The sequence below is a fragment of the Pseudomonas weihenstephanensis genome (genome assembly GCF_001043055.1).
GTDB lineage: Bacteria > Pseudomonadota > Gammaproteobacteria > Pseudomonadales > Pseudomonadaceae > Aquipseudomonas > Aquipseudomonas weihenstephanensis.
Genome location: NZ_JYLF01000002.1, coordinates 399,019 through 629,704, shown reverse-complemented (window position 1 = coordinate 629,704; position 230,686 = coordinate 399,019). Strand labels below are relative to the sequence as shown.

The window sequence follows — 230,686 nt, the reverse complement described above, 5'->3', positions numbered from 1 at the left end:
ACCGCCAGATCGTAGTTCGCATCTTCGGCATCCAGCCCGGCTCGCAAACGCCCGCCGTCAAAAATGGGCAGCGATACCGCCGGTGCAATGTTGAAGAAACGACTGGCTGGACCGAACAGTGCATCCCCCAGTAATGACTGGGTGCCGGCAGCGGCCGTCAAGTTGAGGTTGGGATAAAAGCGGGTCTTGGCCGCCGCGATATGTTTATTGGCTGCTTCGACCCGCCAGCGGGCCGCCACCAAGTCCGGACGACGACCGAGCAAGTCCGCAGGCAAAATGCTTGGCAGCGCCACCGCGTTGGGGGTTAACACCGCGGGCCGCGCAATCTCAGCGCCACGGTCAGGCCCTTTGCCCAACAGCACGGCCAGCGCAATACGCGCAGAGCTGAGCTGCTTTTGGGCGTTGATCAGCTGCTCTTCAGCGCTGGCCTCCAGGCTTTCGGTTTGCTGATACTGGTAGTGGCTGTCAATACCCGAATCCAGACGACGCTGGCTCAGCTCAAGCATTTTACGGGTGCGTTCAAGATCATCTTTGGACAGATCACGCACACTGAACGCATGCCCTAAATGGCTGTAGGCGCGGGCCACATCACTGGCCAGGGTCAGGCGTGCGGCCTGAGCATCCACTTCAGCTGCGCGCGCCTCGCCCACTGCCGCTTCCCACGCATCACGCTGGCCGCCCCACAGATCGAAGGTGTAATTGAAGGTCAGATTGATGTCGCGCTCTGTGCTGTAACGTCCGCCTTGCCCGCCGGGGTCTTGCGAGCGCGAGAGTCGCGAGCGCGTGACATCAGCACCGGCATCCAGCGTTGGCATGCGCTGCGCATTAGCGGCACTGGCAGCCGCGGCCGCCTGGTGAGTGCGCGCACTGGCCACCTGCATGTCCGGGCTATCGCGCAGGGCTTCTTGAATCAGGCCGTCTAATTGCGCATCGCCTAATCGCTTCCACCAGTCCTTTTCAGGCCAGGCGGCCGGGGTGATGCGGGCGCCACTGAGCGTTTGCCCGGCCTTCAGATGATGGGCTTGAAGGCTAACGCCGTCGGTCGCAAGCCCCTGATAATTGGCGCAACCGGCCAGTACCATCGACGCAAATACCAGACCTAAGCCTGTACGCAAGGTTGTGTCGCTCATTTTCCACCTAAGCGCTGGACCGTGATCGCGTCACCGGCAGCCAGCAGTATTTTTTTCAGGATCTGTTCAAGTTGTTGCAGTTCTTGCGCAGTAATGGCGCCCGCCAACTGATTCATGGCGTTGGCCCCAATTTCTGGCAACTGGTCGGCCAGGGCCTGGCCGTCAACGGTCAGCACGAGCCGTACTTGACGCCTGTCGGCCTCGGAGCGTTGGCGCATCAGCAGGTTTTTTTGCTCGAGACGATCCAGCATGCGGGTCATCGATCCACTGTCCACAGACAGGTGGCGACACAGCTCCGCCGGGGTGTCAACGTCAAACTGCGCCATGATGATCAGCACTTTGAACTGCGCCGCGGTGATGCCGTAAGGCTCCATGTGGCGATCAATGATGCGGTCTTTAAGCAACGCGGCTCGCCCCAGGAGCAAACCCAGGGTGCAATGTTGAAAGTTATCGGGATTGAAGTGCTTCATCAGGCCACCAGGAAGCTGCCTAGGCAGTAATGTTTCGAAATATTACTGTCTAGGCAGCTAATGTCAAGAATATAAATAGCTGGCTACCTATTTATAGTTGCAGGCACGCCGACGCCGAGGCCAGATGGCCTCGTCATTCAGGAACACAATGGGTCTTGACCTAAAACGTGAAGCTCATGGCGCAAGCGGTTTTTATGCCTGCGCAGGAACGCCGCTGTGGAAACGAAACTCGACATCCGGGGTTTCGATCAGCGCTTGCTCTGCCGCTCTGACCCGCTCGATCACCAAGGCGATGTCTTTGGCATCGCCGTATTGATAAGCCAACTTCAAGTAACCCTGAAAATGCCGGGCCTCACTTTTGAGCAAACCGAAGTAAAACTTGCCCAGCTCTTCATCTAAATGCGGCACGAGTGCTTCAAAACGCTCGCAACTGCGGGCCTCGATAAATGCCCCTACCACCAGCGTATCCACCAGCTTCACAGGTTCGTGATTGCGCACCACTTTACGCAAACCCGAGGCGTAACGCCCTGCCGACAGTTGGCGCAGTTCGATCTTGCGCTTTTTCATCAACCGCATGACCTGCTCGTGATGCACCAGCTCTTCACGTGCCAGGCGCGACATCATATTGATCAGATCAACATGCGAGTGGTACTTGGCAATCAGGCTCAACGCGGTACTGGCCGCTTTGAATTCGCAATTTTTGTGGTCGATCAGCAAGGTTTCCTGATCCGCCAATGCCGCCTTGATCCAACCATCCGGGGTGCGACAGCCGAGAAACTCATGAATTTCAGGAAGAATCACGCGCACGCTCCCGGCATAGGAGAGTTGCGCAACGGACCGGCAGTTTTCACAAGAATGGCTGACATGAGGCTCACAAGGGCTGGAGTTTCAAAAGCCGCCAATTATACGGGCCACACGCCGCAGCACCAGCCTGACAGGTTGATATGCATCAACACGCACTCAACCTGCGAGCAACTATAGTGGTTGCACTAATCTTTCATGGAGCCGGGCCATGCAAACAATCAACAAGCTGCTGGTGGTTATCGAACCTGAGTTAAAGGACAGCCTCGCACTGAAGCGCGCCAAACAGATCGCCGAAAAAACCGGGGCAACCCTGCACCTGTTGATTTGCGATAAAGAGAAAAAACACAGCTCATTGCTCAGCATGCTTGAAGTCACGCTGAAAGCTGAAGGCTTTACCGTCACCGGCGAGTGCGCCTGGCATGAGAGCAAACACCAGACCATCATCCGTACACAGCAAGACAATAATTGCGATCTGGTGATCAAGCAGCATCTTCCCGACAACCCCTTGAAAAAGCTGTTGCTCACGCCAGAAGACTGGAAGCTGCTGCGTTATTGCCCATCTCCCGTGTTACTGGCCAAAAAGGCGCAGGCCTGGGAAGGCGGGGTCGTATTGGCGGCCGTGGACGTAGGCAACGACGATGCAGATCACATGGAACTGCACAAAAGCATTGTTGACCACGGCTTCAATATCGCCAATCTCGTGAAAGGCAGCCTTCACGTAGTCAGTGCTTTTCCGGCGCCGATGCTGGCAGCGGTCGAAGCCGCGTACCCGATTGAAACCGAATATGAAGCGATTTATCGCAAGGCCTGCGAAGGCTTCCAGGCGCAATACGACATTGAAAGCAGCCGTCTGCACGTCGAAGAAGGCCCAGCCGATGTGATTATCCCGCGGATCGCCAAACAACTGGAGGCTGCCGTGACCGTGATGGGCACTGTGGCACGGACCGGTTTTTCAGGCGCCTTGATCGGTAACACCGCAGAAGTGGTCATCGACACACTGGAAAGCGACATTCTGGTGCTCAAGCCTCAAGAAATGACCCGTCATCTGGAGAAACTCGCGTCCAAAGGCTGATTGTCGGTTAGCGGCCCAGCGCATCCTTCAGAAAACTGGGGGCGATGTAACGCTGATAATGAGCTTCGGACAGCAGAAAGAATTCCCGATCAATGGCATCACGCAGCTCGGGCAAGCTCCAGTCGCGAAACTCCGGCAACAGCACCATGCCATAGGCTTGCAGCTGATTGATGACCCGCGCCCCGCGGGCAATCAGCTGATAAGCCCAACAATATTCAGACTGATGCGGCGCAAAGCGGATTTGGCGCGCCAGCATCTGAGCCCGCAGCGCGTGCGCGTCAAACACCTCGACCTTGCCCGCCATCACCTGCACCAACAATTGCTCAAGCCTTAGCCAGACAGCCTGTTTTTCAGCGTCGTTGTAACCGTTCCAGTGAATCACTTCATGATGGAAACGCTTGCAACCACGGCACACCAGGTCGCCGTAAACCGTTGAGCACAGGCCGATACAAGGGGTCTTGATGGTTTGATTGGGCATAGCGAAATAGAGCACTGCAGAGCGAAACAGGCGCCCATGTTAGCCCTTTGTCTAACGCAGATCACCCCTCAACCTTCAGGGGCTAACTTACCTTTGGCGCGTTTTTGCCGTAGAATCGGCCTGCCTTTTAAGGCGCCAATGTCCGTTAGAAGCTGTTTTCAAAGCGTCACGAGCACAGTTGATCCTGAAGAACGGTGTGGGTGATGGGTACTTGCCATGCAACTCCCCGCACCCACCAGCACCACCCCCACCGTTCCTAGGGCGTAAAACTTTGAAAACAGCTTCTGTTGGGAATCTCTGCAACTCTGGCTAAGCGGCCCAAAAAGCCCCGCAGCGCATGAGTGCCTGGCATTCCTGGATGAGCGTCCCGGACACCCATTTGGGACCAATGATGAGGGTAATAACTGTGCTTGAAGCCTACCGCAAACATATCGAAGAGCGCGCAGCACTGGGTATCGTTCCCCAGCCGCTTAACGCCGAACAAACCGCAGGCCTGGTTGAGCTGCTGAAAAACCCGCCAGTTGGCGAAGAAGAATTCCTCGTAGACCTGATCACCAACCGCATTCCACCGGGTGTGGACGAAGCCGCCTACGTAAAAGCCGGCTTCTTGGCCGCGATCGCCAAGGGCGAAGCGTCCTCCCCACTAATCAGCAAAAAACGCGCTGTTGAACTGCTTGGCACCATGCAAGGCGGCTACAACATCGTGACGCTGGTTGACCTGCTGGACGACGCTGAGCTGGCACCGGTTGCCGCTGCGCAACTCAAGCACACCCTGCTGATGTTTGACGCCTTCCACGACGTCGCTGAAAAAGCCAAAAATGGCAATGCCCACGCTAAAGCAGTGGTGCAATCCTGGGCTGACGGCGAGTGGTTCAAGAACCGTCCAACCCTGGCTGACAAAATCAGCCTGCGCGTGTTCAAGGTCACTGGCGAGACGAACACCGACGACCTGTCGCCTGCTCCGGACGCCTGGTCGCGCCCTGACATCCCGCTGCACGCCCTGGCCATGTTGAAAATGGCTCGTGAAGGTATCGTGCCGGACGTTCAAGGCTCCATCGGCCCGATGAAGCAAATCGAAGAAATGCGCAACGACGGCTTCCCGATTGCCTACGTCGGTGACGTAGTCGGTACCGGTTCGTCGCGTAAATCGGCTACCAACTCGGTGTTGTGGTTCTTCGGTGACGACGTTCCTTATGTACCGAACAAGCGTGCTGGCGGCTTCTGCTTCGGCAGCAAAATCGCTCCAATCTTCTACAACACCATGGAAGATGCGGGCGCACTGCCCATCGAATTCGATGTGTCGAACATCAACATGGGCGACGTGATCGACCTGTACCCGCACGCTGGCAAAGTCTGCAAGCACGGTACCGATGAAGTCATCACTACCTTCGAAATGAAGACCCCGGTGCTGTTGGACGAAGTACGCGCTGGCGGCCGGATCCCGCTGATCATCGGCCGCGGCCTGACCGAAAAGGCACGCGCCGAATTGGGTCTGGGTCCTACCGACCTGTTCAAAAAGCCGGAAGCACCTATTGAAAGCACCAAGGGCTTCACCCTGGCGCAAAAAATGGTTGGCAAGGCCTGCGGCGTGACCGGCGTTCGCCCGGGCACTTACTGCGAACCGAAAATGACCACCGTGGGTTCTCAGGACACCACCGGCCCCATGACCCGTGACGAACTGAAAGACCTGGCGTGCCTGGGCTTCTCCGCAGATCTGGTGATGCAGTCGTTCTGCCACACTGCGGCGTATCCAAAGCCGATCGACGTGACCACCCACCACACCCTGCCTGACTTCATCATGACCCGCGGCGGCGTTTCTCTGCGTCCGGGCGACGGCATCATCCACAGCTGGTTGAACCGTATGCTGCTGCCGGACACCGTCGGCACCGGTGGCGACTCCCACACACGCTTCCCGATGGGCATTTCGTTCCCGGCAGGTTCGGGTCTGGTTGCATTCGCCGCTGCCACTGGCGTTATGCCACTGGACATGCCGGAATCGATCCTGGTGCGTTTCAAAGGCGAAATGCAGCCTGGCATCACCCTGCGCGACTTGGTTCACGCCATTCCTTACGTGGCCATCCAGAAAGGCCTGCTGACCGTCGAGAAGAAAGGCAAGATCAACGAATTCTCGGGTCGCATCCTGGAAATCGAAGGTCTGGACAACCTGAGCATCGAGCAAGCGTTCGAACTGTCCGACGCCTCGGCAGAACGTTCGGCGGCTGGCTGCACCATCAAGCTGTCCAAAGAGTCGATCACTGAATACCTGAACTCCAACATCACCCTGCTGCGCTGGATGATCGGTGAAGGTTACGGCGACGCACGTACCCTTGAACGTCGCGCTCAAGCGATGGAAGCCTGGGTAGCCGACCCGCAACTGATGGAAGCCGATGCGGACGCCGAATACGCTGAAATCATCGAAATCGATCTGGCCGACATCAATGAGCCTGTGCTCTGCGCGCCAAACGACCCGGATGACGCCCGTCTGCTGTCCAGCGTTGCTGGCGAGAAGATCGACGAAGTGTTCATCGGTTCGTGCATGACCAACATCGGCCACTTCCGCGCGGCGGGCAAGTTGCTGGACAAGGTCAAAGGTCAGCTGCCAACCCGTCTGTGGCTGTCGCCGCCGACCAAAATGGACGCTCATCAACTGACCGAAGAAGGCTACTACGGCATCTACGGCAAAGCTGGCGCACGCATGGAAATGCCGGGCTGCTCGCTGTGCATGGGTAACCAGGCACGTGTAGAGCCGAACTCGACCGTTGTATCGACCTCGACCCGTAACTTCCCCAACCGTCTGGGTGACGGTGCGAACGTTTACCTGGCTTCGGCCGAGTTGGCGTCGGTGGCTTCGATCCTGGGTCGTCTGCCTACCGTTGAGGAATACATGGCCTACGCAGCAGAGATCAACACCATGGCGGCGGACGTGTACCGCTACCTGAGCTTTGATCAGATCGCCGAATTCCGTGAAGCGGCAGCCAATGCCAACATCCCGGTTATTCAAGCGTAAGTTGATGCTGTAACGAAAAAGCCCCGACTCGTGAGAGCTGGGGCTTTTTCTTGCCTGCTAGAAAGCGCCGAGCTACAACAGCGGCGCAACCACTTGCTGCTTGCGCGGCCAGGCGTCCAGCACCGCCTTGAACAACGTTGCCAGAGGGATGGCAAAAAATACGCCCCAGAAGCCCCACAGGCCGCCAAACAAAAGCACCGCGCAAATGATGGCCACCGGGTGCAGGCTCACCGCCTCGGAGAACAACAGCGGCACCAACACATTACCGTCCAGCGTCTGGATGATCCCGTATACGGCCATCAAGTAGATGAACTGGTCACTCCAGCCCCACTGAAACAGGGCAATCAGGCACACCGGCACAGTCACTACCACGGCTCCCACATAGGGGACCACCACCGAAACGCCCACCAGCAGCGCCAGCAACGCCGCGTAATTGAGGTCCATGACCACAAACGCAATGTAGGTCACGCCACCGCAGATAAAGATCTCGATCACCTTGCCGCGAATGTAATTGGCAATCTGGCGGTTCATATCGTGCGCCACACGGGTGATCAACGCCCGTTCACGCGGTAAATAGCCGCGCACCCAGCGACCGATCATGTCCCGGTCCTTGAGAAAGAAGAACACCAGAATCGGCACCAACACCAGGTAGATCATCATATTGACCAGCAATGGCAGACTGGACAGCGAAAAGGTCAATGCCAATTGCCCGAACTTGCCGATTTCGCCGCGAGCCACTTCAATGGCTTGCAGCACCTGTTCATCCGACACCAAATGCGGATACCGCTCCGGCAACAGCAGCAACAATGACTGCCACTTCGCGAGCATGCCCGGCAACTCATTGAACAAGGTGATCAGTTGATGCCACAGCAGAGGCACCACCACCACGATAAACACCAGCAGCAGCCCCATGAATAATGCGAACACCAAGCCGACCGCCGCAGCACCCGGTACGTGCATACGCTCCAGAGCCACCACCAGGCCCTGCATCAGATACGCCAACACCATGCCAGCCAGCACGGGGGCCAGCATGCCGCCCAAGGTCAGTACGGCCGTAAAGGCCAGTACCAACAACACTGCCAGCACCACGGCTTCCTCATCGGAGAAATAGCGCTGAACCCAATCACGCAACACTTTGAACATCAATATTCCTTGAAAGAAGGCAACACCAAGGCTCAGGCCTTGCGCAACCAGTAACGATAGACGCCTGCCGCATCCTCTTCGCGCAACATGGCATGCCCCGCCAAGCGCGCGAACGTACGGAAATCACGTTGCGATCCCGCATCGGTGGCAATGACTTTGAGCACCGCGCCACTGGCCAGACGGTTGAGTTCCAACTTGGCCTTGAGCAGCGGTAACGGGCAATTCATACCGCTGGTGTCGAGTTCCACATCATGCTGCGGCACTTCAGTCATTTATTGCTCCTCAGGCGACCATTGCGGGTATTTTTAGCCGGCTAGAATACCCCAAGCCGAGCCACCTCTGGTCGCCAGCCAAGTGTGCAGCTACAGTAAGCGCTTTACTGACTAGAGCTTAGTGCATGACTTTTCTGCGCCCGACCCTGTTGACGCTCGCTTGCCTGCTCGCATCACCGAGTTTCGCCGACGATTTGCCGTCGCTGGGTGATGCCAGCTCGTCCATCGTATCGCCGCAGCAGGAGTATCAACTGGGTCGCGCCTGGTTGAGCATGCTTCGTGGTCAGGTCTCGCAGCTTAACGATCCACAACTCAAAGACTACGTTGAAACCAGTGTTTACAAGTTGGTGGAGACAAGCCAGGTCCAGGATCGGCGCCTGGAATTCATTCTGATCAACAGCCCGCAGCTCAACGCCTTTGCCGCGCCTGGTGGGATTATCGGGGTCAACGGCGGACTGTTTCTCAACGCGCAGACCGAAGGCGAATACGCCTCGGTACTGGCCCACGAATTGGCCCACTTGTCGCAACGTCACTTCGCACGCGGTGTAGAAGCCCAGCAACGCATGCAAATGCCGATGATGGCCGCCTTACTCGCCGGGATTATCGTTGCCGCTGCGGGCGCAGGTGACGCAGGGATCGCCGCCATTGCCGGCACCCAGGCAGCTGCCATGCAAGAGCAGCGACGCTTTTCGCGGCAGAACGAACAAGAAGCGGACCGTATCGGCATTCTTAATCTGGAGAAAGCAGGCTACGACCCACGCTCCATGCCGACCATGTTTGAACGCCTGATGCGCCAATACCGTTTTGACGGACGTCCACCTGAGTTTTTGCTGACTCACCCGGTGACAGAATCGCGCATCGCCGACACCCGCAACCGCGCCGAGCAAGCCAAACTCGGCGGCACCGAAGACAGTCTGCGCTATCAACTGATCCGCGCCCGCGTCCAGCTCAACTACGAAGAAACCCCCGGCCTGGCCGCCAAGCGTTTTCGCGTCTTGCTCGATGAAAACCCGAAAAACGATGTCGCCCGCTATGGGTTGGCGATCGCCCAAATCAAAGGCAGCCAATTTAACGAAGCACGTGAAAATCTAAAAATACTGCTGGAAAAGTCGCCCAACGACATCACGTATAACCTGGCGCAAATTGAACTCGACACGGCCAGCAACCGGTTGGCAGAAGCCCAACAGCGTGTAGACCGGATGCGCACGCTGTACCCGGGTAACTATCCGCTCAATCAGGCGCGCGTCGACCTGCTACTCAAGCAAAACCGCCCGGGCGAGGCTGACAAAGCACTCGAAGCACTGCTCAAAAGTCGCCCCGACGACCCGGACGTGTGGTACTCGGTAGCTGAAACCCGAGGGCTGTCGGGCAACATCATCGGCTTGCACCAGGCGCGCGCTGAATACTTCGCATTGGTGGGGGATTATCGGCAAGCACTGCAACAGCTGGAGTTCGCCAAAAAACTCACCAACAACTTCCAGCTGTCATCGCGCATTGATGCCCGTCAACGCGATTTGCTCGACCAAGAAAGAGCCATCAAGGAAATGATGAACTGACAACGCCTGCCCTTCCCCACTGAGGGTGAGGGCAAGCTGTCATCGGGCCTGTCAGGCATTACCCGCCAGCTTCAAACGCGCCGCCTGGGTGAAGTCCAGCATACGTTTGAGCGGGCGGACGGCGTGGGGCACCAGCGCCGGATCAACAAAGATCTCGTTGGTGCCCTTTTGCAGGCACTCCAACGTACGCTCTAGCGTATTCATGGCCATCCACGGGCAATGCGCGCAACTGCGACACGCAGCGCCGTTGCCGGCCGTAGGGGCTTCGATGAAGACCTTGTCGGGGCACAACTGCTGCATTTTGTAAAAAATGCCGCGATCGGTGGCCACGATAAACGTCTTGTTGGGCAGGTTCTGCGCCGCTGCGATCAATTGGCTGGTCGAGCCAACAGCGTCTGCCAGGTCGATTACCGACTCAGGCGACTCCGGGTGAACCAGAATGGCCGCATCCGGGTACAGCGCTTTCATGTCTTCAAGCTGCTTGGACTTGAACTCTTCATGGACAATGCACGCACCGTCCCACAGCAACATATCGGCACCCGTCTGACGCTGGATGTAGCGCCCCAAGTGTTTGTCCGGCCCCCAGATAATCGTCTCGCCGTTATCCATCAGGCTTTCGACAATTTCCAGCGCACAGCTTGAGGTGACGACCCAATCCGCGCGCGCCTTAACGGCGGCCGACGTGTTGGCATACACCACCACCGTGCGCTCAGGGTGCTTGTCGCAAAACGCTGAAAAAGCCTCCACCGGGCAGCCTAAGTCCAGCGAGCAGGTCGCCTCGAGCGTGGGCATTAGCACGCGCTTTTCAGGGGTGAGAATTTTTGCGGTCTCACCCATAAAGCGCACACCGGCGACCAGCACGGTTTTAGCTGGATGTGCAGCGCCGAATCGAGCCATTTCAAGGGAGTCGGAAACACAGCCACCCGTCTCTTCTGCCAGCGCCTGAATCACAGGGTCGCAATAGAAATGGGCAACCAGCACCGCATCTTGAGCCTTGAGTTCGGCAGCAATTGCTGCACGCAACGTCGCTTCTTCTGCCTGGGTCAAGGCTTTGGGTTGCTTGGCGTCAAGGTGAGCTTGAATCAGAAAACGTTCAGAGATGTGCGTCATGTTCGCAAGACCTGCAAGCGCTTATGCGCGAAAGTCGAGTGTACCACCGGCTCCGGACCGTCAAGTCCCGCCGGGAGAATGTGTGTTATCAGGCACGGGCAAGCTATTCAGCGCGCCAAGGCTACAGAATATGCTTGAGATTCAAAAGTTTAATGTTTCAGGCAAGACGCCAGATAGCGATTTCATGGATTACCAACCCCGCAGCCTGTCAGTGACGGACTGCGGGCATCCCCTCTTTTATTTCAGCGCTTCAAGCACCAGATCAGCAACCGGCCCACCTGACGCCGGGTTTTGACCCGTAATCAACCGCCCGTCAGCGATTGCATAAGCCGCCCACGGTTCGCTGGCTTTCTCGTACAGTGCACCGCGCTTCACCAACTCAGTCTCGGTCAGGTACGGCACGAACTCGGCCAACCCCGCCAACTGCTCTTCCTCATTGGAAAAACCAGTCACCTTTTTACCCTTGATTAGCAGCTCGCCATCGGACAGCAGGATGTGAAGCAGCCCTACCGCCCCATGACACACCGAAGACACGACGCCACCCGCCTCATAAATCTCACGACTGATGGTTTGCAGGGCTACGTTGTCCGGGAAATCCCAAATCACCCCGTGACCACCCGCGTAATAAATAGCCGCGTAGTCCTCAGGCTTGATGTCTTCGGGCTTGAGCGTCGCCCCCAACCGATTCATGAACGCTTTGTCGTGATACCACTGCCAGTCGATATCGGCTGCCATGTCCTTGGCCAAACTGTGCGGGTCAATAGGGGTGTAACCGCCCTGCGGGCTGACGTAATCCACCGTGTAGCCCGCAGCCTCAACCTTGTGTACGAAATGCACTGCCTCGCCCAACCACAATCCCGTTGCGCGCGGCAGATTCGGGTATTTCTCGACACTGGTCAGTACCACCAAAATCTTCTTGCTCATCGTAAACCTCCTGTTGATGTCGGATGTGTTCCAAGCCCTAGCCGAACGCTATTGCTTTGGCTACACACAGTCACAAATGGTTCAGCCCGGGATTGGGCTGTGAGCATAGACCACGTGACCCCAGGGTCGTGTCCGGCTTAAGCCCCTGTAGTTTCTCCACTCTGAACCCGGCAGATGGGCCGTGCAGTAGATGTACACGAACCTGTTATCCAGAGCGATTAAGTACCCGCTGAGCGTTTACGAAATCAGCGCGCCTGATACGGGTCACATCCGCTTCCCATAACGGATTTAACGGCACGTGATATCCGCTGTTTTTCGCTTGCTGAATAAGCTCAGCCATCTGCTGACGGTCCTCAATCACACACATTTCGTCAAACCCCCCAAGCTTGACGGGCAAGAAGAACGTGGCCGGATAGTTGGCTGCGGCCTCACTCGCCGGACTACCAGAGTCTGCGTTGTGATGAACCACGCGCTCCCCCGTACCCACCAAAGCCGCGTTGATCACAGGAATCATCTTAGCGATACGGTGCGTGGCATTACCGATCTCAGAACATTCCTTGCGATAAAAATTGCTGGCACTTGCATAGGCCTGACGCAGTTCGGGCGCCAGATTTTTAGGGCGTGAATCGGTTGTGCGATCGATGTATCCATCAATGCGAGCCCTGAACAGATCGTGCGCTATATCCTGGACCGGCAGGTTATCTTGCGTCCCAAGATCGCTGATATGAGGCCCGACCAGATGCAAGTCATAGTCAGCCGTCAGCGCCTTGCCCCCGGCTGTTTTTGCCAGTACTTCCAGCGGCTTTCCTTGCTGGCTGATCTGGTATAAACCCTGCGCAGCGTCCACTGCCGGTGCGGCTTCGAACAGGTAACGCTCACCACTGGGCGCTTTTGCGCTAAACCTGATGCAACCCTCGGCATTCGCAACCCGCATGTCGGTAATCAGATCACCGGCCAACAACGTGTGCAGGCGCTCTCTGGAAACCACCAGTGGAATGGCAACGGCGTGACCGTTTTCTATGCATTCGCGCGTCTGCCCGTTGAATTTTCCAATACGCGCAGGGTCCGACACCCGACACCCTTCCAGCTTGCTGAACGCTTGGTCGACACAGATCATCCCGGCCTGAGGCCCCCAATTGGCGCTCTTGCCTTTGATGTGGAAATCTTTGGTGGGGTGCCCCTCCTCGATCAGCCCTGTCGCCACGGCTTCAACCGGGCGAATGCCAATAATGCAGTTGTGCTCTTTCGCAACGCTCTGCAAGGGCACCAAGTGACTGGCCACAATGCCAGTACGATGTTGAACTTTTTCCAGGAGCAGCAACATCCGCGCGGCATCAGATTCAGGTCTGGCGGTGCAGACTTTTTGCTCTTTTAACCTGCTCAGCGATTGAAGGCTAGAGCCACAGGGCCGAATAGCACTTAGCGAGGAAATACTCATTCCTGACTCCGGATAATGAACGTTTACACACGTTAGTACCCTCCATGCGCACAACAGCTCACGCCGATCTCCCCCCAATTGAATCAGCCCGTATCAAACGTGACACACGCGCCCCCCCTCCATGCCGCGATCACGCCAAATCGCGGGCACAAAAAAGCCGGTTAATCCTGAGGATTAGACCGGCTGTTTTGGTGTTGCATATGGTGGGTCGTGTGGGATTCGAACCTACGACCAATTGGTTAAAAGCCAACTGCTCTACCAACTGAGCTAACGACCCGCTTCGTTGTGGGACGTATAATACTGATTTTTAACGAGAATTCAACACCCGATTAAAAATAAATACCAAATAAATCAAAAATAGCGGGTTGGGTCTTTAATTCCGGCTGCTGCAAAGCCTTCTGCACGCAAGCGGCAGCTGTCACATTTACCGCATGCACGCCCCTGACCATCCGCCTGGTAGCAAGAAACTGTCAGCGAGTAATCGACGCCCAGCTTTACTCCGGCCTGGACGATTTGTGCCTTACTCATATTTTGCAGAGGCGCTTGAATCTTGAAGCCCTGCCCCTCCACACCGGCTTTAGTCGCCAGGTTGGCCATCACTTCGAATGCTTCAACAAACTCAGGTCGGCAATCCGGGTAGCCCGAATAATCCACCGCATTGACGCCGATGAAGATGTCGCGTGCGCTCAGCACTTCTGCCCAGCCCAGCGCCAATGACAGGAATACCGTGTTTCGCGCCGGCACATAAGTCACCGGAATGCCTTCGCTTGGCGCCTCAGGCACATCGATAGAGCTGTCCGTCAATGCTGAACCGCCAATGCCGTCCAGGCTCAGGCCGATGACCTTGTGCTCAATGGCTCCCAAGTCGCGCGCAACCCGAGCAGCAGCGTCCAGTTCAGCACGATGGCGCTGCCCGTAATCAAAGCTCATGGTGTAGCAGCTATACCCTTCGGCACGCGCCATCGCTACGACGGTCGCAGAATCAAGACCGCCCGACAGCAGGATTACCGCTCTTTTTTCAGTGGCTAACGATTGTTCAGTCATTTCAGCGCCCCGGCTCATCATTCCATAGATATTTGTGCAACTGCATCTGCAAGCGCACAGGCAAGTTATCCGCCACGATCCAGTCAGCCAGATCGCGCGCAGGCAAATCGTGGTGGCTCGGAGAGAACAACACCTCACCGGCACGCCGCTCCAAACCGTACTCAATCAACTTGGAGACCGCCCAGTCGTAGTCGTCGCGCGAACAGATCACAAATTTGACCTGATCATGACGCGTCAACAGGGCGATATTGTCGTAGAGATTGCGATGGGACTCTTTAGAGTCCGGGGTTTTCAAGTCGAGGACGCGGCTGACACGCGGATCGACAGCTGATATGTCCAGCGCACCACTGGTCTCAATAGAGACCTCGTAGCCAGCATCACAAAGCTGCTTGAGAAGTGGAATCGCGTTGGGTTGAGCCAACGGCTCACCACCGGTCACGCAAACGTAACGCGCACGAAAACCAGCGACTTGCTCAAGGATGCTGTCGAGGGAGCGCACAGTGCCACCACTGAAGGCATAAGCGCTGTCGCAGTAGCCGCATCGCAAAGGGCAGCCCGTGAGACGTACAAAAACGGTGGGCAAGCCAGCCGTTCGCGTTTCACCCTGTAACGAGTAAAAAACTTCGGTAATTCTTAATGTGTCTTGCATATCCGCCACGGGCGTAACAGCTAAACAGGCTGTCCGCCTCCGTCAGGCACTCCAAAGAATCTGCCTGCGCAGGACTCAGAAGAGCGTATTTCATAAAAGGGCGTGGATTCTAACGAAAAAACCCGCGACAGGCGCGGGTTTCTCGATGAAAGCTTTGTGGACTCACATACGCTGCAAATCGCGTTGAGCCAACTGCGCAGCGGATGTGCCCGGATACTGGGCCACCACTTGCTGCAAAATGCCTTTGACTTTGTCGGTATGCCCCAAGCGGCGCTCTACATCAGCCAGCTTGTACAACGAGTCCGGCACTTTGCCATGCTTTGGATACAGCTGACTGACTTTGGCAAACGCCTGACCGGCAGCTTGCAAATCGCCCTTGGCCAAGTTCACTTCACCCAACCAGTACTGAGCATTGCCCGCGTATTGGCTGTTTGGGTATTTGCGCAGAAAAGCTGTAAATGCCTGACTGGCTTTATCGAAGTCCTTGGCCTTGATCAAATCGAAAGCCGCATCGTAATAGAGCTTTTCTTTCGCCGGATCAGCAGGCTCAGTACTTGCAGCCACCTGAGGTGCAGGCGCTGCGGTATTGCCGGCGGCATTGGTTGCGCCACCAGCAGAAGAATTATCAGGCGTGGCAGCAGGAGCAATGCCAGCACCAATACGCCGATCAAGTTCCTGGTATCGCTCCAGGCTTTCTTGCTTCATGCGCGATACATCATTTTGCAGAACCTCAATCACACCTTGCTGGCGTGCTATCTGTTCCTGCATTTGTTGCAACTGGTTGAACAGCTCGCCCTGTGCCGAGACAGGGGCCGAAACCCCTCCCCCGGCATAGGCGCCGCTCGCACCGTAACCCGTTGACGGATAACTCCCCCCGCTATTGTTATAGCCAGAGTTGTCATCGACCACAGGAACCGCAGCCCAGGCCGCAAGCGGCATGAGGCTGAGAGTCAGAATAGTTACAGCGCGGCGGCACGTTCGCATGACGAATTACTTACGCAGTTCGACGCGACGGTTTTGAGCCCACGACTGTTCGTCGTTGCCAGTAGCGATTGGACGCTCTTTACCGTAGGACACCAGCTCCAGCTGTGCTGGGGAAACACCTTGCAGTACCAGGTAGCGTTGAACGGCTTTCGCACGACGCTCGCCCAGAGCCATGTTGTACTCACGAGTACCACGGGCGTCAGTGTTACCTTCCAGAACAACGCGAGCGCCGTTAGCTTTCAGGTCTTTTGCGTGAACGTCCAGAGCGCGCATTGCTTCTGGTTTCAGGTCCGAACTGTCGTATTCGAAGTAGAAAACAGTGATCGCGCGCAGAGCAGCTTCTTCACTCAGGGAGCCATCAACAGCGCCTGTGTTTGCGCCGTAACCAGCGTTTGGATCAACAGCAGCGCCTTCACCGGCATTGTCGCCGCCTTTGGACGAACAACCTACAGCTACAGCCATGGCCAGTGCCAGCGCAGCAAATTTACCAAACTTCAGCATTTCCATCGTAAAACTCCTAATGAACCCCAAGTGTTAAGTGCAACGTAAAGCTATCACCACGTCAGTTCAGGTAAGGGGACCAGGAAGGTTCTCTGACTTCGCCTTGAGCGGTAGGAAGAGGGAGCCTTACGCGTCCGTTAATGGACACGAGCATCAAGACTCCCCGGCCCTGCTGGCGGGTGGCGTAGATTACCATGGTGCCGTTGGGTGCAACAGTAGCTGACTCATCAAGGTTGGTATCTGTAAGGATTTTTACACTTCCGCGCTGCAAATCTTGCGCTGCAACTCGGAAATTAGTGAATCCGTCCTGACGATGAATCATTACCAGGGTCTTTTCATCAGCCGAAAGCTTCGGACTGGCGTTGTAGTTCCCGATAAATGTCACACGCTCTGCATTACCGCTACCGACTGTGGTTTTGTAGATTTGCGGTTTACCGCCACGGTCAGAGGTGAAGTAGATGGTAGACCCATCCTTACCCCAGAACGGTTCGGTATCGATAGCAGGGCTGTTAGTCACACGCGTCAGTTGGCGGGAAGCCAGGTCCATCACGTAGATTTCAGCGTTGCCATCTTTGGACAACACAAACGCCAGCTTCGAACCGTCCGGCGACCATGCTGGCGCACCATTCAAGCCTTCAAAGTTGGTAATTTGCTCACGACGACCGGTATCAATGTTCTGCATAAAGATACGCGGGCGTTTCTGTTCGAACGATACATAAGCAATACGCTTGCCGTCCGGCGCAAAACGTGGCGACAGGATAGGTTCACGCGATTGCAACAACGTCACAGCGCGAGCGCCGTCGTAGTCGGAGCGCTGCAAGGTGTAACGGGTATTGGTGGCACTGGCACGCTCAGCGGTCACATAAAGCAGACGCGTCGAGAATGCACCTTTAATACCGGTCAGTTTTTCAAACGACTGATCGGAGATGTAGTGCGCCATGTCACGCAACTGTTCGGCGGTGCCCGAAACGCTGCCCGTCAACACTGGCTGCTCGGTAGCCACGTTGAACAAGGCATATTGCACCTGCAGGCGCCCGCCCGCCGGGACAATGTTACCGACCATCACGTACTGGGCACCCAGCGCTTTCCAGTCACGGAAAATGACTTCGCTGGCCTGGGCGGGCAAGCTGATCATGTTCTGCTTTGGAATCGGCGCGTAATAACCCGAGTTGCGCAGGTCGTTGCCGATAATTTCAGCCATGTCATCCGGCAGAACAGCGCCGCCCTGCCAACCAAACGGAACCACCGCAATCGGGGTTGCCCGGTCGCTACCACTGGTGACCAGAATGTTCTTCTCTTCAGCCATCGCCATCCCTGCAAAGCAGCAGACGACGACTAGCAGTCCTCGAAAAAAGTTAATCACAAGGCTAGATCCTCAGGTGTGAATGTCATCTTGAATGATCGATAAGGATTAAATTCGCTGGGCTTCAAACCCTGCATCTCCGTTAAACGGCCAATGTTCTTGACCGCCGCCACAGCAGAGCTGTCGAAAGGCCCGTCACCACTGGACTTGGCAACCGTCACTGACGTGACCGTGCCATCTGGCAACATGCCGATTTGCAGCACCACTGTCATGTTCTTGCGAGCCGATGGTGGGCGCGCCCAACCCTCTGCTGCCCGGGCACGAATCAGGTCATCAAAACTACCGGCGACCTCATCGCCCTGCTCCTCTGCCAAGGCTTGTTGACGTTGCGGCGTGTCGGAAAGCAAATCTGCCAAGGCTTGCGCCTTTTTCTCTTCGGTCGATTTACGCGCGGCTTCTACTGCCTTTTTCTTGGCAGCATCGGCTGACGCCTTTTTCTTCGCATCTTCGGCGGCTTTCTTTTTCGCCTCGTCTGCTACGGCCTTTTTCTTGGCATCTTCAGCCGCTTTCTTCTTCGCATCTTCGACAATCTTTTTCTTGGCGTCTTCGGCGGCCTTTTTCTTCGCCTCTTCTTCAGCGGCTTTTTTGGCCTCTTCCTCAGATTTCTTCTTGGCTATATCAGCCAGTTTTTTCTCTTCAGCCTTTTTAGCGTCGGTGGCCTTTTTAGCATCGTCAGCTTTTTTGGCTTCATCTGCCTTTTTAGCTTCATCGGCCTTTTTGGCTTCACTCGCCTTGGCTTCGTCCGCCTTCTTGGCCTCAGCTGCTTTTTCGGCAGCCTCTTCTTTCTTTTGTTCCGCCGCTTTTACCGCTTCTTGCTCAACCTTTTTTTGCTCCATCTGCTCAGCCTCGGTCTGACGCGCGGCAGATTTCTTCGCCTCACCCGCAATCTTTTGATTGGTCTGGGTGGTCGCCTGACTCTTGGACTTCAGTTGATACAAGGTCGCTTGAACAATGGGCTTGGATGGTGGCAACTCCGGCGTCATGGCAAAACTGGCGAAGAGCATGCCAAAAATCAGGACGTGCAGTGCCACCGCCCACACTGTAGGCCAAAAAAAGTTCTCAGAGGCGGACGGCTCCCGCTGTTCGCGCATCAGGGAGCCTCGGTTATCAAGCCAACGTTACCGACCCCGGCTTTCTGCAAGCCGCCCATGGCACCCATCACCGCGCCATAGTCCACGGTCTTGTCACCCCGAATGAAGACTTGAGTATGCTTTCCGCCTTCGTTGCCGGCACGGATGATTTTAGTCACCGCATCCGTCATCTGCGGCAAGGTCATGGCCTTGTCCATTTGCTTTTCGGTATCAACTTCGCTGCCAAGGTTCCAGAAATAGGTCTTGTCAGCCTTGATCGAAATAGTCAAAACCTGAGTGTTGTTGTCTTGCGGCAAGGCCTCGCTGGAGACCTTGGGCAAATCCACTTTCACACCCTGGTTAAGCATGGGCGCAGTCACCATGAAAATGACCAGCAGTACCAGCATCACGTCGATGTATGGCACAACGTTCATCTCGGCGACCGGCTTGCGCTTTTTGCGAGCTCGAGCGATTAAAGCCATTGGGAATTACCTGCTTATTCTTCGCTGGTGTGCACTTTACGGTGCAGGATCGCCTGGAATTCATCGGCGAAGGTGTAGTAGCGACCGATCAGGGTTTCGCTACGCGCAGCAAAACGGTTGTAGGCAATAACTGCCGGAATGGCCGCGAACAAACCAATGGCCGTTGCAATCAACGCTTCGGCAATGCCGGGCGCTACGGTGGCCAGCGTCGCTTGCTGAGCCGTGGCCAGGCCACGGAAAGAGTTCATGATGCCCCAAACCGTACCAAACAGACCGATGTACGGGCTTACCGAACCGACAGTGGCCAGAAACGGCAAGCTTTGTTCCAGCTTCTCTTCTTCACGGGAGATCGCCACGCGCATAGCACGCGCAACACCTTCCATGACCGCTTCGGGGTCAACGCCCGGCTGTTGGCGCAGGCGAGAAAACTCTTTGAAACCGGCACGAAAGATCTGCTCAACGCCGGAGTCCGGGTCAGGGTTGCTGCCGGCCTGACGGTACAGTTTTGACAAGTCGATACCCGACCAGAAGCGCTCTTCAAAGCTTTCCAGAGCACGCCGACCTGCGCGCAGCATCGTGCTGCGCTGAAAAATCATGACCCAAGAGGTCACCGATGCGGCCAGCAGGGTCAACATTACCAACTGCACAACAATGCTGGCATTGCTGACCAAGCTCCACATGGAGGAATGGTCGACGACGTTAGCTTCCACGCTTTATCTCCTGCTCTAAATGTTTACCCGCGCCGCTCACGTCGGCAAAGGCCGTACGTAAAGCTTCGGGAATGGCCCGGGGTTTAAAACTATCGGCGCGCACGCAGGCGACCAAAAACTGCCCTTCACAAAGCAGCATTGAGTCCGCAGCCCGCCAGACCTGCTGCTTGAAACGCAGGCTGGCACGGTTGAGTTCCATTACGTGCGCACTTACCAACAATTCGTCGTCCAGTCGCGCCGGTGCGTAGTAACGCGCCTCGCTGGAATGCACGACGAACAACAGGTTCTCACCCGCCAGCGCAGATTGGGCAAAGCCCAGTTCCCGCAGCCTTTCGGTTCGAGCCCGCTCCATAAACTTAAGGTAATTGACGTAATACACGACGCCACCCGCATCGGTGTCTTCGTAATAAACGCGACAGCGATGTGCGAACGGCTCCAGCCTGTTTTGCGCGCGCATACTCTAGTGCTTACTCCTCAGGTTGCCAATCCGCCAAACCACTGTTTTTCACTCTTCTTAGACTTTAAGACCCAAGATTTTCAGCGCCAGCCTTTGAGACATCAAAAACGACAAAAAAATCGACCCGTGATGGCTAATTAATCGTCCACTGCATTCAAAATTACGTCCTCGGTCGGCATCTCACCCAAGCGCGATGGAATGTTCAGACCGAAGTGCAAATACGCATGCCGGGTCACGACGCGACCGCGCGGCGTACGCATGATGTAGCCCTGCTGAATCAGATACGGTTCAAGCACATCTTCAATGGTATGGCGCTCCTCGCTGATCGCCGCCGCCAAGCTGTCGATGCCCACCGGTCCACCATCGAATTTCTCGATCATGGTCAGCAATAAACGTCGGTCCTGATGATCGAAGCCATGCTCATCCACATCCAGCAGGTTTAACGCCAGGTCAGCCACAGGCTTGGTGATATGCCCTTTGGCCCGCACTTCAGCAAAGTCGCGAACACGACGCAACAAACGGTTGGCGATTCGCGGTGTACCGCGAGCACGCCGGGCAATTTCATATGCACCCTCAGGATCAAGCGGCAAACCGAAAATACCGGCAGAGCGACTGACAATCGTCGCCAAGTCATCAGTACTGTAAAACTCCAGACGCTGCACAATGCCGAAGCGGTCACGCAGAGGATTGGTCAGCATGCCAGCGCGAGTCGTCGCCCCAACCAGCGTAAACGGCGGCAAATCCAGCTTGATCGAACGCGCAGCGGGCCCTTCGCCAATCATGATATCGAGCTGGAAGTCCTCCATTGCCGGGTACAGCACTTCTTCGACGATGGGTGAAAGTCGATGGATTTCATCAATAAACAGTACGTCATGCGGCTCAAGGTTGGTCAGCAAAGCCGCCAAATCGCCCGGACGCTCCAGCACAGGGCCGGAGGTACTTTTGATCGAGACACCCATTTCCTGAGCAATGATGTTAGCCAGCGTGGTTTTACCCAACCCGGGCGGGCCGAAAATCAAGGTGTGATCCAGTGACTCAGAACGCCCGCGCGCGGCCTGAATAAACAGTTCCATTTGCTCACGCACCGTGGGCTGACCAATGTAGTCAGCCAGGCTCAATGGACGAATCGCCCGGTCCTGGACCTCTTCGCGGTCGCGCCCGCTGGAGGCGGTTATCAAACGGTCAGCTTCAATCACTTAAATCATTCCCTTAAGGGCACGGCGAATCATGTCTTCACTGCTCAAGGTCTTGTCCTTGATCGCTGACACGGCCTTGCTCGCTTCCTGAGGCTTGTACCCCAAAGAAATCAAAGCACTGACTGCGTCGCTTTCAGCGCTGGCAACTTGCACGGGTGCATCCGGCTGATTAGGCACCAGAGCAAACATGCTCGGTACTTGCTCCCACGCCTTGAATCGATCTTTGAGTTCGACCAACAAGCGCTCAGCTGTTTTTTTGCCGACGCCCGGCACCTTGGTCAGCGCTGAGGTGTCCTGCGCCTGAACGCAACGCACCAGCTCATCGACTTCCAGGCTGGACATCAAGGCCAAGGCCAGCTTGGGGCCTACGCCATTGAGCCGGATCAGCTCGCGAAAGAAGTCACGCTCTCGCTTACCAATGAAACCATAGAGCAACTGTGCATCTTCGCGAACCACTAAATGCGTGTGCAGGGTCAGCGGTTCACCAATGGATGGCAAGCGGTACAGCGTGGTCATTGGCACTTCCAACTCATAACCCAGGCCGTTGACATCCAGAATCAGATGGGGCGGCTGTTTTTCAGCCAGAGTGCCACGCAAGCGTCCAATCACGTTTTAGATCCTTTTCTCTGGCCAGAACAACGCCTGGCTCACAAGACAGCAGCGAGGGGTAACTGCGGGAGCGATCACCCGCACGCTTAATAAAGTAAAAGCCATCATTTCAAAGGCGCAGACGACCACCACGACTACGTGCCGCACCCAAGCCGTGGGGCAACAGGCTTGAGCGGGTATGGGCATGGCACAACGCAATCGCCAGCGCATCCGAAGCGTCAATCTGCGGCTTGGAGGTGAGCTTGAGCAAATGCATGACCATCATCATGACCTGCTCTTTGTTTGCCCCACCCGTGCCCGCGACCGCCTGTTTGATTTGCGTGGCGGTGTACTCGGCAATTTCCAGGCTTTCTTCACCACCTGCAACAATGGCCGCCCCCCGTGCCTGCCCCAGCTTTAGCGCGGAATCAGCGTTGCGCCCCATGAACACCTTCTCGATGCCCATGGTAACCGGCCCGTACGTCTGAATGACCTCGCGCACACCGCGATATACGATCTGCAACCGCTCATGCATTTCGCCGTTACCCGTACGAATACACCCCGAAGCCACGTACACGCAGCCACGCCCCGTGTCTCGCACCACGCCATAGCCAGTGATTCGCGAGCCAGGATCAATACCAAGAATAAGAGTCATAACGCCTACAGCTTTTGAAGTGATGCCCTCGGGCATTAACCCGGACAGCTTAAAGGCAGAAGCCGGAGGTGCACAGCCTGCGATCATCGCGGCGTTGCACCTCCGGCTTCCAAGGTCGCAGCAGGTATCAGGCTAGCTGTTCCAGCACCGCTTCGGGTATTTCGGCATTGGAATAGACGTTTTGCACGTCATCCAGGTCTTCAAGCATATCGATCAGCTTGAGCACTTTTTCAGCCCCCTCCAGATCAAGCTCGGCACTGGTGGTGGGCAGCATGACTATTTCAGCATCGACCGGTTTGAACCCTGCCGCTTCCAAAGCATTGCGCACGGCATAAAAGCTGGAAAACGAGGTAAAGACATCGATGGAACCGTCTTCATTGGTTACGACATCATCGGCATCTGCCTCCATCGCCGCTTCGATCAACGCATCTTCGTCAATACCGGCAGCGTAGGAAATCTGACCTTTACGCTCGAACAGGTAGGCCACCGAGCCATCGGTCCCCAGATTGCCACCGCACTTGCTGAACGCATGACGCACAGCTGCGGCCGTGCGGTTACGGTTGTCCGTCATGCATTCGACCATGACCGCCACACCGCCCGGGCCGTAGCCTTCGTAAGTCAGCTCGACCATGTCGTCGGTTTCAGCTGCGCCTGTACCGCGCGACACTGCCCGATCAATGATGTCGCGGCTCATGTTGGCGCCCAGCGCCTTGTCCAGCGCCAGGCGCAGACGAGGGTTGGTGCCCGGATCGCCACCACCCTGACGGGCAGCAACCGTCAGCTCACGAATCCACTTGGTGAAGATCTTGCCTTTTTTGGCATCCTGACGCTCTTTGCGGTGCTTGATGTTCGCCCACTTAGAATGACCTGCCATAACCTACTCCGAATCCTTGTGTGAAACCTTGCCCGGCCCTGCCCGTGAACACAGCCCGGCAATAAAAATGCTCGACCCCAACGACGAAGGCGCATCCGGGGATGCGCCTTTGTGGGCCAGTTTTACTCAGCCTTAGGCTGTTCACGCAAACGAATGTGCAGCTCACGCAGCGCCTTGGCATCGACCAGGCCAGGGGCTTGGGTCATGACACACGCAGCACTCTGGGTTTTCGGGAACGCAATCACTTCACGAATCGATTGAGCGCCGGTCATCAGCATTACCAAGCGATCCAGACCGAAAGCCAGGCCACCGTGAGGCGGTGCACCGTACTTCAGAGCATCCAGCAGGAAGCCGAATTTCTCTTCTTGCTCTGCCTCTTCGATACCCAGCAAGCGGAATACGGCCTGCTGCATTTCTTTGCGGTGGATACGGATCGAGCCGCCACCCAACTCAGTGCCGTTCAGCACCATGTCGTAGGCACGCGAAATAGCGGTAGCCGGGTTGGCTTCCAGCTCTTCTGGCGAGCACTTCGGCGCTGTGAACGGGTGGTGCAAGGCGCTGAAGCTGCCGTCTTCGTTCTCCTCGAACATCGGGAAGTCAACGACCCACATCGGTGCCCACTCGCACGTCAGCAAGTTCAGGTCATTACCGACCTTGATGCGCAGCGCGCCCAAGGCTTCGCTAACGATCTTGGCTTTGTCGGCGCCGAAGAAGACGATGTCACCATCGACTGCACCTACGCGATCCAGAATCACATTGAGGTTAGCCTCAGGAATGTTTTTCACGATCGGCGATTGCAGACCCTCAACACCTTTGGCGCGCTCATTGACCTTGATGTAGGCCAAGCCACGGGCACCGTAGATGCCGACAAACTTGGTGTAGTCGTCGATCTTGCTGCGTGGCATGCTCGCGCCGCCAGGAACGCGCAGGGCGGCGACACGGCTTTTCGGGTCATTGGCAGGGCCGCTGAACACTTTGAATTCAACGTCTTTGAGCTGGTCGGCAACGTCGACCAGCTCCAGCGGGTTACGCAAGTCTGGCTTGTCGGAACCGTAGCGGCGCATGGCTTCTTCGAAAGTCATGTGCGGGAACTCGCCGAACTCCAGATCCAGCACTTCCTTGAACAGGTTGCGGATCATGCCTTCGGTCAGGCCCATGATGTCTTTTTCATCAAGGAAGCTGGTTTCGATATCGATCTGAGTGAACTCAGGCTGACGGTCAGCACGCAGGTCTTCATCGCGGAAACATTTGGCGATCTGGTAGTAACGGTCAAAACCGGCAACCATCAGCAGTTGCTTGAACAGCTGTGGCGATTGCGGCAGGGCAAAAAAGCTGCCCGCATGCGTACGGCTTGGTACCAGATAGTCACGAGCACCTTCGGGGGTCGCACGGGTGAGAATCGGCGTTTCAACGTCCAGGAAACCGTTTTCATCAAGATAACGGCGAATGCTGGTGGTCATGCGCGAACGCAGACGCAGCTTTTCGAGCATTTCAGGACGGCGCAGATCGATGAAGCGATAACGCAAACGCGTTTCTTCGCCTACATCCGAGAACTCATTGAGCGGGAACGGCGGAGTTTCAGCTTCGTTCAGTACTTCCAGCTCATAGCCCAGCACTTCAATCATGCCCGACGCCATGTTGGTGTTGCCCGCACCCGCCGGACGCAAGCGCACCTTGCCGGTAATCTTGACAACATATTCGCTGCGCACGCGGTCGGCTGCAGCGAAGGACTCAGCGCGGTCCGGATCGAAAACCACTTGGGCCAGACCGTCACGATCACGGATATCGAGGAAAATCACCCCACCGTGGTCACGGCGACGGTGAACCCATCCGCAAAGGGTAATTTCCTGGCCTTCCAGGCTTTCGTTCAGTTGGCCGCAATAATGGCTGCGCATCATGGTAGTGGTTTCACTTCTCGTAATTCGAAATTCGGTGGAGGTCTTGCGCACCGTCGGTGCTGATAAAGTGCAAGAGCCCGCTCATATTCAGACTGCTTTCGCTCAATCTCAGTCGGATTTGTCGCCGCCTGCCAGATTCTTTTTCGAGCCTGTCTTGAAGTCTGTTTCGTACCATCCGGTTCCGCTCAAGCGAAAGCCTGGCATGGACAGCATCTTCTTCAACTCAGGCGCCTGACAGGCAGGACAATCAACCAGTGGTGAATCACTGATTTTTTGAATGGCTTCCAACTGATGACCACAGGAAGCGCATTGATAATCGTACATGGGCATTGGCGTATCTCGACAATCCGTTAGCGGCAACCCCTACAGAGGGCCACAAAGCGCGAGATTATATCTGTTAAATCGAGCCTTTGCAGCCGCACGAATGACCAGAACCAACTAAAGGCATCATAAATATCGATCGATTACAAGCCGCTGCGCGCAAGCACTGCCTTTCACAACCTGCCACTCACCCCCAAAAGAACTGCTTTTGAGACGTCCCCGCCACTCCTCGTGCCGCACCGGACAAATGCATAACGCACACAACCCGGATCAGACCGCTGAAATTTTTCACCCCCCCATGCCGCAAATGCACCTCCCTGTCGACATAGGACAACAAGGCATTGATTGAACATTCATTAATACGCGCCATATCCGCGAGCACCTCCCAATAAATTTCTTCAAGCCTTAAACAGGTGGCAAAACCATTTAGCCTCACCGACCGGGATAACGGCCGAGCCAATGACATTTCAAACTTAAGAATAGCCGGATCAATCTTGACTCTTTGCACCAACCTGCTGCCCACACCTTCATACCGAATTAATCGCCCCATAATTAGAGCACTCCATTGCAACACCATTTAAGTTGATTGATATTTGCTGTAACGCACTTACATAAAACAATATGTAAAAGTTCTTATCCAGCGGATCTCCCCCTCAAACACGTAGGAGCCATCTCGATAGGGGCGATGAATTCGAGCGCCTCAGCCCCCTCAAGAGCGGCGGCTTAAAGGCCACAGGCATTGAGCGCTGCACGCGCACAACATCGTCAAAGACACAGCCCCCTCGGCACCACAAGATCCAGCATTCCGCTCCGCAGACACGTTAACGGAAAGGACTCGGGCATCGCGATCAATCAGCACAGCCCCTACCCTCTTTTAACTATCAACTGATCAGTCGTATTCAACACAATCATTAATCAAACCAAATCCACCGTCACAAATTAAAAGACCGCGCACTTAATTCAACCAAAAGATACACACAACTTTCCCAACACAAGACACCAAAACAAATATAAAAACAAGCAACACCCAGCCCCTCCCACCCCTCACCAAAAAACTGGAATTCAGCTATATATCCTAAGGATGATGCCTACACAGAAAAAAGATAGAGACTACTAGCCCTACGGAATCACCCTTATTTACCCCTCAGGAGGCTTAATTTGAGAACCGCCAAGCTTTACTGTTAAATAGGCGGCGTGTCGCCCTCACCTGCCCTTGGTGGTGGTGCATAGGCTGATGACTGTACGTGCCCAGCGCCTCCTTTTTTTCAGAAGCGAACCGTACTCAATCCGCTCTTCCTTGTGATCCGTCTTAATGTGAGTTAATTGAAATGTTGAAAATCGTCCACTTGGTGACGGGAACAGCTGCCTTGCTGCTGTCCTTTATACCCAGCCTACAGCCCGACGCCGTTCCGTACCTCCAACACGCTGATGCCCTCTACCTGGCCTTTCTCGGCCTGCTCAACCTGACACTCGCTCCCGTCATTCCGTTCTGGAATAAAGGTGCGCGCCATCACCTGCAAAACCTGGTCAGCGCCCTCTTGGTACTGTCTGTTGTTTTGCAGACATTGACCTTGTTTGGCTTGCTGTTGCCAATCGGCGACCAGCCTGCCGTCCTGCTTAGCCTTGCACCGGCCGTGCTAGCCGTTGCGCTTCATCTGGCCGTGAGCTTCTACAAGTCATCCCCCTCGCAAGCCACGCAAAATTACGACATGACTAACCGCGACACTGGAACGGTGAAGTGGTTTAACACCTCAAAAGGGTTCGGCTTTATCTCACGCGACTCGGGTGATGATATTTTCGTGCACTTTCGTGCCATTCGCGGTGAAGGTCATCGCGTTCTGGTCGAAGGCCAACGTGTCGAGTTCTCGGTCATGAACCGCGACAAAGGCTTGCAGGCAGAAGACGTTATCGCAGCATTGCCACGCCGCTGATTTCATACCCCAAAAAAAACCGCGACCAGCCAGGCTGATCGCGGTTTTTTTTCGCCGGTGGAACGTATTAATAATGTGGCGGCGGTGCTTCATCGTCAAAGGACTCAAACTGGCCGCCCATTTCTTCCTGGCGCTTGAGCAAGGCAGCGATTTGCATCTGCAAACGATCCACTGCGTTTTGCTGTGCGACCAACACATCATTCAGTGCCTGAATGGTGTCATCCTGAAAAGCCAAACGACTTTCAAGGTCCATAACTCGCGCTTCTAATGTCACGCCACAACCTCCGAAAAAGTGAAGTTATCGCCCAAAACAGGTTTTAGCTGCTTACAAAGCCCGACCACTTCATCTGCGGTGTAAGGCCTGGCAGGAAATTTACCCCACACAGGGCCTGGCCACGCCACGTCAGCGGTATAGCGCGCAATGACATGCATATGCAGCTGGCTGACCACATTACCTAACGTGGCAACATTCATTTTATCGGCACCCAGTACCTCCTTCAGCACGCGCGCCAAGGCGTTAGTTTCACGCCACATAAGCTGCTGATCACCGTCATCCAATTGAAACAATTCACTTATACCCTCGCGCCGCGGCACCAGAATAAACCAGGGGTAATTTGAGTCATTGGACAGCAGCAGGCTGCACAAAGGGAAATCCCCTATCAGCCAGGTGTCCTGTTTAAGCCGTGAATCCAAAGCGAACACTGAACGGTCTCCTGTTCGAAGGGTGGTTTTTTTTGCAGCTCGACTCACACCGATGAGACTCATCAAGCGCCAGACGGCAAAGGCGCAGGATACCCTTGATTGAAGCTCGCATCACACCCGATCCAAACAGCGTTCAGACACTGCTGCACCAAAAGAGAACAACACGAATGCTTTTAGTGCAGCCAAACGTCACCGCGTACCCAAACAGGTGTTAACCGGTAACGCTTTAGGCTGGCCGGAACACTTCAGCGCTGGCACGCGGGGAGCCAGGCATCCGCAAAGATGAAACCCATACAAGCATCGCCCTCGCTTTATCGGGGTTTAGAGGCAGACCAGGGCACAAATCAATTATTTTTCATGACATCGCCACTTTGAGCATGCTTGTTGCATAAAGCTCGTACATAGTCGCAAGAGCCAGCCAAGGGACGTAAGGCTCTACGCTAAATAACCATAGCTCAGCCACAGAAAATTGGAGTTGTTAAACCGTGGACACACAACATCGCGCCATGTGTTTAGCCCTGCTCGTAGTTTCAACAGCCCGTTCAAACCTTATGACTGCTGCACATTTACGTCATCAAAAATCTGTTTTGCGACGTATCTGTAAAGAAGCTGAAAGCTTTTGAGGGTAAGTATCGCCAATAAGGTCGGCGTGATATAAGTTTGCGCCGACACAAAAAGAAAGAGCCGCCCAGATAAAAATTCAGGTGGGACGGCAGTACTCTTCCTAAAACCAAAGGAGCAAATCACGATGCGCGTGATGAAGTGGAGCATGATCGCACTGGCTGTTTCAGCCGGCACTACACAGTTCGCAATGGCCTCGTCCCAAGATGACGCCAAGGGCTTTATTGAAGACAGCACACTGACTTCTAAAACTCGCATGCTTTACATGAACCGTGATTACCGTAATGGCGCTGGCAACATCAGCAAAAACGGTGAGGCGGGCGGCCATCCTTACAAAAGCGGCTATCGCGAAGACTGGGGCCTGAGCGAACTGCTTAACTACGAATCCGGCTTCACCCAAGGCACCATTGGGGTGGGCGTTGATGCATTTGCCATGGGCACCGTGCGTCTGGACGGCGGCGCAGGTCGTCAAGGTAACGGCCTGTTCGCAACCAAAAGCGATGGCTCTCCGGAAGACACCCAATCGAAAATCGGTGGCGCTGTAAAGTTCCGCCTGTCCGACACCGTACTGAAATACGGCAACCAGTTCGTGGCCAGCCCGGTTTTCTCTACCGACGACAGCCGCTTGCTGCCTGAAGTGGCCACCGGGACATTGATCACCAGCAAAGAAATCAAAGGTCTTGAGCTGACCGCAGGTCGCTTTACCGGCATCAGCTCGCAAACCGGCATGTTCCACGACAGCCTGCACCTGCCTTCTGCAAACATTGCGGGGGCGACCTACCAGTTCACTGACAATTTCGTCGGTGGCGTGGCAGCGTCCGACGTTGACGACTACTTCAAGAAGCAATACGTCAACCTGAACTACACCCTGCCAATCGCTGAATCCCAAGCCCTTAACTTCGACTTCAACGGCTACCGGACCTCCAGCCAAGGCAAGGAACTGGCGGGCGATGTCGACAACAAAATCTGGAGTTTGGCAGCGGCTTACAGCCTCGGCGCTCACAAGTTCACCCTGGCTCACCAGCGCTCAACCGGTGACAGCGGTTACTACTATGGCGTAGACGGCGGTGGCACTATTTTCCTCGCCAACTCCGTGCAGTACTCCGACTTCAACGGCAAAGACGAACGCTCCTGGCAGGCGCGCTACGACCTGAACATGGCCTCCTACGGCGTGCCTGGCCTGAGCTTCATGACGCGCTACGTCACCGGTGACAACATCTCCACCACCGACGGCGAAGGCAAAGAGCACGAGTTCAACTTCGAAAGCAAATACGTGATGCAAGAAGGCCCGGCCAAAGACTTGTCCTTCCGCCTGCGTAGCGCGATCTACCGCACCACCAGCAACTACGGCGTAGACACCAACGACGTTCGCGTCATCGTTGAATACCCGCTGAACATTCTGTAATAAGCGCCCCAACGCCTTCATTGCAGAGACGCTTCAGAAAAAACCATGCCCTTGCATAAGGGCATGGTTTTTTTTGCACGGTCAAAAGTTATCTATATAGCAAGCTAACTAACTTATTAGATGCAATGCACCGGCTATCAACACCTATAAACAAACGCCAGAAACAATTAAGGAGGCTTTCGCCTCCTTAATTGCTGCTCATCCCTGATGATCTAAATCAGGCATTCGCTGGCACTCGCTGCAACTTGTTACTCTGCCCGCTCTTGCACCACTCGTATGACACGCTGCGGGAAAGGAATATCAATATTTGCAGCCTTCAGCCGATCACGCGACTGCTCATTGAACATGAACAATACATCCCAGTAATTAGGTGTATCGACCCATGCTCTCAACGACATAGTGATCGCACTGTCCCCCAGCGTGGTCACAACCACCACTGGCGCCGGGTCTTTCAGTACGCGCGGGTCATCGGCCAGGGCCAGCAACACTTCACGCACCTTTTGCAGATCGGCCTCGTAATCCACGCCCACATCAAACACCACCTTGCGCGTCGGTTGACGGTTGTAGTTGGTGATGATGCCGTTGGACAGATTACCGTTCGGCACAATGACTGTTTTGTTATCACCGGTACGCAGCACCGTGTGGAAGATCTGGATGCTGTCAACGGTACCGCTGATACCTTGCGCCTCAATCCAGTCACCGATCTTGAATGGACGGAACAACAGGATCAGCACCCCGCCGGCAAAGTTTGCCAGGCTGCCTTGCAGTGCCAAACCGATCGCCAGGCCCGCCGCACCGATCGCCGCAACGAACGATGTGGTTTGAATGCCAATCATGGAGGCCACGCTGACCACCAACAGGACCTTGAGGATGATGTTGGCCAGGCTGCTGATAAAGCCTTGCAGTGCCAGATCGGCCTTGCGCAAGGCCAGCAAGTTACCCAGCTTGGCGGTCAAACGGTTGATCAACCACCAGCCCACCGCCAGCGTAATCAGCGCCAACAGCACACGGCTTCCGTACTCCATGATCATCGGGATCCAGGCTTGAGAGGCCTTGATCAACTGATCGACTTCAGCGTTCAAATCCATTTACTTCTCCTCGTACCGATACCCGGCGACGTTATGTATTCAGCTAAACGATTGAACGGCAACGCTCAATCGCTTGTGCAGTGCCCGGGACACTCGGACGTCAATGATCGCCATAGGTTCCCCCACGGCCAATGATCATTGATCAATCGCGGAAGTTGTTGAACTGCAATGGTAAGTCAAACGTCTTGGCGCGCAAGGCCGCAATCGCTTCTTGCAGGTCGTCACGCTTCTTGCCGGTGATGCGTACTTGCTCACCTTGTATGGCAGCCTGCACTTTGAGCTTAGCGTCTTTGACGTGAGCAACGATTTTCTTCGCCAGCTCTTTGTCGATGCCTTCTTTGAGCACCACTTCCTGCTTCATCAACTTGCCCGAGGCATAGGCATCTTTGATCTCAAGGCACTGCGCATCGATTTTGCGCTTGACCAACGCCAACTTCAGGATCTCAATCATGGCTTCCAGCTGGAAGTCTGCCTCCGCGGTCATGTTGACGGTCAGGTCTTTTTCCTTGAACTCAAAGGAGCCTTTGCCTTTGAGGTCGTAACGGCGGTCCAGCTCCTTCACAGCGTTTTCGACTGCGTTGGTGACTTCGTGCTTGTCCAGTTCGGATACCACGTCGAACGACGGCATGTGTTTATCTCCAAAATAAAGGGCGCGCACAACACAGATGGAGCGCGCCTGGCCTGACAGTTAGAATGCGCGGGCATTATAGCGATTCTTTAACTTGATTGACTGGCGAGCACACATGCCCACGCAAACCACTACCCACACCTCCCTTCATACGCCAACCCCCTGGCACATATTGGGTGCAGGTAGCATGGGCGCATTGTGGGCCGCACGCTTGTCCCGCGCCGGTTTTGCAGTGCGCCTGATCCTGCGCAATCAAGTCCGCTTGCAAGCCTATGAAGCCGCACAAGGCTTGACGCTGGTCGAAGGCGAAAATTGCGTCTTATTGCCCATTGCGGCACAAACACCCGAAGCCGACGAGCCGATTGCACGCTTGCTGGTGGCCTGCAAAGCCTATGACGCACAAGCCGCGGTGGCTCAGGTTGCCCATCGACTGACACCCGACGCCGACATCATCCTGCTGCAAAACGGGCTTGGCAGCCAGCAGGCCATTGCCACTCGGGTGCCACATGCGCGCTGTATCTTTGCCTCCAGTACAGAAGGTGCCTTTCGCGAGGGTGACTGGCGCGTGGTATTGGCCGGGCACGGTCATATCTGGCTGGGCGATCCACAACCTGGCGCAGCACCGGCATGGCTTGAAGAACTGCAACGCAGCGGCATCAGCCACGAGTGGAGCCAAAATATCCTGAGTCGCCTGTGGCGCAAGCTCGCAATCAATTGCGCCATCAACCCGCTGACCGTTCTGCACAATTGCCGCAATGGCGGCCTAAAGGCTCACCGCCTTGAAGTGGATGCCTTGTGCACTGAGCTGGGCTCCCTGCTTGAAAGCTGCGCCCAGCCAGAGGCTGCGTTCAATTTGAACGACGAAGTTCATCGCATCATTGACGCGACCGCACACAATTACGCCTCCATGCATCAAGACGTCGCTCAAGGCAGACGTACCGAAATCAGCTACTTAACCGGTTATGCAAACCACGCCGCGATCAATCTTCAGCTTGCTGTGCCGCACCTGCAACACCTGCACCAGCGCTTGTGCGCACACTTGCTGCAGCGTGGATTGCCCTGCGACTGAGCTACGCGCTAACCTGCCCGCTTATCTGCCCCTCATACGGCTACGTCATGCCTTTACGCCAGCGCCTTGAAAACCTTCCGGTAGGCCAGAAGTTGCTGGCCGCCCTGCTCGTACTGTTGGCGACCGTGCTAGTGGTCGCCAACCTGACCTTTGTCAGTGTGGCTTACTGGATTTCCCACGAAAGCACCGCTCCCCAAGCGCTGCAAACACTGGGCAGCCTGGCCTCTAATCCTGACCTGATGGCACAGGCTCTGGACTCTGCACAAAGCGCCAAGGCACTGCTCAAAACCATTGGCAGCTACGCCCCCCTGCGGGCCGGGGCAATTTATGACAGCGCCGGCAATTTACTGGCGCAATTGCAGCATGGCGAACATTTGCCCTTGCCCGAGCACTTCGCGCAGATCGACGCCTGGAGCCTGACAGAGCTGCGCAGCCATCACGTTACGCCACTCCCCCAGGGGGATCAGCCCCCCGGGCACTTGCTGCTGGTGGCCAGCAGTGAGCTGCCCATGGCCTTCTACACCGGCACGCTCACTGCCAGCCTTGGCATTTTGGTGTTCAGCGTTTTGCTGTGGCTCGTGATCGCGCGCCAGATCAAACGCCTGATCACCCAACCCATTCATCAACTTGAAGTACTGTCGCGTCAGGTGACTCGCGAAGAGAACTACGCATTGCGGGCAACGCCGGGTAATCACGACGAAATTGGCAGCCTGGCGGAAGCGTTTAATACGATGTTGTCGCGTATTGAAGCGCGCGAGCAGGAGCTCAAACGCGCCCGGGATCAAGCTCAGGCCGCCTACGACCAGGCGCAAGCACTGGCACAGGAAACCCGCCACACCAATCGCAAGCTGGAACTTGAAGTGCAAGTACGCAGCAAAATCGAGAAAAAGCTGACCGGCTTCCAGCTCTACCTCAACAACATCATCGACTCCATGCCTTCGGCTCTGATTGCACTGGATGAGCAACTTTACGTCACCCAGTGGAACCAGGAAGCCAGCGCGCTTTCGGGTACACGGCTGGACGAAGCCCTGAACCAGCCTGTTTATCAAGCGTTTGCGCCCCTCAAGCCGTACCTGAGGCAGATTAAGGACACCATCGAGCAACATCGCGTGGTAAAAATTGAGCGCGTCACCTGGCTTCAAAACGATGAACCCAAACACTACGCACTGACTTTTTACCCATTAATGGGCGATGGCGGACGCGGCGCGGTGATTCGGATCGATGACATCACACAGCGCCTTTCGCTGGAGGACATGATGGTGCAGTCCGAAAAGATGCTCTCTGTCGGCGGGTTAGCCGCAGGCATGGCCCACGAGATCAACAACCCCTTGGGGGCCATCTTGCATAACGTGCAGAACATCCGCAGGCGCTTGTCGAATGAACTGCCCAAGAACATTGAACAGGCAATCGCAGCAGGCGTAGATCTGGCGGCCATTAACCAATATTTACACGCGCGCGACATCCCCAAGCTACTGGACGGTATCCAGCAAGCGGGCACCCGCGCGGCCAAAATTGTCACCCACATGCTGAGTTTTAGCCGTCGCAGCAATCGACAAATGAGTCCCTGTGACTTGCCCGCCCTGATTGAACAGGCCCTGGACATTGCCAGTAATGACTTCGATCTGGCGCTGGGTTTTGATTTCAAAGGGCAGGCCATCATTCGTCAGTTCGACCTCCAGCTGGGTCCCGTCCCCGGCATTCCCAACGAGCTTGAGCAAGTGTTACTGAACTTGCTTAAAAACGCGGCACAGGCCATTCATCAGCGCAAAGACCCCAGCGAACCGGGGCGTATCACCCTGCGCACAAAACTGAACCCGCCGTGGGCAGAAATACAGGTCGAAGACAATGGCGCAGGCATGCCTGAGCACGTACGCAAACGTATCTTTGAACCCTTTTTCACCACCAAAGAAGTCGGGCAAGGGACCGGGTTGGGGCTTTGCGTGTCGTACTTCATTATTACCAACAACCACAAAGGGCAAATGGAAGTGCACTCAACAATGGGTCAAGGCACCTGCTTTACCCTGCGCTTGCCGCTGATGCCCGCACATGAATCAACCAAGGTGGAACTGTAGACATGGGCTTTCGCTTATCCAAGATTTACACCCGCACGGGTGACAAGGGCGAAACAGGTCTGGGCGATGGCCGACGCGTGCCCAAGGATCACCCTCGCATAGAGGCCATCGGCGAAGTCGATTCGCTCAACAGCCAGCTGGGCGTGTTGCTGGCCGGACTCCACGAACACACCGCCCAACACGCAGGTTTGATTGAGGTGTCTGAAGTGCTTGAACCTTGCCAGCATCGATTGTTCGATCTGGGGGGCGAACTGGCGATGCCAGCTTATCAGGCGCTCGACAACGCTGAAGTGATGCGGCTGGAAACCGCAATTGATCGCTGGAACGAGGAACTGGGCCCCCTGGAAAACTTCATACTGCCCGGTGGCTCGATGCTGATTGCCCAAGCGCACGTTTGCCGCAGCCTGGCCCGCAGCGCTGAACGCCGCTGCCAGCAGCTCAATGCACTGGAACCACTGACAGGTCCGGGGCTGGCTTACATCAATCGGTTATCAGACCTGCTGTTTGTGGCCGCCCGCTTGATTGCCAAGCGCCAGGGCATTGCGGAGATTCTGTGGCAGGCCGCTCCCAACCCCCAAGCGTGAAGCGACCTCGCGCCACACCGAAAGTGCCGAGGTGAGGCCGATGGCGAAGCGCTCGCAATCCCGATGACCGCGGTGCTTCTGAGGCACCGCATTCAAGGGGGGCAACCGCTATGCCCGCACGCTGGCGCGTATTACTCATCAGTGGCAACAGCGCATCTCAGGCCGTTTGTGGCCAAAGCGCACGAATCCCCGCGATACCTTGTGCGCCGATTTCCCATGCCTGCTGACGGTCGGCAGGCCCAAGCCCGCCCAGCACAAATACAGGCTTGCTAAAACCTTCGATCAATTGCTGCGCTTGCTCCCAGCCCAACGGCGCCGTATCGGGATGCGTTGGGGTAGGCAACACCGGTGACAACGTCACAAAATCCACATCCATCTGCTCTGCCAGCGCCAACTCTTCAGCGTTATGGCACGAGGCTGCCAACCAGCGGTCTTTCGCCAGCGGCCGGCCTTTAGGTGCGTATTTTCGTAACTGCGCCGCCGTCAAATGCCAACCGGCAGAAGGAAAGTCGCCCAGCCACTCCAAAGGCCCCTTGAGCATCAGTTGCGCTTTGCCCGCACACAGCCCCGTAGCATCCACAGCAAGGTCGCGGTATTTGGGGTCATAGCCATTGGGGGCGCGCAACGAGACCAGCTTGATGCCGCCCGCAATGGCCTTCTGCAAGCCGCGCAACAACTCCGGCGTTTCCAAGCCGTCCGGGGTGATGAGGTATTGGTCCGGTAAACGTGCGGCCGCCACAATGGCCTGATTGGCCTGGGGGAATTGATAATTCATCAAATCGCGTGGATTGACCCACGCCAGAGGCTGACCTTCTGCACCATGAGGTTCGCCCGTGAATGAAGAAACCTCCCACACATCCAGCAGCACCTGCTTGTCAGGGTAGTCATGCTGAACCTTGATCAGCGGACGAGCAGCCGTGACGCCAATCCCCAGCTCCTCTTTAAGCTCACGGCTCAATGCGGCGCTGACGGTCTCGCCCGCTTCAACTTTGCCGCCGGGAAACTCCCACAGACCGCCTTGATGCTGGGTATCAGCACGACGAGCGATCAAAATTCTGCCGTCAGCGCCTCGGATAACGGCCGCAGCCACATGAACTCTTTTCACACTTGTACTTCCTTTGATCCGGCCTATTGCCATGCCTTGAGCGCAGGTCACCGCTCAACCGCTGTATCTTGCGCAGACCTGCCAACCCTGCCTGTCATTCATGCTCACGCGGTGACTGACAGGCAATGTCGAAACACTCAGGTACGGTATTCGGCGTTGATTTTCACGTACTCGTGGGACAAGTCAGTGGTCCAGATAGTCTCGCTGCATGCACCACGCCCCAGCTCAATGCGAATGGTGATTTCTTCGCGCGCCATGACCGCCGAGCCTTGCTCTTCGGTGTACGTCGTCGCACGAGCGCCGCCGCTGGCAATGCACACCTCACCGAGGAACACATCAATTTTGCTGACGTCCAGCTCAGGCACGCCTGCGCGCCCTACCGCCGCCAGAATACGTCCCCAGTTAGGGTCGCTGGCAAACAGCGCGGTTTTGATCAGCGGCGAGTGCGCCACGGTGTAACCCACATCCAGGCATTCCTGATGATTCGCCCCACCATTGACTTCAACGGTCACAAACTTGGTTGCGCCCTCGCCGTCACGCACGATGGCTTGAGCCACGTCCATGCACACCTCAAGCACCGCGTGTTTCAGCGCATCGAACAATGGACCCCGCGCTTCGGTGATTTCAGGCACATCAGCCTTGCCGGTGGCGATCAACATGCAGCAATCGTTGGTCGAGGTATCGCCATCGATGGTGATGCGGTTGAACGACTTGTTAGCGCCATCGAGCAACAGGTTTTGCAGCACCTCACGCGACACTTTGGCATCAGTGGCGATGTAACCCAACATGGTCGCCATGTTGGGACGAATCATCCCCGCACCTTTGCTGATACCGGTCACGGTGATGGTCACACCCTCGTGCTGAAACTGACGGCTTGCACCTTTGGGCAAAGTGTCTGTGGTCATGATGCCGGTAGCGGCTTGTGCCCAGTTGTTTTCGCTAAGGTCATCGAGCGCAGCCTGAAGGGCGCTTTCAATTTTTTCGACCGGCAACGGCTCACCGATGACGCCAGTGGAGTAAGGCAGCACGGCGCTGGCCTCCACACCCGTCAACTCGGCCAATTTGGCACACGTGCGGGTCGCAGCCGCCAGACCCTGCGCTCCCGTCCCGGCGTTGGCATTGCCGGTGTTGGTCAGCAAATACCGCACAGCACCGTGCACGCGCTGCTTGGCCAGGATCACCGGCGCCGCACAGAATGCGTTCAGAGTGAACACTCCGGCCACGCTGGAGCCTTCGGCGCAGCGCATCACCACCACATCCTTACGCCCCACCCGCTTGATACCGGCTGAAGCAATCCCCAGTTCAAAACCTGCAACCGGGTGCAAAGTGGGCAAAGGACCAAGACCAACCGCCATGATGCGCTCCTATTTAGATGTGTGCGCCGCCCTCAAAGGCGGGAATTCAAAGGTAAAACGCCGCGACGGCTATTGCCGGTCGCGGCGCAGGTGTTTCTTCAGCAGTTGAAACAGGCTACTTAGTTGATTTGCCCGTGACAGTGCTTGAATTTCTTGCCCGAGCCGCAGTAGCACAACTCGTTACGACCCAGCTTCTGCTCGTTACGAACAGGATCATTGGCCGTGGTCACTTCATCGACATCGGCGCCTTCGAGCACTTGGGCCAATGCGTCCGGCTGATCAAGGCCCGGTGCTTCGGCATGCTGGAACTGCATGCGCGAGGCCAGCTCTTCCGCTTCCTGACGCAGACGCGCTTCTTCTTCGACCGGGTCTTCGCGACGAACCTGTACGTGCGACAACACACGGATCGAATCGCGCTTGATCGAATCAAGCAGCTCGGAGAACAGGTTGAACGACTCGCGCTTGTACTCCTGCTTCGGGTTCTTTTGCGCATAACCGCGCAAGTGAATCCCGTGGCGCAGGTGGTCCATGGTCGACAGGTGGTCTTTCCACAGGTCGTCCAGCACGCGCAACACAATTTGCTTCTCGAAGGTGCGCAGCGCCTCAGCGCCCGCCTGCTCTTCTTTCTCGTTGTAAGCCGCGATCAATTCGCTCAGCAGCTTCTCACGCAGTGTTTCTTCGTACAGGTGATCGTCTTCATCAAGCCACTGCTGAATCGGCAACTTCACGCCAAAACCGCTTTCGATGGCGGCTTCCAGACCTGCCACGTCCCACTGTTCAGGCAGCGATTGTGGCGCAATGTGAGCGCTGATCGTGCTGTCGAGCACGTCTTTGCGGAAGTCAGCGATGGTTTCACCGATGTTATCGGCGGCAAGCAACGTGTTACGCATGTGATAAATCACTTTACGCTGCTCGTTGTTGACGTCATCGAACTCCAGCAATTGCTTACGGATATCGAAGTTGCGCCCTTCAACCTTGCGCTGAGCCTTCTCGATAGCGTTGGTCACCATACGGTGCTCAATCGCTTCGCCAGACTGCATGCCCAACGCCTTCATGAAGTTCTTCACCCGGTCAGAGGCGAAAATACGCATCAGGCTGTCTTCCAGCGACAGGTAGAAACGGCTGGAACCCGCGTCACCCTGGCGACCGGCACGACCACGCAACTGGTTGTCGATACGACGCGATTCGTGACGCTCGGAAGCGATCACATGCAGGCCGCCCGACTCCAGCACTTGCTGGTGACGCTTCTGCCAATCGGCCTTGATTTGTGCGATTTGCTCAGGCGTCGGGTTCTCAAGGGACGCCACTTCCACTTCCCAGTTACCGCCCAGCAGGATGTCAGTACCACGACCGGCCATGTTGGTGGCGATGGTCAGCGCACCCGGACGACCGGCCTGTGCAATGATTTCAGCTTCTTTTTCGTGAAACTTGGCGTTCAGAACCTTGTGCTCGATGCCTTCCTTGTTAAGCAGGTTGGACATGTGCTCGGAGGTTTCGATGGTCGCCGTACCGACCAGTACCGGACGGCCCTTGGCCATGCAGTCTTTGATGTCAGCCACAATCGCCGCGTACTTCTCGTCAGCGGTCAGGAACACCAGATCGTTGTAGTCTTTACGCGCCAGCGGCTTGTTCGGCGGAATTACCATCACCGACAGACCGTAGATCTGGTGGAACTCGAACGCTTCGGTGTCCGCCGTACCGGTCATGCCGGACAGCTTGTTGTACAGGCGGAAGTAGTTCTGGAAAGTGGTCGACGCCAGGGTCTGGCTTTCTGCCTGAATGTTCAGGCCTTCTTTCGCTTCGATGGCCTGGTGCAGGCCTTCGGACAGGCGACGACCCGGCATGGTACGCCCGGTGTGCTCGTCAACCAGCAGTACCTGGCCGTCTTCAACGATGTATTCAACGTTGCGATGGAACAGCTTGTGAGCACGCAGCGCTGCGTACACGTGGGTCAACAAACCCAGGTTGTGCGCCGAGTACAGGCTTTCGCCTTCTGCGAGCAAACCGATCTGGGTGAGCATTTCTTCAACGAACTGGTGACCGGCTTCGTTCAGTTCGACCTGACGGGTCTTCTCGTCGATGGAGTAATGACCGGCTTTGGTCACTTCGCCTTCCACTTCTTCGATGTGCTGTTCGAGACGCGGGATCAGCTTGTTGATTTCGGTGTACAGCTTGGAGCTGTCTTCGGCCTGACCCGAGATGATCAGCGGCGTACGAGCTTCGTCGATGAGGATCGAGTCGACTTCGTCGATTACGGCGAAGTTAAGCTCACGCTGGAATTTTTCTTCCATGCTGAAAGCCATGTTGTCGCGCAGGTAATCGAAGCCGAATTCGTTGTTGGTGCCGTAGGTGATATCGGCAGCGTAAGCTTCGCGTTTTTCCTGTGGCGGCTGAAACGGCGTGACAACACCGACAGTCAGACCGAGGAATTCGTAGAGCGGACGCATCCAGTTGGCATCTCGGCGGGCGAGGTAGTCGTTCACCGTCACCACGTGTACGCCCTTGCCGGACAACGCGTTGAGGTAAACGCCCAAGGTCGCGACCAAGGTCTTACCTTCACCGGTACGCATTTCTGCGATCATGCCTTCGTGCAAGGTCATGCCACCGATCAACTGCACGTCAAAGTGGCGCATGCCCATGACGCGTTTGCCCGCTTCGCGGCACACCGCAAAGGCTTCTGGCAGGAGTTGATCGAGGGTCTCACCTTTGGCTATGCGGGCCTTGAACTCTTCGGTCTTGGCGCGCAATTGCTCATCAGTCAGAGCAACCATTTGCTCTTCGAAGGCATTAACGACCTGTACCGTCTTGAGCATGCGTTTAACTTCGCGCTCGTTCTTGCTTCCAAAAAGTTTCTTTAACAAAGGCGCAAACATATCGGCAGGATCTTCCACACATAGGGATGGAGGGCGGCCCCGAGAGTCGCCCGAGCAGCCCTGATGGCCGCATGCGAACGAGCATTCTACCCGGAAACGGCGGTGAGGAAAGTGGCGTTATTCCACGATACTGGTACAGCGTTGTGACGGGGCTTCACTAAAATAAGGGCTTTTTGCTGAACTTCAACCCATAAGGCGAATAAGTTACCCATTGATTTTGCAGCGAAAGCCGTTTACGGCAGGATCAAACACAGCCACAGGGGTGGATTCTGCTAAGATTGCGCCTCAGTTTTCCCAGGTGTTAGAACATGGCATTTCGCCCACATCCAGCTCGGGCACCCTCCGTCCTGCTGCGCGAGGCCAAGCCGCTAAAAGCCATTTTTGGCCACGCACGGCGCCTGGCGCACCTGCAACGCCTGCTTGAGAGCCAGCTTCAACCGGCAGCGCGTGAGCATTGCCACGTAGCCTCATGGCGTGAAGGCAGCCTGTTGTTAATCGTGACCGATGGGCATTGGGCGACCCGCCTGCGCTATCAACAAAAACGCTTGCAGCGTCAATTACAAGCGTTTGATGAATTCGCCAGTCTGACCCGGATTTTATTCAAGGTGCAGCCGCCCACCGTGCTGGCCAAAGTGGCAGGCCACACGCTGGATTTGTCAGAGGGCGCCGCACAAACCATTCAGGCAACGGCCGAAGGCATTACCGACCCCGCACTGCGCGCAGCCCTTGAACGCCTGGCCAGTCACGCGAAGCCTAAACCCGAACCTACATAGTCACTGCCGCAAGCTGCAAACCTCTCTTGAGGTGCGCGCTTTAAAAGCGAGCAGCCTGCGACAGCCATTACCCGCCCGTTTATTTACGTTTGCTGGTGCCCAGTAACGAACCCAACAAGCCGCGGACCAATTGGCGTCCCATCTGGTTTACGGCCTGGCGCGCCATTGATTGCAGCGCCTTGCCGGTCGAGGTACCCAAAAACTCGCCCGCCTGATCCAGAAACCCCGGCTCTTTTGGCGCGACTGGCGCTTGCCCCTCAGGCACGCCACCTTTACGCGCCATAAGCACTTCATAAGCAGACTCACGGTCAATGGGTTTGTCGTAACGGCCCTGCAACGGGGAACGGGCGATTAATGCGCCACGCTCGGCGTCCGTCAACGGCCCGATTCGCGATTGAGGCGGCGCGATCAGCACGCGCTGCACCATCGCCGGCGTACCTTTGTCTTCCAGCATGCCGACCAACGCTTCACCGGTGCCCAACTCCGTGAGCACCGCCAAGGCATCGAAAGCTGGATTGGGGCGAAAGCCTTCGGCCACAGCCCTGAGCGACTTTTGCTCTTTAGCCGTAAACGCCCGCAAGCCGTGCTGAATACGCAACCCCAGTTGAGCCAGCACCGTGTCGGGCAAGTCCGCAGGCGATTGTGTGACGAAGTACACGCCGACACCTTTGGAGCGAATCAGCCTGACTACTTGCTCCAGTCGGTCCTGAAGCGCCTTGGGCGTGCCCGCGAATAATAAATGCGCCTCATCAAAAAACAGGGCCAGCAGCGGCTTTTCAGCATCGCCACGCTCCGGCAACTGCTCAAACAACTCGGCCAACAGCCACAGCAAGAAGGTGGCATACACCTTGGGCGCTTCATGCACCAAGCGACTGGCATCGAGCAGGTGAATACGCCCGCGGCCATCACTGCTCGGTTGCAAGATATCTTCCAGCTGCAACGCCGGCTCGCCAAACAACGCTTCTGCGCCTTGCTGCTCCAGCGTTGCCAGCCTGCGCAACAGCGCCTGGCTGGAGCCTGTGGTCATCAAGGCCGCGTCATCCCCCAATACCTCAGGGTGTTCACGCAGGTGGTTAAGCAGCGCCTTGAGGTCTTTAAGATCCAACAGCAACAGCCCCTCACGGTCCGCCACCTTGAACGCCGCATACAGCGCTGACTGCTGACTGTCTGTCAGCTCCAACAAGCTACCCAACAATAACGGCCCCATTTCACTCAAGGTGGTGCGCAATGGATGGCCTGTTTTGCCCTGGATATCCCACAACGTCACTGGATAAGCCTGAGGCTGATAATTGAGCCACGGCATGCCCGCGATCCGTTCAGCGATTTTGCCTTGCGGGTTACCGGCCGCCCCCAGGCCGCACAGATCACCCTTGATATCGGCCGCGAACACCGCCACGCCAGCATCACTGAATTGCTCTGCCAGGCGTTGCAGGGTCACGGTTTTACCTGTCCCCGTCGCCCCCGCGACCAGGCCATGACGATTGGCCAGGCGCAAAGACTGAGCGATAGGCTGACCCGCAAGGTCGGCGCCGAGAAGTAGAGCTGAGGAGTCAGGCATTTTCCCACCTTTGATTAATCTTTCGCGATGACACGTCGATACAGAGTTAATGCTAGACCAGAAAAATCCGAATTTAATTTCGGAAAGAGCGCAAACAAATATAGAAATTGCTCCGGTTCTGTCAGCGATTTCTATGTTGCACGCATTTCAAGTTGGTAGGCATCGAACTTTTAGACCTTAGCGGACCCTTCAAGCCATGAATAAAAACCTGCGTTTCAGCCATAAAATCCTGCTTGCCGCGTCCCTGATCGTAATAGCCGCTTTCTCGCTATTTACGCTCTACAACGATTATTTGCAGCGCAACGCCATCCGCAGCAATCTGGAAAACTACCTGCACGAAATGGGTAACGTCACCGCCAACAACATTCAAACGTGGTTGGGCGGGCGCATCGTGCTGAGTGAAAACCTGGCCGAATCGATCGCCATTAACCCGCAAGCGGACAACGTCAGCAGCCTGCTGGAGCAAAAAGCCCTCAGCAACACGTTTATGTTGGTGTACTACGGTGATAGCCAAGGCGGCTTTACCATCCGTCCGGACAGCAAAATGCCAGACGGCTATGACCCGCGCACCCGCCCTTGGTACAAAAACGCACTGAACAGTAACGGGGCCAGCCTGACCGAACCGTATATCGATGCGGCCACCGGGCAGATGGTTATCTCGATTGGCACGGCGGTTAAAAAAGCTGGCCAGACCCTCGGGGCGATAGGGGCCGACCTGACCCTCAAGACCATCACTGACACGATCAACGCCTTGAATTTTGATGGCATGGGCTATGCCTTTCTGATCAGTTCGGACGGCAAGATCCTGGTTCACCCCGACAGCAACCTGGTGACAAAAAACCTCAACGATATCTACCCTCAAGGCACACCACCGATCAGCACCGAGATCAGCGAAGTCCAGGTCGACGGTAAAACCCGGATCGTGACCTTTGCCCCGGTCAAAGGCCTGGGGTCGGTCAACTGGTACGTGGGCCTGTCGATTGATAAAGAGCAGGCTTTCGCCATGCTCAGCACGTTCCGCACGTCCGCCATCATCGCGACCCTGATTGCCGTGGTCTCGATCATTGCCCTGCTCGGTTTGCTGATTCGTTTGTTGATGCAGCCCCTGCATGTGATGACACGTGCCATGCAAAACATTGCCGAAGGCGAAGGCGACCTCACCCGCCGCCTGAACGTTGAGTCCAAAGACGAGTTCGGCACATTGGGCAGTGCGTTCAATCGATTCGTTGAGCGCATCCACACCTCCATGACCGAAGTGGCCTCTGCCACTGAACATGTCAACGAAGTCGCTTTGCGCGTGGTCAGTGCGTCCAATTCCTCAATGCTCAATTCTGACGAGCAAGCCAGCCGCACCAACAGCGTGGCCGCCGCCATCAACGAACTGGGCGCCGCGGCACAAGAAATTGCACGCAACGCCGCCCAAGCCTCGCATCAAGCCAGTGACGCACGTGGCCTGGCTGAAGAAGGCCAGCAGGTGGTTGAACGCAGCATCGGTTCAATGCAACAACTGTCGCAAATGCTCAGCACCTCCAGTGGTCACATTGAGTCGCTAAACGACAAAACCGTGAACATCGGGCAGATCCTGGAAGTGATCACCAGTATTTCGCAGCAGACCAACCTGCTGGCTCTGAATGCGGCGATTGAAGCGGCACGTGCCGGGGAAGCCGGGCGCGGGTTTGCCGTGGTAGCTGATGAGGTCCGCAACCTGGCTCACCGCACCCAAGAGTCCGCGCAACAAGTGCAGAAAATGATCGAAGAGTTGCAAGTCAGCGCCCGCGATTCGGTAAGCACCATGGAAGAGAGCCAGCGGCACAGCAAGGACAGCGTGCAGATCGCCAACAGCGCGGGTGAGCGGCTGGTCAGTGTGACCGAACGCATTGGTGAAATTGATGGCATGAACCAATCGGTGGCCACGGCGACGGAGGAGCAGACCTCGGTCGTGGAGTCGATCAACATGGACATCACCGAGATCAACACCCTCAACCAGGAAGGCGTCGAAAACCTGCAAGCCACGTTGCGCGCCTGCTCAGACCTTGAGCAACAGGCCGCGCGCCTGAAACATCTGGTCGGCAGTTTCCGCATTTAAACAGGACGTGAATCTGTGGCCGCCCGTGGCGGCTACAGATCAGGGTTTACTTCAGCGTCTTGCTGCAACTCATCCCAAAGCCTCGCGGCGTCAGGAAAATCCGTACCGTCTTCGGGACTGAGCGCGTCCGGGTCGTAACGACTCAGGCACCCTTCACCCAAAGTGGCAGGCGCACAGGATGTGGCCTTGTCGAGCGGATCGGTCATGGCACCTCTCCTGGCTTACGGGCGCTTCGCGCCGGATCGTAGCCTCGCGGCTCGGCAGCGTCTACGCCGGGTTTTGTTCCCCTTTCCCGTAGCAACTGCCGAAAACTGCGGCGGGTTGCGCAACAGCCTAGAACACCACGGTTTTGTTGCCGTGCACCAGCACGCGGTCCTCAAGGTGATAGCGCAAGCCACGGGCCAGCACCATCTTCTCGACATCACGACCGAAACGCACCATGTCTTCAATGCTGTCACTGTGGCTGACACGCACCACGTCCTGTTCGATGATCGGACCGGCGTCCAGCTCTTCAGTCACGTAGTGGCACGTTGCGCCAATCAGTTTCACGCCGCGCAGCGAAGCCTGGTGGTACGGCTTGGCACCCACGAATGAAGGCAGGAAGCTGTGGTGAATGTTGATCACCTGGCCGGCATATTCGGTGCACAAGTCTGGCGGCAGGATTTGCATATAGCGCGCCAGTACCACGACTTCAGCATCATGCTGTTTAACCAGACGCGAAACCTCGGCAAACGCCGGCTCTTTATCCTTGGGGTTAACCGGTACATGGTAGTAAGGAATACCGTGCCACTCGACCATGCTGCGCAAGTCATCGTGGTTGGATATGACGCACGAGATTTCACAATCCAGTTCGTCGCTGTGCCAGCGGTGCAGCAAATCCGCCAGGCAGTGAGATTCGCGACTGGCCATCAGTACAACGCGTTTCTTTTGCGCCGTGTCTGTAATGCGCCACACCATCGAAAACTCTTCGGCGATTGGCGCAAATGCCTCACGAAAGGCCTCTATTCCAAACGGTAGCGAATCGGCACGAATTTCGTGACGCATGAAGAACCAACCGCTTTGATCGTCCGAGTGGTGGCTCGCTTCAGTGATCCAGCCATTATGTGACGCCAAAAAATTGCTGACCTTGGCGACAATGCCGACACCGTCGGGGCACGCAATCACCAATCGAAAAGTGCGCATGTAGGGCAAACTCCAAAAAAACTTTACTAAGGCCGCCATTCTAGCGAGTGCGCGGCAAAACTACAGTATTCCTTGGTGGTAATTACCTGTGCCATTCAGTCGCGCAGCGTACAGCCCGCGTCAGCAGCACCGCGGGCTGCGTCACATTTAATGCACACGGGCGAGCCGAGATGAACGGTTTATATTAGTCCCTTGGAACGTCGTGTATTTAATAAGGGATTATTGGAAGCTGCGAAGTTAATGAATAAAAATTTTAATTATTCTGCGCAGACAGGTTTACTTGCACAAAGTGTCTGACTATTATTGCCGCACTGTGTCCCTGTTAACCCTTTTCAACATAAGGTTATCCTCATGTCCCTGATCAACGAATACCGCGCCACTGAAGAAGCCATCAAAGAGCTGCAAGCTCGCCTGAAGAACCTGTCCGAAGACGACAAACTTCAAACCGAGCTGGAATTTGAAGGCAAACTGCGCACGCTGATGGGCGAGTATCAAAAATCGCTCCGCGATATTATCGCGCTGCTGGACCCAGAGTCCAAAGTAAGCAAAGCACCACGCGGTGTTGTGAAAACTACCGGCACCAAGCGTGCCCGTAAGGTTAAACAATACAAAAACCCGCACAACGGCGAAGTGATTGAAACCAAAGGTGGCAATCACAAAACGCTGAAAGAGTGGAAAGCCAAGTGGGGCGGTGACGTGGTTGAAGGCTGGGCAACGCTGCTCGACTAAGTAACACTGCACGCGCAGCCTGTTTGCGCTGCTAATAAAAACGCCAGCTCGCTGGCGTTTTTTTATGGGCGTTACGTAAGGCTCAATGATCTTCTTGAGCCTGCAACATCACGCGCCGGCTCAACGCTTGCGCGTAACGCTGCCACTGCTCTAACACCTGAAGCTGATCAGGCGTGGCGCTGCGTGCCAGCTCCTCGGCGGCCTGCCTAAAGCCTTCCAGGGTCAGCGGTGCGCCCATCTTCGGGTCGGATAATCGCTGTTGACAGAATTCACGCCAGCGTACCTGTTCTAGCTCATTGAGGGTATGTGCAAAGTTTCGTGCCCGGTAACGGAACAATAACTCGGGCAAGCGCTCGTCATCAAAAGGCCACGTATCTTTGGCTAATGCTTCAGGGTCACTGAGCCTTACTTGCTCACACAGTCGACGGTCACGGTCACCGATAAAACCATCGTATAACTGCTGCTCGGGATCCGCGCTCGGAACAAAGTCTTCGTGGGCATAAACAGCCGCTAGTTTTTCCTGCCAAACTTCCTGGTGCTCGATAAGAGTTTGCGCACGGGCCTGATATTCATCCATGTCCAGTTGCAGACGCTCTTGATCCTGCGCACGCACTACATTTAACGGCGCCACCACAGGACACCGATTAACGTGTATCAGCTTGAGCGGCACGGGTAATTGTCCATCGGCCAAGTCTTCACGTCGCGTGTAGAGCATTTGGCGCAAGGTGGCTGCATCCAACTCCAATAACGGCCGGGGATCAAAGTGCAGGTCACACACAATCAATGCATTGCGATTCTTTGGATGCCATGCCAGCGGTAACACCACCCCCACATAATGGCGAGCTGCCGAGAATCGACCGGAAATATGCACCATCGGCTGTAAAAGTCGAACCTGATCCAACACCCGTTGCTTAGTCCGCAACTGGAATAACCAGTCATATAACTTGCGCTGTTTTTCACGAATCAATCGCGCCAGTGCAATCGTGGCCCGTACATCAGACAGCGCATCATGGGCCTGGCCGTGGTCAATCCCGTTAGCGGCCGTCAATCGCTCCAGCTTGAGCGTCACACGCCCCTGCTCCTGCGGCCAGACGATCCCCTCAGGGCGCAAGGCATAGGCGGTGCGCACCACATCAATCAAGTCCCAACGACTGTTACCGCCCTGCCACTCACGTGCGTAGGGATCAAAGAAGTTTCGGTAAAGACTGTAGCGGGTCACTTCGTCGTCAAAGCGCAGCGAGTTGTAGCCCGCACCGCAGGTGCCCGGCAACGCCAGTTGGGCGTGCGTGCGCGTCATGAATTCGGCTTCGACCAAGCCCCGATCTTCCAGGCGACTGGGGGTAATACCGGTGATCAAACAGGCCATTGGGTGCGGCAGGATATCGTCGCTGGGCTGGCAATACAGATTGAGCGGCTGGTCAATCTCATTGAGTTCCAGGTCGGTGCGAATACCGGCAACTTGCACCGCCCTGTCACAGCGCGGATTGATGCCAGTGGTTTCGTAGTCGTACCAAAAAATAGTGGTCACGGGGTGTTCCTGAACAGTAGACCCCGTAAGTCTAGGCGCTCAAGCGTGAGCAAGACCAGCCCCCGCGCCCTGACATCAAGCAGAAGCCGGCAAGGGATAAAAACTGAAGTACTGACGCAAGGTTGTGATCAGCGCGCTGTACTCGGCAGGTGGCTGATACAGGATAAAGCCCGAATCATAGTGATGCGGCGTCACATCTTCATGGCACCACAGGCAGCGGGCGGCCAGGTCGATGACCTGCACATGCCCCTCAACGCCTGGCAGCTTGAGGCGCAACTCAAAATTGGCACCGATCAGCAACGGCAGTTGACTGATCAACATCAGCCCCTCATCCGAGACGCAACCGAGGAACCCGATAGGCTTGTCCGTGAACCGATTAAAGACTTTCAAGAAATACGGCAGTTGATGACGCTCGATACGGCGATCAGTAAACATGCGAAATATCACTTTGAAAGGCCATTGAGCATGGCCGCGCTAGTGCTTTGAGTGCCCGCGCACCACGGCGCACAGGCATGGTGTACACGCGAAGTGCTTACCCGGACCGGGCAGCAAGGCAGTGCAGGCGCGCACACAATGCGGCCTGTCACCCTGTCATATTAGTAAAAGCCAGGCAAATGGCCAGCTTCTATTTCATCCATCATCAGATCTGTGCGGGAAGCGCTTGTGTGGTGCCGCCACCCGGAATGAACTTAAGAATACGCAGCGTCTCAATGCGCGCCTTGGCGCGGTAGGCATATTCGCTCTGCGGGAATTCATTGATGATCCACTGATAAGTCTGGGCAGCGTCCAGGTAAAACTTCGTACGCTCCAGGCACAGCCCGCGCAACATCGCTGTTTGCGGCCAGATATACGGACGACTGCGGCTGTCGCGATCAACCTCCGACAGTTCGAGCATGACGGTTTCGCAATGCCCGCGATCGTAAGCGCGGTAGGCATTGTTCAAATGGTGATTCATCGACCAGCGGGTACAACCGGTCACCGTGGTGGCCAACAGTAAAACGAGCAAAATGCGCATGGGTATCTCCTGTTCTCGGCAGTGTATCGACCCCGCGAGCAAATTCTTCAGGCCAATGACCGTATGCACCACAACTTAAGTCGAAAGTAGTGCAGAGGAACAATGACTACAGCCAAAGACCATAGTAGCCTTTGGCAGCGCTTGAACTCAGGAGTCTTTGCATGTCCGTTCGTCGAACCAAAATCGTTGCCACCCTTGGCCCTGCCAGTAACTCACCGGAAATGCTGGAACAGCTGATCCTTGCTGGCCTGGACGTTGCCCGTCTGAACTTCTCCCACGGCACCCCCGATGAGCACAAAGCTCGCGCCAAGCTGGTGCGTGACATCGCCGCCAAGCATGGCCGCTTCGTTGCCCTGCTGGGTGACCTGCAAGGCCCGAAAATTCGTATCGCCAAATTCGCCAACAAACGCATCGAGTTGAAAATCGGTGATCGTTTTACCTTCTCCACCAGCCACCCGCTGACCGAAGGCAACCAGGAAATCGTCGGCATCGATTACCCGGACCTGGTTAAAGACTGCGGCGTAAACGACGAGTTGCTGCTCGATGACGGCCGCGTCGTGATGCGTGTTGACACCGCCACGGATGACGCACTGCATTGCACCGTGCTGATCGGTGGCCCGCTGTCGGACCACAAAGGCATCAACCGTCGTGGCGGCGGCTTGACTGCACCGGCCCTGACCGAAAAAGACAAGGCTGACATCAAGCTCGCTGCCGAGATGCAGGTCGACTATCTGGCCGTTTCGTTCCCGCGTGACGCAGCCGACATGGAATACGCCCGCAAACTGCGTGACGAAGCTGGCGGCACGGCGTGGCTGGTGGCCAAGATCGAACGCGCTGAAGCCGTGGCTGATGACGAAACCCTCGATGGCCTGATCAAGGCCAGCGACGCTGTGATGGTTGCCCGTGGCGACCTGGGCGTCGAGATCGGCGACGCTGAGCTGGTGGGCATCCAGAAAAAAATCATTCTGCATGCACGCCGCCACAACAAAGCGGTGATCGTCGCGACCCAGATGATGGAGTCGATGATTCAGAACCCGATGCCAACCCGCGCCGAAGTGTCCGACGTGGCTAACGCCGTGCTCGACTACACCGACGCCGTGATGCTGTCGGCTGAAAGTGCGGCGGGCGCCTACCCGCTCGAAGCCGTGCAGGCAATGGCACGGATTTGCGTCGGCGCCGAAAAGCACCCGACCAGCAAAACGTCCAGCCACCGCATCGGTAAAACCTTCGAAAGCTGCGACCAGAGCATTGCGCTGGCAGCCATGTACACCGCCAACCACTTCCCGGGCGTCAAAGCGATCATCGCGCTGACCGAAAGTGGTTACACACCGTTGATCATGTCGCGCATCCGCTCCTCGGTGCCGATCTACGCGTTCTCCCCGCACCGCGAAACCCAGGCCCGTGCCGCCATGTTCCGTGGCGTTTACACCGTGCCGTTCGACCCGGCTTCGTTGCCGCCAGAACAGGTCAGCCAGGCTGCCATTGACGAGCTGCTCAAGCGCGGCGTTGTCGAGAAAGGCGACTGGGTCATCCTGACCAAGGGCGACAGCTACCACACCATCGGTGGCACCAACGGCATGAAGATCCTGCATGTCGGCGACAAAATGGTTTAAGCCTGACAAGGCGATAACCCAAAGCCCCGCCTGAGTGATCAGGCGGGGCTTTTTCGTAAGCATTGTTAAGAGTCGGCGCCGCCATCGCCTCGGACGAACTCAGCGCTGAATAAACAGCCAGCTTTCTTTCGCGATCACGCGCTGTAACTGCTCGCGCCCTGGGGCTTTCATCAGGCGCTTAGTGTCTTGCACCGCCGCTGGCGCCAACGCTGCCAATCGATGTCACCGCGCCGTCGCGCTCTACAACGATGGCTTGAGTCATGCGTGCTCCCGAAGAATCAGAACCTGCGCTCAACTGCGGGTTAGAAAAACATCCGCCATCAGTTGGTTGCGCGACAGCCCCGCCAGAAACAAGCGCTTGGCAAACGCTTGAACCGTGTCGGGGTGGCCACAGACTAAAGCGCGCGTTTGCCGGGAAACAAGACGCATCTGGACGAGATAGTCAGCCAGTTCATCGCCCAACACGTATTCCACACACAGTGCTGGATACGTGCGCGCCAGCCCGTCCAGCTCCTGCTTGAGGTAATGCCCGGCGGTGTCTGTGGCCACATGCACCAGGCGGATCGGCCCGTGATGCTCCTGACGCAAGGCTTCGCGCAGCACACCGTAAAGCGGCCCCAGCCCCGTGCCTGCGGCCAAGAGCCACAACGGCAGCTCCTGCCAGTCAGGGTCGTAATGCAACGCGCCACCGCGCAGCTCGCCCAAGCGCAACACGTCGCCGACCGCAAGCTGACGCGCCGCATTGACGAACGCTCCGCGAGCGCTGCAATCGACATGCACCACCAACAAAGGGTCCTCACCCGGCAGACTGGCCAACGAATACGGGCGCGCCACCCCACTGCGGGTCCACAGCACCAGATGCTGCCCCGCGCGGTAACGCAGTGGGCGCCGCGGTAAAAGGCCAAGCCGCAGCACCGACGGGCTTAACCAGTCCAATGCCGCCACCTCGGCAGGCTCGCCATCGCGCACCGGGTCAAATGCCTCGACCTGCATGTCTTCGACCACTTGGCACTGACACGCCAGGCGCCAGCCTTGCTCACGCTGCGCACGGGTCAAGGCATCCGGCTGCAAGTCCAGCGGCTCACCCCGCACACAGCGCACCAGGCACGCATGACAACTGCCCGCGCGGCAACTGTAAGGCACGGGCACGCCCGCCTGATTCAGGCTGTCGAGCAAATTGCTGCCGGTGGCAACTGACCAGTGCTGGTCAGCGACGTGTAACTCGGGCACTTCAGGCTCCTGTGGGGCTTAGACGTCTGATTGCAGGCGATCATAAGGTGGCGCACGCGATTTAGCTGAATGATTTCGCTGGCTGATTCTACGACGCCTTCGCCGTGGGACACAGCCTTGGACAGCGACGACGCGCACCCCCTACTTTCGTTTTAACCGCAACGGATGTATCACAAGGTTGGCCGGGTTATACTGCCGCGCCTTTTTTGTACCGGTCATGCGTGTCCGGTATATCCCTGCAAAGATGTTTACGACAGACCGAAACACCCAGGTCGCAAACACCTTAATTGAATGTTCCCGTCTTATAGAGGAGCGCGACCCATGACCGTGATCAAGCAAGACGACCTGATTCAGAGCGTTGCTGACGCCCTGCAATTCATTTCCTACTACCACCCGGTGGACTTCATCCAGGCCATGCACGAGGCTTACCTGCGCGAAGAGTCGCCAGCGGCCCGTGACTCGATGGCACAAATCCTGATCAACTCGCGCATGTGTGCTACTGGCCACCGCCCGATCTGTCAGGACACCGGTATCGTCACCGTGTTCGTGCGTGTGGGCATGGATGTGCGCTGGACCGGCGCCACCATGGGCCTGGACGACATGATCAACGAAGGCGTGCGTCGCGCTTACAACCTGCCAGAAAACGTCCTGCGCGCCTCCATCCTGGCCGACCCGGCCGGTGCCCGTCGCAACACCAAGGACAACACCCCAGCGGTCATCCACTACTCCATTGTTCCGGGCAACACCGTGGAAGTGGATGTAGCGGCCAAAGGCGGCGGTTCCGAGAACAAGTCGAAAATGGCCATGCTCAACCCGTCCGACTCGATCGTTGACTGGGTACTCAAAACCGTTCCGACCATGGGCGCGGGCTGGTGCCCACCGGGCATGCTCGGCATCGGTATCGGCGGCACGGCTGAAAAAGCCGCTGTGATGGCCAAAGAAGTGCTGATGGAGTCCATCGACATTCACGAGTTGATCAAGCGCGGCCCGTCCAATCGTATCGAAGAGATGCGCCTGGAGCTGTTCGAAAAGGTCAACCAGCTGGGCATCGGCGCCCAGGGCCTTGGCGGTCTGACCACCGTGCTCGACGTCAAAATCATGGACTATCCGACCCACGCAGCGTCGCTGCCGGTGTGCATGATCCCGAACTGCGCGGCCACCCGTCACGCCCACTTCGTACTGGACGGCTCCGGCCCGGCATCGCTCGAAGCGCCGCCGCTGGACGCCTACCCGCAAATCGTCTGGGAAGCAGGCCCATCGGCCCGCCGCGTCAACCTCGACACCCTGACGCCTGAAGACGTACAAAGCTGGAAGCCGGGCGAAACCGTGTTGTTGAACGGCAAAATGCTCACCGGTCGTGATGCGGCGCATAAGCGCATGGTCGAGATGCTGAACAAGGGTGAAACCTTGCCGGTCGACCTCAAAGGCCGCTTCATCTATTACGTGGGCCCGGTTGACCCGGTTGGCGACGAAGTAGTGGGGCCAGCAGGTCCGACCACAGCGACGCGGATGGACAAATTCACCCGTCAAATCCTTGACCAAACCGGCTTGCTGGGCATGATCGGTAAATCCGAGCGCGGCCCGACCGCAATCGAAGCGATCAAGGACCACAAAGCGGTGTACCTGATGGCGGTGGGTGGCGCGGCCTATCTGGTGGCCCAAGCCATCAAAAAGTCGCGCGTGGTGGCCTTTGCCGAGTTGGGCATGGAAGCGATCTACGAGTTCGATGTGAAAGACATGCCGGTGACCGTGGCAGTCGACAGCAAAGGCGAGTCGGTTCACATCACCGGCCCGGCGATCTGGCAGAAGAAAATCAGCGAGAGCCTGGCTGTTGAAGTGCAGTAAGCACTGATCAGCCAGACACAAAAACGGCCGGGTTAAACCGGCCGTTTTTTTATGGGCGCTGTTTTAAACAGCCCCTGGCATCAAAACGCGTTACGAAAAATCTCTTCAATCTGCGCCTGATCCGCTTTACGCGGGTTAGTGAACCCGCACGCATCTTTCAAGGCATTGGTGGCCAGCAGCGGTATGTCATCCAGCTTGGCACCCAAGTCCCGCAGGCCCGCCGGGATCTCTACATCCTTGGCCAAGGTGCGAATTGCCGCAATGGCCGCCTGCGCGCCCTCTTCCGGGCTTAAACCGCGTACATCCGCACCCAATGCATGGGCCACGTCGGTCAGGCGCGATGCACACACACTGGCATTGAACGCTTGTACATGGGGCAACAACACGGCATTGCACACCCCGTGCGGCAGATCGTAGAAGCCACCCAGTTGGTGCGCCATCGCATGCACAAAACCCAGCGACGCATTGTTGAACGCCATGCCGGCTAGAAACTGCGCGTAAGCCATGTTCTCGCGGGCAGTCAGATTCGTGCCGTCTTTCACCGCATCGCGCAGGTTATGGCTGATCAGCTCCATCGCCTTGATTGCGCACGCATCGGTAATCGGATTGGCGGCAATCGACACATACGCTTCGACGGCGTGCGTCAGCGCATCCATACCCGTAGCCGCGGTCAGCCCCTTGGGCATGGCCACCATCAACTCCGGGTCATTGACTGACAGCAACGGTGTCACGTTGCGATCAACGATGGCCATTTTTACGTGGCGCTCTTCGTCGGTAATGATGCAAAACCGTGTCATCTCGCTGGCCGTGCCCGCGGTGGTGTTGATAGCCACCAGCGGCAGTTGCGGTTTGGCCGAGCGGTCTACGCCTTCGTAATCACGAATATGCCCGCCATTGGTCGCGCACAGCGCAATGCCCTTGGCGCAGTCATGGGGCGAACCGCCGCCCAGCGACAGCACAAAATCACACTGATGCTGCTTGAGCACTGCCAAACCCGCTTCAACGTTGGCAATACTCGGGTTGGGCTTGGCACCGTCAAAAATCACGGCATTGATGTCTTGCAACGCAAGTTTTTCGGCAATTTTAGCGGCCACCCCCGCCTTGGCCAGACCTGCGTCGGTCACGATCAACGCGTTACGAAACCCATAATTGCGAATCGCAGTCATGGCTTCATCCAGACAACCGTTGCCCATGATGTTCACGGCAGGAATAAAAAAGGTACTGGTCATGGCGAGTCCTCTGTGCGGGCGCACCCGCGACGCTGATGAAGTCAATGAGCATAGCTTCACCCCATCAGTTAATAAGGATGTTGATCTGGCTCAACACAGCGGCGTGATAAAGTCCTGCACCGCCCACGCCTTGAGACGATATTTGCGATGACCCCCTTCCAGGAATTTGATGCCGAACTAGAAGACTGGAACGCCTTACGCACCAGCACCCCGTGCAGCGGCTTGCTGCTGGGCAATGGCGCAAGCATGGCTGTGTGGCATGACTTTTATTACGACTCGCTGTTTGAAAAAACCCGCAGTGTGGCCGAAAAACCCCTCAGCCAGACCGAACTCAGCGTGTTTGAAGCCTTGGGCACACGTAACTTTGAACACGTGCTCAGCGCGCTTAAAACCGCGAGCAAGGTCAACAAAGCCCTGGCAATCAACTCGGCATCACCGCGCAAACGCTATTACGCAATCAAGGAAGCGCTGATCAACAGCACCCAGGACGTGCACATCCCGTGGCGCCTGATGCAGCCGCACACCTTGGCGTGCTGGCAAGAAGCGTTGGCGCAATACGCCACCGTGTATTGCGCCAATTACGACCTGCTCACGCCCTGGGCCTTGATGCAGGCCCCCAAGCGCTTCAATGACCTGTTCAATACCCCTGGCGCCACGTTTGAGCTGGGCGACAGCCTGAGCAAAGGCAAAACCACGCGCGTGCTGTACCTGCACGGCGCGCTGCACCTGGTGAAAAACCAGGAAGGCAAAGCGCGCAAATGCACGGGTAACGAGTCGACCTTGCTCAGCAACTTTGCGATCAACCACTCAATCAGCGCGCTGGACGATGTGCCATTGTTTGTCAGCGAAAGCACCAGCGACGACAAGCGTAAATCCATCCGCCATTGCGATTACCTGTCGTTTTGTCATGAGCAACTGATGACTCATAAAGACACGTTGTGCATCTTCGGCCACAGCTTGGGCGAGCAAGATCAGCACCTGATCGACGCCCTGCGTGTGGCGCCTCTGAAAACCCTGTGCATCTCGATCTACCCGCGCAGCGAAGCCTTTATCCGCTTCCAGAAAAACCACTACACGCAGCTATTTGCAGAGAAAAAGGTGGCATTGCGCTTCTATAACTCCAAAACACACCCTCTTGGTTCAACCCGGCACAGAGTGCCGGTCGAGGAGTAAACCGCCTCTCGCGCTATTGCTCGGTGCTGTGCACCACCACCAGCAATTGCGCTTGTACCTCACCGACCGAGCGCAGGCGGTGAGGTTTCTGCGCATTGAAATGCAACGCATCGCCACGCTGCAAGATCACCCGCTCATTCATGAAATCGACTTCGACCGCGCCCTCGTGCACGAACAGAAACTCTTCCCCCATGTGCTCTTTGAAGCTGGGGTCGGCGAACTCGGCGGGTGGGTACATCATGAACGGCAGCAAATGACGTTCACTGACCTGATGCGCCAACACGGCATACCCCGGCGAATTTTCATTGCTCGACAGCAGTCGGTGCTGATCGCTGCGCACCAGGCTGTAGCCATCAAGCCCGGCATTCTCCTGGGCGAATAACTCCTCAACATTGACGTTGAGTGCCTTGGCCAGTTTCAACGCAGCGGCAATCGACGGGGTGTTCAAACCGCGCTCGACTTTCGATAAATAACTCTTGGTCATACCGGATTTTTCAGCCAGCGTCTCAAGGGTCACGCCAAGTTTTTTTCTGAGTAATTTCAAACGGATAGACATGTAGAGCGATTAATCCATCAAAGGAGTAGCGAGTTTTACTTGCCAATGACACTTTGTGTCATATAGCCTTTTAAGTGTCATAGCGCACTGCCCCCCATCACCTTTCACGCCATAGGGGCAGGCCCATCCGGCAATCACCGAGGACACCGACATGGCCAAGACATTAGCACTTCCCAAAGAACAACTGGTCAAGCAAGCGCTGGCGCAGATGCAACATACGCTGGCGGATAATACGTGGACTGACCGGCAAAAGCTGGCGCTCACCTGCCGCATCCTGTTCGAAAATGGCCACGACTCAGGTCTGGCCGGTCAAATTACTGCCCGCGGGCCACAACCCGGCACCTACTACACCCAACAATTGGGCCTGGGGTTTGATGAAATTACTGCGGGCAACCTGCTGCTGGTCAACGAAGACCTGGAGGTGCTCCAAGGTCACGGCATGCCCAACCCGGCCAATCGTTTCCACAGCTGGGTGTACCGCGCCCGTCCCGACGTGAACTGCATCATTCACACCCACCCCACGCATGTGGCCGCCCTGTCGATGCTCGAAGTGCCGCTTGAGGTGTCGCACATGGACCTGTGCCCGCTGTATGAAGACTGCGCTTTTCTGGAGGGCTGGCCGGGCGTGCCGGTGGGGAACGAAGAAGGCGAACTGATCGCCGGTGCGCTGGGCGATAAACGCGCGATTTTGCTCTCGCACCACGGCCAATTGTCGACCGGCGCCAGCATTGAAGAAGCCTGCGTGATTGCCCAACTGATCGAACGCGCCGCCAAACTGCAATTGCTGGCAATGGCGGCGGGCACCATCAAGCCGATTACACCGGCACTCGGTCGCGAAGCCCATGACTGGATCAGCCGTCCAAAACGCCACGCCGCTGCCTTCAATTACTATGCTCGGCAAAACCTGCGTCGTCATGCCGACTGCCTGAACTGATCCGCCTCCCCTACCTGACAGGACACTGACCATGACGACTCCAACCCTCCACGGCATCATCGGCTACACCATCACCCCGTTCACGGCAGACGGCGACACCCTCGACCTGCCCGCCCTTGGCCGCTCCATTGACCGACTGATTGACAGCGGGGTACACGCCATCGCGCCGCTGGGCAGCACCGGCGAAGGCGCCTACCTGAGTGACGCCGAATGGGATGACGTCAGCGCGTTCAGCATTGCCCACGTTGCCAAACGCGTACCGACCATTGTCAGCGTCTCCGACCTGACCACCGCCAAGGCCGTACGCCGTGCCCGTTTCGCCGAACAGCACGGCGCCGACGTGGTCATGGTGTTGCCCGCCTCTTACTGGAAACTCAGCGAGGCAGAAATCCTCGCCCACTACCAGGCCATCGGCGACAGCATCAGTTCCCCGATCATGCTGTACAACAACCCGGCCACCAGCGGTACTGACATGTCCGTGGAGTTGATCCTGCGGATTTTCAATGCCGTCGAAAACGTCACCATGGTCAAGGAGAGTACGGGCGACATTCAGCGTATGCACCGTCTGCAACAACTGGGTGAGGGCCAGGTGCCGTTCTACAACGGCTGCAACCCGTTGGCCCTGGAAGCGTTCGCGGCAGGCGCCAAAGGGTGGTGCACCGCAGCGCCCAACTTGATCCCGGCGCTGAACCTGGCGCTGTATCAAGCGGTGCAGGCCAACGACTTGAACAGCGCACGGGCGCTGTTTTACCGCCAACTGCCGCTGCTCGAATTCATCCTCAAAGGCGGCCTGCCCGCCACCATCAAAGCCGGTTTGCGCCTGACCGGCCTGGAAGCGGGCAACCCGCGCCTGCCCGTATTCGCGCTGGGTGAAGCGGGGGTTAAACACTTGGAAGGCTTACTCACCCAACTGAAATAAACCTCTAGAGACCGAAGGCTGTGTTCGATTGCCAAGCGATCGGACACAGCCTCGCGCTACTCGTCAGTTGCGACAACTCTGGCAACAGAGCCTCTACAGGCCTTTACGGCTGCTCTTTAATCAGCGTCGTCGGCCCATTGCTTTTAACGCTGGCAATGCCCTTCTCACGTGCCGCCTCGGTGCTGTATTGCTCGCTGGTGCCAATAATCTGGTGATTGGCCGCCTTGAGGTTGAAGTACGGCTTACCGTCCTTGGCCACTTTTCTCTCATAGCGCTCATCCAGTGGGCTATTGACCTGTACCGAAGCAATTCCGTTTTTGGCCGCCTCACGCGTGGCGTACTGCTCGCTCACCAAAATCGGCTCGTTATTCGCCGCTTTCAAAACAAACCGGAACTGCCCATTACTGGTTTTGCCCAACTCGTACCCACCCGACATGACGTTTCTCCTGAATGCTGACGGTTTTTTGCATGCCTGAGTAAAGCCTGCGCCCAGCTTTTATCCATTTATCTGCATGAAATGACGAAAGATCAATTTCCATGCAGACAAATAGCAATAATTCTCGATACCATTCGCAACTTATTTTGCATCGCTGAGCCCCCAAGGATTTTCATGCCAGGCTTAAAACCCGACCCCGCGTTGGCCGAATCCTTCCGCGAGTTCTATACGCAGATTCTGCATTTCCTGCGCAAACGCACCGACAACGCCAGCGATGCAGCTGACATGACGCAAGACGTTTTCACCCAATGGTTGGGCTATCAAGACCGGGCCAAGGTCGAGCAACCACGGGCTTTTTTGTTCCAGATGGCGCGCAATCTGCTGCGCGATCACTGGCGTCGTCAGCAGGTGCGCCACTCGGCTCACGCCGAGCCGCCTGAGCACGACGCCGAGCCTTTAAGCGATGAGAGGGATGACCCGATGCTGGCTGCACAGCGCCTGCAACGCCTGGAACAGCTTAAGGCCGTGCTTGCAGAACTCTCGCCCAGACGCCGCGAAGCCCTTATGCTGCACCGCTTTGAAGGTTTGAGTCAGGCACAGATCGCGCAACGCATGGGAATTTCGGTAAGCATGGTGGAAAAGCACATCGCCTTTGCCTTGTTGCACTGCAAGCAACATTTACATCGGGACAGCGGCAAGGAGCAGCCAAAATGACCTCTTTTCACGCCAGCGCCGAAGACAGCATTGACGCTGAGGCCGCCCGTTGGTTTGCGCGCAACCGCAATCAGCCCGATCGTCAAAGCCGCGCTCAATTCAGTGCCTGGTACGCCACCCCCGCGCATGCCAAAGCCTATGCTGCATTTGAATCGCTGTGGGGTGACTTGGGCGAACTCAGGCAACTGAATAAACCGCGTGTACTCCCCGTAAAGCCACCGGTCAAGCGCCGCTCAGTGCTGGCATTAGCCACTGCGGCAGCCGTGTTGTGCGCCGTGTTTGCATTAAACCTCGGCACCCCCGTTGCACTGCACCAGCAACACATTGCCACACAGGCCAAGGGCGCCAGAACCCTCACACTTCCTGATGGCAGCACTTTGTACGTCAACGCCAACACACAATTGCGCATCAACTTCAGCGCGCATCAACGCGACATTTTTCTGGATCACGGCCAGCTCTATATCGAGGTGGCAGCCAATAAAGACCAACCCTTGGTGGTGCACGCAGGCGATGCGCGGATACGCGTGGTCGGCACCGGCTTTGATGTGCGCCGCAGCCCGCGGCAATTAGTGGTCAGCGTCGCCCACGGCCAGGTGGCATTTTTGCCCGACGCCAAACACTCGGCCTTGCTGAGCGCTGACCAGCGTGCCAGTTACGACTACGCCCGACACGTGCTGAGCGAGCAAACCCTCGCCTCAAGCGAGGTTGCCGACTGGCGCGGCGGCCACCTGACCTTTCGCAAACGCGAACTGGCCAGCCTGATCGACGAACTGGACCTCTACCGCCCCGGCGTCATTGAACTGGCCAGCGGCCCACTCGCCCGTTACAAGGTGTCCGGCAACCTCGACGTCAACGATCCGCTGGCATTGGTCAAAGCCCTGCCTGCCTTGATACCGGTGAAAACCGTGCGCCTGGACAACGGAAAAATACGCATCGAACCCCGCTAAAAAAACATATGCGAATATTTTTCATTCGCGTATGAGGTTTTCTCATCGTGCTGCGTCTTCCTTGGGTCTGCGTTGCTAACGCATGTCTTTTTGGCCTTTGTTGCCGCACTGGGGGGTTTCATGTTTCGCGCACCACATTTCGTCTCACATTTGTGCACTCGCCCGACTTTGCTCGCCGCATGCATGGCTTTTAGCCTGCACGCGCAGGCCGAGTCGATCCAACTGCAATTGCCCGCTCAGTCGCTGGCCAGTTCGTTGAGTGCAGTGGCCCAGCAAGCCAAGATCCAGTTGCTGTTTGACGAAGAGCTGTTGCGCAACATCAAAGCCCCGGCGCTCAGTGGTGCTTACAGCGCACAAGACGCCATCAATCAATTGTTGCGCGGCACCGATTTCAGCCTGATCCAGGTCGACCGCACCTTTGTCGTACGCCCTAAAGAGGAAGGCACCACCACCAGCAACAGCCTGCAACTGGGTGCGCTGAGCGTGATTGGCACCGGCAATGAAATTGACTCCAGCAACGTCGGAAAGTCGACCCTGACCCAAGCTGAAATCAATCGCTATCAGGCCAACAATATTCCCAGCCTGCTGGCGACCTTGCCCGGTATCAACCTCGGCGGCTCGCTCAAGCCCGGCGGTCAGACCATCAACATCTGGGGCATGGGTGAAGCCGAAGACGTACAAATGACCGTGGATGGCGCGACCAAAAGCGGCTTCGAACGCTACATGCAAGGCACCATCTTTATCGAGCCTGAACTGATCAAGGGGCTGGTCGTCGAAAAAGGCCCGCACGATATGCGCACCGGCAACGGTGGTTTTGCCGGTTCCGTGCACATGGAAACCAAAGATGCACCGGACCTGCTCGAAGAGGGCAAAGACACCGGCGCCATGCTCAAATACGGCTACAGCAGCAACGACCACCAACAGGTTTACAGTGGCGCCGTGTATGGCCGCACCGATGATGGCCGCGCGGATGCGCTGGTGTATTACACCAAGCGTGATGGCGATGACATGAAGCTGGCCGGCCACATGCCAGACCCCAAGCACGCCTACCCGGTCAACCCCAAGCGCTTGCCCAACACCGCACAAGACCTGGACGCGCAATTGCTCAAAGTGAACCTGCATTTCAATGAGGAACACAGCCTCGGGATGTCGTATTCACGCGCCAACAATTACCTGTGGGTGCCCTTCTCGGCCATCAGCTACCCGGCGCCACCGAGCCAGGCCAACATCGACAAATATGGGTACGACGTTGCCTCAAAACGTTACTTGTCCAACCGTTCGACCATCGACACCACCTGGTCGGCCAAATACAAGTACCAGCCTATCGAAAACCCGCTGGTCAATCTTGAGGTCAAGTACTCGCACTCAAACACAGAGCAGACGGACACGCGCGGCTCTCAAGCCTATTTCCAGCCCGCCACCGGCGGTCGCAAGATGGACACCGGCTACACCGACGACATGCTTCAGATCGAAAACATCAGCCTGTTTGCCAGCGGCCCGCTGGATCACGCCGTGACCACTGGCATGCAAATTCGCAAGCACCAGCGTGATGTCGACATGTGGATGCCGGGTAAAACCTATGAGGTAGAGAAATACAACTACGGCCACTATCAGCCCAGCTTCATGCCCAAGGGCAAGGTCGATACCAATAGCTTCTATCTGCAAGACGCGATCACGTACGGTGATTTCACCCTGACACCGTCCGTGCGCTACGACCATGTGCGCAACCGCGGCGAGCAAAACGACGCACCGTTCTATAACCACGCGGAACTGGGTCACGACTACAGCGACAAAACCTACACTGGCTGGTCGCCTCGCCTGTCGGGCTTCTGGAAAATAAACCCGAACACCGCCTTGTTTGTCGACTACAGCAAAACCTGGCGCGCACCGGTAATCGATGAACAATACGAGCTTCAAGGACTGGGTAGCCGCACCGCGACCAGCCTCAATTTGAAACCCGAAGTCATCACGGGCTGGCGTGCAGGCAACATCACCAACTTTGATCACATCTTTGGCGACAACGACCACGCACTGATCCGCACCACCCTGTTTCGCAACACCGTCGACAATGAAATTTTCAAAGCCACCGGCGTAGGGTGCGCAGCCCAAACGGCCGCCGGCAGCATGTCCAAAGACTGTGGGCCGGGCAATATACCCAACTACCGCAACATTGGCAGTGTGACCATCAAGGGCTTTGAAATTGAAAGCTTCTACGAGTCCACTTACGTCTTTGGCTCGCTGTCTTACGCATGGATGACCGGTAAGCACGAAGGCGCCTACACCAACCCGTGGGGACCGAACGTCTGGGCGCGGGACATTCCCGCCCCGAAATGGGTCGCCATACTCGGCACCAAAATACCGGCATGGGATGCGCGCATCGGCTGGAAAGGCGAGTTCGTGCGCAAGACCGACCGTTTGCCAAGCGACAAGTACTACGGCACCGCGATCAGTGCCTTGGGCGATCGCTACTACGACCAATACGCCAACGACGGCTATAACGTGCAGGGCCTGTTCGCCAACTGGAAACCACAGCAGCCGTACCTTAAAGGCACTGAGGTCAACTTCACCGTGGACAACCTGTTCAACAAGAGTTACCAGCCGATGCTCAGTGGCGATAACGCCTACAGTCAGGGGCGTAACGCCAAGATCAGCGTAACGCGGTTCTTCTAACCCCACCCTGTAAGAGGAACTGGCGCAGGCTGCGGGTTTGCACCGCCAGGTCAGCGGGTGTTACGCGTTACCACCCTCAGCCCCGGCGCCTGATCTGAGCGCCGGCTCAAATAGCGGGTGCAACTCACGCGCAAGAACGAGGCGAAGTTGACCACTTCGCCGCGGTAATCCATCACTTCCTCGTAGAGCTTGGCCACCAATTGATTGGTGGTCATGCCATCCGCTTGTGCGATCTCACTGAGGATGTCCCAAAACTGGTTTTCCAGTCGCAACGTGGTGACCACGCCGCAAATACGCAGAGAGCGCGAGCGTGATTCGTACAGAATCGGGTCGGCTTTAACGTACAGCTCACACATGGTCACACCCTCGCCTTACAAGGAAATGGAAGTCCCCAACAGACCCAGAAAAGCGCTCAGCCAGGCCGGATGCGCTGGCCACGCGGGGGCTGTCACCAGGTTGCCCTGCACATGGACCTGGTTCACGTCGATATCAATATAAGTACCGCCCGCCAAACGCACTTCCGGGGCACATGCGGGGTATGCACTGCACTCACGGCCTGCCAGGATGCCGGCCGCGGCCAGCAATTGCGCACCGTGACAGACCGCGGCAATCGGTTTGCCCGCCTTGTCGAAGTCACGTACCCACTCCAGAACCTTTTCGTTCAAACGCAGGTATTCCGGCGCACGACCACCGGGCACTAACAGCGCGTCGTAATCGCGGGCGTTGACTGCGTCGAAATCGAAGTTCAGGGCAAACAGATGGCCCGGTTTTTCGCTGTAGGTCTGATCGCCTTCAAAGTCATGAATCGCGGTACGCACTGTCTGCCCCGATTTTTTACCCGGACAAACCGCATGCACCTGATGGCCGATCATCAATAGCGCCTGAAACGGCACCATCACTTCGTAATCTTCGACGTAATCGCCCACCAGCATCAAAATCTTTTTCGCCGCCATGCTGCGTACTCCTGTGAGTTAAGGCTTGGAGTGCATACCCAACAGACGCCGGTAGGCGCTGTGCTGGGGACTCGTTAACACCTGCAAGAGTAGACGCACAGTACCTACGCGGGTAATAACCGGGTACTACACCGATTTACTTCAGCAACCCGTCCGCTTGCAGCAGGGTTTCCAGGCAATGCTCCTGAATGCTGTAGAACGCCTTCAATTCCTGGATTTTCACCCGCAACTGCGCGTTATCAACCGGTTCGGCGCGCTTGACCGCAAGGATCATTTTGTTTTTGTTGGTGTGCTCCAGCGAGATGAACTCGAACACTTTGGTTTCATAACCACAGGCTTCAAGGAACAGCGCACGCAGGCTGTCGGTGACCATTTCGGCCTGTTGACCCAAATGCAGGCCGTATTGCAGCATCGGCTTGAGCAGCGCCGGGCTCTGGATTTGCAGGCGGATCTGCTTATGGCAGCACGGCGAGCACATGATGATCGCGGCGCCCGAGCGGATGCCCATGTGAATCGCGTAGTCAGTGGCAATGTCACAGGCATGCAAGGCGATCATCACGTCAATCGGAGTGGGCGCAAAACTGCGCACGTCACCGTGCTGAAAGCTCAGGCCCGGATGCTCCAGACGCTGCGCTGCGTTATTGCACAACGTGACCATGTCTTCACGCAGCTCAACGCCGGTGACCACGCCTTCGGCTTGCAGGCTGTGACGCAAGTAATCGTGAATGGCAAACGTCAGATAGCCCTTGCCCGAGCCGAAGTCAGCCACTTTGATGGGCTGGTCTAGCGCAAGCGGCGAACTGCTCAGCGCGTGTGAGAACACTTCGATGAACTTGTTGATCTGCTTCCACTTGCGCGACATCGCCGGGATCAGTTCCTGCTGCTTGTTGGTCACCCCAAGGTCGGCAAGAAAGGGGCGGGTCAAATCCAGAAAACGGTTCTTCTCGCGATTGTGTTCAGCCGAAGGCAGTTCACGGGCCTGCTGACTTTTACCCTTGAACAGCGAGCTTTTGCCCTTTTTGCTGTACTCCAGTTGCACTTCGTCAGTGAGGGTCAATAGATGCGCATTTTTGAACGCTTCAGGCAGCACCCCGGCAATGGTCGTCACGGCCTCATCAAGGGGGAAGTTCTTGGTGATATCGCGGGTCTTATAGCGATAGACAAACGACAGGCAAGGCTGATCCTTGACCGTAACCTGCTTGATGATGACCCGCTGCAACTCGGCGTCCGGGCCGACGTACTTGGCCAGCACCAGCTTGATGAAGGAGTTTTGAGCCAGGCCGGTTTCCAGCAGGTTCAAAAATTGCGCACGATGATCCGGCACAGACGGGGCGGTGGTAGCAGTCACTGACATTGAAAAAGGTGCCTCGGGGGATGCAGGAGGGGAAATCAGAAAACAATGGCGGGTATTTTAGGCGGGTTGGCGGCACAGGGCACGGGGTAATTTTGCAGCGCAGTCTTCGTGGGGTTCTGACGAGCACCCTTCCTGCAATTGCAAAGACTCAGTGGCGTAACCAACCACATGAAATTGACATGGATAAAACCCTGAAAATGCCACCGGCCGGCATGCATAAACGGTCATTCGAACAGCCTAAATGTGGTGCTTTAACGCGTTATTACGTCGACAAACAAGTCAATCATGAAAACAATTATATATAACCGTCACTGGTGCCTGTGCAACATCCATATTCATCCCCTGCATCATAGGTGTTGCCACCAATAATAATACTGATACCTACATTGCCTACATTATGAGGGGGAGGCGGTGGTGACGGAATCACAGGCCTGGACGGAGTATATGTACCGCCGATAAAACCACCACCTATTCCGTTGCCAAGATCGGGGGCAACAGTTGAAAAAGGCTGCAACTCTCCCGTCGCCGATATCCAATGACAGGACAACATCCTATTGGCATACCCCAGCCTCAGCGTATTACGATCAACAATCTTCATATCCGGTGCGCACATATAATCGAGGTAGTTATCGGAAGGGTTATTGCCAAAGAAACCTCCAGCCGATTTCATAATTCGACCAAATGTTTCAGAGCTAATAATCGACAGAAAACTCGCCACTGCAGAAGCCACGACGGCCCCCGCGACAAGACCAGAAGAAGCTCCCACCAAAATAGCGAAAGTACCAATAATCCCTGCCACATTCCCTACCAGACTCAATACATCCCCAGGTCTTATTTCTCGACCCTCTCTGACATCCACTCCCACCTTCAAAAAAGTGATCGTGCCTGCGATGATATTGCCAGGCATACTTATTATTGGCACATAAGGGCCAGCCAATTTTGTCACTGAAGTAATACTGGCAATAACAGCCCCGGTCTGTGCCGTCTGACTCACCAACTCCATTCCTTGGCTATTCATTATAAACTGATCCGAGATGGCCATTGCACCCGAACCGACGGTAGCACCGTCATTAATCACACCTATAATTATTTCTGTTTTTCCTGCCATCTGCTATTCCTCAATTATTGTTTTAAACGCCAGAGTCATCCTGACCTGATCGCACTTGGCCGAAGGTGATCGGGCTGCATGGGGTATTCGTCCATCGAACACAACCACTCTCTTTGATTTAGGAAGAACCGCCTTAATAATATTTGCTTTAGTTTCATCGTAAAAAACCAGCTCACCTCCCCACGAGGTCGGCCAATATTCATTGCAAAACACAATAATGGTTAAACCCGGATGAACTTTATTATCTCGATGAATAATTGTGTCTTGACCAAACGTCTGTCCATTTGCATAAACACCAAGCAAAGTCACTTTAAATGTATGCAAGGCTAAAAAGCGTTCCCACACCCCCGTCAAAAAACCCCAAGCCTGATTGCCCCTCAATTCATCAAGGCTTGACTGGCCAAGCGGGCGACCCTTGCCGGCTATAAATACATGCCAGCAGGGTCTGACAAAGGGTAAAGCCTCATAATTTGGCCAGTTATACCGCCACACCTCTCCCTTGAGCTGAATATTGATTTCACTCTCTTCAGCTTCTGTCAAAAAATCATCAATCACATAAATTGATTCGTCAACTTTCTCTATCCTCACTGAATACCTTCCTCTGGCAATATCGATTAAAAACACCGTACCTAATGATATAAAATACAAAATAACCTACGGCCAAATAGAAACAGGCAATCATAAGATAACTCCTGAAATTATTATCCTTCGCCCACTGCGCTATCTGCTGACGGCTCATCATCAGTCGAAACTCATCATCGTAGACTGCCCAAACAAATTCATTATCACTATTAGCGTCTACAGCCACCCACAACTTTCCATGCTTGCGAACATTCAATGAATTTGACTCATAACTGGGGAACTCAATACTGTATTTATAATCACCCTCGCCCCGCTCCACATTAAAATACAAATACACTGATGATTTTGATCTACTCAAAGGCTGAGTCACATACGCGCTGCGCAGCACTACTTCTTTCGGCACCGGCGGCACCTCTACACGCGCCTCCCACATCATCAAGCCTAGCCCAAACATAAGCAGACAATAAAAGACCATCACCACTAAATCCATCCGAGTCGCCACATAACCAGGCGGTATATAAAAAGGTGACTTCTTCATTCCTGCCTCTTGCGCGATTGACTTAAAACTAAACCCTCAATATTGATACAGCAACCCTACATCCGTAGGGGTTTCGTTAATTTTCGGGCGTTGTCACCCAAACGACTAACCACCACCATTAGCGCCATACGGTTTCCCACACCATGCTTTGACAACAATGACGACACATGATCCCGAACCGTAAAATCACTAATTAGCAACTGTTGTGCTATCGCCTTATTTGTGCGCCCACCCATAAGCAAATCAAGCACCTCTTTCTCCCTAGATGTAAGCTTCATTCCCGCCCCCCATATTTTATCAACCTCAGAGCACATCAAAAAAACACCCGGACACAATACAACCTAGCCATCATTCAAAAAAATGACAACACAGTTTTCCACAACAAAGAGAACTATAAATAGCGGAAACTTATATTGCAGATTCGCAAGAACTTACTTACGCAGACACAAGAATAAAACCACAAAGAGGACATTACAAAAGTCTGATACTTCTTAGCGAAGTATCAGAAACATCAGGATCACAAAGAAAACGATTACAACATCACCAACCGATTCGGCAATTGATTACGCGGTTGGGTTTTGGGGATGTGTTGCGCCAGCAATTGCGCGCTGGCCTCAATGCAGGCAATAAAACCTTCGGCGGTATGACCCAGACCCACCCGACGCGTGAAATCACTGACGATGCTGCCCCAGTCGCTGTTATCCAGATGGCGAGAAATGCCTTCATCCACCAGAATTTCAACGTAACGCTCGGCTTCGCTGACAAAGATCAGTACACCGGTACGGCCTTGCGTGTGGTGCAGCTTTTGCTCCAGAAACTGGCGCCGCGCCAGGTTGCTGGCCCGCCAATGCCGCACACGGGGCGGGATCAAGCGGGTGGTAATCGCCGGGATGCGAAAGATCAGGCTGAGGAAGACAAAGCTGGCCCATTGCAGCAGGAGCAGCGAATAGATCTGAATGCCGCCGATAAAAAAGTGCGCCAATGCGGGCACCAGCAAGGCGATCAAGCTGGCCCAGAGCAACGGGATGTAACTGTAGTCGTCCGCGCGCGGGGCTAACACAGTGACAATTTCGGCGTCTGTGTGTTGCTCGGCGCGGGTGACCGCTTCTTCGACCTGCCGTTGTTGCGCTTGTGTGAGTAAAGCCATGAGTGTTTATGCTCGCCTGAAAATTGAATTACCAGCCGCCCGAGGCACCGCCGCCGCCAAAGCTGCCACCGCCGCCACTAAAGCCGCCGCCTCCTGAGCCACCACCAAAACCGCCCCCGCCAAAACCGCCGGAGCGTGAACCGCCCCCGCCGCCCGAGTTGCAGATGCCGTAGAACTGGCACGCGGCAACCACTATGACAAACAGGACGAATAACAGCAGTACGACAAAGGGATGTTCGGCCAGCAAGTCATTGCCATCGCCCTGCCCGCTGGCGTAAGCCGGTTCGGCCAATGGATCGCCACCCAACACCTGAAGGATCGCTGCAACACCGTCGCTGATGCCCTGGCTGAAGTGGCCCGCTTTAAAGGCAGGCGTGATGACTTGATTGAGGATTACCGACGATTGCGCGTCTGTGAGGCGGTCTTCCAGCCCATAACCGACCTCGATGCGCAATTTGCGGTCGTCACGGGCAATGATCAGCAAGGCACCGTTGTTTTTGTCCTTTTGACCGATGCCCCAGGTGCGCCCCAATTGGTAGCCGAAGTCTTCAATGGGGGTGCCTTGCAAATCAGGCACGGTCACTACCACCACCTGCTCGCCGGTGGCTTTTTCGTGGGCTTCTAGCGATTGCGTCAATTGCTGACGTGTGGCGGGATCGAGCATTTGCCCGTCGTCCACTACCCGTCCGCTGAGTGCGGGAAATGTCAGCGCCTGGGCCGTGGCTATAAATAGCCACAGCAGCAGGCCTGACCCCAGTCTTGATATACGCATCTGCACCACGCTGATTGGAAGGGGGAAGGCGTACCCGTAGCAGTTGCCGAGGAACGCAGCCTTCGTTCCTCGGCAGCTGCTACGGGACTCGCGTATTGACCAGGCGACTTAAAACTTCACTTCAGGCGCTTTGTCGGCGTCCGGCGTGGTGGCTTCGAAGGTTGGGCGGACCGGCAAGTCGCTGTACATCACGGCATGCCACAGACGGCCCGGGAAGGTGCGGATTTCAGTGTTGTAGCGCTCTACCGCAAGAATAAAGTCGCGACGGGCCACGCTGATGCGGTTTTCCGTGCCTTCAAGTTGCGATTGCAACGAGAGGAAGTTCTGGTTGGATTTGAGGTCCGGGTAACGTTCCGACACCACCATCAAACGGCTCAAGGCACCTGTCAGTTGGTTTTGCGCGTCCTGGAACTGCTTGAGTTTTTCCGGGTTGTTCAGGGTGCTGGCATCCACCTGAATAGACGTGGCCTTGGCCCGCGCCTCAATCACAGCCGTGAGCGTTGCCTGCTCCTGTTTGGCCGCGCCCTTGACCGTTTCGACCAGATTGGGGATCAAGTCAGAACGACGCTGGTACTGATTCTGCACTTGTGACCAGGCCGCTTTCACCTGCTCATCCAGAGTGGGTATGGTGTTGATGCCGCACCCCGCCAATACGCTGCTCAGCGCCAGCAGTGCGATGACTTTCCAGCCCAAGGCTCTAACGCTTTGTATTCCCATGCTCGTGACGCTCCGAAATGATTGCATTGCGTTCATAGACACCACCCTCGCGCTAAAAACTCCCACTGCACCCTGAATATCTCTTGGCAACACTGGATTGCGGGGGACGAATCAGCTAAAAGACTGCGCAAGATGTAGGAGTATTCCCCTATAAAGATAGGGTAAATTTCTACCATAAATAGACTAAATACCCCTTCCAAAACAATATCGTTCCCAAGCCACCGGTTTACGTGGCGTGAGTGAACGGCGCGCAGAAGAATTTCATGACCAAAATGTGTTTGCTGGCGATCGCGATTAGCCTGACCAGCCACGCCGTCTGGGCCCAAACGCCTGCGGCTCCGTTGCCTCCTAAAGAGGTGTTTGTCGCCGACCTGCTCAAACAAATGACCCTCGATGAAAAAATCGGGCAGTTGCGCCTGATCAGCATTGCAACCGACATGCCCCGCGAATTGATTCGCAAGGAAATCGCCGCAGGCCGCATCGGCGGCACGTTTAATTCGGTGACGCGTCCCGAAAACCGTCCGATGCAAGACGCCGCCATGCGCAGCCGTTTGAAAATCCCCATGTTCTTTGCCTATGACGTGATTCACGGGCATCGCACCATTTTCCCGATCAGTCTGGCACTGGCCTCCAGCTGGGATATGGACGCCATCGCCCTGAGTGGTCGGATTTCGGCCAAGGAAGCCAGCGCCGATAGCCTCGACCTGACGTTTTCGCCGATGGTCGATATCGCTCGCGATCCTCGCTGGGGTCGGACCTCGGAAGGTTTTGGCGAAGACACCTATCTGGTTTCGCGCATTGCCAAGGTCATGGTGCAGGCCTATCAAGGCGTGTCTCCCGCCCTGCCCGGCAACATCATGGCCAGCGTCAAACACTTCGCCCTTTATGGCGCCGTGGAAGGTGGACGGGATTACAACATCGTCGACATGAGTCCTACCCGCATGTTTCAGGATTACCTACCGCCCTACCACGCCGCTATTGAGGCTGGGGCTGGAAGCGTAATGGTGGCGCTGAACTCGATCAACGGGGTACCGGCCACCTCCAACATGTGGCTTATGCAGGATTTATTGCGTAAGGAATGGGGCTTCAAAGGGGTGGCTGTCAGTGATCATGGCGCGATTCTTGAGCTGATCAAGCACGGGGTGGCCAAAGACGAGCGAGAAGCTGCCACGCTGGCGATCAAAGCGGGTGTCGACATGAGCATGAATGACCTGGTGTATGGCAAAGAACTGCCAGGCTTGGTCAAGTCCGGAAAAGTAGCGCAGAGCGATCTGGATAACGCTGTACGCGAGGTGCTTGGCGCCAAATATGACATGGGACTGTTTAATAACCCCTACCTGCGCATAGGTAAGGCTGAAGACGACCCGGCCGATGTCAACGCTGAAAGCCGTCTGCACCGGGCCGAAGCCCGTGACGTAGCGCGAAAAAGTCAGGTGCTGCTCAAGAATGAGTCCCATACCCTGCCCTTGAACAAACAGGCGCGCATCGCGCTGATCGGGCCGCTGGCCGATTCGAAAATCGACATGCTCGGCAGTTGGTCGGGCGCCGGTGTACCCGCGCAATCAGTGACTGTACGTGAAGGGTTGCGCAATGCCATGGGTAAACAGGCCACGCTGACCTACGCCCGGGGCGCCAATGTGACGGATGATCAGACGGTGGTCGACTACCTCAATCATTCCAACCCCAATATGCTCGATGTGACCAATGACCCGCGCCCGGCGCAAGTCATGCTCGATGAAGCCGTCAAAGCGGCGCAACAGGCCGATATCGTGGTCGCCGTGGTGGGCGAAGCTCGCGGCATGTCCCATGAAGCCGCCAGCCGCACTGACCTCGACTTGCCAGCCCCGCAGCGTGCCTTGATCAGCGCCCTGAAAGCGACTGGCAAGCCGCTGGTACTGGTGCTGATGAATGGCCGGCCGCTGTCCATTGATCAACAGATACAACAGGCCGACGCGGTGCTGGAAACCTGGTACAGCGGCACTGAAGGCGGCAATGCCATCGCCGACGTGCTGTTTGGCGACTACAACCCGTCGGGCAAACTGCCGATCACATTCCCGCGCTCGGTAGGTCAAATTCCGAGCTACTACAGCCACCTGCGCATTGGTCGCCCCTTCACCCCAGGCAAACCTGGCAACTACACCTCGCAGTACTTTGACGAACCCAACACCCCGCTTTACCCGTTCGGTTATGGCCTGAGCTACACCGACTTCAGCCTGTCAGATGTGCGCCTCTCCAGCGAGACCCTCAAGCCGGGTGCAGCCCTGACGGCCAGCGTGACGGTTAAAAACACCGGCCAGCGTGCAGGTGAGACCGTGGTGCAGCTTTATATACAAGACGTTAGTGCGTCGATGAGCCGCCCCGTCAAAGAGCTGAAAAACTTCCACAAGCTGATGCTTAAGCCCGGCGAAGAGAAAGTTGTGCAGTTCAGCATCGACGAAGACGCCCTGAAGTTTTACAACGCACAGTTGAAATACGCAGCCGAACCCGGTGAGTTCAACGTGCAACTAGGGCTTGATTCACAAAACGTCCAGCAAAAGAGCTTCCAATTGCTCTAATTTCGCGTAACAGCCGGGAAGGCTTTGAACGGTCTTCCCGGCACTTCTTGATGCCAATCTGCGCTTGACCTTTTCTATCTTTGCACCTGCCCCAAAATGCGTTCGGACAGCGCTGTTTTTTGTGGTAGGGTTCGCGCCCTCAAAATTCAGACCGCCGATACGATCCCGCACAAACCAGTGACAAACGGTGTAATGCCGGTGCCATGCGGCCTACATGGATTTTTAGCGTTTCATACACAATTTACACACAGAGTTATCCACAGGAAGTGCATTGCACGAGTCCCGCAAAACGCATATCTTGTATCAATTCCGCCAAAAGACCCTACATGTAGGGTTTCAGGGCAAAAACCCAACACAACCCAGTCGCGAATTTCAAGCCCTTTTCTCGCGCCTGTAGGGTTGAACCAAACGCAGTTTTCAAAGCCCAAACCGCTCATGCGGATGGCAACCGTTTTTTGGCTGATGCCGGAATGCGGCCCGGGTGTTGCAGTCCATAACTGTCACCCACCAGGAATAAGGTTTGAGGCGGTACGCGCAAACCCAAAACTTCGGCAAGGAAGCGGCCCAATACACCCCTTTCTGTACGTCCCGAGGTTGGTATGCCCGGTTAACCACCGGTTGTAGTGCTTCAGGACGCAACGGTGGGCACCTTTTTGAGGCGCCCAAATAAACATAGAGAACGTGGAGACACCCATGCAAACCGACACAACTCGCGAGAACTCGCAGGGTTCTGATTCAAATCTGGATCTATCTGCGACCGCGCCAGGCCAATTGCGCGTGATCAAACGTAACGGAACCGTGGTTCCTTACACCGATGACAAGATCACCGTCGCCATCACCAAAGCGTTTCTTGCAGTTGAAGGCGGCAATGCCGCCGCTTCGTCGCGCATCCACGACACCGTTGCCCGCTTGACCGAACAAGTCACTGCGACGTTCAAGCGCCGCATGCCATCGGGTGGCACCATCCACATCGAAGAAATCCAGGACCAGGTTGAACTGGCCCTGATGCGCGCCGGCGAGCAGAAAGTAGCCCGTGACTATGTGATCTACCGCGATGCCCGCTCCAAAGAACGTGCCACGCGCGCACCTGCTGCCGACGCTGTTGTCGCTCACCCCTCGATCCGCATCACGCGCGCCGACGGCACCTTTGCACCGCTCGACATGGGCCGCCTGAACACCATCGTCACCGAAGCCTGCGAAGGCCTGGAAGAAGTCGATGGCGACCTGATCCAGCGCGAAACCCTGAAAAACCTGTACGACGGCGTGGCCCTGAGCGACGTCAACACCGCCCTGGTGATGACTGCCCGTACCCTGGTTGAGCGCGAGCCCAATTACTCGTTCGTGACTGCTCGCCTGCTGATGGACACCTTACGTGCCGAAGGCTTGAGCTTCCTGCAAGTGGCCGAAAGCGCCACTCACCACGAAATGGCTGACCTGTACGCCAAGGCCCTGCCTGCCTACATCGCCAAGGGTATTGAGTTCGACCTGCTGAACCCGATTCTGGCGACCTTCGACCTGGAGAAACTGGGCCAGGCGATCAACCACGAGCGCGATCAGCAGTTCACCTACCTGGGCCTGCAAACCCTGTACGACCGTTACTTCATCCACAAGGATGGCGTGCGTTTCGAACTGCCACAAATCTTCTTCATGCGCGTGGCCATGGGCCTTGCGATCGAAGAGAAGCAAAAAGAAGACCGCGCCATCGAGTTCTACAACTTGCTGTCGTCCTTCGACTACATGTCTTCGACGCCGACACTGTTCAACGCCGGTACTCAGCGGCCACAGCTGTCGAGCTGCTACCTGACCACCGTGCCGGATGACCTGTCGGGCATCTACCACGCGATCCACGACAACGCCATGCTGTCCAAATTCGCCGGTGGCCTGGGCAACGACTGGACGCCAGTCCGTGCGCTGGGTTCGTGGATCAAAGGCACCAACGGCAAATCCCAGGGTGTTGTGCCGTTCCTCAAAGTGGTGAACGACACCGCCGTTGCCGTTAACCAGGGTGGCAAGCGTAAAGGCGCCGTGTGCGCTTACCTTGAAACCTGGCACATGGACATCGAAGAGTTCATCGAGCTGCGCAAGAACACCGGTGATGACCGTCGTCGCACCCACGACATGAACACCGCCAACTGGATCCCTGACCTGTTCATGAAGCGCGTCTTCGATGACGGCCCGTGGACCCTGTTCTCGCCCTCCGAAGTACCGGATCTGCACGACCTGACCGGTAAAGCCTTCGAAGAGCGTTACGAGTACTACGAAGCACTGTCTCAGTACCCTGGCAAGATCAAGCTGTTCAAGACCATTCAGGCCAAAGACCTGTGGCGCAAAATGCTGTCCATGCTGTTTGAAACCGGCCACCCGTGGCTGACCTTCAAAGACCCGTGCAACCTGCGCAGCCCGCAGCAGCACGTGGGCGTGGTTCACAGCTCGAACCTGTGCACCGAGATCACCTTGAACACCAACAAGGACGAGATCGCTGTTTGCAACCTGGGGTCGATCAACCTGCCGAACCACATCAAGGACGGCAAGCTGGACACCGCCAAGCTCAAGCGCACCATCGACGTGGCCGTGCGCATGCTCGACAACGTGATCGACATCAACTACTACTCGGTGCCGCAAGCGCGTAACTCGAACTTCAAGCACCGCCCTGTCGGCCTGGGGATCATGGGCTTCCAGGACGCTCTGTACCTGCAACACATTCCGTACGCCTCCCAGGCGGCTGTCGAGTTTGCCGACAAGTCGATGGAAGCCGTCAGCTACTACGCCATTCAGGCGTCGTGCGACCTGGCTGACGAGCGTGGCGCTTACGAGACGTTCCAGGGTTCGCTGTGGTCCAAAGGCATCCTGCCACTGGATTCGCAACAGATCCTGATCGAGCAGCGCGGCCAGAAGTACATTGACGTTGACCTGAACGAATCCCTGGACTGGGCACCGGTTCGCGCCCGTGTACAGAACGGCATTCGTAACTCCAACATCATGGCCATCGCACCGACCGCCACCATCGCCAACATTACCGGCGTGTCGCAGTCGATCGAACCGACCTATCAAAACCTGTATGTGAAATCGAACCTGTCGGGCGAGTTCACCGTGATCAACCCGTACCTGGTTCGCGATCTTAAGGCTCGCGGTCTGTGGGACTCGGTCATGATCAACGACCTGAAGTACTACGACGGTTCGGTGCAGCAGATCGAACGCATCCCGCAAGCGCTCAAAGAGCTGTATGCGACTGCATTTGAAGTGGACACCAAGTGGATCGTCGACGCGGCCAGCCGTCGTCAAAAGTGGATCGACCAGGCTCAGTCGCTGAACCTGTACATCGCAGGCGCTTCGGGCAAAAAACTGGACGTGACCTACCGTATGGCTTGGTACCGTGGCCTGAAAACCACCTACTACCTCCGTGCACTGGCGGCGACCAGCACCGAGAAGTCCACGGTCAACACTGGCAAGCTCAACGCTGTATCGAACGGCAACAACAGCGAAGACGTCGCTGCTGCGCCAGCAGGCCCGGCCCCAGTGCCAAAAGCGTGCGCGATTGACGAGCCGGATTGCGAAGCGTGTCAATAAGCTGAATCGGTAAGCGCCTCGCGGCGCTTACACCAAACCCCCGACAAGCCCTCAGGCTTGTCGGGGGTTTTCTTTTGCCTTAAAAATACCGCGCCTCAGGCGGCCCTAAGCTTGTCACGGCGCAAACCTGCCGAGTCCAGGGCATACGCATCGTTGTAGAACGACGGTGGGTATCCACCACGCTTCCCCCAACGCTCTTCGCGACCGTCGATGACCGCCATCGAGTGAGCATTGCGATTGATGACGCCCAACTGGCCAGAAGCCAGCTCTGCCGCCGAGGTTCTGCGAACGTAATTCTTCAGTCCAAGACGCTGCAAACCTTCATCTGCGTGCTCCCCATCGTTGAGACTCTGGGCCGCCTGCTGGAACGTCATGTTCCGCCGCCCGTCGTTGCCTTCCATTTGTGCACGCTTGGCACTGGCTGCGTACAAGAAATTGGCATCGGTCATCATTTTCGGATCATCACCCTTGAAGCGAGCCTCTCTGGCAGCCACTCTCAACTCATCCTTGGTCAAATGAAGCGAAAACCCATCGCGCATGGTGACGTTAAAGCCATTGGCCGTTTCGCTCACATCTTTGAAAATATCCGTGGGTTTCTGCCCTGCAGCCATCATGGCGGCCTTGATGGCCGAAACCGTAATGCAATTTCCGTCAGGTCCCTGACTGAAGCCGCTCCAGATGTTGGCAGGCTGTTTGCCCGGATCGGAATGATCAGGTTTGTAGTTGAAATATTTAGCACCGTCAGTAATCGGCTTGTTGCTCACCCTGTCGCCCGGACCTATCGGAGACGGGTTAATGCCTGGGCTTGGACCTGGACTTGGACTTGGACTTGGACCCGGACTTGGCGGCGGGACGTCGTCATCCTGCCACATCGACTTAATCAATCTGCGTAGAAACTCAAGAAACTCTACCGAGGCCTCTGCTTCTTTGCGCAACTGATCAAGAATTTCTTTAAATTTTTCATCACCGAGCTTTGTGCGAAGCGCCTCCAGCTTCTCAGTCAGTTCTTTAATCCTATGATCCCGAGTTGGTCTCATAACATCAAACAACTCGTTAAGCAGCTTCTTCACCGTACTGGCATTCACCTCAGACCCTACCGGGTCTGCTCTGGCTGCGGGGCCTACCAGTGAATAAAATGCATCGTTTGCTGCACTCCGCCGGTGTATTCCAGAAACATTCATATCCTGTCCTCCCTAGATTGGCGAGCCATCAGGCTCCACCTAAATCAGTGGCGGGCAGTCTCGCGAGGTTCCTATTACAAGCATGTCAATATTTGAACAGCCGCTGCTGGACAGAATGTGTGTTTGAGACACAAAAAAACCCCTCTTACGAGGGGTTTTCTGTGGAGCGCTAACGCATCAGGTCATCTGAATGATGGTCTGCATGATGGTGCTCTGGGTGGAGATGGTTTTGGCGTTGGCCTGGTAGTTGCTCTGCGCTTTAATCAGGTCAACCAGTTCGTTGGTCAGGTTGACGTTGGAGTCTTCCAGCGAGTTGGACTTGATGGCGCCCAGGCTGCCGATTTGCGGTGCATCGTAACCGGCCTGACCCGAGGCGAAGGTTTCTTTCCAGGCTGTACCGCCGATAGGCTGCAAACCTTGCTCGTTGGTGAAGCTGGCGAGCGAGATCTGGCCAATGGCACGGCTCTGGTTGTTGCTGAAGTTGGCAAACATCACGCCCGAACCGTCGATAGTCAGGTTGGTGATCTGGCCAGTGGCATAACCGTCCTGGGTCGGCGGGTTACGCGAGGTGTCGGTGTTGTACTGGGTGGTTTTGGCCATGTTGATGGCAATACCGCCATCTTTGGAGGCGGCACCGTTGGACACCCACTTACCGTTAACCTCGGCTCCTGGCATCCAGTTACCCACCGTCAGGGTGCTGCTGATGATGTCTGGCTTGGTCGGGTCCGGGTCAGGCGTGGTGACGCTGGTCAGCGCGCCTGCCGAGTCGAAGACCATGGTCGAGGCGACCGGGGCCTCGGCATCTTTACCCGTGACCGGGCTGCCGTCCGGGTTGCGGCCATCGATCAGGGTGTAAGTTTTCCAGGTGTTGGAATCGGTTTTCACCATGTACTGATCCATCGGGTGCGGGTTGCCCTGAGTATCGTAAACAGTGGTGCTGAATTTTTTGCTGTAGGTTTCAAGCTTTGAAGGGTCGAACGGGTTTTTCACCTGATCGACCACATCGCTGGTCGAGTTCAGGTTGATGGTCGAGTCCACCGAGCCGCTCGCCTTGGGCGCCAGGTTCGAGGTGTCGATACGCAGGTCCGTCAGCACGCCATTGATGATTTTGCCGTTGGCGTCAACGCCGTAACCCTGCAACCGCGCGCTGCCATCAGTGTTGGTGACGTAGCCTTCTTTATCGGCCTTGAACGTACCGGCACGGGTGTAGCTCAGCGAGCCGTTTTCGCTCAGCACGAAAAAGCCGCTGCCCTGAATGCCCATGTCCAGCAGGTTGCCGGTGTTGTTGATCGAACCTTGGGCAAAGTTCTGCGAGACGTTGGCCAGGTTCACACCGCTGCCGATGGTCTTGCTGCCGACGCCCAGCTTGCTCGCCGAGTAAATATCCGAGAACTCGGCGCGCGACGCTTTGAAACCGCTGGTGGCAACGTTGGCAATGTTGTTGCCGGTAACGTCGAGTTGTTTGTTGGCCGCATAGAGGCCGCTAAGGCCGATATTAAAAGACATGTTTCACTCCTTGAGGCGTATGGGTCGGCTTAGAGGCCAATGGTCTGGACTTTGGACATGCCAATGCTGCCCAGACCTGCGAGATTGAGCATGATTTCACCGCCGGTTTTGCTCAGCGTCACACTGTTAACTGTGGCGGGCAGGTAGGTGGTGAGCGCCGTGGTGGTGGTGTCGGTTTTAGACGAGGCGGTAAAGGTGTAGTTACCTTTAGGCATCAGCTCACCGTCATCATTTTTGCCGTCCCAGGTGAAGTCGACATTGCCGGCTTTCTGTGCGGGCATCTGAATCGTTCTGACCAGTTCGCCGTCTGCATCGGTGATGGTGATGGTTGGCTTGGTGTCTGCCTCTTTCACCACGACCGTGCCGTTGAACGGTTTTTCGCTGGCGGTATCGACCAACGCTTCACCGGTTTGCACGATCACCGAACGGCCCACCAGCGACGACGCCTGCAAGGCTTGCGAGGACTGCAAGCCGCCGGTGATGGCGTTCACCGAGTCATTGAGAGTGGTGATGCCTTCCAGGCTGCTGAACTGCGCCAACTGCGCGACGAACGCGGTGTTGTCTTGCGGGTCCAGCGGGTTCTGGTTTTTCAGCTGGGTGACCAGCAGTTGCAAGAACGCATCCTTGCCCAGGGCTTTATCGTTGCCGGCAACTGCCTTGGACGCCGCCGCCAGGCTGGTGTCCTTGGTTTTAGCCTGGGCAGAGTTGGCCAGCACCTGATTGAGGGTTTTGTTGCTGACGGAATCGGTCACACTCATTTGCGTCGTTCCTTATCACTGACCCAGGGTCAGTACCTTCTGCATCATGGTTTTGGCGGTGTTCATCATTTCGGCGTTGGTCTGGAACGAACGACTGGCGGAAATCATGTCAGCCATTTCTTCAACCACGTTGACGTTGGGGTAGTACACATACCCTTTGGCGTCGGCAGAAGGATGGTTCGGCTCGTAGCGGGCGTCGAGGTTGCTTTGGTCTTCGACCACGCCCAGCACTTGTACGCCCTGCCCGGCTGCGTCCTGATTCTGGAACAGCGAACCGCCGTTACCGCTTTGCGCGCCCTGAAACATGGTGGCGAACACCGGGTGACGGGCGCGGTAGGTTTGGTCGATGCTCGACGAAACGGTCTCGGCGTTGGCGATGTTACTGGCGACGGTGTTCAGTCGAGTGGTCTGAGCGCTCATGCCGCTACCGGCAATATTGAAAACACTGGCTAGAGACATGGATTACTCTCCGCGCAGGGCTGATACCAGCCCTTTGAATTTGCTGTTGAGCAGCGTGAAGCTGGCCTGGAAGTTGACCGCATTCTCTGCGTAGTTCGATTGTTCGAGCTGAGCATCCACCGTGTTCTGGTCGATAGAGGGCTGCATCGGCGTGCGGTACAACAATGACTCGTCGCCACTGCTCAGGCCCTGAGCTTCGATATGGCGGCTGTTGGTCATGTTCAAGGCAAAGCTGCCGTTCTTGTTTTTGTCACTCTGTGCGGCAAGCACAGAGGCAAAATCCAAGTCCCGAGCCTTGTAGTTCGGGGTATCGGCGTTGGCGATGTTGTTCGCCAGGACTTCGGCGCGCTGTGCGCGAAAGCCAAGGGCTTGCTCATGGATACCGAGCGCTTTATCGAAGCTGATGCTCATGTCGGAAAACCTTTGTGGGCTGACCTGAGAATGTGGTTCAGGTCTTACATGCAGTGGATAGAGCAAACCCCGTGCCAGTTTTCACATCCCCATATTTCAAGGCTTTGCGAGGAGATGAGCTGCGCCAATGCCAGAAAAGCGGCAATGACTGACCGCCGACTGCCGCTTTTCTGCCGCTTTGTTCCTCGACAACCGCTCAAGAGCATGAATAGAACAGCGCGCTGGCGCTGGCGCACAAAAAAACGGGAGCCTTGCGGGCTCCCGTTTTGATGTGGCGCAGATCGACTTACTTAGCCTGATAGATGATGCCCGGACTGCACTGAACCATCTGGTAGTGATCCGGCAAGCCGTTCAATGCCTCGGATGCACCGAGGAACAGATACCCCCCTGGCTTCAAGGTGCTGTGAATACGCAACAGGATGTCTTTTTTGACCTCCGCCGAGAAGTAGATCAGCACGTTGCGGCAGAACACCATGTCGAACTTGCCCAACCCGGCGTAGCTGTCCAGCAGGTTGAACGAGCGAAACTCGACGCGATTTTTGATCGGCGCCTTGATCACCCAACGCCCCGGCCCTTTCGGATCGAAGTAACGTTGCAAGCGCTCCTGGGACAAACCACGACCAATCGCGAGGCTGTCGTACTCGCCCGTTTTGCAGGTGTTAAGCATCAAACTGGACAGGTCGGTGGCCACAATCTGCACGCCCGCCTTCAATTGCCCAAGGTTGGTGCGCTCATATTCATCAATGGCCATTGACAGCGAAAACGGCTCTTGCCCCGAAGAGCACGCCGCCGACCAGATACGTAAACGTTGACCCGGATTAGCCTTGGTCAGCTCAGGCAGGACTTTGTTCTTCAGCACTTCAAAGGGGTAGGTATCGCGAAACCACAGGGTTTCGTTGGTGGTCATTGCATCGACCACCTGCTCACGCAACCCGCTGCGGGGCTGGCTCTGGATGCGCTGAATCAGCTCACCCAGCGACTTGATACCTTGCTGTTCCATCAGCTTGTTGAGACGGCTGGAAACAAGGTACTGCTTGTTCTCACCTAGCAAAATGCCACAGGCTTTTTCCAGGAAAACCCGGAACTGCTCAAAATCCAAATTACCCGTAGACAAATGATCCTGCCTCTATCAATCGTGTTAACCGCCAAGGGCCAAGCCCCTAGCTGTGGTCTGCTTCTTTGATCCGGTCAACTACCCGGGATGCCAGGTCATCAGGGCGGAATTTTGCCAAAAAGTCATTGGCGCCGACTTTTTTGACCATCGCCTGATTGAATACCCCGGACAACGAAGTATGCAGAATGATGTGCAACTTTTGCATGCGCGGATCGCTGCGGATTTCGGACGTCAGGGTGTAACCGTCCATTTCCGGCATCTCGATGTCCGAGATCATCATCAGAAACTCTTCTGACGGGTCTTTGCCTTCGTCCACCATGTTCTTCAGGTATTGCAGCGCCTGACGGCCGTCATTGAGCGACACCACTTCAACGCCGACCGTTTGCAGGCAACGTGTTACCTGCTTGCGCGCCACTGAGGAGTCATCCACCGTCAGCACTCGCAACGACACGGCTTTGCTCTGGGTTTCAACGTCAACTACACCGTGCGAAATGCTTTCGGATGAGGGCGAAACTTCAGACAGGATTTTTTCAACGTCGATGATTTCGACCAACTGATCATCCAGCCGCGTCACCGCCGTCAGGTAGTGATCACGCCCGGTGCCCTTGGGTGGCGGATGAATCTCCTCCCAGTTCATGTTGACAATGCGCTCAACCGAACGCACCAGAAAACCCTGCGTTTTAGTGTTGTACTCGGTAATGATCACAAACGGGCTGCTTTGATCTTTCAAAGCGCCTGCGCCGGTGGCCATCGCCAAGTCGAGAATCGGAATGGTCGCCCCCCGAATACTCGCCACACCGCAGACCACCGGGTGAGATTTTGGCATCACTGTCAGCTTGGGGCATTGCAGCACCTCGCGGACTTTGAACACGTTAATCCCGTACAACTGCTGCCCGTCCAGGCGAAACAACAACAGCTCTAGGCGGTTTTGCCCCACCAGTTGAGTGCGCTGGTTAACCGCATCCATCACCCCAGCCATACTCGGTTCCCCTCAAAAACTTTAAGTTGCGACGCACATAACCCGGTAAACGGCACGGGCTTTGCTATTTATCCGCCATGAATGCAAAAACGACAATTTCTCGCCACTGGCCGATTCCTCAGACGCTGCGCCGCCGCTTTTTAAGCTTCCTTGCGGCCGGGTGCCTGATAAGCGCTGGAGCACAATCCTACGCTGATGGGTTTACATCTCCTACTCAGCTTATCGGCGTGACCCAAGGCTTTCTTGAATTCACTGTCGAAGACTACCTCGCCACTGGTCATATAGAAGGCCGCTACGAGATCCAGGTAAACAACCTGGACCCCCGCCTGCGCCTGGCCCAGTGCGACAAGGAATTGACAGCCACCCTTGAAAGCCCGGCCCAACCCATGGGCCGCGTCACCGTGCGCGTACGCTGTGAGGGTAGCTCGCCCTGGACGATCTTCGTACCGGCGCAGGTCAAGTTGTTCCGCGAGGTAGTGACCGTTACCCACCCGCTCAAGCGCGGCATGGTGATCGACTATGACGACGTAGTCCTGCGTGAGCGGGACATCAGCCTGATCAATCAGGGCTACATGACGGCTGTGGAACTGGCCGTTGGCCAAAAACTTCTGCGACCAATGGTCACCGACCAAGTGCTGACGTTGACGCATCTGGAGCAGGCCGCCGTAGTACGCAAGGGCGATCAGGTGGTGATCAACGCCCGCAGCGGCACACTGACTGTCAGAATGCCCGGCGAAGCGCTGTCCGACGGCGGCCTCAGCGAACAGGTTCGGGTCAAGAACCTGAACTCCAAACGGGTGATCAAAGCGCGCATTACCGGGCCAGGGCAAGTCGAGGTGGCTTTGTAGGACAGTTGGCATACGTACCTCAACTTTCCTACACTGTCGCTTGACGCAGATCAGTACTGATTCGCGTCGACCTATGATTAATCGAGCCTAAAGTTTTCTCGGGTATGGCCGAAAACATGGCAAGCGTCCAAATACCCAGAGGTTTTCCAACATGGTCATCGACTTCAGTCGCCTAAACAGCACCACGCCTTTAACCGGCAGTACGCGCAGCAACGCCACTCAGGAAGCAGGTAGCGCCACGCAAGCGGCCCCTGTTAACGCTGAGCGCGCTGATGCCAACGCCCCGAGCGGGGAATCTGTGCATCTGAGCCACGAGGCACAACAGTTGCAAAAAATCAGCGATTCGCTGCGTGACCAACCGGTTGTCGACAAAAGCCGTGTGGCTGAGTTGAAACAGGCCATTGCCGATGGTAGCTACACCGTCGACAGCAATCGGGTCGCCAGCAAATTGCTTAACTTGGAAGCCCAGCGCTAGCCTTCGCGGCAAGCGCCAGGCTTTTGGACGCTTAAATTCCAGAGCCAGCCATGCACGACACGACTTTACTGCAACTGATCAACGACGACTTCGGCTCGGCCCAGACACTGCTCAGCCTGCTGCAAGACGAAACAGTCGCCCTGCAAGGGCGCGATATGCTGGTGCTCGAAAAGATCCTGGCACGCAAGCAGTCGCTCATCATTCTGCTCGACCAGCATGGGCGCAAACGCAGCGAACTGCTGGTTAGCCTCGGCTTGACAGCCAACCACAGCGGCCTTGAACAATTGGCCAGCCACTCCGATGTTGGCCCGCAACTGCTGGCCCAAAGCGCTGCACTGAATCAGTTGCTGGCTGAGTGCCAAGCTGCCAATGCAGTCAATGGCCAAGCCATCCAGACGCAACAGCTCATTACTGCCAATCAACAGCGCATCCTGCACGGCGGCGAAGCCCATACGTTGTATGACGCTCGCGGCACCACAGCGCTGGTCAACAAACCACGCGCCTTCAGTCAGGCTTAAGCTCGCCGGCCTGCACTATCCTAAGGACGCAACATACTGGCAAAATGCCGCCTTTTGCGTGTTGTTGTATTTTGTCTGGAGATTGACGAACCGTGTCCACTGCCGAAGATGCTCCGCAGCCTCCAAAGGTATTCACCTCTGCCTTGGAAATTTCCGCCACTTTGCGGATGCTAAAAGAGAGCCATGACCCCCTGATCATCACCTTCCACGAACGCAGTCAGCGCTTTCAGAGCTATTTGATTGACGTAGATCGCGATACCGCCACCCTCGCCTTTGATGAAATGATCCCGCGTGACGGTGAGCGTTTTCTTGAAGCTGGCGAGCCGTTTCGCGTTGAAGGTTTTCATGATGGCGTACGCATAGCCTGGGAATGCACCACTCAACTGACCATTGAAGACAAAGACGGTCACCGCAGTTATCACGGCGCCTTACCGAGCGAAATCGTTTACCACCAGCGCCGTAATGCGTTCCGCGCAGCACTCAAGCTGGCGGACTTGGTCAGCGTAAAAGTCGACGGGGACAAGATTAAATTCCCGATCGAAGGCAAGTTGCTGGATGTGTCCGCCACAGGCTGCAAGCTGAGGTTTGAAGGCGACATCAGTGAACGTCTGCAATTGGGGCAAGTCTACGAGCGCTTTAACGCCGCCCTGCCCTTTGGCGCCATGACCACGCCTGTGGAGTTGCGCTACCTGCACTTTGAAGAGCGTCTGAACATCACCTTTGCCGGCATGCGTTTTCACAACATGAGCGGCGGTGTGCAGCGTCAGGTCGAGCGTTTTGTGTATCAGTTGCAACGTGATGCGCGACGCTTTGATAAAGACGACGATTATTGAGTGATCCCCCCCCTAAAGAGAGAGGGGTTTAAGCGCACACTGCTTCAGTCCTTACGCAGATCGGCGCCCTCTTCCTCCGGGAGGGGGCCGGGATGAGGCTCTTCAGGCTCAACCACCGGCTCGACACTGTCCTGCATCTGCTCCTGCACCACCTGCTCGTCCACCCGCGGGTCAAGCGCTGCCACCAAGGGCGAACTGGACATGCTGTCGGGCATGGCGACGTGCTGCAACGGCGCATCGTCGACCTGGTGCAAGTTGGTGACCGCATTCGGTCGGATGCGCCACACCAGCACCAGCCCCGTCACACTGAAAAACGCGTACAGCATCTGACTGCCCAGCACCTTCATCAGCACACCTGCCACCAGCGGTCCGACGCTGGCGCCAATGCCGTAGGTCACCAGCAACATGGCGGTCAATGACACGCGCCGCTCAGCTTCTACGTGGTCATTGGCAAACGCCACCGCCAGCGGATAGATGCAAAACTGCACCAGCGCGCTGAGCCAACCCGCGACAAACAATACCTCCAGCGGCACGGTTGGCATGATCGCCAGCGGCAGCGACACCACCGCCAGGATGAACGCAAACACACGAATCAACAGCGGCCGGTCATAGCGATCCGACAACCAGCCCAACGGCCACTGCGCCAGCAGCCCGGCAAAAATACAGCACCCCATGTACAAACCGACCAACTCGGTGGACAAGCCCTGCTGCGTGGCATACAGCGGCGCCAGACCGTAGAACGAACCCACCAGCAGCCCGGCGCCCATCACGGCGATCAGCGACTGTGGTACGCGCTTGATGAAGAACTTGGGGTCCATCGGCGCGGGGTGCAAAGGCGCCGGGTGGATGCGCCGGGTCATAGCCACGGGCACCAGGCACAGGGCAAAGCACAGCGCCACCAGCATCAGCAATTCAAGGCCCAACTGCGGGTGAATGACCAAAATCAATTGCCCGAGCACAAGGCCCAGATACGAGGCAATCATATACAGGCTGAACACCACGCCGCGCTGCTTGGCGTCGGCCTGCTCGTTAAGCCAGCTTTCGATGACCATGTATTGGCACATCATGCCCAAACCCACGATAACCCTGAGCAGCAGCCACATAGGCAGCCAGTCGGTTAAACCGTGACACAACACCGCTGCGCCGACGATCCCGGCGCAGGTGGCATACGCACGAATGTGCCCCACGCGCGCGATCAAGCGGTGGCCAATCTTGCCGCCCAATACCAGGCCAAAATAGTTGGCCGCCATCAAGCCACCAATCCACAGGCCATCAACATTGTCGGCCGCAAGGCGCAAGGCAAGGTAGGTGCTCAACAAGCCCGAGCCGATCAACATCATCAGCGAGGCGAAATACAGCGCTTTAAAAGACTTCCAGATTTGGCGCATCGGCGTTGCGCGACTCCATGCAGTGGCGGTCGGGCTATCTGACGATAGCCGAGCGCAGCAGGTTCAAACGGTCAAGCCGCAAGGCTTTGTGCCGTCTGGACGATTAAGCCTGAGCCGCTAATACACGGCGTTCCCAGGGTGTTATTTCATCAAAGAAGCTGGTCAGCTCCATCGTCTTGGACGCAATGTAACCTTCGATGAACTCCTTGCCGAACAGTTCCCTCGCCAAGTGACTGCACTTGAGACGCTCAAGGGCGGCATGCAAGGTACATGGCAATGACAATGCCTCAGGCACTTCAAACTCACCCTGAATCGCAGCCGTCGGTTCCAGCTCGTTTTCGATGCCATGCAAACCGGCCGCCAGGCTTGCAGCAATGGCCAGATACGGGTTGGCATCCGCCCCCGGCAAACGGTTTTCGACGCGTCGCGCCACAGGTGAACTGGCGGGTATGCGCAAGCCCGCCGATCGGTTGTCGAGGGACCAACATGCGTTGTTCGGCGACGCATACGGGTGGCACAGCCGCTGGTAGGAGTTGACGTTGGGCGCAAACAACGCCGTGAAATCTGCCATGCCCGCCTGCTGCCCGCCGATAAAGTGACGGAAGGTCGCGGTCGGCTGACCCGCCTCATCGCTAAATACGTTACGCCCGGTGCCAAGCTCCACCACGCTTTGATGGATATGCATCGAGCTACCCGCCGTTTTCGCCAGCGGTTTGGCCATGCACACCACGGTCAGGCCGTGCTTGAGCGCGACTTCCTTCAGCAAGTGCTTAAACAAAAACGTCTGATCGGCCAGCAGCAGCGGGTCGCCGTGCAGCAAGTTGATCTCGAACTGGCTTACGCCCATCTCATGCATGAACGTGTCACGGGGCAAGCCCAGCGCCGCCATGCATTCATACACTTCGCTGAAGAAGGGCCGCAGGCCATTGTTGGAACTGATGCTGAACGCCGAAAAACCGTCTTCACGGCGACCGTCCAGCCCTACTGGCGGCTGGAACGCCTGGGTCGGGTCGGTATTGGGCGCGAACACAAAGAACTCAAGCTCAGTGGCCACTACCGGAGCCAATCCGCGGGCTGCGTAGCGGGCGATCACCGCTTTGAGCTGACCACGGGTCGACAGGCACGAGCTTTCACCGCTCAGCTCGTCGGCGTCACAAATGGCCAAGGCGCGAGGTTGCAGGCTCCAGGGCAGGCGATGGATGTGCGCCGCGTCCGGCACCAACGCCAGGTCGCCGTCATCGCTGCCATAAAAACGTGACTCCGGGTAGCCGCCCATGATGCATTGCAGCAGCACACCGCGGGCCATTTGCAGGCGTCGCCCCTCCAGAAACCCTTCAGCGGTCATCACCTTGCCACGCGGTACGCCGTTCAAATCGGGCGTTACACATTCAATCTCATCAATGCCGGACAGTCGCTGTGCGAGTGAACCCTGGCCATCGGTCGTCATGACGCTTTCCTTGTTGTTGTACACGCCGCGAACGGCAACCCGTACAAAATACGCACCACCTGTTCGGTATTTCAAGCGAGCGCTACACAAATGCTCACAAACACGGCGTGATCCTGACACCGAGGGCAGAAAACACATTCGCAGTAACAATTGCCAACTAGACTCTGTCGCCAATTGTGTCTTGGAAGAACCCGCAGGCTCGCTCCTGCGCTGCGTTGCCATAAGGAATATTGATGAAGCACTCCGTATTTTCTGTGTCCCGATGCGCCATTGGCCTGCTGCTGGCCAGCACCCTCAGCCCGATGGCCTTCGCGCAAACGCCCAGCAGCGATGGTTATGTACTGGACAAAGTGGTGCAGGTCAGTCGCCATGGGGTGCGCCCGCCCACCGAGTCCAATGAGAAGCGGCTGACCAAGGTCACCCAGCGCCAATGGCCGACGTGGCTGGTGCCCTTGGGCAATCTGACCGGCCACGGCTACACCGGCGCCGTGGAGATGGGCCGCTATCGCGGCGCGGTTTTGCGCCACGCAGGCTTGATCGCGCAGGGCTGCCCCGATGCCAAACACCTGCTGGTGCACGCCAGCCCGCGGCAACGCACCAAAGCCACGGCCCAGGCATTACTCGACGGCATGTTTCCCGGCTGTGGGTTGCAGCCCACCTACGTGGCGGGCAAACAAGACGCGTTGTTTCAGGCTAACGAGATGAGCTTCGCCGCCCTCGACGCCGAAAAAGCCAAGGCACAGATTCTCAAGGCCCTGGGCGGCAGCGTCGAAGCGGCCCAGAAGCGTTACGCGCCCTTCGAAGAAACCCTGCGTGAAGTCGCCTGCCTGCCCGACGTCAATTGCGCGTATGGCCACGAACCGTGGCAGCTGGTGCAAAACGAAAAAGGTCGTTTCTCGATCAAAGGCCTGAGTGCTGGCGCGAACATGGGCGAAGTGTTTCGCCTCGAATACAGCCAGGGCCTGCCGCTGAACAAGGTTGCGTTTGGCCACGCCCGCACGGCCGCTGAAGTGTCGAGCCTGATGGTGCTCACCAAGGCCAAATACGACTACTTGAACGACATCCCCTACATCGCCAGCCGTGGCGCTTCTGAGCTGATGAACCAGATTTCGCTGGCACTCAAACAAGGCACCCCACTGGCATCCAAGGACGCCACCGGCGCACCACCGGACGTGCCCTTGATGCTGCTCGTGGCCCACGACACTAATATTTCGTACCTGCGCACCATGCTGGGTTTCAGCTGGAAACTGGGCGATTACATCGACAACAACATCCCGCCCGTCGGCACTTTGCAGTTCGAGCGCTACAAAGAAGTCAAAACCGGTGCCTATTTTTTACGCATCGCCTTTGAGGCGCAGTCGATGGACCAGATCCGGGACCTGACCCAACTCAGGGGCACAGCAAAACCGCTGAGCAGCGATTTCAAAAGCGCCAACGACTGCCGCGCCACCCGCGTCGGCCTGTTGTGCCCACTCAAAGACGCAATAGCCACGGTCGATCACAACATCGACCCGACTGCGCTCACGCCTTATCGCTTTTCATCAATGCCTTAAGCGTCCATCACGAGCGCCATAAAGCCTCCAAACAAGAAGTGCTTCACACAGTCGCCGTCGAGGTAAAGGGTGAGTTACATTCAAATCTGGATGTAACAAAAACAACAACCTACTCATCGATCTGGAATAAACCGTGAATAGCCAGCCAAAAAAACGCACCTTCGACCTGATCCTGGACGCCGTGCTCCCCGAGTACCGTGATCGTGTGGCCGAGTACCTCATTGCCTATAAAGACATCCTGCTTGACGATCACGCGCACGTAGAAACGCAGCGCGCCACGGCACATCAACTCAAGGGCTATTTGCGGGGTCTGAACACCACGCGCGTGCTCGGCATGGCAGATTTCGAAGAACTGGATCGACGCATTACCGAATTGTGGCCAGGAGCCTCAATTGCAATACGCGAGTAAAGGGAGATGCGTGAAATGGTGTCCCAGGCGGGGTTCGAACCTGCAACCTTCCCCTTAGGAGGGTCATATAAAGCCCAGCCACCATTGAGGAAGCCCAGCGTTTATTGGCCCTAGCGTCCGATTGTGTCCGTAAAAACGACCACGTATAGTTCTTTTTGCACCCACCATGCACCCATGGGAACAAATTGAAAGAGAAGCTAACAGCCAAACTGCTCGGATCACTGCACGTCACTGGCAACGAATACGAAGTTCACGATACCACCGTCGGCGGTCTATTCGTGCGTGTTACTGCCGCAGGTGCAAAATCTTACGTCGTCTCCTGGGCCCGTGGCCGGAAGAAGACTTTAGGCCGTGTCGGCATACTCACGCTTGATCAAGCGCGCACTGAGGCCACTCAGTACCTCGCAGAAGCCCGAGCACATGGAGAGCCTCTGACGGTCAGTCAAGGCCGAAGGGGCGCCACCCTGCCCTCCTTACGCGACTTCATTGAAGACACCTATATGCCGTGGTTCAAGGCTCATCACAAAGGCCACGAGAAGACGCAGCACACCCTCAGTAATAACTTTGCCCCAATCATGTCCCAGCGCCTGGACGCGATCACCGGACGAGACCTGGAGCAGATCCGCACCGGTTGGATGCAGGCCGGCAACAAGGCCTCGACGGTGAATCGAAAAATGGGCTCGATAAGTGGTGTTTTCAGTCGTGCCGTTGAGTGGGAGTACATCGATACACACCCGCTGACCAAGCTGAAACAGCTCAAAGTCGATTCAAAGGGGGTGATTCGCTACCTGGCTGCTGACGAGACCAAGCGTCTACGCGACGCCCTGGACGCTCGACAGGATGAAATGAGGGCCGAGCGCGAGAGTGCAAACACCTGGCGGACGGACCGCCACAGAGAGCCGATGCCAAGCCTGCTGGAACTGCCTTTCACCGATCACCTGAAGCCAATGGTGTTGGTATCGTTGAATACCGGCATGAGGCGCGGAGAGCTGTTCGACCTGAAATGGTCAGCAGTGAACTTCGGCACCAAGACAATCACAGTCGCTGGGGCCACCACCAAGACCAGCGATACGCGCCACATCCCGATGAACAAGGAGGCGTTGGGCGTACTTGAAGCCTGGAAGAAGCAGGTGAAAAAATCGCCGTATGTGTTCCCTGGCCAGGACGGCGGTCGCTTTGAAGACGTGAAAAGCGCCTGGCTCAAGTTACTTGAGCGGGCGCAGATCGACGGGTTCCGCTGGCACGATATGCGTCACGACTTCGCTTCACGCCTCGTAATGGCCGGCGTACCGCTCAACACGGTACGGGATCTGCTAGGGCACGCCGATATTAAGATGACACTACGATATGCCCATCTGGCGCCTGAAACAAAAGCCGCTGCGGTTGAACTCATTTAGCCAGAGAGTGAGCTCGCATACTTTTGTAATCGGCATAGCCCGGCTGAAGTGGCTTGTTGTTCGAGAGGAACCTCACGTATTCCTCAACAATTGGCCATTCCCTCTCCACCAACGCAAGGTTCACGCGAGGTTGCATTCGCGGTTCAAAGCCAAACGTATCTTTCGAACCGTTTAGATCCCCAAAAACATCGAATTCCCCGTCGAAATACTTATCGCCGTTGATAAACATAGCGACCATCGACAACTCCTCGCCAGCAAAATCAGGCCCTAGAGTTCCAGCGCGTAATTTGTAAAGCGTTTCATTCTCCGACCAGATCGCCGCGAATGCGACCATGAAACTGACTTTCTCCAATTTTTTTTGCGGAGTTTTAAACGGATTCGCAATGATTCTGTCATTCATCCCATTCTCAAGGCATGACTCTAGGATCTTTACGATTTTCTCGTTTCGCGAGACCGCCAGCAACTCCAGCGCGGCTTTGAGGTAGGGGTCGACCCTAGCTGATAAAACCGCCTTCTTTGAACGATTAGCCATTTTCCCTCCTCTGAATGTCCACAATATTTTTGCTTGCAGATCGTGTTACTTACAAATAGGATGTTTACGTCCGGACCAGTATCGTACAGTCCGCTCCACCGATCAAGGACAGGCAAGCTAATGAACAATCCCGAACACATTTCCCCCCTTGCAGTTAGCGTTGAAGACGCAGCCCGCGTGGTTGGCTATTCAAGATCAGGCGTTTATGAGCTCATCGCTGCGGGCGACCTTAAAGCTTTCAAACTCGGACGGCGGCGTCTGATTCTGATGACCGAGCTCAAGGCGTGGATTGAACGCGCAGCAAAGGAAGGATCAAGGTGAGCGCGTCGTTATTCGAGGGGGCAAATCTGCAAAGAATTCTATCGCGTAGCTTAGCTCTATACCTGTCCCTCGAAGAAAAGGGTGTCGAGTCAGTGTTCGTACCACTGACTCGACTGTCACACAGCAAATCTGAGCAGACCGCAATGCAACCTTCTAAGCATATCACCATAAATTTGATAGACCATATGGGGGTAATTCTTGATCAACGCAGAATGTCGAACACGACACGAGTAGTTGACCTTGAAGTCCTTCGTTGCTGTGGCGCCTATAAAATTCAAGTGCCGCTCAACTCCCTCAACAAGCAAGATTATCAATACGCCGAATGGGCGGACTCAAACGCCCAAACAATCAAACATGAAAATCTGAGAGTCTTTGGGGGTGCCCAATGAGCATGCTCCCAGGCTTTGCACTGCCCGAGGATTTGCTCTGCGTCAGCCAGGACGCCGAAGCCGGTCTGCCTATCGACGCCATCACCTGTGCGCTCGACCGTGCCGATTCAGTTCTCATGCTGTTGGAAGATCACTTAGACGGCGATAAACCCCTGCTTTCCAACCGCGTGCTGTCGTCTGTTATTTGGGACGTGCGCGGCACCTTGGGTTTGATCAAAACACTCGCCATGTACGGTGATGCCTCCTCTGTGCCGATGGGCCAGAAAGGCGGTGCGCTGTGACCCACTCCAGCACGCGTGGACGCTCCGAGTTTTCCCCTGCCAACGGTAACGGCCAAAACCTGTTTCGGGTGAATGCCGGTATCCCGCTGGAGGACGCACTTGAAGCCGTCTCCCAGATTCTGCACCACGCCAATCAACTGATCCTCGATGCAGCCATCAGTGATGCGGGCGAGCGTTTTAGTTGGCCTGCCTTCTACCTCGGCGAAATGGCAAAGGCACTGATCGACGACGTGAACGAGGCGTTGCTTGAGTCGAGGACCACACCATGACTCAGCGCACTGGCAACAACTCAAAACGTCCCAGCTTTGCCGACGTAAAAAGTGCCGCTTTGAAGAATATCGACCGCGTCCTTACTCACTGGCTGCCAAACGGCAAACGTGTCGACGGCGGTAAGGAATACACAGCACCGAACCCGACGCGCACGGACAAACGCGCAGGCTCACTCAAGGTCAACTTGAGCAAAGGCACCTGGGCGGATTTTGCCACTGGAGATAAGGGCGGGGACCTGATCGACCTGGTGCGTTACATCGATGGCCGCACCGACGTTGAGGCCTGCAAAAAGCTGGCGGATCTGCTCAGTGTTTCCGCAGGATCTGCAACCACCAAAAGCGCACCGACGAAAAGCGCAGTGCCTGAGTGGGTCGCAATTCAGCCGATCCCGGCCGAGGCCATGAACAAGTGCCCTGCCAAGCACCGACAACACGGCACCCCGTCCAAGGTGTGGATCTATCGCGATGCTCAGGGCCAGCCGGTCATGGCGTTGTATCGCTTCGACCTGGGCCCAGATGAAGATGGCAAACCGCGAAAGGTCTTTGCGCCGTTGACCTGGTGCAAACGCTCCGATGGACAAACCACACAATGGCGTTGGCAAGGCTTGCCTCAGCCAAGGCCCTTGCTGCGTCTGGATGAGCTGGTACAGCGTGCAGATGCGCCTGTGGTGCTATGTGAGGGTGAAAAGGCCGCTGATGCCGCTGCTGAACTGATGCCCGACTACGTCGCCACCTGCTGGCCGAACGGCTCCAACTCTTGGCAAAAGGCTGACCTGACGCCACTCAAAGGTCGCACGGTGGTGCTGTGGCCAGATAACGATGCCAGCGGCAAGACCTGCATGGAGGCCATTGAGCTCAAGCTGATAGAACTGGGCGCTGCATCAGTGCAAGGAATCTCGCTCGACGTGTTCAAGCTCAAGCCAAGCAGCAAAGGCGGGAAACCGACGATCGTTAAGGGTGGAAAATGGGCGGATAGCGACGACGCAGCAGATGCGTTAGCCAAAGGCTGGACCGCTGGCCACGTCGCCGAGTTGGTACGCAACGGCGAGTTTTTCGGCACTGTCGTTGAGCCCACTGAGCCTCAACAAACGAAGGGGAAGCCACCTTCCAAACGCCCTGCGAAATCGAAAAATGACTCATTGCCGGGCGGCTTTCGCCTAACACCTGAAGGGGTGTTTTACTCTGGTGATGATGGCGAGGCGCGCCCCGTGTGTTCACCTCTCGAAATCATCGCTCGCACTCGCGACGACAAGGGTCACAACTGGGGCTTACTGGTCGAATTTGACGACCCAGACGGCGCCAGAAAGCGCTGGAACATTCCGGCCCGAACCATGACCGGCGACTTCGGCAAAGACGTGCTTGGTCCGCTGGTAGACATGGGCCTGCGCCTTGCCGGGAGCCGATCAGGACGCAATGCCCGCAACGACCTACAAAGCTACCTCGGCGGCTTCGACAGCGCCCAGCGCGCACGTTTGGTCACACGCTTGGGTTGGCACGACAACGCATTCCTATTGCCCGAACAGCAAATCGGCTCACACGCCGAACACCTGCATTTTTATGAAGCCGGTGCGCAGCTTCCACCAATCAGCGAAGCGGGTTCTCTGGAGCAATGGCAGCAGCAAATCGGCGCGCTGTGCGTTGGTAATCACCGATTGGCGTTTGTCGTCTCTGTGGCCTTTGCGGGACCTCTGCTGAACCTGCTTGGTCATGAGTCGGGCGGTTTCCACCTCTACGGCGACAGCTCCGGCGGCAAGACTACCCACTTGCAGGTCGCTGCCTCGGTCTATGGCGGGCCGCGTCTGGTGCGTTCGTGGCGTTCCACGGATAACGCCCTGGAGTCCATCGCCGCCGCCCACTCAGACGGTCTTCTGGTGCTGGATGAAATCGGCATGTGCGACCCGCGCATTATTGGCGAGACGGTCTACATGCTCGGCAACGGCACCGGTAAGGCCCGGGCGAATGATCGAGGACAAGCGGGCCGACAGGTGCAGGAGTGGCGCTTGCTGTTTCTCTCGACCGGCGAGAAAACGTTGGCGCAGCACATGGCGGATGCCAACAAGGAGCTGAAAGCCGGTATGGAGGTGCGCATGCTCGCCGTGCCTGCGGATGCGAGCAAAGGTCTCGGCATGTTCGATGTGCTGAACGGTTTTGAGGATGCTGCTGCCCTCTCCGATGCGCTCAAGGCCCGTGTAGCAAAATACTACGGCACACCCCTCACCGCCTTCCTGCACGCACTGTGCGCGCCAGGAGAAATGCTCAGGTGGTCGGTGATCGTGCGCCGCACGGTGGAGCAGTTCATCACCCAAAACCTGCCCGCCTCGGCCAGTGGTCAGGCACAGCGTGCAGCACTTCGCTTTGGCCTCGCGGCAGCGGCCGGAGAGCTAGCTACCGCTTTCGATGTGACTGGTTGGCCGGATGGCACAGCTACGACCGCTGCCCGCGTGTGTCTGCATGCATGGCTGACCGAACGCGGCGGCGCCGGGAATTTCGAGGGCGATGCGATCTCGGCGCGATTGCGTCAGGTCATAGAGCGCTTTGGCGAAAGCCGCTTTACTCGCTGGGAGTCTACCGCCGCAAAGATCGATGAGCACGGGCCGCGCACGATTGATCGGTTGGGCTTTCGCAAGACCCTGGAACACGGCATGGGCGACGCCCTGCACACCACCAACACCTACTACGTTTTGCCTGAAGCCTGGCGTGCCGAAATCTTCAGAGGCATGAACATCAGTGCAGTAAATAAGGAGCTGCTGCAACGGGGCATGCTCGAACCGGGAAGCGATGGCAAGGCGTACAGCTTGATTCGTCTACCTGGGTTAGGACCTCAGCGCTGCTATGTGGTGAAGACAGTTCCAGGAAAGGACGAACGCGAGGCAAAAGCCGCCTAGCTGTAAGCCTACAGATCGAGGTAGCGCCGGCTCATTCCCGGCCTCGCCAGCCGTTCAACGACCATGCCTATCAAACGTAGTGCCCAGAGATAATACAGATGACCACTATCCAAGAACTGAAAGACCGCCGCGACACACTGACCCACGAAATGGAGAGCATTCGGCTCGACCTGGCACCCTTTGAAGCGGCACTAGAAAGCCCAGAGGTTATCCAACAGGGCCGTCAACGGGCCGTGCAGGATGAAATCAACGATCACAAAAGACGCATCGACTCGCGAAATCTCGAGATCAGCGCACTGAACCAGAAGATAGACCGCCTTGATACATTGGCAAACCGTGAGAGCTTGGCTGCGGGCTATCTCAGCGATATGGCGAACTGGAAAGCCGACGAGATGGAACTCAACGAAAAACGCAGCAGCATCGAGACCAGGTTGCAACAAGTGCGCCAGAGCGATCAGGAAGACATGGCAAAAGCGCGACAAGCTGAAACGGACGCGGCCACTGCTTATGCCCAGGCTGTCGCCTGGGGCGATGTGGAAGGCGAGAAAGCGGCAAACGCCGAAGCTCAAAAGGCAGCAAAAAACCTTACAGCTGCGGTTGAGCATCACCGCCGCCAACAGTTGCTCATCACGGCGCTGGAGCAGGAGCTGGTAACGATTGATCTGCATATCACAGAGGCACAAAAAGAACGCGCCAAAATTGAGAAAAAAGCGGCTCATTTGGCAAACACAGTGTTAGAAGAACAATGGAATGAGGCGGCGAAAGCGCTGCTGGAGACCGGCGGCAAGCTGTGGGCTGCACGCAACCTGATAAATCGAGACCCAGTCGCACTGATGAAGCTGGACATCCCTGAACAGGGCGAAAACTTCGGAAGCTGGACCTGGCAAGAACTCGTGGATCGCTCAAAGCGACACAGTCTGCTTGACCTATTGGCAGCCTAACCCAAATGTTCCCCGAAGCAGCCTGAGAAAGGTAGGCTGTTTCGGGCCTACCATCGGTCTCACCATGAATACACCACCACAAAACAGCACTGAGATGCCTGATTACCTAAAGGCCCGAAAGCTTCATTTGAACGGGATCATTTTCACCATGGCCAATACGAAAAAGCTCAATGCAAGAGCAAACAAAGACACCAAAGTCGAGGCGCTCACGATTGGTGCAATCAAGGCAGAGCTTGATTTCATTGACCTCCAGCTCAAAAGAAAGAGCAGTTGATGAAATTGCACGCCACGATTGAGGCATCGGATGATCCAGCGCGCCTACACCGCAAACGCCTCAAAACATGTCGGCTTGGACAGCGTGGATCAACTTAAATAGCCATTGATAGCATGCTGTCACATCGCTACGATAAGCGCTGGGGCTCAGGACCCGCATTTCTGAGATGCATACGTCTCAGCTTGTAGTGCTTTTACCTTTGACGCTCTCGCGTCGCGCCGCCGAGAAGTTCTCGCGGTTGTTGGGGTCCTGAGTTACCCTCCAAATTCCGTAGGAGCATGAACCTGCAATGGATGCGTCTCTTTTTCCTTTTCCCATCGCACCAAAATGCAAGGTGGCAAACAATAAAGAATTGGCCGCATTGCTAGGTATAACAACGGCCAAACTAACTTATTACGCCTATCATTTGGCCGACGACGAGAAGTACAAAGAGTTCACCATTAAGAAACGAAATGGAGGCGATAGGTTAATTGAAGCCCCAATTAAAGGGCTCAAAGACATTCAAGAATCAATCGCAGACATCCTGGAAGAAAACTACAAGCCCCGAGCGTGCGTATTCGCTTATGTGAAGGATAGAGGTATTGTCGAACATGCAGCAACTCATATTGGCCAACGTTGGTTGCTACGCCTAGACCTAAAGGATTTTTTTCACACAATTAGTTTTATTCGAATTGCCGGAATACTTCACCGCAGTCCGTATAACTTCGCAGAAGCACCAGCAAAAACAACGGCTCTCTTATGTACAAAAGGCCAGCGATTACCCCAAGGCTCGCCAGCCAGCCCAGTAATCAGCAACATTCTTTGCAAAGGACTGGACTATAAACTCAAAGAACTCGCAGCCTTAAATAAGTGCTATTACACTCGCTATGCGGACGACATATTTATTTCCAACAACGGTAGTAAGTTTCCGCCATCCATTGCCATCCGCGGCGAAGACGGTTCAGCCGAATTAAGCGACACTCTCAAAAAAATAATCATCGACGCAGGATTTGAAATAAACCTCGACAAAACCATATTGCGCAAAAGATCTGAGCGCCAGTTAGTTACCGGAGTGGTCGTAAATCGCAAATCCAACGTTCCCAAGGAACTTATTAAATCGATTCGAGCAGCGCTTTACGCTTGGGAACAGCATGGGCTTGAAGCAGCGGAAGATTATTGGAAACGTAAAATAGATAAAAGCAATCGATTTGATGGCGAGTCGCCTCAGATGAAATTGGTCCTCCGCGGAAAAATAACTCATGTCGGCCATGTCAAAGGTTATTCAGATGGCACATTTCTAACGCTTGTGAAACGCCTACAGGCGTTAGACAGCGACTACCATATAGACGAACAGAAAATATCACGCACAATCACAGGCGAGATTCATATTTATACCGAGGGTGTTACTGATACGAAGCATTTTCAAGCAGCTTTACGCGCATTTCAGCGGAGTGGTGAGTTTGCCGGGCTAAATCTAATTTTTAGAAACTCGAAAAAAACTGGAAGTTCGGGTCTTAAAGCCTTATGTGAAAACCTTTGCGAAACGCTTCAGCGACATCTTACCATATGCATTTTTGATAGAGATGAACGCCCCATAATTAATGAGATGAGTGGGTCTCCAGGGAACTATAGAGACCATACTAACAACGTATTTAGCCTCATAATACCCACGCCGGAATTTAGGGATCCAAGCGATCTAATTTGCATTGAACACCTGTACCAAGACGCTCAGATCTACACCCCCGATAGTCAGGGCCGGAGATTGTACTCCAAAGATGAGTTTGATTCTTTAGGTTGCCACAAAGACAACCCTCAGTTATTTTGCAGAGTCAGCAAGCAGTCATTAATATACGATGATCAAGTCATCAACTTGCAGGAAAAGAAGAACATAGCATTGCCTAAGAATAAGTTTGCCGATTATATTTTTAATGGGGCACCACCGTTCAGCAATGTTGACTTCAGTGGATTTCGCGGAACCTTCACGCAGATCGTAGCGATTGCCGCTTCGTACAGTAAATGAGTTGGGATTCGCCCTAATGTGCTGAATATCAAAACTTGAAGCTTACATACTGGATTTTACTCAAAAAAAAAAAACACTCATATGCGCTTAATTTTTTGGCACTGAGCGATTTCCTAAGCGGGTTGCCTGATCCGTATTGATCGCATTTCCAAACCAATCGGGAACCTCCATTCCATCCCGACCATAAAGACGCTCTGGAACATCCTGCCAAAAATTTACAATCGCATCCGAAAATTCCTGAAGCTGTGAGTCTGAAACCTTTACATTGGTATAATCAAGAAGATCAACATCAAAAAATATTGGGTCAATTACGGCGAATGGAATTACTAAATAATAGGGGTACTTTTTCTTCAGCTCTACAAATGAGCCTCCATCCCCATGTTTGTAAACATTCACCACGCATCGACACTCGTCAATCCGCTCAAAATACTGCGCGTTCCGAATGGGCCAACCATAGCTTTCTATCAAATCAATAATCTGGCTAAAATTTGCTTTCCAGATTTTATTTGCAGCATTCTCACTCCCATAGGAATGCCTAACTTCTTTAGCCATCCAATCACGCAACTGCTTTTCCCAGTCGTGGAATAATCCAGCAAGGACACTAAGCCGGGTCTGGTCGCGCATTCCATTCAATAGTTCATAATGTTCAATGCCTGCATCATAAGCGGACTCATAATAAGATTCAGCATCGTCTCGATCTGAGTTGAAACCACTGCTATGTTTAGCTAACCATTCAACAGCCGCACGTTTCGAATCAGTTCCCATATCTTCGAATTGTGAAAGCAGCCGTTTACGCGCTTGTTCCAAAAAAAAATAATGCTTATGAATCAGAGACTGTCTGAACGAATGCCACATATAAAAAACAACCTGCCCCTGAATCATCACTTCACCCCTAAACAGTACCGAGATCAGCTATATCTTTTTCTTGTTATTTGGTCTTGGCTGGCGCTGCGCATTTTTAAGTATTTTCATCGTCTCACCACAGCAGCGTTCAAACATACTGTTTCTCCACTCAATATTATTTAGAAAGGGGCTAGAACCTACCTCAATTCCATTCATGAACCTAGATTCGTTATAAATTATTCCAAAATTTTTTGCTGGCCCCTCTCTGTACAAACCAACGAGCTGAGGGGCCCCTCCACTGTATGAGTCTGCCTCAGACATAAGCGCATCACAAAATGCTCCAAATACACTTCGACTCGTTCTACTCCTTCCTTCCGGGTCTTGGAGCATTGGACCAATCCACTCAGCATATGAGTTTTTTAGTGAAGGCTTTCCAGTTCCTGCGCTTGCGATTATTCCAGAAACCTCTGGGAGTACGCATCTTTCGGTCAATATTCCCGATCGACTAACTCTGATAATCGCTGCGTGAAACGTAGAACTCATTCTAGAGCCTTCTCTAGAGGCATAAATTATTTCACATACATCGTGCTGCGAAACCGGCTGGTTTCTATAGCTCTCTTCAATCTTGGCCCTTATTTTTTCCAGCTTAACTATAAAACAGTCATTTTCTGCTAGCAAAAGACCGTTATCAATAAGTTCGATTAACTGCCCTAATATCTGAATAGGGAACGTGACCGAGCCACAATAGCCGAATATTTCAGGGCTTGTTTTAGAGGCGAAAACTTTGCGCCCTAAATTCCAGTGTTTTCCTAGTCCCCAAGAAATTCGGCTGTCGCTGGCGATATAGATTGAAGCCGGACCGTGCGGATCAATACCTGTCCACGATAATAACGTTGTCATCCTTTACACTCCGTAAAATATTTTATATTCTATCCAACATCTTGGTTCCTTTGGAATCAAAAACGAGCAACCCCGGGCCCTTCCACCAATAAAACACTATGGGGGGGACAGGCAGAGAACATTCCCCCAGATCCTTGGGGGAGTCCCGGTCACCCAAAATTTCAGCCTAGACATCCCATACGACGGCATGCAGTAGGAAACTGATGCTTTTGCAACGGTCCTCTCCTGTCAGCGCGCACTAATGCACTATTTCACTGCCACCAAACTTCCAACTCCGTCTACTGTCACCTAGATTTGGTGGATACGATACAGACGTATACGCGCCTTCTCACACCTAGCCGCTTCAAACAAGGTGGCTCCGTTAGCTCACCCGGTTATGTTCCAAGTCAGGGGTAAAGAGTTTATCGACCTCCTCCGTAATGCGCTGAACGATAGGTGCCAGCTCCTGCGTGAGCGATCTGATCGAGTCGGCGGTATCGCCCATACCTAACTGGCCAGCCATAAACGCCACGCTATAGTTGAAAACCTCATCGTGCGTCTCATCAGAGACCTCGTCACCCGCTTGGTGGGCGCGTTCTGCCTGGGTGAGCAAGCGCAGTCGAGCATGTTGAAGAGCTTGATCATAATCGCGGTTATTCATCTCGATCGCAGCAATTAGACCCTTCGCACGCATATAGAAATGGACGATATTCTTTGCAAGCTCTCGCGGTACAAGGTTCAGTGCTGCCGGCCCCGAGTCAAATATAGGAAACGGATTAGCCCCGATCGGCAAAATACTCAAAAACGGCGTACCCTCAGTTTGCCCCAACAACTCATCGCCACATTCTTCATGAAACAGCTCCCATGAACCAACAATCTCGGTGCGCAATAGCATTAACGTTGTGATCATTCTCTCCCTATCAGCAGCTTCTTCCTTCTTCAACGCTAATCCATGTGCTTTGGTTGCCCCGTTCAACGTACACCAGCCGCCAATCACCGCCCCTACAAGACCTGACACCATACTGATGTAAGCATCAGCGCTCCCTAGACCCATATCTGTTCTGCTCCTGTATTTTCTTGATGTCGATTGTAGAGGCATGGCACGGTGAGTTGAGTGCTTGTCCCCACGTCGGCTTGCGTTGATTAAACCAGCGAGTCGTAAACGCTTTATAAATCCTGTCAATAGCATTGCCCATCGAGAGATCACCGCTCAATGCCAAGGTAATCTCACTCTGCCTCAGAGTTCCATAACCGCGCCCGCCAGTTACAGAGGGTGTCAACCATTAAGATTCGCCGAGCAAGGCCGACACAGTAGGGTCAAAATTCGCTTCCAACATAGGAAGCGATCACAAAATTAAGGCTTGGTAACCAAGCGTTTGGCCTACAAAGTGCGTTAACCAATGTTAGACCTCATCTACATCGTTGAAGACCAGTTTGCATCAAGCGCTGGAATTGACCGAGCCACTGTTCGCCACGCTGCTGGCGTTTGTGGCACTCAATGAAGTACCACGCGAAAGCCTCTATGCGGGAGCAGCACTGATCATAGCGGTCTGTGTTTCTCTAATGAACTCATACGCTTGGGCAGCAAAACATCCGTCCCTTCGACCGAGTGAGCTATTTCGGATCCCGATTATTTTAGCACTCAGCGATTTTTAAGTGTTCTGAACGACCGACCGCTTATGGCCGTTTTCTGCCTATCGCGAGGGGCAGAAAACGGCCAGAAGCAGCCTTCCGAATGTGTCTACGAAACCGGTGGCGATTCAAGTCTTGGTTAGAGGCCCCTAGGCAACTGGATCAATTCGACATCAGTGCCAACACTCTGGGACTAGCGATTTAACCGCACATGAAACTATGGCATTCGCTTCATATGTGCATCAAACCAATGGTTGCGCGAAATGTCACACCCGTCTTTTAAGCGGTATGTGGCAGTTATGCGAATGAGGGTTTCATTATTGCTCGTGCAAACACCATCTATACGCTCTAGATTCGGATGAGAGCAAAGCCCATTAATTGTTTGCTCAAGATGGTCAAGACTTTCGCCTAAAACAGCGTGTAATTCTTTATTGTTGGACGTTATCAAGTTCCTGTCGAAGCTGCCTGCCCCGGTTCGCTTGCACTCCTCTCGGGATATACCCTTCTGGATGCAGTTGAACTTAACGTCATACCCGTGCACGGATCCTTCGTAGATTTCGACTGGGCGACCTTTCATCTTGTAAAGAATATTTTTCTTGGTCTTTAATGCAATGCGTGGGCCTAGGTAAATTCGTTTCAACGCTAGATCGGTATAATGCTGACGCCCCTCTTTGCCCCCGAGATACCTCCACTCTTTCTCATGTTGCCACTCCTGTCGCTTTTGCATTAACCTTTTGTTAACAACTTCCATTGGTTGAGAAATAGCAAGTAGTCCAAATGATACTGGTTCAGGAGCCACGGAATCGTAGACAACAGGTACCAATAAATGTTGGTGCAGATCAGCAATTGCCAATTCCTGAGTGTCGAACTCCAGGCACATGCCTTCAAAATTGCTAGCGTAATATGCCCATAACGGATAGTCCAAATGGGTAGCCGACATCGAGATCAATCCTGATTTTTTTGCTGTCTCTGCTGCAGCTTTGATAACTTTTCTACCAGTCTCGAAAATTTCTTTTGGTAGTAAAGCAGTATATAAATCATCAAAGGAGAGCTCGAACATTGCTTCCATTGGATCATTCATTTGCTCAAAACGCGGTGCGTATAGATAGCTATTAAGGATCGCATCGAGCTCTCGTTTCACGAGATCTGAATTTCCTAGCGGACGGTATCGATAGAGCGTTTTTGGCGGGGTAGTTTTAGTGTTAGATTCCACTGGAGGGTACCGGTTGCGAAAGCGTAAACCATGCCTTCACTCAGCGGCCATGGTTCTATGCGTGACTTAATGGAATGTGGTTGGGCTGCTATCGGCAGGGCTCCACGTTTTACAAAATTTCATGAACGGCTTGGAGATGCACTAACGATGCCAATGTGCCATCATGCACGTCCATACGCAAGCCTCCATTCAGCGCAGGACCTTAAAGGTATTCGCTGCGTTGTGCTCACTAGCCTGTCGAACATAGCGGTATATGCTAATCCGACGATAGCAAGTCCCCTATAGAGACGAATGAGCGATGGAGAGGCTCAGGCTGTCAGGCCTGAATCTCTTTTAGTACTTGGGCAAACGTCGCCGGGTTCTCAAGGAAGTCGTAGAAACCCTTCGCATAAACCGCTGCCTTGGTATCGCCGTTGATCGTCCAGCCTGGATAGGCCTCGAACCGCATCTTGTCTCTACTACCAATATCGATTCGCAGGTCATGGACCATAGCTATTGTCTGGTCAGTTATCTCGCCCCTCAAAGCTTCCCGCAGATCCCCACCCTTCCACCAACCTACGTAAACAATTGGGGTTGGTGGGTGAGTTCTTCGCGCCTGTAAGAGGCAAGAGTTGAGGTGTAGATCTCCTAACCCGCTCCCCAACACAATTATTAGATCAGCCTCAATGGCTTCACGCGTTAACCCGCCGTAATAGGAGAGATAGGGCGCTTGCTGCAGTCGGCCGAGCTTATCTAAACCGGTGATGATCGCGCTTCTTTCCAGTTGTGTGCCATCCAAGCGTGAACTACCTGACCCGCCGCCACGCGCGTGCCTTATCGCCTCCTCCTTGCTTTCGTACCATCCTAGATCACCTATTCCAACGTCAGGATCTCGCTTGATGCTCAGGGGGAAACCAAAGTGAACTGAACCGTGAAGATGGAAAAGCCCAGATGTATCCCACTGCTCCCAATAGTCCTTTGGGCTGAAGAGGCTGTATTCGTCCCTTTTATTTGTGAATCCGGTGAACAATCCTGGACAAGCCTGCGAGAAAAAATCGTCGTAGTTTGTCGTGTATATCCTGGGCACCCCGTGATTCTTTAGTCCTTCAATAAAGGCGCTGAGTGGTGCCAGACTGAGCTTTGGAGTGTTGGATGATGTAGACGCGATTTTGTAAATGGCCTCCAGCATCGCGTTAGCTGCAGCTCGTAGGGCCTCGTTTGTATGGTCGTGCTGCGGTCTCAAAAAGGGGTAGAGGACAGGCTTGTACTTCGGCACGGCTCCATCGATGTGGTTCATCGCTGCCAACTCGTGGAGCGAATGGTAAACGCGCTCAAAATGAGCCTCCCACGGCTCTGCACCGTAATACTCCTCAAGCGTACTTTTCACCCATTCGTAGGCCTTCAATCCCCCCGTTTTGACGCAATATTGGTTGTTCCTAAGCTCGTTTTCGAGAGCTGCTGTAAAGTCTCTGGTCTGAGGAATACCGAAATCGACAGAGGCCCCGGCGCCGACAAGAACTAGAATTCTTTTTTTCCAAAACGTTGTCATTGATATCTCTTACGCGTAGGTAGTTTTCGCCAGCTTGTTCAGCAGGTATGGCTGCACGTGTCGCAGAGTCCGGTACTGAAGATATATCAATTCATGCTCGGTCGAATGGCGGCTTTTGGCCGGTAGCGAGCCTTCTAAGCGAAAGCCCCTATTTCGATGACAAACACCGTAATCATCACAAACAGCTCCTCCCAAGGCGTTCATTGATGTAACACCTATTTGCCATGTAACACGCATATCGGCAAATCAGCCACAGCTGTGTAACGCAAAAAAAACCCTTTAAAATCATACACCTATATAATTACGTAACACGCGTAACACCCGTAACACGGTTTTATTAGGGTATCCATCCCCCTAGCCCCATTAGTATCGCTCCTCCAGCGAAGCGATGTGGGCCATGCTCTTAGCTTTGGTTCGGTAGTGGGGACCCTGGAGCACTCTTGAAGGTACGGGGTAGGAAACCCGCCTGATCGTATTAGCGGATGGGCACCCAGCTTAGTGAACAGGTGAACCTGGTGAACTCCTGTTCACCTGTGCATATGCCCTACCCTTTCAGCCATCTGCGAGCACCGTTACCAATACGGTAACGATGCCCTTTTTTCTTCAAGATCCTTTCAATTTCAACATTGAAATTTCAGTAAGCTGGTGTGGTTGCCGCTACCACGATCCCGCGGGTTTAATGCCCCGTGTCGCTAGGATGTCGTCAGGGTCCCCGGCGACTTTTCGGTGCACCATTTGGAACGTCGCACTACGGACCACGTGTGACATGGACTCAGCGCATCACGCCTGCCCAATTCCTGAGGGCAGGACATCGCACATGCCCAAACACTTAGCGACAAAGCGTCGTACAGGCCGATAGCAACATCGGTGCCTAATAGGATCCGGCTAACACAGTCAGGTATTCAATGCTGCAACCAGGAGGGAGGTCACTCTCGCTGTAGGAACCTCTGTAAGAGGGGCAAGGGGACTGGACTTACAAGTCGTGTTACCGGTGTTACATACGTTACAAAAAACATAACTGATTGAATATAAAGGATTTTTATTCGTTACACGTTCTCTGCCGTGATGTAGAAGTGGGTGTTACAGCATCTCAGATGTTACACCCGAATATGCCTATCCAGATACAGGCTTATTTTACCTTTTCCGTGCTTTTCGCTTGATAAGTAACACCCATAGTGCAACATTATTAGTAGAACGCCCTAACTGATACAGGCACCCATCATGTTCATCCGCGCATACCTCCGAGCCTCCACCGAAGAACAAGACGCTGGCCGTGCCCGGGCTTCGCTCGAGCAGTTCGCCAGCGACCATAACAAGGTCATAGCAAGCGTGTACCTGGAGAACGCCAGCGGCGCCACCGCCGACCGGCCCGAACTGCTGCGCCTGCTGAAGGATGCCCGCAAGGGTGACGTGTTGCTGGTGGAGTCGATAGACCGTCTCTCCCGCTTGCCGGTGGAGGATTGGCAAAAGCTGAAGGCCGCTATCGACTCCAAGGGCCTGCGCATCGTCGCGCTCGACCTGCCGACCAGCCACCAGGGAATGCAGGACACCAAGGGCGACGAGTTCACCGGGCGGATGCTGGGGGCCATCAACTCAATGCTGGTGGAAATGATGGCCGCCATTGCCCGAAAGGATTACGAGCAGCGCCGCGATCGACAAGCCCAGGGTATCGAGAAGGCCAAGGCCGCTGGTAAGTACCAGGGGCGGCCGGTAGACGCCGATCTGCATAGGCGAGTTAAGGAGCTCCTTAGCGCTGGTATTGGCATTCGCGCAACGGCACGCCACGCAAATTGCTCGACGACGACCGTACTCAGGATAAGGGACAGTGACTTATCAATATCTCACTAAGATTTCAGTGCGATTCCAGAACCTCCGGGCACCTTCGCAATTTAAATCGTCTAAAACCGCTCTCCCGGCACCGTCTGGAGTAGGGTAAACATTGGCTCCGCTGAATCCGGCCTTGCAGCAGAGCCGCAATAGCCTGACGGCCTCAAAAACCGGCAAGGTCAACTTGATCATTGATGGAGGGATATCCTCGAAGTATTCCTCTAGGCCCTGCACAAAAAACTGGCCGGAGCGGAACCCCGAGTGCGGATGAACAGTGAATAGTCCTCCCTGCGCGGCCAGGTGCTTGCTTATCGACCCTGGTGAGCTATGGAGGGTTACCTGTTGATGAAGGCCCAACTGTTCACGATTTATGGCCCAAATTGCTAAACGCTTCTCGCCTACCCAATTTGCGTAGTCAGCAATGGCCGAGCTGGCTGCGAAGTAAAGGGCGGTGAATGGCTTAGTTGTCCAATCAAGCAAGCGCGTAGGCACCCCGTGGTGCTGCGCCATTGCCATCAAGTCCAACACGTGGCTGTTTGGCCAAAGCGACGGATCTTTGTAGTATTGATCAGCCGTCTGAGTGTTGATTGCATAAGCGCGAAAGCCCTGAGAATCATTAGGGATGGCGATGCCAATGGTGTCGCAGTGAGCTGCAAACCCGCTCAAAATTAGTAGCTCATGGAAAACCATTTCGCTCGCATCGACCATTTCGTCATAGGAAACGATCGGCGGCTGTTTCCTCGGCCGAAGGATGGACGGTACAAGTGGCCAACTCGCATCACCTTGACCTCGATAGATAAAGTTTTCTGGCCCCTCGGTGAGTTTCGAGGTCGGAGAGAGAGCAAGCCAAAGCTCCTCGGCGGTCTCATATCTGCGCTCACTGAATGGAGCGTACTTTCTCGTCATATTGGCATCCCTATCGAGACTTTCCTTTTCGCATAAAAAAGCCCCACTAGGTAGAACCCAAGCGGGGCTTTTTGTTGCCTGAAGCATTCCTACTGCACCCACCCTGCACCCATGAGACATAAGCGGAGAAATCAGAAACTGCTGTAGACCTTGAATTATATGGTGTCCCAGGGCCGGTTCGAACGGCCAACCTTCCCCTTAGGAGGGGGATGCTCTATCCAATTGAGCTACTGAGACAATTCACGCGCACCACGCAAGGCGTGGCGTGCAGGACGGCGAGCATGGTAACGGCGATGCAGGGTTTTGTCATGTCGTCCGTTGGCTTTTTGGCTGTAAGTACTTACTAGTACGATGCCTCAATGAAGGAGATTGCGCCCATTGCGACAGATGGCCTTGCAACGCCGACCTCAGCCCTCCCAGGAGCGCATCAGCAGCTACACGACCCTTCAACGACCTCTAGCATCGTGCATATTGCATGACCCGCAAATCATGTCCTTGCAATTTGCAACTCTAGGTCGTTTAAAATCATCAGCAAATGACTGATTTAAAAGGGTTTTATAGGTATCCTGCGTTGGCACGAAGGCTGCAATGACAAGTGTATTAAGTCCATGCCCTCAGAGATGACCGCCATGAACAGCACTTTGATCCTGTTAAATGCACTCGCGCTGGCCATTTTGGTCATTTTCCAGTTCCAACCCGACCAGGCGTCAGTTGAATCGGGCGTGAACCTGGCTGACACCTATAAACCGCTCAAACCGTTACCACAGCTGGCAGTGATGATTCAGGGCAAGAGTGGCGCATCGCGCCTGACCTCTGACAGCGCAGCGCAACAGCAAACGGTTCAAAGCGAGCACTGGGTATTTTGAAGAGAGCTTTTTAGAATCATGTCCAAATTCGCATTCGGCTTTCTAATGCTGGCACTGTCCAGTCTGGCCCTGGATATTTTTATGCCATACGGTGATCTGGGTGATCTGCCTTTGATTGCTGCCGGAACGTTCTTTATCGCCTGGCTGATTGCCCTGCTGGTCGGTCGCCGAATCAAGTTTGACCCGCTGTTACGCTGACGCAGAATACGCGAGGGCGTTATCGATCAAGCTCAACAAGCCTTGCACCCCCACGGACAACGCTGCTGAGTTGTCCAACACATGGACCTGTTCGGTGCTCAATGTCGCCAGAGAATCCAGAAACAATTCATTGCGTTTAAGTCGCGCACTGATCTCAGACGGCGTTTCCCTACCGCGCTTGAGCAAGCGCCCTTGCAACACCTCGCTATCAACCCGTAAGACAATGGCCAGCAAATCCGGATAACGCGCCCGCGCCTGCTGTAAATAGCCGCGCGAGCCATTGACCAGCGCATGCCGCCCGCTATCGAGGCATTCATCAAGCTGCACAGGAATGCCGTACTCAAGGCCATTGGCCTGCCAGTGCAGGGCAAAAGCGCCTTGCTGCTTGAGCGACTCGAACGCCTTTGGCGAAACGCCCACCGCCTCCTCCCCAACGGATTCAGCCGAACGGGTTATTACACGCCGCATCACGTCACAACCGCGCCCTGCCAAATACGGGCGCGCGGCGTTGATCAGGCTGTCTTTACCCGACCCCGACGGCCCCATCAAATAGATCAATGTGCCTGACATGAATGGATCCTCTCGGTACTGAGCTATTGCCACGCAATGCGCTGGATTGTGCTGTGTGCAGATGCGGGCCTGAATCGGGCTTTCAAGGTATAAAAGCGCTGAAAACAGCTTATATGATGTGTTTCAGATGAACGGGTGGGCAAAGTGCTATCAAACCCAATGCTCATTTCTGATAATCGTTGCTGGCAAAAAGCCTGTATCCGGTTCAATATTTGTCACAGAATTGACGCCAGGGAAGTGGCTAATTTGAGGCATGATCCCTGCCTCTTAGCAATTCAGGTTGAACATTTGGCTTTAAGGACGGTCTTAAAAACATCCTGCGGCCAATTCCGAGAACCGCTCCCCTGAACTAACCGGTTAACTATATGCGCCCATTGAAACAGGCAATTTATTCCAGCCGCACGGCTGACAAGTTCGTAGTGCGCCTGCCAGACGGAATGCGCGAACGCATTGCCGAGGTGGCCCGCAACCATCACCGCAGCATGAACTCAGAAATCATTGCCCGCCTGGAACAAAGCCTTATCCAGGAAGGCGCATTGGGCGACGAGCCTGCGCTGCGCCTGGACAGCCCCGAGCTGTCCATGCATGAACGCGAGCTGTTGCAACGCTTCCGCCAGCTGTCTCATCGCCAGCAAAACGCTTTGGTTTCATTGATTGCACACGATGCTGAAATGGCATCCGACGCTTCTTGAGTTAAAACCAGCGCCCAAAAAAGCCAGCCTTGTGCTGGTTTTTTTTGTGGGCGCTCTGCCCGCCTCAAGACGCATCACAAGCAAAAACGGCTTGATCAGACAGTGCCAGATCAAGCCGTTAAGGGTCAGAGCAGGAAGATCGTGGCCAGCCCCAAGAAGATGAAGAATCCGCCACTGTCGGTCATGGCGGTAATCATCACGCTGGCCCCCATCGCCGGGTCGCGACCCAAGCGGGCCAGGGTCATGGGGATCAACACGCCCATCAGGGCAGCCAATAGCAGGTTAAGCGTCATCGCGGCGGTCATGACCACACCCAGCGACCAACTGCCGTACAGCAAATACGCCACTACGCCAATCACCCCACCCCACACCAGGCCGTTGATCAAGCCAACTGCCAGCTCCTTGCGCATCAACCGCGAGGTACTGCCCGTGTTGACCTGGTCCAGCGCCATCGCCCGCACAATCATGGTGATGGTCTGGTTGCCAGAGTTGCCGCCGATGCCGGCCACAATTGGCATCAAGGCCGCGAGCGCTACCAGCTTTTCAATCGAGCCTTCAAACAAACCGATTACCCGCGACGCGATAAATGCCGTCACCAAGTTAACGGCCAGCCAGGCCCAACGGTTGCGCAAGGACTTCCAGACCGAAGCAAAAATATCTTCTTCTTCGCGCAGACCCGCCATGTTAAGGACTTCGGTCTCGCTTTCTTCACGGATCAAATCAACCATTTCGTCAATGGTCAGACGGCCGATGAGCTTGCCGTTTTTGTCGACCACCGGGGCCGAAATCAGGTCATAACGCTCAAATGCCTGAGCCGCATCGTAAGCGTCTTCATCCGGGTGAAAACTCACCGGATCATTGGCCATGACTTCCGACACTTGTTTTTCAGGGTCGTTGACCAGCAAACGCTTGATCGGCAACACGCCTTTCAACGCGCCGTCATAATCGACCACGAACAATTTGTCGGTATGGCCCGGCAGCTCTTTGAGACGGCGCAGATAACGCAGGACGACTTCAAGGCTGACATCCTCACGAATGGTCACCATCTCGAAATCCATCAAGGCACCGACTTGATCCTCGTTATAGGACAGCGCGGAGCGCACACGCTCACGCTGCTGGCCATCGAGGGTTTCCATCAGCTCATGGACGACGTCTCGCGGCAGCTCGGGGGCCAAGTCAGCGAGTTCATCGGCATCCATCTCCTTGGCCGCTGCCAGGAGCTCGTGATCGTCCATGTCGGCGATCAGGGTTTCACGTACAGAGTCGGAGACTTCGAGCAGGATGTCGCCATCGCGATCAGCCTTGACCAACTGCCAGACCGTCAGACGGTCATCGAGGGGTAACGCTTCAAGGATGTAGGCAACGTCTGCGGAGTGCAGGTCCTCAAGCTTGCGCTGGAGTTCTACAAGGTTTTGCCGATGGACCAGGTTCTCGACCCGATCAGAGTGATGGCCCTCCTGACGATGTGTCAGGTCTTCGACCACACGTTGGCGATTCAGCAGCTCAATTACTTGAGCCAGGCGGCTTTGCAGGCTTTCTTGTGTTTTTTTTACTTCAACTTCGGTCATAGGCGAACTCCACTCCCAGCAGCAGGGCACGCCGGAAGGATCAATCAGTCAATTCATGATTGGTAAAACGGGATGCTGAGTTACTACTGGGTAAGTCCATGGAGGTATTCCACAAGCCCCGGCGGGGCTGACGGGCGCAATCATACACGGCTTAAAACATTAATGACGCTAAAAATCTCGGGGATAACAAATGCTTGCGCAGCATCACCGAACTTTGTTCACGCGATGACTCTGCGACGCCAGATGATCGGCCCGGAGCACAGTCTTTGTGTAAAAAAATTAACGCGGCGACACGGCCTGTCGTGACGATTGCCGAGGGTTGAGTTTTTTGCGAGGACTGAAATGATCGCAACCTGCATCAGGTTCTGCATAACACCTGACATAGACCATTTGCACGCCAGTTAATTCCTGCGTGGCGCAGTGAAGCGGCGACAAGTCTGGCGCATGACAGTAACGCACTGTGTGTCGGCGCAACTTCACTCAAATCACAGACAGCAAAAAGCCCGCTTTAAAGGCGGGCTTCTTGGTGTTTGGTGCACTCGACAGGATTCGAACCTGTGACCGCTCGGTTCGTAGCCGAGTACTCTATCCAGCTGAGCTACGAGTGCAAGTTGTGTTTGTTAAACCAGACCACCCTGGTTGAAGCCAAGTTAACTGCCGAAGCAACTAACTCTTAAATGGTGCACTCGACAGGATTCGAACCTGTGACCGCTCGGTTCGTAGCCGAGTACTCTATCCAGCTGAGCTACGAGTGCAAGTGTGTTTGTTAAACCAGACCACCCTGGTTGAAGCCAAGTTAACTACCGGAGCAACTAACTCTTAAATGGTGCACTCGACAGGATTCGAACCTGTGACCGCTCGGTTCGTAGCCGAGTACTCTATCCAGCTGAGCTACGAGTGCATTTGAAGCTGCGTATTATAGACCGTTGAATCTCTCTGCCAAGTGTTTTTTTCAATAAATTCAATAACTTACTGAACTGGCTAGATTCGAACGTGCTACATGAATAATGGCGGAGAAGGGGGGATTCGAACCCCCGACACCCTTTTGAGATGTACTCCCTTAGCAGGGGAGCGCCTTCGGCCACTCGGCCACCTCTCCGCAACACGGGGCGTATAATAACCAGCCTTTTCCCCGTATGCAACCAAAAACTTAAATAAAATTAAAGACTTGGTTCTTCGTCCTTTTCTTTCTTGATCCGAAGGTAGATTTCCTCCCGGTGCACGGCCACTTCCTTGGGGGCGTTAACACCGATTCGCACTTGGTTTCCTTTGACGCCGAGCACGGTCACAGTAATTTCACCATCGCCTATGATCAGGCTTTCTGCGCAACGGCGAGTCAGAATCAGCATACGTTTCTCCTCACGCTTTTCATTCAGGGACAACAGTCTGCAAAAAAAAAGGGCTTCGGCCTACTAGCTAAACAGCTATAGCCCGACGCTCCTTAAGTATTGACCAACATGACGAAACAAGAGGCCTTCGTTCACATTCATCAAAAAAACAAAGGGCGCGGTTCAACCGCGCCCTCCGGGTAATGCGTCACTCACCCTGTCGGGCAGGTGCATCCAATTCAAACGCCGTGTGCAGCGAGCGCACAGCCAACTCCAAGTACTTCTCTTCGATCACCACCGAGACTTTGATCTCAGAGGTCGAGATCATCAGGATGTTGATGTTCTCTTTGGCCAACGATTCAAACATGCGACTGGCCACACCGGCGTGAGAGCGCATGCCCACACCCACGATAGAAACCTTGGCAATCTTGGTATCGCCGACCACTTCACGTGCGCCGATCTCGCGCGCCGTGTTCTCCAGCACCGTTTGGGCTGCACTGTAATCGTTACGGTGCACGGTGAAGGTGAAATCGGTGGTGTTATCGTGCGCCACGTTTTGCACGATCATATCGACTTCGATGTTGGCCGCACTGATCGGCCCCAAAATCTTGAACGCCACGCCCGGGGTGTCTGGCACGCCACGGATGGTCAGCTTGGCTTCGTCGCGATTGAACGCGATACCAGAAATGATCGGCTGTTCCATGGATTCCTCTTCATCAATAGTAATGAGGGTGCCTGGACCCTCCTTGAAGCTGTGCAAGACGCGCAGCGGGACGTTGTACTTGCCAGCGAACTCAACCGCACGGATCTGCAACACCTTGGAACCCAGGCTGGCCATTTCCAGCATTTCTTCAAAGGTGATCTTTTCCAGTCGCTGAGCCTGCGCCACAACCCGAGGGTCGGTGGTGTAGACGCCATCGACGTCGGTGTAGATCTGGCACTCATCCGCCTTCAATGCAGCCGCCAAGGCCACACCCGTCGTGTCAGAGCCGCCACGGCCCAACGTCGTAATGTTGCCCTGCTCGTCTACGCCCTGAAAACCTGCAACCACAACCACACGTCCAGCCTTGAGGTCTGCACGAATCTTCTGATCGTCAATTTTCAGGATGCGGGCTTTAGTGTGCGAACTGTCTGTGAGAATACGCACCTGACTGCCGGTATAGGACACCGCCGGGACGCCGCGCTTGTTCAGCGCCATCGCCAGCAGGCCAATCGTCACCTGCTCGCCGGTGGAGACAATCACATCCAGTTCACGCGGCAACGGCTGATCGCTGATCTGTTTGGCCAGCTCGATCAGACGATTGGTTTCGCCGCTCATCGCCGACAACACAATCACCAGGTCATGCCCGGCGTCACGGAACTTCTTAACTTTATCGGCGACCTGCTCGATTCGTTCGACAGTGCCGACCGAGGTGCCTCCGAATTTCTGTACGATCAAAGCCATTTCAAAGCAGCCTCAGCCCCTAAAGGGCGCCCATTTATCATTCAAACCACGCGCTGCCACTAGACGACAGCGCGCTCTGGACCTCAGATACCCTGCTCGACAAATGGCACAGTCAGGGCCAGCGCGGCGTCCAGGGCTGCGGCATCCACACCGCCACCTTGCGCCATGTCCGGGCGACCACCGCCCTTCCCGCCCACTGCCGCAGCAGCCTGCTTCATCAAATCACCGGCTTTGAGTTGGCCAGTCAGGTCTTTGGTTACGCCTGCAACCAGTACAACCTTGTCTTCATAAACCCCACCCAGCAGGATCACTGCACGGCCGAGCTTGTTCTTCAGCTGATCTACCAGCGCCAATAGCGCCTTGCCATCTTGACCGTCCAGGCGAGCGGTCAAGACGTTCACGCCTTTGATGTCCACGGCCGACGACGACAGATCGTCACCGGCAGCGCTTGCGGCCTTGGCCTGCAATTGTTCCAGTTGTTTTTCCAACTGACGGTTACGCTCCAGCACAGCCGACAGTTTGTCGACCAGGTTTTCGCGTGAGCCCTTGATCAGGCTTGCTGCTTCCTTGAGCTGCTCTTCAGCAGCATTCAAGTAAGCCAGTGCGGCAGCGCCCGTCACCGCTTCAATACGACGAATACCCGACGCCACACCGCTTTCGCTGGTGATTTTCATCAGGCCGATGTCGCCGGTGCGCTTGGCATGAATACCGCCGCACAGCTCCACCGAGAAATCACCACCCATGCTCAATACGCGCACGTTATCGCCGTACTTCTCGCCAAACAGCGCCATCGCGCCTTTTTGCTTGGCGGTTTCGATATCGGTCTCTTCGGTTTCAACCGGGGTGTTCTTGCGAATCTCGGCGTTGACGATGTCTTCCAGCGCCTTGATTTGCTCAGGCTTGATCGCTTCGAAGTGACTGAAGTCAAAACGCATGCGCTGACTGTCAACCAACGAACCTTTCTGCTGTACGTGTTCGCCCAGCACGTTACGCAACGCGGCATGCAACAAGTGCGTCGCCGAGTGATTCAGCGCGGTTGCGTGACGTACATCGGCATCCACCTGGGTATCAACGCTCTCGCCCACTTTCAGGCTGCCTGTCGCTACCACGCCGTGGTGCAAGAACGCGCCGCCGGTCTTGGTGGTGTCGCGCACATCAAAGCGTGCAGCACCTGCTTGCAGGTACCCGCAGTCGCCCACCTGGCCGCCTGATTCTGCGTAAAAAGGTGTTTGATCAAGAATGACCACACCTTCGTCGCCTTCATTCAGGAACTCAACCGATTTGCCTTCTTTATAGAGCGCAATGATCTTGGCTGACGCCTGCGTGGCGTTATAACCGATGAACTCGGTGGGCACGTCAACTTTGACCAGCGTGTTGTAATCCAGGCCAAACGAGCTGGCCGAACGCGCACGTACGCGCTGGGCTTCCATTTCGCGCTCGAAGCCAGCCTCGTCAACGGTCAGGTTACGCTCCCGGGCGATGTCGGCCGTCAGGTCCATCGGAAAGCCGTAAGTGTCGTAGAGTTTGAACACCACGTCACCCGGCACCACGGTGCCCTTCAGATCAGCCAGGTCCTGTTCGAGGATCTTGAGGCCTTGCTCCAGCGTCTTGGAAAACTGCTCTTCTTCAGCCTTGAGCACGCGCTCAATGTTGGCTTGCTCGCGCACCAGCTCCGGGAAGCCTTCGCCCATTTCAGCCACCAGTGCCGCAACGATCTTGTAAAAGAAGTTGCCGGTTGCACCCAGCTTGTTGCCGTGACGGCACGCGCGACGAATGATACGGCGCAGTACATAACCGCGACCTTCGTTGGACGGCAATACGCCATCAGCGATCAAAAAGCTGCACGAGCGGATGTGGTCAGCCACGACCTTGAGCGACGCCTGGCCTTCGTTGGCGCAGCCGATGGCCTCGGCCGCCGCTTTCAACAGGCTCTGGAACAAGTCGATGTCGTAGTTGGAGTTAACGTGTTGCATCACCGCACTGATCCGCTCCAGGCCCATGCCGGTGTCGACCGACGGCGCTGGCAACGGATGCAACACGCCATCGGCGGTGCGGTTGAACTGCATGAATACGTTGTTCCAGATTTCGATGTAACGGTCGCCGTCTTCATCCGGCGAGCCCGGCGGGCCACCCCAGATATCCGGGCCGTGATCGTAGAAAATCTCGGTGCACGGGCCACACGGGCCGGTATCGCCCATGGTCCAGAAGTTGTCCGAAGCGTACGGCGCACCTTTGTTGTCGCCAATGCGGATCATGCGCTCAGCGGGAACGCCGACGTCTTGGGTCCAGATGTCATAGGCTTCATCATCGCTGGCGTAAACAGTCACCCAAAGTTTGTCTTTAGGCAGCTTGAGTACGCCCGTGAGGAAGGTCCAGGCGAAATTGATCGCGTCTTTCTTGAAGTAATCGCCAAAGCTGAAGTTGCCGAGCATTTCAAAGAAGGTGTGGTGACGTGCGGTGTAACCGACGTTTTCCAGGTCGCTGTTCTTGCCGCCGGCACGCACGCACTTCTGGCTGCTGGTTGCACGGGTATAGGCACGTTTTTCCTGACCCAGAAAGCAGTCCTTGAACTGATTCATCCCCGCGTTAGTGAACAGCAGGGTCGGGTCGTTATTCGGCACCAAGGAGCTGGAAGGGACACGGGTGTGACCTTGCTCCTCGAAGAAGCGAAGGAAGGCTTCACGGATTTCTGCGCTTTTCATAGGTTCTTCCACGGAGGCTGAGGCCAGAGGCAAGTCAATCATGTCGCTCGACAGTGCGACTCGCAAAGGGCCGCATTATATCGGCCCAGCGCCTTGGGTACAGCGTGTTTATACGATAGGCACATGCAATTGGACGGCTTACGCGCTCATTGGCGGTTAAATTCATTAAAAACCGTGACCACCTGCTCAATCTGACTGCGGCTGACATCCATGTGCGTCACCATTCGCAAGCGCGGGGCAGCACTCAAGGTGATCCCGCGCTCAGCGGCAAAGGCCTTGAGCGCCTCTGCACGATCACCCAATTGTGCGTACACCATGTTCGTCTGCACAGGCTCGACCTCATAACCACACGCGCGCAAGCCTTCAGCCAGATACGCGGCGTTGGCGTGGTCGTCTGCCAGGCGCTGGACCTGATGATCCAGCGCATATAACCCGGCGGCAGCTAACTGACCCGCCTGACGCATCCCGCCGCCGACCATTTTGCGCAAGCGCCGGGCCTTGGCGATCAGGTCCGCCGTGCCGCACAGCACCGACCCCACCGGGGCGCCCAGCCCTTTGGACAAACACACCGAAACCGAGTCGAAGTGACGGGTAATATCACCTGCGTCCACACCCAGCTTGACGGCCGCGTTGTACAGCCGCGCGCCATCCAGGTGCAACGCCAGGCCATTCTCGCGGGTCAAACGACTGGCCGCCGCCACATACGCCAGCGGCAACACCCTGCCCTGCATGGTGTTTTCCAGTGCCAGCAACCGCGTACGGGCGAAATGAAAGTCGTCAGGCTTGATCGCGCAAGCCACCTGATTCAGGTCCAGCGAACCATCTGCCTGCACTTCCAGCGGTTGCGGCTGGATCGACCCCAGCACGGCAGCCCCGCCGCCTTCATATTTGTAGGTGTGCGCTTGCTGACCCACGATGTATTCATCGCCTCGCCCGCAATGCGCCATCAGCGCCAGCAAATTACTCATCGTACCGCTGGGCACAAACAGTGCCCCGGCAAACCCCAGACGCTGGGCCATTTCGGCCTCAAGCTTGTTGACCGTTGGATCTTCGCCATACACATCATCGCCCAGGCGCGCGGCAGCCATGGCCTCGCGCATACCAGTGCTGGGTTGGGTCACGGTGTCGCTACGAAGATCGATAACAGTCATTGCAAGCCTCGGCCATGTGAGATGAGCATCAGATGCTAATCGGGGAAATCCCTGTCGAACACGATTACTGCGGGTTCAGCCGGCATTAATCAAGCGATTGCGTCACAAATAACCGATAAAACCATCTGAATGGTTGATAGCTAGTAGCCAAAAGCAGCCATGCATCCTTCAAACAGATGTGGTACAAAATGCCCGCCGCCAGAAAGGCTGGTGGCAACGTTCTCAGGGCGGGGTGCAATTCCCCACCGGCGGTAATTGCGCGCAATGCGCATAGCCCGCGAGCGCTTGGCAGGTTCGAAGGCTTCGGCAGACGACTTGGCAAGGTCAGCAGACCCGGTGTGATCCCGGGGCCGACGGTCATAGTCCGGATGAAGAGAGAACGGGATTGGCGCCAAAGGGCCGTCAATCAGACGGGGGGTGTCGATGCGCTTGCGCACGCACCACCTGTCTGAACGCACCCTTAAATCCCATTCGATTCATATGCCCTGTTTTTCACACAAACAGGAGTCAGAACATGCAACCCACCGCAATCGACAGCAAAAGCAAAAATCACCACAACGAGCGCGTCGCATTTATCCAGGCCGCCTGGCACAAAGAGATTGTCGATCAGAGCCGTAAGGGCTTTTTGGCCGAAATGCTGGTGCAGGGCTATCAGGAAAGCGATATCGACTTCTTTGAAGTCGGCGGCGCGTTTGAAATCCCGCTGCACGCCAAGCTGCTGGCCAAGACGGGCCGTTATGCCGGTATCGTCGGCGCGGCACTGGTGGTGGATGGCGGTATCTACCGCCACGACTTCGTTGCCCAATCGGTGGTCAGCGGCCTGATGCAAGTTCAGCTGGAAACCGAAGTACCCGTATTCTCGGTCAGCCTGACACCGCACCACTTCCACGCCGGTGAAGAGCACCAGAAGTTCTTCTTCGACCACTTCGTACACAAAGGCGAAGAAGCGGCAAAAACCTGCGTCGATACGCTGCATAAAATTCGTGCCATCAAGCGCATGGATTCCCAGCAAAAGCGCGCCGTGTAACACCTGACCTCTCGGCTGGCCTGGCCATCAGGTCAGTCGAGAGTCACGCGATAACTATCTAAAGCACAGCCAAGCGCTCGACGCGTTTCAATGGCCTGTAACGGGGCAAGCCCCCTTTACCCTTGAACATAACGCTTCGGAACCTGACTTATGTGCCCTCTACCGCCCTCTGCAACATCAGGCCCTACGCCTGCCCTCCATGAGTTTTACTTTGACGGTGGCGCCACAGCCCCACCGGACCGAACCGAAACCGTTGTATCCAGACCGCTGCCCAATATCTCGGAAACCACCGTGAGCAGCATTCTTCATATCGGCGACAACGCCACCATAGTCCGTTACGTCACAGAGGGTGTTTTGTACCCCACCCCCATTGATCGACTGGTTTTCGCTGCATTATCGCCACAGGCCTCCATCTTCGTGAGCAAAGGCAGCAACAACACACTGCTGATTGACCTCAATAAAGAGCGGTATCGAGTCAAGCCTGCCAGCACCAAACAGATCATCGAACTTCATACCCGTTATGGTAACGACACGGTGTATATCGCCGACACCTTTAAAAACCCGTTTCATATTGAAACCGGTGTGGGCAATGACACCGTGGTCACCAACGCTCAACACACAACTGTACTGACCGGCGACGGCAATGACATCGTGATGACAGGAGCAGGAGACAACTATGTTAATACCGGAGACGGCGATGACATTGTGAATGCCACCGGCGCAAGTTCGACGGTGGCTTATCTGGGCAAAGGCACAGATTCCTTTCGCGGCGGAGCCGGTACATCATTTGTCAATGCGGGTGAAGGCGACGACGTCGTGGTCGGCGGCCAGGGCCACAACATCTTATATGGCAATGATGGCGACGATGTACTCACCGCGGGTTCCGGGTCTAACGTTATTTACACGGGCAAGGGGGAAAACGTCCTCGACGGGATCAAGGATAGCGACACGATTTTCGCCGAAGGCACCCCCCATTACATAACGGACGAAATAATCGATGGTCGCTGGACAACTACAAAATCGCCCGCTCTCGCCAACACGTACGTGATGACAGTCAGCTCAAGCCCTCTGTCTGAGTCAGGCTTGATTATTCAAGGTAGCGAAACGTTTATTGAGCGTGTTCAGGATGATTTGAAGTTGCTGCTCGGGTCTGCCAATGGGCAAAAATTAATAGCCGAGCTGAGCAAAAGTATTCATAAAAGCCAAAAACCCATCACCATCGCCGAGCTCAAGCATGTGAACAATGGCCTTTACATACCCAACCTGGGCGACGGAAGGTCTTACATTCAGGTGGGGCAAGCAGGCCTCCCGGATTTCGGCGGTACGGTTTATTACAACCCAACATTTTCAACGCCACACGCAATACCGCTCACCGCGCTCTACCATGAACTGTGCCACGCCTATAACTTTGTGACGGGCACGCAGTTTTTAGGCGCCAGCCCAGACGGGCACAGTGGCGTCAAACAAGCCCCGCAAGTCAATAACATTGAATTGCAAGCCGTGGGACTGCCTTGTGCCGTAAAGCCTTTTGACTTTGATAAGGATCCTGCCACGCCGCCCCTCACGACCAACCCCAAACCCTACAGTGAGAACGGCATGCGTGAAGAACTCGGGTTGCCCTTGCGCAAAACCTACATTCGTTACTCAGAGGACTGATCGATACCGTTCAAGGTGGCAGGCTCGATAATCATCCCGGCGCGCAACCCATTCTTGACCTTGGGATTGGGAAAGATAATCCGCGCGCCCTTCTCCTCGATCGTCCAACGCGTTTTACCTGCATCTTCGGCCAGCAGATAGCCCTTGCTGAGTTCAGAGAAGTTTTCGACATCGGCCGGCAGGTGCAGGATAAAGGCCTCACTGTGTTTGATCACTTCACGGGCCACGCTGAACAACTGCAAACCTTCCAGAGAGGCATCTTCCAATGAGGGTTCAGTGCTTTCAATGATGTGCTTCAAGCGCAGTTCAAGGCGCTCAACATTCACGCCTGCGTTTTGCCCAAACGGACGCGCTTTGCCCAACTCAAGGGTAAATGCTTCGGCCCCCAACTGGTCATAGGTGTAAGCACTGAACACAATCGACGGCTTGTTTTGCAACAAGACCGCTTCCATGCCAGCTGCGTACAGCCGCGCCAGCTCTCGACGCGAATGAACGCGACCCGCTTTATACGGATAAAGCGCGAATTGCTCTATTTTCGAGCCGCGGATCGCCGTGTGCAGATCGTAATGCAGCCGCGTGCGATCCGGCGCATTGAAAAACGCCTGCGCCAGATGCTCCAGCTCACAGGCACGCAGGGCTTCAGGGCCACTGCTGCTTTCATGCCGACCGTTAAACAGTCGATTGAGGTCTTCTTCGACAAAACGCGCCCCGGTACGCATTGCACCCGGATTACCGAACAAGAAAAGAATACGTGCACGCGGCTTTACTTCTGCGCGTGCAATGCCCTGCAACAGGCGATCAAGCAACTCGATCGGCGCTGTTTCGTTACCGTGGATACCCGCCGACAATAACAAGTCCAGGCCATCGTCCTGCCCTTGCGCCGGCGTGACTTCCAGTGCGCCTTCACTTAGCCAGCGCAATCGCACGCCATCGGCGGTCAGTTGAATTTTCTGCGCCGGTTCGCGACCAGCCAGTGTCAGTTCAAGCAGTTTGCCGAGGGCGAGCATAGTGCATCCTTAATCAGTGATTGCAGTCTGGACCGTGTACGTGACCATCTTCGTCATCGCCCAGGTCAGCCGGTTCCATTTCCAGTTGCAGGCTTACAAGGTTAGTCGCCAAAGGACGCAGCAGCAGGTTAGCGTATTCGGCGTCGCCTTCTTCTACGTCGACACCAATCAACAATTGGCCACGACCGTCTTGTTGAATCCACAGCTCTTTACCCTGCCACATGACCGCAACGCGGGTGCAGGAGGTTTGCAGTTGCTTGCCGTCGGTGTCTTCAAGAATCAGTTGCAGGGAATCGCTCATCATTTCGTACTCATTGGAAAGTGAAGTGGCAGTGCAGGCGAATTAAAACCCGCATGCCGGTGTTCAATTGATCTGGAAAGGGTAAACCGCGCCCAGTTTAAGGATTTGTGTCAGTTCATCCAGTGCCGTCCGGCATTCAAGCAGCAACTGCGGGTCAGCCAGGTCGCTTTCGCGCAGCGCGTCGCGGTAGTGCGTGTTCACCCACTGGGTGAGCGTGTCATACAACGCAGGCGTCATGATAACCCCCGGATTGACCGCCGCCAGTTCAGTTTCTTTCAGTGCGACGCGCAGCCGCAGGCAGGCCGGGCCACCACCGTTCTGCATGCTTTGTTTAAGATCAAACACCTTGATCTCGCGGATAGGACCGCCCGCTGCCGTCAAGCCTTGCAGGTACTGCCAGACACGGGGGTTGGCGCGGCATTCTTCTGGCACGATCAGCAGCATCGAGCCGTCAGCACGGCTGAGCAGCTGACTGTTGAACAGGTACGAGCGCACGGCGTCTTCGACCGCCACTTGATCTCGCGGCACACTAATGGACTGGAAATTACCCCCGCGCGCGCGCAACTTGGCGTGTAATTCAGCCAGCATCTGATCGGTGTTCAGGAATGCATCCTGATGATGGAACAGCAGTTCGCCATTACCTACCGCAATCACGTCGTTATGGAACACACCCTGGTCAATGACCGCCGGATTTTGCTGCGCAAACACCACACCCGCCTCGCTCAAACCGTGAAGGCGGGCGACCGCTTGCGACGCTTCGAGGGTCTGGCGCGCCGGGTATTGTTGCGGCGCCGGGTAACGGCTGTCGAACGCGCTGCGCCCGAAAACAAAAAACTCAACGCCCGCCTCACCGTAATCACGGCAAAAGCGCGTGTGGTTAGCCGCGCCTTCGTCACCAAATTGAGCAACCGCTGGCAATGCGGCGTGATGCGCAAAGTGCTGCTGATCAGCAAACATCGCGCTCAGCACACGGCTGGTGGTCGGGTGCTCGATGCTGCGGTGAAATTTGCAATTGAGGTTGGCCGCGGTGAAATGCACACGGCCATCTTGAGTGTCAGCGCTCGGGCTGACGGTGGCAGCATTGGCCACCCACATGCTCGACGCCGAGCAACTGGCGACCAGCAACGGCATCGCCTCTTTGGCAGCCTGTTGAATGACGTGTGCGTCCGAGCCACTGAAACCCAAACGGCGCAAGGCACTCACGTCCGGGCGTTCTTGGGGTGCCAGTACCCCCTGGACAAACCCCATGTCCATCAGCGCTTTCATTTTTTCCAGGCCTTGGAGCGCCGCTTCCTTAGGGTTGGAAGCCTGCTGGCTGTTGCTCTGGGAGGCGACGTTGCCGAACGACAAACCGCCGTAGTTATGGGTCGGCCCCACTAAACCGTCAAAATTGACTTCAAAGGACTTCATCAACGAGGCTCCGGCAAACGGTTGTTATAGGCATCAATCACACAAGCCCCGTAGGCGCTGGTGCTGGCTGCGATCCTGTTCTCAAGAAATCGCAGCTTTCGCCCGCACATACAGGTTAAAGGTCAGCTTACAAATGCACACCCGGCGTCAATGCCGCGGGCAGTGCCAGGATCGGCGTTTCCAGCGAGGCCACCGGATAGGCGCAATAATCGGCGGCGTAATACGCACTGGCACGGTGATTACCCGATGCGCCGATACCGCCAAACGGCGCGCTGCTCGCCGCGCCCGTCAGTTGTTTGTTCCAGTTCACGATGCCTGCACGGCTTTGCAGCCAGAACTGCTGATAACGCGCTTCGCTGTCCGACAATAAACCCGCTGCCAAACCGAACGCCGTGTTGTTGGCTTCAGTCATGGCCGCGTCAAAGTCAGCGTAGCGAATCACTTGCAGCAACGGCCCGAACAGCTCCTCATCAGAACGTTCACTGACTTCGGTCACGTCGATAATGCCCGGTGTGAGCAAAGCGGCATTGGCGTCTGGCTGACTCATTTCCAGCAAGGCCACAGCCCCCGAGCCGAGCAATACGTCTTGGGCATCCATCAATGCACGCGCCGCGCCCAACGAAATGACCGAGCCCATAAACGGCGCAGGCTGCTGGTCGAACGCTCCGACTTCGATCGTCTGGCTGACCTGCACCAGACGGCTCAGCAGGCTGTCGCCCCACGTGCCTTCGGGCACCAACAAGCGCCGTGCACAGGTGCAACGCTGGCCGGCCGAGATAAAGGCGGATTGGATGATGGTGTAAACCGCCGCTTCCACATCCGCCACCTGATCGACCACCAGTGGGTTATTACCGCCCATTTCCAGGGCCAGGATTTTGTCCGGGCGACCGGCGAACTGCTGATGCAACGCGTTGCCCGTACGGCTCGACCCGGTGAAGAACAAGCCATCAATGCCGGTATGCGCCGCCAATGCGATGCCGGTGTCCCGCGCGCCTTGCAGCAAGTTCAATACGCCCGCAGGCAGCCCCGCTTCAATCCAGCACTTGACGGTCAACTCGGCCACTTTAGGCGTCAGCTCACTGGGCTTGAACACTACGCTGTTACCGGCCAGCAAGGCCGGGACGATGTGGCCGTTGGGCAAGTGACCCGGAAAGTTATACGGACCAAACACCGCCACCACACCGTGAGGCTTGTGGCGCAACACCGCGGTGGCGTCGCCCAGCGGGCCGCTCTTTTCTCCGGTGCGTTCGCGGTAGCTTTGCACCGAAATGGCCACTTTATTGATCATGCTGGTGACTTCAGTCGCCGACTCCCACAGCGGCTTACCGGTCTCCTCACCGATGCAGTGGGCCAGTTCGTCGGCGTGGGTTTTGAGGCTGGCCGCGAACGCCTCCAGCACACTCAAGCGCTCTTCAAATGAACGCGTGGCCCATGCCGGGAATGCCTCTCGCGCAGCCTTCACCGCGCCATCCACCTGTTCAGCGTTTGCGCCATTGCCTCTCCACAGCACCTGCTGAGTGACCGGGTTAAGCGATTCAAAGGCTTCGCCCAGGCCGTTTTGCCAGGCGCCTGCGATGTACAACGTGCTCATTATTTCGACTCCCGTGGGGCCACTGGCTGGGCAGACAAGGTGACGGCGCGCACTTGATCGCCCGCGCTCAATTGCAACCGCTTGGCGGTCTGTGGATCAACCACCAAGGTGCCCGCCGCCAGACGTGCTGGTGCCGCCGTAATACGGCAGTCCTCGCGCTTGCGGTTGTGAATCAGGTAAGGCGTGGCGTCGTCGCCCGGAGTGCCGATGGCCAACACCAACGCTTCGCTCTCGCGCACTGCACGGATCTTGCTGGTTTCACACTCCACAGCCGGGCCGGCGTCGAAAATGTCGACGTAGCCCTGATAGCTGAAACCTTCGCTTTTGAGCATGTTCAGCGCAGGCTCTGTGTGAGTGTGCACCTGGCCGATCACCGCACGCGCATCTTCAGACAGGAAACAGGTGTAAACCGGAAACTTGGGCATCAACTCGGCAATAAAGGCTTTATTGCCCACACCGGTCAGGTAGTCGGCCTGGCTGAACTCCATCTTGAAGAAGTGCCGCCCCAGGCTTTCCCAGAACGGCGAGCGTCCCGCTTCGTCAGACATGCCACGCATTTCAGCAATGATTTTGTTCCCGAACAGCTCAGGGAATTCTGCGATGAACAGCATCCGCGCCTTGGCCAGCATCCGGCCATTGAGGCCAGTACGGTGGTCGGCGCCCAGGAACAACGAGCACAACTCTGAATTACCTGTCAGATCGTTAGCCAAAAACAGGGTCGGAATTTCGCGGTAAATATTCAGTTCTTGCGAAGCGCTGACGGTCAAACCGACCCGGAAGTTGTACCACGGCTCGCGCAAACCCACGGCGCCAGCAATGGCAGAAATACCGACGACTTTACCGTCGTCGTTTTCCAGTACAAACAAGTAGTCGGCATCGCCGCGCTCCGCTTCGCCCCGGAAGGTTTTCTCAGCCCAGGTCACACGGTGCAGTAAGCGTTCTTCGTTGGCCGGCAAGGTGGTCAGGCCGGTGCCGGTGCTGCGGGCCAGTTCAATCAGGGCCGGTAAATCGCTGTTGCGTACAGGACGAACGATCATGCTATCTCCTCAAACGGGTTCGCTGACGAACCTCGCGACACTCGCTCAAAGGCGTTAAACCGCAACCACTCGCACGCTGGCACCTTCACCCACGCCCAGTGCTTCGGCCGCTTGCAGATCCAGCGTGACCGGTTTGCCCGGTGCCCAATCAAGCTCAAGCAACACCGCCCGGTAATCCTGAAGCTGGGCGTTGGCCACCAGGTACTGACGACCGCCGCCCTTGCTCAGCTCGCCGATTTTGACCGGTACTACCCGGCTTTGAGCGATTGAGCGGATGCCCGACACCCGCGCATGCAGGGTCGGCCCGCCGTCGAAAATGTCGATGTAATGATCGGTTTCAAAGCCTTCGCGCATCAGGATGTCGAAGGTGATCTGCGCACGCGGATGCACTTGCCCCATTGCTTCTTGAGCCGTATCGGGCAGCAGCGGTACATAAATCGGGTAATGCGGCATCAGTTCGGCAAGGAAGGTACGGCTTTTAAGGCCGCACAGACGTTCGGCGGCGGTGTAGTTCAGGTCAAAGAAGTTACGCCCGATCGCATCCCAAAACGGCGAGTCGCCATTTTCATCGCTGTAACCGACGATTTCAGTCACCACCGAATCGGCAAATCGCTCCGGGTGGTTGGCCACAAACAGCAGTCGCCCACGGGAGTTGAGTTCGGACCATGCCGAGCCCACTAACTGCGGGACCACATAGAAACTGGTGAGCAGGCTATTACCGGTAAGGTCATGGCACTGCGACAAGACGTGAATCTTGTTGTGAATCTTCAGCTCACGCGAGGCGTGGACAAAGGTCTCGTTGCGAAAACTGTAGAACGGTTCTGAATACCCGGCCGACGCGACAATCGCCGAGCAACCCACCAGTGCGCCGGTGGCCGTATCTTCCAAAACAAAGAAGTAGCTTTCTTCGCCATTGAAGCTGACTTCTGCCGAGAACGAGGCTTCGGAGGCTGCGATCTTGTCGCGCAAGCGTTCGATATCGTCCGGCAATGAAGTGACACCAATCGGGCTGTCCGCAGCCAGACGCTGTACCTCGCCCAGATCAGCCATTTGCGCAGGGCGCATCACCAGCATGGTGTCACTCCTTAATCCAAAAAATAAAAGGGGGGGAATTCGCGCATCACCTGTAGATGCGAGTGTGCTCGCATTCAAGCGGCGCCCTCAGACACACGCGTGTCTGAGGGCGCGCTGCTACGAGTCATGCAGGGTCAAGCTCAGGCTTGTGTCAGGGCTTTTACAGCGCGCTCAAAACGATTCAAGCCTTCTTCAATATCAGCCTCTTCGACCACCAGGCTTGGCGCGAAACGCACCACATCGGGGCCGGCTTGCAAAATCATCAGGTTTTCTTTTTCAGCGGCGTTGAAAATATCCTTGGCTTTGCCCTTCCAGGCATCGCTCAACACGCAGCCAAGCAAAAGCCCTAAACCGCGCACTTGCGTAAACAGGCCGTATTGCTGGCCAATGTGCTCAAGACGGGTTTTGAACAGCGCGTGTTTGGCTTTTACCCCACTCAACACTTCAGGCGTGTTGATCACATCGATCACCGCGTTGCCGACAGCACACGCCAGCGGGTTGCCGCCGTATGTGGTGCCGTGAGTGCCGACGACCAGATGCTTGGCCAGCCCTTCAGTGGTGAGCATCGCGGCAATCGGGAAACCACCGCCCAAGCTCTTGGCACTGGTGAGGATGTCAGGCGTCACGCCGTAATGCATGTAGGCAAACAGCTCACCGGTGCGGCCCATGCCGGTTTGCACTTCGTCAAAGACCAACAGCGCATTGTGCTGGTCACACAGGTCGCGAGCACCTTGCAGGTAAGCCTGCTCAGCCGGCAGCACGCCGCCTTCGCCCTGAATCGGCTCCAGCACCACCGCGCAGGTCTTGTCCGAAATAGCCGCTTTGAGCGCGGCCAGATCGTTGAACGGTACGTGGGTAATACCGGTGATTTTTGGACCGAAGCCGTCGGAGTACTTCGACTGCCCGCCAACGTTAACGGTGAACAGGGTGCGACCGTGAAAGCTGTTGAGCGCGGCAATGATTTCGTACTTTTCGGCGCCGAAGCGGTCATGCGCCACACGACGGGCCAGCTTGAAGGCCGCCTCGTTGGCTTCAGCACCCGAGTTGCAGAAAAACACACGCTCGGCAAAAGTCGAGTCCACCAGTTTTTTAGCCAGACGCAGCGCCGGCTCGTTGGTAAACACATTGGACACATGCCAGAGGTTGTTCGCCTGCTCAGTCAACGCACCGACCAGGGCCGGGTGTGCATGGCCCAGTACGTTGACCGCAATGCCGCCAGCGAAATCAATCAGCTCGCGACCCGACTGGTCCCACACTCGGGAACCCGCTCCGCGCACGGGGATGAATGCCGCAGGTGCGTAGTTGGGAACCATGACCTGATCGAAATCGGCGCGTTGTACCGGGGCTTGCTCAACGGACATCGGAGTCTCCTGAAGAGGAACGCCTGCCTAAACTGGCAAGCGATGAGGGATTGTAAGGACACACGGGAGCCAAGCCTTGCCGCCAAGCGACAACTTCTTATAGCGCTCAACCATGATTTTCCAAGGCTTGCGGCAATGCGACATATTGCGTCACAAAGGCGCAGTTTAAACGCTTGGTCATATTTACGGCAGCGTATTACCTGATTGATTGCAAAACCCGTATGTCCAAAGCGATAGCGCAGCGTGGTGGCCGCGAGCACCTAACCCACTTCATCCGAACCCCACGTCAGGGCTGGTTTTTCAAATAAATAAAACTACATAGCTATACGAACACCCCTGTTTTTTAAGCTTATTTCGCGGCCGGGCGCCTCATACACTTAAACAACAGTCACTTTTGCAGATACCCCCTCATGCCCTCGCCTACGCCTGCACCACTAACGCTAACCCCCCCTCTTCAATCAGCGCCGCCAGCGTTTCATTACGAAGTGATCAAGCAGTTGCTGCCTGACTGGGCGCTGCACTCACCCGCGCACAAGCGGCGTCTTTTAAAAGACGTCATGCCCCGCCCGCCCCGAAACACTCACGCCATGACAGGCCCTCAACGAACAGCCCTGAATCGCGCGCACATCGCCCACTGGAAGGCGCACAGTGACGTGGAGCAATCTCTGGAGACGCTGCAGGACATCTATGGCTTTGCAGAGCCAATACTCAAACAAGCCTTGCACACGCACTACAACGTCGACCGTTCACTCGATCTGAAAGAGACGTTCATTAATCTGTACATCCCGTTGAAAGTGCCTCTGTTAAATCTGAACACGGGGGCTTACAAAACCTGGAAAGTATCAATCCTGGACGCCGCCCTGCACAATTTCGAACAGTGTGAAACCGAGGTCAGCGCCCACACTTTCGATTCCGGTTTTATTATCAAACCCACCACCACCGGGTATTACAAAATACTGGACACACTCACGGAGCAACTGCCCGTGGCGGACTTCATAAAGCTGTGCCGAGAACTGGATTTAGGCGGTCAGTACAAAGCACATCTTGAACAGCATCTAGGCGTCCACAATAAAAGCCAAGAGCTCACCCTTAAAACCAAGGTCAGGCACCAGCAAAGAACCGCATTTGAGGCCGCCATGCACTCCGCTCTGGTGCAAGGCGATATTAGCCAAAGCATTTTCGAATCGCTGTCCATCCTGGGCCAGGAGGCCGCATGGACGAGTGCATTGCATCCCCCCCTGTCCACTTGCAGCCTGACACTACTAGGCACTGACTTAACCGGCGTACTTGTTTTTACTCACCCAGCGATAACCTCCGGCCATAACACTGAAGTCGTCATTTACCTGCCAAATGACCCACAACACCCACTTAAACGGTATGCCTCAATCTCTGAAGGCATAGCAGTACTGGCGCAAAACTTACGCAGTGAGCACTATCAGCAATACTTCAGCCGCTTCATCAGCCACGCTCAACTGGGCCTGTTTTTCAGCACACTCAAGCAGTCGCTGTGGTTTACCCTGATTGACGCAGCGCAAGTTCCGGAAGGCCGACCAGAAGACTATCCGCCCGACATCAGTGTCGAACCGATTGAAAGCCCGACACTGGCCTTTACCCTCTTAGAAATCACGCAAGACTACACAGAATACCTCTACCAAAAAACACGCCAGAAAATACTGGCTGACGCGCCATTAATTGCGGTGCCAACCGACACCGAAGACCAAAAAACCCGGCACGAGCGCAAAGAAAAACTTAAAGCCATCGCCGAGCTTGTGTTGAACGCCATCGAATTCGTCGCCGCGCCATTTATCCCCGTGCTAGGGGGACTGGTGCTGGCACAAATGGCTTGGCAAATCGTAGATGACACATATGAAGGCATTCGGGATTGGTCCCAGGGCAAAACCCTCGAAGCCTGGAACCACTTATTCAGCGTGCTAGAAACCGTGGCCCAGACGGCTACGTTCGCCATCGGTGGCAAAGTCATCGGCGAGGCCCTGAAGATCCAATCCTCCCCCTTTGTTGACAGCTTGAAACGCGTGACCCTGTCGAACGGTGAACCCCGATTATGGGAACCTAACCTCGCTCCCTACGAACATACCGCGCCCCTGCCCACTCACGTGCAACCCGACGAGACCGGGGTGTATACGCATGACAGCGCCTTGCACTTGAGCCTGGAGGGCAAAACCTACCAGATCGAGCCGACATCACGTCCGCCCGGCTACCGAATCAAACACCCCTCACAGCGCAGAGCCTATTCACCCCGCGTACGCCACAACGGCTCTGGGGCCTGGATCGCTGAAACCGAAACCCCGCTTCAATGGAGCAACGAGCAACTGTTCAAACGCCTCAATCCACTTAACAGTGATTTTTCCGATATTGAAGCGTCACGGATTCTTGCGATAACCCGAACCGATCCAGGTGTGCTTCGTCGTGTGATCAGCGATGCGCTTCCTACACCCGCGCTGCTGGCCGACACGCTACAGCGTTTCAGAATTGATGCGCAGATTGAACGTTTCATTGCCCGAATGCAAAGCGCCGATCCGGCCCTGCAACGCTTGGCCGATCCGCAAACCCAGCTGCAACTCTTGGTCCAGCCGCAGCTTTGGCCGCCCTCCAGAGTGATTTCGCTCATCAACGAGCAAGGCCAGGTACTGGCCCAATACCCGTCAGCCTCAACGCCGGGATTACGCATCACCGTCCCTGAATCAAAAATGCGGGATGGCGAGTTAGTAACCTGCGTGCTCCAGCAGCTGGAAGACAGCGAAACCAAGCAACTGATTGGCACCAGCCCCGCGTCTGGCGACCCATTGCCTAAAATGCCGGACAGGATTACCCGGCTTTATCAGCGCCTGGCTGATCTTGCCCGCCTGAAACGTACCGAGCTGTTCAATTCGCGATACGAGACACTCGAACAACGAGGCAGCGCCGAGGTAACGCTGTTACAAACCGCACTTCCAGGCCTGCCTAACAATGCCGCCAAAGAATTGATCTGGCATGCCAGCGGCGATGAAATACTGCAATTGCTCAATGAAAAGACCATTGCACCTCGCCTTCTGGAAGAAGCCCGCTGGCATTTAATGGAAAGCCGAATCAACCGCGCTTACGAAGGCATGTTTCTGGACTCTATCCACAATCCGGACAGTGAATGGCTCACACTCAAAACGATTGAAGCCATGCCCGGCTGGCCCCAGGACGTGCGCCTGGAGATTCGTGAAAAACACTTTACCGGCCCCCTTCTAAACAGCCTTGGCGACGAAATGGCGCCTCTTCGTAAAGTCTTGATCAAATCCGAAAACCGCTACAGCGCGCGTGATGCGCTTAACCATGAACTGCACGGCCCGGACGACCTGTACAGCGCCCTGCTTCATGCATTACCTGACCTTGAGCGTCAAGCCCTAGGGTTCGCGCACCCCGGCCAGGGGGCAGCCTTCAAAGCGCGCGTTCAGGCCCAGCCTTTGTTACCACGCTTGAGCGTCAGCAGCCATTTCGACCATCCAGTAGTCGCTATGGACTTCAAATCTCCGATGGAACTGGTGCATGGGCGCGCCAGTTACCCCCTGCTTGGCGCCGATGCGCCTGAGCGTGCCCCTTCAACTCTTGAGAGGCTGGTACATGAGCTTTATCCAAGTTTGGACGCACGCGAAAGGGCTCGCGTCATGGCCACGTTGCCCAGCACCGAAAGCATGGCTAAGGCGCGGCTTGCCGAGCAGGAAAAAGAGCTGAACACTCTGCGAGATGACTTAGAGGTCTGGACCCTGAACGCACCCGCCGCAAATCAACGAACCGGCGACATGCTCTCACCCAACTCACGGGTGGCCAGAGTTCAGGACAGGCGTGCATTCAGCCGGGAGCTTGAACGAGCTTGGCGTCGGCAAACAGCCTTCGACAACCATTACACAGACCCATCACGGGACGGATTTGAACTGACGTTCACCCGCCCGATCCTGGAAGATATGCCCCCCATTAACGCTGACTTCAGCCACGTCACGCTCCTGTCGTTGACGGGCAGGGGGGCTATAACTGGCATTAACGAGTTTCTGCAACGGTTCCCGAAATTGCGCGCACTGGATCTACGAGGTTTTGAACTCGATCACTTACCAGACGCCGTGCTCTCAATGCAAAATCTGACAGAGTTACGCCTGGAGCAAAGTTCCATCACCTTGACCCCTGACAGCGCCGCAGGCCTGGCCGGGCTTGAGTACTTGGAATACATTGACCTGGATCAGAACCCGCTCAACATAACCCCGGACTTTGGCAATATGCTGAACCTAAACACTGTGCATTTGCGCAATACAGAACTCACCGAGTTCCCGACCTCAATCTTGGGGCTTTCGGAATTAGAAGTCGTCGACTTGAGCGAAAACCTGATAAGCGATTTACCCACCGAACTTTTCGAGGCGCCCGCCTTTATAGCCGAGGCGCTTGATCTTGATGACAACCCTCTTTCACAGGCGTCGCTGAACCGGGTGCGCGAGTACTTTGCCCAAACAGGGTTTGACATGAACATTAACCTGGAAGACGAAGACGGTATCGACCCGGTTCTCATCCCCGAGTCAGAAGAATAACATCAGCCGCGCTCTGGCGAAGCTGAGGACAACTCAAAGGGGCTGCTGCTGCGACGCTGGTTACGGTCTTCGCGGGGAGTGGCGCCGAAAAAGTTGCGATACGCACTGGAGAAATGCGGCCCTGATGAAAAACCACACGACAAGCCGATCTGAATGATCGACTTGCTGGTTTGCATCAGCATTTGCCGGGCCTTGTTCAGGCGTAGCTCCAGGTAGTACTGGCTGGGCACACGATTAAGGTACTGCTTGAAGATGCGCTCCAGCTGGCGACGGGACACGCACACATGCTGGGCGATTTCGTCGGTGGTCAGAGGCTCTTCAATGTTGGCCTCCATCAGCAACACAGCCTGGGTCAACTTGGGGTGGCTTGAACCCAAACGGTTTTGCAAAGGAATGCGCTGACGCTCACCGCCTTCACGGATACGCTCCACCACCAACTCTTCAGATACCGCACCCGCCAACTCGGCACCATGGTCCCGGGCAAGCACCGCCAGCAGCAAATCCAGCACCGACAAGCCACCGCACGCGCTCAAGCGATCGCGATCCCAATCGAACAAATGGCTGGTGGCGATCACTTTGGGGAAGCGCTCCGCAAAATCATCCTGCCAACGCCAATGCACCGCTGCACGATAACCATCCAGCAGGCCCAATTGTGCCAACGGGTACACCCCGGCTGACAAGCCACCAATCACGCAACCCGCTCGCACCGCCTGCTTCAGGGCGCTGCCCAGTGCAGAGGCCACGACCAGCGGTGGCTCATCGGCCAGCAAAAACAGTTTTTGACAGCCTTCAAGCTTGCCCGCCCACGGCTCCCCCGGCAGTTGCCAGGCGCCTTCTGCTGGCGCCTCGGCCTGCAAGAACACCAACTCATAAACGACTTCAGGGTGCACGCGCTGAGCAACACGCAACGCTTCCTCGGCCAGCGCCAGGGTCAGCGCTTTGGTGCTGGGCCAAATAAGGAAACCAATTCGATGGGCGGTCATAGCGTGCTATCCGGAACAAAACGAGAGAGAGAAACCAATTGCGCCAGATACTCAGCCTAGGCCAGCTGCGCAGGGTGCGGAGCATGACCTATTTTGGTGCACAACGGCAGTCTTGAAATCGCAGTTACTTCAGGCTACCTGACAAGAATTGCTGCAAACGCTCACATTTCGGATTGACCAGCACTTCGCGCGGGTCACCGCTTTCTTCCACGATGCCTTTATGCAAAAACACCAGTTGGTTGGAGACTTCACGGGCAAAGCCCATTTCGTGAGTCACCACCACCATGGTCCGACCTTCAAGAGCCAGGTCTTGCATCACTTTAAGGACATCGCCAACCAGTTCAGGGTCGAGGGCCGAGGTAGGTTCATCAAACAGCATGACCTCCGGCTCCATCGCCAACGCCCGGGCAATCGCCACACGCTGCTGCTCGCCGCCAGACATGTGGCCCGGGTAAGCATCCTTACGGTGCGACACACCCACCTGATTCAAGTAATGCTCGGCTTTTTCCCGCGCATCGGCCTTGGACATACCCAGCACATGCACGGGGGCTTCCATGATGTTTTCCAGCGCGGTCATGTGCGACCACAGGTTGAAATGCTGGAACACCATCGACAGGCGCGAACGCATGCGTTGCAACTGCTTGGGATCTGCGGCCTTGAGCGCGCCATCTTTGTTGGCGATCAATTTCAGCTCTTCGCCATTGAGCAGGATTTTGCCTGCATGCGGTTGTTCAAGCAGGTTGATGCAGCGCAAAAAGGTACTTTTACCAGAGCCACTGGAACCGATGATGCTGATTACGTCGCCTGCTTTAGCGGCCAAAGAAACGCCTTTGAGCACTTCGTGACTGCCATAGCGTTTATGCAGGTCTTGGACTTCAAGTTTGTACATGCTGTCGGTTCTCACGAAAACAGGGGATCAGTCGTTGAGCACACCGCTCAATCATGCCTTGCGCGGGGCCATATAGCCCAGCCAGCGGCGTTCAGCCAATTTAAACAGGCGCACCAGAATGAAGGTCAGGCACAGGTAGAAAACACCGGCCGTGATGTAAGCCTCAAACGGCAAGTAATACTGGGCGTTCACGGTACGTGCGGCGCCCGTGATGTCGATCAGGGTCACGATGGACGCCAGACTGGTGGTCTGCAACATCATGATCACTTCATTGCTGTACTGCGGCAGCGCACGGCGCATGGCCGAGGGCAACAAAATGCGGCGGTACATTTTGGCGCGTGACATGCCCATCGCTTTGGCGGCTTCAATCTCGCCATGCGGCGTGGCCTTGAGGCTACCGGCAATGATTTCGGCAGTGTAGGCGCTGGTGTTGATGGCAAACGCCAGGCAGGCGCAGAAGGTCGCACTGGACAGCAGCGGCCACAGGAAGCTCTCGCGCACCGCCTCGAATTGAGCCAGGCCGTAGTAGATCAAAAACAGTTGGACCAGCATCGGCGTGCCACGGATCACGTAAGTGAACAGCCACGCCGGGAAGTTGACCAGCGCCGATTTTGAAACCCGCATCAGCCCCAACGGCACCGCTGCCAGCAGACCGAAAAACAGCGAAATACCCAGCAGTTTCAAGGTTTCGAGCAGGCCATCGAGGTACAGCGGCATGCTGTCCCAAATCACGTTGTAGTCGAAGATCATAGATCAGCCGCCCTTACGCCTACCGAGTAGCGCTTCTCAAGTTGTCGCAACGCCAACAGCGAAACACTGGTCAACACCAGGTACATCGCGGCCACCGCCAGGAAGAAGGTGAAAGGCTCGCGGGTGGCATCTGCCGCCTGCTTGGCCTTGAACATCATGTCTTGCAGGCCGACCACCGAAATCAGGGCCGTGGCTTTAGTCAAGACCAGCCAATTGTTGGTAAAGCCTGGAATCGCCAAGCGAATCATCTGCGGCACCAACACCCGAAAAAACACCTGAAAGCTGCTCATGCCATACGCCATGCCAGCTTCGGCCTGCCCCTTGGGAATGGCCATAAAGGCACCCCGAAAGGTCTCGGACAGGTACGCACCAAAGATGAAGCCCAAGGTGCCGATACCAGCCGCCAACGGGTTCAAATCAATGTAATCGTCGTAACCCAACATGGGCGCGACGCGGTTCAGCAAATCCTGGCCGCCGTAGAAAATCAGCAGAATCAGCACCAGATCGGGAATTCCGCGAATGACCGTGGAGTACAAATCGCCCAGCCAGGCCAACCAGCGCACCGGCGACAGGCGCAAAGAAACACCAATCAGACCTAGAACAATGGCCAGGGCCATGGACGACAAGGCGAGCTGAAGCGTCAGCCAAGCGCCATCGAGGATGACAGCCCCGTAGCCTTTCAACATGATTCAGGTCCTCAAAATTTGAATGAAAAAATGGCGCAAACTTCAGAAATTCTGTTGCTTGCGCCATTCAGGACAGAGTGCTGCGATGACTTACTTGGCGTCTGCGCCGTAAATATCGAAGTCGAAGTATTTGTCCTGGATTTGCTTGTATTTGCCGTTGGCACGAATCGCCGCAATCGCTGCGTTGATCTGATCCAGATGCTCCTTGTCGCCTTTACGCACGGCGATACCGATGCCGTCACCAAAGTACTTGGCGTCAGTGAACTGCGGACCTACAAACGCGTAGCCCTTGCCCGCAGGGGTTTTGAGGAAGCCGTCTTGCAACAGCGTCGCGTCCGCCACGGTGCCATCAAGGCGACCGGCTTCTACGTCGAGGTAGATTTCGTTCTGCGAGCCGTAAGGAACAATGGTGGCCCCTTTAGGCGCCAGCACTTCCTTGGCAAAACGGTCGTGGATCGAACCGCGCTGCACGCCAATTTTCTTGCCCTTGAGTTCATCAAGGCTGTCGCTGACAACGGCGCCTTCCTTCATCACCAGACGCGCTGGAGTCAGGTAATAACGAGTGGTGAAATCGACAGATTTTTTGCGGTCGTCAGTGATGGACATCGAGGACAGGATGGCGTCGATCTTGCGCACTTTAAGCGCCGGGATCAGGCCATCGAATTCCTGCTCAACCCACGTGCACTTGACCTGCATCTGCTCGCACAGTGCGTTACCGATGTCGTAGTCAAAACCAACGATGCTGCCATCCGGTGCCTTGGAGGCGAACGGAGGGTAGGCCGCTTCGATACCCATTTTCAAAGGTTTTTGATCAGCGAAAGCCTGCATGGACAGCACAGACAGCGCCAGGGCGCCAAGAAGCACGAGTTTCTTCATCTTAGGACTCCATCGGTAAAGGGCAATAAATGCAGAATGAGCGTAAGCCCAATATGCGGAGGTTAAACCGGGAATGCGGCGCCACGTGCTACTGGCGTTGCACTGGGGTCAGCACAACAACGACGAGCGAGTGATCGGCATTCTAACGACAGGCTTCACGCCGTTATTTCTTCAATGCGACAACAAATTACAGATGCACTGAGAAATGCGACCCGAGGCATTGACAGCCCTTCAAATTAATGCAAGAGCAATTGATATAGAACCTATATGAGTTGCAAATAGCGGGCCTATTATTCGCAAAGCCTTCTATTCCGGCAAGTGTAGCGTTTCATCTTATTTTTCAGCCCCCATAACAAGGCTCTAAAACAGTGCTGTACGTGGCGCAAGGCCCCGTTTTCGCGCACCCGGTTACACATGCGGTAACACCTCACCTGCGCCCCTCAACTGCCGGCCAGGCAGCGCGCGCGCAAAACAGGTGGCCGTTGACGAGTCATATGAGGCGCCCCCCCCCCTAACACGTCAGCGCGCCTACCGATTGTGCCTGGCCCATCAATAAAAACCCCCGCCAGGCAATGCCGGACGGGGGTTTGCTCAAGCAAGCGGCGCCTTACGCGACCTTCATGCCTTTATGGGTATCAATCAAATGCTGCACGACACCCGGATCTGCCAACGTCGAGATATCGCCCAGCCCGTCATATTCCCCCGTCGCAATCTTGCGCAAGATCCGACGCATGATTTTACCCGAGCGGGTTTTGGGCAGGCCGGGTGCCCACTGAATGACATCGGGCGAGGCGATGGGACCGATTTCCTTACGCACCCAGTTTTTCAACTCCAGGCGCAACGCCTCACTCGGTTCTTCGCCGCCATTCAACGTGACGTAGACATAAATGCCCTGCCCTTTGATGTCGTGCGGCACACCTACAACCGCCGCTTCTGCAACTTTGGGGTGGGCGACCATCGCGCTTTCAATCTCGGCCGTGCCCATCCGGTGCCCCGAAACGTTAAGCACGTCATCGACCCGCCCGGTGATCCAGTAGTAACCGTCTTCGTCGCGGCGCGCACCGTCACCGGTGAAGTACATGCCACGGAAGGTCTTGAAGTAGGTATCGACAAAGCGGTCGTGATCGCCATACAACGTGCGCGCCTGACCCGGCCACGAATCAAGAATGACCAGGTTTCCTTCGGCGGCCCCTTCGATCAGGTTGCCCAGGTTATCCACCAGCGCGGGCACCACACCAAAAAATGGACGCGCTGCCGAACCCGGCTTGAGGGCGTGAGCACCCGGCAGCGGGCTCATCATGCAAGCGCCGGTTTCGGTCTGCCACCAGGTATCGACAATCGGGCAGCGCTCCTTGCCCACCGTCTTGTAGTACCAGCTCCAGGCTTCCGGGTTAATCGGCTCACCCACCGAACCCAACAGGCGCAAGCTTGAACCGTCTGCATCTTTAACCGCCGCCTGCCCCTCGGCCATCATGGCGCGAATGGCGGTTGGGGCGGTGTAGAGGATGTTGACCTTGTGCTTGTCGATGATTTTCGACACACGGGTGATGTCCGGGTAATTGGGCACGCCCTCGAACAGCACCGTGGTCGCGCCGTTCGCCAGCGGTCCATAAACGATGTAGGTGTGGCCCGTGACCCAGCCCACGTCCGCCGTGCACCAGTAGACTTCACCCGGGCGGTAATCAAAGACACGTTCGTGGGTCAGCGCGGCATACAGCAGGTAGCCACCCGTGGTGTGCTGCACGCCTTTGGGCTTGCCCGTGGAGCCGGAGGTATAAAGGATGAACAAGGCTTCTTCCGCGCCCATTTCTTTGGGCGCGCAGTGCGTAGAGGCTACCGCCATCAGGTCGTGGTACCAAATGTCACGGTGCTTGTACCAGGCAATGTCACCCCCGGTGCGTTTGAAGACGATGATTTTCTGAACGCTTGAGGTATCCGGGTTGGTCAGCGCGACATCGACATTGGCCTTGAGCGCCGTGCGCTTGCCGCCACGTACGCCTTCGTCGGCCGTGATCACCACTTTGGATTTGCAGTCGATGATGCGCCCGGCCAGCGCCTCCGGCGAGAAGCCACCGAAGACCACGGAGTGAATCGCGCCGATGCGGGTACACGCCAGCATAGCGACCACCGCCTCGGGAACCATCGGCATATAGATGGTGACGACATCCCCCCGGTGCACGTCTTGACCGCGCAAAGCGTTGGCCAGCTTGCACACCTCTTCGTGCAGTTCGCGGTAAGTGATGTTGCGCTGCTCAGAAGGGTCGTCGCCTTCCCAGATGATCGCGACCTGGTCACCGCGCTCGGCAAGATGGCGATCCAGGCAGTTGTAGGACACGTTGAGGGTGCCGTCGGCAAACCATTTGATGTCGACGTGGTGGTCGTCGAAGGAGGTTTGCTTGACGGTGGTAAAAGGCTTGATCCAGTCGAGACGCTGAGCTTGCTCGCGCCAGAAACCATCGGGGTTGACGACGGATTGCTGGTACATCGCCTTGTAGGTCGCCTCGTCTGTCAGCGTCGTGGCTGCGACATCGGGGCGTACGGGATACAGGGAAGCAGCACTCATGTTTCACACCTCAATTATTTTTGTAGTTGTTGTTTTATGACCCTGTTTTAGCCGGGCTACCGTACGACTTCCATTCGACGTTGGTAGTAAGAAACGCGTAGAAAAAACACAGCTTTTGTATTGAAGGCTCAAGCACAGTGCTTACAGGGCTTGGCAACCCAGAACGACACGCTCAAAAACACCTGACACGGCTTGTTTTCTACGATTGTTGCAAAATCTGTCAACAGTCTTTATCAAAAGTCCCCCTATATGCCCGTCCGGCGCAGGCATAAAATTCATCTCGCCAACCAAGGCACTGCGATTAACGCAAGTGACAGCCCCCACGAAGGCAAGTTTAGTCGCACTTAACTGATGAAGTTTCACACGTGGCCTCATAAGGGCTACGTGATCCCACTCGACCGAAAACAGGTAAAACTGAAATGAAAGCGTTGTTAGTTCTGGCCCTCAGCAGTGTGTGTTTAACCGCCATGGCGGATGAAGTCAGCACCCCTGTTTCCAGCCAGTCACCGGCCGTTGAACACTATTCTTATTCTTCCGAGCTGGACATTGCCAAAGTTATCTCCATGAGCGAAGTGCCCAGCGTGTGTGAAGTTGTACCGGCACAAATGGTTTATGAAGACTCCCACGGCATGCAACACACCCTCGAATACCGCGTGATGGGTAATGGTTGCTCCAACGGCTAACGTGCCGTTGTTAAATGCTTAAAGCGCCCTCTTTTATGGCGTGTATCTCCAGGCTTGAACTTATAACTTTCGATGCACGGCAGTGTGTATTGAACTGTTCACTCCCCGCGAATAAAACCTTCAGGACAGACGTTAATGAAACGCTCACTGATATTGGCTTTTAGTCTATCGGTATTGGCCAGCGCAGCTTTTGCGGCCGACGGTTACGACCGCACGCACGCGGCCACTTTTGCCGAAGACGGTTACGACAGCACTCGCTCAGCCTCTTTTGCCGAAGACGGTTATGACAACACTCGCTCAGCTTCTTTTGCTGAGGACGGTTATGACAACACTCGCTCAGCCTCTTTTGCTGAGGACGGCTATGACCGTACCAACGGCCACCGTTTGGGCTGATGCCCCCTGTGACTTAACGCCCGGTTTCGGCCGGGCTTAGTCCACACCCGACACCCCCCGCCTCCTTCTGCACCGCAGGTCACTCGACCGCTTAGCCATGCTGCAAAATAAATCCTCGCAGACAAACCCGCGCCCCGCCTAACCCAAGCGCAAGTCCAGGCCAAATTTAGGGCATTTCGTCGCATCGTCCGAAAAAAAACTGGCTGAAATACCCGGTACAAAACCCGTATACTGCGGCCGTCAAACGGGCTTGATATATCCCCTCTCTGGGCTATAAACCCACGCTGCTCCGGCTCCTCGGCCAGGTTGAGATGCACAAACCACTGCATCCCCTCAGCGACAGCGGGCCAACCCTACGAATACATTCATGTTTTTGCGTGCGCTTACCGCTGCTGCAAGCAACATTCCTTAGATCCAAGCGGCCTATGGCTGTGAAACAACCTGACCATAGCGTTGTTACACGGGCATTGGCCCTCACGCAGGAGACGACACGTCATGCTGAGCTGGGACGAATTCGACAAAGAAGATGAAGGCGAAGCCGCCGTCAAAGGCGCCAACGCAGGCCACGCAACCGAAGCCAACATGGACCGGCTAGACACCGCCGGTGGCGTTGCAGCTCAGGAAGCGCGTGCCGTCACGGCCAACGACTCCGAAGCCATCAAGCGCGCCAAGGCCGCGCTGGACAACCTAGACATCGCAGAAGGCCTGGCCGAACTCGAAGGCGCCAGCGCCCGCGTCGCCGTTGACGAAAAGATGATGATCAACTGCCGCGCCGACCTTAACCAGCTCGTACCGTTCAAGTACGACTGGGCGTGGCAGAAGTACCTGGACGGTTGCGCAAACCACTGGATGCCGCAAGAAGTCAACATGACTGCCGACATCGCCCTCTGGAAAAACCCCGAAGGCCTGACCGACGACGAGCGCCGCATCGTCATGCGCAACCTGGGCTTCTTCTCCACCGCCGACTCCCTGGTTGCCAACAACCTGGTACTGGCCGTGTACCGCCTGATCACCAACCCCGAGTGCCGCCAGTACATCCTGCGCCAGGCTTTCGAAGAGGCGATCCACACCCACGCGTACCAGTACTGCATCGAATCGCTGGCCATGGATGAAGGCGAGATCTTCAACATGTACCACGAGATCCCGTCGGTCGCTAAAAAGGCCACCTGGGGCTTGAAGTACACCCGCTCGATCTCCGATCCGAAGTTCGAAACCGGCACTGTTGAAACCGACAAAGAACTGCTGCGCAACCTGATCGCTTACTACTGCGTGCTTGAAGGCATCTTCTTCTACTGCGGCTTCACCCAGATCCTGTCGATGGGCCGCCGCAACAAGATGACGGGCGTTGCCGAACAGTTCCAGTACATCCTGCGCGACGAATCCATGCACCTGAACTTCGGCATCGATGTGATCAACCAGATCAAAATCGAAAACCCGCACCTGTGGGATGCCGACATGAAGGAAGAAGCGTCGCAGATGATCCTGCAAGGCACTCAGCTGGAAATCGAATACGCACGTGACACCATGCCGCGCGGCGTATTGGGCATGAACGCGGCGATGATGGAGGACTACCTCAAGTTCATCGCTAATCGCCGCCTGTCGCAAATCGGCCTGAAAGAAGAGTATCCGGGCACGACTAACCCGTTCCCCTGGATGAGCGAAATCATGGACTTGAAGAAAGAAAAGAACTTCTTCGAGACGCGGGTCATTGAGTACCAAACAGGCGGCGCACTGAGCTGGGATTGATTCCAGAGGTGATGATTCGCTAATTAAAAAGGCTGCCTGCGGGCGGCCTTTTTATTGGCCCGCTTTTTTTGCGCAGCGTTTATATCGAAATTTTCGACGTATCACCTCTGTGCCCGGCAGCTGAATTGGTGGGCTGGGAGCGCTGTTGCGCGATGGCACTGATCAAAAATATGGATTTGATCACCCTTGAAGACAACTGTATAAAAACACAGTATTTTTAAGCAGCGAATCAGCCACGGAGAATCCTCATGCACCCATCAGCGATGCGCAGTACGCTTGAGCAAATCATCATTTATCAATTCACACCACTGCACTGCGCCCAGGCCCGCGAAATACTGGGCTGGAACTTTGAGCAATTGAGCCACGCATCCAAGGTTTCGGTGCCTGCCATTCAACGCTTTGAGGCGGGCGAACCCATCAGGGATGTAACCCTGCTAGCGCTTGCGCACCGGCTCGAAGCTGAAGGCCTGGTGTTCTTTCCGGGGTTTGCCCCCAGCAGAGGCGGGAACATTCGCGGCACAACACCTGACCCTGCAGGTCGCGAAGATTTCGCAATGATCGAGTGAGTGCCCGCTTTTCTCAGCGCACCCGCTCAACACGCATTGCATCAAGCCCCAAACGCCGCCCCATGTGAGAACCCATCAGGTTAAACGTCCCGTCCCTCTGTGGCGTTGTGATGAGCACGCTGTTGTGCTCAACCAACGCCACAATGCGATCAAACCGCTCGCGCCCGTAATGGAGGGTCGTATCAAGCGTGCCATTACCGAACGTGATTACTACGCCGCTTTAAGAGCGATAGAAGGTTAATCGTCATTTTCGGGTCACGAAATTAAAACTGCGGCGCATTAGCGACTGCAACCCGTCTCTTGATCGGTGCCCAGCAGCTACGCTTGAGCATAATGACTGCAAATGCTTAAATTTTTGCTGAATATTACGCACGTCATAATCGACAATGCGCGCTGAATAAAACAACACGCGGCAATGCCTCAAACCCCACAGGCATGCACCGAACCCTTTCTTTAATGCAGACCCTTATGGACAATCAACGCGGCAAAGGCCTGTCATTCGCCAGACGTATCTACGTGCCGCGTACCGTGGGCCTGGGAATTGGTTGTTTCAGCGTGATGGCGGCTCTCTATCCGCTCGATATGCCCCCCTGGATCTGGGGGCTGTTGCTGTTCAATGGGTTTGTCTGGCCGCACGTGGCCCTCAAAATATCGACCCGCTCGGCGTATCCGTTCCAGACCGAACGTCGCAACATGCTCATCGACTCGCTTTTCGGTGGTTTTTGGGCTGCCAGCTTTCAGTTCAACCCGCTGCCCACCGTGACGATTCTGTCGATGATGACCATGAATAATGTCGCCGCGGGCGGGCAAAAGACGCTGGTTCGCGGAGCGTTGGCACAAATAGCCGGTGTACTGATCGCGTGGACGTTACTGGGCATCAACTTCACCCCGCACACAACCCCTCTGCAAATCTACGCCTGCTTGCCCATGTTGGCGCTCTACCCATTCGCAGTGGGCATGGTGTGCTATCGACTGGCCATCAAACTGGCGGAACACAAACGCACACTGCGCGCTTTAAGCCGCACTGACAGCCTGACGGGCCTGCTCAACCACGGTTCATGGAAAGACCTGCTGCAACTAAGCTTCAACCAGTGTCAGCAAACAGGCGCTAAAGCAACCTTGGCCCTGATTGATATCGACCACTTCAAACGTATCAATGACACCTACGGCCATATCGTGGGCGACAGCGTACTGCGCAAATTCAGCAAACAGCTTAAAGACAACCTGCGCGCTGAAGACTTGGCCGGACGTTATGGCGGCGATGAGTTTTGTGTGATTGTGCCCAATCGCTCCCTGGAACAAACGCAAGACATCATGGAGCGCCTGCGTCAGGTCTTTAGCCAAGAGCTGGATGGCGATGAACCCGGCTTGCAGGTGAGCCTCAGCATCGGGCTGGCCTCGTACCGCCCCGACTTCGATGATGCCTCACAGTGGCTTAACGAAGCGGACAAGGCGCTGTACATCGCGAAAAATACCGGGCGCAACAAAATCAGCGTTGCCGCGGCCGACCTGCTTCCAGGTTAGGCCTTAAGTAACCCAGGCTAAGACGCCCGAATGTCATGCATAAGGCGTCTTAGCTGTTGACGCAACGTCGGATGGCGCAGATTTCGGGCAACGCCTCGCGACTCATGTAAACGCGCAAAGGCTCGGTGATGTTCAAACGCTCATCGATATTTTGATCCAGCAATAACTGAATCAACGCCCGTTTAAGGGTCATGGTGTCGCCATCGCTTGCCTGCCAAACAAACTCGCACGTGGGCGTGATGTTGTCGTCGGCGACGTCCATACCGAAAGAATCTTCACTGAAACGGACAATGTGCTGGCCTGTCTTACGATTGAAACCAACAAAGCCGTTAAGTAGATCAGCGGCCTGACAGATGAGTTCTGAAGTGATGCGCATGGTAAACCCCACTAACGAGCCGGCAAGGCTCAAAGGACGATGGTTTACACACAAGGTTGAAGGCTGTTCCCTCTGCCGGGGATGCTCTAGAGCGCAAGAATACTGCGCCCAGACCTAAAAAGCGCAGCAAATTAAACACGACGCACGTTTATGTCGGGTTCTCGATAGCCGAAATGGCTGACAGTTGTTAAAAAGACGTCCTTATTTTTCTGATCGAAAGGACTTCATCCCATGCCTGATATTTTTGGCAAAAGCGCCCTGCTCCTCAGCCTGCTACTGAGCACGAGTGGCGCACATGCCGCCAGCGCATCGGACTCCGCGCAAGCGGTTGTGGCCAAAGCTCATGGCATCCCGCACCCGGCGGTTATCGCCCACCGCGGTGCCTCTTTCGATGCCCCTGAATCAACAGCTGCCTCTTACACACTGGCCCGCGACCTGGGCGCTGATTATCTGGAAATGGACTTGCAGCGCAGCAAAGACGGCGTGTTGTTTGCTTTGCATGACAACAGCCTGCTGCGCACCACAGACGTGGCTAAAAAATTCCCGGCGCGCAAAGACAGCCCGGCCAACGCCTTCACTATGGCGGAATTGAAAACCCTGGATGCCGGCAGCTGGTTCAATGAAGCCTACCCACAGCGCGCACGTCCGTCCTACAAAGGTCTGCAAATCCTCACGCTGGACGAAATCATTGATATTGCCCAAGCCAGCCCGCAGCACAAACCGGGCCTGTACATCGAAACCAAAGAGCCCAAGCAATTTCCCGGGCTTGAGCACGACCTGAAAAACAACCTGAGCAAACGTGGCTGGCTGCAACCTGCCACCGTCACCACTGGCGAACCTCAAGTAGGCCAGGGCAAAGGCCGAGTCGTGCTGCAAACCTTTGAAAAAAGCAGCCTGGAACTGCTGCAAAAAGAAATGCCCGACACACCTAAAATCCTCCTGCTGTGGGTCGGCGAAGGCGGCATGACCCCCAACAGCCAAGTGAGCTTCGCCGATTCGGGCGAGAAGGACAAAGCCGCTTACTACGCCAAACAGCAACCCAAAGACCACGCCGAGTTCCTGCAATGGCTGGACTTTGCCAAAGCCCACGGCGCAATGGGTACAGGGCCGTCAGCCGCACTGACGCAAGGCGGCGACCAAAGTTACTTCGACCTCGTGCAGCCCTGGATGAACAAGGCCACTCACGACAAAGGCATGCTGGTGCACGTATACACCATCGACGAGCCGGTGGACTTCACGAAAGTCATGGCGGCCGGGGTAGACGGCATCTTCACCAACCGCGCCTCTGAACTACTCAAGTACTACCAGCGTCCTGCGCCTTTGACCGTCAATCAGCTACTGGAAAAGAACGGCTTCTGAGCGATTACACATCTGTTTAAGCGTGAGGCCGAAAATTAAGCGTGAATTAAGTTGTAATGGTTAATCTGGCCCCACTTAAACAGCTCACCCCAGAGGAATTAATCATGAAAGCACTTAACGTATTGTTCGCTGCCACTGCTTTGACACTGACTGCCGGTCTGGCTCAAGCCGATGTTCGCCCGGACCATATTCAAGGCTTGCTGAAATCGGGTGAAATCACCTCGTTTGAAAAGCTCAACCAAGCGGCCTTGGCCAAACATCCGGGCGCCACAATTCAAGACACAGAGCTGGATCACAAACTGGGCAAACTGGTTTATGAAGTTGAGCTGACCGATGCCAAAGGTGTTCAGTGGGATGTAGCGCTGGATGCTAAAACTGGCGAAGTATTGGAAGACAAACAAGACACCTGAGTTGTAACGCCCCTCTAAAAGCCGCGCCCTTTATCAGAAAGGGCGCGGCTTTTTTGTGCGCGCTACCGGCCTGGGGGATTCAACAATTTATATACAAATATGTACCACGCAGAGGGGTTCTCGCTAGAATTGCACCCATACCGACCACCCGAGACCCCGATCCATGACGCAAGGCGTAGAAACTGACATCGCGACGATCAATCGCATCAGTGCAGTTCCAGCTATTTTGCAAGTCATCAGTGAAATGACCGGGATGCGTTTTGCCGCAGTCGCGCGCGTCACGCCCACCAGTTGGACAGCGTGCGCAGTGCTGGACAATTTGGGGTTTGGACTCAAGCCAGGCGGCGAGCTGGATCTGGTCAGCACCTTGTGCTTTGAAACCTTGGGCTCGCATCAGCCGATCATCATCGACAACGTGAGTGAAGACCCGCTCTACCACGACCATCACACGCCTAAAATCTATCATTTCGAAAGCTACATCACGATCCCGGTGTTTCGCACCGACGGCAGTTTTTTCGGCACTATTTGTGCGCTCGACCCCGAGCCGGCCCAACTCAAAAGCAGCACCATCCAAACCACGATGGAGTCCTTTGCCCGCTTGCTGTCGCTGCAACTGGACGCCGAAGAAAACTTGCAACGCACTCAAACCGCCTTACTGCTGGAACGTGAAACCGCCGAGCTGCGCGAACAGTTCATTGCCGTATTGGGCCACGACCTGCGTAATCCGCTGTTCGCCATCACCACCGCCTCGCAGCGGTTATTGCGTAAACACCCCAACCCGGACACTGAAACGCTGGTACAGCACATACTCAGCTGTGGGCAGCGCGCTTCGCGACTGGTCGAAGACGTGCTGGATTTTGCTCGCGGGCGTTTGGGCGCCGGTATTCCGCTGACGCGGCACGCCGCCTGCGATCTGAACAAGGTGTTCACGCATGTGATCAGCGAAGTCCAACATGTACACCCCGAGCGCGTGATCAATGCGCAGATAGGGGTACTAAACGACGTCTATTGCGACAGCGGTCGGCTTGCGCAGTTGCTCTCCAACTTGCTCGCCAATGCCATTGCCCACGGTGCAAAAACCGGCGCGGTTGAGGTCCAGGTGCAAGTGATCGAACGGGTTTTCAGCCTCACCGTTACCAACCAGGGCCAACCTATCCCTCTTAACGTGCAGGCTCAACTGTTCCAGCCCTACTCACGGCCCGCTAATGACACGCCGCAAGCCGGACTGGGACTGGGCCTCTACATTGCCAACCAGATTGCCAAGTCCCACGGCGGCAACATTGAAGTGGCCTCGTGCGAACAGCACGGCACCGTGTTTACCTTTCGCATGCCCCTGCCCGAAGAGCATCAGATCTGACGCCAAACGTCGTCTCTGACCTCCTGATGTATGAAGCACGACATTATTTCGAACTGACCCGCTGCTCTACAGATTCGTACGCCACCCCATGTACTTCGGGCTTCTACTCGCCTTCTGGGCAACCCCGAACATGACTGTCGGGCATTTGGTGTTCGCGCTGACGAGCACGTTGTACATCATCATCGGCACGCAGTTTGAAGAGAAGGATTTGGTCTCAGTGTTTGGTGACACCTACCGCCATTACCAAAAACGGGTCGGCATGCTGGTGCCTTTTATCGGGCGTAAAAAAGAACCGCACAAATGAGCACGCGAAAACGATGTATTTGATGCAAGGATGAGTAGAAACTGGCGCACTGCTTCAGGGTTGCAGGCACAGATTGCCTGCGAACCCTCCGATCGCGCCACGACAGACACTCCACATGCTCTACCGCCTTTGCACTTATCACGACCTGACGCCTGGCCAAAACCGGCAACTGCGTGACCTTCAAGTTCACCCTGAACAGATCGCCTTTTGTGGCGACATTGAGTCGGCCCTCTATTCCCTGCCCGCTCAGCCAGTGGCCGGGATAAAAGGCTTCGTCATGCTCAGCGATGAAGTGCCCGTGGCATTTTTGCTGCTAAAGCGTGAGCCGCTGTTGGCGCACTGGGCTGAACCTCAAAGCGCCACATTGCATGCCTTGCAGGTCGACAAGCGCGTTCAGGGCCAAGGCGTAGGCAAGCAATGCTTGCAGTTGCTCGCGCAACAACTCAGCCAGCACTGGCCCGATATCCATCACATCATGCTCTCGGTCAGCCCCTTCAACACCTCTGCCCTGGCGTTTTACCTGAGCCAGGGCTGGGTTGAGAGTGGCGAAGCGTATCGAGGCGAACGCCGCTTGATACGGTCGTTGGCGTGCACACAGCCCGCGCGACACGCCTGCTGAATCACCCTACCCCAGCTCTTTAATCGGCAACCAAATCTCCAGCACGCCTGTGCCGGTGCCTGGATTAAAGTCGGCACTGTAGCGCTCGAACTCCGGAGCATCGGCCGCGCTATAGCCGGACGCTGGCAGCCACTGCTGCCAAATGGCTTGAAAGGTCTGCCCCAAACTGGCCAGCGCGCCACGATGTTCAAAAATCGCGTACTCCTGAGGTTGCAGCTCCACCCAGCGAAAACGCTCGGGCAAGTCGTCCAGCTTGCTGATGGCCACCCCGGCGATGTATTCGAAACCACCCTGACCATCCGGGTTGCAACACACACCGTAGGTTTCTTCACCCTCCTGGTTCGCGATACCGCCCATGTCGCGGATAAACCGTTCCCACAGTTCAGGGATGTTGCCTGAGGTGTCCTGGTTAAAGCGGCCGCCAAAACCTGCGATCAATTGAAATTGACCTTTGGCAAACCGGGGTGCTGTCAGGGTGAAAGTCTGTGCTTCGTTCATGGCGCGTGCTCGTCAAGTCAGTAGGCAACGTCGCGATGCAGTATAGGAACAAATACAAAACCAGCCTGTTTTGCCCAAAAATAGCGACTAACTGTAACTGGACACACCGCCCTCATCGCCCGTATTGTTTCGCCCAGACCACCGCAGTGGTCAACGTCGCTCGGACGGTTCCGGGCGCTTACGTTCCAGAGGCATTCATGGCAGACCAAGGTTCGCCGCGCCGCTTTGCGCGCATAGATCGACTTCCCCCGTATGTTTTCAACATCACCGCCGAGCTGAAAATGGCCGCGCGGCGTCGTGGCGAAGACATTATCGACTTCAGCATGGGCAACCCTGACGGCCCGACACCCCCGCATATTGTCGAAAAACTGTGCACCGTCGCACAGCGTGAAGACACGCACGGCTACTCCACTTCACGCGGCATCCCGCGCCTGCGGCGGGCAATTTCTCGTTGGTACGCTGATCGCTACAACGTCGAAATCGACCCCGAAGAAGAAGCCATCGTTACCATCGGCTCCAAAGAAGGCTTGGCGCACTTGATGCTCGCCACCCTGGATCAGGGCGACACGGTGCTGGTGCCCAACCCCAGCTACCCGATTCATATCTACGGTGCCGTGATTGCCGGTGCTCAAGTACGCTCAGTGCCGTTGATTCCCGGCGTGGACTTTTTTGCAGAACTGGAAAAAGCCATACGCGGGTCTATTCCGAAGCCAAAAATGATGATTTTGGGCTTCCCGTCCAATCCGACGGCGCAATGCGTTGAGCTCGATTTCTTCGAGCGCGTGGTGGCGCTGGCCAAACAGTACGACGTGCTGGTCGTACACGATTTGGCATACGCCGACATCGTCTACGACGGCTGGAAAGCCCCTTCGATCATGCAAGTGCCGGGGGCCAAAGACATCGCCGTGGAGTTTTTCACCCTGTCCAAAAGCTACAACATGGCTGGCTGGCGCATTGGCTTTATGGTGGGTAACCCCGAATTGGTCAACGCGCTGGCACGGATCAAGAGCTACCACGACTACGGCACCTTTACGCCCCTGCAAGTGGCGGCCATTGCGGCCCTTGAAGGCGATCAACAGTGCGTAAAAGACATTGCAGAGCAGTACCGTCAACGCCGTAACGTCTTGGTCAAAGGCTTGCATGAACTGGGCTGGATGGTCGAGAACCCGAAGGCATCGATGTATGTGTGGGCGAAAATCCCTGAAGCGTACGCCCACTTGGGGTCGCTGGAATTTGCCAAAAAACTGCTGGCCGACGCCAAAGTCTGTGTGTCACCGGGCGTTGGCTTTGGTGAATACGGCGACGACCATGTGCGCTTTGCCCTGATCGAAAATCAGGACCGTATCCGACAGGCCCTGCGCGGCATCCGCGCCATGTTCCGCGCAGATGGCTTGAACGCCAGTTAAAACACCCAATCCATCGGTGGGGTGAGTGAGCTCACGCCCACCGATGGGTGTGGTTTAGACCACCAACGACAGCAGCAAGATAAAGATCAAACCGACGACCGACAGGATGGTTTCCATCGCGGTCCAGGTTTTGAACGTTTCGGCCACGGTCATGTTGAAGTACTGCTTGACCAGCCAGAAACCGGCGTCGTTGACGTGGGACAGGATCAACGACCCCGCACCGGTCGCCAGCACCAGCAACTCGCGATTCACGCCCGGAATCAAGTCCACCACCGGCAACACAATCCCCGCCCCGGTAATCGTTGCAACGGTCGCAGAACCGGTGGCGATACGAATCACTGCCGCCACCAGCCACGCCAACAGAATCGGCGAAATCTGCGCGTTGACCGCCATATGCCCGATCACGTCACCCACACCACTGGCCACCAGCATTTGCTTGAAGCCACCACCGGCACCGATGATCAGAATGATCGCCGCCGTAGGCGCCAGGCTGGCGTCGAGCAGTTTAAGGATGCGTTTGGAGTCGATGCCCTGACGCGCACCAAAGGTGTACAGCGACAACAACAGCGCCAACAACAGGGCGGTGATCGGGTGACCGATCATGTCCATCCAGCCGCGGAAGAAGTTGCCATCCGGCAGCGCCACATCGGCAAAGGTCTTGAGCAGCATCAGGAACACCGGCAACAGCACAGTGGCCAAGGTGATGCCAAAACTCGGCAAACTGCTGGATTCCGGCTCACTGGCCAGTTGGTCTACCAGCTCCTGCGACGGGTTGCCGGGGATGTATTTGGAGATAAAGGTGCCGTAAATAGGCCCTGCAATAATCGCTGTCGGCAGCGCCACGATCAAACCATACAGAATGGTTTTGCCAATATCGGCACCAAACACGCCAATCGCCAACAGCGGGCCAGGGTGCGGCGGCACCAGACCGTGAACGGCGGACAAACCGGCCAGTAACGGGATGCCGATTTTAATCAGCGACACACCTGTGCGACGCGCCACGATGAACACCAGTGGGATCAGCAACACAAAACCGATCTCGAAAAACAGCGGGATGCCCACCAGGAACGCCGCGAACATCATCGCCCACTGCACGCGCTCTTTACCGAATGCCCGAATCAACGTGCGGGCAATTTGATCCGCACCGCCGGAGTCGGCCATCATTTTGCCAAGCATGGTGCCCAGCGCCAGGATGATGCCGACAAAGCCCAAGACCCCGCCAAAACCGTCCTGAAACGATTTGATGATCTTGTCAGTCGGCATGCCCGAGGTCAGCCCCAGGAAAGCCGAGGCAATGATCAGTGCGATAAACGGATGCAACTTGAAACGGGTGATCAGCACGATCAGCCCGATGATGGTCACCACTGCGTCAATCAGCAGAAAGGTATTTTGCGACATGCCTAGCATGGGGCGTCTCCTGGCTTGTTTTTGTTATGACATGCGAATGTGCAGCCGAGGCTGATGCGGATAGCGCTATCTGTTTCAAGAAAAATCATGAGGTTGCCAGCAAAGAATGAGCGTGCCACCAATCGCGGGCCTGGTTGGCCAACTGCTGGATGTCATGGGTTGCCGCATCGAGCGTCAGCACCAACGCTTCCGCTTCGGGTGATTCAAGGGCCGCGAACTGGCTGTCGATCAGCGTTTTAGGCATAAAGTGCCCAGGACGATGCGCCACACGGTCAGCGGCCACCTCAGGCGTTAACTCAAGAAACACGAAGCCTAGACCGTCGACCGCACTGCGCAAGCGCTCGCGATAACGCAATTTGAGGGCTGAGCAGGTCAATACCGGTCGTTGACCCCGCTCAACGGCAAGCCGCAATTCGTTAGCCAGGCTGTCTAACCAGCCAGCACGGTCGTCATCGGTCAGGGGAATACCGGCGCTCATCTTGGCGATATTAGCCGCAGGGTGAAACGCGTCGCCCTCAATCGGGGTCGCGCCATTGAGCTGGCACAACGCCTGGCTCACGCTGGATTTGCCACAGCCGGCAACACCCATGATGACCAGGGCAGTGATAGGTTGACTCATGAAACACCTCAGTCCGTAGACAGCGCTGTCTTTGTCGATGCGTTCACTCGGTGAAAGCAAAGCACAAAGCCGGAGCTACCGACGTCTATTTCTCATTTTTGTGGGGAGACGCGGTGACGCTCTCGACATACAAAGCTGGGGTAATCGCAGTCCCGACAATCAGGCAATTGCGGGTCTCCGTGGACAGCGCTACCTTAGTGGCTTGTTTTTTGTTTGGCAAGCCGCGATGACCTCCTTCAAAAACGATAAAAATACCCGTACCACGGGGCGTCCAACCCTTAACGAAGTGGCCCGACTGGCGGGCGTCAGCCCTATTACGGCCTCTCGCGCCTTGCGCGGTATCAGTAGCGTGGCCACCGAACTGGCCGAAAAAGTGCGCCAGGCCGCTGCTGATTTGAACTACGTGGTCAACCCTGCTGCTCGTGCACTGGCGTCTGCGCAAAGCCATTCGGTGGTGGTGCTGGTGCCCTCACTGTCCAACTTGCTGTTTATTGACACCCTGGAAGCCATCCACGCCGTTTTGCGGCCCAAAGGTTTTGAAGTGTTGATCGGTAACTTTCACTACTCGCGCGACGAAGAAGAAGACCTGCTGCGCAACTACATGGCCTACCAGCCACGCGGCTTATTACTGACCGGGTTTGATCGCTCCGAAAGTTCGCGTCTCATGATCGAATCCAGCAATGTGCCGTGCGTGTACATGATGGAGCTGGATGCCGGCGCCGGTTTGAACTGTGTGGGTTTCTCCCAGCTACAGGCGGGCGAAACCGCTGCCCATCATTTGATTGGCAGCGGGCGCAAGCACTTGGCCTATATAGGCGCACAACTCGACCAACGCACCTTGTTGCGCGGCGAAGGTTATCGCCGCGCACTGCAAGAAAAGGGCTTGTACAACCCCGACCTTGAAGTGCTGACGCCGCGTCCCTCGTCTGTGGGCCTGGGCGGCGAGTTGTTTTTGCAATTAATCGCCGCTCACCCGCAGGTGGATGCGATTTTCTTTGGCAACGACGACCTCGCTCACGGCGCCTTGCTGGAAGCGGCGCGCTTCGGCATCAAGATCCCCGAGCAAATTGCCATATTGGGGTTCAACGACCTGCCCTCCTCCGAGTTCATGGTGCCGCGCCTGAGCAGCATTCGTACGCCGCGAGAAGCAATTGGACGTCGCGCCGCTGAGCAAATGCTGACACTTATGGCCGGCAATCAAGTCGCCAACCCCGTGCAAGACATGGGGTTTGAACTGATGGTGCGCGAAAGCAGTTAAAGCTGCCTTTGGCCACAAAGCGGCAGGCGGGCGGCAAGGGTTGTCCGCCTGACGCGGCCTTCAAACCGGAAAACCCAATAAAACGGGGCGCTGCACGCTGGGCACAGTATTTGCTCATGAGTTGCCTATCAATGATTTGAACAGGGCCAACTCATGCTGATTACTACGCAAAACACTTCATCTATCTTCAAAGCCCAGCGCCCGGATCTCGATCCGGTTACCGGCGCCGCCAGCGCTCTGTACAGCGGGCAATTGCAAAACGCTCAGCCCCTGACCAACCTTCAAGCCACGCCCGCCTCGGCCGCAGGCAACGCTCAAGCGGATAACGTGAATGCGGCGTTCGCTAAAACCCGCGTACTGCTGCAATCCAGCGTGCCTGAAGCCGCTGCCGTGCAAAGCACTGGCACCCAGAACACCCAGGCCACGGCCCAAGGTTCTGCAACTGAAGCGTTCAAGGACTACATGAGCAAGCCGGTTGCGCAGCGGATTCGTGAGCAATTGCTGAAAGAAATGGGCTTGACCGAAGACGACGTAAAAGCCATGCCGCCAGAGAAACAGCAGGCGATCAACGACAAAATCAGCGATTTGATGCAACAGAAAGAAGCGATCAAGCAGGCTGAAATTGCCCAGCAGAAACAGCAAAGCCAGGTGTAAATCCCACCGGTAGTCGCTGGCGCACGTTACTAACGGCGAATCCTGCAAGGCCATCGCAGCCTGCGCCAGCGACTACAGGGCGAGACTCAGTGCAACTGCAACGTGGAGTTGAACTGGCTGATGGCATCGACCACATGCCGGGAACCTTGCTGGATCTCCAAAATAGCCTCGCCCGCTTCATTCGCCAGTTCAACCCCAAGCCCGGTTCGACTCAAGCTCGACTGCATGCTGTTCACTGCACTGAGTGACAGGTCGTGGTTTTTGCGCACCACCTCGACGATTTCTATCGTGGCGGCACTGGTGCGGGCGGCCAGGCTTCTGACCTCATCGGCGACCACGGCAAAACCGCGCCCATGCTCCCCCGCCCTGGCAGCTTCAATGGCCGCATTCAAGGCCAGCAAGTTGGTCTGATCGGCAATGCCGCGAATGGTTTGCACGATTTTGCCGATGATGTCCGACTGCTTGCTCACCGCATCAATGCTCTGCGCTGCCTCGTTCAAGTCCCTGGAAATGGCCTCGATGATTTGCACGGTTTGTTGAACCACCTGCGAACCTTTCTGCGCACAGGCATCGTTTTGCACAGACGTGCTGTGGGCTGACTCCGCCGCTGTTTGCAGATGGGTCACTTGGGCGGTGATGTCACTGGCAAACTTCACCACTTTGTAGAGGCGGCCCTTGGCATCGAAGATCGGGTTGTAGGACGCCTCCAGAAAAACCGTATGCCCGTATTTGTCCACCCGCTCAAAACGCCGGGAGTGCACTTCGCCACGATTGAGTGACGCCCAGAACGCTTTATAGGCGGCTGACTCACGCTCGCTGGGTTTGCAAAACATACTGTGGTGCTGGCCAACAATCTCGCCCAACGAATAATGCATCGTGTTAAGGAAGTTCTGGTTAGCGTTAATCACGTGCCCGTCCGGCGAAAACTCGATCAAGGCCATTGAGCGGCTCAAGGCATTCACGATGCTTTCGTTTTCATGCTCTTTGTGGATGCGCTCAGTGATATCTGACGCCACTTTGATGACGCTGGTGACCTGCCGGTCCGCGCCAACGATTGGCATGTAACTGGCTTCAAGCCACACCTCACGACCCGATTTATCGAGACGCAGGTAAGTACCGCTCATGGGTTCCCCGCGCGCAAGGTCACGCCAGAACTGGGCGTATTCTGCGGTTCGGGTGTAAGGCTCTTCGCAAAACAGCCGGTGATGTTTGCCACGGATCTCTTCCGCGGGATACCCCATCACCCGGCAAAAGTTGTCGTTGGCTTCGAGGATGGTGCCATCGGGGGCAAATTCAATAATGGCCATCGATCGACTGATGGCCAATACCTTGGCCTTCATATCGCTCAGAGAACAACTCAGGCGTTGATTTTCAAGCAGGTCGGCTTTGCGATGTAAATCAAACATGGCTCAATCCCTGGAGATGCTGTCTATTGATAATTCATACGCTTCAAGACACAACAAACCGCCTGCGCTTTTAGCTCGTAACGCGAGAGCCGTACGCAACCCCGGGATTGAAGCAATGAAAGTTCAAGCCCCGTAAATACCGAGCATAGCCAGTCAACATTAGGCTGCAAGCCAATTGCCATCAGAATGCGACGGAACGCCCACTCTGAAGAAAGTTCGCACGTGGACGATGCGTCACGTGCGTGGGTGCTTTGGTTATACTGCGCCGCCTTCAATCCATGACGCTTGACCATGACCGCAATTACTTATGCCCCGCTTGAAGCCCCTCAGTGGCCCTTGCTGAACAAGTTTTACCGCAGCCACCAATCGTCGATGAAAGCCGTCAAAGACGCTCAATTATGGGTCGCCCGTGGAGATGAGATCATTGCCGGCTTGTGCCTGCGCACCCAGGCGCATGGCTTTTGGTTGACGGGTTTATTCGTCGCACCGCTGTCGCGTAAACAAGGGGTGGCAGCTGCGCTGGTGAACCGGGCGGTCACAGCCTGCGACGGGCCTGTGTGGTTATTCTGCGACCCTGAGCTGCAAGGTTTTTATGAAGGGCTGGGATTTACGCTGGAGGCCGAGTTGCCGCAGGCATTGCACGAGCGGTTAGTTCGCTACCAGCGCAACAAGGCAATGATCGCGCTGGGGATTGGCCTGTAGTCGCTGTTGAGTCGCGCGAGGCTGCGAGGGCTGAAAGGCTCGCAGCCTGCGCCAGCGACTACCGATTACGAGGTTTACGCCTGAGTGCCGGCTTCCAGTTCCGGGAACAGCACGTCGATGAAGCCAAACTTATTGAAGTCCTTGATGCGTGACGGGTACAAACGGCCAATCAGGTGATCGCACTCATGCTGCACCACTCGCGCATGAAAACCCTCGGCTTCACGCACAATCGGCTCGCCTTTAGGGCTGAACCCCTCGTAGCGAATGCGCTGATAACGCTGCACTGCGCCACGCAAACCCGGTACGGACAAGCAGCCTTCCCAGTCCTCTTCAAGCGTTGGGCTCAACGGCGTGATCAATGGATTGATCAAGATGGTTTGCGGTACCGCTTCTGCATCGGGGTAGCGTTCGCTGTGCTCAAAGCCAAAAATCACCAATTGCAGATCAACTCCGATCTGCGGCGCCGCCAAACCAACGCCGCCCGCATGCTCCATGGTCTGCAACATGTCATCGATCAGCTGCCAGAGTTGCGGGCTGTCGAACATGTCATCCGGCACCGGCTTGGCAACGTGCAGCAGGCGCTCATCGCCCATTTTCAGAATTTCACGAATCATAGTCAGGCTTCATCAGAAGTGGGTTTGAGAGAGTGGTCGCGGCCAAGGCCGCTGACATGCTGCTTGGGATCAGGGTCGTCTGCTTCATCGAAGGTCTTTTCCCCAGGGTCCTTGCCTTCGGCCGACATGTGTTCAATCACTGCATTCATTTCAGCGCCTAACAACAACACGGCCGCCGAGATGTAGAAGTACAGCAACAGCACGATGATGGCCCCGATGCTGCCATACATGGCGTTGTAGTCGGCAAAGGTTTTGACGTAAAAGGCAAAGCCCAATGACGCCACAATCCATACCACCACCGCCAGTACCGAACCCGGCGTAATGAAACGAAACTTCTGCTCGACGTCGGGCATCACGTAATACATCACGGCCACGGCCACCATCAACAGCAGCACAATCACCGGCCAACGCAAAATCGTCCACAACGTCACCACAAAGTCTTCCAGCCCCACCTGCCCGGCCAGCCAGCTCATGACTTGCGGGCCAAGCACCATCAACGCCGCTGCCGCCAGCAACATGCCGGCAATGCCGATGGTGTAGAAAATCGACAGCGGAAAACGCTTCCAGATTGGCCGCCCCTCGACCACGTCGTAGGCCGCATTCATGGCGCTCATCATCAGGCGCACGCCAGCGGAGGCCGTCCACAAGGCAATCACGATACCCACCGAAAGCAACCCGCCCTTGGACTGCTGCAACTGGTCGATGACAGGGTTGACCTGTTCCAGCGCCTGAGGCGGCAGCACCAGCTCAGATTGCAAGCGCAGCCAGGTGAAGAAGTCCGGCAGATGCAAAAAGCCGATCAGTGCAATCAAGAACAAAATGAACGGAAACAACGAAAACAACATTTGATACGCCAACGCAGACGCGTAGGTCGACATTTCGTCGTCAATGAATTCCTTGACCGTGCGGATCAGTACTTTGCCCAACGGCAGGCCATTCAAGACCGGAAATAACATAGCGTCTCCTTTCGCCGCTCTAATGAGGGTATTTAACAAGCCATTCAACGACTTCAACTCAGGGGTTTTACCTCAAAGTAGTCGAGTTGGCGACTTTGGAAACATGTGCAATTCAAACATATCAAAACTCAAACATATGAAAACGGCCATCCCAGGATGGCCGTCTATCACTTCCTCAGGCCCGCTTGGCGCCTTATGGACAGGTGCACTCTCAGGCTTTGTCGACGGTATTTTTTACCGCCTCTTTGACTTTGCCGACCGCCTGCTGGCCTTCGCCTTTGAGCTCCTGAGCCTTGCCTTCTGTACGCAGCTTGTCGTTGTCAGTGGCTTTGCCTACCGTTTGCTTGACATTGCCTACTGCTTCGTTCGCCATGCCTTTGATCTTATCGCCAGTGCTGCTCATGGGATTTCTCCTAGTGAAATTTCGGATGTCATAACCTCGACACAGAGATTGACCTGAGCTGCTTGAACAGAGTTTCATTTATTTTCTGTCACTCATTTCATCGCTCAGCGCAGGTTGGGCTTTATGTTTGCCCGCTAACCCCCGAGAATGCGCGACGTATTCAGGCTATGGCGCTGAAGATCCAGAATTGTAGGAAGGTTATGAAACTCGATAAAAAGCAGGCCATTGCCCGCAGAAACCAGGAACTGGGCGGTGCCGTGATCGGCGTCAACAACGGTCACTTCGCAGCGCTGAATACCAACAAAAATATTTGGTGGTTCGACATTCCGCTGGCCCGCCTGGCTGTTGGTCAATATGAATGGGTGCATTTGCTGCTGCACACGCCGAGCACAGATGAACTGCTGCACTTGAAAGTGACCACCGCGTTCTTGCGTGAAAAGCGCGAAGGCATGGTGGTACGCGCGACCCACAAGCGCACGCCGACCATGAGCCTGGAGCTCAGTGCTGACAAGGACTCGTACCTGCAAGACGTACGTCCAGCGGGTACAGGCGTAAACTTCGCGCAGTTTTTGCAGAAGTAAGTACAGCCTCAAAAGGCTGTCGTACCATCAGGAGTCGCCACGGCCCTGATTAAACGCGGATCCGCGTTTACGATCACCGCTGCAAAAACAACAAAGCCCCGCACTGCGGGGCTTTGTTGTAGACGGGCCGTTACTTTTTCAGGCCGAGCTTTTTCAGCTCTTCATCACGTAACTCGCGGCGCAAGATCTTGCCCACGTTGGTGGTCGGCAAGGCATCACGGAACTCAACGATTTTTGGCGCTTTGTACGCCGTCAGGTTGGCGCGCATGTGGGCCATGACCTGATCCTTGGTCAACGTCATGCCCGGCTTGACCACAATGAACACCTTGATCAGTTCACCGGTTTTCTCATCCGGAATGCCGATCGCCGCCGATTGCAATACGCCCGGCAACGAGGCCATCACGTCTTCCAGCTCGTTGGGGTACACATTGAAGCCCGAGACCAGAATCATGTCTTTTTTGCGGTCAACGATGCGCATGTAGCCATCGGGCTGAATGACGGCGATATCGCCTGACTTCAACCAGCCATCGCTGTCCATGATTTCGTCGGTGGCGTCAGGACGCTCCCAATAACCCTTCATCACTTGCGGGCCTTTAATGCACAGCTCGCCAATTTCGCCCAATGGTAACTCTTCACCGGCGTCGTTGATGACTTTGCACAAAGTCGACGGCACCGGAATCCCGATAGTGCCCGCCTGGATGTTCTGGATCGGATTCACCGACGCCACCGGGCTGGTTTCGGTCATGCCATAGCCTTCACAAATCGGGCAACCGGTCACCGCTTTCCAGCGCTCAGCCACCGACAGTTGCAAAGCCATACCGCCTGACAACGTCACCTTGAGTGCCGAGAAATCGAGCTTGCGAAACGCCTCGTTATTGCACAACGCCACAAACAACGTGTTAAGGCCGACAAAGCCGCTGAATTTCCATTTCGACAGTTCTTTGACCATCGCAGACAGGTCACGCGGGTTGCTGATCAACACGTTATGGTTACCGATCAGCATCATGGCCATGCAGTGAAAGGTAAACGCGTAGATGTGGTACAGCGGCAATGGCGTGATCAGGATTTCACAGCCTTCATTGAGGTTGGAACCCATCAACGCTTTGCATTGCAGCATGTTGGCGATCAGGTTGCGGTGGGTCAGCATCGCTCCCTTGGCCACGCCTGTGGTGCCGCCGGTGTACTGCAACACGGCCACATCACTGCTCAGCGGATTGGCTTCCTTGACCGGCTGACCATGGCCTTTGCTCAGTACATCATTGAACTTGATGGCATTAGGCATGTGGTAGGCCGGCACCATCTTTTTCACGTACTTGATGACGCTATTGATCAGCACACGCTTGAACGGCGAGAGCATGTCAGCCACTTCGGTGACGAATACATGTTTGACCGACGTTTTCGGCACGACTTTTTCAGCCAGGTGCGCCATGTTCGCCAGACACACCAGCGCCTTGGCGCCAGAGTCTTTGAATTGGTGTTCCATTTCCCGCGCGGTGTACAGCGGGTTGGTGTTGACCACGATCAAACCGGCGCGGATGGCTCCGAACACAGCGACGGGGTATTGCAGCAAATTGGGCAACATGACAGCGATGCGATCGCCGGGTTGCAGGTCGGTGTGCTGTTGCAGGTAGGCCGCAAAGTCACCCGAGAGTGCGTAAAGCTCACCGTAGGTGAGGGTTTTGCCCAGGTTGCTGAACGCCGGTTTGTCGGCGAAGCGCTGGCAAGATTGTTGCAATACCGTCTGGATATTTGGGTATTCGTCTGGATTGATTTCAGCAGCAATCCCAGCTGGGTACTTATCCTTCCAAAAGCCTTCAAACATGGAAGCCCACTCCTCAGCGACGCGAATTCTTCACCGCATTTGATGCGGTTATTATTTGTTTGATTTTTATAATTGATAACTCTGGCTTTTTACTTACCGAGAAGTCACAAAGCGCGCCGAGAGTAGCAGCTTTGCCAAAGGTCGCCTAGAGCCAAAGATGGCCTGCAAAGTAACCAACCTGACTGTAGGACAATCCTAAGTCATCATTAGAATAAAAACTCAACATCGTATCGAAGCCTTCTATTACGGGCTTTGCAGGGCGATTCGCGCGGATATTCCAGTTTTATAAACACCCATAAAAACGCCCGCTGGCACAAGGCAAGCGGGCGCTTGTCGCCTGGTTGAACGAATCAGGCGTTATCACGCAACTCGCGGCGCAGGATCTTGCCCACAGGGGTCATGGGCAGTGAATCGCGCAGCACAATTTGCTTGGGTACTTTGTAGCCGGTGAAGTTGTCTTTGCAGTAGGCCTTGAGTTCTTCGACCGTTACGCCACCGGCGCGCGCCACCACGAAAAGTTTGACCGCCTCACCGGTGCGGTCATCCGGCACGCCAATCACCGCGCAGTTCGCCACCTTGGGGTGGGCCATGACGATGTCTTCGATCTCATTGGGGTACACGTTGAAGCCCGACACGATGATCAGGTCTTTTTTACGGTCGACAATGCGCACAAAGCCATCAGGATCAATCACCGCCACGTCACCGGTCTTGAACCAGCCTTCGGCATCCAGCACTTCAGTCGTGGCCTGCGGGTTTTGCCAGTAACCTTTCATCACCTGGGGGCCTTTAACGCACAACTCGCCCCGTTCACCCAGGCCCAAATCGACACCCTCATCGCTGATGACCTTCATCGCCGTGCCCGGTACAGGCATGCCGACCGTGCCCAGGCGCGCCAAAGAGCCACACGGGTTGGCACTGGCCACCGGCGAAGTTTCGGTCAGGCCGTAACCCTCGACGATGCGACAAGCGGTGAGTTTTTCCCAACGTTCGGCCGTGGCTTTGACCAATGCCGTGCCGCCCGAGTTGGTGACTTTAAGCCCGGAGAAATCCAGCGTCTTGAAGTCCGGGTGATCCATCAGTGCTACGAACAGCGTGTTAAGCCCCAGAAACGCGGTAAAGCGCCAGTTCTTCAGCTCTTTGATAAAACCTTTGATGTCACGCGGGTTGGTGATCAGTACGTTGTGGTTACCCGTCACCATCATGCACATGCAATTGGCTGTGAATGCATAGATATGGTAGAGCGGCAACGGCGCAATCATGATCTCGCGACCGTCGCGCAGGATCGGCTGCCCCTGCGCGTCATGCTGCGACAGGCAGGCGCGCACTTGCTGCATGTTGGCGACCAGGTTGGCGTGGGTCAGCATCGCGCCTTTGGGCAGCCCTGTGGTGCCCCCGGTGTATTGCAGCACGGCAATATCATCGAGTGTCGATGTCACCGGCTGGATGGATTGCCCCGCCCCCAGATGCAGGACGCTCTTGAATGAAATGGCCCGGGGGACACTGTAAGGCGGCACCAGTTTTTTGACCTTATCGACCACCAGGTTGGTCACCCACCCTTTGACGGCCGGCATCATGTCGCCCATTTTGGCTTCAATCAGAAAGTCGATGTCGGTGTCTTCCAGCACTTCCTGCACGCGCTTGCCAAACATATTCAGATACACCAGCGCACGAATGCCCGCGCTTTTGAACTGATGGCGCATTTCGCGCGAGGTGTACAACGGGTTGGTGTTGACCACCACCAGCCCCGCGCGCAGCGCACCAAACACCGCAATCGGGTACTGCAACACATTGGGCATTTGCACCGCAATGCGATCGCCTGGTTTAAGGTCGGTGTGCTGTTGCAAGTAGCCGGCAAAAGCCGCGCTGTGACGCTCAAGTTCAGCGTACGTCAGGGTCACGCCAAGATTGCTGAAGGCCGGCCGGTCTGCAAATTTCTTGCAGGAGCGTTCAAACACATCGACGACCGACTTGAAGGCCGTCATATCAATGTCCAGCGGTACACCGGCCGGACGTTTGTCATTCCAGAAATCAGGTTGCATTATTTTTATCCTCTTACCTGAGCATGCCTGGCCGCCTCTTTCATGCAATCAAAAGCGGAACCTGCGGACGTTAACAGTTCTCAAGTTGTAGGCAAACACAGCGATCTTCGCCATTTACATCTTGAATCGTTTTGTTGCGAGCGGGTGTGTTCGCTGGTGAGACTGCGAATGCGCTATACACTGCAAGGATTCAGGACGAAGGAATCATCATGGCTTCTGACAGTTTTTGGCTGGATGCAAATGATCGCAGCAGTCTGTATGTCAGACGGTGGCTGCCTGCTGGCACGCCCAAAGCCATCGTGTTAATGGCACATGGCATGGCTGAGCACAGCGCCCGCTATGAACGACTCGGTAACGCCCTGTGCGCGGCCGGCTTTGCGCTGTATGCCCACGATCAGCGCGGGCATGGCAAAACGGCGGAACGCGGCACCTTGGGCTACTTTGCCGATGAGGAGGGCTGGTGCGCCGTGGTCAGTGATGTCGCCAACCTGCAGCAGCACATCAATCAGACGCACCCTGGCATTGCAGTTTTTTTGCTGGGGCACAGCATGGGCAGTTACATCGCCCAATCGTATTTACTGCACCACAGCGCCAGCGTGCACGGCGCGATACTCAGCGCTTCAAACTATCAACCTGTCCTGTTGTATCGGGCCGCGCGCCTGATTGCCCGTGTTGAACGTTGGCGCCAAGGCCCCAAAGGCCGCAGCGCCCTGATCGAGTGGCTGTCGTTCGGCTCTTTTAACAAAGCGTTCAAACCCAACCGCACGCCCTATGACTGGCTGAGCCGCGATCCGGGCGAAGTGGATGCCTATGCGGCTGACCCACTTTGCGGGTTTCGCTGCACCAATCAGTTCTGGATTGATCTGCTGGGCGGCTTGCAGCAAATCAGCAAGGCCTCCAACCTGTCACAGATCGATCCGAGCCTGCCAATACTGGTCATGGGCGGCGAATGTGATCCGGTCAGTGAGGGCAAGCGTCTCACTGATCTGACCAATGCGCTACGCAAGGCGGGCAACCGCCATGTGCAATTGAAGGTTTACCCGCAGGCACGGCACGAACTCTTTAATGAGACCAATCGCGATGCTGTCACGAGCGATGTGATCGCCTGGCTGAACCAGGCCCTGATGCACCCGCGGCCCGCACGCAGCGAATGAGTCGTCACAAAAACTATTAAAGCCTTTAAAATCAAACATTTGAAATTAAACACTCGTCACAGGACATGCGCTACATGACCCAGGTTACCAACACCCCGTACGAAGCCCTCGAAGTCGGCCAGACGGCCAGCTACAGCAAAACCGTCGAAGAGCGCGACATTCAGTTGTTTGCGGCCATGTCCGGCGACCACAACCCGGTACACCTGGACCCTGAATTTGCCGCCGCCACCATGTTCAAAGAGCGTATTGCGCACGGCATGTTCAGTGGTGCGTTGATCAGTGCCGCGGTGGCCTGTGAATTACCGGGGCCGGGCACCATCTATATCGGCCAGCAAATGAGCTTTCAAAAACCGGTAAAAATTGGCGATACCTTGACCGTGCGTTTGGAAATTCTCGAAAAGCTGCCCAAGTTTCGCGTACGCATTGCGACCCGCGTGTTTAACCAGCGCGACGAGTTGGTGGTGGATGGCGAAGCCGAGATCCTGGCACCGCGCAAACAGCAAACGGTCACGTTGCCAACACTGCCAGCCATCAGCATTGGCTGATTCGGGGCATAGAAAAACGCCGGCTAGCCGGCGTTTTTCATGCATTCAGATAGCACTCAAGAACGAGCACGGGCCTGATCGCGCAGCACTTTAACCTGATCGTGATTGCGTTGTACGCCGTGGTATTGGCGCTCTATCAGGTCACGGATCCCCACCAGGTTGTGTTTTGCAATTTTTTCCAGCGCCTCTCTGTAAGCTTTCAGCGCATGGTCTTCACCGCGCTCAGCTTCATTGAGCACCGCCTCTTCGTCTTTGCCCGTGAAGATAGATTTCACATCCACCCAACGACGGTGCAAGTCACCGGCCACGCTGGTGCTGGTTTCAGGATCCCCACCCAACGCGCGCACCTGGGCTTGCAGTTCAGCGGCAGCAGTGGCGCAATCAGCCGAACGTTTTACAAACAGTGCTTTGAGTTCCGGGTGTTTGATGTCTTCAGCGCACGATTTGAAACCTTCCTGGCCATCCTTGCTGGTTTCGATCAGATCGTTCAGGACGCTAATGGCTTCTTTATTGAGGTCAGTCATTGTTCAATTCCTTACAAGGTTGAGGATCGTGCAATAGAGAGTGCATGCCCCGTGCCAGCTTAGAATTTAAAAAAATACCTTATAGAACAATAACTTAAAAATAACATACAAAACTGTATCCGGTTTTTTTGCATGAACTGTCAATTGGCCTGCATGCAGAATGCCTGTATTTTCCATTTACACGTTTCACGTACTCGAAGGCTCGCGCATGAACCCCGAAAAACTCGAACTGCTGGTGACCCGCGAAATGCCATTTGGCAAATACAAAGGCCGGATCATTGCTGACCTCCCCGGCCAGTACCTGAACTGGTTTGCGCGTGAAGGCTTTCCACACGGCGAGTTGGGCGGCCTGCTGGCCTTGATGCAAGAAATTGATCACAACGGTCTGTCAGACCTGCTGGACCCGTTGCGCGCTAAACACGGAAAACCCAAACCTCGCCATTGATAGAGCACCTCCCATGCCAAGGATTGAAGACAACGCCCGCGACGAACACTTCTGGCACGCCATTACACAGCGCTACGACCTGGCACCCGGCCCCATCAACCTGGAAAACGGCTATTTCGGGCGCATGACCCGTGGGGTCGCACAGGATTACCAGCGCAATATCGAGTTTATTAACCGCAGCAACTCGGTGCATGTGCGCCAGTGCTTCGATCACACGCAAAACCTGGACATTCGTAATCAACTTGCGGACATGCTCAAGGTCAATCACGCCAGCATTGCACTGACCAACTGCGCGTCAGATGCCCTGCAATCGCTTATCCGCAACTACCAAGGCTTGCAGCCCGGCGATCAGTTGTTGATCTGTGATCTGGAGTACCACAGCGTTGAGTACGCCATGCGCTGGGTGGCACAACAGCGCGGGCTTGAAGTGATCGAAATCACCCACCGTCATCCCGCCACCTATGAAAGCCTGCTGGAGAGCTATCGCCAGGCGTTCGCCCAGCACCCGCGTATCAAACTGATGGCATTGACCCATGTCACCCATCGCACCGGGCTGGTGTTGCCGGTCCAGGCCATTGTCGAACTGGCCAGTGCGCACGGGGTTGACGTGATACTCGATGGCGCCCATGCACTGGGACAAATCGACTTTGACCTGCCTGCGATGGGTGTGGCGTTTGCAGGTTACAACCTGCACAAATGGATCGGCGCCCCGTTGACGCTGGGTTTTATGTACATCGACCCGCAGCGCTTGGCCGACATTGCGCCGGACATGGGCAACCAGCGTTATCCCGAACCCGACATCCGTAACCGCTCGCCTTACGGCACCGCCAACATTGCAGCCTGGCTGACCTTGCCCAAAGTGTTGCAAGAGCACATTGATCTGGGCGGGGCGAAAGCCAAGGGGGCACGGCTCACGTATTTGCGCAACCTGTGGGTGGCTGAAGCGCGCAAACTGCCTGGCATTGAAGTGCTGACGCCAGACGACCCGCGACTGAACGGCGCCATCACTTCGCTGCGCTTTACCCATGTGGACGACCAACAGCCGATGGTCGAGCGCCTGCTCAAGGACTACAACCTGTTCACGGTGGCGCGTGAGGGGTCTGCCTGTGGCAGTTGCATCCGTATTACCGTGGGTTTTGCCACCACGCTGGATGACATCAACCAGTTGATCCGGGCGTTGCGCGAGCTGGCGCAAGGCTAGAATCCCCTCACCCACCGCGCTAGGGTTGGTGAGGGCTTTGGTACCGCACGTAAAAAGCAGGCAAAAAAAAGGTGCGCCGACCAAGCGCACCAAAAACCGTAGATCACACAACAAACCTGTTACAAAACACTCAATCCAGCAGCGCCAATGCCTCGGCCGTGCATTCCTGAATGCGCGCCCAGTCACCGTTTTTGATCCATTCGCTGTCTAGCATCCAGCTACCGCCCACACACATTACGTTTTTCAACGCCATGTAGCTGCGGATGTTGGCCGGACTGACGCCGCCTGTCGGGCAGAATTTCACCTCGCCAAACGGACCGCCCAGCGCCTTGATGGCCGCCACTCCGCCGCTGACTTCAGCCGGAAACAATTTAAAACGGCGATAGCCCAAGCCATAACCTTCCATGATCCCCGACGCGTTGCTGATGCCCGGCAACAGCGGAATGTCGCTGGCAACGCTGGCCTCTAGCAAGTCGCGGGTAATACCGGGCGTGACGATAAACTGCGAGCCGGCTTCTTCTGCCGCCGCCAGCATGTGGCGATCCAGAATAGTGCCTGCACCGGTCATCAGCTCCGGTCGCTGATCACGCAGCACGCGAATCGCTTCCAGACCAAACTCCGAGCGCAAAGTGACCTCAAGGGCATTGAGGCCACCGGCAGCCAACGCATCCGCCAGCGGCAGGATGTCCTGCTTACGGGCGATGGTGATCACCGGCAAAATACGAGCCTTGGCACACAGCGCGTCGATCAGGGCGACTTTCTCGGCCATCGATACGTTCGGGGTGGTTATTTTCATGGCAGCTGATCCTTGGCTCATGGGCACCAGTAAATCTCTAACGTAGGTTGCAAAAAGGCACGAATCGGCAAAGCAGCAACATCATCGCCCGCCAACGCATCGGTAAGAGTGTTCAATTTGGCCTGCCCCTGTACCGACAGCACCGTGTGCTTTGCAGTGCTCAACAGGTGGCGGCTCATGCTCAGACGCTGATGCGGTACCGTCGGCGCCAGCATCGGCCAGCAACGACGCGGGTTATCAAGGTCCAGGGCTTGCTTGAGGTTCGGGCTGGCAGGGAACAGCGAGGCGGTATGCCCGTCATCGCCCATGCCCAGAATCAGCACGTCGATTGGCGGTAATTCGGCCAACTGGCGGTCAGCCTGTTCGGCTGCCGCCTCCAGTGTGGGGGCAACGTTGTACAACCCCACAAAACGCGCTTTGGCTGCCGGGCCTTTAAGCAAATGCTGCTTGAGCAGTCCGGCATTGCTGTCGGCATGCTCCACTGGCACCCAGCGCTCATCTGCCAGGCTGACCACCACCTTGGACCAATCGACAGGCTGCTCGATCAGGCGCTGAAAAAACGCCACCGGACTGCGACCGCCCGACACCACCAAGGTGGCAACACCCTGTGCAGTGATCGCGTCATTCAGTTGCCCGGCGACCGTTTTAGCCAACGCCTCAGCCAGCACCGCTGGTGCGTTGAACGTGTGCGCCGTTACACCCGCAGGCAGTTTCAAATCAGATATCGCCATACCAGGACCTCCCGTCTCGCGTAATCAATGCAATGGAACTCATCGGCCCCCAGGACCCCGCCGCGTAAGGCTTGGGCGCATCGCCCGACTTCTTCCAGCCCGCGATCAACTGGTCGCACCAGGTCCATGCCGCTTCAATTTCATCTTTGCGTACAAACAGGTTCTGATTACCGCGCATCACTTCGAGCAACAGACGCTCGTAGGCATCCGGCACCCGCGAGCTGCGATAAGTGTCAGAAAAATTCAACTGCAACGGGCCGCTGCGTAGCTGCATGCCCTTGTCCAAACCTTGGTCTTTGGTCATCACCCGCAAGGAAATGCCTTCGTCCGGTTGCAGACGAATGATCAGCTTGTTGCCGATTTGCAGACGCTGCTCGGGGGCAAAGATGTAGTGCGAAGGCTCTTTGAAGTGAATGACGATCTGCGACAGCTTCTGCGGCATGCGTTTGCCGGTGCGCAGGTAAAACGGCACGCCCGCCCAACGCCAGTTGCGAATGTCGGCACGCAGGGCGACGAAGGTTTCGGTGTCGCTCTGGGTGTTGGAGTTTTCTTCCTCCAGATAACCCGGCACCGACTGCCCTTCGCTGTAGCCCGCAATGTACTGGCCGCGCACCACTTGTGTGGTCAAGCCTTCGGCCGTAATGGGCGCCAGCGCCTTGAGCACCTTGACCTTCTCGTCGCGGATGCTGTCGGCCGAGAGGTCCGCAGGCGGGTCCATCGCAATCAGGCACAAGAGCTGCAACAGGTGGTTTTGAATCATGTCGCGCAGTTGGCCAGCCTTGTCGAAATAACCCCAGCGCCCTTCAATGCCGACTTTCTCGGCCACGGTGATTTCTACGTGGGAGATGTAGCGCTGGTTCCACTGGGTTTCAAACAGGCTGTTGGCAAAACGCAGCGCAATCAGGTTTTGTACGGTGTCTTTGCCCAGGTAGTGGTCGATGCGGTAAATGCGCGTCTCAGGGAAGAACTGCGCCACGGCGTCGTTCACCTTGCGCGAGGACTCGAGGTCCGAACCGATGGGCTTTTCGAGCACCACACGGGCGTTGTCCGTCAGGCCGACCTTTGACAGGTTTTCGCAAATGGCCCCGTACACCGCCGCAGGCGTGGCGAAATAGGCGATCAGGCGTTGTGCCGTCCCGGCCTGTTCTGCCAACGCGAGGTAGTCTTCAGCCTTGAGAAAGTCGACATGCAGGTAGCTCAGGCGGGCCACAAAGCGGTTGAGTGCTGCGTCTTCGATTTCCTTGTCGCCGACGTACTGCCGCAGTTGGCTGTCGATATGGGCCAGGTGCGTGCGTGCATCGCCCGGCTCGCGAGCCAGTGCCAGAATGCGCGTGTCGTCATGCAGCAGACCGGCGCGATCCAGTTGATATAAAGCAGGGAACAATTTGCGCAGTGCCAGATCGCCCAAGGCGCCAAACAAGGCAAAGGTGCACGGTTCAACCGTAATCGAAGACATGATGTTGGTTCTTTTATCAAGTTAAGCTACAAATACCTTTTTTCAAGGCATCACTCAAGGAGAAATGTAGTAATAAACACAACATTTTCTCTAAATACAGATTGCTACTAGTGGTCGTATCGGGCCATCAGTAGGATAGGCCACCTTCCAGAGCCGCATTACAGCCAGGCTCTTGCATCGACGCCCCAAGGAACATAAATGGACCGCGTGCGAAATTTACTTGAACAAATCAAAGGCCGCCTCGAAGAGCTGAACAAAGCCGAGCGTAAAGTGGCCGAAGTGATTCTGCAAAACCCGCAGCAGGCGACGCGTTTCAGCATCGCGGCGCTGGCGCAGGCCGCGTCGGTCAGTGAACCGACGGTCAACCGGTTTTGCCGCTCGTTTGGTGTCAGCGGTTACCCGGAGCTCAAACTGCAACTGGCGCAAAGTCTGGCCAGTGGCGCCGCCTATGTCAGCCGCGCGGTTGAAGCCGACGACAACCCTGAGGCCTACACACAAAAGATTTTCGGCAGTGCCATCGCCTCGCTCGACAGTGCCTGCCAGGCGCTGGACCCCAACCTGATCAGCCGCGCCGTGGACTTGCTGATTCAAGCGCGGCAGATTCACTTTTTCGGGCTGGGTGCCTCAGCGCCCGTAGCACTGGATGCACAGCACAAGTTCTTTCGCTTCAACCTGGCCGTCACGGCGCATGCCGACGTACTCATGCAGCGCATGATTGCCTCGGTGGCTCACACGGGCGAGTTGTTTGTGATTATTTCCTACACCGGTCGTACCCGCGAACTGGTTGAAGTGGCTCGTATTGCACGGGCCAACGGCGCCTCGGTATTGGGACTGACCGCCGAAAATTCGCCACTGGCCAAGGCCAGTACATTGAGCCTGAATATCCCGCTGCCCGAAGACACGGACATTTACATGCCCATGACCTCGCGCATCATCCAGCTCACCGTGCTGGATGTGCTGGCCACCGGCATGACATTGCGCCGTGGCGTGGACTTCCAGCCGCACTTGCGCAAAATCAAGGAAAGCCTCAACGCCAGCCGTTACCCCGTGGGGGATGAGCTGCAATAGTGCCCACTGTGTAGCGGCGTCCGGCGGCGTAGCGTCGCAAAACCGACGATCAGGCGCTGCACAGCCCCGCCCGCGCGTGCAGGCTCAAGTGCGCTTGCTCGCCGGGGGCCAGGCTTTGCTGGCGGGTGCTGCCGCTGGTGGACTCGACACACACAAACCCCATCACCTCACTCCAACTGACGCCCAGCAACGGCCGTCTGCCGGGATGCCAGACCACGGTGTTGGCGTTGTCTCCCGTATCAATACTCAAGGCCCGGTGCCAGGCGTGATCGTTGAGCTGCATTTCACCGTCATGCTGGAACACCCGCTGACAACCGCCGTCCACCCGCAACTCGCCTTTTTGCTCGCAAGCTTCGCGGTTCAGTTGGTCATAACCGATCACGCCATCCAGCCCAGACAGCGCTACCTCGGCAACATCACCAATACGCCAATAAGCGCGCAGCGCCTGACTCATTTGGCAGGGCTCGTCGTCCTGATGCTCGGTACTGAGGCGCAACTCCATGCTTTCGCCCAAGCGCGCATGCAAATCCACCTGCCAATCGCACAGCGTTAAACGCCAGTGCAGGCTCACGCCCTCTTCATCTGTTTGACTGTCCAGCAGCTTCCAGTCAATCAACCGTGCCCAGCCATGAGACGGCCACGCATTCTCGCTCGGATGACGGCCATACCAGGGCCAGCAAATCGGCACCCCGCCCCGAATGGCACCCACCTGCGGCCACTTCTCGGCGCACCACAGCCACGGTTTTTGCCCGGTTGGCTTGAAGTGCAACAGTTGCGCACCTTGACGGCTGAACACCGCCTGGCAATGCGGATGGTTAATCACCAACACGTCACGCTGCTGAAAGCGCTCCCATTGGAAGATCGGCTGTTCTCGTTTGAATTTAAAAAATCGATGAAGCGGATGCTCGTGCATGTGCCGCAATCCTGAAAATCATGCGTCGGGTAGTGCCGACCCGAAAAAAAGCGGATAGCCCGGGCTACCCGCTAGAAAAGCAAGGAGCTTAGCGCACTTAGAACGTCGACTGAATTTTCAGACCGGCCACCCATGCGTTATCAACCTTGTCCACACCACCTGGGTGCGCGATGTACTGCAAGTTTGGACGCACTGTCAGCCAGTTGGTCACGTGGAAGCCATAGTTGAGTTCGTAGTTGTACTCGGTGGAGCGCAACGGCGAGTACGACGCGTCGCTGTAGTCGGTGACACCGATCGAGGCGTTGATCAGCTCGGCGCTTTTCTTCACATCATCGTTGACGTGAATACGGGCGGCACCGATGCCGATGTCATCTTTGGGGCGGGCGTCGAACGGACCTTTGTACACCAACATCAGCGACTGGTAGTTGTCGACGATATTGGTGGCCTTGTCGTGGAAGGTGGCGTTGGCGGCGATATGCAAGCCGCGCGATGCATCACCGTTGTGCGTGGTGAGTTGCTGCTGCACCACGAACCAGTAACCGTGCTTGCTGTCACGTACACGGTAGTCTTTGCCGGTGCTGGTGATGTCGACACTCACGTCATCGGCAGGCGCCGTGCTTTTGTAGTAGCCGACACGGTATTCGCCCGGCAGATCGTTGACCTTCGGCGACCACACCAGTTCTACCGGCAGCACCGTGCCCTTGGTGCCGCTACCACTGAGCTTGAAGCCGTTGCCGTGCTCAAGCTGCGACGGGTTCTGGTTGTACGCGCCGATCTGTGCATAAAGCTCGGGGGTGATGTTGTACTTCACCCGCAGTGCCGCCTGGCTGACCGGCCAGTTGTACCAGATGTTGGTGGCCCAGTTGCCCACCTGAGAACCACAGAACGCCAGGTTCTGGAACTCGCAGGGGAACGTGTTGAAGTCTTCGCCTTCGCCGAAGTAACCGGCCTTGACGTCCAGCTTGCCGTCGAGGAACTGATGCTGGATCCACAATTGGGTCAAACGCACCATGTGCCCACGGCCGTAGACTTCCTGGGAGGAACTCAGGGTGCCCGCACGCGGATCGCCCACGCGGTCGTTGGAGATGTTCTGGCCATTACGGTTGGTGAGCTGGATTTTGGCCTGGGTGTTATCCCAGCCCCACAGCTTTTGCAGGTCGAGCGCCACGCCCAGACCGAACTGGTCGCTGTAGCGCGCCGTCTTGTCGTTGTTGTAACCCCCGTGCAGGTTGGCACCCATTTCACCGACGTAATCGGCCTTGATGTCGATGCCCTGCTCGATCAGCCTGGTCCGTTCACCGCCCCAGTCGCCGGTCATCCATTTCGAATCAGCGCTGAAAGCGTCGTCGGCATAGACACTGCTTGCCCCCAGTCCTAACGCAACAATAGCCGACAGCTGGCAAGCCAGACGGGTGCGGGTCATTCTGTTGTTCATCCCTTGGATCCTCGTTGTTTTTTATTGGCTTTGTTTAACGCGGCACCGCTCAAAGAGCACCTCAAAACAGGCTCCCTGTACAGAATCAACGACCCTTGAAGTGCGCCACGTTATCCGCCCGGCTCTGGGCCTGGGGCGAACTCATCGCACCCAGACGCTCGCCTGTGTTTGCATCAAACAGTAGCACTTTCGCAGGATCGAACTGCAAATTGAGACTTTCGCCCACGTGAGGCGCGTCATCCGGAGCCAGACGGCAGCACACTTTGCTGCCATTGAGGTTCACAAACACCAGCGTGTCCGGGCCGGTGGGCTCCACCACCTGAACTTCGGCACGAAGGGTCGGCAACCCGTTCGGCTCAGGGCTCGCCAGCACGATTTGTTCGGCGCGGATGCCGATGATCACGTCACGCTCTTCAAGGCCCTCGTCGCGCACGCCTAACGGCAACTCACAACGCGCCTGACCACTGTCGAGCAGCGCCAGCAGGCGTCCTTCCTGGCGCTGCAAACGCAGCGGGATGAAGTTCATCGGTGGCGACCCGATAAAACTGGCGACAAACAAATTGGCCGGATCGTTGTAGATCTGCTTCGGCGTCCCGAACTGCTGAATGATCCCGTCTTTCATCACCGCCACTTTGTCGCCCAGGGTCATGGCTTCGATCTGATCGTGGGTGACATAAACCGTGGTGGTCTTCAGGCGCTGGTGCATCAACTTCATTTCGGTGCGCATCTCGACCCGCAATTTGGCGTCGAGGTTGGACAGCGGTTCATCAAACAGATAAATCTTCGGCCGCCTCGCCAGCGCCCTGCCCATCGCCACCCGCTGCTGCTGGCCACCCGACAACTGCCCCGGCTTGCGCGTGAGCAGGTGTTCGATTTGCAGCAGCTTGGCCACCCGCGCCACCTCTTCATCAATGGCGGCGGTGCTCATCTTGCGGATCTTGAGGCCAAACGCGATGTTGTCCCGCACGTTCATGGTCGGGTACAGCGCGTAGGACTGAAACACCATGGCGATGTCGCGATCCTTGGGGCTCATGCCGCTGATGTCAGCGTCGTCCACCAGAATCGAACCACCGCTGATGCTTTCAAGCCCGGCGATGCAGTTCATTAAGGTGGATTTACCGCAGCCCGAAGGCCCGACCAGAATCAGAAACTCGCCGTCGTTGATTTTCAGTTCAATGTTTTTCAGCGTGTCGGGCAAACCTTTGCCGTAGGTTTTGTTGACGTTGCGTAATTCGAGCGTTGCCATGCCTTACCCCTTGACCGCGCCGGACGTCAGCCCGCGCAGGAAATACTTGCCCGCAAAAATGTAGACCAGCAGTGTCGGCAGCCCGGCAATCATGGCCGCGGCCATGTCGACGTTGTATTCCTTGGCGCCGGTGCTGGTGTTGACCAGGTTATTGAGCGCCACGGTGATGGGCTGCGCGTCGCCACTGGCAAACACCACGCCGAACAGAAAGTCATTCCAGATTTGAGTGAACTGCCAGATCAGGCACACCATGATGATGGGCACCGACATGGGCAGCAGAATGCGCCCGAAGATCGTGAAGAACCCTGCGCCGTCGAGCCGCGCAGCCTTGACCAGCGCATCCGGGATGCTGACGTAGTAGTTGCGGAAAAACAGCGTGGTGAACGCCAGCCCGTACACCACGTGCACCAGCACCAGGCCGGTGGTGGTGTTGGCCAGCCCCAGCTTGCCGATGGTGAACGAGGCAGGCAGCAAGACCGTCTGGAAGGGCAGGAAGCAGCCGAACAACAGCAGACCGAAAAACAGCTGCGAGCCGCGAAAGCGCCACATCGACAGTACGTAGCCATTCATGGCACCGATGAAGGTGGAGATCAGCACGGCAGGGATCGTAATTTTGACCGAGTTCCAGAAGTACCCGCCCACCGTGTCCCACGCCTTGATCCAGCCAATGCCATCAATCACTTGCGGCCAACTCAGCAGGTTACCGGTGCGAATGTCTTCCGGGCTTTTGAAGCTGGTGAGCAACATCACCACCAACGGCACCAGATACACCGCCGCCGCCAGGATCAATGTGGCGTAGATGGCCAAACGACTGAAGGTCAAACGCTGTGCGTTAATCATGGCGTTTATTCCTCAGCTCGGAGTACAGATAAGGCACAAGAATCGCCAGAATCGCCCCCAGCATCATGATGGCGCTGGCCGAGCCAACGCCCATTTGCCCACGGCTGAAGGTAAACGAATACATGAACATGGCAGGCAAGTCAGACGAGTAGCCCGGCCCGCCTGCGGTCATCGCCGACACCAGGTCAAAGCTCTTGATGGCGATGTGCGCCAGAATCATGAACGCGCTGAAAAACACCGGGCGCAGGCTCGGCAAGACAATGCGCAAATAAATGGTCGGCAAGCTCGCGCCGTCCACCTGAGCGGCACGAATAATCGACTGGTCCACCCCGCGCAACCCGGCCAGGAACATGGCCATGACAAACCCCGAGGCCTGCCACACAGCCGCAATGACCAGGCAGTAGACCACGCGATCCTGGTCCAGCAGCCAGTCAAACCGAAACCCTTCCCAGCCCCAGTCACGCAGCATTTTGTCCAGCCCCAGCCCGGGGTTGAGCAACCACTTCCAGGCCGTACCGGTGACGATCATCGACAGCGCCATCGGGTACAGGTAAATGGTGCGAATGAAGCCTTCCTTGCGAATACGCTGATCGAGCAGCACCGCCAGGAACACGCCAATCACCAGGCTGATCGCGATAAACATGCCGCCAAACACGGCCAGGTTTTTACTCGCCACCCACCAGCGATCGTTTTCCATCAGGCGTGCGTATTGCTGCAAACCCACCCATGTGTAGCTGGGCATGAAGCTGGAGTTGGTAAACGAAAGCAGGAAGGTCCAAAAGATGTAGCCATAAAAGCCAACCAACACGATCAACATGCTGGGTGCCAATACCAACTTGGGCAACCAGCGTTGCAACGCGTCAAACGGCGAGGCTTTGTGGAACACAGCCACAGCGCTCATCGAAATTCTCCCGCAAGGGTGTGTCGGCATTCGCTTGCGCAAATGCCGGACGATCCGAAATTAAAGGAGCCGCGCGAGCGCGGCGGGTATCAGACAATCACCGGGCAGACTTGATCGCCGAGGCCAGTTGCTTGCCGGCTTTGGCCGGGTCGGCATTTTTGTCGCTCATGAAGTTGGTCACCACGTCAAAAATCGCGCCCTGAACGGCCAGAGAAGTGGCCATGTTGTGCGCCATGCTTGGCAACTGACCTTTCTCACCTGCCGCAGCAAAGTCTTTGGCGGACGCTTGTGCGCAGCTGTCGAACGTGCTCATGTCCAGGTCATTGCGAACCGGAATCGAGCCTTTGTTCTGGTTGAACACGTACTGGAACTCAGGTTCCAGCGCGACTTTGGCTAAATCGTCACGCGCGGCATTGTTGCCGGGGGTGTCGTTCTTTTTGGCCAGTTTGAACATCGCCAGCGAGTCGATGTTGTAGGTGAAGCTGCCTTGAGTGCCCGGAAATGGCACGCACTCATAATCAGTGCCGGCTTTTTTACCCGCCGCGGTCCATTCACTTTTCGCCCAGTCACCCATGATCTGCATGCCCGCTTTGCCGTTGATGACTTTGGCGGCTTCCAGGTTCCAGTCCTGACCACTGCCATCGGGGTCCATGTAGCCCTGAAGCTTTTTCAACTGAGTAAACACCTCAGTCATGTGCGGGCCGGTCAAGGTGGCCTCATCGTTTTCGACAAACACTTTTTTGTAGCCTTGCGGGCCCATGATGCTCAGCACCATGTCCTCAAAGACCGTGCTGTCTTGCCACGGCTGCCCGCCGTGGGCCAACGGAATGAAACCTGCGGCCTTGAGCTTGTCACCTGCGGCATAGAGTTCGTCGAGGGTGGTCGGGGCTTTGTCGATACCGGCTTTTTTGAACGCTTGCGGGTTGATCCACAACCAGTTCACGCGATGGATGTTCACCGGTACGGCCACATAATGGCCATCGAACTTCATGGTGTCAGACACCGTCTTGGGCAGCAATTTGTCCCAGTTGTTACTCTTGGCGACCTCATCCACGTTGGTCAGCAGGCCCAGTGCGGCCCAGTCCTGAATGTCCGGCCCTTTGATCTGCGCAGCCGAAGGCGGGTTACCGGACACCGCACGGGTTTTAAGCACGGTCATGGCCGCAGCACCGCCGCCGCCTGCCACTGCACTGTCTTGCCAGGTGTAACCGTCTTTTTCGATCAGTTTTTTAAGGACATCGACAGCTTTAGCTTCGCCGCCCGACGTCCACCAATGCACCACTTCAACATTGCCTTGGGGGTCGGCTGCATAGGCATTGAGGGGAAGTAGCGAAGCGAGGGAAATAACAAGGGCGAGGCGGTTGAATGCATTCATCGAAGGACCTTTCTTGTTGTTATGACTGAGCAAGTCTGTTGCTTGCGCTTACAAAGAGTCTACCCACCTGTCGGGAGGCTCATGTAACGAAAAGACGCTCATTTGTCACCACTCAGTGACAAAACGTCCACGGTTTTCGCCAGCACTATTCATTCTCCTGCAAGTGGTGAAATCGGATACATCACAGAATTCTTGCTATCAAACCTGTAAAGCAATTTCCGCATTACCTGTAGGACGCATCCCTAAGTCGTTTTCCCACGTTGTACACGCAAATTACTTCAGCGAATCTGTTGAACATCGTTACAACTTATGAACGGATGCCGACGCCCATCAGGAGATACACGCCATGTCCAAATGCAATCCTTTCCTGCCCAATCAACACTTCATTTACCCCCTCAAACATCAAAACGGAGAGATATACGCGTGGAAAGTGGATATTCAGCGCTCTGGCAAAGTGCATATTCAAGTTTTTGAGATCAGTGAATATGGCAGCGAAGAAGCCGCATTACTGGCGGCCGAACGCGTGCGTAATCAGTGGGTGCTGAAAATGCCCCTGTCCTTTAGCTACGAACACCGCCAGCGCCTGATGCCCCATAACACCAGCGGCCATCCGGGGGTTTATCGGATCCAATCAAACAACATCGAGTACTGGCGAGCGACCACGCGTATTCATGGCTACAACTTGAGCAAGAGTTTTCGCATTGATCGCTACGGCGACGAACAGGCCAAACTCATGGCGCTACAAGAACGCGAACGCCAATTAACGTTGTGCAACGAACCGTATGAAGTGGCCATGGAAAAGTTACAACAGCACTTCAGTCAAACCAGTGCGCGCGTGCGTGAAAACCGCATCAAAGCCGCCATGATTAAAAAGGCGCCCGAACCCAGCGTCGAGCCATCGCCCAACCCGTTTCTGGAGCCGCTACTGCCCATTAGCGCCGAACAGGCCAGCTTGTCGATCAGCCGGCACTTGGCGGCCAACAGTAAAGAAAATACCCACTGATGAGGCGCACACCGGTCACTCATTCCACCACGCGCGGTAAAAACAAGGTCACCCGCAAGCCGCCACGGCGCAGGTTTTGCAAACTGACCTCGCCGCCGTGGCTATGCGCAATATTGCGCGCGATCCCCAACCCCAGACCATAACCCTGCTGTTGCCCTGAGAGCCGGAAATGCGGCTCAAACACTTGCTCCAGCCGCTGCTCGGGCACCCCAGGCCCTTCATCGTCTACGTGCAGCACAAACGCGTGCGCGTCATCTTCGATCAGTAAATGCGCGTTGTGGCCGTATTTGAGCGCGTTGTCTATCACGTTGCCCATGCATCGGCGCAGCGCCAGCGACTTGCCTGCATAGGGCCAGTGTGCCCGCCCGGTGAGTGTCACCCGGCCATTACCGTGTGGGAGCACGTAAGGTTCAATCAAACAGTCGAGCAGCAGATTCAGGTTCACCGGCTCGATGTTTTCGTGAATATCGGTGTCTTTTACACATTGCAGTGCGCCTTTGACCAACAGCTCCAACTCATCCAGATCGCGACCGAACTTATGTTGCAACTGCTCGTCTTCAAGCAACTCAACCCGCAGACGCAAACGGGTGATGGGCGTGCGCAGATCATGGGAAATAGCACTGAACAGTTGGCTGCGCTCCGTCAGGTAGCGACTGATGCGCGCACGCATGGTATTGAACGCCCGTGCGACTTCCACCACCTCACTGCCACCGCCGATTTCGATGGGTTCAACCTCTTCCTCACCCAACGACAAATCCCGCGCAGCCCGCGCCAACCGCTTGAGCGGGCGGCTTTGCCAGTGCACCAGCAAACCGATGGAAAGCAGCAAAAAAACACTGCTCAGCGCAATGAACCACAGTTGCATGGCCGGCAGCCCTTCTTCTTCCAGGCTGGTATAGGGCTGTGGCAGCAGTGAAGCGATGTACAGCCATTCACCGGGCGCCATCTGGATTTGCGTCACCAGCACCGGCGGGTTGACAGGTTCGAGGGTCAAGGCAAAGTGCGCCCAGGAGCGTGGCAGTTCATCGAGTTTTAGCCCTGCGTTGAAAATACGCAGGTCTTGGGGGCTGACGAACTTGACCGACATGTCGACATCCGGCCCCAACGATTTACGCAGGACCTGATCCACTGCACGGATCACAGCTTCCTTGCGCTGCGTGCTGGGCAATACCTGCATCTCCAGGGGGCGCTCATTGAGGCTTACGACAAACCGCGTACCGCCCATGCTGCGCATTTGATCGAGTACCAACGGTCGATAGGCCAACGGCAGGGAACGCAAGTAACTGACCGTGGCATTCATCGAGTGCGCCAGGCTGCGGGCACTGGTCACCAGCCCCTCAAGTTGCGTGGCGCGCAATTGTGAGAGCCAGATCACGCTGGATAACGTTTGCGCCAGCAAGATGGCCAGCAACGTGAGCAGCAACATGCGCCCCAGCAACGAACGGGGCACACGCACTTTGCGCAACCGCTTAATGGTCATGCCCGTGGCTGACCTCGGCCGCCAATTGATAACCGCTGCCGCGCACGGTACGAATCAGCCGTGACGGTTTTTCGGTGTCACGCAGGCGTTGGCGCAAACGGCTGACGGCCATGTCGACGATGCGGTCCAGCGGCATCAGGTCACGTCCGCGCGTGGCATTGCCGATGGTGTCGCGGTCCAGAATTTGTTGCGGATGATCGAGAAACAGCTTGAGCAGCGCAAAGTCGGCGCCCGACAGAATCACTTCTTCGCCATCGGCATGGAACAGCCTGTGGGACACGGTGTTCAGGCGCCACGCGTCAAACATCATAATCGGGTTGCCGCCCTCCGGGCTGACACTGGCAAACTGCGCACGCCGCAATAACGCCTTGATCCGCGCTTGCAATTCACGCGGGCTGAAGGGCTTGCCGAGGTAGTCGTCTGCCCCCCATTCAAGCCCCAGAATCCGGTCGGTTTCGTCGGAGCTGGCAGTGAGCATGATGATGGGCGTCTGGGCACAGCGCGGATGTTGCCTGACCCAACGGCACAAGCTGAAACCGTCCTCGTCGGGCAGCATCACATCCAGGATCAATAAGTCGCTGGGGGCCTGTTCCAGTGCCTGCCGAAACCCCGCTCCCTCACCCACGGTGCGCACCTGAAACCCCGCCCGGGTGAGATAGAGATCAAGCAGTTCGCGGATTTCCTGATCGTCGTCGACCAGCAAAATGGATTTGCCCAGAGCACTCACAGTGGCGTTCCTTATTGTTTTTATCGATCAAACAAACAACCGTAGACGGATTACGCCTCCTGGCCAAATGCTTGTTGCAATGCCACGCCTGCGCCCATCAAGCCCGGATACGGCGCCGTCACCAGCCACACCGGAATGCCATTAAGGTAATCGCTCATGCAGCCTTTATCGGCAAAGCTTCGGGCAAAACCGCTGGCCAGAAACAGATCGGCAAAACGCGGGATCACGCCACCCACGATGTACACGCCGCCGCGCCCGCCCAGGGTCAAGACGTTATTGCCCGCCACGCGTCCCAACCAGCAACTGAACTGCTCCAGCACTTGACGCGCGACTGGATCACCCGCCAGCGCTGCGGCCGTGATGGCGCGATCGCTGTCGAGTACCGGTGTGTGACCCTCCACCGCGCAAATAGCACGATAAACACGCGCCAAGCCGCTACCACTCAACACCGACTCCGCGCTGACATGCCCGATTTCGTTGTAGATGTGCTGCCATAACTGGACTTCGCGCGGGTTACTCATGGGCAAGTCGACGTGGCCGCCCTCCCCCGGCAAGGCCATCCAATGCCCTTCGCCCAGATTGAGCAAAGTGCCGACGCCAAGACCGGTACCAGGGCCGATCACCACAGCAGGGCGCGTCGGCTCAGCGACACCGGCACACACCTGACGCACATCCTCAGGCTGCAAGCGCGTCATGCCGAGCGCCATCGCACTGAAATCGTTGATCAACAGCAGGCGATCAACCTCAAGCGTTCGGCAAAACGCCACGCGGCTCAGGCGCCAGTGATTGTTGGTGAAGCGAAACTCATCGCCACTCACCGGCCCCGCGACCGACAGGCACACCGCACCCACAGCCCCTAATGGCAGGCCCAACCCGTGCAGATAGACCGTAATCGCGTCTTCGGGGCACGCAAAGTCGGCAGTGGCCAACACACTGACTGAACGCAACTGGTCGTTTTCCCACAATGCAAACCGCGCATTGGTGCCGCCAATGTCACCGACCAAAGCTAACTTCATTTGAGGTTTTCCAGAGACGAGGTGAAGGTGCTGGCGCCCTGTTCAGCCGAACTGAAGGCCTGGCGCATAAACGCAAACAACTCACGCCCGGTGCCCACCGCGTTGCTCAAGGTGCCGACGGCCGGGGTGCGTGCGGCGAATTCTGCCTCATCCACCAACAGTTGCAACGTGCCTTTGACGCCGTCGACACGAATCATGTCGCCATCCTGCACCCGCGCCAGTGCGCCGCCGATGGCCGCCTCGGGGCTGACGTGAATCGCCGCCGGGATTTTGCCGGAAGCACCCGACATGCGCCCGTCAGTAATCAACGCCACTTTGAAGCCACGGTCCTGCAACACACCCAGAAAGGGCGTCATCTTGTGCAGTTCAGGCATACCGTTGGAGCGCGGCCCCTGAAAGCGCATCACCGCTACAAAGTCGTGCTCCAGCTCCCCAGCCTTGAACGCATCGGCCAGTTGCTGCTGATCCTGAAAGACCCGGGCCGGGGCTTCGACGATTTGATGCTCAGGTGCAACCGCCGAGACTTTCATCACCCCGCGCCCCAAGTTGCCCTCCATCACCCGCAACCCGCCTTCGGGCGAAAATGCACGGGCCACCGGGCGCAGGATACTTTCATCGAGGCTTTCAATCGGGCCTTCACGCCATACCAACTCACCGTCCACCAAGAACGGCTCGCGGGTATAACGGCTCAGGCCGCGACCGGCCACGGTATTGACGTCTTCATGCAGCAAGCCAGCGTCGAGCAGCTCACGAATCAGGAACGACATACCGCCTGCCGCCTGAAAGTGGTTGATGTCGGCTTTGCCGTTTGGATAAACGTGGGACAAGGTCGGCACCACCTCGGACAAGTCGGCCATGTCTTGCCAGGTCAATTGAATACCTGCCGCTTGCGCAATCGCGGGCATGTGCAGCGTGTGGTTGGTCGAGCCACCCGTGGCGTGCAAGGCGACGATGGAATTGACCAGCGAGCGCTCATCCACAATTTCACCCAGCGGGATGAAGTTGCCGCTTTGTTTGGTCAGACGCGTCACCTGATGAGCCGCCTCGCGGGTCAGGGCATCGCGCAATGGCGTGTAAGGATTAACGAAAGAGGCACCTGGCAAGTGCAAGCCCATCACTTCCATCAGCAGTTGGTTGGTGTTGGCAGTGCCGTAGAAGGTACAGGTGCCGGGGCTGTGATAGGACTTCATCTCGGATTCGAGCAGTTCTTCGCGGCTGGCTTTGCCTTCGGCGTAGCGCTGGCGCACATCGGCTTTTTCTTTGTTGGAAATACCCGATGGCATGGGTCCGCCCGGTACAAAAATCGTCGGCAGATGACCAAAGCGCAACGCGCCCATCAGCAGCCCCGGTACGATTTTGTCGCAAATGCCCAGCATCAGCGCGGCATCGAACATGTTGTGCGACAGTGCCACAGCGGTCGACAAAGCAATTACCTCACGGCTCAGCAAGCTGAGTTCCATGCCCGCCTCGCCTTGCGTCACGCCATCGCACATGGCTGGCGTGCCACCGGCGAATTGCCCGACCGAGCCCATTTCACGCAGGGCTTGCTTGATTTGCTCGGGAAAGTGCTCGTAAGGCTGATGCGCCGAGAGCATGTCGTTATAAGACGAAACAATTGCCACGTTGGCGGCATTCATCAAGCGCAGGTTGTTTTTATCGTCAGTGCCACATCCGGCCACGCCGTGGGCGAAGTTGGCACATTGCAGCTTGCCGCGTTGCGGGCCGTCACTGGCGGCGCCGCGAATGAGCGTCAGGTATGCCTCACGGGTAGCTCGACTGCGGGCAATAAGACGCTCGGTGACTTCAAGAACGCGGGGATGCATGTGTTGAACTCCAGGCTAACGGATGTGGCGACCTGTGCGTGTCCTATGCTGATCGAAGGGCCAGACACGCAACTTCGATCATTTGGACCCGTTGATTCAGGTCACTCGTTGTAGATAAAACAAAATATTGCCACCAAAATGGCTTGTTTTCTATTTCTATGCGAATAATCTTGTAATTCCAACAACAAATCGATGGCAGGCGCTTTCCATGACTCTACGAATCGCAATCAATGGTTTTGGCCGAATCGGCCGTAACGTCCTGCGCGCACTGTATACCCAAGGCTACCGCCAGGACTTGCAGATCGTCGCCATCAACGATCTGGGTGACAGCGCTATCAATGCTCACCTGCTCAAATACGACACCGTTCACGGCACCTTCGAGGCCAGCGTTGAACACGATCAGGAAAGCCTGACCGTTAACGGCGACCACATTGCTGTCACAGCCATTCGCAACCCGGCCGAACTGCCGTGGGCCGCGTTGAAGATCGACGTGGTGTTCGAATGTACCGGTTTGTTCACCGAACGCAGCAAGGCTGCGGCGCATATTAGCGCTGGCGCACGCAAGGTGATCATCTCCGCACCGGGCAAAAATGCCGACGCCACCGTGGTGTACGGCGTGAACCACGACATTCTGCGTCAATCGCATCAAATTATTTCCAGTGCATCGTGCACCACCAACTGCCTGGCACCGATCGCGCAAATTCTGCACCGCGAGCTGGGCATTGAAAACGGCTTGATGACCACCATCCACGCCTACACCAACGACCAGAACCTGACTGACGTTTACCACACCGACCCGTACCGCGCGCGTTCGGCCACGCAGAACATGATCCCGAGCAAAACCGGTGCCGCTGAGGCCGTGGGCCTGGTTCTGCCGGAACTGGCCGGTAAATTGACCGGCATGGCAGTACGCGTACCGGTGATCAACGTGTCGCTGGTCGACCTGACGGTTGAGCTCAAGAGCGAAACCACTGCGGCGCACGTCAACGCGCTGTTCAAAGAGGCCAGCCAGCATTCCAGGGTCTTAGGCTACAACAGCCTGCCGCTGGTCTCGAGCGACTTTAACCACAACCCGCTGTCGTCGATTTTCGATGCCAACCACACCAAAGTCAGCGGCAAGATGCTCAAAGTGCTGGCCTGGTACGACAACGAATGGGGCTTCTCCAACCGTATGCTCGATAACTGCCTGGCGCTGTGCAACGCGGAGTAACGCGATGATCGGCATCAGCTTCACGACGGCCACCCTGGCGGCGCGCAAGCGCATCGCCCTGGTGGCCCACGATCACTGCAAAGGTTTTTTGCTCGATTGGGCCGAACGCCACAAAGCGACTCTCAGCCAACATGACCTGTGCGCCACGGGCACCACCGGTTTGTTGCTGGGCCAACGATTGGGGCTGCCCGTCGAAAGCATGATCAGCGGCCCCTTGGGCGGCGATCAGCAAGTGGGGGCGCGCATTGCCGAGCAACAGGTCGACATGCTGGTGTTTTTTTGGGACCCGTTCGAGCCGCAACCTCACGACCCGGACATCAAGGCACTGTTACGCGTGGCAGCCGTGTGGAACATTCCCGTGGCGTGCAATGAATGCAGTGCCGATTACCTGCTCAGCAGCCCGTTGATGAGCGAGACCCACCCACACCGCATTCCGGATTACAGCGCGTACTTGAAGGGCCGCGTGTAAACACGTCCTCCACTGCGCAATCACTGGCGCAGCCGTCATCAAACCAGCGTTCACTCGACGCTCGCGCGCGATCAGACGACGCCTTCGACAGAGGTTACGGGGTGGGGCGCGCCACTCAAATGCGCGCTGGCGAAAACAGCACTTGACCAAACATACAGATGATAAGCATTATCATTTGCTCAAAATCGGTCTGGTAGCACTGTGAGTCAGTCCCACTTCAATCAAGTCTTCCTCACGCAGCGGGTCATCCTGTTGCGCACCTTGCAGCGCATGGTCAATAACCCAAGCACCGCCGAGGATCTGTTGCAGGAGACGTACCTGCGCGTGACCCGAGCCTTGAGCGAACGCACGGTTGAACACCTTGAGCCATTTGTGTACCAGACCGCACGCAACCTGGCGCTGGACCATTTGCGCGCCCGACGTATCCAGTCGCGTACGGTGCTCGAAGACGTGCCCATCGAGGTGATCGAAGGGGTCGCCTCCCCTCTCAGCACCCCGGAAGAAGCCCATCAAGCCGCGCAATTACTGGAGCGTTTGAGTGTGAGCCTGAGCCAGTTAAGCGTGCGTCAGCAGCGCATTTTCATCCTCAGCCGCCTGCATGGTTGCAGCTATCAAGAGATCGCCGAAGAACTTGACGTGTCACTGAGTACGGTTCAAAAGGAACTCAAATTGATCATGGCAATCTGTGTCGGGGTAGCCGAGCGACTGAATCGGCCTTAACCTTTACGGGATGTACCCGTAAGCAAGATCCGATTTGGCCGCATCGCGCCCAGGATTCCACGACGTTGAACACGACCGCACCCCAGATTGCCAAGGAACACCCGTGAAGGACACTCAACCCCCTGCGGCGCCAAAAGTGGCACACGACGTTCTGCAAGACAGTGCCATGGATCAGGCGCTGGATTGGCTGATCGTGCTTGAGTGTGCCGACGATGGCGAAAAAGCAGCGTTCCAGGCGTGGCTCAAGGCAGATCCCGCCCATGCGCAAGCGTTCGCCAAAGCCAATGACGTGTGGAACGGCCAACCGTTGATTGAAGCGGCACAAACCCTCAATACCCCTCGCGCACCCAGCGTGATGCGGCGCATCGCCCGCCACTGGAAACACTTGGCCACAGCGGCCGTGCTGGTGCTCTGTGTAGGCGGCTACAACAATGTGCCGCTGCGTTTGCAAGCCGATCACCTGACCGTGGTGGGTGAGCGCCAGCGCCTGCAACTCGAAGACGGCTCCAAGGTGCTGCTCAACACCAACTCCGCGTTTTCCAGCCGCATGGTCAACGCCCAGAGCAGCGCGCGCCTGTATCAGGGCGAAGCCTATTTTGAAGTGCCGGCCAATCTGGAATTCCCCCTCGTACTCGAGGCCGGCCCGGTGCGAGTCAGCGTGCGGGACACCGCGTTCGCCGTGAGCTACCTCAATGGTCAGGCACAAGTGCGCGTGCAACGGGGCGATGTCGATTTACGCATGAGCAGCGTCGGCACCCAGATGCGCTTGTCCGCGGGCAACAGTGTGAGCATTGGTCCCAACGGGTTCGGACAACCGGTCAAGCTCAATCCGCAAACCGACCTGGCCTGGGTTCAAGGGCGCCTGGTGTTTGAAAACTGCCCGATGGGCAAGGTGCTTGAAGAAGTGCGGCGCTACTACCCCGGCTGGATCGTCAACAACAATGAGCAACTGGCCAGTGTTGCGGTCACTGGCAACTACCGCCTGGACCAGCCGCTGGACATCGTGCGTTCGCTGGCCCACATCACCTCTTCCAGCCTTTCGGAATTCCCGGCGCTGGTGATTCTCAATTAATGACGTTTTTTTTACTCGATAGCCGAAGGTCATACGTCTCGTTGTAGTCAATGCAACTGATTCGCATTTTGAGTCAGCTTTGCAACTATAAGATTCGTTCACCACGGAGCGCTATCAATGCCCACTCGTTTCAACAGCCGGTCCTCTTCCAACGTCCGCACACGTTCCAAGCACCCGTGCACGTTATCGTTGTTGACCGTCGCCGTACTGATGGCCGGCGCACATGCGGTACCGGCCATGGCCGCGACCGATGCGCAACCAGCCAGTCGCTCCGTGGGCAATTACACCTTTGCAATTTCGCAACAGCCACTGGTGGCCGCGCTTAACGACTTTACCGCTGTGACCGGCTGGCAAGTGGGCCTGACCGCCGAACTGGGGCAGAACGTCTCGTCACCGGGCGTGCGCGGTTCGCTGTCACCGGAAAAAGCCTTGGAACGCCTGTTGATCGGCACCAACCTGAGCTATCGCAAACTGGGCACAAACACTATCGTCCTCGAAAAGCGCGCTGGCAGCAGCGCCACCCTTGCCCTGCAACAAGTGACCATCAGCGCCACGCGTCAGGAACAAGACGTGATCACAGTGCCCAGCACCGTGACCGTGCATGACCGCCAGCAACTCGACCGCCAGAACGTCAACACCATCAAAGAACTGGTGCGCTATGAGCCAGGCGTCTCGGTGGGCGGTGGCGGCCTGCGGGGTGGCATCAGCGGTTACAACATTCGCGGCATCGACGGCGATCGCATCCTGACTCAGGTCGATGGCGTTGAAATCCCCAACTCGTTCTTCAACGGCCCGTTCGCCAAGACCCAGCGCAACTACGTCGACCCCGAAATCGTCAAACGCGTAGAGATCCTGCGCGGTCCGGCGTCCGTGCTGTACGGCAGTAACGCCATTGGTGGCGCGGTGAGCTACTTCACGCTCAACCCAGACGACATCATCAAGCCGGGACAAGACGCAGGCGCACGCCTTAAAACCGGTTACAGCTCGGCCGACCGCAGCTGGCTCAAGTCTGCGACCGTCGCGGGCCGTGCCGACCAGTTCGATGGTTTGCTGCATGTGAGCCGCCGCGACGGTCACGAAACTGAATCCTATGGCAATCACGGCGGCACCGGCCTGAGCCGTACCGCCGCCAACCCTGAAGACGTGCGCACCACCAACGTACTGGCCAAGGCCGGCTGGAACTACAACGACGATGACCGCCTGGCGTTCACCTACGAGCACTACAAAGACGACCGCGACATCAATCAAAAGAGCGTGGTAGGCGGCCCGTTCAACCTCGGCGCACCGATGGGCATGTACAAATCGCGTAACGGCAACGACACCGTCAGCCGCGAGCGTTTTGGCATAGAAAACACCTTTGTGCTCGACAGCGTGCTGGCTGATCACGGCAAGTGGAGCCTCAATTATCAAGTCGCCAAGACCGACCAGAGCACCGAAGAGCGCTACTTGCCGTTTGTGCGTGACGTGTATCGCACCCGCGACACCCTCTACAAAGAGCAGCAATGGGTGTTCGATGCGCAATTTGACAAAGCCTTTGCCATTGGCCCCACTGACCACTTGCTGACCTACGGCACCACGGTCAAACACGACAAAGTGACGGGTTCGCGCAGTGGCAGCGCGGTGTGCCTGGCGGTCGGCAGTGGGTGTAAAGCGGTGGGCGCACTCAGCACGGCCAAAGGCGATGTGTTCGCTAAAATCAGCGACTTCCCGGACCCGACCATCAACACCTACAGCCTGTTTGCGCAGGATGAAATCAGCTGGAACCAGTGGACGTTCATGCCGGGCGTGCGCTACGACTACACCCGCCTCAAGCCAAAAATCACCCAGGAGTTCCTCAATGCAGTGAACCCCAGCGGCACCGACCCCGTCAGCGATGATGAAAAAACCTGGCACCGTCTGTCGCCAAAACTGGGCGTGACCTACGCGTTCAACGATCACTACACCTGGTTCGGCCAATACTCCGAAGGCTTCCGTACCCCGACCGCCAAGGCGCTGTATGGCCGGTTCGAGAACCTGCAAGAAGGCTACGTGGTAGAACCCAACCCCGATCTGGAACCGGAAAAAAGCAAAAGCTACGAAACCGGCCTGCGCGGCCACTTCGATGAGGGTTCATTTGACGTTGCCGTGTTCTACAACAAATACCGCGACTTTATTGACGAAGACAACGTCAAGCCCGGCTACGACCTCGACAGTTTCCAGAGCCGCAACATCAAGCACGCCACCATCAAGGGTGTTGAGCTCAAAGGCCAACTGCAACTCGACGCGTTCGGCGCGCCACGCGGCCTCTACACCAAAGGTTCGATTGCTTACGCCTATGGTCGCAACGATGACAACGGTCAACCGCTCAACAGCGTTAACCCGCTGACGGGCGTATTCGGTCTGGGTTACGACCAGGATAACTACGGAGGTTTGGTGAGCTGGACCGTGGTGAAGAAAAAGAACCGGGTCGACGACACGGCGTTCAAAGCACCCGACATCGAGGGTAAACAATTCAAGACCCCGGGCTTTGGCATTGTGGATGTGAGCGCCTATTACAAAGTCACCCAAGACGTGACCGTGAGCGCGGGCGTGTACAACCTCACCGACAAGAAATACTGGTTGTGGGATGACGTGCGCAGCTACGACGGCGTGGGCGAAGCCTCGGCAGTCAACCCGGCCAACCTGGATCGCTTGACTCAACCGGGTCGCAACTTCGCGATCAACCTGGTCTGGGACATCTGATTCGGCCCCTCACTGCGCAGCGTTTTTACCTGTGCGGTGAGGATTTTTTACTGTGACGCGTCTTCTTGTTCGTCTAGTTACAAAGCGCATCTCATTCTCAAGGACATCTTCATGACCCCTCAAGACACCGCACAGCGTCCTGCCCTGCGTTCACAACGCCTGAACCAGATCACCAACGAGCCGCATCAAAAGCTCGACGCGCTGGTCAAAGCTCACAAGCCGTTTGAAACCCGGGAAAACTTCGCCCGTTTTGTGGTGGCTCAATACCTCTTCCAGGCCGAACTCCAAGCGCTGTACACCGACCCGGCCCTGAAAGAAATCGTGCCTGACCTGCCCCAGCGTTGCCGCGCCGAGCACGCCAAAGCTGACCTGGCCGACCTCAACACCGAAGTGCCCGCACCTGTCGCGGGTGCGGTCAACGCGCCGAGCAAGGCCCAGGCACTGGGCTGGATCTTTGTTTCGGAAGGTTCCAAGTTGGGTGCCGCCTTCCTGATCAAACGTGCGGTGGCCCTGGAGCTGAGCGAAACCTTTGGTGCGCGCCACCTGGGCGAACCGGCCGGTGGTCGTGCTGAAGGTTGGAAAAGCTTCGTCAAAACCCTCGACGGCCTGCAATTGAGCGCCGAAGAAGAAGCCGACCTGGACAAAGGTGCCGTTGCCGCCTTTGAGCGTTTCACCGTATTACTGGAACACGCCTACGCGGCTGAGCCAGAACTGGCTTAAGCTAGACCTGCCCGGTCAGCATGTGCTGGCCGGGCATTTTTTTATGCGTCTTGAGCTTATGACCCGCCAAACCCAATCCTCGTCGAAAATAGCCCAAATCCTCTTTGGCCTGCTGGCCTACGTCAGCCTGGGCATTGGATTGATTGCCATCGTGATACCGGGGCTACCGACCACCGAGTTCATTTTGCTCGCCGCCTGGGCCGCGACCAAAAGCTCCCCGCGCCTGAGTGCATGGCTAGAAAACCACCGGTTGTTTGGCCCGATCCTGATCAACTGGCGCAATGGCAAGATCATTCAGCGCAAAGCCAAAGTCAGTGCCACCATCAGCATGCTGATATGTGCGGGGTTGATGTTGTATGTGCTTGAGCATCAATGGCCGGTGTTTTTGGCCATTGCAGGTATGAGTGTGGGCAACCTGTGGATTTGGTCGCGGCCGGAACGGCTGCCTTCGGCGCTGTAGGCCCGCAGCTTTGGGCTTTGTGCTTTTAACCAGCCCCTGCCACCACCCAATTAGCCCAGCCGACGCAAAGGCCACGTCGAGCTTAGGCGAGGCGGCCGGATGGCAGGGCAGATCAAAAGCAGGTCAAACCATTGGCCTGCGTGTGCAGGCCAATGGTTTTACAGCGTCAACGCACCGCTATAAAGCGCATACGCCGCTGCCAATGCTGCAATCACCACTGCCCCGAAGATCACCTGTTCAATGGCCTTGAACAGCGGCTCACCCTGCTCATGCTTGGCTTTGGCAAAGAAGAAGACACCCGGTGCGTAGAGCAACGCCGACAGCAGTAAATATTTCGGTCCCGCCGCGTAGAGCAACCAGATGGCGTAGACAAGGGCCAGCAGCCCCACCACCAGGTCCTTGACCCTGCGTCGGCTCGCGTTCGAGTAAGTCTCACCTTTTACACACAGCAACACCGCATAGGCAGCCGACCACAAGTAAGGCACAAGAATCATCGAGGACGCGAGGTAGATCAGGCTGGTGTAGGTGCCCGCAGACACCAGGGTGATGAGCAGAAATATCTGAATCATCCCGTTGGTCAGCCACAGCGCATTGACCGGCACGTGGTTGGCGTTTTCCTTTTTCAGGAACGCCGGCATGGTGTTGTCTTTGGCCGTGGCGTACAAAATCTCAGCACACAGCAAGGCCCACGACAGCAACGCGCCCAGCAATGAGATGGCCAGCCCGATACTGATTAAAATCGCCCCCCACTCTCCGACTACGTGCTTGAGCACGCCCGCCATTGACGGGTTTTGCAGCTTGGCCAGTTCTGGCTGGGTCATGATCCCCAGCGACAGTACGTTGACCATTACCAACAGCGCCAGCACGCCGATAAAACCAATGACGGTGGCTTTGCCCACGTCCGAGCGCTTTTCTGCGCGACCGGAGTACACACTCGCACCTTCGATGCCGATAAATACAAACACCGTCACCAACATCATGTTGCGCACCTGGTCCATCACGCTGCCAAGGCTGGGGGTTTCGCGGCCCCAGAAGTCCGTGGTGAAAATATCGGCTTTAAACGCGACACCCGCCAACACAATAAACATCACGATGGGGACGATTTTCGCCACCGTGGTCAGTTGATTGATAAAGGCCGCTTCCTTGATGCCCCGCATGACCAGAAAGTGCACGCCCCACAGCAGCAGCGAGGCGCAACCAATGGCAATCGGCGTATTGCCCTGCCCAAATACCGGCACGAAATAGCCCAAGGTACTGAACAGCAGGACGAAGTAGCCGACATTGCCCATCCAGGCACTGATCCAGTAACCCCAGGCCGATGAGAAACCCATGTAATCGCCAAAACCGGCCTTGGCGTAGGCATAGACACCTGAGTCGAGTTCAGGCTTGCGGTTGGCCAGGGTCTGAAACACAAACGCCAGCGCCAGCATGCCAACGGCTGTAATCCCCCACCCCATCAAAACAGCGCCACCCGCTGCCCGTTCGGCAATATTTTGCGGCAGCGAAAAGATCCCCCCGCCAATCATGGACCCGACCACTAACGCAATTAATGCATTAAGCCGAAGCTTCTGGGTGTTTTGCGACATCGCCACCTCGTTATACGGTTTCGAACAATTCATCGTTCACAGTTAATAGGCTACCGCTGTTCACTGACTAAATACATGTCGCATTTATACGTCTATTAACCCCCGCAATAAGCCCCTTTTTTTTAATCGCTAGTGCGTCTATTGAAACCCAGAACAATCCCCCTATGTGAACCAAGGTTTAATTTCATGCTGTGGTTAATGAAACATGAACGCCACATTTGCAAATCTTCAAATAGTGACTAGCTTCAATCCCCACGACCTCGCGGCTATCCACCTATTAGCCACCTTTTAAGACCTCTGGAGCGCGCGTTTGAGGAAGCGTCAAAATAATACGTGATTGCGACCTTCCCGCTCTATTAACAATGGAATGTCGTAATGCGCTGATCTAAGTCAAACGGCTGAAATACCCACGCCATTATCTTAAGGCCTCACTTCTCCTAGATTGGAGTCACCACAAATGTCTGATACTCCCGGAAAACTACGATTGGGTGCGTTGGTTGCTCTGGTAGTCGGTTCTATGATTGGCGGCGGGATCTTTTCGTTGCCACAAAACATGGCCGCCAGTGCCGATGTTGGAGCTGTACTTATCGGTTGGGCAATCACCGCCGTCGGCATGCTGACCCTCGCTTTTGTATTCCAGACCCTGGCTAACCGCAAACCCAACCTGGACGGTGGCGTGTACGCCTACGCCAAGGCCGGTTTCGGCGATTACATGGGTTTCTCATCAGCCTGGGGTTACTGGATCAGTGCCTGGCTGGGCAACGTCGGTTACTTCGTCTTGCTGTTCAGCACCTTGGGGTACTTCTTCCCGGTCTTCGGCGAGGGCAACACCCCGGCCGCGATCATCGGCGCTTCAGTCTTGCTGTGGGCCGTCCACTTCCTGGTACTGCGGGGCATCAAAGAAGCGGCGTTCATTAACCTGGTGACCACGGTTGCCAAGGTCGTGCCGCTGGTGCTGTTCATTCTGATTGCCGTGTTCGCGTTCAAACTGGACATCTTCACCAGCGACATCTGGGGCTTGAAAAACCCGGACCTGGGCAGCGTGATGGATCAGGTGCGCAACATGATGCTGGTCACCGTGTGGGTGTTCATCGGTATCGAAGGCGCGAGCATCTTCTCTTCCCGTGCCGAGAAACGTTCAGATGTAGGTAAAGCCACTGTGATCGGTTTCATCACCGTGCTGCTGTTGCTGGTACTGGTGAACGTGCTGTCGCTGGGCATCATGACTCAGCCTGAACTGGCCAAACTGCAAAACCCGTCGATGGCCGCTGTGCTTGAGCATGTGGTCGGTCACTGGGGCGCGGTATTGATCAGCGTCGGTTTGATCATCTCCTTGCTGGGTGCCCTGCTGTCATGGGTGCTGCTGTGCGCCGAAATCATGTTCTCGGCCGCTAAAGACCACACCATGCCGGCGTTCCTGAAAAAGGAAAACGCCAACCATGTACCGGTCAACGCCCTGTGGCTGACCAACGCCATGGTGCAGGTGTTCCTCATCATCACCCTGTTCTCGGCCAGTACTTATCTGTCGCTGATCTACCTTGCGACGTCGATGATCCTGGTGCCATACCTCTGGTCTGCGGCCTATGGCTTCTTGCTGGCGGTACGCGGCGAAACCTATGAAAACGCACTGGCTGAACGCAAAAAAGACCTGATCATCGGCGGCATCGCGTTGATCTACGCCATCTGGCTGATCTATGCCGGCGGCCTGAAATACCTGCTGCTCTCGGCTCTGCTGTACGCACCCGGCGCCATTCTGTTCGCCAAGGCGAAGCTGGAAAGCGGCCAACAAATCTTCACCACTATCGAAAAAGTTATTTTTGCTGCCGTAGTGATCGGCGCCCTCGTGGCGGCTTATGGACTCTATGACGGCTTCCTGACCCTGTAACTCCCTGTTTATGTACTTTGGAGGATGACTGTAATGACCACGGAAAAAGTGAAATACGGCGTACATTCCGAAGCCGGCAAGCTGCGTAAAGTGATGGTTTGCTCCCCTGGCCTGGCTCACCAGCGCCTGACGCCAAACAACTGCGACGAGCTGCTGTTTGATGACGTGTTGTGGGTCAACCAGGCCAAGCGCGACCACTTCGACTTCGTGACCAAGATGCGCGAGCGCGGCATTGACGTGCTGGAAATGCACAACCTGCTGACTGACATCGTTGCCATTCCAGAAGCGCTGGACTGGATTCTGGACCACAAAGTGACCCCCAATCAGGTGGGCGTAGGTCTGGTCAACGAAGTCAAAGCCTGGATCAAAAGCCTGGAACCCCGCAAAGCCGCCGAGTACCTGATTGGTGGCGTGTCCGCTGACGATCTGCCTGACAGCTTCGGTGGCAAAACCATCGAAATGTTCCGCGACTTCCTCGGCCACACCAGCTTTATCCTGCCACCACTGCCCAACACTCAGTTCACCCGTGACACCACCTGCTGGATTTACGGTGGCGTGACGCTGAACCCGATGTACTGGCCAGCGCGCCGTCAGGAAACCCTGCTGACCACTGCGATCTACAAGTTCCACCCTGAGTTCACTAACGCCGACTTCCAGATCTGGTACGGGGATCCGACGGAGGATCATGGCAACGCCAGCCTCGAAGGCGGTGACGTGATGCCAATCGGCAAAGGCGTTGTTCTGATCGGCATGGGCGAGCGCACCTCGCGTCAAGCCATCGGCCAACTGGCACAGAACCTGTTCAAGAACAAAGCGGTCGAGCGCGTCATCGTTGCCGGCATGCCTAAATCCCGCGCCGCGATGCACCTGGACACCGTGTTCAGCTTCTGCGACCGCGACCTGGTCACCATCTTCCCGGAAGTCGTGAATCAGATCGTTGCCTTCTCGCTGTACCCCGATGAAAGCAAGCAGGGCGGCATTGACGTGCGACGCGAGGAAAGCAGCTTCCTCGACGTGGTGGCCAAAGCACTGGGCGTCAAAACCCTGCGTGTAGTTGAAACCGGCGGCAACTCCTTCGCGGCAGAGCGCGAGCAGTGGGACGACGGCAACAACGTGGTGGCACTGGAGCCTGGCGTGGTGATCGGCTACGACCGCAACACCTACACCAACACCCTGCTGCGCAAGGCCGGTGTAGAAGTCATCACCATCAGCGCCTCTGAGCTGGGACGCGGCCGTGGCGGCGGTCACTGCATGACCTGCCCAATCATCCGCGACCCAATTGACTATTAATTCATCCATTTGAATGCTTGCGCTGACCCTCACAAAGGGCGGCGCAAGCCGGTTACCAGAAACCCAGGAGATCCCCATGGCGTTTAACATGAAAAACCGCAGCCTGCTCAGCTTGGTGCACCACACCCAACGCGAGCTTCACTACCTGCTGGATCTGTCTCGCGATCTGAAGCGCGCCAAGTACACCGGTACTGAAGAGCCGCACCTGAAAGGCAAAAATATTGCGCTGATCTTCGAAAAAACCTCGACCCGCACCCGTTGCGCGTTTGAAGTGGCAGCTCACGATCAGGGCGCACACGTCACCTACATCGACCCGGTGTCTTCGCAAATCGGCCACAAAGAAAGCATGAAAGACACCGCCCGCGTTCTGGGTCGTATGTTTGATGCCATCGAATACCGTGGCTTTGCCCAGGAAATCGTCGAAGAACTGGCCAAGTTTGCAGGCGTGCCGGTGTTCAACGGCCTGACCGCCGAGTTCCACCCGACGCAAATGATCGCCGACGTGCTGACCATGCGCGAACACAGCGACAAGCCGCTGCACGACATCAGCTACGCCTACCTGGGCGACGCCCGTAACAACATGGGTAACTCGCTGCTACTGATCGGCGCCAAACTGGGCATGGACGTGCGCATCGCCGCACCAAAAGCCCTGTGGCCTGAAGAGTCGTTCGTTAAACAATGTCAGGAATTCGCCAAGGAAAGCGGTGCCAAAATCACCCTGACCGAAGACCCGAAAGCCGCAGTCAAAGGCGTGGACTTCATCCACACCGACGTGTGGGTATCGATGGGCGAGCCGGTGGAAGCCTGGAACGATCGCATCAAGCTGCTGCTGCCCTATCAGGTCAACATGGACTTGATCAAAGCCGCCGAAAACATCCGTGTGAAGTTCATGCACTGCCTGCCTGCGTTCCACAACAGTGAAACCAAAGTCGGCAAAGACGTGGCCGAGCATCATCCAAACCTTAAAAACGGCATTGAAGTGACTGAGGAAGTGTTCGAATCGCCTTTCAACATCGCCTTCGAACAAGCGGAAAACCGCATGCACACCATCAAGGCCATCCTGGTAGCTGCGCTGGCTGATATCTAAGGCCGTGCCCCTGTGGGAGCGAGCCTGCTGGCTCCCACAGAACCGGTTGTTTGTGCCCTTCCCCTCTTTTAAGGAATGACCTATGCGTATCGTCGTTGCACTGGGCGGTAACGCCCTTCTGCGTCGCGGCCAACCCATGACCGCTGAAAATCAACGCGAAAACATCCGCACCGCCACCGCTCAAATCGCTCGCATCGCTCCAGGCAACGAATTGGTCGTGGCCCACGGTAACGGCCCGCAAGTCGGCCTTCTGTCCCTGCAAGCCGCAGCCTACACCGCCGTCAGCCCTTACCCGCTGGACGTGCTGGGCGCTGAAACCGAAGGCATGATCGGTTACATGATCGAGCAAGAGCTGGGCAACCTGTTGCCACCGGACGCACCGTTCGCCACTTTGCTGACCCAGGTTGAAGTTGACCCCAAAGACCCGGCTTTCCAGAACCCGACCAAGCCGATTGGCCCGGTCTACAGCGAATCCGAAGCCAAGAGCCTGGCGGCTGAAAAAGGCTGGAACATTGCACCGGATGGCGACAAATTCCGCCGTGTGGTGGCCAGTCCAAAACCCAAACGCATCTTCGAAATCCGTCCGATTAAATGGCTGCTGGAAAAAGGCACCATCGTCATCTGTGCAGGCGGCGGTGGTATTCCGACCATGTACGGCGAAGACGGCAAGCTCAAAGGCATTGAGGCGGTGATCGACAAAGACCTGGCCTCCTCCCTGCTGGCGCAGCAACTGAACAGCGACCTGCTGGTCATCGCCACGGACGTGAATGCAGCCTTCATTGACTGGGGCAAACCGACCCAGAAAGGCATTGCCCAGGCTCACCCCGATGAGCTGGAAAAACTCGGTTTCGCCTCAGGTTCAATGGGTCCGAAAGTTGAAGCGGCGTGCGAATTCGCGCGTAAAACCGGTAAAACCGCAGTCATCGGCGCACTGGCCGATATCGAAGCTATCGTTCAAGGTAAAGCCGGTACTCGCGTTAGCACCGAGAAATCGGGTATTACGTACTTCTGAACCTCGGGGCAGGCTTTAGGGTCTGCCCTTTTACCCCCTCTCCAAGGAGTTACCCTATGGCCTCGTTCGAGCCCGGTCACCTGCATATCCACCGCGAACCGCTGCAACCAAGCGATTTCGGGTATGACATCAAGATCGATTACCAGGTCGTTCAGGATCCCAAGGAAGGCAAGTCGATGCAGTTCGACATGCACGGCCAAATCAACAAGAAGGATTTTAAAGAGACGTTCATTCTGCCCAAAGACCAGTTCTATAACTTCGCCAAAGTCGGGTTTGATATCGCCAAAAAAAATGGCATCCCGCCCTATGCGTCCCTGGCTTCGATGCACAAATATTTCGACATGATGTTTGAAGACGTGCGAAAACAACTGGGTCACGAACTGGGCGAACCGATGAAGCCCGAACATTTGGAGTGACGACTCGCACCACAGAATTCGCCACCATCGCGCAGCAGTTGCCGCAGGCGACGTCCGGTTACACAGCGATTGCTTAATCGCTGAGCACGCCACGCCAGCCACCGGCCGCTGCCACGCCATAAAGCCCGCCGCAAATTTCGCCAATTCTCTGCTCCAAGGCATACTGGCCACCTCCGCTGGCCAGAAGTGTTGCTCGTTCCCATGCGTATCCATGTCAGTTTTATCGACCGTGTCGGCATCACCCAGGAAGTACTGGCGCTGCTCGGCGGGCGTAATCTCAATCTGGATGCCGTGGAGATGGTGCCGCCCAACGTCTACATCGACGCGCCGACGTTAAGCCCGCACGTGCTCGACGAGCTACGCGAAGCCTTATTCCGCGTGCAGGGCGTGCAATCGGTGGAGGTGGTGGACATCCTTCCAGGCCAGCGCCGGCACCTGCAACTCGATGCGCTGCTGGCGGCCATGACCGACCCGGTATTGGCACTCGACAGCGAAGGCCACGTGCTACTGGCCAACCCGGCGCTGGTGTCGCTGTGCGGCCACGAACCTGGCGGTGAAAGCATCAGCGCGTTGTTCAGCGACCCCGGCTTGCTGCCTGCGCTGCTGGAAAACGGCTTTCGACTGCCGCTGCGTGAAGTCACCCTCAACGGCCATCCGCTGATGCTCGATGCCACCCCCATCACGGATGCGGGGGCGCTGCTCACCTTGTATCAACCGAGCCGTATTGGCGAGCGCCTGGCAGCCCTGCATCACGACCACGCTGAAGGCTTCGACGCCTTGCTCGGAGACTCACCCGCGATCCGCACCCTCAAAGCCCGCGCTCAACGCGTGGCGACCCTGGATGCACCGTTATTGATTCAAGGTGAAACCGGCACCGGTAAAGAACTGGTGGCCCGCGCCTGCCATGCCATCAGCGACCGCTTCGGCGCGCCTTTTCTGGCCCTCAACTGCGCTGCCCTGCCTGAGAACCTGGCCGAGAGCGAGCTGTTCGGCTACGCCCCCGGCGCTTTTACCGGCGCGCAACGCGGAGGTAAGCCGGGGCTGATGGAGCTGGCCAATCACGGCACGGTGTTCCTCGATGAAATCGCTGAAATGTCACCTTACCTGCAAGCCAAGCTCCTGCGCTTTTTGAATGACGGCAGCTTTCGCCGTGTGGGCGGCGAACGCGAAGTGAAGGTCAATGTGCGCATCCTCAGCGCCACGCATCGCAACCTCGAAAAAATGGTCAACGACGGCACCTTTCGCGAAGACCTGTTCTATCGCCTGAATGTACTCAACATCGACGTCCCGCCGCTGCGTGAACGCGGGCAAGACATCCTGCTGCTGGCGCGCACCTTTATGCAGCAGGCCTGCACTCAAATCCAGCGCCCGGTGTGCCGCCTGGCGCCCGGCACCTACCCCGCCCTGCTGGGCAACCGCTGGCCGGGCAATGTGCGGCAACTGCAAAACGTGATCTTTCGCGCCGCCGCCATTTGCGAAAGCAACGTCGTCGACATTGGCGATCTGGACATCGCCGGGACCTCAGTGGCACGGCAAAACGATGGCGAAGTGCTGACCCTGGAACACGCTGTTGCCTCGTTCGAAAAAGCCCTGCTGGAAAAGCTCTACGTCGACTACCCTTCCACCCGCCAGTTGGCCAACCGCCTGCAAACCAGCCACACCGCGATTGCACAGCGGCTGCGTAAATATGCAATCCCCGGCAAAAATCCTGCTTCGTAGCCGCCGCAGGGTGCAAGCTTTTGGTCTGATCGCCTAACACGTTCAAGCGATCGTATTGAATTCGATACGGCGGAACGATTTCAGTACACACATGGCCTGACGCACTGCTGCAAGGCTTTGATCCGCTTCGATTTTTTAAACCCCTCACACCTGTAGCGATTTCGCTACAGGTAGCGCCATGCTGCCGCCTGTCGAAACCACCAATTCATTGATAAATATGGCCTTTTACAAATTGGCAGCCATCTTGCAATGCACTCCTCAAAGCGCTCGTCCTAGCACGAGTAATCAACTGCGACTACCAGACGAGTCTGGCCCTGAGGAGTTTCCATGAGCGAATTGCGTTTTACTGAAGACCACGAGTGGCTGCGCGCCGAAGCCGACGGCAGCGTGACCGTGGGCATTACCGCATTTGCGCAAAACGCTCTGGGCGACGTGGTGTTTGTTCAGTTGCCAGAACTACAGGCCTACGACAAAGGCGCAGAAGCCGCCACCGTTGAGTCGGTGAAAGCCGCCAGCGGTGTGTACATGCCACTGGACGGTGAGGTGCTGGAAGTCAACCCGGCGCTCGATAGCAGCCCGGAACGGGTCAACGAAGACCCGCTGGGTGAAGGCTGGTTCTTCCGCTTCAAACCCACCGATGCCAACGCAGTGAGCCAGTTGCTGGATCAGGACGCCTACGACCGCCTGATCAAAGCCAACGCTGACGCCTGAGGAACTCGCCATGACCACTAAACTCAGCACCGCCAATGAATTCATCGCACGCCACATCGGCCCGCGCCAGGCCGATGAACAGGCCATGCTCGCCACCTTGGGCTTTGAGTCCCTCGATGCTCTGAGCGCCAGCGTGATCCCTGAAAGCATCAAGGGCACCAGCGTGCTCAACCTGCCAGCCGGGCAAAGCGAGGCGGATGCGCTGGCCTCGATCAAAGCCATCGCCGCCAAAAACCAGCTGTGCAAAACCTATATTGGCCAAGGCTATTACAACTGCCATACGCCTTCGCCGATCTTGCGCAACCTGTTGGAAAACCCGGCCTGGTACACCGCGTACACGCCGTATCAACCCGAGATTTCCCAAGGCCGCCTCGAAGCCCTGCTCAACTTCCAGACCCTGATCAGCGACCTCAGCGGCCTGCCGATTGCCAACGCCTCGCTGCTCGATGAAGCCACCGCCGCCGCGGAAGCCATGACCTTCTGCAAGCGCCTGAGCAAAAACAAGTCCAGCAACGCGTTCTTTGCTTCCCGTCACTGCCACCCGCAAACCCTCGATGTGTTGCGCACCCGCGCTGAGCCGTTGGGTATCGACGTGGTGGTGGGTGATGAACGTGGCCTCACGGACCTGTCGCCGTTCTTCGGCGCCCTCTTGCAATACCCGGCCAGCAATGGCGACGTGTTCGATTATCGCGAACTGGTTGAACGGTTCCACGCCGCCAATGCGCTGGTGGCCGTCGCAGCTGACCTGCTGGCACTGACGCTGCTGACTCCGCCGGGCGAGTTCGGCGCCGACGTGGCCATCGGCAGCGCCCAGCGTTTTGGCGTGCCTCTGGGGTTCGGTGGCCCGCACGCCGCTTACTTCGCCACCCGCGACGCGTTCAAACGCGACATGCCGGGCCGTCTGGTCGGCGTCTCGGTCGACCGCCATGGCAAACCGGCGTTACGTCTGGCCATGCAAACCCGCGAGCAACACATTCGACGCGAAAAGGCCACGAGCAATATCTGCACCGCGCAGGTGCTGCTGGCCAACATTGCCAGCATGTACGCCGTGTACCACGGCCCTCAAGGCCTGACGCAGATTGCTCAGCGCATTCATCAACTGACGGCGATTCTGGCCAAGGGCCTGACTGCGCTGGGACTGAACGTCGAGCAGATCGAATTTTTCGACACCCTGACGCTGCACACCGCCGGCAAAACCCAAACCCTGCACGCCAACGCACACGCCAAACACATCAACCTGCGCGTGGTGGATGACGAGCGTGTGGGCGTGTCGCTGGACGAAACCTGTGGCCCGTCCGATGTGACCGCGCTGTGGGCCTTGCTGGCCGCCGACGGTCAAGCGCTGCCGGACTTCGATGCCCTGGCTCAAACCGTGAGCGGCACCTTGCCGGCCGCGCTGCTGCGCCAGTCGCCGATCCTCAGCCACCCGGTGTTCAACCGTTACCACTCTGAAACCGAACTGATGCGTTACCTGCGTCGCTTGGCTGACAAAGACCTGGCACTGGATCGCACAATGATTCCGCTAGGTTCCTGCACCATGAAGCTCAACGCTGCCAGCGAAATGATCCCGATCACGTGGGCCGAGTTCGGCAGCCTGCACCCCTTCGCACCTGTCGAACAAAGTCAGGGCTACCAGCAACTGACCCACGAGCTGGAGGCCATGCTCTGCGCCGCCACCGGTTACGACGCCATTTCGCTGCAACCCAATGCGGGCTCCCAGGGCGAGTACGCCGGGTTGCTGGCGATTCGCGCCTACCACCAAAGCCGTGGCGAAGAACGTCGCGACATTTGCCTGATTCCCTCTTCTGCACACGGCACCAACCCGGCCACCGCCAATATGGCGGGCATGCGCGTGGTGGTCACGGCCTGCGACGCACGCGGCAACGTCGACATTGAAGACCTGCGCGCCAAAGCCATCGAGCACAGCGAGCACCTGGCGGCATTGATGATCACCTACCCTTCGACCCACGGTGTGTTCGAAGAAGGCATTCGTGAAATCTGCGGCATTATTCACGACCACGGCGGCCAGGTGTACATCGACGGCGCCAACATGAACGCGATGGTGGGCTTGTGCGCACCCGGCAAGTTCGGCGGCGACGTTTCCCACCTCAACTTGCACAAAACCTTTTGCATTCCCCATGGCGGTGGAGGCCCTGGCGTGGGTCCGATTGGCGTCAAGTCGCACCTCACGCCGTTCCTGCCGGGCCACGCCAGCCTGCCACGCAAGCAAGGGGCGGTGTGCGCAGCGCCGTTCGGCAGCGCGAGCATTCTGCCCATCACTTGGATGTATATCCGCATGATGGGCGGCGAAGGCCTCAAACGTGCTTCGCAAATGGCCATCCTCAACGCCAACTACATCGCCCGCCGCCTCGAAGAGCACTTCCCTGTGTTGTATTCGGGCAGCAACGGCCTGGTGGCACATGAATGCATCCTCGACCTGCGCCCCCTCAAGGACAGCAGCGGCATCAGCGTGGACGACGTGGCCAAGCGCCTGATCGACTTCGGCTTCCATGCCCCGACCATGTCGTTCCCGGTGGCCGGCACGCTGATGATCGAGCCGACCGAAAGCGAGTCCAAACAAGAGTTGGATCGCTTCTGCGACGCCATGATCCGCATCCGCGAAGAGATCCGCGCCGTGGAAAATGGCGCGCTGGACAAAGACGACAATCCGCTGAAAAACGCCCCGCACACGGCCGCAGAAATGGTCGGTGAATGGACCCATCCGTACAGCCGCGAACAAGCGGTGTATCCGGTTGAGTCGTTGATCGAAAGCAAGTACTGGCCACCAGTGGGTCGGGTCGACAATGTGTTTGGCGATCGCAATCTGGTGTGCGCGTGCCCCTCGATTGAGAACTATCAGGAGGCATAGACCACTAACCCCCCTGTAGGTGCGAACGTGCCTACAGGGCATCTGTATTTAATGCCAATAACCCATAAGAAACCGGAGAACCCCATGTCGTTAAGCGTGTTCGACCTGTTCAAAATTGGCATCGGTCCTTCAAGCTCTCATACCGTCGGCCCCATGCGGGCCGCCGCACGGTTTGTTGAAGGTCTACAGCGTGATGAGCTATTGCACACAACCGCCTGCGTCAAAGTGGAACTGTATGGCTCGCTCGGCGCCACCGGCAAAGGCCACGGCAGCGACAAAGCCGTGCTCCTGGGCCTGGAAGGCGAGCACCCGGACACCGTCAACACCGACACCGTGGATCAGCGTCTGGCCGCGATCCGTAGCAGCGGGCAATTGAATCTGCTGGGCCAACACCCCATCGCGTTCAATGAAAAGCTGCACCTGGCAATGATCCGCAAACCCCTGCCCTACCACCCTAACGGCATGATTTTTCGTGCGCTCGATGCCGCTGGCATACAAATCCGCAGCCGCGAGTATTACTCGGTCGGAGGGGGGTTTGTGGTGGATGAAGGCGCCGCTGGCGCTGACCGCATCGTGGAGGACAGCACTGAGCTGAAGTACCCGTTCAAGACCGCCAAGGACTTGCTGCGCCATTGCGTCACCCATCACCTGTCGATCAGCCAGGTGATGATGGCCAACGAAAGTGCATGGCGCCCGGAAGCCGAGACCCGCAGCGGTCTGCTCAACATCTGGCAAGTGATGCAGGACTGCGTCAGCGCCGGTTGCCGCCATGAAGGCATCCTGCCGGGCGGTTTGAAGGTCAAACGCCGTGCCGCGGCGCTGCATCGCCAGCTCTGCGCCAACCCCGAAGCCTCATTGCGCGACGCCCTGTCAGTGCTGGACTGGGTCAACCTGTACGCGTTGGCGGTCAATGAAGAAAACGCCAACGGTGGCCGCGTGGTGACAGCGCCCACCAATGGTGCGGCGGGGATTATTCCGGCCGTGTTGCATTACTACATGCGCTTTATCGGCGGCGCCAATGAAGACGGCGTGGTGCGGTTTCTGCTGACCGCTGCCGCCATCGGTATTTTGTACAAGGAAAACGCCTCCATCTCCGGCGCGGAGGTGGGTTGCCAAGGCGAGGTCGGCGTGGCGTGCTCAATGGCGGCGGGCGCGTTGTGCGAGGTGCTAGGCGGTAGCGTGCAGCAGGTCGAAAACGCCGCCGAGATCGGCATGGAACATAACTTGGGGCTGACCTGCGACCCGATTGGCGGACTAGTGCAGGTGCCGTGCATCGAGCGCAATGCAATGGGCTCGGTCAAAGCGATCAACGCGGTGCGCATGGCGTTGCGCGGTGATGGGCAGCATTTTGTCTCCCTGGACAAAGTGATCCGCACCATGCGCCAGACCGGTGCCGATATGAAAAGCAAATACAAAGAAACCGCTCGCGGCGGTCTGGCCGTCAACATTATCGAGTGCTGATTTTTAAGGAGTCACGAATGTCCACCGAACAACTGCTTAAAACCCCGCTGCACGCGCTGCACCTGGAACTGGGTGCGCGCATGGTGCCATTTGCCGGTTACGACATGCCCGTGCAGTACCCGCTGGGTGTCATGAAAGAGCATCAGCACACCCGTGAACACGCCGGGCTGTTTGATGTGTCGCACATGGGGCAAATTCGCCTGAGTGGCGCGGAGGCGGCCAAAGCCCTGGAAACCTTAGTGCCGGTCGACATCATCGACCTGCCAGTGGGCATGCAGCGTTATGCCATGTTCACCCACGAACAAGGCGGCATTCTGGATGACCTGATGGTCGCCAACCTGGGTAACGATGAACTGTTTCTGGTGGTCAACGCGGCCTGCAAAGAGCAAGACCTGGCGCATTTGCGTAAACACCTGAGTACCCATTGTCAGATTCAGCCGCTGTTTGAAGACCGCGCCCTGCTCGCCTTGCAAGGCCCTGAGGCGGTCAAGGTACTGGAACGCCTGGCGCCGCAAGTGGCGAAAATGACCTTTATGCAGTTTGCACCGGTGACGCTGCTGGGCGTGGAATGCTATGTGAGTCGTTCGGGGTACACCGGTGAAGATGGCTTTGAGATCTCGGTACCGGCAGAGCACGCAGAGGCTCTGGCACGTCACCTGCTGACTCAACCTGAAGTGGAAGCGATTGGCTTGGGCGCGCGCGACTCGCTGCGCCTGGAAGCGGGTCTGTGCCTGTATGGGCATGACATGAACGAGAAAACCACGCCGATTGAAGCCAGCCTGTTGTGGGCCATTTCTAAAGCTCGTCGGGCAGACGGGCCGCGGGCGGGCGGGTTCCCCGGCGCTGAAACGGTGTTTGCCCAACAGCAAAGCGGCGTTGCTCGTAAACGGGTCGGCCTGCTGCCCCAGGAGCGCACGCCGGTACGTGAGGGGGCCGAAGTTGTAAACGCCGACGGCAACGTGATCGGCAGTATCTGTAGTGGCGGTTTCGGTCCAACCCTGGGTGCGCCTTTGGCAATGGGCTATCTAGACACGGCTTATACACCCCTGGATACCGACGTATGGGCAATCGTTCGCGGTAAACGTGTCCCCATGAAAGTGTCGAAACTGCCGTTTGTTGCGCAACGTTATTACAGAGGGTAAAGACGCCTAGTTTGAAACACAGTTGCATGTTCACGACACTTAAGTGTCATGCAACTGCCACAAAACAGTGCGCACTTTTCGAGGGTGAAAGTATCGAAAAGAACACGAAAATAATTGAACATGCCTATCCAAAAACGCGGCTTAAATCGACGTTACATCCTTTAAAACAGAGGGACAGACGGCGTATTGGCAGGGCTTGTTTTTACAAGCCTGGTTGTCGTAGAGTTTGCGCACTGTGTTTGCATGGGTCGCTGGAATCGTGACCTGGGCAGTAGCTCTAAGTTTGCTACACCCGTTCGGCGTCTCTTACTTTCCTGCAACCCAGCACCAGTTCTCTTTCATAGCAAAGAGACTGTCATTAATTGTTAGCGTCAAGGAACTAAGAAATGTCCCAACGTCAAAGCGGTACCGTCAAGTGGTTTAACGACGAGAAGGGGTTTGGCTTTATCACCCCTGAAAGCGGCGCGGATCTATTCGTGCACTTCCGTGCCATCCAAGGCAACGGTTTCAAAAGCCTGAAAGAAGGCCAGAAAGTGACTTTCGTCGCCGTACAAGGCCAAAAAGGCATGCAGGCTGACGAAGTACAAGCCGAAGCCTAAGCTTTATTGCAGTGAAAAGCCCCTGATGGTGACATCAGGGGCTTTTTTATGGGCGCAATTCCGTAAGATGGCTTTTTTCCTTCACGAGACCCTGCCATGTCGAAACAACCACTCAGCCCTCAAGGCGCGTTTCCAGCCGCTGGCCTGGGGCGCCGCCTGGCAGCCATGTTCTACGATTTCTTGTTGTGCACAGCACTGATGATCGTCACCACCTTTATTTACAAACTGATTTTGATGGGCTTTATCGGTGAAGCCAAAATGCGCGCACTCTCGGAGTCCGGCGCACTGGACGGCGACCCGCTGTTGTCCACCCTCCTGTTTTTTGTGCTGTTCGGCTTCTTTGCCAAGTTCTGGACCCACTCAGGTCAAACCCTGGGCATGCAGGTATGGGGGGTGCGCGTACAGAACGCGGACGGTACGGCAATCAGCCTGTGGCAAGCGTTGCTGCGTTTTATCGTATCGATTGGTTCATGGCTGTGTTTCGGTCTGGGCTTTGTCTGGTCGCTCTTCGATAAACAAAAGCGCACCTGGCATGACATGTACTCCAACAGCCAATTGGTCAGGGTCCCCAAACAGAAGAAAAAATAAGCCGCACAAAAAAGCCCGTATCACTCGATACGGGCTTTCTCATTACCTCAACCTATTGCCTCTACCAGCGTTACTCCGCCAGTTTGAAGGTAATAAAGCTTGCACGACCTTGACGCAGCACGCGCATCGACACTGAACGGTTTTTTGGCAGCGCCTTGGCAATGTCAGTGAACTGTTTGGCATCGGTAATCGCCTGGTTGTTCAGGTGCGTAATGACATCACCTGGTTGCAGGCCGATCAGGGCCGCAGGGCCGTCCTGAACATCCTTGATGATCACGCCACCCTTGATGTCGTTGGCTTTCTTCTGCTCCTCGCTCAGGTCCACCACAGAAACACCCAGACGGTTGCTGCTGCGCTCGGCACCGCTCGGCGAGTCCATCTCTTTGCCTTCGTCAGGAATCGCGCCCACGGTCAGGTCCAGGGTTTTACGCTTGCCGTCACGCACCACTTCAAGGCTTGCCTTGCTGCCCGCCTTGAGAGCACCCACCAGATGCGGCAGGTCGGCAGACATCACAATTGGCTGGCCATTCATGCTCAGGATCACGTCACCCACTTGCAGGCCGCCTTTGGCTGCCGGGCCGTCATCGAGCACTTGAGCCACCAGCGCACCGGCTGGCTTGTCCAGACCGAAGGATTCAGCCAGGTCTTTGTTGACCTCTTGAATCACCACACCCAACCAGCCTCGGCTGACTTTGCCACCGCTTTTAAGCTGGTTGGACACGTCCATCGCTACGTCGATAGGGATGGCAAACGACACGCCCATGAAACCACCGGAGCGGGTGTAGATTTGCGAGTTGATACCCACAACCTCACCAGCCAGGTTGAACAGCGGGCCGCCGGAGTTACCCGGGTTGATCGGCACGTCAGTCTGGATAAAAGGCACGTAGCTTTCGTTCGGCAGGCTGCGGCCGATGGCGCTGATGATGCCTTGGGTCACGGTATGGTCAAAACCGAACGGTGAACCGATGGCAACCACCCACTGCCCCGCTTTGAGGTCTTGCGACTTGCCCAGTTTCAGAACTGGCAGGTTTTTGCCTTCGATTTTCAGCAGCGCCACGTCAGAGCGTGGATCGGTGCCAACCAGCTTGGCTTTCATTTCGCTGCGGTCTGACAGGCGCACGATGATTTCATCTGCATCCGCCACGACGTGGTTGTTGGTCAAGACATAGCCATCAGGCGAAATGATAAAACCCGAACCCAACGATTGAGCTTCGCGCTGACGCCCGCCGCCGCTGCGTGGTGCCTGCGGCATGCTGCGCTCGAAAAAGTCCCGCAAACCGGGCGGCAGCCCTTCCAGATCTGGCATTTGCCCCATGCTTGACACACGGCGCTCAGGTAATTTTTGCGTGGTGCTGATGTTCACCACCGCCGGGGAGGCTTGTTCAACCAACTGCGTGAAGTCGGGCAACTGCACCAACGGCGCATCCGCCAAGGCCGGAACTGCCTGCCCGAGCATCATCACGGCCGCAAGAATGGGTAAGTAAGGTTTCAATCGAGGCATCGACATACAGCTCCCGTTAATAGCAAGCAGAGTTAAGCGGCTGGCATCCAAAAACCAAGCCCAAAGCATAGACCGTATTTTTGGACACCCACAAACAAACAAGGCCAGAGCCTTTAGGGCTCTGACCTATAGAAAAATATAAAACGTTTGGCAAATGAAAATCTTCACCAGACATGTCGGCGCACCACTAAGGCTTGACCTGCGGCTCGGCTTTACCGGTACGCATGGAAAGCGCAATGCGTTCTGCGGTGCCGATTGGAATCTCGCCCACCACGGTAGCAAGCATATCGCCATCATTGGTCGTCAGGTGCCTTGAAACGGCAGCTGTAGGGCCCAGTTGAACTCGCGTGTCAGGTGCAGAAGCGCCATTGAGCGGCTCAAGGAATACCGAAAAGCGGGCTAGACCGTCGTCATACAACAGGCTGGTGACTTCGGACTTGGTCTTCGGGTCTCGATTGACCGTGCTGTTGACCAGTTCAAACCCCGGAGGCAGCCACTCTGAATGCCAGGCGTGAGTCACTGCGCCGGTTTGTTCGACAGGCGGCTGGAGCGAAACCGACTGACACTGTCCACTGGGTTTGAGCAGTGCGCTGTCAGGCGTTTGAGTGTCCAGCTCAGTGAACTGAAAACGCTCCAGCAGTTGCGCCTTATCATTGAGCAGCAATGATTTAAGCGGCAAACCGGTGTCGCGATCCAGATACAACTCAACGCCGTAACGGTGCTGATCACGCGGCGTCAGGGAAATAATCACCGCCCTGCGACCCGCTACGCGTGAATCTCCGGTTTTGGTCACTGCGTACCAGTTGCTGAGTTTTTCGGTCTCCAGCGTTCTGACCGACGCTGCCGATGTGCCGCGTAGCCCCGAAACCAGCTGACCAGTGACACAGAGGGTGCGCCCATCGGCGCGGACAACCTCTTGAGCAGGGCCATCGAGTTGCAGCAGTCGTTCACGAACGTTCCCATCCTGCACGAGGTGCCAGATGCTGTGGGTAGAAAAACTACCGTTGCGTTCATAAACGAAGGTGCCTTGATAGCTTTGCTGCTGCTCCGCTTGCCCGAGGCGTTTGAGCCAATCCTGAGCTTCATCGGCATGGGCTGGCACTGCAAACCAGCCACTGAGCAAAAGCGGTAACAGAGGTAGGACGCGCATGATGGCCTTAACGGTTTTCCAGACTGGCGGCTCGAGCGTAAGGAAGAACACCCTCAGTGCTTTTCATCGCAGCTTGCTGGGCATGCTGACGCAGGTAACCCGGCAAACGTTGATCCTGCCAACCTGACTGACCTTGCAGAACACCATTGGCCATAGGGCCCGGGGCCTGGTCAGCGCTCTCTTTGTAATTCGCCAGTACGGCAGGGCCTTTAACCATCGGCGCGGTCATGCTCGGCTGAGTACCTTGCTGAGCAAGCTGTGCACCGACGATGTCATCCTGGTTGTAGAGCCTTACACCGGCCAACACAGCGACTGTCACCGACGCTGCAACTGCCAGACGCCCAATGCTTTTCCAGGGGCTGGAGGCCACTTTGACCGGGGTTTGTTCCTCGGCCAATGCAGCCGATACAGCAGATGCGATGTCCAGGCGTGGAATCATCAAATCCTTGTGCATCGCAGCACGTGCCACTTGGTAACGAGACCAGGTGTCACGGGTGTGCGAATCGTCAAAGGCATTCAATACCCGACGTAGTTCCAGTTCGTCCGCTTCGTTATCCATCACCGCGGACAGCGATTCCTGCAGGGCTTCACGACTCATGGCGGTTCCTCTCTTGGCTGTCGCCGCTGTCTCAGGTTTCCTGCAACAAAGGTTGCAGGGCTTTATCAATGGCTTCCCGGGCGCGGAAAATCCGGGAGCGCACGGTACCCACCGGGCATTGCATGACGCTCGCAATGTCCTCGTAACTCAGACCATCAAACTCACGTAAAGTTAACGCCGTTCGTAGATCTTCTGGTAACAGCTGAATCGTGCGATGAACGGTACCTTCGATCTCATCGCGGAGCAAAGCACGCTCCGGCGATTCCAGATCTTTCAGACCGTGGTCACCATCGTAAAACTCAGCATCTTCAGAACTCACATCACTGTCTGGCGGACGTCGACCCCGTGATACCAGGTAATTTTTAGCCGTGTTAATGGCGATGCGGTACAGCCATGTATAAAAGGCGCTGTCGCCGCGAAAATTACCGAGTGCCCGGTAAGCCTTGATGAAGGCTTCTTGTGCAACGTCTTGGGCTTCATGGGTGTCGTGCACAAACCGCACGATCAACCCGAGAATTTTGTGCTGGTATTTCAGCACTAACAGATCGAATGCACGCTTGTCGCCACGCTGTACGCGCTCGACCAGCTGCTGATCCTCTTCCTGGGTTAGCATGAATACTCCTCATAAGACCGAGAGGGAGATTGCTGTGCTAATTGATCAGGCTTGCAAACATAGACTCGGGCTTTACGCAAAAGTTCTCTCCCCCCCTGGTAAGTTTCCTGCGCACTCGGATTTGGCGCGCACGAAAACGCAGCTCGGGCCTTGCCGGCTGCGTCAATAATCTTGTCGTCAGGCTTATCTGCTGTGGGCCGTACCTCAAGCCCGCCCGCGTTAAAGCCAACGCTGTCCCCCTTCACGATGGGCAACCCTCTATGGAACATTGGCCTATAGGAAAAGTTCAATTAATCCGAGCGAGGTACCACTCATTGCAACACAGCCCCACGCATGAGCCTCTGCACACGCTTAAACCCGGCCTGCACCGGCAAAAAATTCTGCATACCGGCATACAGACCGCCTGCGAGTGAGGCACACTTCGTGCCCGCTGTAGTTTCACAATGCCATAAAGGCCCGGCTATTGTGCCGATCCCCCCCTCTATATACTAGTGGGCGCTTTTTTGCGGATGTCAGAAGAATGAGCCAACATTTTCAACATGATGTGCTGGTGATTGGCAGCGGTGCTGCCGGTTTGAGCCTGGCACTTACATTGCCCGGCCACATGCGCATTGCAGTGCTGAGCAAGGGCGATCTGGCCAACGGCTCGACGTTCTGGGCACAAGGCGGTGTTGCCGCCGTGCTCGATGACACCGACACGGTGCAATCCCACGTTGAAGACACCCTCAACGCCGGCGGTGGCCTGTGCCATGAAGATGCCGTGCGTTTCACTGTCGAGCACAGTCGCGAGGCCATTCAGTGGCTGATCGATCAAGGCGTACCCTTCACCCGCGATGAAGCCGTCGACCCGCAGCACCCGGGCTTTGAGTTCCACCTCACCCGCGAAGGCGGGCACAGCCACCGGCGCATCATCCACGCAGCCGACGCAACGGGGGCCGCGATTTTCAAAACCCTGCTCGAACAGGCACGCCAACGCCCCAACATTGAATTGCTTGAACAACGGGTGGCCGTTGATCTGATTACCGAGCGCCGGCTGGGGCTGGACGGTGATCGCTGCCTGGGGGCCTACGTGCTCAATCGCGCCACAGGTGAAGTAGACACTTTCGGCTCGCGCTTTACGATTTTGGCCACCGGCGGCGCCGCCAAGGTCTACCTCTATACCAGCAATCCGGACGGCGCCTGCGGTGACGGCATTGCGATGGCGTGGCGCTCGGGCTGTCGCGTTGCGAACCTGGAATTCAACCAGTTCCACCCCACCTGCCTGTATCACCCGCAAGCCAAAAGCTTTTTGATCACCGAAGCCCTGCGTGGCGAAGGGGCACATTTAAAGCTACCAAACGGCGAGCGCTTCATGCAGCGCTTTGACCCGCGCGGCGAACTGGCCCCGCGCGATATTGTCGCCCGGGCCATCGACCACGAAATGAAGCGCCTGGGCATTGATTGCGTGTACCTGGACATCAGCCATAAATCCGAAACGTTCATCAAGACCCATTTCCCGACGGTTTATGAGCGCTGCCTTGGGTTTTCCATCGACATCACCCGCCAGCCCATCCCCGTGGTGCCAGCCGCGCATTACACCTGCGGCGGGGTCATGGTCGACGCGCATGGGCGCACCGATGTACCCGGCCTCTATGCCATCGGCGAGACCAGTTTCACTGGCCTGCACGGCGCCAATCGCATGGCCAGCAACTCCTTGCTGGAGTGTTTCGTGTATGGCCGCGCAGCTGCCACCGACATTTTGGCTCAATTGCAGCACATCGCCATTCCAGTGGCCTTACCCAGCTGGGATGCGAGCCAGGTGACCGATTCGGACGAAGACGTGATCATCGCCCACAACTGGGATGAACTGCGGCGCTTCATGTGGGACTACGTGGGTATCGTGCGCACCAACAAGCGCTTGCAACGGGCACAGCACCGGGTTCGGCTATTGCTGGATGAAATTGACGAGTTCTACAGCAACTATAAAGTCAGCCGCGACTTGATCGAGTTGCGCAACCTGGCGCAAGTGGCCGAACTGATGATCCGCAGCGCGATGGCCAGAAAGGAGTCGCGCGGCCTGCATTACACACTCGACTACCCGCACATGCTGCCCGAGGCACTGGACACTATTCTGGTGCCAGCCACCTACGCCGACTGAACTTGAGCCGCACGCGCAGGCGCCGGTGCTGATCGGGCGCCAGCGCGTCGCAGGGTATGCAAGCAGCACGCACCCAACGCTCGCCTCGCAGACTAAAACGCACAATCACCAACGCAGGCAACGCGATACTGTCGCGACGCAGTTGAACAGCCTGCCAACCGTTAGCGCGACTCCACAACTGCCAACCCTCAGCATTACGCCGCAAGCCGCTAATGGCCGCGGGATGGGTCAGGCGGATATGCCGTGGCCACACCCAAACCCCGTGGCTCAAACACACAAAAGCCCCCAGCACTTGAGCCCAGGCAGGTATAGAAAGAAGGCAGATTGCGATCAGCGCCAGCGTCTGGGCTGCAAGATACGCCGCCAGCAAGTGCCCGGAAGCACGCCAGCGGCATTCGAAAAAATTACTTGGGCTGGACACGATCCAGGATCATGCGAACCATGCGCTGCAACTCCGGGTCTTCGGACTCGCTGCGCTCCATAAACCAGCCGAACATGTCCTGGTCTTCGCACTCAAGCAGCTTGCGATAGCACTCGCGGTCTACGTCGTTCAGCGTGGCGTATACCTCTTTGACGAAAGGCACCAACAGCACGTCAAGTTCAAGCATGCCGCGGCGGCTGTGCCAGTAAAGACGATTGAGTTCAACATCTTCGACCATGGAGCGCTCCTCAAATAGTGCGCAAGTATACAGACCGTTCTGCCAGAGACCAGTCGGCTTTGGTCGGTCTCCACCGGTCCTACGCGAACTATCCATTTGCAGAACGCACCTCTATGATGTGTCCCAGACTTTTTGACCTGCGATGAACCATGGCCGACTCTGCTTTTTTCTGCACCCTGACGCACGAAGGCGTGCTTGCTGTTCGCGGCAATGACGCGAGCAAGTTTTTACAGGGGCAGTTGACCTGCAACCTCAATTACTTGAGCGACACGCGCGCAAGCCTCGGCGCCCGCTGCACGCAAAAAGGCCGGATGCAATCGAGTTTCCGCATCGTCCTTCAGCCCGACGGCTGCTTGCTGGCGATGGCCCGCGAACTGGTAGAACCACAATTGGCCGACCTGAAAAAGTACGCCGTGTTTTCAAAGTCCACGCTCACCGATGACAGCACTAACTGGGTGCGTTTTGGCCTGGTACAGGCCGACCACGTGCTTGCGAGCCTGGGCCTGCACCTGCCTGCCGACACCGACAGCGTAGCGCGCGCCAACGACTTGATCGCGGTTCGCGCCTCTGAAGGCCGTACCGAACTGTGGGCGCCTGCCGAGCAGGCGCCCACCCTGACTCGCCAACTGGAGGCTCAGTTGCCTCAAGCCGAGCTTAATGATTGGCTACTGGGCCAGATCCGCGCCGGTATCGGCCAAGTCATGGCGCAAACCCGCGAGCTGTTTATCCCGCAAATGATCAACCTGCAGGCAGTGGGCGGCGTGAGCTTCAAAAAAGGCTGCTACACGGGTCAGGAGATCGTTGCGCGCATGCAGTATCTGGGCAAGCTCAAACGCCACCTCTACCGCCTGTCGCTTACAGGCAATGACGTGCCATTACCGGGAACTCCGCTGTTTGCCCCCACTCATAGCAGCGCCATTGGCGAAGTGGTGATCGGCGCCCGAAGCGAACACGGTGTTGAATTACTGGCCGTTCTGCAAGCCGAAGCGGCGCAGTCAGGCGATGTGCATGTCGGTGATTTACAAGGGCCTGCGCTGTCGCTGATGGACCTGCCCTATCAACTGGACCGTGATCGCGAGATCCAGCGCTAATTGCCGTACCTTGAAACCCCCAGAGAACAGAAATGAGCACGTTGGCGCATAAAGTCCAAAAGGATTTGATTCAGGCTATTGATAAAGATGACCTGGTTCTGCCCACGCTACCCGAAGTAGCCTTGAACATCCGCAAGGCCGCTGAAAACCCTGATATCAGTGTCAGTCATTTAAGCAAAGTCATTGGCCGTGACACCGCGCTGTCTGCCCGCCTGATTAAAGTGGTTAACAGTCCGCTGTTGCGCGCCACTCAGGAAGTCACCGACCTGCACACAGCCATTACGCGCCTGGGGGTCAATTACAGCAGCAACCTGGCCATCGGGCTGGTCATGGAGCAAATCTTCCATGCACGCTCTGACGTGGTCGAACAGAAAATGCGCGAGGTGTGGCGTCAAAGCCTGGAAATCGCTGGCATCTGTTATGCCTTGTGCAGACGCTACACCCAACTGAAACCGGATCAGGCTGCACTGGGCGGTCTGGTTCATCAAATTGGGGTGCTGCCGATTCTGACCTACGCCGAAGAGCACAACGAACTGCTCTCGGACCCGGTGTCGCTCAATCACGTCATCGAAAACATCCACCCCTTGATCGGCGACAAACTGCTCAGCGTGTGGGAGTTCCCTGAAATGCTGGTCAAGCTACCCGGCCAGTACCTGGACTTCACGCGCAATTCAGACAACCTCGATTACATTGATCTGGTGCAAATCGCTACGGTGTTCACCCATCAAAATGACCATTGCGCCATTGCCAAGGTTGAACTGAACGCATTGCCCTCCTTCAAGAAACTGGGCCTGGATGCCATGAGCGCCAAGCTGCACGATGAATTGAACACCGCCCGCAGCATGTTTATCTGACGTCACTGCGCGCCACCGTCGCAGGCACAAAACTGACCCGCACTTTCAGCCCCCCCTGCGCGCCATCGTGCAGGGTGATCTGCGCCACATGTGCGCGACAGATCTCACCCACAATCGCCAACCCCAGCCCCGAGCCTGCAACCATCGGGTTGCGGCGATAAAACCGCTCAAATACGCGCTCGCGGTCTTCATAGGGAATGCCCGGCCCATCGTCTTCAACTTCCAGCACCGCCGGCTCGATGACGCGCAATATCACATTGCCGCCGACCGGGGTGTGGGCCAATGCGTTGTCCATCAGGTTGCTGAGTAACTCATTGAGCAATGTCGGCTCACCGTGCATCCACACCGGGTGTTCGGCCTCAAGTGCTAACGCCACGCCACGCGCATGGGCCAGCGGCGCCATCGCCATGCCCAGTTCGCGTGCCAGTTGACTGAGGTCCAGTAATTGCGCGCCCCCTTCTGCAATCGCGCGCGCCCCGTTCTCAATACGCGCCAGCGACAGTAATTGATTGGCCAAATGCGTCAGCCGATCCGTGCCTTGCACCGCCTGCGCCAAGGTGCTGCGCCACGTATCCGGCTCATGGGCACGCAAGCCCAACTCCAACTGAGCCTTAAGCACGGCCAACGGTGTCCGTAACTCATGGGATGCATCGGCGATGAATTGCGCCTGACGCTCAAACTGACCGCGCAGACGCTCAGTGAAATGATTGAGGGCTTGTACCAGCGGCCACAACTCGCGCTGCACCGGGACCCGTGGCAAGGGCCGCAAATCATCCGGCTCGCGCTCCTCCACGGCGGTGCGCAAACGCTCCAATGGCCGCAACGCCGCACTGACCGCAAACCACACCACCAGCAAAGCGCCCAGGCCCAGCATGCCCAGGCGCAACAAGGTGTCGGCCATCAGGCTGCGCGCCATCGATACGCGCGCCTCATCGGTTTCAGCCACCCGGATCTCGGCCATGCCGTTCATGTTGGGTTCGCTCACCGCTTTGAGCAAGCTGACCACACGCACGTTCTGCCCCAAGTATTGAGCGTCATAAAAACGCGCCAGCGCCGGGTAATCGTCGGTGCGTAAAGTACCCGGCGGGGGGCCGGGCAGATGCTCGTAGCCGGAGATCAGGCGCTGATGAATATCGTTGACCTGGTAATAGATACGTCCCGCGCTGTCGTAGGCAAACGTATCGAGTGCAACGTAAGGCACGTCGGCACTCAGGCTGCCATCGCGCTGCGACAGCCCCGCCGCAATGGTACGCGCAGACGCCAGCAGCGTTCGGTCATAGGCGGTGTCAGCGGCTTCGCGGCCATTGAAGTAGGCACTCAAACTGCTCGCCAGCATCAACACCACCAACAGCAACGTCAGGTGCCACAGCAGTCGCCAGCGCAAGCTGTCGAGTTTACGCATCACGGCTTTCCAGCAAGTAACCCAGACCACGGAACGTCACAATCGCAACTTTCTGGGCATCCAGTTTTTTACGCAGCCGATGCACATAGATTTCAATCGCGTCGGGGCTGGCCTCTTCATCCAGGCCAAACACCTGGGCGGCTAACTGCTCCTTGCTCATGACCCGCCCGGGACGCGCAATCAGCGCCTCCAGCACTGCCTGCTCGCGCGACGTCAGGGTCACAAGCTCATCGCCCAGCGTGAAGCGCCGCGTCTCAAGGTCGTAGACCAGCGCGCCACACCGCTGCTGACGCTCACCGCCCAATACGCTGCGGCGCAGCAACGCCTTGACCCGCGCCTCAAGCTCAGTCAGCTCAAAGGGTTTGGCCAGATAATCATCCGCCCCTAAATTAAGCCCGTGCACGCGGTCCTTGACGTCGCTGCGCGCGGTCAGCATCAACACGGGAAGGGTTTTACCCCGCGCGCGCAAACGGGCAAGCACCTCGAAACCATCCATGCGTGGCAACCCGACATCCAGAATCACCACGGCATATTCTTCGCTGGCCAGCGCCAAATCGGCCGCCACGCCATCGTGCAAAACATCCACCGTCAAACCGGTACTTTTCAACACTTGAGCAACACTGTCCGCCAGCTGTGGCTGGTCTTCGACCAAAAGCACGCGCATGGGATCATCCTCATTATTTTTATTGGGACCTGCCCACATGCCGCCTCTTTTAAGTACGGCTGAACAGCCTCAGGCCCTGCGTTTCTTTGCGCGGAGTGTACAGACGCCTGCAAGGCTGTGAAGTCAGAAAAAGGATGAAACGGGATGAACGGCGGTTGAAAGGTTGGCGAAAGGTTCGCCCACTAGGATCGTGAAATGGGCAGTTACAACTACCCGTGCCCTGAATGCCGTAGCAACCCGAAAAACGCCTCGAAGCGTTTTCGCCAATAAGAACAATAATGGAGCACCTCTTCATGCCGGCTTTACAGCCTCGGGCCACCTGGCCTGTCCGTTTACTTCGTATTCGCCAATTCACCTCGATCGGTACAGTCATGGGCCTGACCCACAGGCTCTGTCGCCCCGCGTTAAGCGTGCGCGTCGGTCAAACCCGGCTGCTCGTGCGATAGGGCCCGCCCTTCTTCTAAAAACAACAACTCCCCTGGAGACAACATGAATCCATCACTGCGCGCCGTTGCTCTTGCTGCCAGCTGCCTGTTGTTCGCTGGCCCCTCCATCGCCGAACCCAAACGCCCGGAGTGCATTGCCCCAGCCTCCCCCGGTGGCGGTTTTGACTTGACCTGCAAGCTGGCGCAAAGCGCGCTGGTGAACGAAAAACTGCTCAGCAAACCCATGCGCGTCACCTACATGCCGGGCGGCGTGGGCGCGGTGGCTTACAACGCCGTGGTTGCCCAACGACCCGGCGATGCAGGCACGCTGGTAGCGTGGTCCAGTGGCTCGTTGCTCAATTTGGCCCAAGGGAAATTTGGGCGCTTTGATGAGGGTGCCGTGCGCTGGCTTGCAGCCGTCGGCACCAGCTACGGCGCGATTGCCGTGAAAAGCGACTCGCCGTACAAGAACCTCGACGATCTGGTTAAAGCCCTCAAAGCAGACCCGAGCAAAGTGGTCATCGGCTCCGGCGGTACCGTCGGCAGCCAGGACTGGATGCAAACTGCGCTTATCGCCAAAGCCGCCGGGATCAACCCACGTGACTTGCGCTACGTCGCGCTCGAAGGCGGTGGTGAAATCGCCACTGCGTTGTTGGGCGGGCACATTCAGGTGGGCAGTACGGACATTTCCGACTCCATGCCGCACATCCAAAGCGGTGATATGCGCATCCTCGCCGTGTTCTCCAAAGAGCGCCTGGACGAACCGGAGATGAAAAACATCCCGACCGCCAAAGAGCAGGGCTACGACATCGTGTGGCCTGTGGTGCGCGGTTTCTATCTGGGGCCAAAAGTCAGCGACGAAGACTACGCGTGGTGGAAAAACGCCTTCGACACCCTGTTGGCCTCTGAAGAGTTCGCCACCTTGCGCGATCAGCGCGAACTCTTTCCGTTCGCCATGACTGGCCCCGAGCTGGACACCTACGTCAAACAACAGGTGAGCGACTACAAAGTGCTGGCCAAAGAGTTCGGCCTGATCCAGTAACCGCCACTGCCAAAGAGCTGCGCTGCACACCCGCAGCGCGGCACAGGAGTGAACCATGCTCTTACAACGCATTTTTGCCTCCGTGCTGCTATTGGCCTGCGTCGGCTTGGCGCTGATGGCCTGGCCGTATCAGGCGGCTTTTTCGTACGAACCCGTCGGCCCGCGCGCCTTTCCGCTGCTGATGCTGGGCCTGATGGGGCTGGGCCTGATCTACATGATCGTTCGCCCAACCCCGGTGGTGCACAGCGAAGACGACCCGAAACTGGACCGCGACACCCTGATCAAAATCGGCGTGTGCGTCGTGCTGTTGCTGATCTTTGCCGGCACCTTTGAACCGCTGGGTTTCATCCTCAGCAGCATCCTGATTGGCATCCCGATGGCACGCCTGTACGGCGGGCGCTGGCTGCCCAGCGTGGTGATCATCAGCTTGATGAGCGTGGGGCTTTATCTGTTGTTCGATAAAGCGATGGATGTTCCGCTGCCCCTCGGCCTGCTCGACGTTCTGGAGAACTGATATGGATACTTTTGGCTATCTGGGCCAGGGCTTCGGCGTCGCGCTCAGCCCGTACAACCTGATCACGGCACTGTGCGGCACGTTGATCGGCACCGTGGTGGGGTTGCTGCCGGGGTTGGGCCCGATCAACGGGGTCGCGCTGCTGATTCCGATTGCCTTTGCGCTGGGGCTGCCGCCCGAATCCGCGCTGATTTTGCTGGCCGCGGTGTACCTGGGTTGTGAGTACGGCGGGCGGATCAGCTCGATCCTGCTGAACATTCCCGGCGAAGCGTCTACCGTAATGACCACTCTGGACGGTTATCCGATGGCCCGCAAAGGGTTGGCAGGTGTGGCGCTGTCGCTGTCGGCCTGGAGTTCGTTTATCGGCGCTTTTATCGCCACCTGCGGCATGGTGCTGTTTGCGCCGCTGCTGGCCAAATGGGCGATCGCCTTCGGACCCGCCGAGTATTTCGTGCTGATGGTGTTTGCGATCGTGTGCCTGGGCGGTATGGCAGGTGATCGACCGCTCAAAACCTTTATCGCCGCACTGATCGGCTTGTTTTTGTCGTGCGTGGGGATCGACGCCAACAGCGGTGTGTACCGCTTTACCGCCGATAACATCCACCTGACTGACGGCATTCAGTTCGTCGTGCTGGTGTTGGGGTTGTTCTCCATCAGCGAGATTCTCTTGCTGCTGGAAAAAACCCATCGCGGCCAGGAGGCGGTCAAGGCCACGGGCCGCATGATGTTCAACGTCAAAGAAGCGGCAGCGGTATTTGCCGTGAATATTCGCTGCGGCCTGCTCGGTTTCATCATGGGCGTGCTGCCCGGTGCGGGCGCGACATTGGCCAGCGCCGTGGCCTACATGACCGAAAAGCGTCTGGCGGGCACCACGGGTACATTCGGTGAAGGCGACATGCGCGGCCTGGCGGCCCCTGAAACCGCGATTGGTGCTTCGGCCTGTGGCGCTCTGGTGCCAATGCTGACGCTGGGTGTACCGGGTTCGGGCACCACCGCCGTGATGATCGGTGCGTTGTCGCTGTACAACATCACGCCCGGCCCCTTGTTGTTTCAACAACAGCCCGACATCGTCTGGGGCCTGATTGCGTCGTTGTTTATCGCCAACATCATGCTGGTGATCCTCAACATTCCGATGATCCGCATCTTCACCCGCATTCTTGCCGTGCCGAACTGGGCGCTGGTGCCGGTGATCGCGATCATTACCGCCATTGGTGTGTATGCGGTGCATGCCACCACCTTCGACCTGTTCCTGATGATCGGCATTGGCATCTTCGGTTACATCCTGCGCAAGCTCGACTTCCCGCTGTCGCCGGTGCTGCTGGGCTTCATTCTGGGTGGCCTGATGGAACAGAACCTGCGCCGTGCGCTGTCGATTTCCAACGGTGCGCTGGACATTCTGTGGTCCAGCCCTATCACGTTGGGGGTGTGGGTGCTGACCAGCCTCATGTTGCTGCTGCCGATTGTGCGCATCTGGCGCAAACGCAGTGCTCAACGCCGTGCACTGGCCAATGCCTGAGGCCAGGTTCAAACAGTGGTGGGCAACACCGCTGGTCGGTCTGGCCGGCGGTTACCTCGCCAGCCTGATCGGCTGGCCCCTCCCGTGGATGGTGGGGTCGTTGTTGGCAATCATCCTGGTGCGCTGCCTTAGCCCGTGGCAACTGGCCGAGATCCCGGGCGGCCGAAAGTGCGGGCAATGGATTGTCGGCATTGGTATCGGTCTGCATTTCACACCCGGGGTGATGGAACAGGTGCTCGCGCACTTCTGGCTGATTTTTTTGGGGGCGTTACTGACCAGCGTGTCGAGCATCATCAGCGTGTGGATCATGCGGCGCAGCGGCGAAGACCGAGCCACCGCCTTTTTCTCCAGCATGCCGGGCGGTTCTGGCGAAATGGTCAACCTTGGCGCACGCAACGGCGCGGTGCTGAGCCGCGTGGCTGCGGGCCAGAGTTTGCGGGTGCTGGCCGTGGTGCTGTGTGTGCCCGCCGCGTTCAAATACATGTTGGGTGGCGGCACACCGGCCGTGCACCCCGCCCCGGTTGATGTTTTTTGGCTGGCCGTGCTGTTTCCGGCGGGCGCCTTACTGGCCTGGCTGTGGCAACGCTTGCGTCAGCCCAACCCGTGGTTGTTCGGACCACTGCTGATCAGCGCCAGCGTCAGTATCCTGTTCGACTTGCACACCGGCTTGCCCGAAGGCAGTAGTCAGGCAGGCCAATGGCTGATCGGCAGTGGTCTGGGTTGTCACTTCAATCGCGCGTTCTTTCGGCGCGCACCGTCGTTCATCGGGCGCACGCTGCTCGGTACAGCGCTGACAATGCTGATCGCCAGTACCTGCGCCGTGGGTTTAAGTGCCCTCACCCAGCTGGACCTGCGCTCCATGACACTGGGCATGATGCCGGGCGGGATCGCGGAGATGAGCCTCACCGCCGAAGTGTTGCAACTGTCCGTGCCGTTGGTCACGGCCCTGCAAGTCATGCGTTTGCTGTTTGTATTGTTTCTCGCCGAACCCCTCTACCAATACTGGGTGCGACTTAAAGCCTGAAGGCTTGCCGCCCTGCCTCAAGCGTCAGGCAACTTCCAGTCAATGGGCGTCAGGCCGTTTTGCTCAAGAAACTTGTTGGTGCGGCTGAAGTGCCCGTTGCCGATAAATCCGCGATAGGCAGAAAGCGGCGACGGGTGCACCGACGTCAGCACCAGATGTTTGGTGGCATCGATCAGCTTCTGTTTGCTCTGGGCATGGGCGCCCCATAACAAAAACACCAGTTTGGGCTGTTGCTCACTCACCACCTGAATAATCCGGTCGGTGAAGTGTTCCCAGCCTTTTTTGGCATGGGAGGCGGCATTGGCGCGCTCCACCGTCATGGTCGTGTTAAGCAGCAAAACCCCCTGCTGCGCCCATGACTGCAAACAGCCGTGCGGGGCGATGTCGATATTCAAGTCGCGTTTGAGTTCTTTATAAATGTTGACCAGCGACGGTGGTGCGGGCACGCCGGGTTGCACAGAAAAACACAATCCGTGCGCCTGACCGGGACCGTGATAGGGGTCCTGTCCCAGGATGACCACCTTGACCTGATCAAGCGGGGTCGAGTTCAGCGCGTTGAAAATCAGTGGGCCAGGCGGGTAGATCTCTTTGCCCGCCGCGTGCTCCTGGCGCAGGAACTCACGCAGATCGCCCATGTAGGTTTTTTCGAACTCCTCACGCAATGCCTGCTTCCAGAGGGGTTCGATTTTTATACGGTCGTCCAGCGTCATGGCTATTACTCGAAAAACTAGGGTGCGGACACTAAAAAAGCGCGTCTGGCTTGTCAATGCAATCAGGGACGTGTGGTCGCCGCACATCATGGTTACGGCTTAAATGTTGTATAAAGATCGGCCTGAACCCTACGCGTTATGGCCCTCCCATGTCGACACCCAGCCTGTGCCCTGCCTGCGGCGCCAGCAACCAATGCGCGATGGTCGGCAATGATGAGCCATCCGCCAGCCCGTGCTGGTGCTTTGAGGTCACGATTGCCCCCAACGTCATTGAGGCGCTTGCTCCCGAACTGCGCAATGCGACGTGCCTTTGCCCGCGCTGCGCCGGGGTGCTCAAGCAACTTGCTGCATCGAATGCAGGCGTCAGCCGTTAAGATGCGCTCCTGACTTTCATGTGATCGAAGGCTATGCGTTTAGACCGTTTCCTGAGCAACCTGCCGCAATTGAACCGCCAGCAAGTTCGCCTGTTGCTGATCGAAAAGCGCATTCAGGTGGATGGGCAGATCATCAGCGACCCGCATTATGAAGTGCGTGCGTTCAATCGCATCGAACTCGACGGGCAGACCCTGCAAGCCGGTAAAGCGGCGCGGTACTTCATGCTGCATAAACCGCCCGGCTGCGTCAGCGCCACCCAGGACCCGGAGCACCCAACGGTGCTCGATCTATTGAACGAGCCGGACAAGGAAGACCTGCACATTGCCGGGCGACTGGATTTCAACACCAGCGGGTTGATGCTCATTACCAACGATGGCCACTGGTCACGCCACGTGACCCAGCCAGAAACCAAGCTGCCCAAGGTGTATTACGTCGAAACGGAACAAACGATCAGCAGCGCGTATGCAGCCACGTTCAAACAAGGCATTTACTTCGCCTACGAAGACCTCACTACCCTGCCCGCTGAGCTGCATGTGCTCAGTGCGCACAGCGCCCGGTTGAGCATCGTTGAAGGGCGCTACCATCAGGTCAAACGCATGTTTGGTTACTTCAATAACAAAGTGCTGCGCCTGCACCGCGAAAGCATTGGAGCGCTGAGCCTCGATAAAGGGCTGGCACCCGGTGAGTATCGAGCGCTCAGCCCGCAAGAAATCGCCTTGTTTTAAACGTTGGGCCGTCTATCGCACCGTTGGCACCGCCACCATCGACTGTCACATTTGAGGTTCATCGTCAGGCTAACCGACGCTCGGCTCGCTGGAGTATGCCGCCATGACGCCTGAAATCGCTGTGCTCGACATTCAAGGTCAGTATCGAATTCACACTGAGTTGTATCGCAGTGAAACGGCTCAAAGCACGATCATTCTGGTCAACGGGTCGATGGCCACCACTGCGTCATTTGCCAAAACCTTAAAAAACCTGCACCCCGCGCTGAATGTCGTCTTGTACGACCAGCCGTATGCGGGCCAGTCAAAGCAGCACAACCGCCATCAAACGCTGCTGACCAATGAGCTTGAAGCGCAGGTGCTGCTCGAATTGATCGAGCACTTTGATGCCCGATTTTTGCTGTCGTTTTCATGGGGCGGGCTGGTCGCACTTACGGCGCTGGCCAACACGCCCCGACGCATCGAAAAAGCCGTCATCAGCTCGTTCTCACACCGCGTGAACCACGCGATGTACGACTACCTGGAACGCGGTCGCCAGGGCCTGGCTGCGGGCAACCGCACGCTGCTCGGCAACCTGGTGAATGACACGCTGGGCAAACACTTGCCGCACCTGTTCAAACGCTTCAACTTTCGCCATATCAGTAACCTTGCCGATCACGAATACGCACAAATGCACTTTCACATCGAACAACTGCTGAGCGCCGGCGGCCTGAACACTCTGGGTGACGCATACGGCATTGCAATCCCTGTGCTGTTCATCAATGGCGCCTGGGACGAATACACCGCCGCCAGTGATGCGCGCCACTTTGCAGACGCTATTGCGAACAGCCAGTTCATTGCCGTACAAAACACCGGGCATTTTCTGGACATGGAGCACGCCAGCGCCAGCCAACACTGTAAAAGCGCCCTGCTCAACTTCCTGCAACCGATGGCTGTATCTGCATTCATACAGAGCAAACCTTCACACACGCCCTGTTGCATGAGCGCGTAAGTCAACGATTTCTGGAATTAAAACTTCTCAAACAGGCCGCGTTCTGGTACAAAGTCAGCCGCTCTGAGCGGGTGTCGTATAATGGCATTACTCCAGCTTCCCAAGCTGATAACGAGGGTTCGATTCCCTTCACCCGCTCCACTTTTCTCCAAACTCATTGATTTCACTTAAATCAACTGAGCAAGTCTCTAGACAGTCGCGTAGTCCCCCTACACAGGACTCCCACAACGTGACGCAATGCAACAACCTCCACTGCCGTTCGAGCGCAATCCACGTCCTTCGCATCACTGTCCCGGCTCGCTAGCGCGTTCGACTGGGCAAAAGCACAACTCACCTGCCTACAGCGATCTCCTGAATGGCCATCCAGCACGGCCGCCGGTACTACGATCAAGCCGGCCTCCAAAGCCCGGACGCGTCACATCGAAATAATGCACTGCAACCTCCCTCATACCGTGCGTCCCTGCCTTTTCACGCTGTACATGGCCGTGTCGGCATGATGGAGCAATTGCGGCACCTGGTCGCCGTGCTCGGGGTAGATCGCCACGCCGATACTGGGCAGTACATTGAGCGTGTGTCCCTCGATCAATAGCGGCAGGCTGAGATTAATACGGACTTTTTCCGCTACGATCAGCGCATGTTCTGGCAGCTTGAGGTTATCCAGCACCAGCACGAATTCATCGCCGCTCATCCTCGCGACGGTGTCGCTCTCGCGCACGCAATGCTGCAAGCGCCTGGCAATGTGTTGCAACAAGGTATCGCCAAAACCATGCCCATAACGATCATTGATCTGTTTGAAATGGTCCAGGTCGACATACAGCACTGCCAGAAAACCCTTATCCCGTTTGGCTTTGGCCAATGCGCTGTGCAAGCGCTCATACAACGACTCGCGATTGAGCAGATGGGTCAAGGCATCGTACTGGGCCAAGTACTGCAAGCGGGTATGCAGTTGCTTTCGCTCTATGGCCGCCGCCACTTGAGTGGACACGTATTGCAGTAATTCTTTGTGCTGCTCGGTATACCGCTCGTTTCCCAAAGAGCTCTTGACCAACACCGCACCAATGATGCCTTTGTGGGTGGCCAAGGGCACACCCAGCCATGAGGCCGTATCGCGCGCGCTGTGCAACAGAGGCTGGCCACTGCGAATGACTAACTCACTAAAATGGCTGACCTCGTCCCTCTCTCGTTGAGGGTGATCATCGACGAGATAAGGAAAACTCAAGTCACCTTGAGGGGTGTCGCACAGCGCTATTGAGAAATTCAACGCCGGCAGCCATTGGCCGATCAACTGATGCACCCGCTTGAAGAGTTGCATCAAGTCTTCGGCGTTATGCGCCGCTTCAGAGATATCAAACAATGCCTGCTGGCGAGACTCCGCGTGCTTTCGCTCGGTGATGTCGCGAGCCACCGCGATGCGCATCTGCCAGGTCTGCGACCAACGTGCCGACCACAGGATATGAGCCACCTGCCCATCTTTGCGCGCATAACGGTTCTCGAAATTGAGCTTGGGTTCACCGCCCATGATTTCTTTGGCCGCCTGAAGGGTCCGCTCGCGGTCGGCGGGAAGCACCAGGTCAATCATGCGGGTGCCAATCAATTCGTCCTGCGCATAACCAAAAATGCGTTCGCAGGCGGCACTGACATAAATGAAGCGCCCCTGACGATCGACCACACATACGGCATCGAGCAACAAATCAATAACGCTGGATTGAGCCAGGTAGCTTTTAATATCCATGGGGCAGCTCTAAGCCAGAAGGTGAAACCTCATGCGTCATCCTTTTACGTAATACCCGCCGAGTGAATCCTTGCCACTCAGTTCATCCAAGACTCAACCACAACCCGGGCAATGCATGGCCCAAGGCACTAATGGCAAAGCCTATAAACATGACGCCGCACAAGCGTGTAATCAGTAATTCATGGCGCTGATACACAGCCCGCACCTGGCTGGCCCCAACCACCGCGACCAAAATGGCGTAAGCCAGCGCGCCGCCCACAAAGCTGAGCGCTATCAGCCAGGGCAACATCGCCCACGTCAAAAGCTCTGCCCGACTGGAAAGCAAAGCGGTAAAAGTGGCCACTGCCACGGGATAGGCTTTGGGGTTGGTCAGGCCAAAAAAAATACCGTGGGCAAACGGTTGGCGAGCCGGACCTTGTTGCGCTCCGCTGTTGCGTTGCGCACGGACGGCACGCAGCCCTAACCAGAACAAGTACAGCCCGCTCAATAAACCCAGCACGTT

The 230,686-nt window shown here is 56.4% G+C and carries 214 protein-coding genes, 7 tRNA genes, 4 pseudogenes and 1 riboswitch (2 of these 226 running past the window's edge); of the genes and pseudogenes, 95 read left to right on the top strand and 130 right to left on the bottom strand.

The window, feature by feature from the left end; genetic code table 11:
- The 3 genes from TU86_RS07135 to TU86_RS07125 form a co-directional block, all read right to left on the bottom strand.
- Positions 1–1,130, bottom strand: the 5' portion of a protein-coding gene (locus tag TU86_RS07135) for an efflux transporter outer membrane subunit (RefSeq protein WP_048363587.1). It extends 340 nt beyond the left edge of the window; only the first 1,130 of its 1,470 coding nucleotides appear in the window; its start codon is at positions 1,128–1,130; the stop codon falls past the left edge of the window.
- Positions 1,127–1,600 carry a MarR family winged helix-turn-helix transcriptional regulator gene (locus TU86_RS07130; protein WP_048363586.1) on the bottom strand — a complete coding sequence of 158 codons (474 nt, stop codon included), beginning with the start codon at positions 1,598–1,600 and terminating at the stop codon, positions 1,127–1,129. The genes TU86_RS07135 and TU86_RS07130 overlap by 4 nt, the downstream gene beginning before the upstream one ends.
- Before the next feature lie 192 nt (positions 1,601–1,792).
- Complete coding sequence (locus TU86_RS07125; protein WP_048363585.1) at positions 1,793–2,401, bottom strand: MiaE family protein; 609 nt, start codon at positions 2,399–2,401, stop codon at positions 1,793–1,795.
- Between the two features lie 211 nt (positions 2,402–2,612).
- On the opposite strand from TU86_RS07125, the gene TU86_RS07120 reads away from it, so the two are divergent.
- Entirely contained in the window at positions 2,613–3,476 is an 864-nt protein-coding gene (locus tag TU86_RS07120) for a universal stress protein (RefSeq protein WP_048363584.1), read from the top strand.
- Between the two features lie 7 nt (positions 3,477–3,483).
- Here the strand turns inward: TU86_RS07120 and TU86_RS07115 are convergent, their stop codons facing one another.
- Complete coding sequence (locus TU86_RS07115; RefSeq protein WP_048363583.1) at positions 3,484–3,954, bottom strand: DUF1289 domain-containing protein; 471 nt, start codon at positions 3,952–3,954, stop codon at positions 3,484–3,486.
- Between the two features lie 406 nt (positions 3,955–4,360).
- Between TU86_RS07115 and acnB the strand changes: the two genes are divergently transcribed.
- Positions 4,361–6,961: a bifunctional aconitate hydratase 2/2-methylisocitrate dehydratase gene (gene acnB / locus TU86_RS07110; protein WP_048363582.1), complete on the top strand. Its 2,601-nt coding sequence runs from the start codon at positions 4,361–4,363 to the stop codon at positions 6,959–6,961.
- Positions 6,962–7,033: 72 nt separating this feature from the next.
- Here acnB and TU86_RS07105 read toward each other — a convergent pair whose 3' ends face one another.
- Entirely contained in the window at positions 7,034–8,104 is a 1,071-nt protein-coding gene (locus TU86_RS07105; protein WP_048363581.1) for an AI-2E family transporter, read from the bottom strand.
- 32 nt (positions 8,105–8,136) lie between these two features.
- Positions 8,137–8,376 carry a sulfurtransferase TusA family protein gene (locus tag TU86_RS07100; protein WP_048363580.1) on the bottom strand — a complete coding sequence of 80 codons (240 nt, stop codon included), beginning with the start codon at positions 8,374–8,376 and terminating at the stop codon, positions 8,137–8,139.
- 125 nt (positions 8,377–8,501) lie between these two features.
- Here TU86_RS07100 and TU86_RS07095 point away from each other — a divergent pair, with 125 nt between their 5' ends.
- Complete coding sequence (locus TU86_RS07095; RefSeq protein ID WP_048363579.1) at positions 8,502–9,932, top strand: M48 family metalloprotease; 1,431 nt, start codon at positions 8,502–8,504, stop codon at positions 9,930–9,932.
- Between the two features lie 51 nt (positions 9,933–9,983).
- Here the strand turns inward: TU86_RS07095 and nadA are convergent, their stop codons facing one another.
- The 20 genes from nadA to TU86_RS06995 all read right to left on the bottom strand — a co-directional run bounded on the left by nadA (position 9,984) and on the right by TU86_RS06995 (position 26,746).
- A complete protein-coding gene (gene nadA / locus TU86_RS07090; RefSeq protein ID WP_048363578.1) occupies positions 9,984–11,042 on the bottom strand; it encodes a quinolinate synthase NadA in 1,059 nt (352 codons plus the stop codon).
- A gap of 237 nt (positions 11,043–11,279) precedes the next feature.
- Positions 11,280–11,966: a type 1 glutamine amidotransferase domain-containing protein gene (locus tag TU86_RS07085; protein WP_048363577.1), complete on the bottom strand. Its 687-nt coding sequence runs from the start codon at positions 11,964–11,966 to the stop codon at positions 11,280–11,282.
- Between the two features lie 205 nt (positions 11,967–12,171).
- Positions 12,172–13,290, bottom strand: coding sequence for an anthrax toxin-like adenylyl cyclase domain-containing protein (locus tag TU86_RS07080; protein ID WP_048363576.1), 1,119 nt, complete (start codon positions 13,288–13,290; stop codon positions 12,172–12,174).
- Between the two features lie 315 nt (positions 13,291–13,605).
- Positions 13,606–13,681 (bottom strand) — tRNA-Lys (locus TU86_RS07075).
- A gap of 74 nt (positions 13,682–13,755) precedes the next feature.
- The gene (gene queC, locus TU86_RS07070; protein ID WP_048363701.1) at positions 13,756–14,448 is read right to left on the bottom strand and encodes a 7-cyano-7-deazaguanine synthase QueC; all 693 of its coding nucleotides are present in this window, start codon (positions 14,446–14,448) and stop codon (positions 13,756–13,758) included.
- 1 nt (position 14,449) lies between these two features.
- The gene (queE, locus tag TU86_RS07065) at positions 14,450–15,097 is read right to left on the bottom strand and encodes a 7-carboxy-7-deazaguanine synthase QueE (RefSeq protein ID WP_048363575.1); all 648 of its coding nucleotides are present in this window, start codon (positions 15,095–15,097) and stop codon (positions 14,450–14,452) included.
- 162 nt (positions 15,098–15,259) lie between these two features.
- Positions 15,260–16,081: a tol-pal system protein YbgF gene (gene ybgF / locus TU86_RS07060; RefSeq protein WP_048363574.1), complete on the bottom strand. Its 822-nt coding sequence runs from the start codon at positions 16,079–16,081 to the stop codon at positions 15,260–15,262.
- Positions 16,082–16,087: 6 nt separating this feature from the next.
- Positions 16,088–16,588, bottom strand: coding sequence for a peptidoglycan-associated lipoprotein Pal (pal, locus tag TU86_RS07055; RefSeq protein ID WP_003441254.1), 501 nt, complete (start codon positions 16,586–16,588; stop codon positions 16,088–16,090).
- A gap of 55 nt (positions 16,589–16,643) precedes the next feature.
- Positions 16,644–17,894, bottom strand: a complete 1,251-nt coding sequence (gene tolB, locus TU86_RS07050) for a Tol-Pal system beta propeller repeat protein TolB (RefSeq protein WP_238938449.1) — start codon at positions 17,892–17,894, stop codon at positions 16,644–16,646.
- A gap of 47 nt (positions 17,895–17,941) precedes the next feature.
- A complete protein-coding gene (gene tolA / locus TU86_RS07045; protein WP_048363572.1) occupies positions 17,942–19,036 on the bottom strand; it encodes a cell envelope integrity protein TolA in 1,095 nt (364 codons plus the stop codon).
- Complete coding sequence (gene tolR, locus TU86_RS07040) at positions 19,036–19,488, bottom strand: protein TolR (protein WP_162207799.1); 453 nt, start codon at positions 19,486–19,488, stop codon at positions 19,036–19,038. Before tolR ends, tolA begins: the two co-directional genes overlap by 1 nt.
- Before the next feature lie 23 nt (positions 19,489–19,511).
- A complete protein-coding gene (gene tolQ / locus TU86_RS07035) occupies positions 19,512–20,207 on the bottom strand; it encodes a protein TolQ (RefSeq protein ID WP_048363571.1) in 696 nt (231 codons plus the stop codon).
- Positions 20,197–20,664: a tol-pal system-associated acyl-CoA thioesterase gene (gene ybgC / locus TU86_RS07030; RefSeq protein ID WP_048363570.1), complete on the bottom strand. Its 468-nt coding sequence runs from the start codon at positions 20,662–20,664 to the stop codon at positions 20,197–20,199. Before ybgC ends, tolQ begins: the two co-directional genes overlap by 11 nt.
- A gap of 137 nt (positions 20,665–20,801) precedes the next feature.
- Positions 20,802–21,860, bottom strand: coding sequence for a Holliday junction branch migration DNA helicase RuvB (gene ruvB, locus TU86_RS07025; protein ID WP_048363569.1), 1,059 nt, complete (start codon positions 21,858–21,860; stop codon positions 20,802–20,804).
- Positions 21,861–22,469 carry a Holliday junction branch migration protein RuvA gene (gene ruvA / locus TU86_RS07020; RefSeq protein WP_019823258.1) on the bottom strand — a complete coding sequence of 203 codons (609 nt, stop codon included), beginning with the start codon at positions 22,467–22,469 and terminating at the stop codon, positions 21,861–21,863.
- Positions 22,470–22,578: 109 nt separating this feature from the next.
- A complete protein-coding gene (ruvC, locus tag TU86_RS07015) occupies positions 22,579–23,103 on the bottom strand; it encodes a crossover junction endodeoxyribonuclease RuvC (RefSeq protein ID WP_048363568.1) in 525 nt (174 codons plus the stop codon).
- A 127-nt stretch (positions 23,104–23,230) separates the two neighbouring features.
- Positions 23,231–23,977: a YebC/PmpR family DNA-binding transcriptional regulator gene (locus tag TU86_RS07010; RefSeq protein ID WP_048363567.1), complete on the bottom strand. Its 747-nt coding sequence runs from the start codon at positions 23,975–23,977 to the stop codon at positions 23,231–23,233.
- A gap of 122 nt (positions 23,978–24,099) precedes the next feature.
- Positions 24,100–25,875: an aspartate--tRNA ligase gene (gene aspS, locus TU86_RS07005; protein ID WP_048363566.1), complete on the bottom strand. Its 1,776-nt coding sequence runs from the start codon at positions 25,873–25,875 to the stop codon at positions 24,100–24,102.
- Positions 25,876–25,983: 108 nt separating this feature from the next.
- Positions 25,984–26,205: an FmdB family zinc ribbon protein gene (locus tag TU86_RS22355; protein ID WP_003441220.1), complete on the bottom strand. Its 222-nt coding sequence runs from the start codon at positions 26,203–26,205 to the stop codon at positions 25,984–25,986.
- 178 nt (positions 26,206–26,383) lie between these two features.
- Positions 26,384–26,746, bottom strand: coding sequence for a ribbon-helix-helix domain-containing protein (locus tag TU86_RS06995; RefSeq protein WP_048363564.1), 363 nt, complete (start codon positions 26,744–26,746; stop codon positions 26,384–26,386).
- A gap of 778 nt (positions 26,747–27,524) precedes the next feature.
- On the opposite strand from TU86_RS06995, the gene TU86_RS23490 reads away from it, so the two are divergent.
- On the top strand, positions 27,525–28,127 hold the full coding sequence (locus TU86_RS23490) for a cold-shock protein (RefSeq protein WP_048363563.1): 603 nt from the start codon (positions 27,525–27,527) through the stop codon (positions 28,125–28,127).
- Positions 28,128–28,194: 67 nt separating this feature from the next.
- Here TU86_RS23490 and TU86_RS06985 read toward each other — a convergent pair whose 3' ends face one another.
- Positions 28,195–28,401 (bottom strand): SlyX family protein, encoded by a 207-nt coding sequence (locus TU86_RS06985; protein WP_048363562.1) that lies wholly within the window; start codon positions 28,399–28,401, stop codon positions 28,195–28,197.
- On the bottom strand, positions 28,398–28,829 hold the full coding sequence (locus TU86_RS06980) for an HIT family protein (RefSeq protein WP_048363561.1): 432 nt from the start codon (positions 28,827–28,829) through the stop codon (positions 28,398–28,400). Before TU86_RS06980 ends, TU86_RS06985 begins: the two co-directional genes overlap by 4 nt.
- Positions 28,830–29,577: 748 nt before the next feature.
- Between TU86_RS06980 and TU86_RS06975 the strand changes: the two genes are divergently transcribed.
- Positions 29,578–30,855, top strand: a complete 1,278-nt coding sequence (locus TU86_RS06975) for an OprD family porin (protein WP_048363560.1) — start codon at positions 29,578–29,580, stop codon at positions 30,853–30,855.
- 248 nt (positions 30,856–31,103) lie between these two features.
- On the opposite strand, the gene TU86_RS06970 is transcribed toward TU86_RS06975, so the two are convergent.
- Entirely contained in the window at positions 31,104–31,943 is an 840-nt protein-coding gene (locus TU86_RS06970; RefSeq protein WP_048363559.1) for a mechanosensitive ion channel family protein, read from the bottom strand.
- A gap of 142 nt (positions 31,944–32,085) precedes the next feature.
- Complete coding sequence (locus TU86_RS06965) at positions 32,086–32,571, bottom strand: YajQ family cyclic di-GMP-binding protein (RefSeq protein WP_019410225.1); 486 nt, start codon at positions 32,569–32,571, stop codon at positions 32,086–32,088.
- A 115-nt stretch (positions 32,572–32,686) separates the two neighbouring features.
- On the opposite strand from TU86_RS06965, the gene TU86_RS06960 reads away from it, so the two are divergent.
- Genes TU86_RS06960 through TU86_RS06950 form a run of 3 tightly spaced genes read left to right on the top strand, consistent with a single transcriptional unit; the run spans position 32,687 to position 36,296 of the window.
- A complete protein-coding gene (locus tag TU86_RS06960) occupies positions 32,687–33,640 on the top strand; it encodes a putative 2-dehydropantoate 2-reductase (protein ID WP_082152866.1) in 954 nt (317 codons plus the stop codon).
- A gap of 47 nt (positions 33,641–33,687) precedes the next feature.
- Entirely contained in the window at positions 33,688–35,712 is a 2,025-nt protein-coding gene (locus TU86_RS06955) for a sensor histidine kinase (protein WP_048363557.1), read from the top strand.
- Between the two features lie 2 nt (positions 35,713–35,714).
- Positions 35,715–36,296: a cob(I)yrinic acid a,c-diamide adenosyltransferase gene (locus TU86_RS06950; protein ID WP_048363556.1), complete on the top strand. Its 582-nt coding sequence runs from the start codon at positions 35,715–35,717 to the stop codon at positions 36,294–36,296.
- A gap of 157 nt (positions 36,297–36,453) precedes the next feature.
- Here the strand turns inward: TU86_RS06950 and TU86_RS06945 are convergent, their stop codons facing one another.
- The 3 genes from TU86_RS06945 to secA all read right to left on the bottom strand — a co-directional run bounded on the left by TU86_RS06945 (position 36,454) and on the right by secA (position 41,629).
- A complete protein-coding gene (locus tag TU86_RS06945; protein ID WP_048363555.1) occupies positions 36,454–37,401 on the bottom strand; it encodes a Nudix family hydrolase in 948 nt (315 codons plus the stop codon).
- A gap of 137 nt (positions 37,402–37,538) precedes the next feature.
- Positions 37,539–38,756, bottom strand: coding sequence for a bifunctional glutamate N-acetyltransferase/amino-acid acetyltransferase ArgJ (argJ, locus tag TU86_RS06940; protein WP_048363554.1), 1,218 nt, complete (start codon positions 38,754–38,756; stop codon positions 37,539–37,541).
- Positions 38,757–38,875: 119 nt separating this feature from the next.
- Complete coding sequence (secA, locus tag TU86_RS06935) at positions 38,876–41,629, bottom strand: preprotein translocase subunit SecA (RefSeq protein ID WP_048363553.1); 2,754 nt, start codon at positions 41,627–41,629, stop codon at positions 38,876–38,878.
- Positions 41,630–41,937: 308 nt separating this feature from the next.
- Between secA and TU86_RS06930 the strand changes: the two genes are divergently transcribed.
- Positions 41,938–42,402: a DUF721 domain-containing protein gene (locus TU86_RS06930; protein ID WP_048363552.1), complete on the top strand. Its 465-nt coding sequence runs from the start codon at positions 41,938–41,940 to the stop codon at positions 42,400–42,402.
- Between the two features lie 79 nt (positions 42,403–42,481).
- On the opposite strand, the gene TU86_RS06925 is transcribed toward TU86_RS06930, so the two are convergent.
- On the bottom strand, positions 42,482–43,960 hold the full coding sequence (locus TU86_RS06925; RefSeq protein WP_048363551.1) for a helicase HerA-like domain-containing protein: 1,479 nt from the start codon (positions 43,958–43,960) through the stop codon (positions 42,482–42,484).
- 196 nt (positions 43,961–44,156) lie between these two features.
- Here TU86_RS06925 and TU86_RS23845 point away from each other — a divergent pair.
- A pseudogene (locus TU86_RS23845) lies at positions 44,157–45,188 on the top strand (HAMP domain-containing protein); the annotation flags it as partial.
- An 18-nt stretch (positions 45,189–45,206) separates the two neighbouring features.
- Positions 45,207–46,046, top strand: a complete 840-nt coding sequence (locus tag TU86_RS23840) for a methyl-accepting chemotaxis protein (RefSeq protein WP_464063697.1) — start codon at positions 45,207–45,209, stop codon at positions 46,044–46,046.
- A gap of 32 nt (positions 46,047–46,078) precedes the next feature.
- On the opposite strand, the gene TU86_RS23055 is transcribed toward TU86_RS23840, so the two are convergent.
- Entirely contained in the window at positions 46,079–46,252 is a 174-nt protein-coding gene (locus tag TU86_RS23055; protein ID WP_167337963.1) for a hypothetical protein, read from the bottom strand.
- 127 nt (positions 46,253–46,379) lie between these two features.
- Positions 46,380–47,228, bottom strand: coding sequence for a formyltetrahydrofolate deformylase (gene purU / locus TU86_RS06915; RefSeq protein ID WP_048363700.1), 849 nt, complete (start codon positions 47,226–47,228; stop codon positions 46,380–46,382).
- A 351-nt stretch (positions 47,229–47,579) separates the two neighbouring features.
- On the opposite strand from purU, the gene mvaT reads away from it, so the two are divergent.
- The gene (gene mvaT / locus TU86_RS06910) at positions 47,580–47,957 is read left to right on the top strand and encodes a histone-like nucleoid-structuring protein MvaT (protein ID WP_048363549.1); all 378 of its coding nucleotides are present in this window, start codon (positions 47,580–47,582) and stop codon (positions 47,955–47,957) included.
- Positions 47,958–48,039: 82 nt separating this feature from the next.
- On the opposite strand, the gene sbcB is transcribed toward mvaT, so the two are convergent.
- The 3 genes from sbcB to TU86_RS06895 all read right to left on the bottom strand — a co-directional run bounded on the left by sbcB (position 48,040) and on the right by TU86_RS06895 (position 50,500).
- A complete protein-coding gene (gene sbcB / locus TU86_RS06905) occupies positions 48,040–49,485 on the bottom strand; it encodes an exodeoxyribonuclease I (protein ID WP_048363548.1) in 1,446 nt (481 codons plus the stop codon).
- Between the two features lie 75 nt (positions 49,486–49,560).
- On the bottom strand, positions 49,561–49,920 hold the full coding sequence (locus TU86_RS06900; RefSeq protein ID WP_048363547.1) for a pilus assembly protein PilZ: 360 nt from the start codon (positions 49,918–49,920) through the stop codon (positions 49,561–49,563).
- Positions 49,921–50,125: 205 nt separating this feature from the next.
- Positions 50,126–50,500, bottom strand: a complete 375-nt coding sequence (locus TU86_RS06895; protein ID WP_048363546.1) for a tetratricopeptide repeat protein — start codon at positions 50,498–50,500, stop codon at positions 50,126–50,128.
- Positions 50,501–50,661: 161 nt separating this feature from the next.
- Between TU86_RS06895 and pyk the strand changes: the two genes are divergently transcribed.
- A complete protein-coding gene (pyk, locus tag TU86_RS06890) occupies positions 50,662–52,113 on the top strand; it encodes a pyruvate kinase (RefSeq protein WP_048363545.1) in 1,452 nt (483 codons plus the stop codon).
- A 291-nt stretch (positions 52,114–52,404) separates the two neighbouring features.
- On the opposite strand, the gene TU86_RS06885 is transcribed toward pyk, so the two are convergent.
- Positions 52,405–53,343 carry an iron-sulfur-binding ferredoxin reductase gene (locus TU86_RS06885; RefSeq protein ID WP_048363544.1) on the bottom strand — a complete coding sequence of 313 codons (939 nt, stop codon included), beginning with the start codon at positions 53,341–53,343 and terminating at the stop codon, positions 52,405–52,407.
- Positions 53,344–53,664: 321 nt separating this feature from the next.
- On the opposite strand from TU86_RS06885, the gene TU86_RS06880 reads away from it, so the two are divergent.
- Positions 53,665–55,188, top strand: a complete 1,524-nt coding sequence (locus TU86_RS06880) for a fumarate hydratase (RefSeq protein ID WP_048363543.1) — start codon at positions 53,665–53,667, stop codon at positions 55,186–55,188.
- Positions 55,189–55,268: 80 nt separating this feature from the next.
- On the opposite strand, the gene yiaY is transcribed toward TU86_RS06880, so the two are convergent.
- Entirely contained in the window at positions 55,269–56,417 is a 1,149-nt protein-coding gene (gene yiaY / locus TU86_RS06875; protein WP_048363542.1) for an L-threonine dehydrogenase, read from the bottom strand.
- Between the two features lie 147 nt (positions 56,418–56,564).
- Between yiaY and TU86_RS06870 the strand changes: the two genes are divergently transcribed.
- Positions 56,565–57,590 carry a DUF4917 family protein gene (locus TU86_RS06870; RefSeq protein ID WP_048363541.1) on the top strand — a complete coding sequence of 342 codons (1,026 nt, stop codon included), beginning with the start codon at positions 56,565–56,567 and terminating at the stop codon, positions 57,588–57,590.
- Between the two features lie 13 nt (positions 57,591–57,603).
- On the opposite strand, the gene TU86_RS06865 is transcribed toward TU86_RS06870, so the two are convergent.
- Entirely contained in the window at positions 57,604–58,146 is a 543-nt protein-coding gene (locus TU86_RS06865) for a helix-turn-helix domain-containing protein (protein WP_048363540.1), read from the bottom strand.
- A gap of 151 nt (positions 58,147–58,297) precedes the next feature.
- Here TU86_RS06865 and TU86_RS06860 point away from each other — a divergent pair, with 151 nt between their 5' ends.
- A complete protein-coding gene (locus TU86_RS06860) occupies positions 58,298–59,080 on the top strand; it encodes an aldolase (protein WP_048363539.1) in 783 nt (260 codons plus the stop codon).
- Between the two features lie 31 nt (positions 59,081–59,111).
- The gene (locus TU86_RS06855) at positions 59,112–59,999 is read left to right on the top strand and encodes a dihydrodipicolinate synthase family protein (protein WP_048363538.1); all 888 of its coding nucleotides are present in this window, start codon (positions 59,112–59,114) and stop codon (positions 59,997–59,999) included.
- Positions 60,000–60,102: 103 nt separating this feature from the next.
- On the opposite strand, the gene TU86_RS06850 is transcribed toward TU86_RS06855, so the two are convergent.
- On the bottom strand, positions 60,103–60,435 hold the full coding sequence (locus tag TU86_RS06850; RefSeq protein ID WP_048363537.1) for a YegP family protein: 333 nt from the start codon (positions 60,433–60,435) through the stop codon (positions 60,103–60,105).
- 174 nt (positions 60,436–60,609) lie between these two features.
- On the opposite strand from TU86_RS06850, the gene TU86_RS06845 reads away from it, so the two are divergent.
- The 3 genes from TU86_RS06845 to TU86_RS06835 all read left to right on the top strand — a co-directional run bounded on the left by TU86_RS06845 (position 60,610) and on the right by TU86_RS06835 (position 64,766).
- Positions 60,610–61,149 carry an RNA polymerase sigma factor gene (locus TU86_RS06845; protein WP_048363536.1) on the top strand — a complete coding sequence of 180 codons (540 nt, stop codon included), beginning with the start codon at positions 60,610–60,612 and terminating at the stop codon, positions 61,147–61,149.
- Positions 61,146–62,096 carry a FecR family protein gene (locus tag TU86_RS06840; RefSeq protein ID WP_048363535.1) on the top strand — a complete coding sequence of 317 codons (951 nt, stop codon included), beginning with the start codon at positions 61,146–61,148 and terminating at the stop codon, positions 62,094–62,096. Before TU86_RS06845 ends, TU86_RS06840 begins: the two co-directional genes overlap by 4 nt.
- Positions 62,097–62,216: 120 nt before the next feature.
- Positions 62,217–64,766: a TonB-dependent hemoglobin/transferrin/lactoferrin family receptor gene (locus TU86_RS06835; RefSeq protein ID WP_048363534.1), complete on the top strand. Its 2,550-nt coding sequence runs from the start codon at positions 62,217–62,219 to the stop codon at positions 64,764–64,766.
- A gap of 50 nt (positions 64,767–64,816) precedes the next feature.
- Here TU86_RS06835 and TU86_RS06830 read toward each other — a convergent pair whose 3' ends face one another.
- The 10 genes from TU86_RS06830 to TU86_RS06785 all read right to left on the bottom strand — a co-directional run bounded on the left by TU86_RS06830 (position 64,817) and on the right by TU86_RS06785 (position 71,937).
- Entirely contained in the window at positions 64,817–65,122 is a 306-nt protein-coding gene (locus tag TU86_RS06830; RefSeq protein ID WP_048363533.1) for a ribbon-helix-helix domain-containing protein, read from the bottom strand.
- A 15-nt stretch (positions 65,123–65,137) separates the two neighbouring features.
- Positions 65,138–65,719 carry a DJ-1/PfpI family protein gene (locus tag TU86_RS06825; protein WP_048363532.1) on the bottom strand — a complete coding sequence of 194 codons (582 nt, stop codon included), beginning with the start codon at positions 65,717–65,719 and terminating at the stop codon, positions 65,138–65,140.
- Positions 65,720–65,855: 136 nt separating this feature from the next.
- Positions 65,856–67,073 carry a class I SAM-dependent methyltransferase gene (locus TU86_RS06820; RefSeq protein ID WP_048363531.1) on the bottom strand — a complete coding sequence of 406 codons (1,218 nt, stop codon included), beginning with the start codon at positions 67,071–67,073 and terminating at the stop codon, positions 65,856–65,858.
- A gap of 295 nt (positions 67,074–67,368) precedes the next feature.
- Positions 67,369–68,181 (bottom strand): hypothetical protein, encoded by an 813-nt coding sequence (locus TU86_RS22120; RefSeq protein WP_053075990.1) that lies wholly within the window; start codon positions 68,179–68,181, stop codon positions 67,369–67,371.
- Positions 68,182–68,184: 3 nt separating this feature from the next.
- Entirely contained in the window at positions 68,185–68,769 is a 585-nt protein-coding gene (locus tag TU86_RS06810) for a 2OG-Fe(II) oxygenase (RefSeq protein ID WP_048363530.1), read from the bottom strand.
- Positions 68,750–69,301 carry a hypothetical protein gene (locus TU86_RS06805; RefSeq protein ID WP_048363529.1) on the bottom strand — a complete coding sequence of 184 codons (552 nt, stop codon included), beginning with the start codon at positions 69,299–69,301 and terminating at the stop codon, positions 68,750–68,752. Before TU86_RS06805 ends, TU86_RS06810 begins: the two co-directional genes overlap by 20 nt.
- 56 nt (positions 69,302–69,357) lie before the next feature.
- On the bottom strand, positions 69,358–69,579 hold the full coding sequence (locus TU86_RS06800) for a LuxR C-terminal-related transcriptional regulator (protein ID WP_088500058.1): 222 nt from the start codon (positions 69,577–69,579) through the stop codon (positions 69,358–69,360).
- A gap of 254 nt (positions 69,580–69,833) precedes the next feature.
- On the bottom strand, positions 69,834–70,448 hold the full coding sequence (locus TU86_RS06795) for a TPM domain-containing protein (protein ID WP_048363527.1): 615 nt from the start codon (positions 70,446–70,448) through the stop codon (positions 69,834–69,836).
- Between the two features lie 28 nt (positions 70,449–70,476).
- Positions 70,477–71,220 (bottom strand): TPM domain-containing protein, encoded by a 744-nt coding sequence (locus TU86_RS23485; RefSeq protein WP_048363526.1) that lies wholly within the window; start codon positions 71,218–71,220, stop codon positions 70,477–70,479.
- A 108-nt stretch (positions 71,221–71,328) separates the two neighbouring features.
- Complete coding sequence (locus TU86_RS06785; protein WP_048363525.1) at positions 71,329–71,937, bottom strand: LemA family protein; 609 nt, start codon at positions 71,935–71,937, stop codon at positions 71,329–71,331.
- A 263-nt stretch (positions 71,938–72,200) separates the two neighbouring features.
- On the opposite strand from TU86_RS06785, the gene bglX reads away from it, so the two are divergent.
- Entirely contained in the window at positions 72,201–74,492 is a 2,292-nt protein-coding gene (gene bglX, locus TU86_RS06780) for a beta-glucosidase BglX (RefSeq protein WP_048363524.1), read from the top strand.
- Positions 74,493–75,185: 693 nt separating this feature from the next.
- Positions 75,186–78,059, top strand: a complete 2,874-nt coding sequence (locus TU86_RS06775) for a ribonucleoside-diphosphate reductase subunit alpha (RefSeq protein ID WP_048363523.1) — start codon at positions 75,186–75,188, stop codon at positions 78,057–78,059.
- A 95-nt stretch (positions 78,060–78,154) separates the two neighbouring features.
- Here TU86_RS06775 and TU86_RS06770 read toward each other — a convergent pair whose 3' ends face one another.
- The 7 genes from TU86_RS06770 to TU86_RS06740 form a co-directional block, all read right to left on the bottom strand.
- Complete coding sequence (locus tag TU86_RS06770; RefSeq protein ID WP_048363522.1) at positions 78,155–79,240, bottom strand: hypothetical protein; 1,086 nt, start codon at positions 79,238–79,240, stop codon at positions 78,155–78,157.
- A gap of 177 nt (positions 79,241–79,417) precedes the next feature.
- The gene (gene flgE / locus TU86_RS06765) at positions 79,418–80,746 is read right to left on the bottom strand and encodes a flagellar hook protein FlgE (protein ID WP_048363521.1); all 1,329 of its coding nucleotides are present in this window, start codon (positions 80,744–80,746) and stop codon (positions 79,418–79,420) included.
- Positions 80,747–80,775: 29 nt separating this feature from the next.
- Positions 80,776–81,504: a flagellar hook assembly protein FlgD gene (flgD, locus tag TU86_RS06760; protein WP_048363520.1), complete on the bottom strand. Its 729-nt coding sequence runs from the start codon at positions 81,502–81,504 to the stop codon at positions 80,776–80,778.
- A gap of 15 nt (positions 81,505–81,519) precedes the next feature.
- Positions 81,520–81,963, bottom strand: a complete 444-nt coding sequence (gene flgC, locus TU86_RS06755) for a flagellar basal body rod protein FlgC (protein ID WP_048363519.1) — start codon at positions 81,961–81,963, stop codon at positions 81,520–81,522.
- 3 nt (positions 81,964–81,966) lie between these two features.
- The gene (flgB, locus tag TU86_RS06750; protein ID WP_048363518.1) at positions 81,967–82,374 is read right to left on the bottom strand and encodes a flagellar basal body rod protein FlgB; all 408 of its coding nucleotides are present in this window, start codon (positions 82,372–82,374) and stop codon (positions 81,967–81,969) included.
- Between the two features lie 286 nt (positions 82,375–82,660).
- The gene (cheR, locus tag TU86_RS06745) at positions 82,661–83,488 is read right to left on the bottom strand and encodes a protein-glutamate O-methyltransferase CheR (protein WP_048363517.1); all 828 of its coding nucleotides are present in this window, start codon (positions 83,486–83,488) and stop codon (positions 82,661–82,663) included.
- Between the two features lie 46 nt (positions 83,489–83,534).
- On the bottom strand, positions 83,535–84,467 hold the full coding sequence (locus TU86_RS06740) for a chemotaxis protein CheV (RefSeq protein ID WP_048363516.1): 933 nt from the start codon (positions 84,465–84,467) through the stop codon (positions 83,535–83,537).
- A 77-nt stretch (positions 84,468–84,544) separates the two neighbouring features.
- Here TU86_RS06740 and flgA point away from each other — a divergent pair, with 77 nt between their 5' ends.
- The 4 genes from flgA to TU86_RS06720 all read left to right on the top strand — a co-directional run bounded on the left by flgA (position 84,545) and on the right by TU86_RS06720 (position 87,141).
- On the top strand, positions 84,545–85,315 hold the full coding sequence (gene flgA / locus TU86_RS06735; RefSeq protein ID WP_048363515.1) for a flagellar basal body P-ring formation chaperone FlgA: 771 nt from the start codon (positions 84,545–84,547) through the stop codon (positions 85,313–85,315).
- A gap of 151 nt (positions 85,316–85,466) precedes the next feature.
- A complete protein-coding gene (gene flgM, locus TU86_RS06730) occupies positions 85,467–85,790 on the top strand; it encodes a flagellar biosynthesis anti-sigma factor FlgM (protein ID WP_048363514.1) in 324 nt (107 codons plus the stop codon).
- 50 nt (positions 85,791–85,840) lie between these two features.
- Positions 85,841–86,308 (top strand): flagella synthesis protein FlgN, encoded by a 468-nt coding sequence (locus TU86_RS06725; protein ID WP_048363513.1) that lies wholly within the window; start codon positions 85,841–85,843, stop codon positions 86,306–86,308.
- Between the two features lie 92 nt (positions 86,309–86,400).
- Positions 86,401–87,141 carry a flagellar brake protein gene (locus TU86_RS06720; protein WP_048363512.1) on the top strand — a complete coding sequence of 247 codons (741 nt, stop codon included), beginning with the start codon at positions 86,401–86,403 and terminating at the stop codon, positions 87,139–87,141.
- A 44-nt stretch (positions 87,142–87,185) separates the two neighbouring features.
- On the opposite strand, the gene TU86_RS06715 is transcribed toward TU86_RS06720, so the two are convergent.
- Together TU86_RS06715 and TU86_RS06710 are read right to left on the bottom strand one after the other, a co-directional pair.
- The gene (locus TU86_RS06715; protein WP_048363511.1) at positions 87,186–88,529 is read right to left on the bottom strand and encodes an MFS transporter; all 1,344 of its coding nucleotides are present in this window, start codon (positions 88,527–88,529) and stop codon (positions 87,186–87,188) included.
- A gap of 103 nt (positions 88,530–88,632) precedes the next feature.
- Positions 88,633–89,874, bottom strand: a complete 1,242-nt coding sequence (locus TU86_RS06710; protein WP_193387772.1) for a glutamine synthetase family protein — start codon at positions 89,872–89,874, stop codon at positions 88,633–88,635.
- 335 nt (positions 89,875–90,209) lie between these two features.
- On the opposite strand from TU86_RS06710, the gene TU86_RS06705 reads away from it, so the two are divergent.
- The 3 genes from TU86_RS06705 to TU86_RS06695 all read left to right on the top strand — a co-directional run bounded on the left by TU86_RS06705 (position 90,210) and on the right by TU86_RS06695 (position 93,335).
- Complete coding sequence (locus TU86_RS06705; protein ID WP_048363509.1) at positions 90,210–91,529, top strand: histidine-type phosphatase; 1,320 nt, start codon at positions 90,210–90,212, stop codon at positions 91,527–91,529.
- A gap of 133 nt (positions 91,530–91,662) precedes the next feature.
- Positions 91,663–91,938 carry a hypothetical protein gene (locus tag TU86_RS06700; RefSeq protein ID WP_048363508.1) on the top strand — a complete coding sequence of 92 codons (276 nt, stop codon included), beginning with the start codon at positions 91,663–91,665 and terminating at the stop codon, positions 91,936–91,938.
- Between the two features lie 185 nt (positions 91,939–92,123).
- Positions 92,124–93,335: a site-specific integrase gene (locus TU86_RS06695; protein WP_048363507.1), complete on the top strand. Its 1,212-nt coding sequence runs from the start codon at positions 92,124–92,126 to the stop codon at positions 93,333–93,335.
- On the opposite strand, the gene TU86_RS06690 is transcribed toward TU86_RS06695, so the two are convergent.
- A complete protein-coding gene (locus TU86_RS06690) occupies positions 93,328–93,867 on the bottom strand; it encodes a hypothetical protein (RefSeq protein WP_048363506.1) in 540 nt (179 codons plus the stop codon). The genes TU86_RS06695 and TU86_RS06690 overlap by 8 nt on opposite strands.
- A 120-nt stretch (positions 93,868–93,987) precedes the next feature.
- Here TU86_RS06690 and TU86_RS06685 point away from each other — a divergent pair, with 120 nt between their 5' ends.
- From TU86_RS06685 to TU86_RS06650, 7 genes are all read left to right on the top strand, one after another.
- Complete coding sequence (locus TU86_RS06685) at positions 93,988–94,188, top strand: helix-turn-helix domain-containing protein (protein ID WP_048363505.1); 201 nt, start codon at positions 93,988–93,990, stop codon at positions 94,186–94,188.
- 385 nt (positions 94,189–94,573) lie between these two features.
- Entirely contained in the window at positions 94,574–94,858 is a 285-nt protein-coding gene (locus TU86_RS06675; protein ID WP_048363503.1) for a hypothetical protein, read from the top strand.
- A complete protein-coding gene (locus tag TU86_RS06670) occupies positions 94,855–95,127 on the top strand; it encodes a DUF3077 domain-containing protein (protein WP_048363502.1) in 273 nt (90 codons plus the stop codon). The genes TU86_RS06675 and TU86_RS06670 overlap by 4 nt, the downstream gene beginning before the upstream one ends.
- The gene (locus tag TU86_RS06665) at positions 95,124–98,012 is read left to right on the top strand and encodes a DUF927 domain-containing protein (RefSeq protein ID WP_048363501.1); all 2,889 of its coding nucleotides are present in this window, start codon (positions 95,124–95,126) and stop codon (positions 98,010–98,012) included. Before TU86_RS06670 ends, TU86_RS06665 begins: the two co-directional genes overlap by 4 nt.
- A gap of 98 nt (positions 98,013–98,110) precedes the next feature.
- The gene (locus TU86_RS06660) at positions 98,111–98,953 is read left to right on the top strand and encodes a hypothetical protein (RefSeq protein ID WP_048363500.1); all 843 of its coding nucleotides are present in this window, start codon (positions 98,111–98,113) and stop codon (positions 98,951–98,953) included.
- A gap of 64 nt (positions 98,954–99,017) precedes the next feature.
- Entirely contained in the window at positions 99,018–99,227 is a 210-nt protein-coding gene (locus TU86_RS06655; protein WP_048363499.1) for a hypothetical protein, read from the top strand.
- A 289-nt stretch (positions 99,228–99,516) separates the two neighbouring features.
- The gene (locus tag TU86_RS06650; RefSeq protein ID WP_048363498.1) at positions 99,517–101,226 is read left to right on the top strand and encodes a reverse transcriptase domain-containing protein; all 1,710 of its coding nucleotides are present in this window, start codon (positions 99,517–99,519) and stop codon (positions 101,224–101,226) included.
- 87 nt (positions 101,227–101,313) lie between these two features.
- Here the strand turns inward: TU86_RS06650 and TU86_RS06645 are convergent, their stop codons facing one another.
- From TU86_RS06645 to TU86_RS06640, 3 genes are all read right to left on the bottom strand, one after another.
- Positions 101,314–102,108 carry a hypothetical protein gene (locus tag TU86_RS06645; RefSeq protein WP_048363497.1) on the bottom strand — a complete coding sequence of 265 codons (795 nt, stop codon included), beginning with the start codon at positions 102,106–102,108 and terminating at the stop codon, positions 101,314–101,316.
- A gap of 30 nt (positions 102,109–102,138) precedes the next feature.
- Positions 102,139–102,969 carry a hypothetical protein gene (locus TU86_RS22870; protein ID WP_157395883.1) on the bottom strand — a complete coding sequence of 277 codons (831 nt, stop codon included), beginning with the start codon at positions 102,967–102,969 and terminating at the stop codon, positions 102,139–102,141.
- A gap of 361 nt (positions 102,970–103,330) precedes the next feature.
- A complete protein-coding gene (locus TU86_RS06640; protein ID WP_048363496.1) occupies positions 103,331–104,002 on the bottom strand; it encodes a hypothetical protein in 672 nt (223 codons plus the stop codon).
- Positions 104,003–104,370: 368 nt separating this feature from the next.
- On the opposite strand from TU86_RS06640, the pseudogene TU86_RS23125 reads away from it, so the two are divergent.
- A pseudogene (locus tag TU86_RS23125) lies at positions 104,371–104,561 on the top strand (DMT family transporter); the annotation flags it as partial.
- A 236-nt stretch (positions 104,562–104,797) separates the two neighbouring features.
- Here the strand turns inward: TU86_RS23125 and TU86_RS06635 are convergent.
- Together TU86_RS06635 and TU86_RS06630 are read right to left on the bottom strand one after the other, a co-directional pair.
- Positions 104,798–105,721 (bottom strand): DUF2971 domain-containing protein, encoded by a 924-nt coding sequence (locus TU86_RS06635; protein ID WP_239658769.1) that lies wholly within the window; start codon positions 105,719–105,721, stop codon positions 104,798–104,800.
- 388 nt (positions 105,722–106,109) lie between these two features.
- Positions 106,110–107,321, bottom strand: coding sequence for an SIR2 family protein (locus TU86_RS06630; RefSeq protein ID WP_048363494.1), 1,212 nt, complete (start codon positions 107,319–107,321; stop codon positions 106,110–106,112).
- A 1,221-nt stretch (positions 107,322–108,542) separates the two neighbouring features.
- Between TU86_RS06630 and TU86_RS06625 the strand changes: the two genes are divergently transcribed.
- Positions 108,543–109,169 (top strand): recombinase family protein, encoded by a 627-nt coding sequence (locus TU86_RS06625; RefSeq protein WP_048363493.1) that lies wholly within the window; start codon positions 108,543–108,545, stop codon positions 109,167–109,169.
- Here TU86_RS06625 and TU86_RS06620 read toward each other — a convergent pair.
- Together TU86_RS06620 and TU86_RS06615 are read right to left on the bottom strand one after the other, a co-directional pair.
- Complete coding sequence (locus tag TU86_RS06620) at positions 109,155–110,054, bottom strand: FRG domain-containing protein (RefSeq protein WP_048363698.1); 900 nt, start codon at positions 110,052–110,054, stop codon at positions 109,155–109,157. The two genes, TU86_RS06625 and TU86_RS06620, sit on opposite strands and share 15 nt — an antisense overlap.
- A gap of 160 nt (positions 110,055–110,214) precedes the next feature.
- Positions 110,215–110,291 (bottom strand) — tRNA-Arg (locus TU86_RS06615).
- 392 nt (positions 110,292–110,683) lie between these two features.
- Here TU86_RS06615 and TU86_RS06610 point away from each other — a divergent pair.
- Together TU86_RS06610 and TU86_RS06605 are read left to right on the top strand one after the other, a co-directional pair.
- A complete protein-coding gene (locus TU86_RS06610) occupies positions 110,684–110,920 on the top strand; it encodes a hypothetical protein (RefSeq protein ID WP_048363697.1) in 237 nt (78 codons plus the stop codon).
- An 18-nt stretch (positions 110,921–110,938) separates the two neighbouring features.
- Entirely contained in the window at positions 110,939–111,118 is a 180-nt protein-coding gene (locus TU86_RS06605; protein ID WP_048363492.1) for a PA3371 family protein, read from the top strand.
- Here TU86_RS06605 and phnN read toward each other — a convergent pair.
- Entirely contained in the window at positions 111,110–111,688 is a 579-nt protein-coding gene (gene phnN / locus TU86_RS06600; protein ID WP_048363491.1) for a phosphonate metabolism protein/1,5-bisphosphokinase (PRPP-forming) PhnN, read from the bottom strand. The genes TU86_RS06605 and phnN overlap by 9 nt on opposite strands.
- A gap of 365 nt (positions 111,689–112,053) precedes the next feature.
- On the opposite strand from phnN, the gene TU86_RS06595 reads away from it, so the two are divergent.
- Positions 112,054–112,380, top strand: coding sequence for an Arc family DNA-binding protein (locus TU86_RS06595; protein ID WP_048363490.1), 327 nt, complete (start codon positions 112,054–112,056; stop codon positions 112,378–112,380).
- A gap of 125 nt (positions 112,381–112,505) precedes the next feature.
- On the opposite strand, the gene mgtE is transcribed toward TU86_RS06595, so the two are convergent.
- The 9 genes from mgtE to ltaE all read right to left on the bottom strand — a co-directional run bounded on the left by mgtE (position 112,506) and on the right by ltaE (position 120,573).
- Complete coding sequence (gene mgtE, locus TU86_RS06590) at positions 112,506–113,948, bottom strand: magnesium transporter (RefSeq protein WP_048363489.1); 1,443 nt, start codon at positions 113,946–113,948, stop codon at positions 112,506–112,508.
- 531 nt (positions 113,949–114,479) lie between these two features.
- Positions 114,480–114,556: transfer RNA gene (locus TU86_RS06585), tRNA-Arg, on the bottom strand.
- A 70-nt stretch (positions 114,557–114,626) separates the two neighbouring features.
- A tRNA-Arg gene (locus tag TU86_RS06580) sits at positions 114,627–114,703 on the bottom strand.
- 69 nt (positions 114,704–114,772) lie between these two features.
- Positions 114,773–114,849 (bottom strand) — tRNA-Arg (locus TU86_RS06575).
- A 107-nt stretch (positions 114,850–114,956) separates the two neighbouring features.
- Positions 114,957–115,047 (bottom strand) — tRNA-Ser (locus TU86_RS06570).
- Between the two features lie 61 nt (positions 115,048–115,108).
- Complete coding sequence (gene csrA / locus TU86_RS06565) at positions 115,109–115,297, bottom strand: carbon storage regulator CsrA (protein ID WP_003175645.1); 189 nt, start codon at positions 115,295–115,297, stop codon at positions 115,109–115,111.
- Between the two features lie 187 nt (positions 115,298–115,484).
- Positions 115,485–116,720: an aspartate kinase gene (locus TU86_RS06560; RefSeq protein ID WP_048363488.1), complete on the bottom strand. Its 1,236-nt coding sequence runs from the start codon at positions 116,718–116,720 to the stop codon at positions 115,485–115,487.
- An 83-nt stretch (positions 116,721–116,803) separates the two neighbouring features.
- Positions 116,804–119,422 (bottom strand): alanine--tRNA ligase, encoded by a 2,619-nt coding sequence (gene alaS, locus TU86_RS06555; RefSeq protein ID WP_048363487.1) that lies wholly within the window; start codon positions 119,420–119,422, stop codon positions 116,804–116,806.
- Positions 119,423–119,568: 146 nt separating this feature from the next.
- Positions 119,569–120,573: a low-specificity L-threonine aldolase gene (gene ltaE / locus TU86_RS06550; RefSeq protein ID WP_048363486.1), complete on the bottom strand. Its 1,005-nt coding sequence runs from the start codon at positions 120,571–120,573 to the stop codon at positions 119,569–119,571.
- A gap of 214 nt (positions 120,574–120,787) precedes the next feature.
- Positions 120,788–120,958, top strand: a riboswitch (FMN riboswitch).
- Positions 120,959–121,087: 129 nt separating this feature from the next.
- On the opposite strand from ltaE, the gene TU86_RS06540 reads away from it, so the two are divergent.
- Both TU86_RS06540 and TU86_RS06535 read left to right on the top strand, forming a co-directional pair.
- Positions 121,088–121,600, top strand: coding sequence for a 6,7-dimethyl-8-ribityllumazine synthase (locus tag TU86_RS06540; protein WP_048363484.1), 513 nt, complete (start codon positions 121,088–121,090; stop codon positions 121,598–121,600).
- Positions 121,601–121,891: 291 nt separating this feature from the next.
- Entirely contained in the window at positions 121,892–123,256 is a 1,365-nt protein-coding gene (locus tag TU86_RS06535) for a M91 family zinc metallopeptidase (protein WP_053075987.1), read from the top strand.
- Here TU86_RS06535 and astE read toward each other — a convergent pair.
- The 7 genes from astE to TU86_RS06500 all read right to left on the bottom strand — a co-directional run bounded on the left by astE (position 123,241) and on the right by TU86_RS06500 (position 131,037).
- Positions 123,241–124,263 carry a succinylglutamate desuccinylase gene (gene astE, locus TU86_RS06530; RefSeq protein WP_048363483.1) on the bottom strand — a complete coding sequence of 341 codons (1,023 nt, stop codon included), beginning with the start codon at positions 124,261–124,263 and terminating at the stop codon, positions 123,241–123,243. The genes TU86_RS06535 and astE overlap by 16 nt on opposite strands.
- A 13-nt stretch (positions 124,264–124,276) precedes the next feature.
- The gene (locus TU86_RS06525; RefSeq protein ID WP_048363695.1) at positions 124,277–124,564 is read right to left on the bottom strand and encodes a hypothetical protein; all 288 of its coding nucleotides are present in this window, start codon (positions 124,562–124,564) and stop codon (positions 124,277–124,279) included.
- Positions 124,565–124,627: 63 nt separating this feature from the next.
- A complete protein-coding gene (gene astB / locus TU86_RS06520) occupies positions 124,628–125,974 on the bottom strand; it encodes an N-succinylarginine dihydrolase (protein ID WP_048363482.1) in 1,347 nt (448 codons plus the stop codon).
- A gap of 127 nt (positions 125,975–126,101) precedes the next feature.
- Entirely contained in the window at positions 126,102–127,568 is a 1,467-nt protein-coding gene (astD, locus tag TU86_RS06515; RefSeq protein WP_193387771.1) for a succinylglutamate-semialdehyde dehydrogenase, read from the bottom strand.
- Positions 127,565–128,602 carry an arginine N-succinyltransferase gene (astA, locus tag TU86_RS06510; protein WP_048363480.1) on the bottom strand — a complete coding sequence of 346 codons (1,038 nt, stop codon included), beginning with the start codon at positions 128,600–128,602 and terminating at the stop codon, positions 127,565–127,567. The genes astD and astA overlap by 4 nt, the downstream gene beginning before the upstream one ends.
- A gap of 54 nt (positions 128,603–128,656) precedes the next feature.
- The gene (aruF, locus tag TU86_RS06505) at positions 128,657–129,676 is read right to left on the bottom strand and encodes an arginine/ornithine succinyltransferase subunit alpha (RefSeq protein WP_048363479.1); all 1,020 of its coding nucleotides are present in this window, start codon (positions 129,674–129,676) and stop codon (positions 128,657–128,659) included.
- Between the two features lie 140 nt (positions 129,677–129,816).
- A complete protein-coding gene (locus TU86_RS06500) occupies positions 129,817–131,037 on the bottom strand; it encodes an aspartate aminotransferase family protein (protein ID WP_048363478.1) in 1,221 nt (406 codons plus the stop codon).
- A gap of 653 nt (positions 131,038–131,690) precedes the next feature.
- On the opposite strand from TU86_RS06500, the gene TU86_RS06495 reads away from it, so the two are divergent.
- Complete coding sequence (locus TU86_RS06495; protein ID WP_157395882.1) at positions 131,691–135,599, top strand: leucine-rich repeat domain-containing protein; 3,909 nt, start codon at positions 131,691–131,693, stop codon at positions 135,597–135,599.
- A gap of 2 nt (positions 135,600–135,601) precedes the next feature.
- Here the strand turns inward: TU86_RS06495 and argR are convergent, their stop codons facing one another.
- From argR to acs, 6 genes are all read right to left on the bottom strand, one after another.
- Positions 135,602–136,582: a transcriptional regulator ArgR gene (argR, locus tag TU86_RS06490; RefSeq protein ID WP_048363476.1), complete on the bottom strand. Its 981-nt coding sequence runs from the start codon at positions 136,580–136,582 to the stop codon at positions 135,602–135,604.
- Positions 136,583–136,706: 124 nt separating this feature from the next.
- On the bottom strand, positions 136,707–137,471 hold the full coding sequence (locus tag TU86_RS06485) for an ABC transporter ATP-binding protein (RefSeq protein ID WP_048363475.1): 765 nt from the start codon (positions 137,469–137,471) through the stop codon (positions 136,707–136,709).
- Positions 137,472–137,522: 51 nt separating this feature from the next.
- On the bottom strand, positions 137,523–138,221 hold the full coding sequence (locus tag TU86_RS06480; RefSeq protein ID WP_048363474.1) for an ABC transporter permease: 699 nt from the start codon (positions 138,219–138,221) through the stop codon (positions 137,523–137,525).
- Positions 138,218–138,907, bottom strand: coding sequence for an ABC transporter permease (locus TU86_RS06475; RefSeq protein ID WP_048363473.1), 690 nt, complete (start codon positions 138,905–138,907; stop codon positions 138,218–138,220). Before TU86_RS06475 ends, TU86_RS06480 begins: the two co-directional genes overlap by 4 nt.
- Before the next feature lie 90 nt (positions 138,908–138,997).
- Positions 138,998–139,783: an ABC transporter substrate-binding protein gene (locus TU86_RS06470; RefSeq protein ID WP_048363472.1), complete on the bottom strand. Its 786-nt coding sequence runs from the start codon at positions 139,781–139,783 to the stop codon at positions 138,998–139,000.
- A gap of 607 nt (positions 139,784–140,390) precedes the next feature.
- The gene (acs, locus tag TU86_RS06465; protein ID WP_048363471.1) at positions 140,391–142,346 is read right to left on the bottom strand and encodes an acetate--CoA ligase; all 1,956 of its coding nucleotides are present in this window, start codon (positions 142,344–142,346) and stop codon (positions 140,391–140,393) included.
- A gap of 419 nt (positions 142,347–142,765) precedes the next feature.
- On the opposite strand from acs, the gene TU86_RS06460 reads away from it, so the two are divergent.
- The 5 genes from TU86_RS06460 (at position 142,766) to TU86_RS06440 (ending at position 147,258) form a co-directional block, all read left to right on the top strand.
- A complete protein-coding gene (locus tag TU86_RS06460; protein WP_048363470.1) occupies positions 142,766–143,029 on the top strand; it encodes a DUF2790 domain-containing protein in 264 nt (87 codons plus the stop codon).
- 135 nt (positions 143,030–143,164) lie between these two features.
- Positions 143,165–143,422 (top strand): hypothetical protein, encoded by a 258-nt coding sequence (locus TU86_RS06455; RefSeq protein ID WP_048363469.1) that lies wholly within the window; start codon positions 143,165–143,167, stop codon positions 143,420–143,422.
- 495 nt (positions 143,423–143,917) lie between these two features.
- Positions 143,918–145,168 (top strand): ribonucleotide-diphosphate reductase subunit beta, encoded by a 1,251-nt coding sequence (locus TU86_RS06450; protein ID WP_048363468.1) that lies wholly within the window; start codon positions 143,918–143,920, stop codon positions 145,166–145,168.
- Positions 145,169–145,416: 248 nt separating this feature from the next.
- Positions 145,417–145,734, top strand: coding sequence for a helix-turn-helix domain-containing protein (locus TU86_RS06445; RefSeq protein WP_048363467.1), 318 nt, complete (start codon positions 145,417–145,419; stop codon positions 145,732–145,734).
- Between the two features lie 468 nt (positions 145,735–146,202).
- On the top strand, positions 146,203–147,258 hold the full coding sequence (locus TU86_RS06440) for a diguanylate cyclase (protein ID WP_048363466.1): 1,056 nt from the start codon (positions 146,203–146,205) through the stop codon (positions 147,256–147,258).
- A 49-nt stretch (positions 147,259–147,307) separates the two neighbouring features.
- Here the strand turns inward: TU86_RS06440 and TU86_RS06435 are convergent, their stop codons facing one another.
- The gene (locus TU86_RS06435; protein WP_048363465.1) at positions 147,308–147,634 is read right to left on the bottom strand and encodes a DUF2025 family protein; all 327 of its coding nucleotides are present in this window, start codon (positions 147,632–147,634) and stop codon (positions 147,308–147,310) included.
- A gap of 231 nt (positions 147,635–147,865) precedes the next feature.
- Between TU86_RS06435 and TU86_RS06430 the strand changes: the two genes are divergently transcribed.
- From TU86_RS06430 to TU86_RS06415, 5 genes are all read left to right on the top strand, one after another.
- Complete coding sequence (locus tag TU86_RS06430; protein ID WP_048363464.1) at positions 147,866–148,993, top strand: glycerophosphodiester phosphodiesterase; 1,128 nt, start codon at positions 147,866–147,868, stop codon at positions 148,991–148,993.
- Positions 148,994–149,097: 104 nt separating this feature from the next.
- Positions 149,098–149,403, top strand: a complete 306-nt coding sequence (locus tag TU86_RS06425; RefSeq protein WP_048363463.1) for a PepSY domain-containing protein — start codon at positions 149,098–149,100, stop codon at positions 149,401–149,403.
- A gap of 163 nt (positions 149,404–149,566) precedes the next feature.
- Positions 149,567–150,760, top strand: a complete 1,194-nt coding sequence (locus tag TU86_RS06420) for a GAF domain-containing sensor histidine kinase (protein ID WP_048363462.1) — start codon at positions 149,567–149,569, stop codon at positions 150,758–150,760.
- Positions 150,761–150,821: 61 nt separating this feature from the next.
- Positions 150,822–151,064: a methyltransferase family protein gene (locus tag TU86_RS22350; RefSeq protein WP_338053184.1), complete on the top strand. Its 243-nt coding sequence runs from the start codon at positions 150,822–150,824 to the stop codon at positions 151,062–151,064.
- A gap of 115 nt (positions 151,065–151,179) precedes the next feature.
- Positions 151,180–151,683, top strand: a complete 504-nt coding sequence (locus tag TU86_RS06415) for a GNAT family N-acetyltransferase (RefSeq protein WP_048363461.1) — start codon at positions 151,180–151,182, stop codon at positions 151,681–151,683.
- Positions 151,684–151,689: 6 nt separating this feature from the next.
- Here TU86_RS06415 and TU86_RS06410 read toward each other — a convergent pair whose 3' ends face one another.
- On the bottom strand, positions 151,690–152,181 hold the full coding sequence (locus tag TU86_RS06410; protein WP_048363460.1) for a GyrI-like domain-containing protein: 492 nt from the start codon (positions 152,179–152,181) through the stop codon (positions 151,690–151,692).
- A gap of 197 nt (positions 152,182–152,378) precedes the next feature.
- On the opposite strand from TU86_RS06410, the gene alaC reads away from it, so the two are divergent.
- Complete coding sequence (alaC, locus tag TU86_RS06405; protein ID WP_048363459.1) at positions 152,379–153,587, top strand: alanine transaminase; 1,209 nt, start codon at positions 152,379–152,381, stop codon at positions 153,585–153,587.
- Positions 153,588–153,641: 54 nt separating this feature from the next.
- Here the strand turns inward: alaC and TU86_RS06400 are convergent, their stop codons facing one another.
- Together TU86_RS06400 and TU86_RS06395 are read right to left on the bottom strand one after the other, a co-directional pair.
- The gene (locus tag TU86_RS06400) at positions 153,642–154,994 is read right to left on the bottom strand and encodes a GntP family permease (RefSeq protein ID WP_048363458.1); all 1,353 of its coding nucleotides are present in this window, start codon (positions 154,992–154,994) and stop codon (positions 153,642–153,644) included.
- Between the two features lie 85 nt (positions 154,995–155,079).
- Positions 155,080–155,613 carry a gluconokinase gene (locus TU86_RS06395; protein ID WP_048363457.1) on the bottom strand — a complete coding sequence of 178 codons (534 nt, stop codon included), beginning with the start codon at positions 155,611–155,613 and terminating at the stop codon, positions 155,080–155,082.
- Positions 155,614–155,839: 226 nt separating this feature from the next.
- Between TU86_RS06395 and gntR the strand changes: the two genes are divergently transcribed.
- Together gntR and TU86_RS06385 are read left to right on the top strand one after the other, a co-directional pair.
- Positions 155,840–156,871: an HTH-type transcriptional regulator GntR gene (gene gntR / locus TU86_RS06390; protein ID WP_048363456.1), complete on the top strand. Its 1,032-nt coding sequence runs from the start codon at positions 155,840–155,842 to the stop codon at positions 156,869–156,871.
- A gap of 153 nt (positions 156,872–157,024) precedes the next feature.
- Positions 157,025–157,525 (top strand): hypothetical protein, encoded by a 501-nt coding sequence (locus TU86_RS06385; RefSeq protein WP_048363455.1) that lies wholly within the window; start codon positions 157,025–157,027, stop codon positions 157,523–157,525.
- An 86-nt stretch (positions 157,526–157,611) separates the two neighbouring features.
- Here TU86_RS06385 and TU86_RS23640 read toward each other — a convergent pair.
- Positions 157,612–158,040: pseudogene (locus TU86_RS23640) on the bottom strand (methyl-accepting chemotaxis protein); the annotation flags it as partial.
- A gap of 120 nt (positions 158,041–158,160) precedes the next feature.
- A pseudogene (locus TU86_RS23635) lies at positions 158,161–158,832 on the bottom strand (PAS domain-containing protein); the annotation flags it as partial.
- A 390-nt stretch (positions 158,833–159,222) separates the two neighbouring features.
- Between TU86_RS23635 and TU86_RS06375 the strand changes: the two are divergent.
- Positions 159,223–159,633: a GNAT family N-acetyltransferase gene (locus TU86_RS06375; protein WP_048363453.1), complete on the top strand. Its 411-nt coding sequence runs from the start codon at positions 159,223–159,225 to the stop codon at positions 159,631–159,633.
- 74 nt (positions 159,634–159,707) lie between these two features.
- Here the strand turns inward: TU86_RS06375 and def are convergent, their stop codons facing one another.
- The 3 genes from def to TU86_RS06360 all read right to left on the bottom strand — a co-directional run bounded on the left by def (position 159,708) and on the right by TU86_RS06360 (position 161,606).
- On the bottom strand, positions 159,708–160,247 hold the full coding sequence (gene def, locus TU86_RS06370) for a peptide deformylase (RefSeq protein ID WP_048363452.1): 540 nt from the start codon (positions 160,245–160,247) through the stop codon (positions 159,708–159,710).
- A gap of 2 nt (positions 160,248–160,249) precedes the next feature.
- Positions 160,250–161,203 (bottom strand): YihY/virulence factor BrkB family protein, encoded by a 954-nt coding sequence (locus TU86_RS06365; protein WP_048363451.1) that lies wholly within the window; start codon positions 161,201–161,203, stop codon positions 160,250–160,252.
- Between the two features lie 211 nt (positions 161,204–161,414).
- Positions 161,415–161,606, bottom strand: coding sequence for a CsbD family protein (locus tag TU86_RS06360; protein ID WP_048363450.1), 192 nt, complete (start codon positions 161,604–161,606; stop codon positions 161,415–161,417).
- A gap of 200 nt (positions 161,607–161,806) precedes the next feature.
- Here TU86_RS06360 and TU86_RS06355 point away from each other — a divergent pair, with 200 nt between their 5' ends.
- Positions 161,807–162,187 carry a hypothetical protein gene (locus TU86_RS06355; RefSeq protein ID WP_048363449.1) on the top strand — a complete coding sequence of 127 codons (381 nt, stop codon included), beginning with the start codon at positions 161,807–161,809 and terminating at the stop codon, positions 162,185–162,187.
- Positions 162,188–162,317: 130 nt separating this feature from the next.
- Here TU86_RS06355 and fadD1 read toward each other — a convergent pair whose 3' ends face one another.
- The gene (fadD1, locus tag TU86_RS06350) at positions 162,318–164,009 is read right to left on the bottom strand and encodes a long-chain-fatty-acid--CoA ligase FadD1 (protein WP_048363448.1); all 1,692 of its coding nucleotides are present in this window, start codon (positions 164,007–164,009) and stop codon (positions 162,318–162,320) included.
- A gap of 350 nt (positions 164,010–164,359) precedes the next feature.
- Positions 164,360–166,048 (bottom strand): long-chain-fatty-acid--CoA ligase FadD2, encoded by a 1,689-nt coding sequence (fadD2, locus tag TU86_RS06345; protein WP_048363447.1) that lies wholly within the window; start codon positions 166,046–166,048, stop codon positions 164,360–164,362.
- 209 nt (positions 166,049–166,257) lie between these two features.
- Here fadD2 and TU86_RS06340 point away from each other — a divergent pair, with 209 nt between their 5' ends.
- Together TU86_RS06340 and TU86_RS06335 are read left to right on the top strand one after the other, a co-directional pair.
- On the top strand, positions 166,258–167,202 hold the full coding sequence (locus tag TU86_RS06340; RefSeq protein WP_048363446.1) for an alpha/beta hydrolase: 945 nt from the start codon (positions 166,258–166,260) through the stop codon (positions 167,200–167,202).
- A gap of 74 nt (positions 167,203–167,276) precedes the next feature.
- Positions 167,277–167,747, top strand: coding sequence for a MaoC family dehydratase (locus TU86_RS06335; protein ID WP_047277033.1), 471 nt, complete (start codon positions 167,277–167,279; stop codon positions 167,745–167,747).
- 56 nt (positions 167,748–167,803) lie between these two features.
- Here TU86_RS06335 and TU86_RS06330 read toward each other — a convergent pair whose 3' ends face one another.
- Entirely contained in the window at positions 167,804–168,271 is a 468-nt protein-coding gene (locus tag TU86_RS06330) for a ferritin-like domain-containing protein (protein WP_048363445.1), read from the bottom strand.
- Positions 168,272–168,479: 208 nt separating this feature from the next.
- Here TU86_RS06330 and TU86_RS06325 point away from each other — a divergent pair, with 208 nt between their 5' ends.
- Together TU86_RS06325 and TU86_RS06320 are read left to right on the top strand one after the other, a co-directional pair.
- Complete coding sequence (locus TU86_RS06325) at positions 168,480–168,716, top strand: DUF3820 family protein (protein WP_019693207.1); 237 nt, start codon at positions 168,480–168,482, stop codon at positions 168,714–168,716.
- A gap of 13 nt (positions 168,717–168,729) precedes the next feature.
- Positions 168,730–169,917 carry an aminotransferase class V-fold PLP-dependent enzyme gene (locus tag TU86_RS06320; protein WP_048363444.1) on the top strand — a complete coding sequence of 396 codons (1,188 nt, stop codon included), beginning with the start codon at positions 168,730–168,732 and terminating at the stop codon, positions 169,915–169,917.
- 130 nt (positions 169,918–170,047) lie between these two features.
- On the opposite strand, the gene TU86_RS06315 is transcribed toward TU86_RS06320, so the two are convergent.
- From TU86_RS06315 to zwf, 3 genes are read right to left on the bottom strand one after another with little or no spacing between them, the layout of a single operon-like run.
- Positions 170,048–170,713: a bifunctional 4-hydroxy-2-oxoglutarate aldolase/2-dehydro-3-deoxy-phosphogluconate aldolase gene (locus tag TU86_RS06315; RefSeq protein WP_048363443.1), complete on the bottom strand. Its 666-nt coding sequence runs from the start codon at positions 170,711–170,713 to the stop codon at positions 170,048–170,050.
- Positions 170,714–170,730: 17 nt separating this feature from the next.
- Entirely contained in the window at positions 170,731–171,444 is a 714-nt protein-coding gene (pgl, locus tag TU86_RS06310; RefSeq protein WP_048363442.1) for a 6-phosphogluconolactonase, read from the bottom strand.
- On the bottom strand, positions 171,431–172,900 hold the full coding sequence (gene zwf / locus TU86_RS06305) for a glucose-6-phosphate dehydrogenase (protein ID WP_048363441.1): 1,470 nt from the start codon (positions 172,898–172,900) through the stop codon (positions 171,431–171,433). Before zwf ends, pgl begins: the two co-directional genes overlap by 14 nt.
- Positions 172,901–173,107: 207 nt before the next feature.
- On the opposite strand from zwf, the gene TU86_RS06300 reads away from it, so the two are divergent.
- A complete protein-coding gene (locus TU86_RS06300; protein WP_173426974.1) occupies positions 173,108–173,968 on the top strand; it encodes a MurR/RpiR family transcriptional regulator in 861 nt (286 codons plus the stop codon).
- Between the two features lie 49 nt (positions 173,969–174,017).
- Here the strand turns inward: TU86_RS06300 and TU86_RS06295 are convergent, their stop codons facing one another.
- The 6 genes from TU86_RS06295 to TU86_RS06270 all read right to left on the bottom strand — a co-directional run bounded on the left by TU86_RS06295 (position 174,018) and on the right by TU86_RS06270 (position 180,678).
- Positions 174,018–174,881, bottom strand: a complete 864-nt coding sequence (locus tag TU86_RS06295; protein WP_048363439.1) for a D-hexose-6-phosphate mutarotase — start codon at positions 174,879–174,881, stop codon at positions 174,018–174,020.
- A 97-nt stretch (positions 174,882–174,978) separates the two neighbouring features.
- The gene (locus TU86_RS06290; RefSeq protein WP_048363438.1) at positions 174,979–176,316 is read right to left on the bottom strand and encodes a carbohydrate porin; all 1,338 of its coding nucleotides are present in this window, start codon (positions 176,314–176,316) and stop codon (positions 174,979–174,981) included.
- Between the two features lie 85 nt (positions 176,317–176,401).
- Positions 176,402–177,562 (bottom strand): ABC transporter ATP-binding protein, encoded by a 1,161-nt coding sequence (locus TU86_RS06285; RefSeq protein WP_048363437.1) that lies wholly within the window; start codon positions 177,560–177,562, stop codon positions 176,402–176,404.
- A gap of 3 nt (positions 177,563–177,565) precedes the next feature.
- Entirely contained in the window at positions 177,566–178,402 is an 837-nt protein-coding gene (locus tag TU86_RS06280; RefSeq protein WP_048363436.1) for a carbohydrate ABC transporter permease, read from the bottom strand.
- Positions 178,395–179,303 (bottom strand): carbohydrate ABC transporter permease, encoded by a 909-nt coding sequence (locus TU86_RS06275; protein WP_048363435.1) that lies wholly within the window; start codon positions 179,301–179,303, stop codon positions 178,395–178,397. The genes TU86_RS06280 and TU86_RS06275 overlap by 8 nt, the downstream gene beginning before the upstream one ends.
- A 97-nt stretch (positions 179,304–179,400) precedes the next feature.
- On the bottom strand, positions 179,401–180,678 hold the full coding sequence (locus TU86_RS06270) for an ABC transporter substrate-binding protein (RefSeq protein WP_048363434.1): 1,278 nt from the start codon (positions 180,676–180,678) through the stop codon (positions 179,401–179,403).
- A 346-nt stretch (positions 180,679–181,024) separates the two neighbouring features.
- On the opposite strand from TU86_RS06270, the gene TU86_RS06265 reads away from it, so the two are divergent.
- Positions 181,025–181,681 carry an AP2 domain-containing protein gene (locus tag TU86_RS06265; RefSeq protein ID WP_048363433.1) on the top strand — a complete coding sequence of 219 codons (657 nt, stop codon included), beginning with the start codon at positions 181,025–181,027 and terminating at the stop codon, positions 181,679–181,681.
- 19 nt (positions 181,682–181,700) lie between these two features.
- On the opposite strand, the gene TU86_RS06260 is transcribed toward TU86_RS06265, so the two are convergent.
- The 4 genes from TU86_RS06260 to edd are packed head-to-tail and all read right to left on the bottom strand — an operon-like array spanning position 181,701 to position 186,727.
- Positions 181,701–183,161: an ATP-binding protein gene (locus TU86_RS06260; protein ID WP_048363432.1), complete on the bottom strand. Its 1,461-nt coding sequence runs from the start codon at positions 183,159–183,161 to the stop codon at positions 181,701–181,703.
- Positions 183,151–183,888 carry a response regulator gene (locus TU86_RS06255; RefSeq protein ID WP_048363431.1) on the bottom strand — a complete coding sequence of 246 codons (738 nt, stop codon included), beginning with the start codon at positions 183,886–183,888 and terminating at the stop codon, positions 183,151–183,153. Before TU86_RS06255 ends, TU86_RS06260 begins: the two co-directional genes overlap by 11 nt.
- A 50-nt stretch (positions 183,889–183,938) precedes the next feature.
- Complete coding sequence (locus TU86_RS06250; protein ID WP_048363430.1) at positions 183,939–184,904, bottom strand: glucokinase; 966 nt, start codon at positions 184,902–184,904, stop codon at positions 183,939–183,941.
- Entirely contained in the window at positions 184,901–186,727 is a 1,827-nt protein-coding gene (gene edd / locus TU86_RS06245) for a phosphogluconate dehydratase (protein WP_048363429.1), read from the bottom strand. Before edd ends, TU86_RS06250 begins: the two co-directional genes overlap by 4 nt.
- Positions 186,728–186,935: 208 nt before the next feature.
- Between edd and gap the strand changes: the two genes are divergently transcribed.
- The 7 genes from gap (at position 186,936) to TU86_RS06210 (ending at position 194,099) form a co-directional block, all read left to right on the top strand.
- Positions 186,936–187,937, top strand: coding sequence for a type I glyceraldehyde-3-phosphate dehydrogenase (gap, locus tag TU86_RS06240; RefSeq protein WP_048363428.1), 1,002 nt, complete (start codon positions 186,936–186,938; stop codon positions 187,935–187,937).
- 4 nt (positions 187,938–187,941) lie between these two features.
- A complete protein-coding gene (locus TU86_RS06235) occupies positions 187,942–188,406 on the top strand; it encodes a methylglyoxal synthase (protein ID WP_048363427.1) in 465 nt (154 codons plus the stop codon).
- Positions 188,407–188,607: 201 nt separating this feature from the next.
- A complete protein-coding gene (locus TU86_RS06230) occupies positions 188,608–189,126 on the top strand; it encodes an RNA polymerase sigma factor (RefSeq protein WP_048363426.1) in 519 nt (172 codons plus the stop codon).
- Positions 189,127–189,292: 166 nt separating this feature from the next.
- Positions 189,293–190,198, top strand: coding sequence for a FecR family protein (locus tag TU86_RS06225; RefSeq protein ID WP_082149345.1), 906 nt, complete (start codon positions 189,293–189,295; stop codon positions 190,196–190,198).
- A gap of 117 nt (positions 190,199–190,315) precedes the next feature.
- The gene (locus TU86_RS06220) at positions 190,316–192,919 is read left to right on the top strand and encodes a TonB-dependent receptor (RefSeq protein WP_048363424.1); all 2,604 of its coding nucleotides are present in this window, start codon (positions 190,316–190,318) and stop codon (positions 192,917–192,919) included.
- A gap of 111 nt (positions 192,920–193,030) precedes the next feature.
- Entirely contained in the window at positions 193,031–193,639 is a 609-nt protein-coding gene (locus TU86_RS06215) for a biliverdin-producing heme oxygenase (protein ID WP_048363423.1), read from the top strand.
- A gap of 58 nt (positions 193,640–193,697) precedes the next feature.
- Positions 193,698–194,099: a YbaN family protein gene (locus TU86_RS06210; protein WP_048363422.1), complete on the top strand. Its 402-nt coding sequence runs from the start codon at positions 193,698–193,700 to the stop codon at positions 194,097–194,099.
- Between the two features lie 158 nt (positions 194,100–194,257).
- On the opposite strand, the gene arcD (TU86_RS06205) is transcribed toward TU86_RS06210, so the two are convergent.
- Positions 194,258–195,685, bottom strand: coding sequence for an arginine-ornithine antiporter (gene arcD, locus TU86_RS06205; RefSeq protein ID WP_048363421.1), 1,428 nt, complete (start codon positions 195,683–195,685; stop codon positions 194,258–194,260).
- A gap of 457 nt (positions 195,686–196,142) precedes the next feature.
- Here arcD (TU86_RS06205) and arcD (TU86_RS06200) point away from each other — a divergent pair, with 457 nt between their 5' ends.
- The 12 genes from arcD (TU86_RS06200) to TU86_RS06145 all read left to right on the top strand — a co-directional run bounded on the left by arcD (TU86_RS06200) (position 196,143) and on the right by TU86_RS06145 (position 210,464).
- Positions 196,143–197,570, top strand: coding sequence for an arginine-ornithine antiporter (arcD, locus tag TU86_RS06200; RefSeq protein WP_048363420.1), 1,428 nt, complete (start codon positions 196,143–196,145; stop codon positions 197,568–197,570).
- Between the two features lie 33 nt (positions 197,571–197,603).
- Complete coding sequence (gene arcA, locus TU86_RS06195) at positions 197,604–198,860, top strand: arginine deiminase (RefSeq protein ID WP_048363419.1); 1,257 nt, start codon at positions 197,604–197,606, stop codon at positions 198,858–198,860.
- A gap of 76 nt (positions 198,861–198,936) precedes the next feature.
- The gene (locus TU86_RS06190) at positions 198,937–199,947 is read left to right on the top strand and encodes an ornithine carbamoyltransferase (protein WP_048363418.1); all 1,011 of its coding nucleotides are present in this window, start codon (positions 198,937–198,939) and stop codon (positions 199,945–199,947) included.
- 82 nt (positions 199,948–200,029) lie between these two features.
- Positions 200,030–200,959 carry a carbamate kinase gene (gene arcC / locus TU86_RS06185; RefSeq protein WP_048363417.1) on the top strand — a complete coding sequence of 310 codons (930 nt, stop codon included), beginning with the start codon at positions 200,030–200,032 and terminating at the stop codon, positions 200,957–200,959.
- A 56-nt stretch (positions 200,960–201,015) separates the two neighbouring features.
- Positions 201,016–201,375, top strand: coding sequence for a DUF5064 family protein (locus TU86_RS06180; RefSeq protein WP_048363416.1), 360 nt, complete (start codon positions 201,016–201,018; stop codon positions 201,373–201,375).
- 201 nt (positions 201,376–201,576) lie between these two features.
- Positions 201,577–203,094, top strand: a complete 1,518-nt coding sequence (locus TU86_RS06175; RefSeq protein ID WP_048363415.1) for a sigma-54-dependent transcriptional regulator — start codon at positions 201,577–201,579, stop codon at positions 203,092–203,094.
- A 327-nt stretch (positions 203,095–203,421) separates the two neighbouring features.
- A complete protein-coding gene (gene gcvH / locus TU86_RS06170) occupies positions 203,422–203,805 on the top strand; it encodes a glycine cleavage system protein GcvH (protein WP_048363414.1) in 384 nt (127 codons plus the stop codon).
- Between the two features lie 10 nt (positions 203,806–203,815).
- The gene (gene gcvP / locus TU86_RS06165; RefSeq protein ID WP_048363413.1) at positions 203,816–206,674 is read left to right on the top strand and encodes an aminomethyl-transferring glycine dehydrogenase; all 2,859 of its coding nucleotides are present in this window, start codon (positions 203,816–203,818) and stop codon (positions 206,672–206,674) included.
- A gap of 84 nt (positions 206,675–206,758) precedes the next feature.
- On the top strand, positions 206,759–208,135 hold the full coding sequence (locus TU86_RS06160) for an L-serine ammonia-lyase (protein ID WP_048363412.1): 1,377 nt from the start codon (positions 206,759–206,761) through the stop codon (positions 208,133–208,135).
- A gap of 17 nt (positions 208,136–208,152) precedes the next feature.
- The gene (gene gcvT / locus TU86_RS06155; protein ID WP_048363411.1) at positions 208,153–209,277 is read left to right on the top strand and encodes a glycine cleavage system aminomethyltransferase GcvT; all 1,125 of its coding nucleotides are present in this window, start codon (positions 208,153–208,155) and stop codon (positions 209,275–209,277) included.
- Between the two features lie 386 nt (positions 209,278–209,663).
- A complete protein-coding gene (locus TU86_RS06150) occupies positions 209,664–209,876 on the top strand; it encodes a cold-shock protein (protein WP_048363410.1) in 213 nt (70 codons plus the stop codon).
- 96 nt (positions 209,877–209,972) lie between these two features.
- Complete coding sequence (locus tag TU86_RS06145; protein WP_048363409.1) at positions 209,973–210,464, top strand: RDD family protein; 492 nt, start codon at positions 209,973–209,975, stop codon at positions 210,462–210,464.
- 70 nt (positions 210,465–210,534) lie between these two features.
- Here the strand turns inward: TU86_RS06145 and TU86_RS06140 are convergent, their stop codons facing one another.
- The 4 genes from TU86_RS06140 to rpoE all read right to left on the bottom strand — a co-directional run bounded on the left by TU86_RS06140 (position 210,535) and on the right by rpoE (position 214,326).
- Positions 210,535–211,971: a DegQ family serine endoprotease gene (locus tag TU86_RS06140; RefSeq protein ID WP_048363408.1), complete on the bottom strand. Its 1,437-nt coding sequence runs from the start codon at positions 211,969–211,971 to the stop codon at positions 210,535–210,537.
- Between the two features lie 181 nt (positions 211,972–212,152).
- Positions 212,153–213,115 carry a MucB/RseB C-terminal domain-containing protein gene (locus TU86_RS06135; protein WP_048363407.1) on the bottom strand — a complete coding sequence of 321 codons (963 nt, stop codon included), beginning with the start codon at positions 213,113–213,115 and terminating at the stop codon, positions 212,153–212,155.
- A 7-nt stretch (positions 213,116–213,122) separates the two neighbouring features.
- Entirely contained in the window at positions 213,123–213,713 is a 591-nt protein-coding gene (locus TU86_RS06130; protein WP_048363406.1) for a sigma-E factor negative regulatory protein, read from the bottom strand.
- 31 nt (positions 213,714–213,744) lie between these two features.
- Positions 213,745–214,326, bottom strand: a complete 582-nt coding sequence (gene rpoE / locus TU86_RS06125; protein WP_047277106.1) for an RNA polymerase sigma factor RpoE/AlgU — start codon at positions 214,324–214,326, stop codon at positions 213,745–213,747.
- Positions 214,327–214,846: 520 nt separating this feature from the next.
- On the opposite strand from rpoE, the gene nadB reads away from it, so the two are divergent.
- A complete protein-coding gene (gene nadB, locus TU86_RS06120; RefSeq protein ID WP_048363405.1) occupies positions 214,847–216,463 on the top strand; it encodes an L-aspartate oxidase in 1,617 nt (538 codons plus the stop codon).
- On the opposite strand, the gene TU86_RS06115 is transcribed toward nadB, so the two are convergent.
- Both TU86_RS06115 and TU86_RS06110 read right to left on the bottom strand, forming a co-directional pair.
- Positions 216,432–216,884, bottom strand: a complete 453-nt coding sequence (locus TU86_RS06115) for a protein YgfX (RefSeq protein ID WP_048363404.1) — start codon at positions 216,882–216,884, stop codon at positions 216,432–216,434. The genes nadB and TU86_RS06115 overlap by 32 nt on opposite strands.
- Positions 216,868–217,122 (bottom strand): FAD assembly factor SdhE, encoded by a 255-nt coding sequence (locus TU86_RS06110; protein WP_048363403.1) that lies wholly within the window; start codon positions 217,120–217,122, stop codon positions 216,868–216,870. Before TU86_RS06110 ends, TU86_RS06115 begins: the two co-directional genes overlap by 17 nt.
- A gap of 149 nt (positions 217,123–217,271) precedes the next feature.
- Between TU86_RS06110 and ygfZ the strand changes: the two genes are divergently transcribed.
- Positions 217,272–218,213 carry a CAF17-like 4Fe-4S cluster assembly/insertion protein YgfZ gene (gene ygfZ / locus TU86_RS06105; RefSeq protein WP_048363402.1) on the top strand — a complete coding sequence of 314 codons (942 nt, stop codon included), beginning with the start codon at positions 217,272–217,274 and terminating at the stop codon, positions 218,211–218,213.
- A gap of 32 nt (positions 218,214–218,245) precedes the next feature.
- Positions 218,246–219,067, top strand: coding sequence for an HDOD domain-containing protein (locus TU86_RS06100; RefSeq protein ID WP_048363401.1), 822 nt, complete (start codon positions 218,246–218,248; stop codon positions 219,065–219,067).
- Here TU86_RS06100 and TU86_RS06095 read toward each other — a convergent pair.
- A complete protein-coding gene (locus TU86_RS06095) occupies positions 219,060–220,469 on the bottom strand; it encodes a sensor histidine kinase (RefSeq protein WP_048363400.1) in 1,410 nt (469 codons plus the stop codon). The two genes, TU86_RS06100 and TU86_RS06095, sit on opposite strands and share 8 nt — an antisense overlap.
- Complete coding sequence (locus tag TU86_RS06090) at positions 220,462–221,133, bottom strand: response regulator (protein WP_048363694.1); 672 nt, start codon at positions 221,131–221,133, stop codon at positions 220,462–220,464. Before TU86_RS06090 ends, TU86_RS06095 begins: the two co-directional genes overlap by 8 nt.
- Positions 221,134–221,622: 489 nt before the next feature.
- On the opposite strand from TU86_RS06090, the gene TU86_RS06085 reads away from it, so the two are divergent.
- The 4 genes from TU86_RS06085 to TU86_RS06070 are packed head-to-tail and all read left to right on the top strand — an operon-like array spanning position 221,623 to position 225,654.
- Positions 221,623–222,600, top strand: coding sequence for a Bug family tripartite tricarboxylate transporter substrate binding protein (locus TU86_RS06085; protein WP_048363399.1), 978 nt, complete (start codon positions 221,623–221,625; stop codon positions 222,598–222,600).
- Between the two features lie 55 nt (positions 222,601–222,655).
- Positions 222,656–223,114, top strand: coding sequence for a tripartite tricarboxylate transporter TctB family protein (locus tag TU86_RS06080; RefSeq protein WP_048363398.1), 459 nt, complete (start codon positions 222,656–222,658; stop codon positions 223,112–223,114).
- 1 nt (position 223,115) lies between these two features.
- On the top strand, positions 223,116–224,630 hold the full coding sequence (locus TU86_RS06075; protein WP_048363397.1) for a tripartite tricarboxylate transporter permease: 1,515 nt from the start codon (positions 223,116–223,118) through the stop codon (positions 224,628–224,630).
- On the top strand, positions 224,623–225,654 hold the full coding sequence (locus tag TU86_RS06070) for an AbrB family transcriptional regulator (protein ID WP_048363396.1): 1,032 nt from the start codon (positions 224,623–224,625) through the stop codon (positions 225,652–225,654). The genes TU86_RS06075 and TU86_RS06070 overlap by 8 nt, the downstream gene beginning before the upstream one ends.
- A gap of 17 nt (positions 225,655–225,671) precedes the next feature.
- On the opposite strand, the gene ung is transcribed toward TU86_RS06070, so the two are convergent.
- Positions 225,672–226,364, bottom strand: coding sequence for a uracil-DNA glycosylase (gene ung / locus TU86_RS06065; RefSeq protein WP_048363395.1), 693 nt, complete (start codon positions 226,362–226,364; stop codon positions 225,672–225,674).
- A 149-nt stretch (positions 226,365–226,513) separates the two neighbouring features.
- Here ung and TU86_RS06060 point away from each other — a divergent pair, with 149 nt between their 5' ends.
- From TU86_RS06060 to TU86_RS06045, 4 genes are all read left to right on the top strand, one after another.
- Complete coding sequence (locus TU86_RS06060; RefSeq protein WP_048363394.1) at positions 226,514–226,738, top strand: cysteine-rich CWC family protein; 225 nt, start codon at positions 226,514–226,516, stop codon at positions 226,736–226,738.
- A 33-nt stretch (positions 226,739–226,771) separates the two neighbouring features.
- The gene (locus tag TU86_RS06055; RefSeq protein ID WP_048363393.1) at positions 226,772–227,464 is read left to right on the top strand and encodes a pseudouridine synthase; all 693 of its coding nucleotides are present in this window, start codon (positions 226,772–226,774) and stop codon (positions 227,462–227,464) included.
- 103 nt (positions 227,465–227,567) lie between these two features.
- Complete coding sequence (locus tag TU86_RS06050; protein ID WP_048363392.1) at positions 227,568–228,452, top strand: alpha/beta fold hydrolase; 885 nt, start codon at positions 227,568–227,570, stop codon at positions 228,450–228,452.
- Positions 228,453–228,519: 67 nt separating this feature from the next.
- Positions 228,520–228,593, top strand: a tRNA-Gly gene (locus TU86_RS06045).
- Between the two features lie 304 nt (positions 228,594–228,897).
- On the opposite strand, the gene TU86_RS06040 is transcribed toward TU86_RS06045, so the two are convergent.
- On the bottom strand, positions 228,898–230,184 hold the full coding sequence (locus TU86_RS06040) for a GGDEF domain-containing protein (protein ID WP_048363391.1): 1,287 nt from the start codon (positions 230,182–230,184) through the stop codon (positions 228,898–228,900).
- Between the two features lie 82 nt (positions 230,185–230,266).
- A protein-coding gene (locus TU86_RS06035; protein WP_048363390.1) for a LysE family translocator crosses the window boundary here: on the bottom strand, positions 230,267–230,686 show its 3' portion. It continues 216 nt past the right edge of the window; 420 of the gene's 636 nt are visible here — the last part of the coding sequence; its start codon lies off the right edge, out of view; its stop codon occupies positions 230,267–230,269.

Excerpts from the sequence above, each read along its gene's own strand:
- TU86_RS07130 (WP_048363586.1), bottom strand. The coding sequence starts at position 1,600 with ATGAAGCACTTCAATCCCGATAACTTTCAACATTGCACCCTGGGTTTG.
- TU86_RS07120 (WP_048363584.1), top strand. The coding sequence starts at position 2,613 with ATGCAAACAATCAACAAGCTGCTGGTGGTTATCGAACCTGAGTTAAAG.
- TU86_RS07115 (WP_048363583.1), bottom strand. The coding sequence starts at position 3,954 with ATGCCCAATCAAACCATCAAGACCCCTTGTATCGGCCTGTGCTCAACG.
- TU86_RS07105 (WP_048363581.1), bottom strand. The coding sequence starts at position 8,104 with ATGTTCAAAGTGTTGCGTGATTGGGTTCAGCGCTATTTCTCCGATGAG.
- TU86_RS07100 (WP_048363580.1), bottom strand. The coding sequence starts at position 8,376 with ATGACTGAAGTGCCGCAGCATGATGTGGAACTCGACACCAGCGGTATG.
- TU86_RS07095 (WP_048363579.1), top strand. The coding sequence starts at position 8,502 with ATGACTTTTCTGCGCCCGACCCTGTTGACGCTCGCTTGCCTGCTCGCA.
- nadA (WP_048363578.1), bottom strand. The coding sequence starts at position 11,042 with ATGACGCACATCTCTGAACGTTTTCTGATTCAAGCTCACCTTGACGCC.
- TU86_RS07085 (WP_048363577.1), bottom strand. The coding sequence starts at position 11,966 with ATGAGCAAGAAGATTTTGGTGGTACTGACCAGTGTCGAGAAATACCCG.
- TU86_RS07080 (WP_048363576.1), bottom strand. The coding sequence starts at position 13,290 with ATGTTGCTGCTCCTGGAAAAAGTTCAACATCGTACTGGCATTGTGGCC.
- queC (WP_048363701.1), bottom strand. The coding sequence starts at position 14,448 with ATGACTGAACAATCGTTAGCCACTGAAAAAAGAGCGGTAATCCTGCTG.
- queE (WP_048363575.1), bottom strand. The coding sequence starts at position 15,097 with ATGCAAGACACATTAAGAATTACCGAAGTTTTTTACTCGTTACAGGGT.
- ybgF (WP_048363574.1), bottom strand. The coding sequence starts at position 16,081 with ATGCGAACGTGCCGCCGCGCTGTAACTATTCTGACTCTCAGCCTCATG.
- pal (WP_003441254.1), bottom strand. The coding sequence starts at position 16,588 with ATGGAAATGCTGAAGTTTGGTAAATTTGCTGCGCTGGCACTGGCCATG.
- tolB (WP_238938449.1), bottom strand. The coding sequence starts at position 17,894 with ATGGCGATGGCTGAAGAGAAGAACATTCTGGTCACCAGTGGTAGCGAC.
- tolA (WP_048363572.1), bottom strand. The coding sequence starts at position 19,036 with ATGCGCGAACAGCGGGAGCCGTCCGCCTCTGAGAACTTTTTTTGGCCT.
- ybgC (WP_048363570.1), bottom strand. The coding sequence starts at position 20,664 with ATGCGCGCGCAAAACAGGCTGGAGCCGTTCGCACATCGCTGTCGCGTT.
- ruvC (WP_048363568.1), bottom strand. The coding sequence starts at position 23,103 with ATGACTCTTATTCTTGGTATTGATCCTGGCTCGCGAATCACTGGCTAT.
- TU86_RS07010 (WP_048363567.1), bottom strand. The coding sequence starts at position 23,977 with ATGGCAGGTCATTCTAAGTGGGCGAACATCAAGCACCGCAAAGAGCGT.
- aspS (WP_048363566.1), bottom strand. The coding sequence starts at position 25,875 with ATGATGCGCAGCCATTATTGCGGCCAACTGAACGAAAGCCTGGAAGGC.
- TU86_RS22355 (WP_003441220.1), bottom strand. The coding sequence starts at position 26,205 with ATGCCCATGTACGATTATCAATGCGCTTCCTGTGGTCATCAGTTGGAA.
- TU86_RS06995 (WP_048363564.1), bottom strand. The coding sequence starts at position 26,746 with ATGGGGCGATTAATTCGGTATGAAGGTGTGGGCAGCAGGTTGGTGCAA.
- TU86_RS23490 (WP_048363563.1), top strand. The coding sequence starts at position 27,525 with ATGTTGAAAATCGTCCACTTGGTGACGGGAACAGCTGCCTTGCTGCTG.
- TU86_RS06975 (WP_048363560.1), top strand. The coding sequence starts at position 29,578 with ATGCGCGTGATGAAGTGGAGCATGATCGCACTGGCTGTTTCAGCCGGC.
- TU86_RS06970 (WP_048363559.1), bottom strand. The coding sequence starts at position 31,943 with ATGGATTTGAACGCTGAAGTCGATCAGTTGATCAAGGCCTCTCAAGCC.
- TU86_RS06965 (WP_019410225.1), bottom strand. The coding sequence starts at position 32,571 with ATGCCGTCGTTCGACGTGGTATCCGAACTGGACAAGCACGAAGTCACC.
- TU86_RS06960 (WP_082152866.1), top strand. The coding sequence starts at position 32,687 with ATGCCCACGCAAACCACTACCCACACCTCCCTTCATACGCCAACCCCC.
- TU86_RS06955 (WP_048363557.1), top strand. The coding sequence starts at position 33,688 with ATGCCTTTACGCCAGCGCCTTGAAAACCTTCCGGTAGGCCAGAAGTTG.
- TU86_RS06950 (WP_048363556.1), top strand. The coding sequence starts at position 35,715 with ATGGGCTTTCGCTTATCCAAGATTTACACCCGCACGGGTGACAAGGGC.
- argJ (WP_048363554.1), bottom strand. The coding sequence starts at position 38,756 with ATGGCGGTTGGTCTTGGTCCTTTGCCCACTTTGCACCCGGTTGCAGGT.
- secA (WP_048363553.1), bottom strand. The coding sequence starts at position 41,629 with ATGTTTGCGCCTTTGTTAAAGAAACTTTTTGGAAGCAAGAACGAGCGC.
- TU86_RS06930 (WP_048363552.1), top strand. The coding sequence starts at position 41,938 with ATGGCATTTCGCCCACATCCAGCTCGGGCACCCTCCGTCCTGCTGCGC.
- TU86_RS06925 (WP_048363551.1), bottom strand. The coding sequence starts at position 43,960 with ATGCCTGACTCCTCAGCTCTACTTCTCGGCGCCGACCTTGCGGGTCAG.
- TU86_RS23840 (WP_464063697.1), top strand. The coding sequence starts at position 45,207 with ATGACCGAAGTGGCCTCTGCCACTGAACATGTCAACGAAGTCGCTTTG.
- TU86_RS23055 (WP_167337963.1), bottom strand. The coding sequence starts at position 46,252 with ATGACCGATCCGCTCGACAAGGCCACATCCTGTGCGCCTGCCACTTTG.
- purU (WP_048363700.1), bottom strand. The coding sequence starts at position 47,228 with ATGCGCACTTTTCGATTGGTGATTGCGTGCCCCGACGGTGTCGGCATT.
- mvaT (WP_048363549.1), top strand. The coding sequence starts at position 47,580 with ATGTCCCTGATCAACGAATACCGCGCCACTGAAGAAGCCATCAAAGAG.
- TU86_RS06900 (WP_048363547.1), bottom strand. The coding sequence starts at position 49,920 with ATGTTTACTGATCGCCGTATCGAGCGTCATCAACTGCCGTATTTCTTG.
- TU86_RS06895 (WP_048363546.1), bottom strand. The coding sequence starts at position 50,500 with ATGCGCATTTTGCTCGTTTTACTGTTGGCCACCACGGTGACCGGTTGT.
- pyk (WP_048363545.1), top strand. The coding sequence starts at position 50,662 with ATGTCCGTTCGTCGAACCAAAATCGTTGCCACCCTTGGCCCTGCCAGT.
- TU86_RS06880 (WP_048363543.1), top strand. The coding sequence starts at position 53,665 with ATGACCGTGATCAAGCAAGACGACCTGATTCAGAGCGTTGCTGACGCC.
- yiaY (WP_048363542.1), bottom strand. The coding sequence starts at position 56,417 with ATGACCAGTACCTTTTTTATTCCTGCCGTGAACATCATGGGCAACGGT.
- TU86_RS06870 (WP_048363541.1), top strand. The coding sequence starts at position 56,565 with ATGACCCCCTTCCAGGAATTTGATGCCGAACTAGAAGACTGGAACGCC.
- TU86_RS06865 (WP_048363540.1), bottom strand. The coding sequence starts at position 58,146 with ATGTCTATCCGTTTGAAATTACTCAGAAAAAAACTTGGCGTGACCCTT.
- TU86_RS06860 (WP_048363539.1), top strand. The coding sequence starts at position 58,298 with ATGGCCAAGACATTAGCACTTCCCAAAGAACAACTGGTCAAGCAAGCG.
- TU86_RS06855 (WP_048363538.1), top strand. The coding sequence starts at position 59,112 with ATGACGACTCCAACCCTCCACGGCATCATCGGCTACACCATCACCCCG.
- TU86_RS06850 (WP_048363537.1), bottom strand. The coding sequence starts at position 60,435 with ATGTCGGGTGGGTACGAGTTGGGCAAAACCAGTAATGGGCAGTTCCGG.
- TU86_RS06845 (WP_048363536.1), top strand. The coding sequence starts at position 60,610 with ATGCCAGGCTTAAAACCCGACCCCGCGTTGGCCGAATCCTTCCGCGAG.
- TU86_RS06840 (WP_048363535.1), top strand. The coding sequence starts at position 61,146 with ATGACCTCTTTTCACGCCAGCGCCGAAGACAGCATTGACGCTGAGGCC.
- TU86_RS06835 (WP_048363534.1), top strand. The coding sequence starts at position 62,217 with ATGTTTCGCGCACCACATTTCGTCTCACATTTGTGCACTCGCCCGACT.
- TU86_RS06830 (WP_048363533.1), bottom strand. The coding sequence starts at position 65,122 with ATGTGTGAGCTGTACGTTAAAGCCGACCCGATTCTGTACGAATCACGC.
- TU86_RS06825 (WP_048363532.1), bottom strand. The coding sequence starts at position 65,719 with ATGGCGGCGAAAAAGATTTTGATGCTGGTGGGCGATTACGTCGAAGAT.
- TU86_RS06820 (WP_048363531.1), bottom strand. The coding sequence starts at position 67,073 with ATGTCAGTGACTGCTACCACCGCCCCGTCTGTGCCGGATCATCGTGCG.
- TU86_RS22120 (WP_053075990.1), bottom strand. The coding sequence starts at position 68,181 with ATGGCAGGAAAAACAGAAATAATTATAGGTGTGATTAATGACGGTGCT.
- TU86_RS06805 (WP_048363529.1), bottom strand. The coding sequence starts at position 69,301 with ATGAAGAAGTCACCTTTTTATATACCGCCTGGTTATGTGGCGACTCGG.
- TU86_RS06800 (WP_088500058.1), bottom strand. The coding sequence starts at position 69,579 with ATGAAGCTTACATCTAGGGAGAAAGAGGTGCTTGATTTGCTTATGGGT.
- TU86_RS06795 (WP_048363527.1), bottom strand. The coding sequence starts at position 70,448 with ATGGCTTTACTCACACAAGCGCAACAACGGCAGGTCGAAGAAGCGGTC.
- TU86_RS23485 (WP_048363526.1), bottom strand. The coding sequence starts at position 71,220 with ATGCGTATATCAAGACTGGGGTCAGGCCTGCTGCTGTGGCTATTTATA.
- TU86_RS06785 (WP_048363525.1), bottom strand. The coding sequence starts at position 71,937 with ATGGGAATACAAAGCGTTAGAGCCTTGGGCTGGAAAGTCATCGCACTG.
- bglX (WP_048363524.1), top strand. The coding sequence starts at position 72,201 with ATGACCAAAATGTGTTTGCTGGCGATCGCGATTAGCCTGACCAGCCAC.
- TU86_RS06775 (WP_048363523.1), top strand. The coding sequence starts at position 75,186 with ATGCAAACCGACACAACTCGCGAGAACTCGCAGGGTTCTGATTCAAAT.
- TU86_RS06770 (WP_048363522.1), bottom strand. The coding sequence starts at position 79,240 with ATGAATGTTTCTGGAATACACCGGCGGAGTGCAGCAAACGATGCATTT.
- flgE (WP_048363521.1), bottom strand. The coding sequence starts at position 80,746 with ATGTCTTTTAATATCGGCCTTAGCGGCCTCTATGCGGCCAACAAACAA.
- flgD (WP_048363520.1), bottom strand. The coding sequence starts at position 81,504 with ATGAGTGTGACCGATTCCGTCAGCAACAAAACCCTCAATCAGGTGCTG.
- flgC (WP_048363519.1), bottom strand. The coding sequence starts at position 81,963 with ATGTCTCTAGCCAGTGTTTTCAATATTGCCGGTAGCGGCATGAGCGCT.
- flgB (WP_048363518.1), bottom strand. The coding sequence starts at position 82,374 with ATGAGCATCAGCTTCGATAAAGCGCTCGGTATCCATGAGCAAGCCCTT.
- TU86_RS06740 (WP_048363516.1), bottom strand. The coding sequence starts at position 84,467 with ATGGCTGGGGTGATGGATGCGGTTAACCAGCGCACTCAACTGGTGGGG.
- flgA (WP_048363515.1), top strand. The coding sequence starts at position 84,545 with ATGAATGCAAAAACGACAATTTCTCGCCACTGGCCGATTCCTCAGACG.
- flgM (WP_048363514.1), top strand. The coding sequence starts at position 85,467 with ATGGTCATCGACTTCAGTCGCCTAAACAGCACCACGCCTTTAACCGGC.
- TU86_RS06725 (WP_048363513.1), top strand. The coding sequence starts at position 85,841 with ATGCACGACACGACTTTACTGCAACTGATCAACGACGACTTCGGCTCG.
- TU86_RS06715 (WP_048363511.1), bottom strand. The coding sequence starts at position 88,529 with ATGCGCCAAATCTGGAAGTCTTTTAAAGCGCTGTATTTCGCCTCGCTG.
- TU86_RS06710 (WP_193387772.1), bottom strand. The coding sequence starts at position 89,874 with ATGACCGCTGAAGGGTTTCTGGAGGGGCGACGCCTGCAAATGGCCCGC.
- TU86_RS06705 (WP_048363509.1), top strand. The coding sequence starts at position 90,210 with ATGAAGCACTCCGTATTTTCTGTGTCCCGATGCGCCATTGGCCTGCTG.
- TU86_RS06690 (WP_048363506.1), bottom strand. The coding sequence starts at position 93,867 with ATGGCTAATCGTTCAAAGAAGGCGGTTTTATCAGCTAGGGTCGACCCC.
- TU86_RS06685 (WP_048363505.1), top strand. The coding sequence starts at position 93,988 with ATGAACAATCCCGAACACATTTCCCCCCTTGCAGTTAGCGTTGAAGAC.
- TU86_RS06675 (WP_048363503.1), top strand. The coding sequence starts at position 94,574 with ATGAGCATGCTCCCAGGCTTTGCACTGCCCGAGGATTTGCTCTGCGTC.
- TU86_RS06665 (WP_048363501.1), top strand. The coding sequence starts at position 95,124 with ATGACTCAGCGCACTGGCAACAACTCAAAACGTCCCAGCTTTGCCGAC.
- TU86_RS06660 (WP_048363500.1), top strand. The coding sequence starts at position 98,111 with ATGACCACTATCCAAGAACTGAAAGACCGCCGCGACACACTGACCCAC.
- TU86_RS06655 (WP_048363499.1), top strand. The coding sequence starts at position 99,018 with ATGAATACACCACCACAAAACAGCACTGAGATGCCTGATTACCTAAAG.
- TU86_RS06650 (WP_048363498.1), top strand. The coding sequence starts at position 99,517 with ATGGATGCGTCTCTTTTTCCTTTTCCCATCGCACCAAAATGCAAGGTG.
- TU86_RS06645 (WP_048363497.1), bottom strand. The coding sequence starts at position 102,108 with ATGATTCAGGGGCAGGTTGTTTTTTATATGTGGCATTCGTTCAGACAG.
- TU86_RS22870 (WP_157395883.1), bottom strand. The coding sequence starts at position 102,969 with ATGACAACGTTATTATCGTGGACAGGTATTGATCCGCACGGTCCGGCT.
- TU86_RS06640 (WP_048363496.1), bottom strand. The coding sequence starts at position 104,002 with ATGGGTCTAGGGAGCGCTGATGCTTACATCAGTATGGTGTCAGGTCTT.
- TU86_RS06630 (WP_048363494.1), bottom strand. The coding sequence starts at position 107,321 with ATGACAACGTTTTGGAAAAAAAGAATTCTAGTTCTTGTCGGCGCCGGG.
- TU86_RS06625 (WP_048363493.1), top strand. The coding sequence starts at position 108,543 with ATGTTCATCCGCGCATACCTCCGAGCCTCCACCGAAGAACAAGACGCT.
- TU86_RS06620 (WP_048363698.1), bottom strand. The coding sequence starts at position 110,054 with ATGACGAGAAAGTACGCTCCATTCAGTGAGCGCAGATATGAGACCGCC.
- TU86_RS06610 (WP_048363697.1), top strand. The coding sequence starts at position 110,684 with ATGAACAGCACTTTGATCCTGTTAAATGCACTCGCGCTGGCCATTTTG.
- TU86_RS06605 (WP_048363492.1), top strand. The coding sequence starts at position 110,939 with ATGTCCAAATTCGCATTCGGCTTTCTAATGCTGGCACTGTCCAGTCTG.
- phnN (WP_048363491.1), bottom strand. The coding sequence starts at position 111,688 with ATGTCAGGCACATTGATCTATTTGATGGGGCCGTCGGGGTCGGGTAAA.
- TU86_RS06595 (WP_048363490.1), top strand. The coding sequence starts at position 112,054 with ATGCGCCCATTGAAACAGGCAATTTATTCCAGCCGCACGGCTGACAAG.
- mgtE (WP_048363489.1), bottom strand. The coding sequence starts at position 113,948 with ATGACCGAAGTTGAAGTAAAAAAAACACAAGAAAGCCTGCAAAGCCGC.
- csrA (WP_003175645.1), bottom strand. The coding sequence starts at position 115,297 with ATGCTGATTCTGACTCGCCGTTGCGCAGAAAGCCTGATCATAGGCGAT.
- TU86_RS06560 (WP_048363488.1), bottom strand. The coding sequence starts at position 116,720 with ATGGCTTTGATCGTACAGAAATTCGGAGGCACCTCGGTCGGCACTGTC.
- alaS (WP_048363487.1), bottom strand. The coding sequence starts at position 119,422 with ATGAAAAGCGCAGAAATCCGTGAAGCCTTCCTTCGCTTCTTCGAGGAG.
- ltaE (WP_048363486.1), bottom strand. The coding sequence starts at position 120,573 with ATGACTGTTATCGATCTTCGTAGCGACACCGTGACCCAACCCAGCACT.
- TU86_RS06540 (WP_048363484.1), top strand. The coding sequence starts at position 121,088 with ATGCAACCCACCGCAATCGACAGCAAAAGCAAAAATCACCACAACGAG.
- astE (WP_048363483.1), bottom strand. The coding sequence starts at position 124,263 with ATGCTCGCCCTCGGCAAACTGCTTGAACTGACACTGGCTGGTCGCGAA.
- TU86_RS06525 (WP_048363695.1), bottom strand. The coding sequence starts at position 124,564 with ATGAGCGATTCCCTGCAACTGATTCTTGAAGACACCGACGGCAAGCAA.
- astB (WP_048363482.1), bottom strand. The coding sequence starts at position 125,974 with ATGAAGTCCTTTGAAGTCAATTTTGACGGTTTAGTGGGGCCGACCCAT.
- astA (WP_048363480.1), bottom strand. The coding sequence starts at position 128,602 with ATGATCGTTCGTCCTGTACGCAACAGCGATTTACCGGCCCTGATTGAA.
- aruF (WP_048363479.1), bottom strand. The coding sequence starts at position 129,676 with ATGCTGGTGATGCGCCCTGCGCAAATGGCTGATCTGGGCGAGGTACAG.
- TU86_RS06500 (WP_048363478.1), bottom strand. The coding sequence starts at position 131,037 with ATGTCCGTTGAGCAAGCCCCGGTACAACGCGCCGATTTCGATCAGGTC.
- argR (WP_048363476.1), bottom strand. The coding sequence starts at position 136,582 with ATGACCGCCCATCGAATTGGTTTCCTTATTTGGCCCAGCACCAAAGCG.
- TU86_RS06485 (WP_048363475.1), bottom strand. The coding sequence starts at position 137,471 with ATGTACAAACTTGAAGTCCAAGACCTGCATAAACGCTATGGCAGTCAC.
- TU86_RS06480 (WP_048363474.1), bottom strand. The coding sequence starts at position 138,221 with ATGATCTTCGACTACAACGTGATTTGGGACAGCATGCCGCTGTACCTC.
- TU86_RS06475 (WP_048363473.1), bottom strand. The coding sequence starts at position 138,907 with ATGTTGAAAGGCTACGGGGCTGTCATCCTCGATGGCGCTTGGCTGACG.
- TU86_RS06470 (WP_048363472.1), bottom strand. The coding sequence starts at position 139,783 with ATGAAGAAACTCGTGCTTCTTGGCGCCCTGGCGCTGTCTGTGCTGTCC.
- acs (WP_048363471.1), bottom strand. The coding sequence starts at position 142,346 with ATGAGTGCTGCTTCCCTGTATCCCGTACGCCCCGATGTCGCAGCCACG.
- TU86_RS06460 (WP_048363470.1), top strand. The coding sequence starts at position 142,766 with ATGAAAGCGTTGTTAGTTCTGGCCCTCAGCAGTGTGTGTTTAACCGCC.
- TU86_RS06455 (WP_048363469.1), top strand. The coding sequence starts at position 143,165 with ATGAAACGCTCACTGATATTGGCTTTTAGTCTATCGGTATTGGCCAGC.
- TU86_RS06450 (WP_048363468.1), top strand. The coding sequence starts at position 143,918 with ATGCTGAGCTGGGACGAATTCGACAAAGAAGATGAAGGCGAAGCCGCC.
- TU86_RS06445 (WP_048363467.1), top strand. The coding sequence starts at position 145,417 with ATGCACCCATCAGCGATGCGCAGTACGCTTGAGCAAATCATCATTTAT.
- TU86_RS06440 (WP_048363466.1), top strand. The coding sequence starts at position 146,203 with ATGGACAATCAACGCGGCAAAGGCCTGTCATTCGCCAGACGTATCTAC.
- TU86_RS06435 (WP_048363465.1), bottom strand. The coding sequence starts at position 147,634 with ATGCGCATCACTTCAGAACTCATCTGTCAGGCCGCTGATCTACTTAAC.
- TU86_RS06430 (WP_048363464.1), top strand. The coding sequence starts at position 147,866 with ATGCCTGATATTTTTGGCAAAAGCGCCCTGCTCCTCAGCCTGCTACTG.
- TU86_RS06425 (WP_048363463.1), top strand. The coding sequence starts at position 149,098 with ATGAAAGCACTTAACGTATTGTTCGCTGCCACTGCTTTGACACTGACT.
- TU86_RS06420 (WP_048363462.1), top strand. The coding sequence starts at position 149,567 with ATGACGCAAGGCGTAGAAACTGACATCGCGACGATCAATCGCATCAGT.
- TU86_RS06415 (WP_048363461.1), top strand. The coding sequence starts at position 151,180 with ATGCTCTACCGCCTTTGCACTTATCACGACCTGACGCCTGGCCAAAAC.
- TU86_RS06410 (WP_048363460.1), bottom strand. The coding sequence starts at position 152,181 with ATGAACGAAGCACAGACTTTCACCCTGACAGCACCCCGGTTTGCCAAA.
- alaC (WP_048363459.1), top strand. The coding sequence starts at position 152,379 with ATGGCAGACCAAGGTTCGCCGCGCCGCTTTGCGCGCATAGATCGACTT.
- TU86_RS06400 (WP_048363458.1), bottom strand. The coding sequence starts at position 154,994 with ATGCTAGGCATGTCGCAAAATACCTTTCTGCTGATTGACGCAGTGGTG.
- TU86_RS06395 (WP_048363457.1), bottom strand. The coding sequence starts at position 155,613 with ATGAGTCAACCTATCACTGCCCTGGTCATCATGGGTGTTGCCGGCTGT.
- gntR (WP_048363456.1), top strand. The coding sequence starts at position 155,840 with ATGACCTCCTTCAAAAACGATAAAAATACCCGTACCACGGGGCGTCCA.
- TU86_RS06385 (WP_048363455.1), top strand. The coding sequence starts at position 157,025 with ATGCTGATTACTACGCAAAACACTTCATCTATCTTCAAAGCCCAGCGC.
- TU86_RS06375 (WP_048363453.1), top strand. The coding sequence starts at position 159,223 with ATGACCGCAATTACTTATGCCCCGCTTGAAGCCCCTCAGTGGCCCTTG.
- def (WP_048363452.1), bottom strand. The coding sequence starts at position 160,247 with ATGATTCGTGAAATTCTGAAAATGGGCGATGAGCGCCTGCTGCACGTT.
- TU86_RS06365 (WP_048363451.1), bottom strand. The coding sequence starts at position 161,203 with ATGTTATTTCCGGTCTTGAATGGCCTGCCGTTGGGCAAAGTACTGATC.
- TU86_RS06360 (WP_048363450.1), bottom strand. The coding sequence starts at position 161,606 with ATGAGCAGCACTGGCGATAAGATCAAAGGCATGGCGAACGAAGCAGTA.
- TU86_RS06355 (WP_048363449.1), top strand. The coding sequence starts at position 161,807 with ATGAAACTCGATAAAAAGCAGGCCATTGCCCGCAGAAACCAGGAACTG.
- fadD1 (WP_048363448.1), bottom strand. The coding sequence starts at position 164,009 with ATGTTTGAAGGCTTTTGGAAGGATAAGTACCCAGCTGGGATTGCTGCT.
- fadD2 (WP_048363447.1), bottom strand. The coding sequence starts at position 166,048 with ATGCAACCTGATTTCTGGAATGACAAACGTCCGGCCGGTGTACCGCTG.
- TU86_RS06340 (WP_048363446.1), top strand. The coding sequence starts at position 166,258 with ATGGCTTCTGACAGTTTTTGGCTGGATGCAAATGATCGCAGCAGTCTG.
- TU86_RS06335 (WP_047277033.1), top strand. The coding sequence starts at position 167,277 with ATGACCCAGGTTACCAACACCCCGTACGAAGCCCTCGAAGTCGGCCAG.
- TU86_RS06330 (WP_048363445.1), bottom strand. The coding sequence starts at position 168,271 with ATGACTGACCTCAATAAAGAAGCCATTAGCGTCCTGAACGATCTGATC.
- TU86_RS06325 (WP_019693207.1), top strand. The coding sequence starts at position 168,480 with ATGAACCCCGAAAAACTCGAACTGCTGGTGACCCGCGAAATGCCATTT.
- TU86_RS06320 (WP_048363444.1), top strand. The coding sequence starts at position 168,730 with ATGCCAAGGATTGAAGACAACGCCCGCGACGAACACTTCTGGCACGCC.
- TU86_RS06315 (WP_048363443.1), bottom strand. The coding sequence starts at position 170,713 with ATGAAAATAACCACCCCGAACGTATCGATGGCCGAGAAAGTCGCCCTG.
- pgl (WP_048363442.1), bottom strand. The coding sequence starts at position 171,444 with ATGGCGATATCTGATTTGAAACTGCCTGCGGGTGTAACGGCGCACACG.
- zwf (WP_048363441.1), bottom strand. The coding sequence starts at position 172,900 with ATGTCTTCGATTACGGTTGAACCGTGCACCTTTGCCTTGTTTGGCGCC.
- TU86_RS06295 (WP_048363439.1), bottom strand. The coding sequence starts at position 174,881 with ATGCACGAGCATCCGCTTCATCGATTTTTTAAATTCAAACGAGAACAG.
- TU86_RS06290 (WP_048363438.1), bottom strand. The coding sequence starts at position 176,316 with ATGAACAACAGAATGACCCGCACCCGTCTGGCTTGCCAGCTGTCGGCT.
- TU86_RS06285 (WP_048363437.1), bottom strand. The coding sequence starts at position 177,562 with ATGGCAACGCTCGAATTACGCAACGTCAACAAAACCTACGGCAAAGGT.
- TU86_RS06280 (WP_048363436.1), bottom strand. The coding sequence starts at position 178,402 with ATGATTAACGCACAGCGTTTGACCTTCAGTCGTTTGGCCATCTACGCC.
- TU86_RS06275 (WP_048363435.1), bottom strand. The coding sequence starts at position 179,303 with ATGAGCGCTGTGGCTGTGTTCCACAAAGCCTCGCCGTTTGACGCGTTG.
- TU86_RS06270 (WP_048363434.1), bottom strand. The coding sequence starts at position 180,678 with ATGAATGCATTCAACCGCCTCGCCCTTGTTATTTCCCTCGCTTCGCTA.
- TU86_RS06265 (WP_048363433.1), top strand. The coding sequence starts at position 181,025 with ATGTCCAAATGCAATCCTTTCCTGCCCAATCAACACTTCATTTACCCC.
- TU86_RS06260 (WP_048363432.1), bottom strand. The coding sequence starts at position 183,161 with ATGACCATTAAGCGGTTGCGCAAAGTGCGTGTGCCCCGTTCGTTGCTG.
- TU86_RS06250 (WP_048363430.1), bottom strand. The coding sequence starts at position 184,904 with ATGAAGTTAGCTTTGGTCGGTGACATTGGCGGCACCAATGCGCGGTTT.
- edd (WP_048363429.1), bottom strand. The coding sequence starts at position 186,727 with ATGCATCCCCGCGTTCTTGAAGTCACCGAGCGTCTTATTGCCCGCAGT.
- gap (WP_048363428.1), top strand. The coding sequence starts at position 186,936 with ATGACTCTACGAATCGCAATCAATGGTTTTGGCCGAATCGGCCGTAAC.
- TU86_RS06235 (WP_048363427.1), top strand. The coding sequence starts at position 187,942 with ATGATCGGCATCAGCTTCACGACGGCCACCCTGGCGGCGCGCAAGCGC.
- TU86_RS06225 (WP_082149345.1), top strand. The coding sequence starts at position 189,293 with ATGGATCAGGCGCTGGATTGGCTGATCGTGCTTGAGTGTGCCGACGAT.
- TU86_RS06220 (WP_048363424.1), top strand. The coding sequence starts at position 190,316 with ATGCCCACTCGTTTCAACAGCCGGTCCTCTTCCAACGTCCGCACACGT.
- TU86_RS06215 (WP_048363423.1), top strand. The coding sequence starts at position 193,031 with ATGACCCCTCAAGACACCGCACAGCGTCCTGCCCTGCGTTCACAACGC.
- TU86_RS06210 (WP_048363422.1), top strand. The coding sequence starts at position 193,698 with ATGACCCGCCAAACCCAATCCTCGTCGAAAATAGCCCAAATCCTCTTT.
- arcD (WP_048363421.1), bottom strand. The coding sequence starts at position 195,685 with ATGTCGCAAAACACCCAGAAGCTTCGGCTTAATGCATTAATTGCGTTA.
- arcD (WP_048363420.1), top strand. The coding sequence starts at position 196,143 with ATGTCTGATACTCCCGGAAAACTACGATTGGGTGCGTTGGTTGCTCTG.
- arcA (WP_048363419.1), top strand. The coding sequence starts at position 197,604 with ATGACCACGGAAAAAGTGAAATACGGCGTACATTCCGAAGCCGGCAAG.
- TU86_RS06190 (WP_048363418.1), top strand. The coding sequence starts at position 198,937 with ATGGCGTTTAACATGAAAAACCGCAGCCTGCTCAGCTTGGTGCACCAC.
- arcC (WP_048363417.1), top strand. The coding sequence starts at position 200,030 with ATGCGTATCGTCGTTGCACTGGGCGGTAACGCCCTTCTGCGTCGCGGC.
- TU86_RS06180 (WP_048363416.1), top strand. The coding sequence starts at position 201,016 with ATGGCCTCGTTCGAGCCCGGTCACCTGCATATCCACCGCGAACCGCTG.
- TU86_RS06175 (WP_048363415.1), top strand. The coding sequence starts at position 201,577 with ATGCGTATCCATGTCAGTTTTATCGACCGTGTCGGCATCACCCAGGAA.
- gcvH (WP_048363414.1), top strand. The coding sequence starts at position 203,422 with ATGAGCGAATTGCGTTTTACTGAAGACCACGAGTGGCTGCGCGCCGAA.
- gcvP (WP_048363413.1), top strand. The coding sequence starts at position 203,816 with ATGACCACTAAACTCAGCACCGCCAATGAATTCATCGCACGCCACATC.
- TU86_RS06160 (WP_048363412.1), top strand. The coding sequence starts at position 206,759 with ATGTCGTTAAGCGTGTTCGACCTGTTCAAAATTGGCATCGGTCCTTCA.
- gcvT (WP_048363411.1), top strand. The coding sequence starts at position 208,153 with ATGTCCACCGAACAACTGCTTAAAACCCCGCTGCACGCGCTGCACCTG.
- TU86_RS06150 (WP_048363410.1), top strand. The coding sequence starts at position 209,664 with ATGTCCCAACGTCAAAGCGGTACCGTCAAGTGGTTTAACGACGAGAAG.
- TU86_RS06145 (WP_048363409.1), top strand. The coding sequence starts at position 209,973 with ATGTCGAAACAACCACTCAGCCCTCAAGGCGCGTTTCCAGCCGCTGGC.
- TU86_RS06140 (WP_048363408.1), bottom strand. The coding sequence starts at position 211,971 with ATGTCGATGCCTCGATTGAAACCTTACTTACCCATTCTTGCGGCCGTG.
- TU86_RS06135 (WP_048363407.1), bottom strand. The coding sequence starts at position 213,115 with ATGCGCGTCCTACCTCTGTTACCGCTTTTGCTCAGTGGCTGGTTTGCA.
- TU86_RS06130 (WP_048363406.1), bottom strand. The coding sequence starts at position 213,713 with ATGAGTCGTGAAGCCCTGCAGGAATCGCTGTCCGCGGTGATGGATAAC.
- rpoE (WP_047277106.1), bottom strand. The coding sequence starts at position 214,326 with ATGCTAACCCAGGAAGAGGATCAGCAGCTGGTCGAGCGCGTACAGCGT.
- nadB (WP_048363405.1), top strand. The coding sequence starts at position 214,847 with ATGAGCCAACATTTTCAACATGATGTGCTGGTGATTGGCAGCGGTGCT.
- TU86_RS06110 (WP_048363403.1), bottom strand. The coding sequence starts at position 217,122 with ATGGTCGAAGATGTTGAACTCAATCGTCTTTACTGGCACAGCCGCCGC.
- ygfZ (WP_048363402.1), top strand. The coding sequence starts at position 217,272 with ATGGCCGACTCTGCTTTTTTCTGCACCCTGACGCACGAAGGCGTGCTT.
- TU86_RS06100 (WP_048363401.1), top strand. The coding sequence starts at position 218,246 with ATGAGCACGTTGGCGCATAAAGTCCAAAAGGATTTGATTCAGGCTATT.
- TU86_RS06095 (WP_048363400.1), bottom strand. The coding sequence starts at position 220,469 with ATGCGTAAACTCGACAGCTTGCGCTGGCGACTGCTGTGGCACCTGACG.
- TU86_RS06090 (WP_048363694.1), bottom strand. The coding sequence starts at position 221,133 with ATGCGCGTGCTTTTGGTCGAAGACCAGCCACAGCTGGCGGACAGTGTT.
- TU86_RS06085 (WP_048363399.1), top strand. The coding sequence starts at position 221,623 with ATGAATCCATCACTGCGCGCCGTTGCTCTTGCTGCCAGCTGCCTGTTG.
- TU86_RS06080 (WP_048363398.1), top strand. The coding sequence starts at position 222,656 with ATGCTCTTACAACGCATTTTTGCCTCCGTGCTGCTATTGGCCTGCGTC.
- TU86_RS06075 (WP_048363397.1), top strand. The coding sequence starts at position 223,116 with ATGGATACTTTTGGCTATCTGGGCCAGGGCTTCGGCGTCGCGCTCAGC.
- TU86_RS06070 (WP_048363396.1), top strand. The coding sequence starts at position 224,623 with ATGCCTGAGGCCAGGTTCAAACAGTGGTGGGCAACACCGCTGGTCGGT.
- ung (WP_048363395.1), bottom strand. The coding sequence starts at position 226,364 with ATGACGCTGGACGACCGTATAAAAATCGAACCCCTCTGGAAGCAGGCA.
- TU86_RS06060 (WP_048363394.1), top strand. The coding sequence starts at position 226,514 with ATGTCGACACCCAGCCTGTGCCCTGCCTGCGGCGCCAGCAACCAATGC.
- TU86_RS06055 (WP_048363393.1), top strand. The coding sequence starts at position 226,772 with ATGCGTTTAGACCGTTTCCTGAGCAACCTGCCGCAATTGAACCGCCAG.
- TU86_RS06050 (WP_048363392.1), top strand. The coding sequence starts at position 227,568 with ATGACGCCTGAAATCGCTGTGCTCGACATTCAAGGTCAGTATCGAATT.
- TU86_RS06040 (WP_048363391.1), bottom strand. The coding sequence starts at position 230,184 with ATGGATATTAAAAGCTACCTGGCTCAATCCAGCGTTATTGATTTGTTG.